This window comes from Siphonobacter sp. SORGH_AS_1065, from assembly GCF_030818595.1.
Lineage (GTDB): Bacteria > Bacteroidota > Bacteroidia > Cytophagales > Spirosomataceae > Siphonobacter.
On record NZ_JAUTAM010000004.1, the window covers coordinates 1,205,685 to 1,436,370 of the forward strand.

The 230,686-nt window shown below is 43.7% G+C and carries 177 protein-coding genes, 1 tRNA gene, 3 pseudogenes and 1 riboswitch (2 of these 182 only partly in view); of the genes and pseudogenes, 67 read left to right on the forward strand and 114 right to left on the reverse strand.

The window, feature by feature from the left end; translation table 11 throughout:
- Positions 1-1,099, forward strand: the 3' portion of a protein-coding gene (locus QE390_RS05605; RefSeq protein WP_307141412.1) for a M20/M25/M40 family metallo-hydrolase. 413 nt of this gene lie to the left of the window's left edge; 1,099 of the gene's 1,512 nt are visible here — the last part of the coding sequence; the start codon falls outside the window, past its left edge; its stop codon occupies positions 1,097-1,099.
- A gap of 35 nt (positions 1,100-1,134) precedes the next feature.
- On the opposite strand, the gene QE390_RS05610 is transcribed toward QE390_RS05605, so the two are convergent.
- Positions 1,135-1,512, reverse strand: coding sequence for a helix-turn-helix domain-containing protein (locus QE390_RS05610; RefSeq protein WP_307141413.1), 378 nt, complete (start codon positions 1,510-1,512; stop codon positions 1,135-1,137).
- Positions 1,513-1,576: 64 nt separating this feature from the next.
- Between QE390_RS05610 and QE390_RS05615 the strand changes: the two genes are divergently transcribed.
- Positions 1,577-1,948 carry a hypothetical protein gene (locus tag QE390_RS05615; protein ID WP_307141414.1) on the forward strand — a complete coding sequence of 124 codons (372 nt, stop codon included), beginning with the start codon at positions 1,577-1,579 and terminating at the stop codon, positions 1,946-1,948.
- Between the two features lie 141 nt (positions 1,949-2,089).
- Here the strand turns inward: QE390_RS05615 and QE390_RS05620 are convergent, their stop codons facing one another.
- Both QE390_RS05620 and QE390_RS05625 read right to left on the reverse strand, forming a co-directional pair.
- Positions 2,090-2,854 carry a DUF1080 domain-containing protein gene (locus QE390_RS05620; RefSeq protein WP_307141415.1) on the reverse strand — a complete coding sequence of 255 codons (765 nt, stop codon included), beginning with the start codon at positions 2,852-2,854 and terminating at the stop codon, positions 2,090-2,092.
- Positions 2,855-2,873: 19 nt separating this feature from the next.
- Positions 2,874-4,763 carry a glycosyltransferase gene (locus tag QE390_RS05625; RefSeq protein WP_307141416.1) on the reverse strand — a complete coding sequence of 630 codons (1,890 nt, stop codon included), beginning with the start codon at positions 4,761-4,763 and terminating at the stop codon, positions 2,874-2,876.
- Between the two features lie 309 nt (positions 4,764-5,072).
- Between QE390_RS05625 and QE390_RS05630 the strand changes: the two genes are divergently transcribed.
- From QE390_RS05630 to QE390_RS05645, 4 genes are all read left to right on the forward strand, one after another.
- A complete protein-coding gene (locus QE390_RS05630; RefSeq protein ID WP_307141417.1) occupies positions 5,073-6,974 on the forward strand; it encodes an AAA domain-containing protein in 1,902 nt (633 codons plus the stop codon).
- A 52-nt stretch (positions 6,975-7,026) separates the two neighbouring features.
- Positions 7,027-8,727 (forward strand): carboxypeptidase-like regulatory domain-containing protein, encoded by a 1,701-nt coding sequence (locus tag QE390_RS05635; protein ID WP_307141418.1) that lies wholly within the window; start codon positions 7,027-7,029, stop codon positions 8,725-8,727.
- Between the two features lie 841 nt (positions 8,728-9,568).
- Positions 9,569-9,982 (forward strand): hypothetical protein, encoded by a 414-nt coding sequence (locus QE390_RS05640; protein WP_307141419.1) that lies wholly within the window; start codon positions 9,569-9,571, stop codon positions 9,980-9,982.
- Positions 9,983-10,298: 316 nt separating this feature from the next.
- Entirely contained in the window at positions 10,299-11,384 is a 1,086-nt protein-coding gene (locus QE390_RS05645; protein ID WP_307141420.1) for a hypothetical protein, read from the forward strand.
- Positions 11,385-11,449: 65 nt separating this feature from the next.
- On the opposite strand, the gene QE390_RS05650 is transcribed toward QE390_RS05645, so the two are convergent.
- Both QE390_RS05650 and QE390_RS05655 read right to left on the reverse strand, forming a co-directional pair.
- Complete coding sequence (locus QE390_RS05650) at positions 11,450-12,307, reverse strand: alpha/beta hydrolase family protein (RefSeq protein WP_307141421.1); 858 nt, start codon at positions 12,305-12,307, stop codon at positions 11,450-11,452.
- A 38-nt stretch (positions 12,308-12,345) separates the two neighbouring features.
- Complete coding sequence (locus tag QE390_RS05655) at positions 12,346-14,658, reverse strand: FdhF/YdeP family oxidoreductase (RefSeq protein ID WP_307141422.1); 2,313 nt, start codon at positions 14,656-14,658, stop codon at positions 12,346-12,348.
- Positions 14,659-15,038: 380 nt separating this feature from the next.
- Here QE390_RS05655 and QE390_RS05660 point away from each other — a divergent pair, with 380 nt between their 5' ends.
- The 5 genes from QE390_RS05660 (at position 15,039) to QE390_RS05680 (ending at position 24,399) form a co-directional block, all read left to right on the forward strand.
- Positions 15,039-19,043 (forward strand): response regulator, encoded by a 4,005-nt coding sequence (locus QE390_RS05660; RefSeq protein ID WP_307141423.1) that lies wholly within the window; start codon positions 15,039-15,041, stop codon positions 19,041-19,043.
- Positions 19,044-19,498: 455 nt separating this feature from the next.
- A complete protein-coding gene (locus tag QE390_RS05665) occupies positions 19,499-20,626 on the forward strand; it encodes an ATP-binding protein (RefSeq protein ID WP_307141424.1) in 1,128 nt (375 codons plus the stop codon).
- Between the two features lie 6 nt (positions 20,627-20,632).
- Positions 20,633-21,055, forward strand: coding sequence for a response regulator (locus QE390_RS05670; RefSeq protein WP_106636903.1), 423 nt, complete (start codon positions 20,633-20,635; stop codon positions 21,053-21,055).
- 646 nt (positions 21,056-21,701) lie between these two features.
- Entirely contained in the window at positions 21,702-22,778 is a 1,077-nt protein-coding gene (locus QE390_RS05675; RefSeq protein WP_307141425.1) for a mannose-1-phosphate guanylyltransferase, read from the forward strand.
- Positions 22,779-22,887: 109 nt separating this feature from the next.
- The gene (locus QE390_RS05680; protein ID WP_307141426.1) at positions 22,888-24,399 is read left to right on the forward strand and encodes a capsule assembly Wzi family protein; all 1,512 of its coding nucleotides are present in this window, start codon (positions 22,888-22,890) and stop codon (positions 24,397-24,399) included.
- A gap of 6 nt (positions 24,400-24,405) precedes the next feature.
- Here the strand turns inward: QE390_RS05680 and QE390_RS05685 are convergent, their stop codons facing one another.
- The 18 genes from QE390_RS05685 to QE390_RS05770 all read right to left on the reverse strand — a co-directional run bounded on the left by QE390_RS05685 (position 24,406) and on the right by QE390_RS05770 (position 44,533).
- Positions 24,406-25,167 carry a WecB/TagA/CpsF family glycosyltransferase gene (locus QE390_RS05685; RefSeq protein ID WP_307141427.1) on the reverse strand — a complete coding sequence of 254 codons (762 nt, stop codon included), beginning with the start codon at positions 25,165-25,167 and terminating at the stop codon, positions 24,406-24,408.
- A 5-nt stretch (positions 25,168-25,172) separates the two neighbouring features.
- Positions 25,173-26,984 carry a right-handed parallel beta-helix repeat-containing protein gene (locus QE390_RS05690; RefSeq protein WP_307141428.1) on the reverse strand — a complete coding sequence of 604 codons (1,812 nt, stop codon included), beginning with the start codon at positions 26,982-26,984 and terminating at the stop codon, positions 25,173-25,175.
- A 50-nt stretch (positions 26,985-27,034) separates the two neighbouring features.
- Positions 27,035-28,117: a glycosyltransferase family 4 protein gene (locus QE390_RS05695; RefSeq protein ID WP_307141429.1), complete on the reverse strand. Its 1,083-nt coding sequence runs from the start codon at positions 28,115-28,117 to the stop codon at positions 27,035-27,037.
- 11 nt (positions 28,118-28,128) lie between these two features.
- Positions 28,129-28,629 carry a serine acetyltransferase gene (locus QE390_RS05700; RefSeq protein WP_307141430.1) on the reverse strand — a complete coding sequence of 167 codons (501 nt, stop codon included), beginning with the start codon at positions 28,627-28,629 and terminating at the stop codon, positions 28,129-28,131.
- Positions 28,626-29,666, reverse strand: a complete 1,041-nt coding sequence (locus QE390_RS05705) for a glycosyltransferase (protein WP_307141431.1) — start codon at positions 29,664-29,666, stop codon at positions 28,626-28,628. Before QE390_RS05705 ends, QE390_RS05700 begins: the two co-directional genes overlap by 4 nt.
- An 82-nt stretch (positions 29,667-29,748) precedes the next feature.
- On the reverse strand, positions 29,749-30,303 hold the full coding sequence (locus QE390_RS05710) for a serine O-acetyltransferase (RefSeq protein WP_307141432.1): 555 nt from the start codon (positions 30,301-30,303) through the stop codon (positions 29,749-29,751).
- Between the two features lie 3 nt (positions 30,304-30,306).
- Complete coding sequence (locus QE390_RS05715) at positions 30,307-31,443, reverse strand: EpsG family protein (RefSeq protein ID WP_307141433.1); 1,137 nt, start codon at positions 31,441-31,443, stop codon at positions 30,307-30,309.
- The gene (locus QE390_RS05720) at positions 31,436-32,155 is read right to left on the reverse strand and encodes a glycosyltransferase family 32 protein (RefSeq protein WP_307141434.1); all 720 of its coding nucleotides are present in this window, start codon (positions 32,153-32,155) and stop codon (positions 31,436-31,438) included. The genes QE390_RS05715 and QE390_RS05720 overlap by 8 nt, the downstream gene beginning before the upstream one ends.
- Positions 32,156-32,163: 8 nt before the next feature.
- Entirely contained in the window at positions 32,164-33,123 is a 960-nt protein-coding gene (locus QE390_RS05725) for a glycosyltransferase (protein WP_307141435.1), read from the reverse strand.
- Between the two features lie 27 nt (positions 33,124-33,150).
- Positions 33,151-34,041, reverse strand: a complete 891-nt coding sequence (locus QE390_RS05730) for a polysaccharide pyruvyl transferase family protein (RefSeq protein ID WP_307141436.1) — start codon at positions 34,039-34,041, stop codon at positions 33,151-33,153.
- Positions 34,042-34,047: 6 nt separating this feature from the next.
- A complete protein-coding gene (locus tag QE390_RS05735; RefSeq protein ID WP_373424533.1) occupies positions 34,048-35,490 on the reverse strand; it encodes an MATE family efflux transporter in 1,443 nt (480 codons plus the stop codon).
- A gap of 66 nt (positions 35,491-35,556) precedes the next feature.
- Entirely contained in the window at positions 35,557-36,654 is a 1,098-nt protein-coding gene (gene gmd / locus QE390_RS05740) for a GDP-mannose 4,6-dehydratase (protein WP_307141438.1), read from the reverse strand.
- A gap of 97 nt (positions 36,655-36,751) precedes the next feature.
- The gene (locus QE390_RS05745; protein WP_307141439.1) at positions 36,752-37,699 is read right to left on the reverse strand and encodes a GDP-L-fucose synthase; all 948 of its coding nucleotides are present in this window, start codon (positions 37,697-37,699) and stop codon (positions 36,752-36,754) included.
- 46 nt (positions 37,700-37,745) lie between these two features.
- The gene (locus QE390_RS05750; protein WP_307141440.1) at positions 37,746-38,444 is read right to left on the reverse strand and encodes a sugar transferase; all 699 of its coding nucleotides are present in this window, start codon (positions 38,442-38,444) and stop codon (positions 37,746-37,748) included.
- A 352-nt stretch (positions 38,445-38,796) separates the two neighbouring features.
- The gene (locus QE390_RS05755) at positions 38,797-41,109 is read right to left on the reverse strand and encodes a tyrosine-protein kinase (RefSeq protein WP_307141441.1); all 2,313 of its coding nucleotides are present in this window, start codon (positions 41,107-41,109) and stop codon (positions 38,797-38,799) included.
- Between the two features lie 51 nt (positions 41,110-41,160).
- A complete protein-coding gene (locus QE390_RS05760; protein WP_307141442.1) occupies positions 41,161-41,988 on the reverse strand; it encodes a polysaccharide biosynthesis/export family protein in 828 nt (275 codons plus the stop codon).
- 323 nt (positions 41,989-42,311) lie between these two features.
- Complete coding sequence (locus QE390_RS05765; RefSeq protein WP_307141443.1) at positions 42,312-43,187, reverse strand: tyrosine-protein phosphatase; 876 nt, start codon at positions 43,185-43,187, stop codon at positions 42,312-42,314.
- A 713-nt stretch (positions 43,188-43,900) separates the two neighbouring features.
- A complete protein-coding gene (locus QE390_RS05770) occupies positions 43,901-44,533 on the reverse strand; it encodes a NeuD/PglB/VioB family sugar acetyltransferase (protein WP_307141444.1) in 633 nt (210 codons plus the stop codon).
- A 220-nt stretch (positions 44,534-44,753) separates the two neighbouring features.
- Positions 44,754-44,871, forward strand: a riboswitch (SAM riboswitch).
- Positions 44,872-45,073: 202 nt separating this feature from the next.
- On the opposite strand from QE390_RS05770, the gene QE390_RS05775 reads away from it, so the two are divergent.
- From QE390_RS05775 to QE390_RS05785, 3 genes are all read left to right on the forward strand, one after another.
- Positions 45,074-46,378, forward strand: a complete 1,305-nt coding sequence (locus QE390_RS05775) for an O-acetylhomoserine aminocarboxypropyltransferase/cysteine synthase family protein (RefSeq protein ID WP_307141445.1) — start codon at positions 45,074-45,076, stop codon at positions 46,376-46,378.
- A gap of 88 nt (positions 46,379-46,466) precedes the next feature.
- Positions 46,467-47,837 (forward strand): homoserine O-acetyltransferase, encoded by a 1,371-nt coding sequence (metX, locus tag QE390_RS05780; protein WP_307141446.1) that lies wholly within the window; start codon positions 46,467-46,469, stop codon positions 47,835-47,837.
- A 670-nt stretch (positions 47,838-48,507) separates the two neighbouring features.
- Positions 48,508-49,485 (forward strand): ScyD/ScyE family protein, encoded by a 978-nt coding sequence (locus QE390_RS05785; protein ID WP_307141447.1) that lies wholly within the window; start codon positions 48,508-48,510, stop codon positions 49,483-49,485.
- A 425-nt stretch (positions 49,486-49,910) separates the two neighbouring features.
- Here QE390_RS05785 and QE390_RS05790 read toward each other — a convergent pair whose 3' ends face one another.
- From QE390_RS05790 to QE390_RS05805, 4 genes are all read right to left on the reverse strand, one after another.
- Positions 49,911-52,994 (reverse strand): response regulator, encoded by a 3,084-nt coding sequence (locus QE390_RS05790; protein ID WP_307141448.1) that lies wholly within the window; start codon positions 52,992-52,994, stop codon positions 49,911-49,913.
- 733 nt (positions 52,995-53,727) lie between these two features.
- Positions 53,728-55,989 carry a response regulator gene (locus QE390_RS05795; protein ID WP_307141449.1) on the reverse strand — a complete coding sequence of 754 codons (2,262 nt, stop codon included), beginning with the start codon at positions 55,987-55,989 and terminating at the stop codon, positions 53,728-53,730.
- A 239-nt stretch (positions 55,990-56,228) separates the two neighbouring features.
- On the reverse strand, positions 56,229-56,840 hold the full coding sequence (locus tag QE390_RS05800; RefSeq protein WP_106636924.1) for a thioredoxin fold domain-containing protein: 612 nt from the start codon (positions 56,838-56,840) through the stop codon (positions 56,229-56,231).
- A 1,987-nt stretch (positions 56,841-58,827) separates the two neighbouring features.
- Positions 58,828-59,907, reverse strand: a complete 1,080-nt coding sequence (locus tag QE390_RS05805) for an RICIN domain-containing protein (protein ID WP_307141450.1) — start codon at positions 59,905-59,907, stop codon at positions 58,828-58,830.
- Between the two features lie 661 nt (positions 59,908-60,568).
- Between QE390_RS05805 and QE390_RS05810 the strand changes: the two genes are divergently transcribed.
- Complete coding sequence (locus tag QE390_RS05810) at positions 60,569-64,834, forward strand: hybrid sensor histidine kinase/response regulator transcription factor (RefSeq protein WP_307141451.1); 4,266 nt, start codon at positions 60,569-60,571, stop codon at positions 64,832-64,834.
- Between the two features lie 404 nt (positions 64,835-65,238).
- Positions 65,239-65,667: a hypothetical protein gene (locus QE390_RS05815; protein ID WP_106636927.1), complete on the forward strand. Its 429-nt coding sequence runs from the start codon at positions 65,239-65,241 to the stop codon at positions 65,665-65,667.
- A 1,145-nt stretch (positions 65,668-66,812) separates the two neighbouring features.
- On the opposite strand, the gene QE390_RS05820 is transcribed toward QE390_RS05815, so the two are convergent.
- The 4 genes from QE390_RS05820 to QE390_RS05835 form a co-directional block, all read right to left on the reverse strand.
- Positions 66,813-67,307, reverse strand: coding sequence for a hypothetical protein (locus QE390_RS05820; RefSeq protein ID WP_307141452.1), 495 nt, complete (start codon positions 67,305-67,307; stop codon positions 66,813-66,815).
- A gap of 59 nt (positions 67,308-67,366) precedes the next feature.
- Positions 67,367-67,687, reverse strand: a complete 321-nt coding sequence (locus tag QE390_RS05825) for a hypothetical protein (RefSeq protein ID WP_307141453.1) — start codon at positions 67,685-67,687, stop codon at positions 67,367-67,369.
- A 305-nt stretch (positions 67,688-67,992) separates the two neighbouring features.
- Positions 67,993-69,684 (reverse strand): hypothetical protein, encoded by a 1,692-nt coding sequence (locus QE390_RS05830; RefSeq protein WP_307141454.1) that lies wholly within the window; start codon positions 69,682-69,684, stop codon positions 67,993-67,995.
- 96 nt (positions 69,685-69,780) lie between these two features.
- The gene (locus tag QE390_RS05835; protein ID WP_307143535.1) at positions 69,781-70,107 is read right to left on the reverse strand and encodes an ankyrin repeat domain-containing protein; all 327 of its coding nucleotides are present in this window, start codon (positions 70,105-70,107) and stop codon (positions 69,781-69,783) included.
- A gap of 1,009 nt (positions 70,108-71,116) precedes the next feature.
- On the opposite strand from QE390_RS05835, the gene QE390_RS05840 reads away from it, so the two are divergent.
- The 4 genes from QE390_RS05840 (at position 71,117) to QE390_RS05855 (ending at position 80,481) form a co-directional block, all read left to right on the forward strand.
- Entirely contained in the window at positions 71,117-71,560 is a 444-nt protein-coding gene (locus QE390_RS05840; protein ID WP_307141455.1) for a hypothetical protein, read from the forward strand.
- Positions 71,561-71,644: 84 nt separating this feature from the next.
- Positions 71,645-71,875: a hypothetical protein gene (locus QE390_RS05845; RefSeq protein WP_307141456.1), complete on the forward strand. Its 231-nt coding sequence runs from the start codon at positions 71,645-71,647 to the stop codon at positions 71,873-71,875.
- Between the two features lie 988 nt (positions 71,876-72,863).
- Positions 72,864-77,657, forward strand: coding sequence for a LamG-like jellyroll fold domain-containing protein (locus QE390_RS05850; RefSeq protein ID WP_307141457.1), 4,794 nt, complete (start codon positions 72,864-72,866; stop codon positions 77,655-77,657).
- A 901-nt stretch (positions 77,658-78,558) separates the two neighbouring features.
- Entirely contained in the window at positions 78,559-80,481 is a 1,923-nt protein-coding gene (locus QE390_RS05855) for a glycoside hydrolase family 97 protein (protein WP_307141458.1), read from the forward strand.
- 133 nt (positions 80,482-80,614) lie between these two features.
- Here the strand turns inward: QE390_RS05855 and QE390_RS05860 are convergent, their stop codons facing one another.
- Both QE390_RS05860 and QE390_RS05865 read right to left on the reverse strand, forming a co-directional pair.
- On the reverse strand, positions 80,615-82,768 hold the full coding sequence (locus tag QE390_RS05860) for a hypothetical protein (RefSeq protein WP_307141459.1): 2,154 nt from the start codon (positions 82,766-82,768) through the stop codon (positions 80,615-80,617).
- Positions 82,769-82,960: 192 nt separating this feature from the next.
- Positions 82,961-83,887 (reverse strand): hypothetical protein, encoded by a 927-nt coding sequence (locus QE390_RS05865; RefSeq protein ID WP_307141460.1) that lies wholly within the window; start codon positions 83,885-83,887, stop codon positions 82,961-82,963.
- A gap of 790 nt (positions 83,888-84,677) precedes the next feature.
- Here QE390_RS05865 and QE390_RS05870 point away from each other — a divergent pair.
- Together QE390_RS05870 and QE390_RS05875 are read left to right on the forward strand one after the other, a co-directional pair.
- Complete coding sequence (locus QE390_RS05870) at positions 84,678-85,250, forward strand: gluconate 2-dehydrogenase subunit 3 family protein (RefSeq protein WP_106636939.1); 573 nt, start codon at positions 84,678-84,680, stop codon at positions 85,248-85,250.
- A 75-nt stretch (positions 85,251-85,325) separates the two neighbouring features.
- Positions 85,326-87,035, forward strand: coding sequence for a GMC oxidoreductase (locus tag QE390_RS05875; RefSeq protein ID WP_307141461.1), 1,710 nt, complete (start codon positions 85,326-85,328; stop codon positions 87,033-87,035).
- Between the two features lie 65 nt (positions 87,036-87,100).
- On the opposite strand, the gene QE390_RS05880 is transcribed toward QE390_RS05875, so the two are convergent.
- The 3 genes from QE390_RS05880 to QE390_RS05890 all read right to left on the reverse strand — a co-directional run bounded on the left by QE390_RS05880 (position 87,101) and on the right by QE390_RS05890 (position 89,030).
- The gene (locus QE390_RS05880; RefSeq protein WP_106636941.1) at positions 87,101-87,358 is read right to left on the reverse strand and encodes a hypothetical protein; all 258 of its coding nucleotides are present in this window, start codon (positions 87,356-87,358) and stop codon (positions 87,101-87,103) included.
- A gap of 146 nt (positions 87,359-87,504) precedes the next feature.
- The gene (locus QE390_RS05885) at positions 87,505-87,762 is read right to left on the reverse strand and encodes a hypothetical protein (protein ID WP_106636942.1); all 258 of its coding nucleotides are present in this window, start codon (positions 87,760-87,762) and stop codon (positions 87,505-87,507) included.
- A 146-nt stretch (positions 87,763-87,908) separates the two neighbouring features.
- The gene (locus QE390_RS05890) at positions 87,909-89,030 is read right to left on the reverse strand and encodes an acyl-CoA desaturase (RefSeq protein WP_307141462.1); all 1,122 of its coding nucleotides are present in this window, start codon (positions 89,028-89,030) and stop codon (positions 87,909-87,911) included.
- Positions 89,031-89,493: 463 nt separating this feature from the next.
- Here QE390_RS05890 and QE390_RS05895 point away from each other — a divergent pair, with 463 nt between their 5' ends.
- Positions 89,494-91,905 (forward strand): TonB-dependent receptor, encoded by a 2,412-nt coding sequence (locus tag QE390_RS05895; RefSeq protein ID WP_307141463.1) that lies wholly within the window; start codon positions 89,494-89,496, stop codon positions 91,903-91,905.
- A 614-nt stretch (positions 91,906-92,519) separates the two neighbouring features.
- Entirely contained in the window at positions 92,520-93,419 is a 900-nt protein-coding gene (locus QE390_RS05900; RefSeq protein ID WP_307141464.1) for a DUF4249 domain-containing protein, read from the forward strand.
- 116 nt (positions 93,420-93,535) lie between these two features.
- On the opposite strand, the gene QE390_RS05905 is transcribed toward QE390_RS05900, so the two are convergent.
- The gene (locus tag QE390_RS05905; RefSeq protein ID WP_307141465.1) at positions 93,536-95,416 is read right to left on the reverse strand and encodes a mucoidy inhibitor MuiA family protein; all 1,881 of its coding nucleotides are present in this window, start codon (positions 95,414-95,416) and stop codon (positions 93,536-93,538) included.
- A gap of 140 nt (positions 95,417-95,556) precedes the next feature.
- On the opposite strand from QE390_RS05905, the gene QE390_RS05910 reads away from it, so the two are divergent.
- Positions 95,557-96,144, forward strand: a complete 588-nt coding sequence (locus QE390_RS05910; protein ID WP_307141466.1) for an RNA polymerase sigma factor — start codon at positions 95,557-95,559, stop codon at positions 96,142-96,144.
- Between the two features lie 8 nt (positions 96,145-96,152).
- Entirely contained in the window at positions 96,153-97,418 is a 1,266-nt protein-coding gene (locus QE390_RS05915) for an energy transducer TonB (RefSeq protein ID WP_307141467.1), read from the forward strand.
- Between the two features lie 17 nt (positions 97,419-97,435).
- Here the strand turns inward: QE390_RS05915 and QE390_RS05920 are convergent, their stop codons facing one another.
- The 7 genes from QE390_RS05920 to smpB all read right to left on the reverse strand — a co-directional run bounded on the left by QE390_RS05920 (position 97,436) and on the right by smpB (position 104,281).
- Positions 97,436-98,677 carry an ATP-binding protein gene (locus QE390_RS05920; protein ID WP_307141468.1) on the reverse strand — a complete coding sequence of 414 codons (1,242 nt, stop codon included), beginning with the start codon at positions 98,675-98,677 and terminating at the stop codon, positions 97,436-97,438.
- A 63-nt stretch (positions 98,678-98,740) separates the two neighbouring features.
- Positions 98,741-99,604, reverse strand: coding sequence for a hypothetical protein (locus tag QE390_RS05925; protein WP_307141469.1), 864 nt, complete (start codon positions 99,602-99,604; stop codon positions 98,741-98,743).
- Positions 99,605-99,765: 161 nt separating this feature from the next.
- Positions 99,766-100,128, reverse strand: coding sequence for a DUF2845 domain-containing protein (locus QE390_RS05930; protein WP_307141470.1), 363 nt, complete (start codon positions 100,126-100,128; stop codon positions 99,766-99,768).
- A gap of 185 nt (positions 100,129-100,313) precedes the next feature.
- Entirely contained in the window at positions 100,314-101,114 is an 801-nt protein-coding gene (proC, locus tag QE390_RS05935; RefSeq protein WP_106636951.1) for a pyrroline-5-carboxylate reductase, read from the reverse strand.
- Between the two features lie 37 nt (positions 101,115-101,151).
- Entirely contained in the window at positions 101,152-102,267 is a 1,116-nt protein-coding gene (locus QE390_RS05940; RefSeq protein ID WP_307141471.1) for a TlpA disulfide reductase family protein, read from the reverse strand.
- Positions 102,264-103,730 (reverse strand): Asp-tRNA(Asn)/Glu-tRNA(Gln) amidotransferase subunit GatB, encoded by a 1,467-nt coding sequence (gene gatB, locus QE390_RS05945; RefSeq protein WP_307141472.1) that lies wholly within the window; start codon positions 103,728-103,730, stop codon positions 102,264-102,266. The genes QE390_RS05940 and gatB overlap by 4 nt, the downstream gene beginning before the upstream one ends.
- An 89-nt stretch (positions 103,731-103,819) precedes the next feature.
- Positions 103,820-104,281, reverse strand: a complete 462-nt coding sequence (smpB, locus tag QE390_RS05950; RefSeq protein WP_307141473.1) for an SsrA-binding protein SmpB — start codon at positions 104,279-104,281, stop codon at positions 103,820-103,822.
- A 382-nt stretch (positions 104,282-104,663) separates the two neighbouring features.
- Here smpB and QE390_RS05955 point away from each other — a divergent pair, with 382 nt between their 5' ends.
- The 3 genes from QE390_RS05955 (at position 104,664) to QE390_RS05965 (ending at position 107,557) form a co-directional block, all read left to right on the forward strand.
- Positions 104,664-104,978, forward strand: a complete 315-nt coding sequence (locus QE390_RS05955) for a hypothetical protein (RefSeq protein ID WP_307141474.1) — start codon at positions 104,664-104,666, stop codon at positions 104,976-104,978.
- Positions 104,979-105,053: 75 nt separating this feature from the next.
- On the forward strand, positions 105,054-105,935 hold the full coding sequence (locus tag QE390_RS05960) for a glycerophosphodiester phosphodiesterase family protein (protein ID WP_307141475.1): 882 nt from the start codon (positions 105,054-105,056) through the stop codon (positions 105,933-105,935).
- A 71-nt stretch (positions 105,936-106,006) separates the two neighbouring features.
- A complete protein-coding gene (locus tag QE390_RS05965; protein ID WP_106636956.1) occupies positions 106,007-107,557 on the forward strand; it encodes a GH3 auxin-responsive promoter family protein in 1,551 nt (516 codons plus the stop codon).
- 111 nt (positions 107,558-107,668) lie between these two features.
- Here the strand turns inward: QE390_RS05965 and QE390_RS05970 are convergent, their stop codons facing one another.
- From QE390_RS05970 to QE390_RS06005, 8 genes are all read right to left on the reverse strand, one after another.
- Positions 107,669-108,283: a porin family protein gene (locus tag QE390_RS05970; protein WP_307141476.1), complete on the reverse strand. Its 615-nt coding sequence runs from the start codon at positions 108,281-108,283 to the stop codon at positions 107,669-107,671.
- Positions 108,284-108,340: 57 nt separating this feature from the next.
- Positions 108,341-109,048 carry an OmpA family protein gene (locus tag QE390_RS05975; RefSeq protein ID WP_106636958.1) on the reverse strand — a complete coding sequence of 236 codons (708 nt, stop codon included), beginning with the start codon at positions 109,046-109,048 and terminating at the stop codon, positions 108,341-108,343.
- Positions 109,049-109,300: 252 nt separating this feature from the next.
- On the reverse strand, positions 109,301-109,606 hold the full coding sequence (locus QE390_RS05980) for a ferredoxin (RefSeq protein WP_307141477.1): 306 nt from the start codon (positions 109,604-109,606) through the stop codon (positions 109,301-109,303).
- Between the two features lie 86 nt (positions 109,607-109,692).
- On the reverse strand, positions 109,693-110,187 hold the full coding sequence (locus tag QE390_RS05985; RefSeq protein ID WP_106636960.1) for an MOSC domain-containing protein: 495 nt from the start codon (positions 110,185-110,187) through the stop codon (positions 109,693-109,695).
- A 217-nt stretch (positions 110,188-110,404) separates the two neighbouring features.
- Positions 110,405-112,030 (reverse strand): RagB/SusD family nutrient uptake outer membrane protein, encoded by a 1,626-nt coding sequence (locus tag QE390_RS05990; RefSeq protein ID WP_307141478.1) that lies wholly within the window; start codon positions 112,028-112,030, stop codon positions 110,405-110,407.
- A 12-nt stretch (positions 112,031-112,042) separates the two neighbouring features.
- A complete protein-coding gene (locus tag QE390_RS05995; RefSeq protein ID WP_307141479.1) occupies positions 112,043-115,378 on the reverse strand; it encodes a SusC/RagA family TonB-linked outer membrane protein in 3,336 nt (1,111 codons plus the stop codon).
- 214 nt (positions 115,379-115,592) lie between these two features.
- Complete coding sequence (locus tag QE390_RS06000) at positions 115,593-116,681, reverse strand: FecR family protein (protein WP_307141480.1); 1,089 nt, start codon at positions 116,679-116,681, stop codon at positions 115,593-115,595.
- Positions 116,682-116,791: 110 nt separating this feature from the next.
- On the reverse strand, positions 116,792-117,385 hold the full coding sequence (locus QE390_RS06005; RefSeq protein ID WP_106636964.1) for an RNA polymerase sigma factor: 594 nt from the start codon (positions 117,383-117,385) through the stop codon (positions 116,792-116,794).
- A 159-nt stretch (positions 117,386-117,544) separates the two neighbouring features.
- Between QE390_RS06005 and QE390_RS06010 the strand changes: the two genes are divergently transcribed.
- Positions 117,545-117,736 (forward strand): hypothetical protein, encoded by a 192-nt coding sequence (locus QE390_RS06010; RefSeq protein ID WP_106637094.1) that lies wholly within the window; start codon positions 117,545-117,547, stop codon positions 117,734-117,736.
- Positions 117,737-118,098: 362 nt separating this feature from the next.
- Positions 118,099-118,971: a tetratricopeptide repeat protein gene (locus QE390_RS06015; RefSeq protein WP_307141481.1), complete on the forward strand. Its 873-nt coding sequence runs from the start codon at positions 118,099-118,101 to the stop codon at positions 118,969-118,971.
- A 111-nt stretch (positions 118,972-119,082) separates the two neighbouring features.
- Here QE390_RS06015 and QE390_RS06020 read toward each other — a convergent pair whose 3' ends face one another.
- Positions 119,083-119,892 carry a hypothetical protein gene (locus tag QE390_RS06020; protein ID WP_157830347.1) on the reverse strand — a complete coding sequence of 270 codons (810 nt, stop codon included), beginning with the start codon at positions 119,890-119,892 and terminating at the stop codon, positions 119,083-119,085.
- Between the two features lie 64 nt (positions 119,893-119,956).
- Positions 119,957-120,322 carry a DUF1304 domain-containing protein gene (locus QE390_RS06025; RefSeq protein ID WP_307141482.1) on the reverse strand — a complete coding sequence of 122 codons (366 nt, stop codon included), beginning with the start codon at positions 120,320-120,322 and terminating at the stop codon, positions 119,957-119,959.
- A 415-nt stretch (positions 120,323-120,737) separates the two neighbouring features.
- Between QE390_RS06025 and QE390_RS06030 the strand changes: the two genes are divergently transcribed.
- Positions 120,738-121,814 (forward strand): glycosyltransferase family 1 protein, encoded by a 1,077-nt coding sequence (locus QE390_RS06030; protein WP_106636968.1) that lies wholly within the window; start codon positions 120,738-120,740, stop codon positions 121,812-121,814.
- 57 nt (positions 121,815-121,871) lie between these two features.
- Here the strand turns inward: QE390_RS06030 and rhuM are convergent, their stop codons facing one another.
- From rhuM to QE390_RS06050, 4 genes are all read right to left on the reverse strand, one after another.
- Complete coding sequence (gene rhuM / locus QE390_RS06035) at positions 121,872-122,843, reverse strand: virulence protein RhuM/Fic/DOC family protein (RefSeq protein ID WP_106636969.1); 972 nt, start codon at positions 122,841-122,843, stop codon at positions 121,872-121,874.
- A 140-nt stretch (positions 122,844-122,983) separates the two neighbouring features.
- A complete protein-coding gene (locus QE390_RS06040) occupies positions 122,984-124,960 on the reverse strand; it encodes a hypothetical protein (protein WP_307141483.1) in 1,977 nt (658 codons plus the stop codon).
- Between the two features lie 62 nt (positions 124,961-125,022).
- Positions 125,023-126,876 carry a family 16 glycoside hydrolase gene (locus QE390_RS06045; RefSeq protein ID WP_307141484.1) on the reverse strand — a complete coding sequence of 618 codons (1,854 nt, stop codon included), beginning with the start codon at positions 126,874-126,876 and terminating at the stop codon, positions 125,023-125,025.
- Between the two features lie 88 nt (positions 126,877-126,964).
- Positions 126,965-128,008 (reverse strand): ferredoxin--NADP reductase, encoded by a 1,044-nt coding sequence (locus QE390_RS06050; protein WP_307141485.1) that lies wholly within the window; start codon positions 128,006-128,008, stop codon positions 126,965-126,967.
- A gap of 682 nt (positions 128,009-128,690) precedes the next feature.
- Here QE390_RS06050 and QE390_RS06055 point away from each other — a divergent pair.
- The 3 genes from QE390_RS06055 to QE390_RS06065 are packed head-to-tail and all read left to right on the forward strand — an operon-like array spanning position 128,691 to position 134,686.
- The gene (locus QE390_RS06055) at positions 128,691-130,061 is read left to right on the forward strand and encodes a TolC family protein (RefSeq protein ID WP_307141486.1); all 1,371 of its coding nucleotides are present in this window, start codon (positions 128,691-128,693) and stop codon (positions 130,059-130,061) included.
- Positions 130,062-130,093: 32 nt separating this feature from the next.
- Positions 130,094-131,218, forward strand: coding sequence for an efflux RND transporter periplasmic adaptor subunit (locus QE390_RS06060; RefSeq protein ID WP_307141487.1), 1,125 nt, complete (start codon positions 130,094-130,096; stop codon positions 131,216-131,218).
- A 24-nt stretch (positions 131,219-131,242) separates the two neighbouring features.
- Positions 131,243-134,686 carry an efflux RND transporter permease subunit gene (locus tag QE390_RS06065; RefSeq protein WP_307141488.1) on the forward strand — a complete coding sequence of 1,148 codons (3,444 nt, stop codon included), beginning with the start codon at positions 131,243-131,245 and terminating at the stop codon, positions 134,684-134,686.
- Positions 134,687-134,753: 67 nt separating this feature from the next.
- On the opposite strand, the gene QE390_RS06070 is transcribed toward QE390_RS06065, so the two are convergent.
- The gene (locus QE390_RS06070; RefSeq protein ID WP_307141489.1) at positions 134,754-135,674 is read right to left on the reverse strand and encodes an MBL fold metallo-hydrolase; all 921 of its coding nucleotides are present in this window, start codon (positions 135,672-135,674) and stop codon (positions 134,754-134,756) included.
- A gap of 143 nt (positions 135,675-135,817) precedes the next feature.
- Between QE390_RS06070 and QE390_RS06075 the strand changes: the two genes are divergently transcribed.
- Complete coding sequence (locus QE390_RS06075) at positions 135,818-136,201, forward strand: helix-turn-helix domain-containing protein (RefSeq protein WP_307141490.1); 384 nt, start codon at positions 135,818-135,820, stop codon at positions 136,199-136,201.
- 105 nt (positions 136,202-136,306) lie between these two features.
- On the opposite strand, the gene QE390_RS06080 is transcribed toward QE390_RS06075, so the two are convergent.
- From QE390_RS06080 to QE390_RS06100, 5 genes are all read right to left on the reverse strand, one after another.
- Entirely contained in the window at positions 136,307-137,071 is a 765-nt protein-coding gene (locus QE390_RS06080; RefSeq protein WP_307141491.1) for a ferritin-like domain-containing protein, read from the reverse strand.
- A gap of 77 nt (positions 137,072-137,148) precedes the next feature.
- Positions 137,149-137,871, reverse strand: a complete 723-nt coding sequence (locus QE390_RS06085; protein ID WP_307141492.1) for a ferritin-like domain-containing protein — start codon at positions 137,869-137,871, stop codon at positions 137,149-137,151.
- A 569-nt stretch (positions 137,872-138,440) separates the two neighbouring features.
- The gene (locus QE390_RS06090) at positions 138,441-139,022 is read right to left on the reverse strand and encodes a hypothetical protein (protein ID WP_198555246.1); all 582 of its coding nucleotides are present in this window, start codon (positions 139,020-139,022) and stop codon (positions 138,441-138,443) included.
- A gap of 27 nt (positions 139,023-139,049) precedes the next feature.
- Positions 139,050-140,690 carry a SusD/RagB family nutrient-binding outer membrane lipoprotein gene (locus QE390_RS06095; protein WP_307141493.1) on the reverse strand — a complete coding sequence of 547 codons (1,641 nt, stop codon included), beginning with the start codon at positions 140,688-140,690 and terminating at the stop codon, positions 139,050-139,052.
- Positions 140,691-140,775: 85 nt separating this feature from the next.
- Positions 140,776-143,916 carry a SusC/RagA family TonB-linked outer membrane protein gene (locus QE390_RS06100; protein WP_307141494.1) on the reverse strand — a complete coding sequence of 1,047 codons (3,141 nt, stop codon included), beginning with the start codon at positions 143,914-143,916 and terminating at the stop codon, positions 140,776-140,778.
- A gap of 462 nt (positions 143,917-144,378) precedes the next feature.
- Here QE390_RS06100 and QE390_RS06105 point away from each other — a divergent pair, with 462 nt between their 5' ends.
- Positions 144,379-144,558, forward strand: coding sequence for a hypothetical protein (locus tag QE390_RS06105; RefSeq protein ID WP_106636979.1), 180 nt, complete (start codon positions 144,379-144,381; stop codon positions 144,556-144,558).
- A gap of 72 nt (positions 144,559-144,630) precedes the next feature.
- On the opposite strand, the gene QE390_RS06110 is transcribed toward QE390_RS06105, so the two are convergent.
- The 4 genes from QE390_RS06110 to QE390_RS06125 form a co-directional block, all read right to left on the reverse strand.
- On the reverse strand, positions 144,631-146,247 hold the full coding sequence (locus QE390_RS06110) for a murein hydrolase activator EnvC (protein WP_307141495.1): 1,617 nt from the start codon (positions 146,245-146,247) through the stop codon (positions 144,631-144,633).
- 52 nt (positions 146,248-146,299) lie between these two features.
- Positions 146,300-147,043, reverse strand: a complete 744-nt coding sequence (locus QE390_RS06115; protein WP_307141496.1) for a DUF4292 domain-containing protein — start codon at positions 147,041-147,043, stop codon at positions 146,300-146,302.
- Positions 147,044-147,146: 103 nt separating this feature from the next.
- Positions 147,147-148,844: a tetratricopeptide repeat protein gene (locus QE390_RS06120; protein ID WP_307141497.1), complete on the reverse strand. Its 1,698-nt coding sequence runs from the start codon at positions 148,842-148,844 to the stop codon at positions 147,147-147,149.
- 301 nt (positions 148,845-149,145) lie between these two features.
- A complete protein-coding gene (locus QE390_RS06125) occupies positions 149,146-150,150 on the reverse strand; it encodes a sugar phosphate nucleotidyltransferase (protein WP_106636985.1) in 1,005 nt (334 codons plus the stop codon).
- Positions 150,151-150,451: 301 nt separating this feature from the next.
- Between QE390_RS06125 and QE390_RS06130 the strand changes: the two genes are divergently transcribed.
- The 6 genes from QE390_RS06130 (at position 150,452) to QE390_RS06155 (ending at position 158,411) form a co-directional block, all read left to right on the forward strand.
- Positions 150,452-150,524: transfer RNA gene (locus QE390_RS06130), tRNA-Phe, on the forward strand.
- 415 nt (positions 150,525-150,939) lie between these two features.
- On the forward strand, positions 150,940-152,178 hold the full coding sequence (locus QE390_RS06135) for a TolC family protein (protein ID WP_307141498.1): 1,239 nt from the start codon (positions 150,940-150,942) through the stop codon (positions 152,176-152,178).
- On the forward strand, positions 152,178-153,137 hold the full coding sequence (locus QE390_RS06140) for an efflux RND transporter periplasmic adaptor subunit (protein ID WP_307141499.1): 960 nt from the start codon (positions 152,178-152,180) through the stop codon (positions 153,135-153,137). The genes QE390_RS06135 and QE390_RS06140 overlap by 1 nt, the downstream gene beginning before the upstream one ends.
- Positions 153,138-153,250: 113 nt before the next feature.
- Positions 153,251-153,553, forward strand: a complete 303-nt coding sequence (locus QE390_RS06145) for a DUF190 domain-containing protein (protein ID WP_106636988.1) — start codon at positions 153,251-153,253, stop codon at positions 153,551-153,553.
- A gap of 43 nt (positions 153,554-153,596) precedes the next feature.
- Positions 153,597-156,746, forward strand: coding sequence for an efflux RND transporter permease subunit (locus tag QE390_RS06150; RefSeq protein WP_307141500.1), 3,150 nt, complete (start codon positions 153,597-153,599; stop codon positions 156,744-156,746).
- Between the two features lie 102 nt (positions 156,747-156,848).
- Positions 156,849-158,411 carry a glycoside hydrolase family 10 protein gene (locus tag QE390_RS06155; protein WP_232793708.1) on the forward strand — a complete coding sequence of 521 codons (1,563 nt, stop codon included), beginning with the start codon at positions 156,849-156,851 and terminating at the stop codon, positions 158,409-158,411.
- Positions 158,412-158,545: 134 nt separating this feature from the next.
- Here QE390_RS06155 and QE390_RS06160 read toward each other — a convergent pair whose 3' ends face one another.
- Positions 158,546-158,980: a MarR family winged helix-turn-helix transcriptional regulator gene (locus QE390_RS06160; protein ID WP_106636990.1), complete on the reverse strand. Its 435-nt coding sequence runs from the start codon at positions 158,978-158,980 to the stop codon at positions 158,546-158,548.
- Between the two features lie 402 nt (positions 158,981-159,382).
- Here QE390_RS06160 and QE390_RS06165 point away from each other — a divergent pair, with 402 nt between their 5' ends.
- From QE390_RS06165 to QE390_RS06180, 4 genes are all read left to right on the forward strand, one after another.
- A complete protein-coding gene (locus QE390_RS06165; RefSeq protein WP_307141501.1) occupies positions 159,383-159,838 on the forward strand; it encodes an RDD family protein in 456 nt (151 codons plus the stop codon).
- A gap of 15 nt (positions 159,839-159,853) precedes the next feature.
- Entirely contained in the window at positions 159,854-162,145 is a 2,292-nt protein-coding gene (pbpC, locus tag QE390_RS06170; RefSeq protein ID WP_307141502.1) for a penicillin-binding protein 1C, read from the forward strand.
- Between the two features lie 581 nt (positions 162,146-162,726).
- The gene (locus QE390_RS06175) at positions 162,727-163,836 is read left to right on the forward strand and encodes a DEAD/DEAH box helicase (protein WP_307141503.1); all 1,110 of its coding nucleotides are present in this window, start codon (positions 162,727-162,729) and stop codon (positions 163,834-163,836) included.
- Between the two features lie 123 nt (positions 163,837-163,959).
- The gene (locus tag QE390_RS06180) at positions 163,960-164,151 is read left to right on the forward strand and encodes a cold-shock protein (RefSeq protein WP_106636994.1); all 192 of its coding nucleotides are present in this window, start codon (positions 163,960-163,962) and stop codon (positions 164,149-164,151) included.
- A gap of 189 nt (positions 164,152-164,340) precedes the next feature.
- Here QE390_RS06180 and QE390_RS06185 read toward each other — a convergent pair whose 3' ends face one another.
- The 7 genes and pseudogenes from QE390_RS06185 to QE390_RS06215 form a co-directional block, all read right to left on the reverse strand.
- A complete protein-coding gene (locus tag QE390_RS06185) occupies positions 164,341-164,679 on the reverse strand; it encodes a phage holin family protein (RefSeq protein ID WP_307141504.1) in 339 nt (112 codons plus the stop codon).
- 78 nt (positions 164,680-164,757) lie between these two features.
- Positions 164,758-165,399: pseudogene (hisIE, locus tag QE390_RS06190) on the reverse strand (bifunctional phosphoribosyl-AMP cyclohydrolase/phosphoribosyl-ATP diphosphatase HisIE).
- Positions 165,400-165,402: 3 nt separating this feature from the next.
- Complete coding sequence (hisF, locus tag QE390_RS06195; RefSeq protein WP_106636996.1) at positions 165,403-166,245, reverse strand: imidazole glycerol phosphate synthase subunit HisF; 843 nt, start codon at positions 166,243-166,245, stop codon at positions 165,403-165,405.
- A gap of 12 nt (positions 166,246-166,257) precedes the next feature.
- Positions 166,258-166,974, reverse strand: a complete 717-nt coding sequence (gene hisA / locus QE390_RS06200) for a 1-(5-phosphoribosyl)-5-[(5-phosphoribosylamino)methylideneamino]imidazole-4-carboxamide isomerase (protein WP_106636997.1) — start codon at positions 166,972-166,974, stop codon at positions 166,258-166,260.
- A 54-nt stretch (positions 166,975-167,028) separates the two neighbouring features.
- Positions 167,029-167,613: an imidazole glycerol phosphate synthase subunit HisH gene (gene hisH, locus QE390_RS06205; RefSeq protein WP_307141505.1), complete on the reverse strand. Its 585-nt coding sequence runs from the start codon at positions 167,611-167,613 to the stop codon at positions 167,029-167,031.
- A gap of 281 nt (positions 167,614-167,894) precedes the next feature.
- On the reverse strand, positions 167,895-168,809 hold the full coding sequence (locus QE390_RS06210) for a DUF72 domain-containing protein (protein ID WP_307141506.1): 915 nt from the start codon (positions 168,807-168,809) through the stop codon (positions 167,895-167,897).
- Positions 168,810-168,856: 47 nt separating this feature from the next.
- Entirely contained in the window at positions 168,857-169,309 is a 453-nt protein-coding gene (locus QE390_RS06215; RefSeq protein ID WP_307141507.1) for a regulatory protein RecX, read from the reverse strand.
- Positions 169,310-169,404: 95 nt separating this feature from the next.
- Between QE390_RS06215 and QE390_RS06220 the strand changes: the two genes are divergently transcribed.
- On the forward strand, positions 169,405-170,607 hold the full coding sequence (locus QE390_RS06220) for an MFS transporter (protein ID WP_307141508.1): 1,203 nt from the start codon (positions 169,405-169,407) through the stop codon (positions 170,605-170,607).
- 125 nt (positions 170,608-170,732) lie between these two features.
- On the opposite strand, the gene QE390_RS06225 is transcribed toward QE390_RS06220, so the two are convergent.
- Entirely contained in the window at positions 170,733-171,206 is a 474-nt protein-coding gene (locus QE390_RS06225; protein ID WP_106637006.1) for a PA2169 family four-helix-bundle protein, read from the reverse strand.
- A gap of 186 nt (positions 171,207-171,392) precedes the next feature.
- Here QE390_RS06225 and QE390_RS06230 point away from each other — a divergent pair, with 186 nt between their 5' ends.
- Both QE390_RS06230 and QE390_RS06235 read left to right on the forward strand, forming a co-directional pair.
- Entirely contained in the window at positions 171,393-172,205 is an 813-nt protein-coding gene (locus QE390_RS06230; protein WP_106637007.1) for a transglutaminase family protein, read from the forward strand.
- Positions 172,206-172,358: 153 nt separating this feature from the next.
- The gene (locus QE390_RS06235) at positions 172,359-172,850 is read left to right on the forward strand and encodes a hypothetical protein (RefSeq protein WP_307141509.1); all 492 of its coding nucleotides are present in this window, start codon (positions 172,359-172,361) and stop codon (positions 172,848-172,850) included.
- Positions 172,851-173,085: 235 nt separating this feature from the next.
- Here the strand turns inward: QE390_RS06235 and QE390_RS06240 are convergent, their stop codons facing one another.
- Positions 173,086-173,457 (reverse strand): response regulator, encoded by a 372-nt coding sequence (locus QE390_RS06240; RefSeq protein WP_106637009.1) that lies wholly within the window; start codon positions 173,455-173,457, stop codon positions 173,086-173,088.
- Between the two features lie 425 nt (positions 173,458-173,882).
- Here QE390_RS06240 and QE390_RS06245 point away from each other — a divergent pair, with 425 nt between their 5' ends.
- The 3 genes from QE390_RS06245 (at position 173,883) to QE390_RS06255 (ending at position 175,285) form a co-directional block, all read left to right on the forward strand.
- Entirely contained in the window at positions 173,883-174,197 is a 315-nt protein-coding gene (locus tag QE390_RS06245) for a YtxH domain-containing protein (protein ID WP_106637010.1), read from the forward strand.
- 144 nt (positions 174,198-174,341) lie between these two features.
- Positions 174,342-174,707: a phage holin family protein gene (locus QE390_RS06250; protein WP_106637011.1), complete on the forward strand. Its 366-nt coding sequence runs from the start codon at positions 174,342-174,344 to the stop codon at positions 174,705-174,707.
- Positions 174,708-174,742: 35 nt separating this feature from the next.
- The gene (locus QE390_RS06255; protein WP_307141510.1) at positions 174,743-175,285 is read left to right on the forward strand and encodes a hypothetical protein; all 543 of its coding nucleotides are present in this window, start codon (positions 174,743-174,745) and stop codon (positions 175,283-175,285) included.
- 37 nt (positions 175,286-175,322) lie between these two features.
- On the opposite strand, the gene QE390_RS06260 is transcribed toward QE390_RS06255, so the two are convergent.
- Positions 175,323-175,763, reverse strand: coding sequence for a response regulator (locus QE390_RS06260; RefSeq protein ID WP_106637014.1), 441 nt, complete (start codon positions 175,761-175,763; stop codon positions 175,323-175,325).
- A gap of 27 nt (positions 175,764-175,790) precedes the next feature.
- Positions 175,791-177,245, reverse strand: coding sequence for a CHASE3 domain-containing protein (locus tag QE390_RS06265; protein WP_307141511.1), 1,455 nt, complete (start codon positions 177,243-177,245; stop codon positions 175,791-175,793).
- Between the two features lie 285 nt (positions 177,246-177,530).
- Here QE390_RS06265 and rpoN point away from each other — a divergent pair, with 285 nt between their 5' ends.
- From rpoN to QE390_RS06290, 5 genes are all read left to right on the forward strand, one after another.
- Positions 177,531-178,994, forward strand: coding sequence for an RNA polymerase factor sigma-54 (gene rpoN / locus QE390_RS06270; protein ID WP_106637017.1), 1,464 nt, complete (start codon positions 177,531-177,533; stop codon positions 178,992-178,994).
- A gap of 106 nt (positions 178,995-179,100) precedes the next feature.
- The gene (locus QE390_RS06275) at positions 179,101-180,603 is read left to right on the forward strand and encodes a sigma-54 dependent transcriptional regulator (RefSeq protein WP_307141512.1); all 1,503 of its coding nucleotides are present in this window, start codon (positions 179,101-179,103) and stop codon (positions 180,601-180,603) included.
- 74 nt (positions 180,604-180,677) lie between these two features.
- Entirely contained in the window at positions 180,678-181,832 is a 1,155-nt protein-coding gene (locus tag QE390_RS06280) for an ATP-binding protein (RefSeq protein WP_106637019.1), read from the forward strand.
- Positions 181,833-181,888: 56 nt separating this feature from the next.
- Entirely contained in the window at positions 181,889-182,350 is a 462-nt protein-coding gene (locus QE390_RS06285; RefSeq protein ID WP_106637020.1) for a response regulator, read from the forward strand.
- Between the two features lie 43 nt (positions 182,351-182,393).
- On the forward strand, positions 182,394-183,845 hold the full coding sequence (locus QE390_RS06290) for a hybrid sensor histidine kinase/response regulator (protein WP_106637097.1): 1,452 nt from the start codon (positions 182,394-182,396) through the stop codon (positions 183,843-183,845).
- Between the two features lie 77 nt (positions 183,846-183,922).
- Here QE390_RS06290 and QE390_RS06295 read toward each other — a convergent pair whose 3' ends face one another.
- On the reverse strand, positions 183,923-185,116 hold the full coding sequence (locus QE390_RS06295) for a nucleoside permease (protein ID WP_106637021.1): 1,194 nt from the start codon (positions 185,114-185,116) through the stop codon (positions 183,923-183,925).
- Positions 185,117-185,365: 249 nt separating this feature from the next.
- Between QE390_RS06295 and QE390_RS06300 the strand changes: the two genes are divergently transcribed.
- Positions 185,366-187,195 (forward strand): glycosyltransferase family 39 protein, encoded by a 1,830-nt coding sequence (locus tag QE390_RS06300; RefSeq protein ID WP_307141513.1) that lies wholly within the window; start codon positions 185,366-185,368, stop codon positions 187,193-187,195.
- A gap of 605 nt (positions 187,196-187,800) precedes the next feature.
- Here the strand turns inward: QE390_RS06300 and rpmH are convergent.
- A complete protein-coding gene (gene rpmH, locus QE390_RS06305; protein ID WP_093208143.1) occupies positions 187,801-187,959 on the reverse strand; it encodes a 50S ribosomal protein L34 in 159 nt (52 codons plus the stop codon).
- A 396-nt stretch (positions 187,960-188,355) separates the two neighbouring features.
- On the opposite strand from rpmH, the gene QE390_RS06310 reads away from it, so the two are divergent.
- The gene (locus QE390_RS06310) at positions 188,356-188,814 is read left to right on the forward strand and encodes an Rrf2 family transcriptional regulator (RefSeq protein WP_106637024.1); all 459 of its coding nucleotides are present in this window, start codon (positions 188,356-188,358) and stop codon (positions 188,812-188,814) included.
- A gap of 37 nt (positions 188,815-188,851) precedes the next feature.
- On the opposite strand, the gene QE390_RS06315 is transcribed toward QE390_RS06310, so the two are convergent.
- The 6 genes from QE390_RS06315 to QE390_RS06340 all read right to left on the reverse strand — a co-directional run bounded on the left by QE390_RS06315 (position 188,852) and on the right by QE390_RS06340 (position 197,162).
- The gene (locus QE390_RS06315) at positions 188,852-189,700 is read right to left on the reverse strand and encodes an N-acetylglucosamine kinase (protein ID WP_307141514.1); all 849 of its coding nucleotides are present in this window, start codon (positions 189,698-189,700) and stop codon (positions 188,852-188,854) included.
- Positions 189,701-189,718: 18 nt separating this feature from the next.
- The gene (locus QE390_RS06320; RefSeq protein WP_307141515.1) at positions 189,719-190,897 is read right to left on the reverse strand and encodes a VWA domain-containing protein; all 1,179 of its coding nucleotides are present in this window, start codon (positions 190,895-190,897) and stop codon (positions 189,719-189,721) included.
- A gap of 3 nt (positions 190,898-190,900) precedes the next feature.
- Positions 190,901-193,120 (reverse strand): DUF5682 family protein, encoded by a 2,220-nt coding sequence (locus tag QE390_RS06325; RefSeq protein ID WP_307141516.1) that lies wholly within the window; start codon positions 193,118-193,120, stop codon positions 190,901-190,903.
- A complete protein-coding gene (locus tag QE390_RS06330) occupies positions 193,117-194,196 on the reverse strand; it encodes an AAA family ATPase (RefSeq protein WP_307141517.1) in 1,080 nt (359 codons plus the stop codon). Before QE390_RS06330 ends, QE390_RS06325 begins: the two co-directional genes overlap by 4 nt.
- A gap of 125 nt (positions 194,197-194,321) precedes the next feature.
- Entirely contained in the window at positions 194,322-195,833 is a 1,512-nt protein-coding gene (locus QE390_RS06335) for a DUF5691 domain-containing protein (protein WP_307141518.1), read from the reverse strand.
- Positions 195,834-195,836: 3 nt separating this feature from the next.
- Positions 195,837-197,162, reverse strand: a complete 1,326-nt coding sequence (locus tag QE390_RS06340; RefSeq protein WP_307141519.1) for an SWIM zinc finger family protein — start codon at positions 197,160-197,162, stop codon at positions 195,837-195,839.
- Positions 197,163-197,330: 168 nt separating this feature from the next.
- On the opposite strand from QE390_RS06340, the pseudogene QE390_RS06345 reads away from it, so the two are divergent.
- A pseudogene (locus QE390_RS06345) lies at positions 197,331-198,234 on the forward strand (IS1595 family transposase).
- A gap of 87 nt (positions 198,235-198,321) precedes the next feature.
- Here QE390_RS06345 and QE390_RS06350 read toward each other — a convergent pair.
- From QE390_RS06350 to QE390_RS06410, 13 genes and pseudogenes are all read right to left on the reverse strand, one after another.
- Positions 198,322-198,915 carry an SEC-C metal-binding domain-containing protein gene (locus QE390_RS06350; RefSeq protein ID WP_307141520.1) on the reverse strand — a complete coding sequence of 198 codons (594 nt, stop codon included), beginning with the start codon at positions 198,913-198,915 and terminating at the stop codon, positions 198,322-198,324.
- Positions 198,908-199,852, reverse strand: coding sequence for a cyclic GMP-AMP synthase DncV-like nucleotidyltransferase (locus QE390_RS06355; RefSeq protein WP_373424535.1), 945 nt, complete (start codon positions 199,850-199,852; stop codon positions 198,908-198,910). The genes QE390_RS06350 and QE390_RS06355 overlap by 8 nt, the downstream gene beginning before the upstream one ends.
- 26 nt (positions 199,853-199,878) lie before the next feature.
- Positions 199,879-200,865, reverse strand: a complete 987-nt coding sequence (locus tag QE390_RS06360; protein ID WP_307141522.1) for a TIR domain-containing protein — start codon at positions 200,863-200,865, stop codon at positions 199,879-199,881.
- Positions 200,866-201,135: 270 nt separating this feature from the next.
- Positions 201,136-202,233, reverse strand: coding sequence for a HigA family addiction module antitoxin (locus QE390_RS06365; protein WP_307141523.1), 1,098 nt, complete (start codon positions 202,231-202,233; stop codon positions 201,136-201,138).
- Positions 202,234-202,268: 35 nt separating this feature from the next.
- Positions 202,269-202,586 carry a type II toxin-antitoxin system RelE/ParE family toxin gene (locus QE390_RS06370; protein ID WP_307141524.1) on the reverse strand — a complete coding sequence of 106 codons (318 nt, stop codon included), beginning with the start codon at positions 202,584-202,586 and terminating at the stop codon, positions 202,269-202,271.
- A 91-nt stretch (positions 202,587-202,677) separates the two neighbouring features.
- A pseudogene (locus QE390_RS06375) lies at positions 202,678-203,581 on the reverse strand (IS1595 family transposase).
- A gap of 337 nt (positions 203,582-203,918) precedes the next feature.
- Complete coding sequence (locus tag QE390_RS06380) at positions 203,919-204,224, reverse strand: HigA family addiction module antitoxin (RefSeq protein ID WP_307141525.1); 306 nt, start codon at positions 204,222-204,224, stop codon at positions 203,919-203,921.
- A gap of 8 nt (positions 204,225-204,232) precedes the next feature.
- The gene (locus QE390_RS06385; protein ID WP_307141526.1) at positions 204,233-204,538 is read right to left on the reverse strand and encodes a type II toxin-antitoxin system RelE/ParE family toxin; all 306 of its coding nucleotides are present in this window, start codon (positions 204,536-204,538) and stop codon (positions 204,233-204,235) included.
- Positions 204,539-204,825: 287 nt separating this feature from the next.
- On the reverse strand, positions 204,826-206,511 hold the full coding sequence (locus tag QE390_RS06390; RefSeq protein WP_307141527.1) for a PepSY domain-containing protein: 1,686 nt from the start codon (positions 206,509-206,511) through the stop codon (positions 204,826-204,828).
- Positions 206,512-206,517: 6 nt separating this feature from the next.
- Positions 206,518-206,793 carry a hypothetical protein gene (locus tag QE390_RS06395; RefSeq protein WP_307141528.1) on the reverse strand — a complete coding sequence of 92 codons (276 nt, stop codon included), beginning with the start codon at positions 206,791-206,793 and terminating at the stop codon, positions 206,518-206,520.
- Positions 206,794-206,795: 2 nt separating this feature from the next.
- Complete coding sequence (locus QE390_RS06400) at positions 206,796-207,125, reverse strand: hypothetical protein (protein ID WP_307141529.1); 330 nt, start codon at positions 207,123-207,125, stop codon at positions 206,796-206,798.
- A 96-nt stretch (positions 207,126-207,221) separates the two neighbouring features.
- On the reverse strand, positions 207,222-208,430 hold the full coding sequence (locus tag QE390_RS06405; protein ID WP_307141530.1) for a DUF4374 domain-containing protein: 1,209 nt from the start codon (positions 208,428-208,430) through the stop codon (positions 207,222-207,224).
- Positions 208,431-208,435: 5 nt separating this feature from the next.
- Positions 208,436-210,775: a TonB-dependent receptor gene (locus QE390_RS06410; RefSeq protein ID WP_307141531.1), complete on the reverse strand. Its 2,340-nt coding sequence runs from the start codon at positions 210,773-210,775 to the stop codon at positions 208,436-208,438.
- A gap of 533 nt (positions 210,776-211,308) precedes the next feature.
- Between QE390_RS06410 and QE390_RS06415 the strand changes: the two genes are divergently transcribed.
- The 3 genes from QE390_RS06415 (at position 211,309) to QE390_RS06425 (ending at position 214,916) form a co-directional block, all read left to right on the forward strand.
- Positions 211,309-211,482: a hypothetical protein gene (locus tag QE390_RS06415; protein ID WP_157830358.1), complete on the forward strand. Its 174-nt coding sequence runs from the start codon at positions 211,309-211,311 to the stop codon at positions 211,480-211,482.
- Between the two features lie 57 nt (positions 211,483-211,539).
- Positions 211,540-212,766, forward strand: coding sequence for an ornithine--oxo-acid transaminase (rocD, locus tag QE390_RS06420; protein ID WP_307141532.1), 1,227 nt, complete (start codon positions 211,540-211,542; stop codon positions 212,764-212,766).
- Between the two features lie 170 nt (positions 212,767-212,936).
- Complete coding sequence (locus tag QE390_RS06425) at positions 212,937-214,916, forward strand: T9SS type A sorting domain-containing protein (protein WP_307141533.1); 1,980 nt, start codon at positions 212,937-212,939, stop codon at positions 214,914-214,916.
- Positions 214,917-215,421: 505 nt separating this feature from the next.
- On the opposite strand, the gene QE390_RS06430 is transcribed toward QE390_RS06425, so the two are convergent.
- The 10 genes from QE390_RS06430 to QE390_RS06475 all read right to left on the reverse strand — a co-directional run bounded on the left by QE390_RS06430 (position 215,422) and on the right by QE390_RS06475 (position 224,450).
- Positions 215,422-215,787: a DUF2846 domain-containing protein gene (locus tag QE390_RS06430; protein WP_307143536.1), complete on the reverse strand. Its 366-nt coding sequence runs from the start codon at positions 215,785-215,787 to the stop codon at positions 215,422-215,424.
- A 171-nt stretch (positions 215,788-215,958) separates the two neighbouring features.
- Positions 215,959-217,404, reverse strand: coding sequence for an amino acid permease (locus tag QE390_RS06435; protein WP_307141534.1), 1,446 nt, complete (start codon positions 217,402-217,404; stop codon positions 215,959-215,961).
- Between the two features lie 182 nt (positions 217,405-217,586).
- Positions 217,587-218,927 carry an acetyl-CoA carboxylase biotin carboxylase subunit gene (gene accC, locus QE390_RS06440; protein WP_106637039.1) on the reverse strand — a complete coding sequence of 447 codons (1,341 nt, stop codon included), beginning with the start codon at positions 218,925-218,927 and terminating at the stop codon, positions 217,587-217,589.
- Between the two features lie 70 nt (positions 218,928-218,997).
- Positions 218,998-219,468, reverse strand: coding sequence for an acetyl-CoA carboxylase biotin carboxyl carrier protein (gene accB, locus QE390_RS06445; protein ID WP_307141535.1), 471 nt, complete (start codon positions 219,466-219,468; stop codon positions 218,998-219,000).
- Positions 219,469-219,563: 95 nt separating this feature from the next.
- Positions 219,564-220,127: an elongation factor P gene (efp, locus tag QE390_RS06450; protein WP_106637041.1), complete on the reverse strand. Its 564-nt coding sequence runs from the start codon at positions 220,125-220,127 to the stop codon at positions 219,564-219,566.
- Between the two features lie 148 nt (positions 220,128-220,275).
- On the reverse strand, positions 220,276-221,262 hold the full coding sequence (locus tag QE390_RS06455; protein ID WP_106637042.1) for a beta-ketoacyl-ACP synthase III: 987 nt from the start codon (positions 221,260-221,262) through the stop codon (positions 220,276-220,278).
- A 62-nt stretch (positions 221,263-221,324) separates the two neighbouring features.
- Positions 221,325-222,260: a phosphate acyltransferase PlsX gene (plsX, locus tag QE390_RS06460; protein ID WP_106637098.1), complete on the reverse strand. Its 936-nt coding sequence runs from the start codon at positions 222,258-222,260 to the stop codon at positions 221,325-221,327.
- Positions 222,261-222,409: 149 nt separating this feature from the next.
- Positions 222,410-222,604 carry a 50S ribosomal protein L32 gene (gene rpmF / locus QE390_RS06465; RefSeq protein ID WP_106637043.1) on the reverse strand — a complete coding sequence of 65 codons (195 nt, stop codon included), beginning with the start codon at positions 222,602-222,604 and terminating at the stop codon, positions 222,410-222,412.
- 95 nt (positions 222,605-222,699) lie between these two features.
- Complete coding sequence (locus QE390_RS06470; protein ID WP_307141536.1) at positions 222,700-223,254, reverse strand: DUF177 domain-containing protein; 555 nt, start codon at positions 223,252-223,254, stop codon at positions 222,700-222,702.
- A 155-nt stretch (positions 223,255-223,409) separates the two neighbouring features.
- Positions 223,410-224,450, reverse strand: a complete 1,041-nt coding sequence (locus QE390_RS06475; RefSeq protein ID WP_307141537.1) for a toxin-antitoxin system YwqK family antitoxin — start codon at positions 224,448-224,450, stop codon at positions 223,410-223,412.
- Between the two features lie 160 nt (positions 224,451-224,610).
- Here QE390_RS06475 and QE390_RS06480 point away from each other — a divergent pair, with 160 nt between their 5' ends.
- Together QE390_RS06480 and QE390_RS06485 are read left to right on the forward strand one after the other, a co-directional pair.
- Positions 224,611-225,552 (forward strand): GDP-L-fucose synthase, encoded by a 942-nt coding sequence (locus QE390_RS06480; protein ID WP_307141538.1) that lies wholly within the window; start codon positions 224,611-224,613, stop codon positions 225,550-225,552.
- 256 nt (positions 225,553-225,808) lie between these two features.
- Positions 225,809-226,456, forward strand: a complete 648-nt coding sequence (locus tag QE390_RS06485; RefSeq protein WP_307141539.1) for a porin family protein — start codon at positions 225,809-225,811, stop codon at positions 226,454-226,456.
- A 79-nt stretch (positions 226,457-226,535) separates the two neighbouring features.
- On the opposite strand, the gene QE390_RS06490 is transcribed toward QE390_RS06485, so the two are convergent.
- The 3 genes from QE390_RS06490 to QE390_RS06500 all read right to left on the reverse strand — a co-directional run bounded on the left by QE390_RS06490 (position 226,536) and on the right by QE390_RS06500 (position 229,324).
- Complete coding sequence (locus QE390_RS06490) at positions 226,536-227,306, reverse strand: S41 family peptidase (protein WP_307141540.1); 771 nt, start codon at positions 227,304-227,306, stop codon at positions 226,536-226,538.
- Positions 227,260-227,880: a hypothetical protein gene (locus QE390_RS06495; protein WP_307141541.1), complete on the reverse strand. Its 621-nt coding sequence runs from the start codon at positions 227,878-227,880 to the stop codon at positions 227,260-227,262. Before QE390_RS06495 ends, QE390_RS06490 begins: the two co-directional genes overlap by 47 nt.
- 142 nt (positions 227,881-228,022) lie before the next feature.
- Positions 228,023-229,324, reverse strand: a complete 1,302-nt coding sequence (locus QE390_RS06500) for a DUF349 domain-containing protein (protein WP_106637050.1) — start codon at positions 229,322-229,324, stop codon at positions 228,023-228,025.
- An 86-nt stretch (positions 229,325-229,410) separates the two neighbouring features.
- On the opposite strand from QE390_RS06500, the gene ettA reads away from it, so the two are divergent.
- Positions 229,411-230,686, forward strand: partial view of an energy-dependent translational throttle protein EttA gene (ettA, locus tag QE390_RS06505; protein WP_307141542.1) — the 5' portion only. 392 nt of this gene lie beyond the right edge of the window; the window shows 1,276 of its 1,668 coding nt (coding positions 1-1,276); the start codon lies at positions 229,411-229,413; the stop codon falls past the right edge of the window.

Here is a 230,686-nt window from a genome sequence, read left to right on the forward strand (position 1 = left end):
TGCAGCCTATGGTAATGAAAATGATTACCAGGGACTGGATGTAAAAGGCAAAATCGTCGTTGCCCAATTTGGATCAGCCGATGCTAAATCGCCTATGGAAGGCTTTGAGTCCATTGAAAGAAAAACCAAACTTGCCGTTGAGCACGGAGCCTTGGCCCTAATCGAAGTATTGCCTCCGCAACTTCCCTGGGTAACGGTGGCTAATTACTTTGGTAAAGAAAGCGTTCGGGTGAAATCTAGCAACGCTGAGCAAAACAAACTACCCCACATCTGGCTGGGTGGCCCTTCGGCCAAAGGTTTTAACCGCGATCAGGTTAAACAAATCACCGGAAAAACGGCATCCATGACCGTTAAACCCCTCCGGGCCTATAACGTAGCCGCCGTGTTAGAAGGCTCTGATCCAACACTGAAAAGCGAATACGTCATCCTTTCCGCTCACTTTGATCACGTAGGAACGGGTAAGCAGGGCGGCGGTCCATACACGGAAGCCGACAGCATCTTTAACGGAACCCGCGATAATGCCATGGGAACAGCGGCAGTGTTGGAAGCGGCTCAAACGCTTTCGAAAGTAAAGCCCAAACGCTCGATTCTGTTTTTGAATTTCACGGGGGAAGAACTGGGCCTGCTGGGCAGTAAGTATTATGCCGAGCATCCATTAATTCCATTAAAAGATTGCGTATACAACCTGAATAATGACGGAGCGGGTTATAATGATACAACGCTGGTAACGGTGATTGGTCTGGAACGTACCGGAACGCAGACGCAAATTGAAACTGCAGCTAAAGCCTTCGGCCTGAAGGTCAATGCAGATCCCGCTCCTGAGCAGGGACTTTTTGACCGCTCGGACAACGTGAGCTTTGCTGCCAAAGGTATTCCTGCTCCTACGTTTACACCCGGTTTTACTAAATTTGACGCGTCTCTCTTCAAGTTCTACCATCAGGTAGCCGATAACCCTGAGACGATTAGTTACACCTATTTACTTAAATTCTGTCAAACCTACGCCTACGCGGCTCGACTGATTGCTAACATGCCTCAGCGACCCCAGTGGGTAAAAGGGGATAAATACGAAGCGGCTAGTAACCAGTTGTATTCAAAATAAAAAATAAAGGCGTCAGAAAATTCTGACGCCTTTATTCATCTGACAGGTGAGCTATCAGGGTTTTCCCAAATTAATCCCCATTGGTGTAACTGTATCATAATTTCAAGCAGAGCATCTCCCTTCGCTGTGACTTTATAATGCGTCTGTATCGGAACCGTGGATGAATCCGAAATTCGGCTAATACATCCGTCTTCTTCCAGTTCACGTAATCTTTTGCCCAGAATCTGATCTGAAATACCGGGTAATTTTGCCTTTAATTTACTGAACTGAAAATAGCCATTAGCAATGTCGTAAAGAATGATCATCTTCCACCGGGGGCTGATCTTTTTGAGTACATCATTTATCTCGCAAGCCTCAGAGAGTACTCTCAGATTCCGGTAATTCGTTGAGCTTTCCTTAATCTTACTGGACATACCGTTTCCTTTTTCTACTCACTTTTAGGTGAGTTATTGTGCCTTAAATCGCTTGGTAAGACCTTTGAATAAAAAAACACCAATGGCCTTTTTAGACGTTTTACTACCAATCGTTACGGATCAATTTGAAGATACTGTTACTTTCTACCAGCAAATTAGTGGTGAAAAAGTAAAAGTATCTGCCGCTCACGATGGTTATTACCTCAAATTAGTTGGCTCTTTTGTTATTCTGGGGGCAGATGATCCCGTAGCCCTTAAGATTCCTCGTCAGGTACAAGCCATTTTTCTGGTCAAAGACCTTGATTTCTACTGGCAACAAGTGCAGTCTTTTTTAAGTGAAGTAATAGTGCCTTTGTCAGTTGTTAGCACCGGTAGAAGATTCATTATCAGACAACAAGACGGGAAAGTGGTGGAATACCTTGAGCTATTTAATTAGTTAGCGACGTAAACTTTACCAATATAAGTGTAATGACATCCTGACTATGAAAAAATCCCTCAAATGAGGGATTTTTTATTTAGAAATTCTTTACGAAGACAGAACCTCATTTTACAAAAAATCCGGCCTTTTGCAGGGTAACTATAACTCCCGAATCTTCATATTTCGAAACCAGACGGCATCCGTATGGTCCTGAAGAGCGATTTTCCCGCTGATGGCTTTCGCAAAATCGGGGAAGTTCCTAAGATTACTTTTCTGCACTTTGGTCTTCCAATCGGGAGCGGTGATTGTAGCATCAGCGGTTTTCAGACCGTTCAGAAAGAAGATTACTCTTCCATCGCGGTGTACAATTCTGGAGTGATTCCATTCGCCAAAGGGCTTAGGTTTTGAGTTTTCGGCTTTTCCGCTAATGTCATACAAACAACCCGCCCAGTGTGTGGGGTTGATCTTGTGCCGCTCCTCTCCATTCTCATTATCGAGGAGTTGCATTTCCAGCCCCGTCATGTAAGCCGTAGGATTCTTCGGACTTTCCTGCACGTTGATAAATACGCCGCCATTACCCCCTTTGGCAATTTTCCAGTCGTAGGTCATCTCAAAATTCTGATAAGTGCTGTCACTTACCAAATCACCGAAATCACCCGCCTGGGACTTCGGATTACACCAGAGCTCCCCGTTTTCTACCGACCATTTCGAGGTCGTATCGCCGTGATTATAGACGTGCCAACCTTTGGTGGTTTTTCCATCGAAAAGAAGCTTCCAGCCGTCTTTTATTTCCGCCTCACTTAAGGTATTATGAGCCGTCTTATTCTGATGTTCTCCCTCTTTGGAAGCATCAGAATCACAGGCACTCAGGGTGATTATAGAAATCCCCAGTAGGATAGACAAAGACTTTAACCACTCAGTCATTGGCGTATTAATTAACTAGTTAATTGGAAAAAATCTCGTTGTATTTATCTCGTCTGAAGAAGTAATAGAACCACTTGCGATACCAGACGGAATAATACTTACGTCGATATTTAACAAAATCCTGATATACAGCTTTGTTATTGCGATGACTTTCCAGTAAATGCAATAAATCCAGATGTCTGGCCCGGTAGGCCTGCATATGTTTGTTGTAGATATAGTGGTAATACTGCACGGAGTTCACATGAAAGTCCGCGTCGTCGGTTAAAGAGTTTTGCTCTAGCCTTTTCCGGTAATAATACAGCGGCTGTTTAATTTTATGAACGTGGCTGTTTTTGGTTAAAATTCGGATCCATAACTCCCAGTCTTCCAGCCCTTTGAGATTTTCATCAAATTTACCCGCCTGCTCGAAAGCCGCCGCACTCACCATGGCAAAAATGGGAATGGCATTCGAAATTAAAAACTCGTCGCGGTCGTAATCAATAATCTTCCAGGGCCCGGTTTTACCTTCGAAAAATTCAGCATCCGAATACACCAGACTCACGTGAATATGCTTTCTGAATATCTCAAAATGCTCCTTGACAAAATCAGGATGCAGCTTATCATCCCCATCTAGAAAAACAATAAACTGACCATTGGAACGATCAAATCCGTAGTTACGGGTGGAAGCTGGGCCGCCGTTGGGTTTACTATACAACTGGATGTTTTTGTCTTGACGATATTCCTCGATAACGGCCACAGAATTATCCGTTGATCCATCGTCAACAACGATAATTTCAACGTTGGAATACGTCTGATTTTCTACCGACTGGATGGCCTCGATAATCACCCGTTCATTATTATAACAGGGAATAATCACGCTAATTAATGGCTCAGCCAGGGCTTTGGAAGCAGGCGTTGGATAATCAGTTACCGTTTTGATCCAGTTCCCCAGGTAGTATTTACTGCGAATGGCCTCATCAAGTTTAACGAAAGGCAACTTAAGAAACTCATCCAACTCTTCTTTATTCTCTTCCGTTAAAACAAAGAAATTATTTGGATGATAAAAGTCTTCATTCACCACATAAGGATTGGTGGTAATGACTTTCTTTTCTAGTTTAATTCCATCAAAAATGCGGAAAGAAAACCCCGAATGTTCATCAATACAGAAGTCCAGAATAATTTCACTGTTTTTAATCATCCGTAGTTGATACTCATAAGGAAGTACCCGGTGATGACACGTAAAATTTTCTTTTACAAAATCTGGAATATGGTGTTCATCGTAGTGATTATAGACAAAATCAAACTGGACTGGGCTAATTTTACTACTGATGAACTTGTAAAAAGACTGAATAATATCCAGCCGGGAAGGATGGTATGAACTGATGTAATAAATCTTATTCTGAACTTCTCCTTGGAGTAAGTCCGTGGCTTCTTCGGGATAATCAAAATAAAAATTAGGAGCGTACTCAACGCCGTATTTTTTATAAGTGATTACATCCTGACGATCAAAGACATAGAAGTGGTCAAAAAGGTGAATTCGGGGCAGAATCATCAGGTTCCGGGAGATACCATCGTAATGAAAAGAGATGAACTTATCACTTTTTTTCTTGGCTTCCAGTAATAATGCCGTATCGAAAAAATCAGCCCGAATCACCAGCGTAATGTCAAAATGATCGTAACTCTGAACGACCGATAATCGCTTGTAATCCGAATACGTTTGTATTAACCTATGCTTATAGCCTTTGTCATTAAGGAAGGTTCTCCGTAAGAAGTTCGTCGTCCGCTCGCGTTTGTCTTTATAAACAAAAGGATAAATATTGTTATGCAATACGATTACTTCATAGCCTAAGTGAATCAGATTTTTTTCAATTACTTCATATAATTGATAATCCCAGGGAGCTATTAGCAAGAATCTTTTTTTAGAATCCATTTTGTTGTAACGCGATCTTATTTCAATTCTAAGCTAAAAGTGGGGAAGTAATAGGCTTAGTTTTGAGACAGATGAAAAGTAAATACTCAATTTTATCTCTCTTTTTGATCAGCAGATCTTTGACCAAAAGATCATTTATCTTCCTGATGCCAACTCGACCTGCCTACAAAAATGAATAAATTTATCTTCTGACCCAAACAAATCTATCCATTAGCCCACCTACGCAAAGGCAGGAAGGGTTCCATCAATTAATCGAAATTGCTGATTTGAAAGCCATGCAGGCAAGTAAAAAGAGCCTTACCTTTGGGCATGGATTACTTTAAAAAACTCACAGAACTGCTCAAAATTGAGCGGGAGGAAGATCGGCAATCGTACTTGCGTTTAACGGAAACGTCTTCGGTGGCGGACCGCAGAGCTAACGGATTAAGCTGGTATCCCATCGCCATTCGGGGCACGGAAATGAGTCGTGGAGATTACCTGACGGTAGAGATTGAACGTACGACGCATCAGGACTTACCTCACCAGCTTCGGTTCGGCATGCCTGCCGTCTTATTTTCCAATCATGATCCCAAGCAGGATCGAGTAGAGGGTGTAATTGCCCATCAAAGCGGGAATCGACTTCGCCTGACGCTGAGAACTGATGAGCTGCCCGAATGGTCGCGGGATGGCAAACTAGGCGTGGATGTGCTTTTTGACGACAATGCCTACGATGAAATGCAGGCAGCTTTAAACACGGCGGCTCAGAAAATAACGCAGCCCGAGGGGCGGCTCATTCGCATCCTGACGGGTGAGCATACCCCTACGTTCCATACCGATGTTTTTACCGTTCCTCAGCCTGATTTGAATGCTTCGCAGGCCGAAGCCGTCGTTAAAATTCAACAGGCTAATGACCTGGCCATCGTTCATGGCCCTCCGGGTACGGGGAAGACGACTACGCTGGTGCAGGCCATTAAAACCCTGGTCAAACATCACAATGAAAAAGTATTGGTGGTAGCCCCCAGTAACACAGCTGTTGACTTACTCAGCGAAAAGCTTTCGGATCAGGGCCTAAATGTCCTGCGAGTTGGGAATCCGGCCCGGGTGTCTTCGCGGTTAATGGCCCTGACGCTCGATCATAAAATGGCTGATCATACCCGAACCAAAGAGGTAAAGGAGTTAAAAAAACGAGCTCATGAATTTAAAAACATGGCTCATAAGTACAAGCGAAACTTCGGCCCGGCGGAACGGCAGCAGCGAAAAGCCCTCTTCGATGAAGCCCACCGGATTATGAAGGAAGTAGCGGCATTGGAAGAGTATACCATTGACGATCTGGTTAATAAAGCTCAGGTCATTACGGCCACGCTGGTTGGCTCAAATCATTACACGGTGCGTAATTTAACCTTTCAGACTGTTATTATCGACGAAGCCGGGCAGGCCTTAGAGCCCGCCTGCTGGATTCCGATTTTAAAAGCTAAAAAAGTAATTCTGGCCGGAGACCATTTCCAGCTTTCGCCTACAATCAAATCCAGTGAAGCTGCCGCCAAAGGACTTAGTAAAACATTACTGGAAAAATGCGTAGAAGCTTATCCCGAGGCCGTGACACTATTGCAACAGCAGTACCGCATGAACGAGCTTATCATGGGTTATTCGTCCCAGGTGTTTTATGAAGGCAAGCTCAAAGCTCACCCTTCGGTAGCTAGTCACCGTCTGTTTGCTGAAGATGCTCCGCTGGCTTTTATTGACACGGCGGGCTGCGGATTTGAGGAAAAACTCGAAGGTACTTCTTCCACCAATCCCGAAGAGGCAGCATTTACCATCAAGCACCTGAGTCTGCTGGTGGAAGACCTGCGGCACCGCTATAGTCCTGAGCATTTTCCCAGCATTGCCGTTATTTCGCCTTACAAGCAACAGATTCATTTACTTCAGGAACAGGTAGAACACTCGCCCGAATTGCAACCATATCAACACCGTATTTCGGTAAATACCATTGATAGTTTTCAGGGACAGGAACGCGACATCGTCTACATCAGTATGACCCGCAGCAACCCGGAAGGGCAAATCGGGTTTCTGTCTGATATTCGCCGCATGAACGTAGCCATGACTCGGGCTCGTAAAAAGCTGGTTATTGTAGGAGACAGTGCTACGCTTTCTCAGTTTCCCTTTTATGCCAATTTCATTGCCTACGCCGAGCAGCATCAGGCGTATCAAAGTGCCTGGGAATTCATGAATTAATCGTTGAGACTAGCCCTACCCCAGCTTTTTCAAGAAACCGATCACCCGCCCTATGAAACATATCTGCTTCGCCTTTTTTTTATACTTGCTTACGCTTGTCAGTCAGAGGTGTCTGGGTCAGGATCTACTTTCTAAAACCGTTAGTATTTCCGCCCAGCAACAACGCCTGGCTCAGGTATTGCAACGCGTAGGCCAGCAGGGCGGGTTTTCATTTTCGTATAACAGCCACTTATTCAATCAGGATAGTTTGGTGAGTATCCGGGTCCATCGGCAAACGGTTAATTACGTGTTGCATCAGCTTCTGGGCGATCGGTTTTTGTATAAGCAAACGGGTAATTACCTGATTATCCAGTTGAATATCACCGAAAAGTTTTACAATGTCAGTGGCACTATTCTCGATCAAGAAACGGGAGAAAAAGTAGAGCTGGCCAGTATTTACGACAAAACCCGCCTACTTGCTACTTCAAGTAATGATCAGGGTCATTTTCGCCTGCGTTTAAAAGCTCAGAAAACTACCCCCCTTTTTACCGTTAGCCGGCTGGGTTATCATGATACCACCCTCGTTATTCCACCGGATGAGAACGTAACCATTCGCATTAAACCCAAATCAGTTTATCTACAGGAAGTTACCGTTAATCAGCATTCAGGCGGGGAAAATAGCTGGTTAGGTCGGCGATTACTTTCACGGCGGCTGCGAAGTCAGAGCCAAAACCTAAGTCAGTTTTTTGTCAATCTCCCCTATCAGGTGGCCTTAACACCGGGATTAAGCAGCCGAGGCCGACTAAGTACGCAGATCGTTAATACCGTTTCCATAAACCTGCTCGGTGGTTATAATGCGGGCGTTAATGGCGTTGAAGTGGCGGGCGTCTTCAATATTACTAAGAACAACGTTCGTTCCCTGCAAGTAGCGGGATTGTTTAATCTGGTGGGCGGCAGCGTTCGGGGCGTACAGATTGCGGGTCTTCACAACAACATTATGGATACGTTGAAGGGTTTGCAGTTGTCAGGCGTCCATAATTTTTCGCAGCGTAATTTGGGAGCCCTGCAACTGGCAGGAGTTATGAATGTGACCCGCCAGGCAGAACATTCGCTACAAATATCCGGCCTTAGCAATCATATTAAAAGGGGTTCGAGCGTACTCCAAATCGCCGGACTTTTCAATAGCCATTCCGGCGAAAATGCCCGCATTCAGATTGCCGGACTTTATAACTATGCCCGTCACCTCAAAGGCTTTCAAATCGGAATTATTAACCAGGCCGATAGCTCTTCGGGAGCCAGCATTGGGTTAGTCAATTTAACTAAGAATGGGAAGAAAACCTTCTCACTTTCAGCCAATGAACTCGTGCCTCTTCAGTTGGAATTCAAGAGTGGCACCCCTCATTTTTATACCGTATTAATTGCCGGTTATTCTCCTGCTTATCAGCGAAAACTATTTACTTTTGGGCTGGGCATTGGCTCTGAATTTACGCTATCTGACCGTTTTGACTTTGCCGTTGAATTCAGTTCTCAAAGTACGTATCAGGGCAGTTGGTCACAACTCGGTAATTTGTACCGACTCCAGCCCATACTTCGCTGGAAAAAAACTAAACATCTCGCCTTTATTACCGGCCCGACCGCTTCGCTGTATCATTCCGGGCAAACCGTTTTTGCTGCTCCTTATTTAGCCGACCCCGCCCAGCATTTACCCAGTGCCAAAGTGGGTATGGGCCGCGTTTGGTTGGGGGGACAGTTTGCGATAGAATTTAGCTGGTAATGTTTTTCTTTTTCATATTTAAGAGACTGTCTAAAAATAAGGTTTAATAACAGCGAAAATCCCGCAGTTGCTTGGCCAGAGTTGAGCAACTGCGTGGGAATCTGTAATGTAGTAAACGTAGTTTGACCCCAAATTTTTGTTTTGAAAAGGTAGAGACGCGACTTTATCGCGTCTGGGTAAGAGGCGGGCTCGGTTACTCCTACCCTGGCTGGTGTCTTCACCAGCCCAAGCCTAGTGGTTGGTGAGGACACCAACCACGGCGGATGTAAGACAAATTTTTGGGAAATAAATCCACCCAATGATCTTGTACGATCTACTGATAATAATGTTTAAAAGTTTGGTGCGAGCCTAAATGAAAACAGATTAAAATGGTTAGATTTTCAGAGTTAGACATTAATAATGCTCTGCTTCTATGCCGCTTTTCTCCACTAACCTGAACTTGCTTTAATTCTTTGATGCGTAGCTCGAACTCCTTCAAAAATCATCTACGGTACAAAATATTTCAATAACTTTACCCTTTGAAAATATGGCGTTATAGTGGCTAACTATTAAAATGTTAGATACTTAATAGGTCTCCTGTTTTATAGCATACCAGCTAAATTTTTGTCCCGAATTCAGGTTAAGATAGGTAGGATAAAGGAGGGATGTAGTCGCATAAACCAGGCATTACTCCTGTCAATAATATAGATGGCTCAGGGCATTTTATTTATAATCCAGCAAATGCAAATCACAATAACTATAAAAGTGGAGGTATTTTATTATGGGTAAAGCGTTCAGAATCCTGCCTATTGTTTTTTTTTATGTACTGTCGATTAATTGCAATTATTTATATTCTCAAAAATTGCATACAACGGAATTGTATTGGGTTTATTGTGATTCTTCCACCTGCAAGTTGTCTTTTAATGAAAAAGAAAAATTATTAGAATGGTGTGAACACCAAATTCCTTTTGTTATTTCTGATAAAAATAAAAATGAGGATGAGTGGAGAATGATATGGCCTAGTAATGAATCAAGTATGGTAATTGTTAATTCTAAAATCTTGAATATAAAGAATGACCAATATTTTGTTGTTATTTCTGTAGGATGTTCAGGAATACCATGTCAGAATATTTATGTTTTTAGAGAAAATAAATCAAACTGGTGTTTAATATCAAGGTCAAAGGCCAGGGTTAGGGGGGAGATAGAATTGATAAACAAAGATGATAAGATAATATTTAAAGCTAAATCAGGTCAAATTGGGGAATTTTCTTTTTAGTAATAAAAAAAACATTGTGTGGCTTAAATGTCGGAGTGAGTATTTTGTAATCTACTGATAATCAGAAAAACAATTTTCCTCCTACCCTGGCTGAGGTCTTCACCAGCCTTACTAAAAGCCTAGTGTTTGGCAAGGATACCAACCAGAGCGGAGAGTTTAGCTGGTAATTCCTTTTTTCATGTCTTAATTAAAAATTTTATTCTTCTCGTAGGGGTATTTTGGCTCAAGCTGTCATAGGATCGCTTTTTGACTTGAAGGTTCATGCATGACTTCAAAAGAAAAAGGCTTGTCCTTCATCTATTTTTTAGCCAAACCAATGAAGATTGCATTCATTTTTCGTGCCTTACTTTATAGTCTCCCTTTTCATAGCTTGCTGCTTTTGGCTCAACATCAGCTCAGCAAAACCAGCGTGGTCCACATCGGTCTGATTTACCCTTTAAGTAGTAATGGCCGCCTTGCCGCCGAATACAGCAACCCCTTTTCCATGCACGGCCTGATTGGCGTTTCGGGAGCGGAAACGGGCGTAGCTCTGGCGGGCGTTGGTTTGAATATTCGCGGAAATGCCCGAGGCTTACAACTCTCTGGCGTTTATAATCAAACGGGAGGTCACGTTCAGGGAACGCAACTAACGGGCGTAGTTAATACGGCTCATTCGGCCAAAGCTCTGCAACTGGCGGGTGTTACTAACGTAGTGAGTCAGGAGTTTACGGGGGTTCAACTGGCGGGCGTCGTAAACGTAGCCGGAAAAACGGATGGCCTGCAACTAGCGGGACTGGGTAATACCAGCCGAGGAAGCTCGCAGGTAACTCAGATCAGTGGGGTTTTCAACCGGAGCAATCAGGCCAATAATCAAATTGGGGGTCTGGTTAATGTGGCGAAAAAAGTTCGGGGCATTCAACTGGCCGGACTTATCAATATTGCCGATACGAGTGATTATCCCATTGCCCTGCTCAATTTTGTTAAGAGTGGAGAAAAATCCTTTAGCCTCAGCACCGACGAAATTCTGAACACCTTACTCACCTTCCGCTCCGGCGGACGCGTTTTGTATGGCATTTTAGGGCTGGGCTATCATTTACAGACTACTTCGTTACTCGCCTTGGAAGGAGGTCTGGGAGCTCATTTGATGGATACGCCTGCCTTTCGACTTAATCTGGAAGTGGCGAGCTTAACCTTAACTGATTTTAAAAACCGCGAGTACTATCGCTACGCACTACGGCTATTACCCACCTTCAAACTTCAGGATCGCTGGGAAATTTTCGCCGGTCCTTCCCTGAATCAGGTACATTTCAAAAATGAAAACGGCCCGGATTTACATGGCTTGCCGCTCTGGGAAAAAGTAACCTCCCGACAAACCTACGGCCTATACCTGGGCCTCACGGGCGGCGTTCAGTTTAAACTCTAATCACGTAAAGAGTCCACTAGTAATGATACCCGTGGACTCTTTACTACGCCTGTTTTTCTGGCTCGTTAATGAAAGCTTTGCGAGACAAATCCGAGGACTTTTGGCAGGGCTTCCCGCCAGTAGGTCCAGGTATGGCCGCCATCGTGAACCCGAAATTCGTGTGGAATAGTCTTATCCAGCAGCGTAGTGTGCAGGGCCATGTTGGCCCGTATGAGATGGTCGTCATCACCGCAATCGATGTAATAACGAACCGATTTCAGTGACTCAACGGGCTGTTTCTGCACCAGATTAAAAATTGAGAACTGTTGCCAATGGTCGCTCAGACGGTTTTTACCCTTTAGCTCGGTCGGCATCACTTTTCCAAATCTCCGCTGGTAATCTTCCGGTTTCATGGTTACGATTTCTTCATCGGTAAACACAGCCGCACTCAGCGGAGCGGCAGCGGCAAAATATTCAGGATGTTTGGTGGCCAATAACAGCGTTCCGTAACCACCCATGGAAAGCCCTGCAATGGCCCGGTAGTTTTTCTGCGGTCGACTGCGGTAGGTTGAATCGATGTAGGGAATGAGTTCTTTTATAAAGAAATCCTCGTAGCGAATTTTGCCGTCGGCACTGTTCATGTACCAGGTTTTCTCCGCATTGGGCATCACAATAATCATGGGAACGGCTTTGGTTTCCTCCACGATTCTTTCTACCTCTCCCATCTGAGTCCAGCCGGTTTCGTCATCGCCCAATCCGTGCAATAAATACAGCACGGGGTAGCGACGATTGGTGGTTTCATAACCCTCAGGCAAAAGAATGCTGTAATTGACCACTTTGCCTAAAATGCTACTTTTAAGGGGTAGGCTTTCCTGTAAATGCCCTTTTTGTCCGAAAACAGCAGGACTGCTGATGAGTAAAAACAGGATAATAACTATTTTCATACGCTCGAAATACGGGTGATTTTAGTGATAGGATTTTATCAGGCAGCTTCAATACTTACCACTACAAATTTAGACGTAGGCGTATTACTTTCTTTAGCCACGCTATCAATTGGTACAAGCGGATTTGCTTCGGGGTAATACGCGGCGGTATTTCCTTTCGGAATGTCATAGGACAATGCAATGAATCGCTCAATCCGACGCTGCTGCCCGTTAAAATGACTGGTAATATTTACCAACTGCTCATGTTTGATGTTCCGTTCAGCCATGTCTTCGGTATTCATAAAAATCACCCGCCGCTCGCCAAACACGCCCCGGTAGCGATCATTGTAATCGTAAATTGTAGTGTTAAACTGATCGTGACTCCGAATGGTCATTAACACCAATTGATCTTTTTCCAGTTCATGAGCTTCGATCTGAGTTACTGAAAAATTAGCCCGTCCGTTTGAAGTATTAAATTGCCGATGACGAGGGCCATTGGGAAGGTAAAAACCACCGGGCTTGCGAATTTTTTCATTGAAGTTTTCAAAACCCGGCACAATCCGGGCAATCGAATCACGAATGGTATCATAATTCTCGGTGTACCCTACCCAATCTACCGTCGATTTTTCACCCAGCGTAGCTAGAGCCATGCCTGAAATGATGGCTACTTCGCTGAGCATCTCGCCTTCTAGTGGATCAAGCACCCCTTTGCTTTGACTAACCACACCCATGGAGTTTTCACAGGAAGTAAACTGCTGGCCCGAACGTTGCATGTCTTTATCCAGGTGAGCGTAACAAGGTAGAATTAGGGCGGTTTCTCCCGTCGTCAGATGCCCGCGATTCAGTTTGGTACTGACGTACACACTTAATTTCAACTGACGAATCCCCTCGGCCACAAATTCAGTATCCGAAGAAGCCGAAAGCAAGTTCCCCCCCATACTTACAAATACCTTAAGTTTGCCTTCGTGCATGGCTTTGACTCCATCAATGGTATCCAAACCGTGCTTGCGGGGTGGCTCAAAACGGTATTCCTTTTTCAAAGCATCGAGAAATTTCTCTTCGGGTTTTTCCCAGATTCCCATCGTGCGATCTCCCTGCACGTTGGAGTGACCCCGCACGGGGCAGGTGCCCGCCCCAATTTTGCCGATGGCACCTTTGAGTAAGTGCATATTTACGATTTCCTTAATCGTATCTACCCCGTTTTTGTGCTGGGTAATACCCATAGCCCAACAGGTGACTATTTTATCTTTAAAGGCCAGTAATTCGGCAGCAGCTTCTATTTCCTTACGGCTGAGCCCACTGCTAGCTTCAATCTCATTCCAGGAATCCTGGCGGGAGTTAATGCGAAAGGCTTCGTAACCAGCCGTGAATTCTTCGATAAAACGGTGATCTATTACTTTCCCCGGATGCTTTTCTTCCAGGGCGAATAAATGCTTGATAATGCCTTTCAGCACCGCCATATCGCCATTAATCTTCACCTGAAGGAATACATCCGCAATGGGCGTTCCTTTTCCCACCAGTGTACCCACGGCTTTAATGGGATTCATGAAATCCTGTGGATTTTTGAAGTGATCCAGACCCGTTTCATGCAAAGGATTAATAGCAATAATCTTGGCTCCCTTTTTCTTGGCAATCTGAAGAGCCGTCAGCATCCGTGGATGATTCGTGCCCGGATTTTGGCCCATGATGAGGATGACTTCCGCTTCGTGAATGTCGTGCAGTGTTGTCGATCCTTTGCCTAAGCCCAGCGTTGGAGCCAGAGCGGTTCCACTACTTTCGTGACACATGTTCGAACAATCGGGTAAATTATTGGTGCCGAACTGCCGAACAAAAAGCTGGTATAAGAAAGCGGGCTCGTTGGGTACTTTCCCCGAAGTATAAAACAAAGCTTCATCCGGCGAAGCCAGAGCGTTCAGTTCCCGTCCTATTAACGCAAAAGCCTCCAGCCAGGTAATGGGAGCATAATGCGTGGCTCCGGGCCGGCGAATCAGTGGATGCGTTAATCGGCCCGCATTATTGAGATCCCGATCGGTCATGCGGGATAACTCGGCCAGACTGTGTTTACTAAAAAACTCGGGATCAGCCCGCCTTGTATCCGCATCAGAGGCGGTGGCTTTGGCTCCGTTTTCGCAGAACTCAGCCACTGAGCGATGCCCATCGGGATCGGGCCAGGCACACGATGAACAGTCAAAGCCATCTTTCTGGTTCAGTTTCAACAGAGCCTGCGTACCCCGGCCCACGCCCCCCTCGCTCCAGGCAAATTCCATGGATTGAATCACGGCTTTTAAACCCGCAGCTATTTTAGAGGGTTTGCTCACACTCAGACCCGTAAGGGTCTCTGGCGGCTGGGTTAATATGGTATGGTCTTTCATGGCTATTTTAGGAAATGGGCTTTGGGCTGTAACCCACTTCAGATTTAATGTTTAGTAACTTAGTAACAAGGTACTACTAACGAACCCGTTTCCACGAGCAGTGTAGTATTTTTTGCTTCGTTTTTCCAGGCAATATCAGCCTCATGCTTTGGACTATTTAACCCGAACCTTCGTCAAGTGTTTTCAAGCTCAAGTCATGTTTTATAAACATTTGTTATTTTTCATATTTGACACTTATACAACTCTTATCATATCATATTTTCTTACCATTTATGGTTAAATACTCGTACCTTCTGCTGCTATTCCTGCCGTTCATTTTTTAATATTGCTAGGTAAAGTATTTTTACCGCCCTCTTTTTGCCCATACTTTTAATTAGTTTATGAGTTTCTTAACCCAAAGCTTCCGCCAGTGGCTGAGGTTAATTTTATTGATTTTCATTCCTTACCTGGGATCAGCTCAGGAACTTTCGAAAATCAACCGCCCCAAACGCGTCATTACCCCCCGCGATGGATTACCCCAGGCTTTCGTATCTGGTCTGGTACAGGATCGTACGGGTTTTGTGTGGACCGCCACCCGCAACGGGCTGGCTCGTTACGATGGTACACATTTCAAGGTTTTCCAGCATGATAAAAATGATTCGGCGAGCCTGTACTCGAACGTTATTTCGTATCTGGTTCCCGATATTCACAATAAAATCTGGATTCAGTACGAAAGTACGGCTCTGGATGTCTTCGATCCCGAAACCGAGCAAGTTACCCACGTTTCCCAGGAACCCCTCTTTCGTAAAAACCCTCATTACTTCATCAGTCAGGGCCTTTTAGCGGATCATAACAGTAACGTATGGGGCATTGAGCTACAAAATGGGCTGTATTACTACGACCGGCAACACCAGAAAGTCACTCATTTTACCCGGCACTCGCATCACTTACCCTCTGATAGCATTCGGGGAATCATGGAAGACAGTCGCCACCGCGTCTGGGTGATTAGCATGAAAGGTCTCGGCTTTATTAATCCCACCACGGGTCGATACACGCCGGTTTCGCTGCCTTTTCCACTGGATTTTGGCACGAGTCCTGCCATACTTACCGACATGATTTCCATGATCGAACGCCGCAACGGCGAGCTCATGTTCAGCGATGCTCGAAAGCTCATTTTCCTGAACCCCGAGCGGAATACCTTTCGGCAGGTCCCTTTTCTGAAAGATCAGAATCAATCCATTCGATGGATTAGAACGGGCCCTAGCGGGCATCAATACTGGGAAATCCAGGGCAGTGTCTATGAATATTCCGACCGACGGGGCATTCGGCATGTGGGTGAGTCAGCTCTGGAAAACCTGCGGGAAGCCTGCTCCTTTTTAGTGGATCGGTCAGGTCTAATCTGGCTGGGCACCAACGCTGCGGGCATTCATCAAATTGACCTTGACGCTCCTTATTTCCATGTTTTTGAAAACAAAGATTCCTTTCACGAAGATCTGTTTCGGAAAGAATTTGGTCTTTCCCTCGCCCAAACGTTCGGCTGGCCGAAAAATGAACCTGAGTTTCAGTTATCAAGTTATACCCTACGTTCGCAGTACGATGCCCAGAAACGGCTCTGGATCGCTTTATGGAAAAATATAGGGTACTGGGACGAACAGCAGCGACGTATGGTCTTGCTTCCTTCGCCGCCGGGCTTAAGAACTACTAATTTCCTTTACGAAGGCATTCGGGGCTTAAGTTTTGATCCGCAAGGGCAACTATGGATTATGGGTAATGACGGTTATCTGGCTTCTTTTGACGCCCTTACCCGTCAATGGACCACTCAGCTTTCAGCCTCGGTTCTTCAAGATTTGTCCTTTGCCAAAAAGGATCACCGTCCGATTACTCCAGTGGATTTATACGTCGATGCACAAACCATCTGGCTCACCACTGCCTTTGACGGTTTAATCGCTATTGACCGCAAAAGTCATCGGATTGAATACATCACCCGCGAGAAAAATCCCCAGGTCATTCCTACGAACCAGCTCATCGGGATTGTAAAAGACCCTTCTGATCCAGATTTGCTCTGGATCGGCAGTTATGATGGACTCATTTGCTTTCAGAAAAGTACTAAAACCAGCAAAATCTATACAGTTGCTCAGGGCTTACCCGACAACACCATTTACTCCATTTTACCCGATCAGGCGGGTAATCTGTGGCTGGCGACGAACAAAGGGCTCTGCCAGTTCCATCCTAAAACGCATCAAATTCGCATTTTTCAGGCTTCCGACGGACTTCCCGGCGAAGAATTCAACCGCTTTCATTTTCTTAGATTACCCGACGGCAGGCTTGCCTTTGGCGGTATTGAAGGCTGGACTCTTTTCATGCCTACCCGGTCTTTCGTGGATTGGTACCAACCTCGGTCGGCCCTTACCAGTATTAACATTAACAACATCCCCATTGCTCAAACCCCCTTCGCTCAGGCGGTTTCGGGTTTAAAGGAGTTAACGCTACCCTATGATCAAAACTCGTTGACTTTCGACTTCTCGGGTTTGCAGTATAACCAGCCCCATAAACTCAAGTATCGCTACCAACTGCTGGGTTATGACGAAGAATGGAACTACACGGGGCATGCTTCGCTGGCTCATTACACCAAACTCCCGCCCGGCAATTATGTCCTTCAGATTAACGCTACGAACACTACCGGGCAATGGAGTCCGCATATCTATCAGTTAACATTAACCATCGAGCCCCCTTTTTACCGCACCTGGTGGGCTTACGGGCTATACTTGCTGCTGGGCGGCGGATTATTATGGGCTTTTATTCAGTACCGCATTAACCAGGATCGGTATAAACAAGCCATGTCTCTGAAGGAAAAAGAGGCCGCTCAGCTTCGCCTGCTCGATGAATTGAAAACCCGTTTTTTCTCTAACATTACCCACGAATTCAGAACGCCACTCACGTTGATTCTGACCCCCGCCGAGCGGCTTCGACAGGAAGTAGAGTTACCTCACCAGCAACGCTGGATCGACAGCATTGAACGCAACGCTCACCAGTTGCTACGACTCATTAACCAGCTCATGGACCTGGCCAAACTTGAGTCAGGCCTCATGCAACTATCTTTAGTGCGGGGTCACCTCAGCGAAGTGATTACGAATTTGACGGCCTCGTTTCAGATGGAAGCGGAACGCAAGCGAATTCAGTTCAAAACCCAACTACATGGCCCCTCTCAGGAATACTGGTTTGATATTGACAAGCTTGAACGTATCACGTATAACCTGCTTTCCAATGCCCTGAAATTTTCTAAATCCGGCGATCAGGTACGGCTGGTCATTTCCCAAACGCCGCCTACAGAAATCCAGCTTCCCGAGTTCTGGAAATCTTTATCCGGCGGGATATACCTCAGCGTTCAGGATTCCGCCATTGGCATTGCCCCCGAAGCTTTACCGCACATTTTTGATCGCTTTTATCAGGTCGACGAAAGCCATTACCGGCAGGGAACCGGCATTGGTCTATCATTGGTAAAAGAGCTCGTGGATATTCAACAAGGTCATATTCACGTGGAAAGCAAGATAAACGTCGGTACTGCGTTTGTCATTTGGTTGCCTTATCAACAGGCTGTTACAGAAGTCATTCCGACCGTCAAAATAGAGAAAGAAGAAGATTTCCAGATGCCGCTGTTATTGGTGGTAGAAGACAATGCCGAACTAGCTGAATTTATTACCGATAGCCTTTCACAATCCTATCGGGTAAGCTGGGCTGCCAACGGTTCGGAGGGACTCAAACAAGCCCTGGCCCTAGGCCCTGATTTAATCATTAGTGATGTCATGATGCCCATTATGACAGGGTTGGAGTTGTGCCAGGCCTTGAAAAAAGACGAACAAACCAGTCATATTCCTATCATTCTATTAACGGCTAAATCAGGTTATCAAAACCGCATTGAAGGACTCAACTACGGAGCTAACGCCTATATTACCAAGCCTTTTCATATTCAGGAGCTTCAGTTGCAAGTCCGAAATCTGCTCGACCAGCAGCGAATGATTCAGCAGTACGCCTTGCAGGCCCTTACCGAACCAAACGCCCAGCCTTCGACAGTTGAAGATCCCTTTCTTACCCGCTGTTATACCTTGCTGGAAGAGCGACTGGATGATTCCTCCCTGGGTGTTGAAGAGTTCGCTCAACTTATTGGCATGAGCCGGGTGAGTCTGCACCGCAAGATCAAAGCCCTGACGGGGCTGCCCATCAGTGAAGTCATTCGCAACTATCGACTCAAACGAGCCATTGTTTTTCTGGAAGAGGGCTATAACAGTTCGCAGACAGCTTATCGGGTAGGTTTTGAAAGTCCGGCCTATTTCACCAAATGCTTTAAAGACCTCTATCAAATAACGCCTTCTGAGTATCTAAAACAGGCTAGTGGCTCATCCCAGTAAGGAAAAACCTTACTAGATGGGCCAGTTGTTTACTACCTGAGTTGATTTATTCATCTAAAAGAAAAACGCCTCCCAATCATCTTACTCTATAGAATAATGGAAAAAATTAGCCGTTCCATTAAACAAAGTTTACTAAAAGCCCATCAATCTAACCCTATCTAAGGCACTGAACGCTAATTATTTACCAACTAATTATAGCGAGCATTTAGATGTATTTCTACTTAGTTTATAATAAATAATTTAGATTTTTTATTATAAAATTGACTTTTTTGTACCTAAATTATGTTTACTTCTCAGAGCCAGGTTATGAAGAGCCTTTACCTGGTACTAAAGAGCATTGAATGACGAGTGCTTTAAACCCAGCAAAAAAACTTTGTCGGTAAAATCTGGTTCATTTTATATCACTCTTGCTCGTTTGTTTCAGATGAGTAAGAATTCATACATCGCTGATTCCCATGCATACCCCCCCTTTAGCTTCTACCTCCCTGCTTTCGGATCCTACGAAGCTTAAGCTACTTCAAATGATGGAAGAAGTAGAAGATTACGCCATTATACTTCTGGACAACAAAGGCTACATTCAATCGTGGAACAAAGGGGCTGAACGCATCAAGGGTTACTCCGCCCAGGAAATCATTGGCAAAAACTTCAGAGTGTTCTACTCCGAAACCGATCTTCTGCTTGACACACCCAGCCAGTTACTCTTGGAGGCTGCTTCGAAGGGAAGTGTTCAGCGGGAAGGTTGGCGTGTGAAAAAAGATAAGACTACGTTCTGGGCTTCCATAAGTATTAAAGCCCTGTACAATGAAAAGGCAGAAGTCATTGGTTTTGCCAAAATTACCCGGGATCTTACCGATCGACAACTGGCGGAAAAAATCATTCTTCAGCACGCCCAGCAAATTGAACGCAAAAACAAAGAACTCGAACAGTTCGTTTACATCGCTTCCCACGATTTGCAGGAACCACTTTTGAACCTGACGAATTTTGTTGAATTGCTACAATACGAATACGGTTCTTTATTTGATGAAACGGCGAATATGTACTTCGACGTCATCAGTCAGGGAGCAAGCCGGATGCGAAACCTCATTCGCTGCCTGTTGGATTATTCCCGACTGGGTCAGCAAGCCAAGTTAGTCCGGGTGGATTGTCAGCAGTTAGTGGAGACGGTTATCAGCGACTTATCCGTTCCCATTAAAGCTTCTGGAGCAGAGATTCACTTCGAAAACCTGCCTATTCTGGTCGGGTACGCCACCGAGCTTCACCAGTTATTTCAGAATTTACTGAGTAATGCTATCAAATTCCGAAAGCCTGGCGTTTCTCCCGACATCCGTATTACTGCCGAACAAACCGCTGAAGGATGCCGTTTTGCCGTTTCGGATAATGGCATTGGTATTGCTCCGGAATTCAAGGAAAAAATCTTTCTCATTTTCCAGCGTCTGCACGAGCGAGAGGTATACGAAGGCAACGGCATTGGGCTGGCTCACTGCAAAAAAATTGTAGAAATGCACGGCGGAACTATTCAGGTAGAGTCCGTCACTAATCAAGGTAGTACCTTTTGGGTTACTCTTCCTTTTCTTAGCCTTTAATGTTTTATGAAGAAATATAAAGATCTACACGGCGTATTACTGGTAGATGATGATAAGTTTACAAATCTCATTCACACCAAAGCCATCGAACGTACGGGTATCGATGTGCAGGTAAAAGCGGTATCGAACGTAAAGGATGCTCTGGATTTTCTGACTAGCCAGCAACTTGCCGATTCGGTTCGTCCCGGTATTATTCTGCTTGACATTAACATGCCCGGCCTGAGCGGTTGGGATTTCATGACTGCCTACCATCAGCTTGAAGAAAAATTCAAAGTGAAAGTGATCGTTACAATGCTCACCACTTCCCTGAATCCCGATGACGAAAACCGGGCTAAACTCGACAATCAGATTGTAAGTTTTCTACACAAACCCCTCCGCCCCGAGATATTCTCCCAATTAGTGGAAGAGTATTTTGAAAAAGAGGATTAAGGCAGTAAATGACCCGATACCCCTAAAGGAGCGAACCATTTTTTCATAAATAGGTCGCTCTTTTTTTCATAAACATTCTCCTGAGTATCAATCCCTTTGTTACGTTATATCCCGCGTTCTTTACCCCTATTCCTCCTGCTTCCTTCCTGACTGGTAAAGATACTCAGCTAAATTATTATAAAAAATATACAATTTATCCAGCAGAACTGAAGCAGCGGCTATCCCCTTTTATCTTCTAGGTCTGCCGCATTTAATAATCTGAATTATACCTTTCTTCGTATATATTTCTCACCATCAGCCCAGTATAAAACATATCATTCGATAAAAACCAGAGATATGCTTTTATAATTTACAATTTTATAATGTAAAAATAGGCTCAACAAACTTTTTTATTCCCTGATAAATCCTATTTTTGTTGTATGCAAGATCGCCATCTGCATTCCGCCAACGATTTAAACCGCCATATTTTTATGAATGCTTTGCTAACTATACCTGTTCGTGATTTGCCCATGCCGGACAGCCAGCCTTTTTAAATTTCATTACCCCACCTGAGCCCTCCAGGGGCTATACTTTTTCCTGAACTTAGACCTAAGTAGAACAAGAGGCTTTCCTCTGTTTTGCTTCTAAATGTATCCGCCCGTTTAAAATGAGTTCACCCCATACCTATGTAGTCATTATGGCCGGGGGCGTAGGCACCCGATTCTGGCCTTTCTCCCGTCAGAGTTACCCCAAACAATTTCACGATGTATTAGGCGTTGGCCGCACCATGCTGCAAATGACCTTCGACCGGCTGGCAGAAATCTGTCCTCCCGAAAACGTCTACATTGTCACTTCCCAGGAATATTACGATTTAACCAAACAGCAGTTACCCCAGCTTTCGGATCACCAGATTCTGTTGGAACCCTCCCGTCGCAACACGGCTCCCTGCATTGGGTATGCCTGTTATAAAATTGCCGCCCGCGATCCTCAAGCCAATATCGTCGTTACCCCTGCCGATCATTTAATTCTTAAAGAACAAGAATTCGTTGACCGGATTAAAGTGGCTCTCGACGCTACTGAGAATTCAGACTTGTTGGTTACGCTGGGTATTACCCCTACTCGCCCCGATACGGGTTACGGCTACATTCAGTTTGATGACCAAGCCGAAGGAGAGGTAAAACGCGTGAAAACTTTCACCGAAAAGCCTCATTTACAGCTGGCTCAAGCTTTCTTGGAAAGTGGCGACTACGTTTGGAATGCCGGTATTTTTGTCTGGAATGCCAATTCAATCCGAAAGGCTTTTGAATCCTACCTGCCCGAGCTTCACGAGGTCTTCGAAAAGTTGGAAAATCATTACTATACCGAAAAAGAAGCTGAAGACCTGCTCCAGCACTATCCTCTTTGCCAAAGCATTTCCATTGACAATGGAGTGATGGAAAAAGCCCAGAATGTGCACGTCGTATTAAGTGACATTGGCTGGTCGGACTTAGGTACGTGGAAGTCTCTTTATGAGGTAAGCGAAAAAGACGAAAACGGCAATGTCATGGATGGACACATTGTGACACATAACACGACGGGTTCCATCATTAAAACGCCTAAAGAGCGACTGGTAGTCGTTGAAGGCCTTCAGGACTTCATCGTTGCTGAGTTTGACAACGTACTGATGATCTGCCCTAAAGATCAGGAACAGAAAGTGAAAAGCTTCGTGGCCGATGCCACCACTCGTGGGGTTGAGTTTGTGTAACCCTTTGAATGATATTCTTCATATCATCTAAGACAAACCCGGAAAACCTTCTTCTGGTTTTCCGGGTTTGTCTTTAGTAAAGAGTATATTCTTTTTGAACTACCGCCATATGCAGCTTTATCGACTTTTGGGTTACTCCCTTGGGTGCCTTCTCTGTCTCCTCTGTCATTTCCCTGCCTACAGTCAATTCAATCGTCCCGTCTACGACACCACGGTAACGCGGGGTATTCGCTATAAAGCTGAGTTGGGGGGATTGGTTTCTACGAGTTCCCGTACCCCCTTTTGGCTACGGTCCAATCAGTTTGGTACTGTTCCACTTGAATCCCCATCAGCCCTGATTACCTTAGGAGCTACGGGCTTGTGGGGAGATGTAACACAGAATCGAAAACCTTATCTAAAAGCAGGTGTAGAAGCCGTAGGAAACCTGAATCGCTCTTCCCGCTTGATCTTACCTGAAGCGTACGCGGCGGTTAGGCTAGGTCATGCCGAGTTGTATGTGGGACGTCGCAAGGAAATCAATGGCATCACTGATACGCTCCTTACTTCTGGTTCCTATGCATGGTCAGGTAATGCGGTTCCAATTACTCAAGTTCGCATCGGTACTAAAGATTACGCTCCTTTAAAATTCACTAAGGGTGTTATTTCTTTGAATGCATTCATTAGTCATGGATGGTTTACCAATACCGACTCTATGCAGAATGTCTATTTACATGCGAAAGCTTTATTTGTACGCATTGGTAAACCTACCTGGAAAGTACGTTTTTACGGAGGAATGAATCACTTTGTTCAGTGGGGTGGATACTCCAGGTATTTAAATAATAGCTTATCTAATAATGGATATTTACCTTCTGGCTGGGGAGCTTATAAAAGGGCCTTCTGGCCGAGTAAGATAGAAGAAAAAGGAGGAAGTGGTTTTACTGCTTTCGATACTGCCAACCGTTCAGGTAACCACTTAGGATCCGTGGATATAGCTCTAGAGCTTAGTCTTCGACGCTCCAATTTTCTGTTTTATATTCAACGACCCTGGGAAGACATGTCTGGCGTAGTTTTTGGTAATTTACCAGATGGAACATACGGAGTACGTTGGCAAAACCGCACTACAGAGCCCATACGTAGTTTTCGATTAACCAATATAACGGCTGAGTTTGTCACAACCCTTAATCAAAGCGGTCCTAAGTATCCCAAAGGTAACGATGATTATTTCCATAACTATCAGTACATCAATGGATGGACAAACGAACGACGTATTATTGGGACTCCCTTCATCACTCGATGGATGGATACTGCTCCCAAATGGTACAATTTGCGGGGTCCTTACCGGAACTTCTCGATGATTGTTAATAATCGTATTCAGGTAATTCATATTGGAGCCATAGGGCAGCTGGCCAATGGCGTTAAATTTCATGCTTTGCTCTCTCAGAGCTGGAACCGAGGTCGTCCCTTTAGTCCAGAACCAATACCAGGGGGAGTTAAGCAATTTTCTGGTCTACTAGAAGTAGTCGTACCAAGTGGCTTGTGGGGAGGATTGGAATGGAAAGGCAGTCTAGCCGCAGATGCAGGCCAATGGCTTACTCCATCAGTAGCTGGCATGCTCACTTTACGGAAAACAGGCTGGTTTTAAACCCGTTTAAGTTGTTTTCAGCCGCTTTTTAGTAAATAGCTCTCTAGTTAATAACCACAGATAAGTAGTATTTGTAACTGCATAGCGTTTAAATAAACGTTTGGGTTCCTGAACCAGTCGATACAACCATTCCAGACTTGCTTTTTGCATCCATTCTGGAGCTCTTTTCTGCATGCCCACCATTACTGGTAAAGCTCCTCCAATACCAATCATTGTTGCCTGAATCCGCCCTTTCATGGAAGCCATCCATTTTTCCTGTTTAGGACATCCTAGAGCTACAAAGATCATTCTAGCCCCACTAGCATTAATTTTATCCACTATTTGCTGATCTTCTTCGGCAGTTAAAGGTCTAAATGGCGGACTATACATGCCTGCTACGTGCAAGGAAGGGTATACTTTTCTAATATACGCATCTGTTTGATCCAACATGGCCTGAGTTCCTCCATAGAAATAAACAGGCAGCTGTAATTTAGATGCTTCTGTCAATAAATCAGGTAGCAGATCCATCCCTGCAACACGGTCTTGCTGAATTCCATGCACAAGCTTCAATCCCCAAGTTAAAGGCATTCCATCTGGAGTCACTAAATCTGCGTTATTGACTATCGATGCAAAGGCCTCATTATTGTAAGCTTCTACTAGCATATGTACATTAGCAACGCAAACATATGAAGAAATATTTCTAGACGACATTATTATAATATTTTCTAGAAATCTTCTATATGGACCGTTAGTAACATTTATACTAATTAGTTTTTTATAATTTTCCATGATAATCATTTATATTTGAAATTAATCATTTTCATTACTTTTTTTATATTATTGTATTTAGTATTGTAAACATAATTTTTTTTACTGAGTCTAGTTATAGCTTGGTCCTTAAGTAGGATATCATCTTTAGCAATAATATAATTCTCCTCAATAACATCTGTATTTCCATTAATTCTTAGAAAAGGAGAATAAGAAGTAAAAGAATTAGATTTTATAAAAAAAATATTATTATTCACATTCACATTACTAGATCCTTGTAAGCTAATAGTTTGAGGAAATTTACTTTCAAATAAATTATTAAAAATTTTTATTTTTTTAGATAAATGACAATGTATAGGAAAAAAAACATTCACACAAGAATTATTATTTATTAAACATCCTACCGCATTCTCATCGCAGTATATTCCTACTTTAAACCTGTTAGTAAAACTGCTATCATTATTAGAAATATAATTATTCTTGATAATTATATTTCTATACAATCCATTATATATAGCAGCCCCATCTTGTAAAAAAGTCATAGAATTATATATATAATTTTTTTCTATAAGACTACTATCTCCAATCTCACAAATTCCAGAATAAGGAACATTAAAAATACTATTATTTACAAACCTGTTATTCTTACCACCACCGTTTATAGCAACGGAACTCTTGAAGAAAATACCAATATTTTTAATGTCACAGTTAATAACTGTATTATTTCTACCCGATATATATACCCCCCCCCCATATATATTTTCTATCTTTACATTTTTAATAATATTATCATTTCCTGTTACGGAGATTCCAGAACCTCCGGACTCACAAATAATAATATTATCAAGTTTAATACCTTTTACTTTTTTAGCGTAAATAATTGCATCTATATTATGACCAGCAAATTTCTCGTTTTGCAATACATTAGAGGCTGCCCTAAATTCAATGCCAGTAATAGTAATATTTTGCGTACCTTCGCTTATTTCGATAACATGAGAGTATCTAGGAGCTATGACTGTAATGTTTTCAATAGTCTCAGTAGATTTAGGATAATAATATAATACTTCATTTCTTCTATCTAAATACCAGTTCCCGGGAATAAGCATTCCTTGAATAGTATTCCATATAACATACTTATTAGCAAGCTTATTATACTTAGCAAATGAACCTAGAGGTTGAGTAGCAATATTAGATAACTCAACAACTTTATTAGCACTATCTATAGAATTAACTCCAGAATAGGTTTCGTCCCATTGGTGGAATATAGATAACTCAGCATTAAGAGGGTCGATATCATTAAAAACATTTTCTTTAAAAAATAAATATTTCAATTCTTCTTCCGAAGGCTTTTTCTGCCAAAAACCTTCAGTTGCAGGTTTACTTTCATAGTTCCATTCATTAGAGTATTCCAACTCTCCAATAGAGGGGTATCTAGCTAAAGGTCTAATTGTATCATTAACAATTAACATTCTAAAATCCCAAGATCTATTTTTAGAACCCGGGATTTTTCTATAAATAAATTTTCCATCAAATTTTAAAGAATCTAGTGGGGAACCTCCATAGATAACTACTCGTTCTCTCTTATAATTTGACAATATAAGGCCAGAATCCCGTTTGTCTAATAATAAATTAGTAGAATAATAACTTCCTTTTCTTATAACTATATGTTTTACTTTTGTCAGTCTAGCTACAGAGATCGCTTTACTTATAGTTCGAAAAGGTCTATTAATAGTTCCATTAAGTATATCACTGCCTTTAGTTGAAACATACAATATATTTTGTGCATAGATTAAATTTGCACAAAATAGTAGTAAGGATGTTATGATATATTTTTTCATAAAATGAAAAAAACTAAAACCGGTTTTACTAAAGTTTATACAACTGATAGTTATTCAAATTGAGTCATACATGATTTATAGATATCATTAAGCTTTTTTATGTATAATTTTATATTATATTTTTCATCAATAAGCTTAGCTGCATTATAGCTAACTTTAGAAAATAATAAAGGATTATCTAAAAGATTACTAAGTGCTCTATAAATATCTTGAGGATCTCTCTTTTTCACTCTGATGCAAGTATTTTCATCTTCTACAATGTATTTCATAGAAGCATCATCTGTTACAATAGGAACAACGCCCGCGGCCATAGTTTCAAGTAAAGCAATTGGCAAACCTTCCCCATATCTAGATGGTAATAGAAAAATCTCTGCTTCTTTTATTAGTTGAGCTTTTTGCAAACCCTTTACAACCCCTCTATATTCAAAGTCATTTTGTAAAATATTTTGACATTGATCTATAAAGAAATCTTTAAGAGGGCCAATACCACACAAAATAAATTTAAAATCGTATTTTGATTTTAATAGTATTAATGCACCAACAATATCTTCTATTCCTTTACTTTCATGTATTCGTCCAATAAATAATAATAAAGGCTTGGAAGATAGATTCTTACTATGTCCTACTTTATATTGCTCAACATCTATACTATTCTCTAATATTGTAGCATTTCTGTAATTAAATTTTTCTTGTAAAGTTATTTTTTCTAATTCGCTCAGCACAACAATTTTTCGGCTGTTAGTAAAAATAAAATTTATGAGTTTCAAATATAATTTATTAGAAGTTCCTCTCATTAGGTACTCTCCTCCATGTATGTGCAGCATTACAGGAATTCTGAATATATAACACCATGTATTAATAACGAATTCCCTTAATATACCTTTTGGGTTAAATGGAAAATTCTGATGAACAATATCTATCTTATATCTAGTTAAATAAAAAGGGAAATATAAAATCTGGTATAATTGAATAAATACGACATATAGAAAACTATGTTTACGGTCGTCTCTACCAAGTATGTAATGAAAATATTTATGATCAGTGTTATTATCAATTATATTCTTAACTACACTAGAGATCCCACTAACATTTTTAGAGGGATCCAAATTAGGAGCTGTAATAAGTATGTTCATAATACTCTCTATTATAGATTAATGTACTTTTTTATAGTGGCTGGGTTACCAGCAACAAGCACTCCATTAGGTATATCTTTTATAACTACCGATCCAGCGGCTATTGTCACGTTATTCCCTACTATAATTTTACCAATTATAACTACATTTGCTCCTATATTCACATTATTCCCAATAGAAGGACAATCATCATGTGATCTGGCATTACCAATGGTAGTATTTTGCCGTATAAAAACATTATCACCAATAATAGTTTTCTCATTCACAACTGTACCCTGTCCATGAAATAGATTAAAACCTTTACCGATTAACGTAGTGTCTGGAATATCAATGCCTAGGATATAATTAAAAACAATTTTATATGTAGCTCTAAAAGGCAAGCCTATTATCCTATTTATCTTTCCTTTCGAAAAGAAATGTGATATTCTAAAAAAAAATATAAATAGCTTCCCTTTAGAGTTTTTACCTAAGATTTTAAAATCATAGGCAATTTCTTTCATTAGCTCTTTCATGAAAATTTACTTTTTACTTTATGAATAAACAATACAAGTAAAATTATACTTATATGTTTTCCACTAATGAGTTCAAAAAAATATCTATATTTAAATGGGAGTACTTTATATGGATAATCACCAATTAATGAATTCCAAACAGCATCATCACAAATTCGCTTTATAATACTTTTCTTTTCCTTAATATTTAAATTATACTTAGATAAACTAAGTATCAGAGACCTCGAATAACCGATAAATAATCTATCAACGCGTAGCTTATAACCAGGAATATCATTAATTTTATAATTTTCTAGCAAATAGTAATAAATATCTTTGTATCTTTCAAAACGATCATGTCGAAATGAAGACGATAATGAGGTCTCATTGATGCAATAGTAATAAAGCGGGTCAGGGATGAAAGCTAACCTGCTAGCTTTAGATAAATAGTCTATATGAAATACAATGTCTTCAGAAATGAGCTCTCGCTCAGAATGGAAATAAATAGAATTATCAACAATCAAATTTCGTGAATATATGGCATGCCAAACTGACATTTGAAATCTACGATCAGAAAAAGCATTAGGCTCTGATCCGATCATATCCAAAATAACTAAATCTATTAAATCTCGATTATCGAAGATAATCGTCTTTTCAACTTCACTTATATATTCTTTGTCATTTTCAGATCGAAACTTTATAAAACCACAATAAACTGTATCAAGACTCGTAGTATTTGCTAAATCATAAAGCTTTTCAAGCATATTGGCTTCAATAAAATCATCAGAATCGACAAATGCTACATAATCGCCAGTGGCTATAGATAATCCAGAATTCCGTGCAAGACCAAGTCCTTGATTTTCCTTGTGAATAACTTTAATTCTCGAATCTTGTAAAGCAAACTTATTACAAATATCAGGGCAGCCATCTGGCGATCCATCATTCACAAGTATTACTTCAATATCTTTAAGTGTTTGATTTAAAATTGATGTCAAACATCTTGTAAGATATTTTTCAACTTTATAAACAGGTACTATAACACTAATTTTGGCTTTCATATAATAACCAAGGAACAAATAGTTTATACAAACTTTCTCTAATGGTACTTAAAGTGATTATACCTTAGAAATAAAAATATAATCACTTTAATTTTTTAGCAGGTATTCCACCAATAGTAATTCCTTCTTCTAGAAAGGAATGAACTACTACGGAACCTGCTGCTATCTTTATATTATTAGCTATAATGACATTACCAATTATTTTAGCTCCTACCCCTAAAGACACATTATCTCCTATTTTAGGACATTCATTAGACTTTCCATTATTCCCTATACAATTATCACCGTGTAATCTGCAATTTTTCCCAATGATAGTATCTGAATTAATAACTACTCCATAATGATATATCAATAATCCAGGCTCAATATTTTCTGTTCCTATTTCTAAATTCAGCTTTTCGCCCAAACGGTTCTTTCTTGAAACATATATTAAATATAATATTTTGGTTATTAATCCATTTTTTTTCTTATAGTAATCACATTTTCTAGAGATAATTAAGAATTCAAGAATCATTCTAACCGGCTCCCTCTTAACTCTTGATAAGATATACCTTACAGTACTATTAAACATATAATTGCTATACATCCTCTTTTCATATTGGATGCAGGCTTCTAGCTTTTTCTTCAAAATATTCATAATTTATAGAGACCAAAAAAATTTAGCATCAGGATTCATAAAAATAAATCGACTCCAAAAAAGTAATAAGTATATTATTACTATACTGGCATTTAATCTAAGTAATACTTTATCTTCCGGCTTTAAGTAAGCATATGAAATATTCTGTCTACTCATTACAAAAAATACATATCCTAAAACAATATAATTAAGCATTATCAGAGGTTCAGCAAATCTTCTAAGAATTTCATATAAAAAAACAATTCGATAAAAAATTATACCAATCACAACAACATTGTATATTTTAGATATTAAAAGGTCAGGATATATTTGTAAGGCTTTATAACCTAAATAAATTAAGGATATATAAAACATTGACGATATTACTAAAGTAAAGGTACTTTGTTCAAATATATCATTAGCTCCTTCATCACCGAACCAGACGTCCGCATTATCTATATAGCTTTGAAAACCATTCGTTAAGTTCACATTATTTTGTAAGAAATTAGTTAATATATTCATACTACTTTTTTGAAAAAAAATAGTCACTATCAAATAAAAAATAACCGTTATTTTCCAATTAATAGGCTTTTTGGTAAAAACAAATATAATAGCCATTATTATAGCAGTTACCAAGATAGACGAATGAATAGTATAACCTATCATTATAATTAATATACACGTGATCCATCTTTTCTTTTCGTAAAAATATATAGCTAACATTATAAAACTTAGAGCTAATCCTTGCCTAATAGCACTTGTAACAAAAATCAAAGTAGAAGGTATAAAAAAAGCATACATGTACATTCCTTGCTTTCTAAAATGTCGAATTAAAACAAAAGAACATATAATAAATATTAAACTATATAATATATATCCGCCGATGAATCCAAACCCACTAGAATTAATGAATTGATTTAATATTTTAAAACCCACCTGTTCCTCTTTATAAGTATCTGCATGTTCTAATCTATATTTATATGATATGTAATCTGGCCCCCACCCATATCTTGAACCAACAATGATAGAGTATACCAAAATGGGTATTGCAGCAAATTGCCAAAAATTGTAAGAAGATGTTACTTTTGATCCAACCTTACCCCAATAAAAAAACAATAAAAATAAAAGGATAAAAAGAAGAATATGATCAATTTCAGACATAATTTAATAATTTATTTGTCATTAGCTTTACTTTGCAAGTTAAAGCTATTAACCTAGTTTTAACTATATTACTAATACTTCTCCTTTTTACTGTCCAAGATGCATTGAAGTGATGTATAGATAAAGTCTTATTAGTCATACTAATGACTCCAGTCTCAAAACTTTTAGCACACAAAACATCAGTAGTATAAACTTTAATATTCTCTCCTATAATTTGATCTTTATCTTCAAGTTCAAGGCCTATTTCTAGCAAAAGCTTTTGAAATCTTAGAGGGTTAGGGTATAAGTTTATATTACCAGTCAATGATATAAAATTTTCATTATCATATGAGTTTAGTATGATTTTCAGCCAATTTGTTTTAGCAATACTTCCTATAATACCAGTCCCTATATGATCATTCTCAAAACCAATAAATGACTTATTAATCAATAGTTCATCGAAGCTATTTATTACTTCTACATCAGTATCTAAATAAATACCTCCATAATTATAGAGTACGTATACTCTAACGTAATCCGAGACAAAGGCATATTTTTTTATCGCGTATGCTTCTCGAACATACGTATTTATATCGATGTTGAAATTTGTCTCATTCCAGAGTTTAAATTCATATCCTTTTAAGTTTTCTTTCCAACTTTCAATACACTTAGTGGATAACTCATCCATCTCTCCTTTTCCGAACCAGCAATAATGAACGATCTTGGGTATCATTAGAAATATTATTTATATATACTTTTTTTTATTTTTTTTAAATATTCGATACATTTATAAAGATTACCATAATTTAAACAAACAGACCATAACAATAGTTTGTTAACAGTACTTAATGATGGATATGACAATATATACTTGTTAACATTGGCATATATATTCCTTACTTCTTCCTTAGGATAGTTGCCATAAAACAATAATTCTTTTTTAACAAAGACTTTATGCATTCTTATTGAATGTGTAAAGTCTAAATTTCCTTGAAAAAAATTTTCTAAAATATCTACTACTCTAATCTGGCTTTCAAATGTTGTTTTATGTCTAGTAGCTATACAAGAATCAGTATGCTGTACATAATGAGCATACGCTTTAGGTAAATATTCAATAGAATTAGAAAAGTACAATATTTTAACTACAGTCACTAAATCTTCTCCCATATTCACATCACTTGGAAAAGTTATGTTATGATCTTTATATAAGCTATGTTTAATCAGTTTATTCCATGTAAATCCATGTAATTTTTCTGTCAATATATCTTGTATACATTCTTTTATGGATCCACTACATTTTTGTTTCACATATTTCGTTGTATTAAGAAAATCAACATAATAATCGCTAATAATAACATCAGCTTTTGTAGAACATGCTATAGTATGAAAATCATGAAGCATATTTTCCTCTACGTAATCATCACTATCTATATGTATAGAATATCGGCCTTTTGCGGCGAAGATCCCAGCATTTCTTGCAGAGCTAACACCTTTATTTTCCTGATGAATTACTCTAATTCTTGTGTCTTTACATGCATAATCATCACAAATTTCCCCTGAACTATCAGGACTCCCATCATTAATTAATATAATTTCAAAATCTTTATATGTTTGAGCTAGAAGGCTATCTATACATTTAGAAAGATATTTTTCTGTTTTATAAACTGGTACTATCACAGATATCTCCGGATATTCTTTCATAATAATATCTGATGAATTAAAAGATTTTTAAGATACTTTTGAAAATACATGTCGATATTTTTCCTTTAAAGGAAAAGGAATAGAATGCAATAACTGAGATTGAATTTCTGTCAAGTCATTATTTATTAGAGATATTTCTTTATTCGCAACAAAAAAACCTTCAATGTCATTAGATGATAGCACTTCATCTATTTTATATCCTTTATAATAAGGAATATTCACCGAAGAAAAATAATCATTAAATTTAAAGGATGCATCTTCATGTATGAATCCTTCTTGTACCCAAATTGAGGGTATATTGTATGCATGTCCTACAATCACTCCGTGAAGTGATGAAGATAATATATACTCACATGAGGTGATTTCGTCGATAACGCCTTCTATATCTTTGCTTATTAAATTTATAACTTTATACTGTCCAGAATACTTTTCATTAAATTCCTCATACTCAGTCCAATGAGGAATAATTCCTATTTTATATATAGAATTTTTCTTTCTTTCATAAATAATTGGCAGTAATAAAGCAGGATCTCCTAAAACAGGTATTCCCTTAAAGCCTAGCTCCTTAACTTTTCTTGCTGTCTCTTTTCCTCGTACTGCCAATATCTTTTTAGCTACACATGTTTCTGTTTCACTCATAAAACCCGCCCCCCAAACTAATGTCTTTCTATTAGCTCTACCTAAAACAGAACCTATAATAAGTAAGTTTTCTCCAAAACTTCTAAAGGAATCAATAGCATCGGGATTAATTTTTTTAAATAAAATTATCGACTTGACGATATTTTTTAAAGCTTGGTATTTTGGAACAATGCTGTAATATTGAACCTTACATTTACCTAATTTTTCCACCAAATATGGATTAAGTAAATCTCCAAAATTGTCAATTTTTCTCCACCAAAAAACTTTAACGGTTTTCATAAAATTTTATTTTTTTATTAATTTTCTAACACCTTGCAATTCTGAACGACTTATGCCAAATATAGCTATTGATATACAGCATATAGAAAAGCAAATAATTATCTTAAAAAAGTCATCTAAATTACTTCTCTTCAAAAAGAAAAACATTAATAAGAGTACAACTACAGTTACTATTATTATTTTATATAGTACTTTAATTAAGAACTGTTTAATATCAAAGTTTATCATCTTTTTTAGGAAAACTAATCTAAATGCTAATGAAATAATCGAAATCAGTATACTTATATATAGAGGAATATAAGGATTCTTTGATAGCAAAAGTAAAAAGTAAGATAAAGGCAGATTTAAAAATATAAATGACCCTATGACTATTTGATACCACTTAATTTTTCCTGAGGCTTGAGCAGCTGTCATTAATGGACCTGAAATACAATCAATTAAGACATTTATAAGGCAAAGTTGAATAAAAATAGGGGTGAAAGCGGGGTAACTTTTCAGCCATAATCTTAATATAAACTCAATATTAAAAATAATTGGCATAGTTATAATTAACATTAAATAATAAGAGAGTTTAGAGCTTTGTAATACTAGTTCTGTCATTTTTTGTCTTTCATCAGCTGCATATGTTTTTATTATCTGAGGATTTACTGCCAATTGAAAATTAGTCACAAAAGCATTAATTGCTCCTTGTACCTGTATCATTATACCATATGCTGCATTTAAGCTAAGTCCAAAGAATAGATTTAATACCACATTGATTCCTTGCCCTCTAGCCACGCTGGCAATATTGCCAAATAAACTCCATCCTGAATAAGATATTAAGGTCTTAAAATATGTTCTATCATAATACCATTTAAATTTACTATCCTTAAAATTAGTCCAACAATAGATTTGATAAGTAAAGATAACTAAAAAGCTTACACTAAACTGTAAGATTGCGTATAGTTTAAGTTTATCATAGTTGATAATATTTAATACGTACACAATTAGTAATTTTAATATTACCTCAACTATACTCATAATTGCATATATATTCATTTTTTCTTTTGCAATTATGAGAGCATTAAATGGAACTTGTATAACATTTAATATGAAGGTAAATACTGAAAATTGATATACCCAATTTACTGCATCTATTCGCTCAGCAGGTAGATTAAGCTTATAGTTAACAAACCAAAGGCCTAATGTTTCTGCTATACATAAGATAAGTACGGCTAGAATATTATGTATTATTATTGTCGCACTAAATGTATTTTGTAGATTATTACTATTGCCAGTACCTATATCATATGATAAAAACCTTTGCGTAGCAGAAGACATAGCTGCATTGAAGAAGCTCAATAAGCTAACTATTCCTCCGATAATACTATAGATTCCATAATCTTCAACTCCTAGAGTCTTGAGAACAATTCTTGATGTATATAAGGATACTCCTAAAGTTAGAAGCATCCTTACGTATAAGAAAAGTGTATTTTTAGCTATTTTTCTTGAACTCGACACTTTCTTTTTTTCTATTTAACCAATTAAATGTTCAAACTGCGTTTTACCTGAACGTTTAAATACTTCTACATCTTTCTCTACCATTTCCTTTACCAACATTGGCAAATCATACTTAGGCTCCCAACCTAATTTGGTTTTCGATTTAGTAGGATCGCCAATCAGTAATTCTACTTCAGTTGGGCGGAAGTAAGCCGGATCTACTGCTACTACACATTTACCTTCTTCTAATTGGAAATCCTGATTTGAGCAGCTTACTACGTACCCTTTTTCTTCTACTCCTTCTCCTTTGAATTCTACAGTTACTCCAATTTCTGCAAAGGCCATTTTCACGAATTCACGTACGCGAGTCGTTACACCCGTAGCAATGACGTAATCTTCGGGTTGCTCTTGTTGCAGAATTCTCCACATCGCCTCTACGTAATCTTTCGCGTGGCCCCAGTCCCGCTGAGCATCCAAGTTGCCCAGATACAAGCAATTCTGTAATCCTAAACCAATCGCTGCCACGGCACGGGTAATTTTACGCGTTACGAAGGTTTCGCCACGTAAAGGTGACTCGTGGTTAAACAGGATACCATTGCAGGCATACATACCATAAGCTTCACGGTAGTTTACGGTAATCCAATAACCGTACAGTTTAGCAACCGCATAGGGAGAACGAGGATAGAACGGAGTATCTTCTTTCTGAGGAACCGCTTGCACTAAACCGTATAATTCAGAAGTCGAAGCCTGGTAGATTTTAGTCTTCTTCTCCAGACCCAGGATACGAACGGCTTCCAGGATGCGAAGCGTACCGATGCCATCGGCATTAGCGGTATATTCGGGCGTGTCAAAGCTCACCTTTACGTGAGACATTGCCGCCAGGTTATAAATTTCGTCAGGTTGGGTTTCCTGAATGATGCGAATCAGGTTCGTCGAATCCGTCATGTCACCGTAGTGCAACTTGAAACGAACGTCTTTTTCGTGGGGATCCTGGTAAAGATGGTCAATCCGCTCGGTATTAATTAAGGATGCCCGGCGTTTTACGCCGTGTACCATGTAGCCTTTTTCTAATAATAACTCTGACAGATAGGCTCCGTCTTGACCATTGACGCCGGTAATTAATGCCGTTTTCATTCTTTAGTTTTCTGTTTTCAGCTTTCTGTTTTCAGTTTTATTATCCCGAATACTAGTCCACTGGATTTGGTAAGATTTATAGAAGGGTATTTTATACTTAGTTATGGGCCGCAACCGATTCTTCTTTCGAAAGGAAATCCGCATAGGCTTTTGTTATACCTTCGGTTAACTCGACGGTATGTTTCCAGCCCAGGCCGTGCAGTTTGCTCACGTCCATCAGCTTCCGGGGTGTTCCGTCAGGTTTGGTAGTATCAAATTCCAGATTACCTTCAAAACCCACCACCTGCTGAACAATCTGGGCCAGTTCCTTAATGGTTAAGTCCTCGCCCGTGCCAATATTTACCAGCTCCCGGCCTTCGTATTCGTTCATTAGGAAAACACAAGCTTCTGCCAAATCATCAGCATACAGGAATTCACGCATCGGTGAACCCGTCCCCCAGATGGTTACGCTGGGCGTTCCTGCTTCTTTCGCTTCATGAAACTTGCGAATTAAAGCTGGTAAAACGTGAGAATTTTGAGGGTGGTAATTATCTCCAATGCCATAAAGATTAGTAGGCATCGCCGAAATGAAGTTAGCTCCATATTGATCGCGGTATGCTTCACATAGTTTGATTCCAGCGATTTTGGCAATAGCGTAAGGCTCATTGGTAGGCTCCAACTCTCCTGTTAGCAGATATTCTTCTTTGAGGGGCTGTGGAGCCATTTTGGGATAAATACAGCTGCTACCCAAGAAGAGCAATTTGGTGACTCCGTTTTGATAAGCCGAATGAATGATATTGCTTTCAATCATTAGGTTATCATAAAGAAACTCTGCCCGATACGTATTGTTAGCTACGATCCCTCCCACTTTAGCCGCGGCTAGAAAAACATATTCTGGTTTTTCTGTTTCGAAAAAATCAGCAACGGCCTGTTGATTCCGTAAATCTAGTTCTTTCGAAGTACGAACCAGAATATTAGTATAGCCCTGATTTTCCAGGTAACGCTTGATAGCTCCGCCCACCATGCCGCGGTGACCGGCAATGTAAATCTTGCTGGAATTATTCATGAATATTGGTTTCTATTAGAATGGGGAATGGATAAGTAAAGCTGGACTAATAGGCTTTTTCGTCACCTTTAATCATCTTTTCAACCGTCCACCAGCAGATTTTAGCGTCTAGTACGGCCGATCTTCTTCTGATATACCACTGATCCATTTTCAATCGCTGTTCCATATCTCTAAGACCTGCTTCGCCACGTAAACCTCGCGTTTGAGCTAGCCCCGTAATGCCCGGTTTTACTAAGTAACGGGCAGGGAAATTGGGAACGACACTCCAATATTGAGCATCGTGTTCAACGGCATGAGGACGTGGTCCTACAATGCTCATATCACCCCAGAGAACATTCAAGAACTGAGGCATCTCATCTAGATTAGTCTTGCGAAGAAAGGCTCCTATTTTCGTAATGCGAGGGTCATTCGCCGAAGCTTGCTTGAAAGGAGCAATCTGATTTGTTCGCATGGTGCGGAACTTCAAACACCGGAAACGGCGACCATTGCGTCCCGTTCTCCACTGGACAAAGAAAACAGGTCCGGGTGAAGACAGTTTAATAAGAATACCAATAATGGGAATTAACCATACCAATACAGTTAGGATAACAAAGCTGGACATCACTACGTCAAAACAGCGTTTACCTAAAGGAGTAGAAGATGGTTTTGAAAGGAGTAGAGTAGATTTTCTAGTTACGTATGATGAAGCTTCTTCTGATTCAAAATACGTAGTATCCAGTCGAAGAGTATCTGTTGAGTATTTCATGACTACAGGCGGATTTTATGATTTTGTATGGTTGGGAAATGACCAGCATGATGGAAGCAAACTCCCTTGCTTTTGGCATACTACACCCTGACTATCAATCAAACTGATAGTAAACTCAATAATTATTAAATATCAGGGCTAGTGAATTAGTCTTTTAACAGGACTAATTCTCATAAAATCATAACTGGTGGGGTGGCGATTTACTCAACCGAAGGTTCATAATCGTGTGGCGGTTTCGATTAAAAATATAAGTTTCAGGTGGTTTAGTAATCAGCATTTTACTAAACGGGTTAATTACGAACTCAGCAACTGGGGCAGGGGAGCAATGGGCAACTACTCCCCTACCTGTATTTTAATTTAGTTTTTTCTTTTCGTCCTCTCCATAATAGCCATAGCTGTAGCTATAGTAGTAAGCTTCTCCTTCGCCTACGCCATTAAGGATGATATTTAGTTTCTGAAAACGTTGCTCCTTATAGAGCGTATCGATCATTTTCAGGTAATGTTTGGGTGTTACGTCGTGACGTACCAAATACATCGTAGTATCGGCGAAGGGGGCTACTAATTGAGCATCCGTAACCAAACCAATCGGCGGTGAATCCACCAAAACATAACTGAAGCGTTCCCGTAATTCTTTCATCAATTGCTCCAGACGTGGGCTGCTTAATAACTCCGAAGGATTTGGTGGAACTGGACCACTCGGCATCAGGTAATAATTATCGTAACCAGGGATGGGTTGTAAAGCCTCTTCCAGAGTACACTCACCAATCAGGTAATTGCTAATTCCAATACCATTAGGCATTCCTAAAGACTCACGAAGTTTAGGCTTACGTAAGTCCATTTCCAGAATAACCGTCGGACGATCCACCAGTGCCAAACTAGCCCCAAGATTAAGTGATACGAAAGATTTTCCTTCGCCTGAGATACTAGAAGTAAACAGAAGCACCTGACTATCAGAGGCAGCCTTCAGAAATTGGAGATTGGTACGGATGGTACGAATCTGTTCTGAAATCACCGAGCGATTTTGAGGAGCCATAATCAGTCGGTCCGCATCTTTACTCTTCACTACCTCACCCAGAATAGGTACATTAGTTAGTTCTTCTACATCGGTCCGACGCATCACTCGATTATTCATCGCATCGCGAGCAGTCATAGCTGCCACCGGAATAACTAAACCGACCAAACCAAATAAAGCAAAAATCATTTTACCTACGGGTTTAACGGGGTCATTAGAACTTCGAGCAGCGTCAACAGTACGGCTATCTGCAATGGTAGAAGCGTAGGAAACAGCCGTCTCTTCTCGTTTCTGTAGCAAGAAAGTATACTGATCATTTTTGATTGCCTGTTGACGTGAAATATCAATAAGCGAACGTTCTTTTTGAGGAATGCTGCGAATCACACCTTCCATTTTCCGGTTCGTAGCCATCAACTGATTTCTGGAAGTATTTAGAATTTCCTTAGTCGACTGCACGTTTTCACGAATGTTAGACTTAATGGACTTGATCTGACTTTCCAGCGTTTGCAGCATCGGGTTTTGTTCAGAAGTAGTACGGGCCAGGCGTTCGCGTTCCAGTTCCAGTTCAGATACTTTTGTAATCAGTCCCAGTAGAACGGGATCATTTAATGCAGCAGCGGAAGGGGCCCCCGTCCGTTCAGCACTACGCGAGTTAATGTATCTTTCTACATCTCCAATAGCTCCCAACTGTATGTTTACTTGGCTCAACTGAGCATCGTTTTGCTGAACCGTTTGCAGAAAGCTTTGAGCTTGAGCACTTAAATCAGTAATCCCTTGAGCTGTTTTATATTGAGCAACGTTTTTTTCTACGTTCTGTAATTCACTGGAAACCAATCCCAAACGTTCTTCCAGAAATTTCAGTGTATTAGCAGCCGTTTTATTTTTATCTTCTACTGCTGCTGAGTTATACTCATCAATCAGTTTATTTAAAATGGCTTCTGCCTTAGCTGGAACTGCATCTTCTAAAGTTAATTGAATAACCGTAGACTGCTTACTGGTTGTTTCCGTTTTTAGGTTATTTAGATATGCTTCAACAGTCTGAGCTCGGGAAGCAACTTGAGCAACATATTGCTCTTCGCTTTTAATTACAGGTTTAGAAGCAAAAAAACGAAGGCGACCATAAGGTGTTTCTACACTTTGATTTACTGGATAATTACGGTCATTTACGCGAACGATATTGTTTTCAGGAAAACTAAGTGTAAGTTTCTCTTTATACAAGTCAGGCTTAGCTTGCTCAATGAGCATTTTCACGGGCACATCGCCGTATACCTCCCGCTTGCCAAACGTAGTAGGTTTAAAGAACTTAATGTCAAGATTTAAGTCGTTTACCACTTTATTCATTAACGTGTAAGACTTCAAAATTTCAATTTCGTTATCTACCAGCTTTTGCTGACCAAAAATGTCCAGCTGTTTCATCAGCTCTCCCGTATCTACGCCTTTTTTTTCATCCTTAATTAAAAGGCTAGCTTGAGTTCGGTAAACAGGTTGCTGATAAAGTAGGTATACATAAGCAGCCGCCAAGGCTACTCCTAATGACACCAGAAACCATGGCCAATTACGTAGGTAACGAAGAAGGATTGCCCGAATGTTGGTTTGATCCGTCTCTACGACCTGGTAAGGCACGTATGAGGTATAAGGATTATTCGTTGCCATAAATTAAATAGAGTGGATTGCCAATAATTAGATTTCGTGATTAACTAGTACTTATCTTCGAACCAGAACACTTACTAAAACTAGTATGGCCGAAGCCGCACTGATGACAATAGGTGCTATCCGATAGGTATTATCCGTAGAAGCGGCACGGGCCTGATTAGGTTCTACGTATACAACATCATTCGGATGTAGATAATAATAGGGAGAGCTAAACACATCCCGTTTGGTCAAATCCAGACGGGCAAAAGTCTTTTTACCATTTTCTTCCCGAATTACTAATACATTCTCTCGCTTCCCGAAAATGGTCAGGTCATTCGCCATGCTTAGAGCCTGAAGAATAGTTACCTGTTCATTGTTAATCAGAAACAAGGAAGGATGATTTACCTCACCTAACACTGAAATACGGAAGTTTACATTCCGAACATTCACGGAAGGTTCTTTTAAGTAAGATTTAAGTTTTTCCTTTATCTGAGTAGCAACTTGAGCAGATGACTGCCCTGCAACGGTAATTTTACCCAGCATCGGAAAATCAATCGAGCCTTCTTTGCTTACTACATACCCAGGTTGATAAGCCAAAGGATTAGCCGAAGCCATAATTCCTTGGCCTTGAATCATGGAGGCATTTTCAGGCAAATTGAAAATGGCAGAGGCTTCTGGATTTAAACTATTTACTGAGATATTAAGAACGTCTCCTACCTGTATGGTTGGAGTATATTGCTTCGCTATACTTAAGCTATCAACGGTTGTATTAGGGCCGTCCTGAAAAAGAGCTAGGTTTTTCGAGGATACACAACCGGAAAGCAGCAGGGCAAGGACGGATAATGAAGCAAGATTCTTCACTAAAGATACCCGATCCCGGCGGATTGATCTGGTAGACATATAAAGCTTAAAATAGTGCAAAATGGCGGCGAACTCTGAACTCTTTTTCAAAGAAAATACAATTTTTCGTGAACAACTAATTTTAGAAGGGGTAAACCTGAAAAAAATATAATTTACTATCAAAAATCAATTAAAATCGTTAATTACTCAGTATTTTCAACTACTTTTTCTGGATTCTTCAAAATAAATGTAATGATAACACAACATTTACATAACAATCCAGCCGTATGGTCAAGCTAGGAATAGTACTAACTTGGCAAAATCCTATTTCTTGTTATAATCATAACAACTTGGAATTCTGCAATGGTTGCTGAGTTAATTGCTTAAATTCTGGCAAGGAAAAATATCTTCTCGAATCGGGGTAAATCCGCTGGCCGATGCAGATCACTACCTATAAAGTCTACCCAGCCTTTTTGCAACAGGGTTTTTCCTTGTCGACGGGCCTGCTCTCCATACTTGCCCGTAAGTGACATTGCATTGAGTTGTAGCAAACAACCAGCCTCTCGGTGATGGGCTAGTTCGGCTTCAAAATTTTTATAATATTTATACCGCTCCGGATGGGCCAGGATGGGCGTGTATCCCGCCGACTGAATGCGAAAAATTAAATCTGAGAGATGCAGCGGAGCCGAAGACCAGGCCGTTTCTACTAATATATACTTTTCCGGGCCAAAGGTTAACACTTCCCGGCTTTTTAATAAATCAAGGAAAAAATCATCAAGAAGGTATTCGGCGGCTACTTCAATCGTTAGGGGGAGGTTATGCTCCCGTACCAGGGACTGCAATTGCTCCTGACCCTCAAGTAACTGATGGTATTTGTTAGGAAACCAATCTCGACTGACGTGGGGCGTAGTTACTACTTTAGTTATGCCCCATTCGGAAAATTGTTTTAAGCAGGCCAGGGTTTCTTCCCAGGATGAAACTCCGTCATCTACCCCTGGCAGCAGGTGTGAATGTATATCAACTTTCCAAAAGCAGTCTTTAATGGCCTCTTCCAGATCGGGCTGTTGCCCTGTAAAAAAGCGGTTTTTCAAACGCTGCCATATACTCGTAGAACTCATTGACTTTTCAGTAGTGGGGACAGGGGGCACACTTGTATTAGTAGTCTCAGGAGCCATTTTAGCTTCTATCTGAGCACCCGCACGCAAACGAACTTCGTTTTTTTCAGATAGCGAAACTACTTCATCAAATTCCGTATTCATAATTGTAGCGGTGTATTAAGGTGGAATAGTCTCGGTAAAATCGACCTGTTACCCTAAACTGAGCTACCTGTTCAACAAAAAGTAAGATCAGTTTTGACTATCACGCTGATAGGTTTCGAACACTTATCAATTCTATTAGAACAGAACTAATAATCTTTTCGAAACCAATTCTACCTAAATTAGAGTCTATAAAGAATATATACAAGGATAATTCAACTTTGTTTAGAATTGCTGAACGAAATTCCAAAAGATAAATACGAGAAAATCTACTAGATGGATGTCATTTCAAACGTTTCATCGAAAAAAATTACATTCTTACATTCATTTTTTTTATAGTAGCAAAGCTAAATAAGTCTTCAAAAAATTATACCATACGGAATGTTAACTACACTAATTTTAAGAGTAAAAATACTCATCAATTATTCATTAATGAGCTCAAATCACCCATATTTTTCATAAACATTACCAAATATTAGCAAAATAGTTCAATTATATTTTTTTATATTGCAAGACTTCTTTATTCGCTTCTTTTAATTTCTATACCTCTTATAACTTATGTTAAGCTCATAGAGGTTGTAGAACGAAGAATCTGTAAACTCAGTTTTGCACTATACCTAGAATAGTGAAGCTGTCTATTAATACACGTAGCAACAAAAAGGGGCCCGGTTACATGCGTTAAACCGGACCCCTTTTGAGAAAATCGAGATCGTACTTTATACCTTTTTAGCCGGATTGCCAAAGACCGTAGCACCCGTTGCGACGTTTTCAATGACGACAGACCCCGCTCCGATTCGGGCATTTTTCCCAATTTCGACGCCGCCTACAATCGTTACGCCAGAACCAATGAAAGTGTTTTCTCCCACTTTAGCTCCCATTCCGATTACACTCCCCGCTCCTACCTGAACGAAGTCTTCCAGGACAGTTTCGGTATCAATGATAACTCCGGCGTGGAGAATACAGTGGTTACTCACTTTGGAAAACGTCTGAACAATAACGCCAGCCGCAATCAGATTTCCGTGGCCAATGTGAGCATCTTCCGAAATAATGGCCGAGGGATGTACAGCATTAACAGGCTGCGTCTGGCGAGTTTCGTGCAGGTACTCAACCAGTGTTTTGCGTTCGGTCCGATCTTCTACTGCTATAAAAGCTTCACATTTATTTCCAATGAGTTCAGTAAATCCTTCATCGTCAGTCGCTGAAAAGACTGATACCTCACCAATTTCGGTTCCGTGCAGGCTCGTTTCGTCTTCCAGAAACCCGTACACAATGACGCCGTTGCTATTAAAAATATCAAGAGCCGTTTTACCCAAAGCTTTGGCTCCAAAAATAAGGACGGGGTTTTCCATAACGTATGCGTGTCAGTACATCAACTGACGTTTTTTACAAAAGTAGCAGATCAGCATGGGAAAGTTCACTCCTGATTATTATCCCCTGCCTTTTCGTTACTGGTTTTGCGTGAATTAAAGTAATTATAACCCCCAACGAACAAAAAACGATCCGGCTCTTTCCACATTTGCCTATTCCTTTTTAAGTTTGCCTTTGAAAAGTCAGCCCGTTCCAGATGCTGACTTATCGAGAAGCGGGGAGAGACGGGCTCTGTGAACCGCTGGCAACCTATTTTCAACGAGGTGAAAACAAGGTGCTAATTCCTGCCCCGGAGAAGGTCTCCGGGGAGAGATAAGTAAAGCGAACTTTCATGCACCGGACGACCCTTTTATTGGGGGCTGCTATTCTGCCCTCTTTTTCCATCTCAGATTTCCTGACTCTTAGTTCATCCGCCTACGCAGGGGGCACTTCTTCTTGTTGTGGATTGCATGCAGAAACGATTCGTTTCAAACACTTACTCTAAACTCTATCTTTTATTCACGCATTAATTCTGCAACAACATGTCTGAATTACGTTTTGAAACGCTCCAGTTACACGCTGGCCAAGAGATTGACCCAACCACTAAGGCCCGGGCCGTTCCTATTTATCAAACCACGGCTTATCAGTTCGATGATTCCGCTCACGGAGCCCGGCTTTTTGCCCTTCAGGAATTTGGGAACATTTATTCACGCATTATGAACCCCACCCACGATGTGTTTGAAAAACGCATAGCGGCATTGGAAGGCGGCGTGGCAGCCCTTTCAGTGGCTTCGGGGCATGCGGCTCAGTTTATTACCATCAATAACATTACTACCGTTGGCGATAACTTTGTAACGACTTCCTATTTATACGGCGGCAGCTATAACCAGTTTAAGAATTCCTTTAAAAATATTGGCGTTGAAGCCCGTTTTGCTGACGGCGATAAAGTTGAATCATTCGAACGGCTCATTGACGATCGCACCAAGTTCCTGTATCTGGAAACTATTGGTAACCCTGGATTTAACATTCCCGATTTTGAAGCCTTCGCAGCCCTGGCTAAGAAGTATGATCTGCCCATTATCGTAGATAATACATTCGGAGCAGGCGGGGCCATTGCTCAGCCTCTTAAACACGGAGCCCACGTGGTTGTTAGCTCGGCTACGAAGTGGATCGGCGGTCACGGTACTTCTATGGGAGGAGTTATTATCGACGGTGGCACCTATAACTGGGGCAATGGAAAGTACCCTCAGTTTACCGAACCCTCACCAAGTTACCACGGTCTGGTATTAAATGATGTATTCGGCTTTAATGGTCCTTTCGGTAATATTCAGTTCATCATTCGGGCCCGGGTAGAAGGACTTCGGGATTGGGGACCTTCTCAAGCTCCTTTCAACAGCTTCTTACTATTGCAGGGACTCGAAACGCTTTCGCTTCGCGTAGAGCGGACGAACGAAAATGCTCTGGCTCTGGCGACCTGGCTGGAAAACCATCCGGCAGTAGAATATGTGAATTACCCCGGTTTGGCGAGCAGTCCCTATCACGCCCTGGCTCAGAAGTACTTAACCCGTGGCTTTGGCGGCGTGTTAACCTTCAAGCTTAAAGCGGGAAAAGAAGCGGCAGATCAGTTGGTTAATTCCTTAAAACTGATTAGTCACCTCGCTAATGTGGGCGATGCGAAAACGCTCATCATCCACCCCGCCAGCACGACGCATTCCCAGCTTTCAGCCGCCGAGCAAGCTACGGCGGGCGTAGAACCGGGATTACTCCGAATTTCGCTGGGTTTTGAACACATTGAAGACATTAAGGCGGACCTAGAGCAGGCCATTCAGGCCGTTTCAGGTTCCTAGCCTCCAGGGTCGGGGCTTTGGCTCCGACCTTATTTCACTCGATTTGCATACTGACTTACTTGAAAGTCCTTAACTGATTGCTTACGCTTTGTCTGAGTTACAACTATTTCATTACCCGCATCCTTTTGACTTAGAATGCGGACAGACCCTACCCGAAATTCAGGTAGCTTATCATACCTTTGGAAAGCTTAATGACCGGGCCGATAATGCCGTCTGGATTTGTCATGCCCTCACGGGAAATTCAGACGTTACCGAGTGGTGGAGCGGATTAGTGGGCGAAGGAAAGCTATTAGATACCCGACAGTATTTCATTATTTGTGCGAATGTGCTGAGTTCGGCTTATGGTTCTACCTCGGCCTTATCAGTTAATCCGCTTACGCAGGAACCTTATTATCAGGATTTTCCGCTCGTAACCATTCGTGATGTTGTTAAAAGTCTGGATTTACTGCGGGAGCATTTGCAGATTCGTCAGCTTTGCATGCTCGTAGGTGGATCGCTTGGCGGACAGCAGGCTCTGGAATGGGCCATCCAGAAACCCGAGCTTTTCAAGCAACTGATTCTTATTGCTACTAACGCCCGGATGTCGCCCTGGGGTATTGCCTTCAATGAATCCCAACGGATGGCTATTGAGGCCGATCAGACCTGGCAGGAACGCCGGGCCGACGCAGGTACTGCGGGCATGAAAGCCGCCCGGGCTACGGCCTTGCTGAGTTACCGCAGTGCGGTGATGTACGAGTATACGCAAGCCCGCGAAGAATCGGTAATTGATCACTACCGGGCTAGCTCTTACCAGCGATATCAGGGCGAAAAAATTGCCTCACGATTCAACGCTTTCTCTTACTATAGTTTGTCGCGAATGATGGATTCGCACGATGTGGGAAGAAACCGAGGCGGAGCTATGGCAGCTCTTAACCGAATTAAAGCCCAGACACTAATCATTGGTATTCAATCGGATGTCTTGTTTCCGGTGGAAGAACAGCGGTTTTTAGCTCGGTACATTCCCCAGGCTGAATTGACTGAAATTGATTCTTTGTATGGTCATGATGGATTTCTTGTGGAAAATGAACTCATGACTAAAACCATTCGCACCTGGGAATTATCGAACCGATTGGAACCTGAAGTAGAAGAAGAAGAACTTATCGTTCGGGATCGTGTACAGGTGGATGTTCGCAAAGGTGTCCGTGAATACATTGCCGTGGAGAATATTTCGTTCCTGGCTACTCCCTACACCATTCATCTCATCAACGGCAACCGAATTGAGTCAGATACGGTGCTGGATAAAGTGAGTTTGGCTTTACAGGAAAACTACGATTTTACCTTACTGAGTCCGCATCTACCGCACATTCTGGTTAATACCCGACACATTAAAAGCTTCGACGAGAAAAATAACCGTATTTATTTAAGCGACGGCAGAAGCCAAACTTTGCCCCCGGAGTTTCCTCTAAAAAAAGCCAAATAAATCTATACCTTCGTTTTACCAGCATCCTGCTTGAAACGTTAAATCATGTTTATCGTAAGATTGCTCAATTTTTTAGAGGCTTCTTTAGAAGCTAGGGTTGCGTGAGCGTAACCCAGCTTGAAAAGGCTTTCGTATCCTTCATTGCTAGAAATAAACTTTAAGGTATCTGCTTTTTAAATAAAGAGCCTGTCAGAGACGCTCTAAAATGACTTCTGAATAACATAAGGGAATGGTGCATTTGGCCCTTTCTGCGTTCGAAGCGTTCTTTATATACGCCTGATTTTGCATTTTTATAAAAAAAGATGGTGATAATGCCTTACAAACAAAGAAGGTTATTTCACTGCTAAAAAGATACGGTTCACATACATTGGTCTTGTATTTCAGATATTTACAGACATCTTTACTTGCCCCTTAACAAACGACTCCTAAGCCTTTCTGGCTTATCATCAATCATACTTCCTTAGAACTAGCTGAAGTTTATCTTTATACGGGTTCTGAGTCTTAGGTGAGCGTTACATTCCAATTCTAGAGCATGCCATAAGGGCTTATAGACTGGAATTCTCCTATTACAATACTTCTATTTCAAACTAGTTTTGAAGTTCTTTCTTGCCACTAACAAGGTCAGAACTTCACCTCAATCCTATTCATTCATATCCAATCCATTAAATCTATGAAAACGCTTTCTCTATTTTCAAAAGTACTCTTATTCGTTAGCCTGGGGCTTTTTACACTGAGTTGCACCGACCATGAAGGGCCAGCAGCGGGTACGGTTCAGCGAGAAATTCTGGTAAGCGGTTTAAATGGCCCTACGGGTCTAACCTTTGATCCTCAGGGTCGCTTATTTGTTTCGGAAGTGGGAACCGGGCAAAACAATAGCCAGATTTCGCTGGTCGAAAACAACCAGGCCAAACCCGTCATTCAGGGATTACCTTCCATGCCTGATGGTCCCGCTTTCTTTATTGGCATTACCCACATGCTTTTTGCTAACGATTCGCTTTACTTCTTGCACGGAGCTCTGGGAACGCTCTTTAGCGTAAAAACCTCTCAACTAAACCCTAACCAGCCCTTAAGCCAGGCTAATCTAACCAGCCAGGCATTGCGGCCTTTTATAGATAGTCTGAAATTAGTAACCCCCTTGAATTCAAATGCCTATAATCTGGCATCGGATGCTAGTGGTAATATCGTCATTGCAGACGCGGGTACCAACGCGGTAATCAAACGGCAAAAAGGCACGGGAAAACTCCAGTTACTGGCTCATTTACCGAATGTAACTCCCGCTCAGGAAGCAGTGCCCACGGGAATTGTCTTTGATGGTACTAACTTCCTGGTAACTACGCTTTCGGGTGGACCATTCACTAAAGGCTCAGCCGTGATTTACCAAGTTAGTCCGCAAGGAGTAGTCAGCATTTATCAGTCTAATTATACCACACTAATGGATCTGACGCTTTCAGAAGGAAACAAACCAGTGGTAATTGAATTCGTATCCGATGGCATTTTTAACCCCAGCCTTCCTTCGGGTCGCATTGCTAACACACTGGGCAAAACCTTAGTAGGCGATTTGCGAGGTCCTTCTGCTATCGAAAGACAGGGTAATAGCTATTACGTTACCAGTGTAAGCCAAGGTCTACTCGAACGTTTCACCTGGTAAGAGAAGAGTAACCATTTCTTTATTCAGGATCTCTTAGTATAAACGACAATCCTTATAAATCACCCTTTAACGCTTTTAGATAAACCGCCAATTTGATGGAGTATTGTACCTGAATCGTATCCTAGCTCACCTCTCAAGGGGTGGGCTATTTTTTTTCACATTCTACCCGATTTTCATAAAAAAACCGGCTCCTGGGGAGTCGGTTTAGGCAATACCGGCATTGCCCTTCCCTTTTATTACAGGTGGCGGCGTCTGTAAAGCGTAGGGTTAACGCTAGTAAGCCTAAAATCGTAAATATTTACCCATTAAATCATTGTTTCTTAACTAATAACAATAAATTACCATACCAGGCTCAGCCCGTCATCTCCACCGCTAAATGTACGCCGATGAATCGCTTTGCAAAGATCAAAACCCAGCCCTAAATATTAATTAGAATTGGGCAAAGGTAACCACTGTTCAAGGGCCTGCTCCAGCACCGTTCTTGCAATGGGCTTGGTTAAGTAATCATCCATTCCAGCAGCTAAACACCGCTCTCTTTCCAGAGGTAGAATACTGGCCGTCAGGGCTAGTATAGGAATATGCCCCGTTTCAATCTGACGAATCTGTTGAGTAGCTTCGTAGCCATTCATTTCTGGCATTTGAATATCCATTAGAATCAGATCTGGTCGGTAGCGGGTAAACGCTTCTACCCCTTCAATTCCATTATGAGCTTCGTAAATAGTGAGTTCAGGCCGAAGTGAGGCGATGAGCTTTTTAGCTAATAACCGATTGACGGCATTGTCCTCTACTACTAAAATGGAAGCTAGGGTTTGCAGAGGAGTATCACTTACTGGCTCAGCGGGGGGGTCGGGGGTTATGGATTGCTCCTCTTCAAAAAGGTTGGAAAGAGCCGTGAGAAGCTCCGTTCTTTTCACAGGTTTCGGCAGCAGGGCCTTTCCACTCTTTTCTAATTCCAGACCTTCATAAATTGTATTCATTATTAATACGGGTGGTAAGGCCTGGTCGCTGGAAGCCCGCATTTTCTCCAACGTTTCTACCCCATTTAAAAAGGGCATGTGATAATCCATGAGAATCACATCAAATATCTGCTCCTGAGTTACTTCCAGGGCCTCAAGTCCATTTTTAGCCAGATAACAGGCGATGTTTTGCTGGGCGAGTATTTGCTTGAGAATGCTCCGACTAACTTTATTATCGTCCACCACTAAGGCTGAATGAATCCGGTTTAAGTGGGGCCAATCTTTACTAGATGCCAAGTCCTCGCTAGCGGCGGGCACGGATAACTCGAAACTGAAACAACTCCCTTTTCCTAGCTTACTTGAAAGCTCAAACTGGCTGTTCATGAGTCGCAACAAGCGGCTTGAAATGGTAAGGCCTAAGCCCGTTCCTCCAAATTTTTTAGTAGTTGAAAGATCCTCCTGGGTAAAGGCTTCAAATATTTTACGTTGATTCTCTTTTTCAATACCAATACCCGTATCCCGTACTGTAAAACGAAGACGAGCCTGCTCAGATTCCATGGTCAGATACTCTACCTTTAATTCGATTTCGCCCTGGAGAGTAAATTTGGCGGCATTGCTTAGTAAATTAACCAGAATCTGTCTCAACCGAAGCTCATCGACCCAAATCCAGCGGGGAACATTGGGCTCAATATTCAGCAATACTTCCAGCCCTTTGTTTTGTGCCTGCGTAGTTACTAATGCCAGGGACTGATGGCAGAGCAGCTCGAGTTCTGTTTTCTCTATTACCAGCGACAATTTACCAGCTTCAATTTTTGAAAACTCCAAAATATCATTGATAATGCCCAATAGCGAGTGAGCCGATTCGTAAACTGTTTTTTGGTAGAGCTGTTGCGTTTCGTCAAGCGGGGTTTTTAACAACAGTTCAGTAAAGCCAATTACTCCATTGAGCGGTGTTCGGATTTCGTGACTCATATTAGCCAGAAACTCAGATTTAGCACTGCTGGCATATTCAGCTTGCTGACGGGCTTTTTCGATTTGCCCCTGAGCCGTTTTCAAATCATCAATATCCTGAAAGGTCCCAAATAGACGTACAGATCTTCCATTGATCTGTTCGACCTGCCCAATGGTACGTACCCAGCGAAGATTACCCTTAGCCGTAATAATCTGCTCTTCCAAATCCCAAGCCGTCCCGTTTTTAATGCCTTCGGCAACCACTCTGGCCAATCGTTCTTTGGCTTGAGTGGTTGCATAGAAACTAATTCCGTGCCTTATGTCGGGATTTTCGTCCAGGGGAATCTCATGAATTTCTTTGGTTACATCTGACCAGTACAACCGCTGCTGATCAATGTTATATTCCCAAGCCCCTACTTTAGCCATCCGACTGGTTTCTTCGAGTAAGACCTTGGTCTTAAGTAATTCTTCTTCGGCCTTCTTACGCTTATCAATATCGTGACTGGTCCATACAATTTCTTCACTTACTTCCTGACGGTTGGCTTTGGTTTCCATCCACAAGTAATGCCCCTTCTGATGTTTGATGCGGTGCTCAAAGCAAGCGGGTAGCTCTTCATTAACCTTACCAATCATTTCAAAGGCAGCGGGCAAATCATCGGGATGTATGAAGTCTTCCATTGTTTTCCCCAGACAATCCTCTACCGGGTAACCCAGAATTTTAGTCCAGGCGGGCGATAGATAGGTAACGACTCCTTCAGGGGTAGTCATGGAGAGAATATCACTCATGGAAGAAAGCAAAACGGATAAGTTGATTTCCGTTCGCATCGTTTGAGTTATGTCCCGCCCAAGACCTAGAATTTCATTGACTTGCCCAAAGCTATCTTCCAGTCCTGTCATACTCCATTCATAGGCCTGTAGGGCCTTTCCAGGTAAGCGTTTTTTTATCTGGATGGTATAGGATACCAAAGGATTCTTTCGGCAGGATTCAACGCCTTGCCTAAAGATATCTATGTCTTCGGCAACCATAAAGGTAGTCGCTAATGTACCTAGCAGGTTTTCTACAGGTTCGCCTAAGGCATTAGCGTAATTTTCACTAATGAAGGTATAACGACCTTCCAAATCTATTTTAGCTACGTATAGAACCTGACTATTAACAATGTATTCGTAGAGCAGCGATTGTTGACGAGCTTTAAGCTCGGACTCTTTCTCATTGGTAATATCAATGTGACTGACGGCTAGTAACTGAACCTGTCCCTCTTCGTTTCGCAGAGCCATTCCCCGGCATCGCAACCACATGATGTAACCCTGCTTATGAAGGTAGCGGATGGGCGTATCGAAGCCGCTTTCGGGCCTAGCTAGATTCGAGCTTAGCTCTTTTTCCAGTAAAGCAATATCCTCGGGATGAATCAACTTTTTCCAGTCTAAAAGAAGATCCGGAATTTCGTGCGTTTCATAGCCTAGTTTGAACCAGAAATTAGGACTTATCCAGTAGTTTTCAGGGTGTTGTACGTCCCAAATCCACAGGCCTGACTCCTGGAAAAAAGAAAAGAAATGAGTATTGCTCTCTAACAAATGAAGAAGCTCTTTTTTTAAGTAATGCATACGGATGGCGGTCTATGCAGGAATCAACTCGTAATTGTGGCTATCAAAGAAGAAATTTAAAAAATCATGCTACTTAATTAAAGACTTATTCTTAAGGGGCTTAAGAAAAGCACTTAGGTCCTCTAAATCCATTAAGCCTTTAGTACTATCTACGTAAATCATCTCTGTTTAAGTATGAACACGCTTGCGGATTACTCTGGTGTGAGGGTAACTACGTACATTTTCTGAACGCCTGGATAGATTGTTTACAAAGCTTATATCTCCTTTAGAAGAAGAGTCTGCTTGCCAATCACTTCCCTCTAGTATGTGTTTTTGAGAGTGCCTCTAACCCATAGGGTTGACTGGTCTTTTTAGACCATTACTTCGGCTCACTATAAGAAGTATACGTTAGCTATGTTAAGTAATAGACTCTAAGTCTTATCTTATAATGAGCTACATTACAGGCTTTAACTTCTAAAAATAGCCTATTATTGGTGGAAGATCAATACCTTAAAAAGATAGTAATGCTTAGAAACTACGCATTCTAACAAATGTTTAGTTGAGCATTTGTTGTGCTTTGGTAGGATAGCCTTATGCTTTCCCAGCTAATATACAATATACCCACATTAAAGCTTACGATATGTTTAATGAGAATTATTAAATGTATCGTAAGCTTTAACATTTTTCAGTTGTATTGGAACTGGAAAAGCCGCTTTCTAGATAAAGGCCATGACACGATAACCATTGTCTTTATTTATTCACACACGCTAGAAGCCTGAAGATGCCATTTTTTAAGCATTTGCATTAACTCTTCAATTTTCACGGGCTTGGTTAAGTAATCATCCATGCCTGCTTCCATACAAATATCCTCCGTACCGGCCACCACATTAGCCGTCAAAGCGATAATAACGGGTTGTTTGGGTAACAACTGACGAATTTGCTGAGTAGCTTCCAAACCATCCAGGACGGGCATTTGCATATCCATTAAAATCAGATCATAGGGATGGGTTAAAGCTGCCGTTAAGGCCTGTTCTCCGTTTTCCGCTAAGTCTGGCTCATAACCCAGCTTCGTTAAGATGGTCTTAATGACGCGTTGATTAACCTGGTTGTCTTCGGCAATGAGTATTTGTAAAGGATATTGGCTACTCATGCTCGTAGTTAACTGCCCAGATTTTGAGTATTCCTGGACCAAGGGCTGCTCTCCCTGCAAAGCATAAAGTACCTGTTTGTTGAGCTGCTTCTGACGGGTAGGTTTATTGAGAATAGAAACAAAAAATTCTCGCTGATGAGGTTTCAACTCATGGCCAATGGAACTTAGTAAAATAACAGGAATCTCCGAGTATGCCTTCTTAATTTCTCCGGCTAACATCACCCCATCCATAGCAGGCATTTGCATATCGGTGATAACCAAATCAATAGCGGCGTCCTTCTCCAGTTGCTCAAGGGCTGAAGCAGCTGAGTTAGCCAAAAGAGTTTGCAAGCCCCAATTGCTAAGCTGGCGTTGCAAGATGGTTAAATTCGTTGCATTATCGTCCACTAACAATACCCGTTTCTGTGCATAAGCTTCCAGGCTTTGCTGGGAATAAGCCTGAATTTGCTTTTTCCCTGGCTGGATTCGGATGGTGAAGCAGAAGGTAGAACCCTGACCTAGTTGGCTATCAACAAGTATTTTACCTCCCATTAATTCTACCAATCGGGCTGAGATCACTAGCCCTAAACCGGAGCCTCCGTACTTACGCGTAGTGGTTGAATCCACTTGAGAAAAGGACTGAAACAGTTTACCAATCTGATGAGCAGCGATGCCAATGCCCGTGTCCCGAACCGAAAAATTAAGGCATAGCTCGTTTTCTTTTAATTCCTGTAGACTCACCCATAAGCACACTTCGCCTACTTCAGTAAATTTGACGGCGTTGCCAATAAGGTTAATAAGTACTTGCCGTAGGCGTAGGGAATCGCCGACTACCTGTAAGGGTATATCCTCCTCAATGTGATAAATGAGATCTACCCCTGTTTGTGTAGCTTTCGCCCCAAAGAGATCAAAGACATCTTCGATGCACTCCCGTAAGTTAAATTCCTCTCTTTCAAGCTCAATACTCCCCGACTCTATTTTAGAAAAATCAAGAATATTATTAATAACACTCAACAGAGCATCGCCCGAATTCACAATCGTATCGGCAAACATTCGCTGTTCAATAGTCAGATTGGTTTCCTGTAGCAAAGCGGCCATTCCAATGACTCCGTTCATGGGCGTGCGTATCTCATGACTCATCGTTGCCAGAAAAACACTTTTGGCCTGGTTCGCTTTTTCCGCTTCCCAACGAGCGGCTTCTAGTTGAACATTGGATTTTCTCAGAAGTGTGTTTATTTTCTTTTGAATTAATTCATTGCGATGTCTTTCTTGCGAGAGAGCCGCTTCCTTTTCTAACTCATTCATCTTCTGAGTCTGGATGAATACATTCTCACTGTACCTTTTCATCATATAAGCCCATAATCCACAGATGAAAAAAATAACGGCTGCCAGTAGAATGTGAATAACAAAAGTGAGCAAATCAAAGTAGTCGAGCCGCGTAAAATAGATTTGAGCGTAACCCAGATTTTGAAAATAACCAAAGAGAGCATGGTGAGTCAATACCACAATCATCATGGGAATCTGCAATTGCCATTTTTGATAGGTAATGAGAAGTGCACTGCCAATAAATGCGAAAAAATGCATTTCAAACAAACCATGCATTTGGTAGATATACTGAGCCATAAAGACTCCTAAAACTCCACTCAACACATATTGATACCAATCTGAGTCAGGCAGAGCCCATTTGGTCGAATAATAAGCTAACAGGCACAAACCGCCTACACTTATGGCAATTACATAGGTATCGTAAAAACTGGCCAACACTAGGCCAGTAACAAAATAGCCTAAAAGAAAGACGTCCATCAGCCGATCCGAACTTTCTTTCACATTCGAAAAAAAGGAAGGCTTCTCTGCGTCACCAGTCAAATAAATAGTAAAAGGAATCATGGGCTAATTTGAAATTAAGATTGATAAAGCATGCCAACACAGGATTGCTAGTGCAACTAACCCAAGTCCAATCACCAAAAGATTTTTATTAGCGTTTCGCCCGTTCCTATATACAGAAGTATGATTTAAAATAGCTTCCAAAAGCTTATTTTAAATAGAATCAAAACCAAACGATATACCATCAAAACCTGCTGATTTTCAAACTGGTTGCTGCATATCAAATCTGCCGCTAGATACTGTTAGTTTTTACAGGAAGGAAGTTTACAACCATAAGCCTTAAAGGCTAATTCATCAAAAGCTCCGAGTTGACTTTGACGCAACAAGCGGCCTAAGGCCTGTTTAGCATAACTAGTCTGCTCATCGCTACAATAGCGGCTCCGGTTATAGTTACCCCGGTAGAAAAGTTTCTCGTTAGTGTCGATCAACACGGCCTGCGGGGTTGAGTAAACTCCACAGATTGAAGCCAGTTGGTCGTTGTGTAGCACGGGTAGATGTAGATTCAAATCTTTTTGAATAAAAGCTTCTGAATAATTTTTCTGGCTCAAGAGAACAACGACAAAATCCACCTGGGCTTGATAGAGTTTTACCAAACTTTGAAAATGCCGACGATTAAATCTGGAGCAGGCACAATCTGGATTGTAGAAATGCAGAAACAAGGGTTTGTTACACTTACGTGTCTGAAGTAGTTCACTGGTTAAGGTGGAGCCCAAAGCTACTTCGCGGTAATCTGGGGGAAGTGGCGTTGGCAACAGATAAATCCAGGATTGGTACCAAAACAGAGAGCCAATTCCGATTAGGATGCCTAGCAGCCATAAACTAACTAATGTTTTTCTTGGTAAAGATGTCTTCATATAGTTGAGCACATAATAGAGCGTTTAATGTTTATTCATTTTTCTTTCAACACAAAGCATAGGCAAGCACTACCCCGATGCTTATGCCTCTAAGGGCTGGCCTCATCAAGACTTAGCCAGAACAACAGATTACTCATTGGCGTGCTATAATTATTTAAAAACAATGACAAATGTCAAAACATTACCCTAATTACAGTAATTACCTGTATATACTACTATCTATACTAATCAGAGAGCTTTTATGTTTTCTTCTAATAAGTTTAGAACGTAATATTCATCTGGGCTTCAATACTAACATAAGTCATAATTTAGTATTTTATAAGTACTATAAAAGCTTAGTACTAGTAGAGTTATTTTTGTTAAACATAAGATTTAAAGCAGGAAACTCGTATTTATTTAACTTAACAATACTCATTTTTAACTTTAAATCTCTACTACGTATTGCTTAAAAGTCGAGCGATACATCTGGAGGATCATACTTAAAAAGTCGATGCCACTCTTCTTGTTTTATCGATTAAACTGGTATTGATAAAAGGTACTATTAAGTAATAATAATCAAATACCTGGTAAAACAGCCAAATGATGAGTATAGAGACGACCTATAATGGTAATTAACCTAAAAATTCACTATCTATTTTTTCATTTTATCCGTTTAAATACTCATAAGCAGATTTTTTTATTCTTCTAAAAAACGATTTCTTCACATATAACTTGATCTAACTAATTGTTTAACCAATAAAGAGATTACTCGCAGCGTATTAAAGGAGATTTCATGGGTAATATTTTACCTACGTATAGCTTTAAACCGTGCTACTTCCAAAAGCTTTTGGTAAGAAATAATCTTGATGATATTTAGAAAGATACAAAATTTAAACTCTCTTAACCTCTGTAAAGTGAATTTACCTATGCTCGATTTTATTTACATATGTCTTATTTGTAAATAAAGGTTCATATACGCCTATAAGCCTCTAATTATGTACAAAATAAGGTTACTTATTTTCTTTATTTATAAATAAAAAGTAATAGCTGTGTTAAAGTTATGGCTATACTAAATTCATTAAAAATGAACTTAGTATAGCCATAATGGATGGTTTTTCTATAAATTAAAGTTGAACGTATAGACCTTAAATAACGTCCGTTCATAACCATATGCCTTCTATGGGGAGCATCAAAACACGATTATTTAATATAATAATTCAAATATTTATTTTAATTATTATATTACAAACAGTTTAAAAGTAAGCTATGCGTATGTATTATTATTATACGTCTCCAAGACCTTCACTAGAGTTTTGTTGATCACCTTGACAAGAAATATAATTATACCAAATTTAGTATTAGTAGTTTTTATAGATTATCTATTTATTATCATTAAAACTAAACTTACCCTAATTAACTATAATCTATTGAAAGAAATTTAAACTTATCTTTTTTAATTAGTAGAATGACTGGGGAACGAATAGTTATATTGGGGATTTATCTACACTAGCATCAGCAAAGATAGAGAAGAGGTGGGCATCTTTCTGACCTTTGCAGCCTCTACCATTGCTCAGGAAAAAGGAGGCGGTCATTCATGGCAGGCGACATACGTAAAAATATAGCTCTTAAAATTGCTGATTACTGCTTCATTTAAAAGCCTTCGTACGCCCAGGAACGTTGCACATGGAGTAAGAAAAAGTAAAAGCTCCATATCTTCTGATTTTACCCAAAAGACCTAGAGCTTTTACTTTAGTTCTGTTACTTGTTTCTTCCTAACCGTCACCCTCTTCTAACTGAAGGGTGTCGATTTGGTAAACACTGATGACTCAACCACCTTTATCAAGCCTAGAAAGAAACCACCTGTCGTCGTTTCTTGGAAGCAGCACATTACTTGAACTTATCGGAACGAACCTGTCTGCTTTCACCGATCCCAAGCAATGCAGTAGCATTTTCTACTAATGTCTATCTGGTAACCTTTGGCTTAAATGGTTACCAGATAGACCTATTCTTACATGCCGTCCGCTCTCATGGCGTTCACCATTTTCACGTGACGGAAAGCCGCAATCTCAGACCATTCATTGTCATAGTTAAGTCCATAAGGCCAGAAATGCGATCCGCCCGTATTAATAACAGCATTAGGCCCATCGTAAGTTTTAATAAGGGCTACGGCATTAGCACCGGTGAAAGGGCCTGTAGACGTATTGGCATACCAGCCCCCCGAAATTCCCACGCCCCAGGTATGAGCTATTTCGTGCATCGCTGTACGCGTATTTTGGTAACTGGCATTAGAACCAAACCGAATATTACCGTTGGTATTGCCATCTGCTGTATTTACGCCCGGGTTGTACTCAACGGTCAATGTTCGAGCCGGCCAGGCAGCTCCCGCATTATAACGGGCACAGGCATCGTTCATTGCTGCCGTAATCCGTTCTCTCACATCGGTAGGTACGTCAGATGTAGTTAGCGTCCAGCCTAGCTGACCGTTGGCTTGGATAGTAACAAGACCCCACTCCTGATTTTCGCCTCCCCAGTAACCCCACTGCTTGATCTCAGCCAGATCATCGATGGATTGATTAAATACATCCAGATCCTTGCCACTATTACGGTTTACAATACGGTAGTAGCCATTATTTGTGGGAATAAATTGCCACTGCTGATGATTAGCCCCCGTGTAGTCGCCTATCGTTACGTCGCCGCCATCGTCCACTGAAGCCTGGCTGATCTGTAAAGCTTTATTGCTTTGAACGCCAATGATGGAATAATACCCTCCCGCCAGTGACTGCAATGTCCACCTTTGGTTAGTACCGCCCGTGCCTCCATACTGGATGATGTTAGCACCGTTAGAAGTCTGAAACCCTTCCACATCAATCATTTTACCACTTTTACGGCTAACTAAATAGAACGTACCGTTGCCAACCGACTGAAGAGGTTCAGAAGATGGCAAAGCCCTGGCTCCTCTGGATTTAACCGAGCCCGACTGAGGAGAGACTTTCTCTTCAATGGTTTCCTTCTGACAACCCGTCACCAGCGTCAGTAAAGCAAAACTGCACGCAGTTGCCCAATGAGAAATACTTAATCTTGTTTTCATAATGTAGAGATTTAGAAATTAAGTGCATCGCCATACCTAATGCACTTGGTTAAACCATAAGAGCGTATGGGCATCTTGTCATGAATAAAGCATTATTAAGATGGGGGGAGTACCTGGAGCCAGAAGGTCTGCTGACTAATGCGAAGTAACGTCTTGGGCGAGCAGGCGACCTCTAGCCTATGCTCTCCTAAAACTTGTTTGTAATTTCTAGTTTTACCTAATAAGTGCTTTGCTTAACTATTGAGTACCCTACTTTATAAGTAAGGTTTTCCAAGCCCTAAAATTTCAATAGCCATAGGTCTGATCTACTAATTATTGTTTTAGGAAAATAAAAAACTTGAATAGTTCAAAATTAACCAATGAAAAGCAAAGAGGACACCCCTATTTTCGGCAAATTGGCGGCTCGATTTGGTCTGTTCTTCTTATATTTAGCTGTAAATTCCTTTTATTTACGCTATTCACTTTGTGCATATCTATTCTTACCTATCTATTTTATTTAATAATTCCATGATTAAATAGGATAATTTAATTTTAAAAAAGTATAAGTATGAAGGGTATTTTACTTAGTTAGGTTGCTATTACAGGAAGGGTTGTCTAAGTATATTTGCTTTTGAGAGACAGTCTTGGTTCCGCTAACCGTATAAAACGTATCCACTTGCTGATGCTTTCCCTAACTCGATCCATCTGGGCCTTTACGCACTGCCTATTGGCGGTATTACTTGTCCTAAGTACCCAAACCAGCTTTGCCCAACGAGAGCCTACGCAATTAAGATTTGATCATCTCACGGTTAATGAAGGCTTATCCCACAGCGATGCCTTATGCCTGGCTCAGGACCACCAGGGATTTATCTGGATTGGTACGCACAAAGGAATTGACCGTTACGATGGTTATCAGCTTAAAACGTACCATTTGCCCGTTAGTAATGGCAGTGGAGTGATCAATAACCGCATTCGTGCTTTACACGTCGATCATCAGGGTACGTTATGGGTGGGCATTGATGGAGCCGGGCTGTTTTATTACAATGCCAGCCGGGATCGTTTCGAAAGTATCCTTCAACGATCTGTAGCCGCTAACTACCAACCCCTGATTCAAAAGATAGCCCTTGCGGATGTGCCTAGCCTTACCAGCGACCACAAAGGGCGGCTATGGATAGGCACCAGTCAAAGCGGTTTATTCATGCTGCAATTTGACTCACAAGGTGTAGTCAATTACGTTAGCCACCTTAAACTCAAGCCAGCAGACGTTATTCAGCCTTTTATTGATGAACTCACGGTTGATGGCTCTAATCATTTGTGGATTGGTACGCTGGGCAGCGGATTGTATGTACTAAACCCTCAAAACCAGCAAACCAAAGCTCAGTTCGTACCCTTGATGGGGGAAGTCAACATCCGGGCCTTACATGCGGATCGGCAAGGTAATTTGTGGGTTGGTACGGACGGCCAGATTTACTGGGGTAATTGTCGGAACGTGCCGCAACCTGCTTCCATTTGCTTTCAGTCCCTAGGAAGAGGTTTTGCAGAGATTGAACACCTCTACCGGGATTTTTCTCAACGCTTATGGATCAGTACCAAGTCCGGTTTGTTACTCTGGAATGTGAAGACCCCAAGCCCCCAACTTCCCATTCAACAGGAGGATATTCAACGTTTTCTTTCTTCCGATACAGATCCTTTCAGTATCAATTCCATTCGGGTTCACGACATCCTGGAGGATTCCTTTCATAACATCTGGATGGCCAGTTCTGCGGGAGGACTCAACATTTTAAAACCGTATACAAAACCCTTTGGCCTCATTCGACGGCAAAATGAGGGTTCTGCCAATCCGGCGACCAACTACATCAATGCCATCTGCAAGGACGAATCTCGTAATCGCCTGTGGATAGGTACGCAAAATGGACTGGCTAGTTATGATCTGAACACAAAATCGTATACAAATTTTCTGGTGCACGCGTACTACGGCAGTGTAAACAGTGTAGATGTATCGGCCCTTCATCTCACCTCGCAGGGTACACTGTGGATAGGCACCCGGTATGCAGGTTTATTCAAGCTTGATCTTCGTACCAATACCATCCAGCCCGTGGCAGGCATTCCCGGGACAGCAGACTGGTACAGTTTAAGTATTGAAAGCATTACAGAGGATACCTATGGATTTATCTGGATTTCTACGTTTACAGGTGGCCTCTACCGGATGGAGGCCAACGGAACGCACGGCGTAACCTATTCGCTACAGAACAAACTCCCTACCAATGACTTCACCCAGCTTTATTATGATGGGAAACACTCCATTCTATGGGCCAGTACCCGCAATGCGGGGTTACTAAAACTGGCGGTAACTCCTCATTCCATTCGCTTAATTAAGCAATTCAAACACGAGCCTGATAACCCTAATAGTCTCAGTACTAACTACACCTGGCCTTTGGTGCAGGATAACCAGGGACGTCTTTGGATTGGAACCATCGGTGGTGGCCTGCACAGCCTGACCCAAACGCCCTCTGGTGAAGATCGCATCGAGCGTTGGAAAAAATGGTTACCAGAAACGGATATAGAAAGTTTACTGATCGATGAATCAGGGAACCTTTGGATCGGAGGGTCTGGTATTTATCAACTAAATCCCCGAACTAAAAAGTTTTTGCACTACGATGTAACTGACGGTTTGCAAAGCAATTCTTTCAAAATCGGAGCTGCTTACCGGGCTAACGACCATACCCTGTTTATGGGAGGAACCAATGGCATCACCTATTTCCAACCGCAGGCCATTCAAGTCAACCCGTCGCTGCCGCGAGTTCAGATTACGGAATTGCGTATTCACAATCGGCCTGTAGCCGTGGGAGATACGCTCAACGGTAGGGTTCTCATTACCTCTCCATTGGCAAATCAATCTTCCATTGAACTTCGCTCAACGGAGAACGACTTTTCCATTGAATTTGTAGGGCTTCACTACGCCAATCCCCGTAAACAGCAATATGCTTACCAGTTAGTTGGCTACAATAAGGACTGGGTACGAGTCAATGCTCAGCAACGAACTGTTACTTTTTCTAATTTACCGGCCGGAGATTATACGTTTCAGGTAAAATCCAGCAACGATGACGGCGTCTGGCTGGAGCAACCTACGGTTTTATACATCACGATTTTACCCCCCTGGTGGAAAACCTGGTGGGCTTATTTATTATATCTAACTGCGGCTGGAATTGCCTTTTGGCTCTATCACCATAATAGTGTAGTGCAACAACGCCTTAAAAACGAACTAGCTCTCAAACAGTACAAGATTGAAAAAGACCAGGAATTAACTGATGGGAAACTACAGTTTTTCACGAACGTTTCTCACGAGCTTCGGACACCCCTTACCCTGATTCTCGGACCAGTCGAGGAGTTAGTGGGCATGAGTCATGAACCGATTCACCAGGTCAAAGACAAGATTATGCTCATGCACCAGCAAACTCGTAAGCTGCTCGACCTGGTCAATCAGCTCTTGGACTTTAGAAAAGTCGAAACAGGTTCTGTTCAGCTAAAAATTACTCCCACCAACATTATTCCGTTCTTGACGGAAATATTTCTGGTATTTAAGCTCAAAGCCGAAGCCCTGCAACTCAACTATACCATTGATGTTCCTCCGCAGGATATCACGCTTTACGTGGACCGGGTTAAGCTCGAGTCTATCGTTGTCAATTTACTTTCCAACGCCTTTAAGTATTCTTCGGAGGGTGGGGCTGTTGAAATTGTGGTGAACACCGTTGGTGAACCCAATCAAGCTGCCCTTTATAAAGATCAGCACTTGCTCGATCATTACCTTGAGATTACTATTAAAGATCAGGGAGTGGGCATGAACGAGGCGGAAATAAATCGAATTTTTGATCCCTATTTCCAGGCGACTCAAAGCGAATCCATCAAAGTGACGGGAACGGGTATTGGCTTATCACTGGTAAAAAAATACGTAGACGCTCATCAGGGAGAAGTACTCGTAAACAGTCAACCAGGTATGGGCACTACGTTCATTCTGCGATTACCCTTTGGCAAAGAGCATATATCTCCAGACTTACGGTGCCAGATACCCGCTACTACTCAACCCACTCTTGAGGAAGTTAAGCAATCCGTTCGGCTAGCCCATGCCGAACAACATACGCCTGAAGCGGACTTGACGGAAGCTGCTCATCTTTTAATTGTAGAGGACAATGAAGCACTTCGTAACTATCTATACGATTCATTGGCCAAAACCTACCGCGTTAGTACCGCAGTAGACGGAGTAGATGGATGGGAAAAGACCTTAGAATTACTGCCCGATATAGTCATTAGCGACGTAATGATGCCCCGTAGCAGTGGGCTTGATTTGTGTCAGCAAATCAAGAAACATCCCAAAACGTTACATATTCCGGTATTTTTACTGACGGCCCGGGCCACCGCTATGCACCAATTGGAAGGCTTAGAGACCGGTGCTGATGAATACATGACCAAGCCGTTTAACGTCGACTTGTTACAAGCGAAAGTAACGGTTATGCTTCGCAACCGCTTTCTGCTGCGGGAATATTATCACCGACAGCTTTTGCTTAAACCAACAGATCTGATTATTCCAAGTGAACACAAATCCCTACTGGAAAAAGCTACGACTACCATTGAAGCTAACTTAACCGATCCCGACTTTACCATTCCGATTTTGGTTCGGGAGTTGGGTATGAGCCAATCTTCCTTTTACCGCCAAATCAAGACCATTACGGGAAAAACTGCCGTGGAGTTTGTCCGGGATGTCCGTCTAAAAAAAGCTGCTCAGCTCTTGCTCATGGATAATGTACGAATTGGCGAAGTAATGATGCAGGTCGGCTTTGAAAGTCCCAAGTATTTCCGTAAAGCGTTTCACCAAATCTATGGCATGTCTCCGCTGGAGTATGCCAAACATCACCGATCTAACGTTTTAAACGAGGATTTTCAGGATAGTTAATTGAAAAGGCGGTAGAAATGAATCATTTTTCTACCGCCTTCCTGTTTTATGTAGAGTCTTTAGGGTGAAGTCCCCTGCTGTCATAAATCGCTTATCAATCGTTGAATTCTACCCCGTGGGTAGTCAAAGCCAGTCAATAATTACCCCCTAAACAGTTACCAGAATCCTTGTATATGACAGGTGTCAAGTATTCTCGCTAATGAGTAATTTTTAGGTACCTGGATTTTATTACATCAAATTATTGATCTTTTTTAGCTCCTTATTTAAGTAGTTAAGATTAGCTTAACTTACTCACCTATAGGCAATAATAAATAGTTAAAAGACTATACGTTGCATTGGAAGATGTGCTATACTTGCAGAGTGTTGTCCTGCACGTTACCCTTTATCTCCCTAAAAGTTATCTAATGCTTACCGCCCAAGAAGCACTTCTGCAAACCAAAAAGATTAATTCTCTACGAAAAAAAAAGCCCCCCTTCCTTGATCCTTTCAAAAAAGAAGAGTTGCTTCATGAGGAATTTTTAAAACTTCAGGATTCTATTTCATCCGCCATTCAACAAGGCAGGTATAGTTGTTACCACCACTTGGATGCAAGAATCGATCAGGAAGTAAGAAGCTGGCTTAAATCTCATCATTATTCCATTAAAAGCTATAATAAGAGCTTTCTTCCTGAAGAACGTAAACTTACCTGGGTGAAAACACTCTGCTACCTGGGGGCTTTCATTAGCCTGATGGGGATTCCGCTATTACTATCCTACAACCTGCTAGGCCGACGTTACGGAAAAATTAATATCAAAATTGTCTGGCGTGATAGCCGAACCGTGCGTATTTATTAAGCATAACTACTGCACTCACGATCACTACATACCCATTTACCATTAGGATGAGTCTCAACCCTGACCTTAACGGGCCAATTCCAAGTCTTGTTTGAAGGAAAAAAGATGTTCAAGCCCTTGCTTAGCCCATTGTAAACGGTAACAAAGACCGTCTATTTGAGTAAATAGCATGGTGCTTGACGTCTTTAAACGTATATATCTGGTCGTTATATTGAGTAGCTTTTACAGAAGCCGCAGCAAGTATTATTAATCTCCTCTCACTACTTAACTTCAGGCTGTAAACCCAACTAATTTAAATGATACCCTCTGCTAGAAGTAGTTATTAAAAAGTCGAAAGCTGAATTAGTTATTAGTCCCTTTCCCCGGATTTCCGGCGAAAATCTGCTTTTCATCCGGTTGTTTCAAAATCTGCTTTCCAATGCCCTCAATTTTGGTCGTATAGATTAGTCTGGAAACCCTGCCATCGGTCAAATCCAGTGTCACTGCTACTCAATTGGCGGTCAAGGAGCTACCTACAGCCTACAGGGATTCAATCTCCAACTCGACGAGCAGATACTTACATTCGCATTGATGTACAGTATAATGGCATTGAATTTGACAATAAATATGGAGCCTGGATTTTCATATCTTTCAACGACTGAACGGTCAAAGTGAATTTGCCGGGAGTGATTTAGGTCTGTCCATCTGTGAAAAATTACCGATAGTTACGGAGGAGTCATCACTGCATCCTCGCAAGTTGATCAGGGAGCTACTTTTAACGTATTCTTTTCATTCCTAAAAGTCAAACATGGCCTTTTGACAAGAATGGTTTTAAATCAACTTGCAAAGTGGTATGTTGCAAACTTCAGAATACAGTTTTTTTTTGATAAACAGATACGGGGAGTATTCATTCCTGGCCTAGCACTTATGTGTCAACCTTAACCAAGCTATGCTTTAGGAGGTTGCTTTCTTTTTAATAAATAAGTTTTCTGCTGGTAGATCAGACGGATAATTCTACGACGGGCTTGTGAAAGACTTTTCTAAAAATTATCCTACAATGGGTATTCTGGCTCTATCACTACATGATGAATTTAGGAAACTATATATACAAAAGTTATTCTGAAAGAACTTCAGAGGAACCCTTCATTATCTAAATCATCATTTTGTTACTGCTTCTTAGCTACAATTCTAATACCATTAAGTTTCGGATCTTCCGCTTCTTTAAAGCTATATCCTTTAGGTAAAAGCAAAGAACCCATGGCCCTAGAACTTTGCCATTGATAAAATATATCATTTTCAATTCTTCCCTGATAATCATCAGCACTATTATAAGCAGATGACCAGGTTGCTCCTCCATCGATTTCTTTGAAATCTGAGTACATCTGAGATAATGCTCCAGGATAGTTTTCTGTTTTTGAACTAATGGAGAGTGAGACTGTAACACTATCCTCTTTTGTTCGATAAATAGTTACATGAAAATAATCAGCATGGAGCTTATTAATGTTTTGCTGACGTAAATAAAGCGTATCTCCATTCAAAATATACAATTCTACATCGAAACTACCGACCTTTAGAGCTTCTATTCCATCAAAGGGATCACGTTCTGATTTGCAACTATACAAGATGAATAACCCTGCGAAAAGCAACACTAGTTTTTTCATTTCCTTAAGATTGAGGGTTAAACGCTAACGTATATATCAATTGCATAAGTGCTTTGATGTTAAAAATCTTCGTTATCGACTGCCATTTTATTATTGACAAATCCGGACCAAGTATCAAAAGATTTGAATAAAGGGAAACTGCTATCTCCAGCTCCTGACCAAGTCAAATGCACCACCACCCATTCGCTAGTATCTACCACAACTAATAGATTATCATTAGCAAAGCTTCTTCCAATAATTTTAAGGTGTCTTCCAAACAGTGGGTGTTGCTGAGTAATCTCCTTATTTAATTGAAGTAAAAAAGAATCCCTTTGGCTTGCTGGGATCTCTCCCCAAGGTTCTAACCAAGTTCGCTCTTCTAACCGCTTTTCCTGTTGCATAATCAATTATTGTATTAATAAACGAATTCCAAAATGCAAAATTATTCAATGGCCAAAACACAGCTGGGATTCGTTTATGACATTTTTTTTCTTAACTAATCGTAAAATAGGCTTTTTCCTGCTGAAATAACGTACTTCTCTAACTTACTCAGGTATTGAAACTAATAAGTCAGGTTTCTTTTTCCCTGAATTTGAGTGATATGAATTTCCGAATCTGCTCCGAGTGATATCCAGCATCGAATGCTTGGCTTAACACTCGAAACAGATTGGGTAAGTTTCTTAATGAGTAGATTTATTATCCTTATCTAAATGTCTTCCTGCTTAACTTCGTGAGTAGACTCCAATTTTTTTATTGATTTTTTCTGAGCTTCCCGTGCCTGTTCCAGTGTTTCGTACGTATTGAAATTACTGAAGATATTTTGTTCATCAGGATACTTGGCCTTTACTTGTTCAAAATATTGACGGGCTATTGTATCCATATCTTCACCAGCTTTGACACGTTTGATACTAGTATATATAACTTGTGGTTTTGTTGTTTCATTGGAAGCCTGTCGTTGCCCTACATTAGCCCAATAGTATTTCAATTCGGATGGATGAGGTGTTTTTGTAAATTCCGCCAATAAGTTTGCTAAACTTGTCTCCGAGCTTAAATATTGCTTTTCTAATGCTTCAAAAGTGCGTTCATCTACCCCACTTTGAAGCAGACTCTCTTTGAAGAACGCATAATTTGTAAGAGGCTGCTGGGCTTGCAGTATATAACGAATCCATTTCCACATCTGAGGACGACCGATTTTAGCCTCTAAAGCCGTCAGTAAGAGAGGAACGTACTCATACCGATAGGTCTCATTTATCTGATCAGGCTTAGTAATTTCCTTTAAGGGTTTAAATTGCTTTAATCCCCGGCTGGCATTTACATAGTGATTGATTAAATGTTTATAGTACTTTTCCCCGATCAAATCCCGCGTGGACTGTAAAGAAATATACTCGGTCATTCCCTCCAGGAAGGCCCAGTATAGAGTAGAATTGGGACGAAAAACGGTACCAAAATAGTAGTGCCCCAGCTCGTGTGAGAGCATGGACAGTTGGCTGGAATCTACCATAGTCAGGCTTTGCGGATGGACCAAGGTATTTAAGCGATTTATTGGGCTAACGGAAGCAATAGTGGGATACGTTACAAACATCCAATCATTCCGCTTGGAGATAGGGGTACTTGTCAATAAAGTAACATCTATCCCATAAGGAATGTCTAAATGAGTCTGATAATATTCTTTAATGCGGGTAAACCACCCATCCAGCACCTGAGCCTGACCTGTACTTAATGAGGTATTGACCAGATAGGTATTTTGCTCTTTCTTGAAGTCGAAATCCCCCGCAAAAAGGAGTAATGGAAAAGGCTTATTGGACTGTAAGTGAGCTTTTTCGCCTTTTTGGGGCGGGTAACCGTTTAAATAGATGGCTTTGGCTCCAGGTACATGAATAGTCAAATCATACGTGACACTACTATAGGTTTTATCTTCAGAGATGTCATAGAGAATCGGATACCAAACGGATTGTTCACTGGCTCTAATCGTCTTTCCATTAAAAGCAATATTTCCTTTCCAATCGCCCCATTCGCTTCGCTTTATGGAATCCGCATAAATAGGAAAGGCTCCCACGTAACTGATTTTAAAATGCGAGGGTAAGTAACGGTCCTTACTACCATTGCTGGGAAACCAGTACTGCATACTCTCATACGATTTTTCAGGATGATACTCTCTTTCAACCGAATAAGAAAAACGATCAGAACTGTCTCGAAAAAACTTCACGTTTAAACCACTATTGAGCTGAATGCAATAGTTACTGGTTTTAGGTAGGTTTGAAACGTCCAGATCAGCCTTAAAAGTACCTTCAATGAGTGACACATAAATGTTACCGGAAACGTGGGGAACCTGGCCGTAGGCTGTTGGACAGATCAGCAGAAATCCCAGGATAATGAAGGAAAGAAAAGATTGGAACATAGCCTTGGTTAGGGATTAGAATGGGTATAATCTAATCCTTAAGTTAAACAATGCTAGTGAAGAGAGCAAGTCATCTGTTGTATAAGTGCTTTGATGTTAAATAAAGTCAATAAAAAAAGACTTTACATCGTAGTTGGCAATAGCTAAAGCCAAATCATAGGGACTGATTCCTGAATGATTTTTCACATAAGGGTTAGCCCCAGCTTGTAACAACGGCCTAATCAAGTCTTCTCGCCCCTTTGACTCAAAAGTTGCTCGCCAAAGCGGAGTATTTCCATATTTATCTTGTAAATCAATGGCTGAATGCACTGATAACAATACCTTTAAAATTGAAGATTGTCCCGTCTGAACTACATAATGTAAGGCCGTCCATCCTAATTTATCCTGATGTTCAATCGAAGCTCCTTTAGCAACTAACCAGATCTAAGTTTTTAGTCAGTACTGCACGGATTAAAAGCGTTCTTCCATCTGTATCAATTAGATTTATGGACTCACTGAAGACGTCGAAATCAAAGGTGAGTGAATCAGATGAATATATTCTACTTATAATAGAATCAGTAATCCGATTCTTTCTACCTATTGTCATTTTCTTATTGTATAATCAATCATTATGTTACTAAACGAATTTCAAATGCACCATTAATCAATGGCCAGAACATAGCTGAGATTCGTTTACTTAACTAATGGCTACGTTTCAGTCTGTTAAGCTCAAACTTAAGAATAATAAACCCTATCAAGCTTTGAAAAACTAGCAAGATTATATATCCCATGAGCTGCCCTAAACCATATTCATCATGGCCAGTAATAAATTCAGAGTATTTCCTCCATACCAATGAACAGAATGTAAATATGAGACTGTGGATGAGAAAATATTTCCAGAAAGTCTTTTTATCAGGTATTAGAGTCACTGTCCATACCCACAAAGCTCCTGCTGTAGCCATTACCAAAAGAAGTATTATTGTTTCCAACTGTTTTATAGTCAAATATCCTATGGGACTCTGTTCCATCCATGCATATTACATCCAAAATAAAAAAACCTATTTCAGGAAGATACCCGCCAGTATCCAATGAAATAGGTTCGATATGAAATGTGCTGCTTGTCTGGCAAAGATACATAACTTTTGCCTGTACATCCAGAGTAGCATAACGTTTTATAAACCTATTCTTAATGGGTTGGAAGTAAAGGTACTTGTATTCAGAAGTTACTGTTTAACCGGAAAGAACTGCGGATCATTTCTTTAGCCCTTTCTCAACTTAAAAATCAGCATCCCTTTATTGACTAGAAACTTCCTGAAATTGAAGGTATTCCCAAAGGAAGCCATCCGCTGGCTTTGCAGCCTTTACTCTCTATTACGTTATCTTATATCTTAACGTGAGTCCAGACATGGGATCACAGGACTTCCATATAGCTCTAATTGCTAAGGGTCTAGGCATGATTCTTCTGTTTGTAGGTTTAGGGCTTTATCAGGCCAATAAAATGACCATGGTCGGTATGATTAATAGCGGAGCTTTGATGATTACGATTCGTTCCTTCGTGGGCCCCGCCTTATTCTCTGCCGTCTATGCCTTTGCTCTTTATCAGGGCCAACAACAACACCTAGTTGATCTGGCCGGTAAAATGGATGCTTTAGATCCCCAGGTAACAGCTCGCTATATGGCCGCCCGTCAATCGGGTTTGAATCAGGGAACGGAAGTAGCCCAGATCATGGGAGCCAGAGCCCTGTCCGGCAGCGTTCAGGTGCAGGCAATTCTGGTAACCGTTAAAGAATGGATGGGCTTTATTTCCATAGTGGGATTCGTCACGCTGGCCTTCGTAAGCCTCAGAAGTTTCCAACCTGTCAATAAACGTCGGCTCGTGAATCTCAGAAGAAGGTGACGGCGACTGGCTCCCATTCCCTATCCGATTCCTTAAATGCATACTCCTATGGTAGTTAATTCCTTCACGAAAAGTGACAAAGAAATGTGGGCCTTTCTGTTTGTATTGGGAAGAGCAAAACAGAATTTAATCCATCAATTGGAAAGAAGCCTTGCCGAAAAAGGCCATGAAAACATAAAAATTCGGCAATGGCTTACGTTAATTTCGATTGATGAAGGCATGAGTGTGAAAGAATTAGCTGCCAGCAGGGCATATCCAAACAGGCAGCCAGTAAAATCTGTGAAGAGCTGGCTCAACGGGCTTACCTCTGTTTAAAGTCAGCCCCTACCGATGCCAGAGTCCTGCAAATTAAATTCACTATCAAAGGACGTAGAGCCGTGCGAGCAGGCTTTAACAAATTAAACGAATTAAAAAAGCTGCTTTCAACTCAATGTGACGAACACGTTTACCAGCAGATTATACAACTTTTGATAACGATTAATAATTGGAAGTAAGTTTTTAGAATGTCTTACTAATGGTTCATTAATTCTGCTGTAGCATTCGGAAAATTCTCCAATGAATGATTTGTTGAACTAGGCCGATCCTCTACTGCGTTGCCATCCTACTGGTGACTCTACCATCTGCGAATACCCCGGCGAAATAAACGGCAGAAGAATTCCTTCTCTACAAGTCCAACGATCTTTATACCATGCCTATGATTATGGCCTGTATCCTCATGATTTTAGGACATAATCCATTCAAAAATAAACCCTTACGAATTAAATCCTAGCTGCTTCGCCATTACCCTTCACAACCAATTCATACGTCTTTTCTTCAGTAAGCCGGATTAACTAGATAAGCGAATTCACCCTTGTTCTTCATCCCGAAGTATTGCGGAATTAGTGAAAATCACAACTGGAAACGAAGCAAGCAACTTTTCGTACATTCCTTCTTTAGATACCGCTCCTGAGTATCATCGTATAGCCAGATCAGTAAAGAATCCTCTGCCGATTTAGCTACAACCCTCCACTTCCATTGAAATTTCTTTTCTGACGGGATTTAGAATGACCTCTTTCCCAAAATGGGCCTCTCTTTTGACCGAAAAAGCTCCTCTACAAGTCTTTTACATTTTCTTATTTTGTACAATAAGAAGTTACGCTTTAATGATTTCAATACCAACGCCAAAACTATCTCTTCATGTTATGAAATCTCCACCTAACCACCCCATCCCGCTGATCCATCTGATCTGGTCTTATAGACAAAACGTATTACCTCTCTCTCCAAAACGTATTCTGTAAAACCTGTATTTTAAACCTCTTCACGTATGATGCATTCTAGACCTCTTTATCTTTTTATCTTTAGCCTGCTTGTTAGCCTATGGAGCTTTCAAGCTACGGCTCAGGCACCGCGAGTCTTTCCTAAAGCCGCTTCCAGCCAGCCTTCGTTCGTCAAGGGCTTATCCAGCATTAACAAAGCCCAAGCGACGTATGCAAAGAGAAACCCCTCTCCAGCAAAAAACATCTCAAATGCGGTTCTGGATGATGCTTCTGATGCCAATCCGGTGGATGTTACCCAAAAGATCGTTAACCCCAGTTTTGAATCGGGTTTTGACGGCTGGAACAACAATGGCTTTTTTACGCAAGGAAATGACGGTTTAAATCCGTACAAGCAGGGCAATACTTATGTGGAGCGTTGGCAGGGATCACCACCGTTGCCAAACGTAAGCATATCCCAGACCCTAACGGGTTTGCCCAATGGTAAATACACGCTGACTATTGGAGCACAGAACCTCTCACAGAATCCAGACGTTGGACAACCCGGTGCTTTTGTGTACGGTAACGATAGCCAGAAGGAAGTAACAGCAAAAGGCGAATACTCGGTTGACATTATCGTCGTAGACAGCACGTTAACCATTGGGTTCAAAACTCAAAACTCCAAAGGTAACTGGACTGGCTGTGATAACTTCCGGCTTCAGTATAAGGGCGTTGCTCAGCAAGCGATGAAAGATAAGCTACAGGGTCTCGTGGATTCAGCTAATGTCCTGTTGGCTAAAAAAATGCAAAACGCGATTCGGACGCCACTTCAAAATGCTGTCAACGCGGCTCAGCAAAGTTTGTCCAACAACAGTGCAGCTAGTGAACTGGCCGAGCGAATCAAGCAGGTGCAAACGAGCCTGCCATCGGCCCTGGTATCTGTCGATGCTTACAATCAATTACAAGCGGCTATTGATAAAGCAACAGCGGTATATGGCGATGGAAGTGGCCAGGAGGCATCTACCTTGCTAGCAGTCATTAATCAAAAAACGGATCTCTCGAATAATTTTAATGCAACGCTAGACGATCTACAAAAGGCCCCCAGTGACATCGACGCAGCCATCTTAGCGTACCGTTACGCCAACGCATCCAATGGCACGCCTCTGGACATGACGTCCCGTGTTATTAATCCCAGCTTTGAATCGGGTTTTACAGGCTGGAACAGCAATGGCTTATATACGCAGGGAAATAACGATTTCAATCCCCAGAAAGCGGGCAATACCTATATCGAACGCTGGGTAAGTACTCCCCCCGTTCCTGACGTCAGCGTCTCTCAGAAAATCACTAATTTACCCAACGGTAAATATACGGTGACGATTGGTGGACAAAACATTACCCAAAGTCCGTTGGCGGGACAAACGGGAGCTTACGTATTTGGGAACATCTCCCAAGCGGAAGTAAAAGCGAAAGGCGAGTACTCCGTTGACTTTCTGGTCGTAGACAGTACAGCCACGATTGGTTTTAAAACCCAAAACTCTAAGGGTAACTGGGCCGCCTGCGATAACTTCCGGCTTCAGTATAAGGGTGCTGCTAAGGATGCTTTGAAAGAAAGACTGCAAAGCCTGCTTGATTCCGCAACGGTCGCAGTAAATCAAAAGATGCGGAATTCCAATCATACTGCCCTTGAAGCGTCCATCAATGCTGGCCAGCAAACACTGGCTCAGAATGGAAATGACGTAGCCCAGCGAATCTCCCAACTAGAAATAGACCTGAAAGCGGCCCGGATATCGATTGACGCGTATGCGAAATTGCAAACCGCTCTCGATTCTGCCCAGGGAGTTTATGGCAATGGTAGTGGTCAGGGAGCTGCTGCTTTCAAAGCGGTAATTGATCAGAATACGACGCTTTCTAATAACCTTGACGCAGAGTTGAGCAATGTACAGAAAGCTCCTGCAGAGATCTACGAAGCTATGCTCATGTTCAGAGTCGCCAACGCAACCGGCCCCGCTCCGACAGTCGTAACGGATCCACGCTTTGCTCGCGGAGCTACGATGGCCTTTGGCCGTAGCACAGTTTCCGGCGTCGATCCAAAGGATATTCGCGAACAAGGCTTCTGCTGGAGCACGACACCTGAACCTACCCTGTTCGACAATAGAACCACCAAATCCTTCTGGAGCAATGGAGCTATTTACCGACTCGAGAATCTGCAACCTTCAACGGTTTATTACATGCGGGCGTATGCAGTAGGCTCCAATTTCGCGGTGGGCTATGGTAAAGTATTGAAAGTAATCACGATTCCCAAAGGTACCGTTACGTATGCTTTTTCAGGAAGTGTAGAGAATAGTGGAGAAAACGCTCCGCGAATCAAGGCAGCGGTTGAGTCTGGGGTCTATTATTACAATAACTTAACCAGTGTTACCAATCATAATCTGTGGGTTAATTACCATGAAGGTACACCTACTGCTGAAGCTAGTTATGGGGGCTATATGCAGTTTGGTGCCAATCCAAGCTATCAGCGAACAGGAACGGCCATGCACGAAATGAACCACACCATTGGAGTTGGGCAGCACTGGATTTGGTATGGACCGAACTCACCTCTTCGGAAGGAAGGTAGCCGAGGCCAATGGCTGGGGGAACGAGCTAGCAAAGTAGTACAGTTTCTGCAGAACGACCCGAATGCTTCCATGACGGGTGACGCGATACACATGTGGCCTTTCGGAATCAATGGTGCTCACGAAGACAACGGCAGTGAATTTCTATATATCGGTCACTCACTTATTACCCAAGCCTTAGGTGAAGATGGGCTGGCTAATCCTGGACGTGGCTTCATTACCCCTGCCTATACCTTCGAACACACTCCTTCCAAGAAGTATTACCTCAAGGTAGAAGATAGCAAAACAGGGCTTAACACCTCGTTCCTGGCAGAAAACGAATCCGGACAACTCATCAATAAGAAAATCTCCGCTTCGAATGTGCTCAATGACGATCGGGCAGCCTGGTATCTGGAGTTCGATCCTGCTACGGCTCTTTATCAATTACGCAACGTATCTACGGGTAAGTATTTCACGCAGCAGGATGGCTCTGGCATTGGGCTATCGGCCACCTCTTCACTGACACCAGCGGAGTCATTCCAGCTGCTGGGTGCTCGTTATGATACGAAGATTGGTACCGATGAAAAGAACTTCCAAGCAAAAGCGTACTGGATTATCTCTCCCAAGGGTAACTATTCATCGCCTACGTTAGCGGCCAGTTCCCCGGAAGCTGTCAGTACCGTATCGTTTGATCTCACAGATGCGGCTACCACTCAACGCTGGTTGATCTTTACGGCGGATAATGTGAAATCATTTGATTCCTTGCTGGTCGCTCCGACGGGAGTAAAAAATATGTACGTTGCTTCGGGTGATGCCAAGACTATCTTAACCTGGGATCCTGGTTTTAGTACGGCTTATGATGTATTACGTTCACAGACCGCAAATGGCACGTACACCAGCATTGCCACGGACCTAACTTCTGGCAGGTATGAAGATGCAACCGCGTCAAACGGGACTACGTACTATTACAAAATGGTTGCTCACAACGAACTCGGTACCAGCCCGGCGTCTGCCGTCCTTTCTGGAACACCAGTAAAAGGACAGCACCTGCACCTTTCCTTCGATGAAAATACCGGGACTACTGCCCACGACGACTGGGGTGGCTATCACGCTCAATTGAAAAACGGTGCGACCTGGACAGCGGGTGCAAACGGCACTAACGACGTCGAATTAACAACCTTGTCTGAAACGGCAACTACGTCCACTTCTGATCAAAATGATCGTGCTGTTGCTCTTTCCACCACGGCATCCTCTTACATACAATTGCCTTCGGGGGTAGTCAGCACTTTATCTGATTTCACCATCGCTACCTGGGTGAAAGTACCCCAAAACATCGGTAACTATAGTCGGATATTCGATTTTGGTACTAACACGGGTACCTTCATGGCAATGTCACCGAAAGTTGATCAGAATGTATTCTACCGGATTACCTACCCCGGAGGAAACTATGAGCGTCTCATCCCTTATACCATTCCGACCAACCAGTGGGTTCACTTGGCAATATCACAACAAGATACGACTTTCAAGTTCTTCGTTAATGGCCAAGTAGTGTATACCGATACCAAGGCTACGGTAAAACCCTCGGATTTGGGAACAACCACGCAGAACTACTTGGGTCGTTCACTCTTTAGTAGCGATCCGTACTCTGACCTTACCTATGGTGATTTCAGAATCTACAACTACGCCCTGGCTGACAATACGGTTACTACCCTGGCTAATGCGAGTTCCCTGCCTGTCCAGTTAGTTTCCTTCGAAGGAAAAGTCATCAGCGAGGGTAATTACCTTTCCTGGAAAACAGCTCAGGAGTTAAACAACGATCACTTCGTTCTGGAACGGGCCTTGAACACCTCTTCCAACTTCAAAGCCATTGCCCAGATCAAAGGAAACGGTACGACCCGACTGCCTAGTAGCTATCAGTTCATCGATTCACAGGCTCAGGGACGTTTGGCGTATTACCGCTTGATACAGGTAGACAAGGACGGTAAAAAGGAACCCAGCCGAATCATCTCTATGGACAACCGTACTTTACGCGTTCTCAATGGCTTCCCTAACCCGGTATCCTCACAATTAACCATTGAGTTACCTGATCGTGAATTCTCATCGGTACATCTCCGCGTGCTGAACACCACCGGACACGTCGTTTACGAGGATAAAAATTATATCCCTGTCAACGGTGATGTACAAATCCAGATGAGTAGCCTGCCCGTAGGCGTATACCGGGTAGTCATTACTCATCCAATAGAAAATTACGGATTGACAGTTATCAAGAGGTAGATAATACCTTTATTCCAAGTAGATGAAACGCTACGTGCGGTCTCTGATTGAGACTGTACGTAGCGTTTTTTTATGCGTGTCTGAAAACGTCAGTAGTGACGATACCTGAAACCCGACAGTGGCAGAGGAAGGAGATAGTAATAGCTGGGTAAAAAGTAGCACTCTTCGTCCGCTACTGCGTCGCGGACGCCTGAGAAAAGCTTTTATAACGCTAAGCGTTGCAAAAGCAGACTAACTATGATTCGACAAGGTTAGTAGTATCCCCTCTTCTCTAAAAGACTGTCTAAAAATAAGTAAGCCTCTTTACTTCGGGAGAATCGTTGGAGAGAGTGTAGTGTGTATATGACTCCAATCTGTCATCGAGAGTGAAGCGGAGGAGCCTATTTCGCCTTGGGAATGCTGCTTCCCCGGATTTCATCCGGGGCTATTCGTATTGAACCCCGCTGGGGTTGTTGTTAACATTGTTAAAATAGCCTTACGATAAATAACTCTGGAGGGGTTCAATACGAATGGACCCGGTCTGGATGGACCCAGGCTGGTAGCCCCGGATGAAATCCAGAGACAGGGTTGGTAATGATAACTTATCTCATACCTTACGCAGTCGCTCGGCTCTAGCCGAGTGGCTACCTACCCTAGGCCTCTAACCCTAGGATGCGAATTCATATGAGGTCAGAGAAAACCTTTCCTAACCTAAACATGCTTGCAACCATGGGTCTTCGATTATAAATTTTAGACAGCTTTTAAAATCACCTCATTTTACCCTCTTTCATTGTTTTGTTTAGCTGCTCGTTATCGCTGGCTTTTAACTGCGTTACATAATTAATATCTTGGTACGCTTAATGAGCACAACTCATATTGTGTCGTTTAAACACATTATGTTTTTTAAACCTTATTCCTTACTATGAAAATTGCTTCTCTAGTCATTCTCCTGGGTCTGTTTGCCTACCTTGCCCCTGCTCAGGTGCCTGCTGCATTTGTTGCAAGCCCCGATAAACACCTCTCGGTTAAAGTAACTTTGAAAGATGGATCGGCTCGTTATCAGATTTTTAAAGACAATCAGCCCGTTCTAGAGTCTTCGGCTTTGGGTCTGGTACTGGCTGATGTGGATTTAAGTAAACACTTAAAAGAAGTATCCAAAAGCCCTGAGAAGACCATCACTCAGGATTACGCCATGCGTAATGCCAAAAAATCTACTATTCATTACCAGGCTAAGCAACGCAGTTGGCTTCTGGCAACACCTATGGGAGAACAACTCGAAATCATTTTCCAGGTCAGCAATGATGCCGTCGCTTTCCGTTATCGGGTTAAGCGGAAGAAAGAAGCTATCTCTAACATAGAATCCGAATCGACAAGTTTTGCTTTTCCCGCCCAAACCCGGGCTTGGCTTCAACCCATGGCCGTTGCCAAAACGGGCTGGGAAGCCACAAACCCCTCCTATGAAGAAAATTATGAGCAGGATATTGCCGTGGGTACCCCTTCCAAAATGGGAGCAGGATGGGTATATCCAGCCCTTTTTAAAACCAATGATACCTGGGTTTTGATCACTGAAGCTGACCTGGACAGCACCTATTGTGCTACTCGTCTGCAGGATAAATCTCCCAGAGGCGAGTACTTCATCGGTTTTCCTGATGCCCGCGAAGTTATTAAAGATAAAAATTTAAATCCCAGAGCCAGAGGTACCTTCCAATCTCCCTGGCGAGTACTCACCATCGGAAGTCTGGCAACCCTTATCGAATCCACCGCAGGAACCGATCTGGCTCTACCTGCCCTGAAAGTAGATGCTGCTTTTATAAAACCTGGCCGGGCGTCGTGGAGCTGGATTAACTCTAAGGATGACTTCATCGTCTACGATGAGCAGAAAAAGTACATTGACTTCGCCGCTTACATGCACTGGCCTTACTGTTTAATTGACGCCGACTGGGATCGTAAAATCGGTTATGAGAAAGTTCAGGAATTAGCTCAGTACGCCAAAACTAAAAACGTAGGACTGCTCCTGTGGTACAACTCCGCGGGGGACTGGAACACCGTGAAGTACACTCCCAAAGGTAAATTAGTGGAAGACCAATCCCGTCGGGATGAATTTGCGAGATTGGAAAAAATGGGCATCAAAGGTGTTAAAATCGACTTCTTTGGCGGCGATGGTCAGTCGGTAATTAAATATTATCACGACATTCTTCTCGATGCGGCCAAGTATCACCTACTGGTTAATTTTCACGGAGCTACGTTGCCACGCGGCTGGGCTCGCACCTATCCTCATTTAATGACGACAGAAGCCGTCAAGGGTTTTGAAATGGTTACCTTCGATCAGAAAGCTGCGGATAATCAGCCCACGCACGCGGCCATGTTACTTTTCACGCGAAATGCCTTTGACCCCATGGACTTTACGCCCATGAATCTTTATAAAATTTATACTTCCGTCAAGCGTAAAACCACCAGTGCTTTTGAACTGGCTACCAGCATCGTGTTTTTGTCGGGTATTCAGCATTATGCCGAATCTCCCGAAGGCATGGAGCACGTGCCTGCTTTTGCTCAGGATTTCCTTCGACAACTACCTAATCACTGGGACGAGGTAAAATTCATTGACGGGTATCCCGGAAAACTCTGCGTAGTAGCCCGCCGTTCAGGCAAGCGTTGGTACGTGGCGGGTATCAATGGAGAAGCCAAAGAAAAACAACTCAAGTTGAATCTTTCTTTCCTTGCCAAGACAAAAGCGACCCTGATAACTGATGGCGAACCCATGTTTACCCAGCAGTCTATTACCCCGTCCCAAGCCACTCTCGTTACGGTGAAAGCAAACGGTGGTTTTGTGCTGGTAACGGAATAACGATTGCTTTATTCCTGCAAGGCAATACCGTGTACGATTCTAGCAAACTTCTGAATAGAATCAGAAAAACAGAAAATGCCCCCAGGAAGTGTCTAACCTCTTGGGGGCATTTTCTTATTATAAGACCTTTATCTTAGTTCGACATACCGGGTAAAAAGCTTCTGAGCTTATCCACCTGTTCGCTGCTTTGTTTTAATACATTTTGATTAAAATTAAGCTCCTGATAGGTTTCTACCCAGATTCTCATGCGGTGATGCTGATAAAAAATCTCCCAGTTGTCTTTGGCATTTTTTGCTCTGAAAATCTGATCGATCAGTTCTTCCACCAGAGCAAAAGACATTTTATTTAAATCTTTGGCCCAGTCATTAAACTCATTCTGAATTTTGTAAAGACTGGCTTCCACCGAATTCGTAATGTAGTTCAGAATATCTTCGGCGGTATCTTCCCGCGAAAGTCGCACGGAGATGTAATCGGGCGTTAACGTATCGAGGTGCTCGCGGATTCTAAAGTGTAAAAAGCCCAGGTACGATAACTGGAAGTGAATGAAAGATTGAACGGGCGTGTGAAGTTCCTCCAGCAATTGGGTCTCTCTCAATAAGGTTACTTCAAAGCTTTCGCCTTCCTCAATAATCCCCTGGAGTTTGCCCTGATTTTTTAGAATATCGTACATCCGGTGCTTCACCTGTTGAAGCACTTCGTTTAGGGTATCACCCAGCTTCAAAAATTGCTTGGTAATGTACGTTCGGTTTTCGTTCAGGAATTCTTCGTAGGTCTTGTTATAAGACCCCAAAGCATTCCGGCTGATTTCAATATTAGCTACCGTCAGCGTCGATAAATTGCGGAGACAGTCTTCTTTGATCGAATCAAATTTATCCTGAATTTTCTGATTGGGGGAGTCCCGTAAAGCTTCCAGTTGCTTTAATTCATTCTCACAGGCATTGGTCAAGTCCTGCCACAGGCTGTTGAATAAGCCTTTAAAAATAGGAAAATCCTTCATGTCATCAGTGGGGGTAACAATTCCGTTAAAGTAATCGATCGCCTGGTTAATCGACTGATCCAGTTGATTCATTTTACGCTGGTAATTCTGTTCGTACTGCTGATCCCAGTGTTTGAGTTTATCCTGTAAATCCTTCAATACTTCTTTAAAAACTTTCTCTTCCACCTCCTCGGCACTCGAACAGTCCACGGTAACCATCTGACTAAAATGAAGCCCGTTTCGCTCGGCAGTCATGAATAAATCCTGACAGTTTTTAGCGTTATCCGTACTACCTTTCGTGTGATTGAGTACCAGGAAAGAACAGGCTGGCAGGCTCACGCCCGGCGTTTGCGTAATGGCCTGCTCGCAGAATTGATACAAATCCAAATCGGCGGGTTCCCAGGTAGCACCCAGGGGGTCTGGCTTGCGTACAAAGAGAATGAAGTCAATATCACTGGCCAGCGAACGGATGAGGTTTTCCTCGTTTACCAGTCCGGTATCACCCAGTCCCGGCATGTCAATCAGGGTAATGGGGCCGGCCTGAGCCAGGGGAAATGAATTTTGAATATGTACCTGTTTTACCGCCAGGTAATAAAAAATCGGCTCCCGACTTTCATTTACCTGAGCTACGTACTGACGGATTTGCCCGGCGGGAATTTCCAGAGTTAAGCCCGTTAGTAAATGATGATATAGCGTAAAATTCTCATGAATTTCCTGAAGTTTTTTATATCGGGCCACCGTCACGGTACTAGCCTGTGCGGGTGGCTCAGGTAATTCCTGAGAAACAAATTCAGCCAGGTTCGCAGGAGCTGGACTCAGCGGTAATTCTTTAAAATAAGGCAGAATTTTACTTTGGAAAAAATCCGTTCGGCTGTAAAATTCCACCCGTGCTCTTATTTTCTGATCGCTGTTGGCAATCACGCTCAATACACCTGTACAATGCGAACCATTGCCATCTGGAATGATCGTATGATCCAGTCCTGACAAGCTTTGCAGTAAACGGCTTTTTCCCTGCCGGGCCCGCCCAATCACGCCAATGCTGATCCCTTTTCTGGAAAAGCGTTGGTTAAGCTGAGACAAATACTGTTGCTCGGCTTCGATGCGGTTCAGTAAAGCAGGTAGATCAGCCCGCCGGATGGCTTCAAGCAAATGAGGCGACGCGTGATCACTTACTTTTTGCTTGACATTTTCCAGCACCGAAATGGAATGACTCATTAACGAAAGTCGCTGAATATCATCCGAAATCCGTTCGGCAAACTGCGTACGCTGGTTGACAATTTGTTGGATACTCGCTGCAATAAGATTAGGCATGGGGATGTATATCTCAAAAATTTTAATCAAAAGCCTCTGGTAACAGTAAATTAAACCCTGAAGCCTATACGTGAAGCATCTGAAAAGGCTAAACGCTCCTAAAGATAAGGAAGCTTTCAAAAAACCGTGTATAAGCCAACCCTTCCAACCGCCCAAGGCACTGATTATGAGGGTTAACATCCCGACCCTAGCCTAACTAATTACTTTCAACTGGCTATAGGACTTACACTGAGAATTAAGTTTTTCGTTGGTCAGTTTAAGGTAATTCAGCTCCCGGAACAGATTCCTGAAAAAGCCCATAAAACCCTTTTTACGGTTCAGGTAATGTTGCTCTAAAATGAAAGAAAGCAGATACATGTAAGGATACTCAATCGCCTGAGGATTGTACTGATTCCGTTGGGTGACGCTGAAGATCGGTTTCCAGACTTCTTCATTATCAATCTTCACCTTCTTATGATACATCAACGAGCAATTCCCCAGGGTTTGAATAGGAATAATGGCCGATTTCACGTGGGACGTCCAGGTGATATGGTCAAAGATTTCCTTATAAACCATCTTAATTTTATTCACCAAGCGAGTGGAAGCGGCTTCATTATTTATATACGTTTCGCACTTGGTAGGAATGAATAAAATCAAACGCGGTTCACTGGATTGCTCTAAACCGGGTTTCAACACACGGAATAAATTTTCAGCATTCGTTTTCTGCTCGGTGAGATCGTTCATAATCGCACTGGCATCGACGGGAATCACAATTACTGAGGAATTCTTGAGGTAGGAAATAACCTTTTCTGAATCATCCGTAATCCAGTTACCGGGAATATCGGTGAAAGAAACCACTAAGAAGGGATCCGAATCTTTATGAGAGATTTCTAACGGATACGAAGAAGCATCAGCCGTGGATTGAATTCCATCAAAACAGGTGATGGTTCCTTTAGAAAGAGATGCCTTCAGCCTTTCCTTGTTTTGATCTAACCTAGCGGCTAGTTCAGGATTTAAACTCAAATTCAATCCGATGTTACTGGACAAATCGTTTCGTATGTTTTCATCCATGGAAGACAAAAACGTAGTCTTACCTTCACCAGAGGCGGCTAGCATGGTAACATTGAAAAAAGTTTGCATGGGTCAATTTAATTAACTCCTTGGACCTAGTGAATTAATTCAAAACCACTCCTTCCGGGTAGACCGGAGAAGAATTATAAATAAATTTTCCTGAGTCATTCCTAGTTTACTAACTTACGGTAATACCTGCGACTTCAGGCGGTGTGTTTCATGGGTTAAGGTGGCTTTGCGTAGATGAACTAACAAATCGTATTACTATAAACATTTACTACCAAAACAAGCAACAATATAGGTTTTCAGAATAGCCTCAGGTTTTCTTGTTCATGCCTAACAACTTACTCAGAAATAAAGCGTTACGCCTTTAAATCACCTTTTATCGCTTGCCGTGTTTAACTAATATACACAAGTTCAGGGATTGTCCCTCAAAAAACCAGAGATGTAATTGAAAAAAAATACGCACACCTTTTTATTTCAATTAATACTTATACAATTACCTAATGCAAATATCAATGATTTCATAAGCTAAGTTTATTACAATCTGGACTCTACAAAACTTTTCGGAGCTTACAGGCACGTAATTCAACTCATTTCACCAATAGTAATAAAGGTATGATAATGGCTTAAGTACTTAAACTAGGGATAAGTACTTGAATCATTCTTCTCTGACATCCTACTGACCGTTCCTTTTTTCTCTTCCTTCTTTCATTTAAAAGTTAATCTTATAAATAGGACATTTCAGCGATATCTTTTTGTCTATCCATGTTTATTTAGTACCTTTCCCTGCTTATTCAGTCCACTTATGGTTCCCTGAATTGCCTAACATTTTTTACTTAACACGTTACTTTTTTGCATGAAACGCCGAGAAGCACTACAAATGGTAGGGGTTATGATGGGTGGTCTGCTGGTGACTCCAGCCCTGGCCGACATCGTTGAAGGCCGCCGGGCATTGCCTACAACTGCCTCTAAACTGATCTTTGATCAGCCTACCGAAGACCTCATTGCTGAAATTGCCGATGTGATCCTACCGACCACAGCCGATTCTCCGGGAGCTAAAGCTGCTGGCGTAGGTCCATTCCTGAATGTTCTCGTTTCTGATTGCTACCCCAAAGAATATCAGGATCGTTTGCAGCAGGGGCTGGCCCGAGTAGACCGCGAAACCAAAGCCGTTTACGGAAAGGCTTTCAAGGATGCTTCTATTCAGGAAAAGACGAATATTTTGAAACTGGAAGAAGCCAACGCCTTTGCAGATCGCAAAGCCGGAGTCAAAGAAGTTCCCTTTTGGTTTACGATTAAAGAACTCAGTATGTTTGGGTATTTCACTTCCGAAATCGGAGCTACCCAAGCCCTGAGTTACGAATATGTACCCGGTCGTTACGAAGGATGTATTCCTTTAAAGCCCGGTCAGAAAACCTGGGCAACCTAGGTTGTTTTACCTCCCTCTTGTTACCCTATTACTTATGCTGAGCCCCTGAAGTTTAGCAACAGAACTACTAATCCAATGAACATTCTTCGAGCAAACGAGCAAAATACATATGATGCCATCGTTATAGGTTCGGGTATTTCGGGTGGCTGGGCTGCCAAAGAATTAACCGAAAAAGGCCTTAAAACGCTGGTACTGGAACGAGGACATAAATTCGAACACGTAACGGATTATGAAAACGCTCTGAAAAAACCCTGGGAACTTACTCACCGGGGCCGGATTACAAACGAAGAGCGGGCCTCTCACCCCTTCCTGAGCCGGGATTACCCCTACGGTGAAGCCAATAAAAATTACTGGTTTAACGATAAAGATGCTCCTTACGAAGAGCTCAAACGCTTTGACTGGTACCGTCCAAACATTGTGGGTGGTAAATCCATCATGTGGGGCCGTCAGAGTTACCGTCTTTCAGACTTAGATTTTGAAGCCAACGCCAAAGAAGGCATTGGTACGGACTGGCCCGTTCGATATGCGGAAATTGCTCCCTGGTATAGCTACGTTGAGAAATTCGTTGGTGTATCGGGTAGTAAAGATGGCCTGTCTCAACTTCCCGATGGCGAGTTCCTGCCTCCTATGCAGATGAACTGTGCCGAAACAGCAGTGAAGCAGGGTATTGAAGCTAAATTCCCCAATCGTAAAATGACGATTGGCCGGGTAGCTAACTTAACTCAGGCGGGTCCTGCTCAGCAGAAAGTAGGCCGTGGCCCCTGTCAATACCGTAACCTTTGCTCGCTGGGTTGCCCCTACGGCGGTTACTTCAGCAGCCCTTCAGCTACGATTCCAGCCGCTCAGGCTACGGGTCGTCTGACGATTCGTCCTAATAGCATCGCTTCTGAAATCATTTATGATCCTCAGACGAAAAAAGCGAAAGGCGTTCGCATTATTGATTCAGAAACGAATGCCGTGATGGAATACTTCTCGAAAGTCGTATTCGTTTGCGGTGGAGCCATTGGCTCAACAGCCCTATTACTCAACTCGATTTCAGATCGTTTCCCTAATGGATTTGGTAACGATTCGGGTCAGTTAGGTCACAACCTGATGGATCACCACTTCCGCACGGGTGCCAGTGGTATTGTTGAGGGAATGGAAGATAAATATTACTTCGGTCGCCGGGCTAACGGAATTTATATTCCTCGTTACCGCAATATTGGTAACGACAAACGTGATTACCTGCGTGGATTCGGTTATCAGGGTGGTGGTAGCCGTCAGGGCTGGAATGGCCTTGTGGCAGAAATGGGCTTTGGAGCCGAGCTGAAAGAAAAAGCAGCCAAGCCCGGTCCGTGGTCGATGAACCTGGGTGGTTTTGGTGAAACTTTACCCGCTTACGAAAACCGGATGTTCCTGGATCGTAGCAAGAAAGATAAGTGGGGTCTGCCTACGGTTGTGTTTGATGCGGATTTACGCGAAAACGAGCACAAAATGCGTAAGGACATGATGAACGATGCCGCTGAAATGCTGGAAGCAGCAGGCGTGAAAAACATTCGCACGTTCGATAACGGTTCTTACCTGGGTATGGCGATTCACGAAATGGGTACGGCCCGCATGGGTAAAGATCCTAAAACGAGCGTATTGAATGGACACAATCAGGTGTGGGATGCTAAAAACGTATTCGTAACTGATGGTTCGTTCATGGCTTCAGCAGGTTGCCAGAACCCCTCACTCACGTACATGGCCTTCACGGCTCGTGCGGTTGATTTTGCAGTTAAAGAACTGAAAAAGAAGAATATCTAAGGTGTTTTTCAAATGAAAAGGGCCGTCGGGAGAAATCCTGACGGCCCTTTTCATTGGTACTAGTATTACTTAAAGCTCATTAAGCTATGAGCCGAACAGCCTCCATTTACGTAATCAACGGCCAGAAGGGCCATAGCCCGAGCTTGCCGGGTTTTTAATTTACTAATGGATGAATAACGCGTACGACCTTCTTTTAAAATAGCCTGAACTTCCTGAAGACCTTCTTTCTCTGGAAAATTGTCAACTGGATTTTCTCCCAGGCGTTCGAGTTTATTGACTACTTCTGCAATCGTTTTATTAATCTGATATTTCGTGGGTTTCATGAAAATATATCGTTAATCTTAGGTATTATCTAAGGAGTGATGGATATTAAAAAATACGTGCCTGCCCGAGCTCGGCAAAGTGGCTCGGTTCAGGTCATTTACTTACTGGTTAGGGCATTAATTCCGGGCGAAAGATGAAGAGCCCCTTATTGAAGATTCACTAGCTTACTCTGCTCACAGGAGCCATTCATGTAATCAACAGCCAAGATAGCAATGGCCCGGGCATGGCGGGTTTCCAATACTTTAATGAGGTTATAGCTGGTGCAATTTTCTTCCAGAATGCGGTAGGCTTCCTCAAATCCTTCTTTTTGGGAATAATTCCGTTCTAACTGAATGGCAGGTGTGGCAAGTTTGCGGGCAATCAATGTAATCGTTCGCTGTATCTCAAGGGGGGATGGCTTCATAGGCTTTTGTTCTGTCTGACTGGATTTTTTTGAAGTTACGAATAATTCCTGACAATACCTAATAAACCTTTTGATTATCAATAATTTGCACCTAAAAAAAAAGCCCTCGGCGATTACCAAGGGCTTTATGTAAACATCCAATCAACTTAAAAAGCGAACTCTTCCTTGGCTACATTAACCTTTACTTCAGTCGTTCCCATTTTCTTCAGGACCTGGTAGTGAGAAGCCAGAGCTCCTGCAAACGTTTCATTTTCCAGGTAAGGTAAGCCGTGTTCAAGGGCGGTCTGCTTCACAATGGCCGAGACAGCAGGATAATGAATATGGCACACCTTGGGAAACAAATGGTGTTCAATCTGACGATTTAACCCGCCACAAAGAAAAGCAGCCAGTCCGCTTCGGGGAGAGAAATTAGCTGTGGTATACATCTGATGCACGGCCCAGGCATTAAGTACATTCCCCTTTTGGTCAGGCACGGGAAAATCAGTTCCTTCCACGACGTGAGCCAGTTGAAAAACCAGACCTAACACCAGCCCTTCGGCAATATGCATGATTAAAAAGCCCAGAACGATTTCATACCAGGCTAAATCCAGCACCAGATAAGGAATAACTAGGAAAAGCAGGTAATACACTGCTTTGGAAATAAAGAGTTTGTAATACTCCGAGCGGGGGTGCTGAGAGTTATCGTGAGACGAGCCAATGTTTTTCTTGAAAAACTTCACGTAGTCCTTCCGAAAAACCCAGGAAAGCGAAGCCAGCGAATAAAGCGGAATGGTATAGAAATGCTGATACTTGTGCCAGGAGCGTAGCGGCTCATCGGCATCGAGGCGAACCAACCCTGGGGCAATTTCAATGTCTTCATCGTGACCCGGGATATTGGTGTACGTATGGTGAACAATGTTATGGGTTACCTTCCAGACGTAAGGATTCGCTCCCAGTAAATAAAAGCTATTCCCTAATAAACGATTAACCCATGCTTTTGAAGAAAAAGCTCCGTGCAGGGCATCGTGGGATACGTTAAAGCCAATAAAGGCGGCAAACATTCCCAGCAGAACTACCATACCCAGCATTGCTGAAGTAGAAAACTGATTGGAAATAATCAGCGTGTAGAGAGCTACGTAACCGCCTAGAAAGAATAAAGCTTTGAACCACATGGCCCCGTTGGCGTGTGTGCTGAGGTTATTCTCTTTGAAATAGGCATCTACCCGCTGACGGGCTGTAACAAAAAAGGTAGAGCGATCACTGTTGACAAATTTGACTTTTGTTGACATAGAGCTAACAGCCTCTCTACCTGGCAATGACCCGTAAAGCTGAACCGTCGGTTAAGGTGATATATGGTTTACTAGCTGAAGACAGCCCACATTACCTTTCCCCCTATGACCGCTAATTTTTTTTATGAAAAAAACGAATCCGTCATTATTCGCCAAATTGGCTAGTCCTCCCTCCCTGCCGAATGAATAAAGAGCGATCAGACCTGTTTTTCTTTCCCGTTTACCCATTCTACACGCACTTATTTAATCTGCCCGTTCTGCTTTTCCCAAAAAAAGGGTATTTCCTGCCATTCATCTCCCCCTTTCCACTTATTGACTTTTGTTTATCCACCTAGTTTTACTGATTACCCCGTAGCTCCTTCCCTTAGTCGAATTCAGCCCCTCTGCCCCCTTTTCGTCCTCCATCTTTGTAAAGTCAAACGACAATAACTGCTCTAAAAAAATAGTATCGCTCTTACTTTATATGAAACCGCTCCAATCTGCCGCACGACACCTGATTACGCTGATGCTCATTTTGAGCAGCTCTCTGGTTTTTGCTCAGCAAGTAGCCCAAAACCAACGCCCTAACATTCGTACCCTCAGTGGTTATGTTCGGGAAGCCCAGTCGGGTACCGCTCTGGTCGGCGTAAGTGTTTCACTGCCTAGCTTAGGTCTGGGAGCCACTACAAACGCTCAGGGTTACTACTCCATCGAATTACCAGCCCGGCCTTTCGTTCAAATTGCTTTTTCCTTCATTGGTTACAAAACCGAAAGCATGGCCACCGATATCAATACCAACACTACCATTAATGTTTCTTTAGAGGCCCAAAGTTCTACGCTTCAGGAAGTAGTTGTTAAGAGTCGCACGGGTAATGGCTCATCCAAAGTGTCGGAGTCCGTACAGATGTCTACGCTTTCTGTGCCCATCCAGCAAATCAAAGAAATTCCTTCCCTACTGGGTGAGAAAGATGTGCTCAAGTCGCTTCAACTTATGCCTGGAGTTCAGAAAGGCACGGATGGTTCAACGGGTATGTACGTTCGCGGCGGCGGTCCTGATCAAAACCTGGTTCTCCTCGACGACGCTCCGGTCTATAATACGTCTCACCTGTTTGGCTTCTTTTCTCTTTTCAATGGGGATGCCATTCAGTCGGTTAACTTAACCAAAGGCGGTTTTGGAGCTCACTTTGGTGGTCGTCTCTCCTCGGTAGTTGAAATGGAAATGAAAGACGGTAATCAGGAAAAATGGCACGGCGAAGGCGGTATTGGTTTGATCTCCAGCCGTTTCACTCTCGACGGCCCCATTCAAAAAGGCAAGTCATCCTTCCTGGTCTCGGCTCGTCGTACGTATGCAGACGTGGTTCTTCGCCCTTTCGTGAAAAACATCGCTGACCGCAATGGATATTTCTACGATTTCAATGTAAAAGCAAGCTTCGACGTTACACCTAACGATTACATTTCGGTAAGTGCCTATACGGGTAAAGATCGCTTCGTTTACACTACGGCTGGTCAGATCAGCAACGAAAGCGGTAACCTTAACTGGGGTAACACCGTCGGAACGCTTCGCTGGAAACACCGCTTCAGCCCCGGTCTTACGGCAACGACTTCAGCCATTTTTACGCAGTATCGTTCTCATGTTCATATGTCCCGCGACGTAGTTACTGATGAAGCTGCCACTACCTTCCGCCTCAACAACGCGACTGGCATTCGCGACATGAGCCTGAAAACGGATTTCACCTGGGTACCTAGCAGTCAGCACATCTTCAAAGCGGGTGTGATTGCAACGGCCCACCAGTTTAACCCCAGCACATCAACGGTTAATAAAGATTTTAATTCACCTGCTCCCGCCATTGAAACCTTACGTAGTGTGGAAGGTGCGGTATACCTGGAGGATACTTACAGCCCCACTCCTGCTCTGAAAATCAATGCTGGTCTTCGCCTGAGTGCTTTCAAAAGTGAGACAAAAGTATACACTAACCCTGAGCCACGTTTAGCTATTGCTTATACCCTGCCGCGACAGTGGGCATTAAAAGCTTCTTACTCCGTCATGAACCAGTACGTTCACCTGTTGTCTAACTCAGGTATCGGCCTACCTACGGATTTATGGATTCCTTCTTCGGATCAAACGGCTCCCCAGTATTCTCAACAGACGGCTTTCGGTATCGCTAAAGATATGAAATCAGGCTGGAGCTTCACGGCAGAAGGATTTTACAAGAGCATGAATAACATGGTTGCTTATAAGGAAGGAGCGAGTTCGTTTTCTTACGACGGTTCTGACCAAGTAAGCTGGGAAGATCAAATCACTTACGGAAAAGGCTGGAGTTACGGAACGGAGCTCTTGCTTCAGAAAAAAGCGGGTCGTTTCACGGGTTGGGCTGGCTATACGCTATCCTGGACTCAACAACAGTTCGACGAACTGAATTTCGGTAAAAAATTCTGGGCTCGTTATGACCGTCGTCACGATGTATCGCTGGTAGGTACCTATCACCTGAGCCCTAAAGTAACCTTCTCAGCTACTTACGTTTACGGAACAGGCCAGGCCATGACACTACCCAAAGGACAATACTGGATTCAAGGCAATAGTGCCCTGAAAAACCTGGGTGATAAAAGCAACTACACCGGACGCGTATACCAGGAATATGGTCAACGCAACAACTTCCGGGCTGCCGCTTACCAGCGTCTGGACGTAGGGGTACAGTTCCATAAAACGAAAAAAGGGCACGAGCGTACCTGGGAAATCAGCGTATCTAACGCCACTAACCACCAAAATCCCTTCTTCTACTATTTCGATGCTTCGCAAAGCAGCACGACAATCGGAACGAAGAACACCACCAACACGCTCAAGCAGGTAACCTTATTCCCTATCCTGCCCAGCGTATCTTATAACTTCAAATTTTAGTAAAAGCAGATTCATAATAATAGAGCAGATTACTTAAAAAGGAGAGGATATTCCTCTCCTTTTTTTTTGCATTCAGGTCAAATCTTTCCTTTATCTCCTGGTACCTCTATCTTAAGTTTTAGCACTCGTTACTAACAAAAGTAATTAATACATATTTATACCCATATATATCATAAAATATAAGTATACGCAAGCGTTTTCATCATCATTTAATCTGATGAATTCATCAGATTTTCCCATCAACTGCTTTTAATCAACTGCTTATCTTTTCCCGAAAAAAGGGCATTTATAACCATTTAAGGGCTATTTCGAGCTCTTATCTTTCGATAATTACCCCTCTTTCACCAAATACCCCCCTTTTCTTACAATTGGTCGAACTAACTTATATCAATTTATCATCATTCACCATCTTTGTAAAGTCAAACAACACCGCTACTTAAAACATCTCTTTTACGACCGAGGGTCCTGCTACTCTCTGACGTAAGGTTTGAATTGCCCTTTTTAACTCCGCCAGTAATTATTCAAACATAACCCCTTTCCGACTTCTACTCCGAAGTCAGACAGAATTTCTAGTGCCTGTTTTTAACTCTGCTCCATTTCTCATGCCCTTGATTATGAAATCTCTACCCATTATCTCTGCTCTCTTTATGATCGTTTTCTCACTGACTTCCTGCGTCAAAGAATCCGATGACATTATCATTGAAAATGATCCCAAGCTAGTGGTGGAGTGCTATTTGAATCCCACCGATACCGACATTACTGCCATTGTCAACGAAAACCGTCCCATCGACGGACCCGGCAGCGGCGACCGTGGTCAGGTTAATCCTATTCTCAACGCCACTGTTTTCCTTTCTGATGGTAACCGGGAAGTACAACTCACCAACGCTAAAAACAATACCTATACAATTGCCGCCAGCCGCTTTGCACTCGTGGCCGGACGCACCTACACACTGAAAGTAACCGCCCCCGGTTTGCCCGCTACTGAGGCTACCTGCACCATTCCCCGGGTTCCGAGTGCCCTCTCAGCTAAGGATAGCGAACTAACCTACGAGCGGGATCAGACTTCGACGTATAAAGTATACCGTAAAAGAAGTTTGTCCTGGACCAATACCCAAACCAAGGCTACGCAGTATTACCTGGTGGGGAGCGGCGAAGGTTCTGCCTACAAAGTCAAGGCCGCTTCGGGTGATTCCACCTGTATCAAACTCAAAAACGCCGAAGTGGTAGCATTCTTAAACGAAAACCAGGCCGCAGGTGCCACCTATTCTACTCAGACGCTGAACTTTTTAGTAGGTCATGCCAGCAGTGCTACCGATACCAAGATCACCAGCACGGCTCCCCGTTACTCGTTTGTTTATCACGTCGATAAAAATTATTACGAATTCTATCGCACCATCAAGCGGCAACGTGAAGTGGGAGACAATCCCTTTGCCGAGGCTATGCCGGTGTATAGCAATATCAAAAACGGGTTAGGTGTCTTCGGTGCCTACGTCACTCAGGTCAAAAGTCTCTAATCCCCGCTCTCCTGGAATTTTTCCCTTAACCAAACATGTATATCAAACCACTAAAAGCTCCACGAGGATGGAGCTTTTAGTGGTTTGATACTCGGGTTCGCTCTTTGATTTTAAGTTTAACGCTCGGCTAGAATACTTTCCTTTGGCGATTGAATCCGGTATTCGAATCGCACAGCTTCCGCTTTACCCGCTGCTATCTGTACATTCCAGGTGATAAGTCCTGTTTCTTCATTGACTTCGGCTTGGGAAGCTTTTTTATTAAGGATTTCTATATTTTTCACGTTCGACAAAGGGAACTGATCGTACACCATCAGGTTAATGGACTGCTTACGAGCATTACGCAGATTGATTACGTAAGCGAAATCCTGTATGCGGTTATTTCCCCAAAAAGAAGTTTTACTAAATTCCTTCACCGCCTTTCGACTAACCTGAATGGAAGCATCCCGGCCTAAATTCAATTTCAGGGTATCCGAAGATTGGGGCAGAGTGAGTTGCGTTTTACCTACAAAGGTTCCTTCTAAGAAAAGATTTATTTCACCCTCCTGCAACTGATAGTTACTCCAGTCTGCAACCTCAGCCGTTAGCATTACGTCAGAGCTTAACTTCGGAACGGCTGTATATACATAACGAGCCGGCACTTCCTCTTCCTTGATCTCCACAGCATAGGATTTTCCATCACTGGGAATACTATAAGGCATTTCAATTTGATAGGTAAAGCTGGTAGGAGCTTGCTTTTCCTGGACTTCCAGCGGCACTGCCATACCTTTTCCCCTTAAAGCAAGAGCCATCGAACCCTCTTCTCTTCTTGCATTGCCATAACCAACAACCACTACTTCTTGCAAAGCCTTCGTATCCGAAACGAGCGACACATTTGTTATTTCATTTTCAATGGGCCGGTACGCGGTTACGGTCCCAATTATGGAGTAACTGATCTGTCTATTCTCCTGAGAGAGCTTCGGCGGAATACTTAAACGGTACATCCCATTAACATCCGTAACGGTCCCTAATGAAGTACCAACCAGCATAACCGTTGCCCCTGCTATTCCGTTACCCGCTTCATCGCTTACCTTACCAGAAACCTGCCGAACGGATGGATTATACAGAGCGAGGGCTTCTTTTTCAAATTCTTTATAGGTGTTCGTCCGACCTGCATACCAGGGCCGAAGTTCGGGTTGTACATTTTTCCGTCGCGGGTCTGCCGTAGAGAGACTAAGCTTCACCTGATCCCAGTCTTCTCCCGAAAACTGAAAAACCTGAGCTTTGTACCCTAACTTTAAAGGCTTGGAAAGATCATTCGCCCGTAAATCATAACTGGGAATCCAACCCGCGTCACTCACAAAATAGCTTAGGGTCAAAAGAGTTGTTGCCACGGGCCGGGCCGCATTAATCGTTACCCAAACTTCGGTTACCTGTTGATCCGCACTGGCTAACTGAATGGTTTGCTGGCGGTTTAACTCTTTGATTTCTTCGGCATAAGCCTTTATTCTTCGATCAATTTCCAGTTGTTTGGTATACACTTCGGTTAATCGTTGCCGCTGAAAATCGGCGGCTTCTTTTACTTCACTCGCCTTGAGCGATTGTTCCTTTCCCCCAAGGGTCTGATTTTTCAACAACAGTTCTTCTTCGTGTCGATAAACGTCCAAGAGCTTTTGATCAACCTGCTGTTTGGCCTCTATCTCGTCTCTTTTCTTTTGGTATTCCTTGTTTTTAGCCAGCCGACTAGCCCCTAGTTCATAGTAAGACTTTTCGGTTTGAACGGACAAAACGGTAAAATCCCCTTCGGCTTTCAACTGAATACTTTCCTTATCAAGTTTAGGCGATAGATTTCTGAAATAAAAGACGGACTTGCCCGCCGGAATAGCCGTCTGAGCTTTACGGCTGATCTGGGCACCATTTAAAAACACCGTTACCTTTTCAAGTCTGGAATCGAGCCCTTTGGGTTCTATCTCGGCGTGGCTTATAAAGGGAAGTAACAACAAAAGAAAAAGGTATCGCATGGCTGTCTAGGGTTTGTGTTCAGCTTATGGATGCAGCCACTTTATAAATTCCATAAGAGCAGGTTCATTTTTTTCATTTTTTGTAAAAGCCAATACGCTCACCTTTATTCGCAGGATAATCCATCAACGTTTTTGATTCAGTGTTTCTAAAAGTATTTCGCAAATCAGAATCCACTCCCGACGAATCGGAACTGTTTAGCCAGTACCGACAGAGCGGTGATTTGCAATTACTGGGAAAACTTTATCAGCCGCACATGGAAATGCTTTACGCAGTTTGCTACAAGTATCTGAAGGACGAAGACGAAGCGAAGGATGCCGTGATGCAGGTTTTTGAAGAGGTCATTGCCAAAGCCCAGCAGCATGAAATTAGTAATTGGAAAAGCTGGCTACATAGCGTAGTGAAAAACTACTGTCTGATGCGGCTGAGAAGCCAGAAAACAAAAGTCCAGGATTTTTTTGATCCTGAGCGTATGGAATCCGAGGCTCCCGAGCATCTAATCATCGAAGAATCTGACGAGCCACTTGAGGTGCAGGCTCTGGAAGAATGCATGGGTAAGCTTAACCCCGATCAACACCGCATGATGAGTTTATTTTTTTTGCAGGAAAAAAGTTACAAGCAGATCGTCGATGAAACGGGTTATGATTTTAATCAGGTAAAAAGTTTTATTCAGAACGGAAGAAGAAATTTAAAGCTCTGCATCGAACGTATAAACGAGCGTTTGGCGTAAGAAAAACTATGGCTAAAAGGCCCATTGATATCACCCCGGATTTACTTCGCCGCTACGTAGCGGGCGAGGCAAATGCTCAGGAGCAGCACGCCGTTGAGCGGGCGGCTCTGGAGGATCCTTTCATTGCGGATGCACTGGAAGGTTTCGAGGCAATGGCGGAAAAAAAGCCGGACTTAAAAGCCCTGTACGATCAGTTAGAGAACCGCGTCAGCCCCACGCCAATCCTGCAACTAGGCTGGAAGAAATGGGCTTTAGCGGCCAGTTTCATAGGTTTGTTATTGACGGGTTATGTGCTTTGGCTGCAACTGGATTCCACTCCTGAAATCAGTCAGGTCACGACTCCGGCGGCCAGCCCGCAAACCCAATCCACTGATTCGCTCCTTACTCCTGAAGCAAGTCAGCCAGAAATTAGCCTGGCTGAAGCTCCTCGGGTGAAAGCTCTACTAAAAAAGCCGTTAGTTTCCGCTGATGCATTGGCAGAAGATGAAAAGCCTCAGGTAATGGCCATGCGGGCTGCTCCACCCACTGACTCGCAGACCTTAGCAAAAATGCCAGCACTAGCCGCCCGGAGTTTTCAACTACCTGATTCTGGTTTTGCGAAGAATAAACAAACTCCCGATACCATTTCACTTGCGTTACAGGGTAAAGCTGCCGGGGTTAACATCGCCGCTAGAACGGATATTCCATTAGCCCGAAAAGTAGGTACGGAAAACCAAAAAAATCATATTACTATCGTTGATGAGGGAAAAAATCCCATTCCGGGGGTAATGATTCAGGATAAAGACGGTAGAAAAGGCGTAGTTACCGACAGCATGGGCCGGGCGTTCATACCCAATACTTTAGGTTCAAAAATAGTCCTAGCGTTGATCGGTTATAAAAATCAGACCCTTCAGGCTCCTTTTCCTTCGGTCATTACGCTTCAAGCCGATAATGAGGCTTTAAGCGAAGTGGTAGTAGTGGGATACGGAAAAACAAAGCGGAAAACAGCAGAAGCCGAACCAGTGATGGGCTCAGAGGCTTACAAAACCTATTTGCAAGAAAACCTTCGCAAGCCGGAGTTAGCCAAAGAAAAAGGCATTTCCGGTACGGTAATCCTATCCGTTCAAATTAAAGATGATGGCCGCATAGGCACTATCAAAGTCAGAAAAGGCCTAGGCTATGGCTGTGATGAAGAAGCCATTCGTCTGGTTAAAGAAGGGCCGGAATGGAAGCCGGCTCTTAGGAAAGGGAAAAGCGTTAGCAGTACGGTTCGCGTAGAAGTGCGTTTTTTTTGACGTTGGATTCCTAAATTTCAGATAAGCTTGGCCTGCTTTAGATGAGCAAAGATGCGTTCAAAACTGGTCACTTTTGTTTGTTGGTTTAATTCGTAATCTTCTCCTATCGAAGGAGTTATTACATAAATTGGGATATTCCCTAAATCCTGAGCAGCTACGGTATTACCCTTCATTAATTTGGGGGTATTCGTATATTTCACTTCAATCCCTACTACTGGAGTCATTCCTTTCACTAAGACTAAATCAAGCTCCGAACCATCCTGAGTACGATAGAAATAAGGCTCGACTGAGGGTTTCAACTGCGAGATTACCTGCTGAAGAACAAAGCCTTCCCACGAATTCCCTTTCCCAGCAAACCCCTCCAGGTCTTCTGCTGTCTCAATGCCAGTAACTGCATGCAAAAGTCCTGAATCACAAATGAAAATTTTCGGTGACTTAACTAGCCTCTTTGAGATATTAGCATAGTAAGGCTGTAATCGTCGTATCAAGAAGGAATGTTCGAAGTAATCCAGATATCTCTTGAGGGTGTTTACATCAATTCCCAATGACCGGGAAATATCCGAGTAATTTAAAATATTCCCATGTACGTGAGCGATCATTCGTAGTAAATTTCTAAGCAAAACGGGCGAAGCTGAGAGTCCTAACAAGGGTAGCTCTCGCTCAATATAGGTCTGAATGAAATCTAGCCGATGAAGGAAACTTACCTCGTCACTCGCCGCTAATAGCATATCAGGAAATCCTCCCTTTAGCCATAATTCCCGAAATGAAATTTCCTGCTGTACTTCAGGAAAGAGGAGCGGATGAATTTCTATATAGGAAATACGCCCCGCTAATGTTTCTGAACTTTTAGCCAGCAATTCAGGGGAAGCTGATCCTAATAATAAAAATCTAGTGTTTTCTCGATTTCGGTCAATCACGGAACGAAGTATCGGAAATAATTCCGGCATTCGCTGGACTTCGTCAATGACGACAAGTTTATCTTGTCTTTCAGTAAGGTATAGCTCAGGATTGCTTAGTTTGTTAAAATCCTCCTGTGATTCTAAATCCAAATAAATGCTATCCTTATCAATTTGCTTAACTAACATCTTGGCTAACGTCGTCTTTCCTACTTGTCTAGGACCAACGAGTGCTACAGATGGTAAATTGATTAAGTGTTCGATAACGCGATTAGCGATAATTCGATCAAAAGGCATAGAATGAACAATTATTCCTGCAATTTTGGAAATAAATTCCAAAATTGCAGGAATAATTGTCGGCAAAGTAATTGCTTTACTTATGACACAAGCTCTCTCTAGTGTGACATTGACGTTTTTCTACACTTATTAGGTATTCTGAATCAGGTAGCAAGCCGTTTTTGATTCGGGTTCAAAAAATACATACAGCGAGCCATCCTCCCAGAAATTCAATTCATCGTAGAAATGCTCATGAGATGAATCTTCTACTTTTACATTTGTTTTTTCGACTGGTGTTCCTCCCTTTAATTGACAAACAAATTTCATCACTTTACCTGACTTAGGACAAGTAGGAATCGTAGGGTATTGGACCCAGATCGGAACTCCAGCATGCCCGATCTCCGACATTTTGCTTTTCTCCTTAAAATCAAATCTCAACGCTTGATAGACAATCTCACTTTCAGAATTTAGGTATTCATAGGGTGTCGTAAGCGATTCGACCTGCTGACGATCAAGAAGCACGGGATGTAAGGGATTGGTATAATCTAAGAATACCTGATCTATGTCTAAAAAGATGGGACAGGTGAGATGAATTGGAAATGGTAACCAGCTGAAATAAGGATCTTCATTGGTAATAAAGCCTAAGTATTGAAAAGGCACCCGACAGGAATTTTCCGGCACGATAAAGTTATTGGGCAGGGCTCCTCCTACTTGATGGAGCCCCTTGGGGTTTGCTGAAACCACTAAAAGTGGATTGGGCTCGCATTCAATATAAGACATTGCCTTTTCATCCGCCATTAGAAAACGACTAAATCGCTCACCATCCTCATAATCATAAGCTTCTAGTAATTGACCATTTTCAAAGATTAATTCTAGGCCTACTTCAAGGTTCTTAACTACCTCTTTTGTGGTACTTTGCGTAATAATATATCGTTTACACTCCTCATTACCATTAAGGCGAACATGTATTCCAGCCAGATAAATTCGGCTGCTTTTTTGGGAAGATTTAGACATAGCGGAAATTTAAATATAAAGCGAGTTTGATCCAATAATTGCTTAATCACTATACCAGATACAATTCTCTGCAAACCTGATATCAAGGTAAGATTTTAGTAAAGTAAATTACAGGACTGTTGTTCATCCCATTTATTATTTTAAAATTTTTCTACCCTTCTTTAAGGCTTCTTCTCAGCGGACGTTGTCCCTACCTCCCGATCCCCGCCCACCAGATAAGGCCGTTGTTCGGGTAGAGGTTCGAGGCTGACTACTTTTCCATTTTCAAAGTGGATGATATTAACCACGTCAACCCAGCCATGTATATACAAACTCTCTTTATAATACCAATCTTCGCGAAAAATCTGATTTGTATCTTTGGAATATCCTGACTTATAAGGTGATCCAAACTTGGCCAATACGTCCTTTTTATCCATGCCCATCGGTACGCTCATGGAACTAAACTTACTGGACTTCGCAGAGGCACACCCCATCAGTATACTTATAAGGCAGATACCCAAGAGGGCGGTTATTTTCGTTTTCATGATTCGGTCTACGTAGGTTTCTGAAAAGGCTTTCAAAGCCCGGTAGGCAAGAATACATGATTTTAATGCCTCTTCTCTTTTTAGTGCTACCCTTTAACTTTTTTTAATAGAGACCATAAAAATAGCTGCCCTAAAAGAGCAGCTACTGATTGATCTATTTGGCATTCATTCGCTAATAATACCTTTTATTTCGATAACTCCGTCGAACGCTTCTGAGCCGAGTGCAGCCCCGCAATCAGCGATTCAGCCAGATTATTCTCTTCGAAAGTTTTTAAAGCGGCTTCAGTCGTACCGCCTTTGGAGGCTACGGCTTTAATTAATTCGTCCAGGCTTTTATCGGACGTCTGAATCAGGTGATACGAGCCGAGCATGGTTTGCTTGACGAGTTGTGAAGACAAACTTTCGGAAAAGCCCATTTGCTTGCCCGCTTCCACCATGGCTTTCACCAGATAGAAAAAGTAAGCGGGTCCCGAGCCACTCACCGCCGTTACCGCATCTAACAGGCTTTCATCTTCTAAAAATACGCAACGGCCCGTAGCATTAATCAGGTTCTCTACCCGGCGTAAATTCTGAATATCTACTTCCTTTGCCGCCGCAAAAGCCGTCATACCCATGCCCAGCATGGCGGGCGTATTAGGCATGGCTCTTACTACCAAAGGATGATCAAGAACGGTTTGAATTTTTTGAATGGAAACCCCCGCCATGATGCTCAAAACAACCTGATTGTAACGAATCACGGGTTTTAATTCGGCGTGAACCGTTGCAAAATCCTGGGGCTTAACGGCCAGAATAATTAAATCTACTTCACTGATTCTCGGGCCGATGGTGTCTACTACCACTCCCGCTTTCTCCTTGCGGAGAGCTTCGCCGCGTTCGGCTGATTTTTCAATGAGAAACAGATCTTCTTTTTTAACCAGATCGTACTGAATAAAGGATTTGGCGAAGGCCATTCCCATATTACCGCATCCAATAATGGCGAGCTTCATGATGTATAAGGTAGATAAGCAAAGGTAAATAAGAGCCTTAAGGCAGTAATTCTTTGAGCTTGGCCTCGAGTGCCTCGCCTCTGAGTTCTTTGGCTACGATGTTACCTTTGGGGTCCACTAAAACCGTAAAAGGAATGTATTGAATGCCATAAGCCATCGCCGCCGCCGAATCAAAATATTTCAAATCGGATACCTGCGTCCAGGTTAAGCCATCTTTCTTGATAGCATCCAGCCATTGCTTACGGTCCGAATCCAGCGAGACCCCGTAGACTTCAAAGCCTTTGTCTTTATACTGATTATACAGACGAACTACGTTAGGATTTTCTTTCCGGCAAGGACCACACCAGCCCGCCCAGAAATCAATCAGGACGTATTTTCCTTTCAGAGAAGACAATGAAACGATTTTATTATCCGGCGTAGGCAGGTTAATCTCCGGGGCGGGAGAACCGATGGCTAGCCCATTTTTCTTACTCTGCACCCGTCGAACGGTCGCTACAAAGGCTTGGTAAATACGAACGTTGGGCTTTTCTTTTTCAAAGCGATCGGCTAACTGCTCAAATATTTCAAAGTCCTGCTCCTGATTCAGAAAATTAGTAGCATAGAGCGTGGCCAGCGAAGAACCCATTTGGGGAATCAGATTTTTTACCTGAGTAACAATTTCGGTTTGTCCCTGCTCAAACTGCTGCTGGATTTTCTGCTGTGCGGCCTTGTCTTTTTTCTGAGTCGCCTGCTCGTAAGACAAATTCAACTTCTCGACTTTTGCTTTGAAATTTTCGTTCAGGCTATTCAACTGAGCGTAATACTCCATATTCTTGGAACCCGTTACCTTCGCTTTGCTACCGGGTTTAGTATCCGCTTCCACTTCCAGGGTTTCACCGCCTTCCAGCAGTAATATCACGGGAGGAATGCCTCCCATTAAAAGTCTGTAAAAACTGCCTCCATTGGTAACCTGACCTTTCATTTCAAAGCCATTGGCAGTAATCAGCGAAGAATCAATGGAAACGGGTAATCCCCGATCATTCATGAGCTGTAAATACGCCTTCTCATTCGCATTGGGATTATTAACCCGTCCGCGAATGGTATAAGAAGTATTGCTTTGAGCCAGAGCGACCACTCCGGTAAGCCATAGAATCAGGGATACAACGATTTTCATACAGTAATAGCATCTAGGGATTGGATCACGAGTTGGTTCGTGACTTTGGGATCGGCCTGACCTCTGGATTTCTTCATGACTTCGCCTACGAATAAACCCAAAAGACCTTTTTTGCCCTTTTTATATTCTTTAACCTTATCAGGAAGACTCTTCAGTACCTCATCAATCAACGCCTGAAGCACCTCGCTATTGCCTTGCTGGATGAGTTGTAACTCTTCCGCTAAAGCCAATGGCTCAGCTTCGGGCTTTTCTAGAAGAGCCGGAAACAGCTTTTGAGCCGCTGCCGAGTTACTAACCTTGTTTTCTTCTACCAAACGAATTAAAGCCGCTAGTGTAGCTGGAGTTAATGCAAAGCCGTCAATATCCTGTTTGCTTTCGTTCATCCAACTGCGAACGGGTCCCATGAGCCAGTTAGCAGCTACTTTCGGACTAACTTTTTCGGCCACCACGGCTTCGAAATAAGCTACTAACTCTTTGGATTCGGTAATACTTAACGCATCGGCTTCCTGAATGCCGAAATCCTGCGTATAGGTTTTCACGAGTTGCCGGGGCAGCGTAGGCATTTGCCGGCGAACCTCGTCGAGTTTCTCATCGGTAATTAAAATAGGTACCAAATCCGGCTCGGGGAAATAACGGTAATCGTTCATGGTTTCCTTCACCCGCATGCCGTAAGTCCGACCCGTTTCGGGATCGAACATCCGGGTTTCCTGAATAATGGTCTCGCCCGCCTCGACCATCTCTACCTGACGATCATATTCGTACTCAATCGCTTTTTGCAGGAAACGAACCGAGTTCATGTTTTTAATTTCCACCTTCGTTCCCAACGGCTCGCCGTATTTACGCACCGAAACGTTCACGTCACAGCGAAGGCTTCCCTCCTCCATATTCCCATCGCAAATGTCCAGGTAACGAACCAGCTTCCGAATTTCCGTAACGTAAGCGGCGGCCTCTTCAGCAGATCGCATGGAAGGATCCGAAACGATTTCAATCAGAGGTGTTCCCGCCCGGTTATAATCAAGCTGGGTATCTGAAGAGTGCTCGTCGTGAATGGACTTACCCGCGTCTTCTTCCAAATGCGTATGGTGCATTTCGATGGCCTTTTCCGAGCCATCTTTCAGTTTAATCCAGATTTCTCCGCCCCAGCAAATGGGAGCTTTATCCTGCGAAATCTGATAGCCTTTAGGAAGATCAGGATAAAAGTAATTTTTACGATCAAATACCGTCCGCCGGGAAATCGTCGAATTCGTTGCCAATCCAAAGCGGATCGCCAGATCAACGGCCTTCTGATTAAGTTTGGGCAGCGTGCCGGGATGACCCAGCGTAATTACTGAGATATTGCGGTTAGGCAGTGAGCCAAACTGATTGGCATCGGATGCAAAAATTTTACTTTCGGTAAGTAGCTGGGCATGGACTTCCAGGCCAATAACCAGCTCGTACTGGGATTTTATCTCGTCGGACGGCACAGAAAACAAGGATGGATTTACAAAAACAAAGGTAAGGGTTTCTTTAGGGAAAGCCTTTAGAGGAAGCCTTCCCTTTACAAAATCAGGGTTTATTCACCCCGGGCCATGTCACGTTTGACGTCTTTTTCTTTGATATCCTGACGTTTATCGTGCAGCTTTTTACCCTTCGCCAAAGCGATATTGATCTTGGCAAAACCCCGATCCGAAATAAACAGACGCGTAGGAACGATGGTGAGTCCCTGGTCTTTGAGTTTATCTTCCAGCTTGCGAATTTCCCGCTTTTGCAGCAGTAACTTCCGATCCCGCAGGGGTTCGTGGTTATAATGGGTACCTTCTTCGTACTTGGAAATGTTCATATTCCGAACAAAGAGTTCTTCGTTGAGAATCAGACAATAGGAATCCGTCAAGTTCGCTTTTCCCTGACGAAGGGATTTAATCTCCGTACCCGTCAGCACCAGTCCGGCGGTAAAAGTTTCTAAAAACTGATATTCAAAAGAAGCCCGACGATTTTTGATTTCGACGTGCTTCTGTATTTTTTCTTTCTGTGCCATAATGCTTTCATCACCCGGTTTGAGGGTTGGTCCTTGGTAATAAGGGAGTTTCAAAGATACTATTTTCTAAAACTCCTAAAAAATCTATTCGCAGAGGGAAGTGAAGGGTGAAGCGGATTTGAGGTGATATGCTTTGCTATTGGTAAACCTTTGCTAGGACTCAATAATTAAGAAGAGAGAAGACACTAAGAATTATTATGTGTTGTTTATTATCGGCATTAAAGCCAATTTTGTTGATAATAAACAACATTCATCATGAAAACTTGTATTTCATATTCTGGTTTACATTCTTTTATAATCCTCTACTAACTAACAATCGTCTAAACGAAGTTTATAATTCAATACCTCGTTTTTCATTTAGGAATAATGTACATTGTCCCTAATGAAAAAGCATCTATCACCATTTTACCTTCAAAGCTTTCCTTTTTGGTTTAAAGCTTTAAATGGGATTGTTCTCTTACCATCATTAGCTTGGCCTCTAGTTACTTTATTTCTTTTTCTTTTTGCAGACAATCCAACTGACGATTGGCTTAGAGATTGTATCATCATTGTTGCTTATCCTTTGTATTTAATAGTCATTTCAGCTTTAAGCTTTAAAGCTTTTCAGATATATAAGATCCTAGGAATAAGTATCCCTCTTGTCATGATTGGGCTGTACAGTGTTCTGTTACTTAAATTTTTTAATCAATTGAATTAGTACTTATTCTCTTTTAACTTCTGCATTGTCAAGCTATTGGCAACTCATGAATTGATTAGGAAAGTATATCTTCCCATGCGTTACCTCTACTGTCTTCTCCTTTTCCTCACCAATCCCCTATTATCAGCCCAAACGCTCGACATTCAGGGTCATCGAGGCTGCCGGGGGATAATGCCTGAGAATACTATTCCAGCCTTTCTGAAAGCTCTGGAGCTGGGCGTTTCTACGCTGGAGCTGGATGTGGTGATTTCCAAAGACAAACAGGTCGTTGTCTCGCACGACAACTACATGAACGCCGCTTTCACTACTAAACCCGACGGAACAGAGGTTACTAAAGCTGAAACATCTTCCTTAAAAATGTACACGCTGGATTATGCCATCATTCAACGTTACGACGTAGGCAAACGGCAAAATCCAACCTTTCCCGAGCAAGCAAGTCTGGCGGCGGTAAAACCTTTACTTTCTGAGGTTATAACAAACTGTGATGCCTACGCCCGGGAGCACCGGATTCCCCCACCCCACTACAGTATCGAGATTAAGTCGGCTTCGAGTCAATACGGACTTTTTCAGCCTTACCCTGAAGAATTCTGCTCTTTAGTTTATCACGTATTGAAGCCCTTGCTTTCGCCTGATCGGTATAGTATTCAAAGTTTCGACCTGGCTATTTTAAAGTACTGGAAAAGTCAGCAACTCATCCGAAGCTTCGATGCCAATGCATTATCCGCTCTGGTTCATCACCAAAGTCTGGCCCGTACGGAAAAAAATTTAGGATTCAGGCCCGATATTTTTAGCCCTTTTTACCGATTTGTATCGAAGCGAAAAATTAAAAAAGCGAAGCAAAAAGGGGTAAAAATCATTCCCTGGACCGTCAATTCACCTCAAAAGATGCTTCGTTTAAGAAAAATGGGCGTTGACGGATTTATTACCGATTTTCCGAATCGAGCGAAAAAGTTATAGATTTGGCTATCGCTCAGCGGAGAACCTACTGCCAAGCTGTTCAGTTAATCCAGTAAATCTTCAGCATGCCTATGCTACCCGTTTTTAATGATTCCCTCGTCTGGATTCTCAAGCGAAGAATGGCTCGGATTGAAGCATTTCGCCGGGATCCCTGGCCCGTCCAGGAACGTCAGTTTCGTCGACTGATTGCCTCGGGACGATCCACGCTCTGGGGTAAAGAATATGGTTACCGAAACATCCGCAGCATTGCCGATTTCCAGCAGCAAGTACCCATTTCAAGTTACGAAGACCTTTTTCCCTACATCGAACGGGTGATGAAGGGAGAAGACCGTGTGCTGTGGCCCTCGCCCGTCCGCTTTTTCTCGAAGTCTTCGGGTACGACTAATGCTCGTAGCAAATTCATCCCCGTTTCGCGTGAATCGCTGGATGAAGGCCATTTCCGGGCGGGAAAAGACATGATGGCCCTCTGGATTGATAACAAACCTGACACCCGCGTTTTTGAAGGTAAGGGCTTATCCGTTGGGGGTAGTTTATCCCAAAACCAGCTCAATGACCGCACCTTAACGGGCGATATTTCGGCAGTCGTCATGAAAAACCTGCCGAGCTGGGCTCAGTTTATCCGTACCCCGACGTTGAAAACGGCCCTGATGGATCGCTGGGAGGAGAAGATTGAAGCCATGGCCTTAGAAGCTTCTCAGGTGAATGTAACGAGTGCTCTGGGCGTTCCTACCTGGACTTTAGTGTTAATTCAGAAAGTGCTTGAACTGACGGGTAAGAAAAATATTCTTGACGTTTGGCCCAACTTTGAAGTATTCATTCACGGAGCCGTCGCCTTTCATCCGTACCGGGATTTATTCCGTCGGGAAATTTTTAAAAGCGATCACGTTCACTATTTAGAGACCTATAACGCTTCCGAAGGCTTTTTTGGCCTTCAGGATGACCTGAGTCATATTGACGAGCTACTGTTAATGCTCGATTACGGCATTTTCTACGAATTTGTTCCTTTGGAAGAGCTTCACAAGGATCACCCCAAAGCCTTAACGCTGGGCGAAGTAGAGCTTAACCGCAATTATGCCGTTGTTATTTCCACTAATTCAGGGCTTTGGCGGTATCTCATTGGCGATACCGTTCGCTTTACTTCTAAAAATCCCTATCGTATTAAGATTTCGGGTCGAACTAAACATTTCATTAATGCTTTTGGGGAGGAAGTAATCATAGAGAATGCGGAGACAGCCCTGACTACCGCCTGTGAAATGACCGGAGCTACGATTTCTGATTATACTGCTGCTCCCATTTACATGGGTAGTAACGAAAACCAGCAGGTCAAACGCGGGGGACACGAGTGGGTCATTGAATTCTCTACGCCGCCTGATAATCCAGATACTTTCGTAGAAGTATTAGACGACACGCTTCGTAAGATTAATTCGGATTATGATGCCAAGCGAAGTTTCAACATTGCTCTAATTCGGCCCATCGTGCACATGGTACCTCCGGGGACGTTTTACGAATGGATGAAGCACAAAGGAAAACTGGGTGGTCAGCATAAAGTACCCCGATTATCTAATTCAAGGGAATACATAGAAGAAATTTTAAGTATAAGTCCCGAGCATCTGGCCATTTAAATGCTTCTCTATAAACTAAAGCGGCACGAATTTAAAATTCGTGCCGCTTTAGTTTATAGAGAAAGTTAAGAGTCATTTCCTTAACAACTCGAAATCCATTAACTCAAAACTCTAGAAAGTAACTCCTACCGATAATTGAGCTGAAGTGTTTTTAGCATTACCCATCACCTGCTGAGCTACGAAAGAATCTGCCACTTTCTGAAGACCAACGTTATAACGGGTGCTGATGAGGAAGTTACCAAAGTAAAGGGTTAAACCTGCTCCTACCCCGTAATCAAAACGCTTGAAAGCATCCGTGTTAAGTGTAGTGGTAGCACTACCCAAATTGCTCGTGTTTTCTCCAGCCGCCTTTAACAGGTAAGCCACATAAGGACCGGCATGTAAATCAACAAAGTTACCAATTTTGAAAGTAGCCAGAACGGGCACCTCTACGTAGTTTAATTTAAAAGTATTGCTACCCTCAAAGCCAGCAATATTGAACTCAGCACGGGTTCCTTTATTCGTATACCCGATTTCAGGCTGAATGTAGAAAAAGTCAGTTACGACGGGGATCTGCGTAAACAAACTGGCATGGAAGCCGTAACGAGGGTTACGATCCGTGAATTCTTTGAGTCGCAGGTTGCTGGCTGAAAAGCCGCCACGAATACCCGTCCGGGCTGTGGTTTCCTGAGCAAACGCTCCCAAGGTGGTGAGCGTAAAGGCGATGATGAGCGTAAGTTGTTTCATGGGAATTGGTTGAAAAAAAGCAGGAAAATGGAGATTCTCCTGCTTTAAGGTTGTTTATTAGTTACCGTTTTGAGCTTCTTTTTGCATTTTCTCATTAGCTGAGATTGCAATTTCTACGCGTCGATTCAAACGACGACCTTCCTCCGTGTCATTGCTTGCGATGGGCTGCGAAAAGCCATATCCCTTAATCGTCATCCGGGAAGCGGATACCCCCTGCGAACGCAGATAACTTGAAACTGAAGCAGCCCGGCGTTCGGATAAATCCTGGTTATACTCAGCCGTACCCCGGTTATCAGCGTGTCCTTCAATCAACAGATTCGTATCTGGATTTTTCTGAAGCGTTTCTGCCAGCTTCGCCAGGTTCTCCTGCGTTTGAGGAGTCAGCTCGGTTGAGTTATAGGCAAAAAGTAACTGGCCATCCATGGTTACGCGAATCCCTTCGCCCACCCGTTCTACTTTGGCCGCCTCGCCCATATCCTTCTCAATCTGCTTGGCCTGCTTATCCATCTTACGACCAATAATTGCCCCAGCTGCTCCACCTACGGTAGCTCCTAAAATGGCCCCAATGGCTGTATTTTTTGAAGCACTTCCAATGGCTCCACCAATGATGGCTCCCGCTCCGGCACCGATACCAGCACCTTTCTGGGTCTTATTCAATTTGGACTTTTTCTGTCCCTGAGCATTTTTATTACACGAGATAAACGTTGAACTAAGCATGGAAACTAACGTGAGCATCCACATTCCTTTTACAAACAGGCGTTTCATGGCTGTACTAAAGATTGATTACGGTTTTACCTACGATAAAAAGCTTAGCCTTAGATGCTTTTCTCTACAAAAACGCTGTTAATAGCTGTTAATTACTCAGTAACTTACTGAAGTACAAGGGCCTTATTTCTAAATAATTCAAAATTCCACAACTGTAGAAAACGTAGATTTATTTACCCACTTTTTAAATTAGCCATAAAAAAACAGTCTATGATTGATGGATTCATAGACTGTTTTTACGAAAGAGATTATCTAAACGGCTAACTTCAACCGCTCAACGGGCTGGTCATTAACCAGGTGACTTTCGATGATTTCTTCTACATCGGATAATTGGACATTTCCGTAAAATACTCCTTCAGGATAGACAACCATCGAAGGGCCAAAAGCACAGACATCAAGACAGCCCGTTTTCTGAGCCCGAATTTCAATCTGTAATCCCCGGTTTTTCAAACCTTCTTTAAAAGCGTCAACTAAAGCCATTCCCCGCTCTTCACCGCAGGAACGTTTGGGGGCCGGTTTCTGATTGGTACAGATGAATACGTGTTTTTTGTACTTCATGCTCGTTAGTGGTAAACTACAAAAGTAATACGTACCCGCTAGTTTAGCTTGTAGAGAGAGTTATTCAGACTCAGTTGAAACAACACTTATTCCCGCACCACCATCAAAGCATCGCCTACGTTGATTTCACCTTCCTGAATAACCCGAGCCGTAATCCCGCCGTGGCTTCGCATGGCATTATATCCACCTACACCAAGGACTTCCTCCATACGGCTACAGGGATGACACTCGCCCGTGTATTCCAGAATAACTTCTCCAATTTGAAAACGTTTGTCTTTCAGAGCGTGCAGATTTACCCCTTTTACTAACAAATTCCGTCGCACATCGGCGGGGTCAATTTGTTCTTTACCCAAAAAGGAAGCAACGGCTTGTAAATGCTCGGCTGAAATCAGCGTCACTTGCCGTTTGCTTTCGGGCTGGCCTTTATAGCGATCGCCGTCAAGGCCGGTACCAATACGAACGTATGCTTTCTGAGCTCCAATTACGGCTTTCCGCGGACCTGTTCGCAGACCGATCCATTCCAGTTTTCCGGGTTGGGCAAAATGATTCATTAATGCCTGCATGGGCTTTTCTTCTGCCATAACTTCAGTATGTTTTTAAATAAGATACATAAAAAAAGTGTTCATTCTCGGAGGAACGAACACTTTTAGATGAGCGGGTTAGGATTCTTAGGGAATCAACGCCGTTTTCATAGCTATTTTAGAGGAAAGTAGGATAAAGTTCGGGGTTTAACCCGGTTGCATATATAAAAGGGTTGAAGGTAAAGGGTTAGAGAGCAGGCTCTAACCCTTTTTTATTTTATTGAGCTGGGTAACCCGGATTCTGTTTCAGATTGGGGTTAGCCGCCAGCTGCCGCTGCGGAATCGGGTAAAGATTCTTGTTAGGATCATTCGATGGCGTGTGATCCCACCAGGAAGCTGTCGTAAACTTACCGAAACGGATCAGATCCGTCCGACGCTTTCCTTCAAAGATGAACTCGCGGCCACGTTCTGCCAGCATTTCATCCAGCGTTAGACTAGCCGTAGTGTAAGGCACGAAATCTGCCGCAGCGAATGCCCGTTTGCGAACGGCGTTTACCAGTGTCAGGGCTTCGCCCGTAGCCTGGCCGCCATTCTTACGCATCAAAGCTTCGGCTTTGTTGTAATAGATTTCCGTTAAACGGTAAAGCGACCAGTCATTACTCCAGTATTTAGTTTCCGACTGACGACCGGGACGATACTTATTAAAGCGAGCCCCGCTGTTCTCTTCACCCGTAATCATACTCGAAGCCGTTCCGTTTTCGCTTGCCCGACGGATTTCTTTCACAAAGCTTAATTGCTTGTCTTTGTATTCTTCCGTACCCAGTACCGGACGAGTTGGATCAGCGGCGTAGAACTGAGGGCCAATCAGGAACCACTCTTTTTTACGAAGATCCTTATCATTGAAGGCATCGTAAGCCGAAGGTATCACGACGATCCCGTTGTTTCCATTGGCGTCGCCATCGTAAATGAAACGCTGATTGAAGTGATAGAAATCACCATTCCAACCACAACGGGTAGGCGTAGCCTGAGCATCATACACTAACTGAAAGAGAATTTCTTTCGAGTTATTGTTGGTATTATTATAGGTAGACACCAAATCAGCGTCCAGTACGGGAGTTCCGTTTAATCCACCCGTCTGACCATTGATAATTTTGTCGCAAGCAGCAATACAATCATCCCAGCGAGGAGTTCCTGACCATACTTCTGCGTTCAGGTATAACTCTGCCAGCATGGAGTAACCCGCTGCTTTGGTAATCCGGCCAATGTACTTCTGCTCCAGATTGGGCAGTAAGTCCACGCTTTCCTTAAGTTCTTTTTCAACGAAGGCAAACACCTCTGCCCGGGGACGCGTCTCAGGACTCGTTGGCGATCCTACCGTAGTAACGATGGGGATATTACCGTACATATCCATGAGCTTCATGTAATGATAAGCCCGGAAAACCCGCAATTCTGAAATGAAGGCGTTTTTGTCCGTTTCGCTTACGCCCGCTTTGGCAAAATCCACCCGGCTAAAATCACCTAAGGCATTGTTACAAAAACCAACACCGGTAAACATCAAACTGTAGGGATTCCAAACCGTATTCTCCGTATAAGACCAGCTATGACCATGCAGACGAATCCACTGGGCATCATCGTAGCCGTGACGACCTTTCTGCGGCCAGGCTAACTGATCGCCCGAAAGCTCGGTAATCCGCCAGTGCCCGTTTTGGCCCGTCGGAGCTGTCCAGGCGTTGGCGTGCGTATACGGACGCAATACGGCTGAAAGAATTTCCTGACGGTTATTATAAAACTTAGAGGCATCAATTTCATTATACAGCGTCTCGTCCAGGTTAGTACAGGCATTCGTACCCGAGAGAATCGCCAGCAAGCTTGCAAACACAAGCCCTTTATAGGAACGTTTCATTGAATTTCGAGATTAGAATTGAACATTAAGACCAAGCGTGTAAGACTGCGTGCGTGGGTAGAAACCACGGCCATCGATACCCGGAGCCAGACCTGTATCTTCAATGTCAGGATCCACACCACGGTACTTGGTAATGGTCAACAGGTTACGACCTGTAGCGTAGAGACGAAGGTTTTTGATAACGGGAGAATTAAATTTCCAGTTATAACCCAGCGTTACGTTGTCGAGCTTCACAAATCCACCAGGCTCCAGGTAATAATCCGAATACTGGAGAGCATCGTTGATCTGGTTGTTGCGACCCAAAGCATCTTTCAGTACGTTCGTTGGCAAGTACACTTTGTTACCAAAGAAAGCCTGTTGCAGGTTCAGAATGTCGTAACCCAGCTTTCCACGGAAGAATACCGTCAGATCAAAGTTTTTGTATCGCAGGTTGTTATTCCAGGATACCAGGAACTTAGGAATACCATTACCAATGTAGGTATAGTCTTCGTTAGCTACGATTTTGTCTGAAGTAACGGCTTCACCCGAAGCTTTGTAGAACAACCAGCGACCTTCAGGGGTAAAGCCCGCAAAACGCTTGCCGTAGAAACTACCCAATGAACCACCTTCAATGGTACGAATGGCATCACCTAATGCACCCGTTCCACCAATGGCTCCGAAGTTCAAGTACGTAGCTTTGAATACATCACTTGACAGCGAAACCAGACGGTTTTTCTGCGTACTACCTACTAAGTCTACATTCCAGCTAAAGTCTTTCTTCTTAATTACTGAACCACTCAGGCTTAGCTCAATACCGTTGTTATCAATCGTTCCTACGTTCGTAAACAGCGTAGACTGAATGTAGGGAGGTAACTGGGTATTAAAATCACCCAATAAATCAGAAGTACGACGACGATACACATCAAACGTACCACTCAGGCGACCTTTGAATAAAGCAAAGTCCAAACCAATGTTTAACTCTGCCTTACGCTCCCAGCGAAGATTCGGGTTCGGGTTGTTACCCGGTCCGTAGGTTTGACGCCATACGCCATCATCATTAAGGTAGAAGTTACCCGTACCTAAACGTACCAGTGAGCGGTAGTTAGGAATCCCCTGGTTACCCGTAATACCATAGCCTGCCCGCAGTTTCAAATCATCAAACACTTGAATGGACTTGATGAAGTTTTCCTGAGCCAGGTTCCAGCCTACTGAAGCGGCGGGGAAGTTACCAAACTTGTTATTAGCACCGAAGCGTGATGAACCTTCGCGACGTAAGATGAATTGAGCAATGTATTTACCCTTGTAATCGTAGTTCAAACGACCGAAGAACGCCACCAGCTTATTGTCTTCTTTGAAAGATCCCAAAGAAGATTTACCCAGGGCAATGAAGTTACCCGCTCCCAGGTTATTCTCCTGGAACTGATCATTTAAGAAGCCAGAGTTGATACCTTCAAACCAGGAAGATACGCGGTACTGATAACTATAACCCGCTAAAGCTTTAAAACCATGATGCTCAGCAAACTTGGTTTCGTATTCCAGCGTAGATTCGAACGTGCTTAAGTTATCGACGTAATTGTATTTACGAGCGTAACCCGTTCCGGCAATAGGCGTTCCGTTCAAGCTTTCCAAAATCGAGCGGCGGGAATCCCGGGGACGATATTCGTTGTCATTGCGAACGTCATGCTGGATAGCCCCGAACGCACTTGCTTTGAATCCTTTAAAGGGTTCCAGCGAGAAACGAACGTCGGCAGAAGTGGTCTGCTGATCGCGGATGAGTTTTTCCTGGGCTAAGCGGCCAATGGGGTTTACCGTTGATCCTTCTTCGTAATAGCGGCCCGTATTATCAAATAACGGCTGCGTTGGGTTACGGCCCAGGGCGTTTTCAAAGTCACCCGCCTGTCCACCTAACAAGTTAGCCTTGTTGAAGTTGGTAGCCAGGTTTACCGAAGTAGAAAGCAGGTTATTCAGAGACTTCTGGAACACGCTCAGACGACCGCCGTACTGACGACGCCAGTTTTGAATCGCAATCGGATTAGCTTCGTTGTAGTACATCGAAACACGGTAGTTACTATTCGCTCCGCTACCTCCTGAAAGAGCCAGGTTATGGTACTGACTGATGTTTTTCTTATCTACTAACAGATCATAGAAATCAGTGCTAGCTCCTAAATCACGCATCTGGCTGGCTTTAGGATTGCTCGGATTCTGCATTGCAGCCCGCCAGTCACTAGCCGATAAGAATTGTGGACGACGGGTGATAACTTCCCGTTGAGCATAGGTAGAATACGAAAGCGTAGGAGCTCCTCCCTTTCCTTTTTTGGTGGTAATCAAAATTACCCCGGCATTACCCCGTGTTCCGTAGATAGCAGCAGCAGAACCGTCTTTTAATACGTCAAAAGATTCGATATCATCCTGTTGAAGAAGATCCAGGTTACCCCCAGGAATACCATCAATAACGACCAGAGGAGAACGGTCTCCATTAATAGAAACGATACCCCGAAGCTGAATCGACGCCGAAGAGTTAGGGTTATTACCGGAAGCCCGCGTGATTTGCAGACCGGCTACTTTACCCTGAATCAAATCCAATGGGCTGCGTGTACCGCCCTGATTGAAATCTTCCGTTTTAATGGTAGCTACTGAAGAAGTTACTTCCTGACGACGCTGCGTACCGTAACCCACTACTACCACTTCATTTAAAGATTTGATGTCTGATTTTAATACTACATCAATCGTGGTGCGGTTAGCTACCTGAATTTCCTGGCTTACGTAGCCAATCGAAGAAACCACAATCGTAGCGTTGCCATCTGGAATATTCAGGGTATAACGACCATCCGCATTCGTTACCGTTCCTACGTTAGGCGTGCCTTTGAGTAAGATCGTAGCACTGGGAACCGGTCCACCCGTTTCATCAGTAATCAGACCCGTCACGGTAATCAGCGGACGACCGCTTTCCAGTTTACTGGGCATTACGAGGGTAATGTAGCGATCAATGAACGTGGGCTCCATGCGACTGGCCCGAGTCAGAATAAAACGATTCCCTACCAGTTCAAATTTAATTTGAAGCGGCTGGAAAAAACGACGAAGTACCAGATCCAGACGTTCGTTAGCGGCATTTAAATTAACCGAACGATGCGATTGAATCAGATCAGGACTATACGAAAATTTAATGTCAGCGGCTTTCTCAATCCGGGAAAGCACTTCGCTCACACTCTTGTTATTAAGCTCTACCGAAATCTTCTTATTTAATACTTCCTGTGCCCGGCTGTCTAAGGCCAGCGACACATTGGTAAACAAGGCTACGATAAAGAATTGGAGTACTGTTAATCGCATGATCTTCCACCCAATTTCTTTGGAAAATAACGGTTCTTTCATACATTTGAAATGGTTTTTTTTGATCGAAAAACACAAATAGATCCCTGCATCCGTGCATGCGGATGGGCAGTAGGACAGCTCAACAGGGGATTTTGTTTGGAAGTCAGTGGTGGTAGGACACCGCTGGCTTCTTTTCATTTAGCAAGAGGGTATTAGGGCATGTAGTCGATAAAGTGCTGGTGGTTTAGTGTATGGTTTAAGTAATGAAATGTTTCTAGGGATGGCAACCACGACCCGTAACGGCTACAAATTCAGCTTCCGTGTTCCAGGTGGCTTCCAGGGTTTTACAAATAATGTCTAGTTTCTGGGAAAGCGTTCCTTCTTTCAGGTCAGTGGTTATGCGGCAGTTTTGGAGCGAAGGATCTTTAAAAACTACCTTGATACCGTAAGCTTTCTCAATTTCAGCAAATACATCCTTTACCGGTACGGCATTGAAAACCAGATTTACCGGACGAATGACAAACGTTTTCCGCTCCGCCAAAGCATTAACCGGACTCCGGAACATCTTCGCTTCTTTAATGGTGAAAACGACTTGCTCATTGGGCGTGAGAATCATGTCCTCCCGCTCGTTTTTCTTAGTCTGTACATCTTTCTCAGGCGTTACAAAGACCTTCCCCGTACGAACCGTTACGGTAACATTCGCATCTTTTTCGTAAGCCTTCACGTTAAAACTAGTTCCTAAAACTTTGGCTATTAATCCATTGGCATAAACCGTAAAGGGTTTTTTAGCATCTTCCACTACTTCAAAGTAGGCTTCACCAGAAAGAGCAACCGGACGCGATTCTTTAGGAAATGGATTTTCGTAACGAAGGTTACTTCCTTTTTGAAGAATGACAGAACTACCGTCGGGCAGGGAAACCAAACGAGGCTTTTGCTCAAAATTAGTCACCATTACTGAGTCAATCAGAGACTCTGGATTCTGTTGAGCAATCGTTTGTTCAATTTTAGTAGCAGGCATACCCAGATTGAGCCAAAGTAGTCCGCCTGCAATCACGATAACTGCGGCAGCAGCCCAACCCCAATACGGGCGTTTTTTGAGAACGGGCGTCTGTACTTGTTCTTTCACTCGCTGCCAGATTTTCTCTTCCTCAGCGGAAGCATCCGAAACCTCGACCAACTCCTGACTGGCTCGGCTCAGACGTTTCACTGACTCGATGGCCTGGGTAATCTTTTCCTGTTGTTCAGGGTGTTCACGCAGGTAGTTTTCCCAATAAATCGAAGTCGATTCATCGGGAGTTTTCACCCATTTACGAAAAGATGGATTGTTAATAAAATCTTCCTGTGAGTCAGGCATTTGATCCATGTACTGCGTGCGTTTCTAGTAGAGATAGCGGCGGCGGCCCTTTCTCAACTCAGTTTTTTAAATTATTTTTTCTAATAATTGGACTTCTAAAGGCTGTAAGCAGGAAAGCCTTAAAAATGTAAGCAGAAAAACGACAGCAGAATAATAGAATCCGAGAGTAGTTTTCGCAAAGAAGTGTAAGCCCGATTCAGGTGATTATTAACCGATTGCTGGTTAATGCCCATGATTCCCGCAATTTCTTCGGTGCTGAAATCATCGTAAAAAGCCAACAGAACAGCTTCTTTCTGCCGAGCGGGCAGATCGCTAATCGCCTGTTTCAGGCGGGCGTTCTGAAAAGTAGTAGATTCCTCTTCAATCAGATTTGCCTCAATGGAAGGGCTAAAGTAATCAGGGATCTGATCCTCCGGGAAATCAATATCTTCCTGGGGAATCTGCAAATCAGCCTGCCGAAGGTTATACAGGCGATTTCTTAAAACCCGGAATAAATAAAACTTGATGGTATGCAGGCTTTTCAGGTTTTCTCTCCGCTTCCAAAGCTCCACGTACACATCCTGAATGGCGTCCTCGACCATTTCTACGTCACTGGAAATCCGCTTTCCATACGAGAGAAGCATGGAAAAGTGATTTCGGTAGATTTGTTCAAAAGCCTTCAGTTCTCCCTGTTTAAAGGCAAGCCAAAGTTCTGTATCGTCCGTGTATGTCAATGATTTACTCAATGATTGGTATTTCTAACCTTCGAATATAAGGCCGAAAAATTCTTACAAAAAAATATCATTTCTGTAACATTTCCCAGACTTGCGATGGCCTTCTTCTTTCTGGTATATTTTTTGAGCGTATTACCAGGTCTATCAACCCTTAAAAAAATGCCCTGGACTAAATCCGAATATCCCGACTCTTTGAAAAATTTCATGGCACCGATTCGAAACAAAGCCATTGAAATTGCAAACGCCTTAGTTGCCGACGGTCGCCCTGAAGATTCTGCCATTGCTATTGCTACTGAGAAAGCAAAAGAATGGGGCGAAAACCGAGGAAAAAAAATCAGGAAATCACGCTAAAAATTAGTGTTCAGTCCATTAACGAGAGAAGTGGCCCCTTTAGCCGCTTCTCTCATCAAAAATTCCAATGCCCTGACAGGCCATTATTCATTAGGAATCAATCGTTCATTCCTATTTACACAGTACTGGGGCTAAAGGTCTGAGAACTGCCCCTTTGCAAAAGCAGAGCTGAACTTGAGTGCGTATACGTTATCAGATCAGGAATGAACCTTTCAACTAAGGTATTCCAATCTAAGTATGTGCAGACAAAATTCAGGAAACCCTTTTCCATCAATATTCTGTTAGAGCTTAACCTATTTTTTACACTAAACTTTTCAACATTCCCGTTTCCCTATAAATTCAGAAATCCTTTGGTTTACCTTATGAAATTAAAAACCTTACTAACCGCAGGCATTTGTATAGCCAGCCTTCACACCTTCGCTCAGGATGCCAAAAGTTTATTGGATGAAGGATTAAAAAAGGCTCAGGCGGGCCAAGTAAGTCAGGCTATTACGCTATTCAATCAGTCAATTGCCGCTAAAGACGATTACCCCGTTCGGCAAAGCCGGGGCATGGCTTATTCCTTACTACGGCAATATGAAAATGCGGTGGAAGATTTCACGAAAGCCATTTCTTTCAAAGCCGACGCCAAGAAGTCAATGATTGGACGCGGCGTAGCCCGCAAGAAGCTAGCCGATTATCAGGGAGCTATCAGTGATTTCTCAGCGGCCATCAAAGTAGACCCTAAAATGGCAGAAGCCTACTATAACCGGGCTTTGGTTTATGAATTGTTGGGAAATACTGAAAAAGCCTGCAATGATTATAAAGCGGCTCTCGCCAACGGACTGAAGCCAGCCGAGTTGAAAGTAGAGAGCTGTGCCAACCCGTTACCCGTTCCGGCTAACCGAAAGCCTCTTTTACAACTCAGCGGTGTAGCTACGGACCCTAAATACGGTACTACAAAGAACAATCCCATCAAAGTAGGAACCAGCCCCGCCGGGGAATACGAAAACCTATCGACTTACATGGATTTGCTTCGGGATGGACAGAATAAAACCGTGGAATACAAAAAGACGGGAACGCTTCCGTATGCCTCTAACTATGCTCCTAACGGAAAGGGTACCATTGAGGTGCTGGAAGTTAATTACCGGGATTCTAAAAACGTAGCCAAAAAGACGACTCTGTATATTACTATCTTCGACTTTGAAACGCCCAAAGCTCCCCTGGGATTTGCCTCCGTTAAGGCTCAAAAATAAACGAAGGCTTTTGCTAAGAAAGAAATCGTGAGCGATAACGTTAGCTACTATAACTCACGATCATCATAATAAACGAGTTATAGAAATCCTTTCTATAACTCGTTTAACTTTTTATATCTTCTCTTCCACTTTCTTCACGCCTACCTCATTAAAGAAAGTCTTCCAGTATTCACTTACGTTGGGATTATTGACTTTGGAAGAAGTAGTGGGTTCGAAAGGTAAAACAATCGATACTTCCACGGAGCTTAAATTAGGATAACGTGCCTTCAACGATGCAGCGTCCGCTTTAGCCCAGGCATCAGCTTCGGCAGTGCTCTTGGGGGGCGTTTTATGAAAGTCCCGTCGACCCGGCTGCTTCATACTTTCCACCATGTCCGAAAAGTAATACACCTTCACGGCATACCCTTCGCCTACCCTTGCGTTAATAGCAGCCAGACTGGCCTGAATATCGGTTTGCTCACTACTCTTGCTGACGTTGGGAGTAGCGAGTTGAGCTAGTACCTGTTTCGCAAAATTCAAACGCTCCCGTTGCAGGGCCAAATCGTAACTGGCTTCGGCGGCTTCTACGTCCGTCTGACTCATCCCTTCCGTAGCATCCAGCGTAGTTTGGCTGGTTAGATCCAGAGCTTTACTTTGAGCAGTATTTTCGTGAATCAGCCACACCTGTATGTTATCTCCCGCCCGACGGATCTCCTCCTGGACTAATGAGTTAATTACTTTCGTGTACTTTTTCTCCACAAAGTCTTTATCTTCATTTACACTGCGGGATTTATCCAAAAAGATGAGTGTACTGACTTTGCTAGCCTGCGGAGCAGTTTCCGTAACGGCGGTTTCAGTATTTTCTTTATTCTCTTCGGAACTAGTTCCTCCACAAGCAGACAGGAGAATCATAGTTCCTAACATGAACCAATGTTTTTTCATAATAAAGCTTTTCTTAAGGTAATCGAATCGGGTAGCTTTCCGAATACCTACGAAAAACGACTGGCTATGGCCGAAACCACGTTACGATCAGTCCCACTAATGCGGGCAAAGCCTGCACGAAAATAATGGAACGGGAAGCCGTCAACCCTCCGTAGATACCCGCTACGGTTACACATCCTAAAAAAAATAAAGCCACATTCTTCGACCACTCCGGATCCGAAATTCCTAAGGACCAAAATAATCCAGCGGCTAAAAAGCCGTTGTATAGTCCCTGATTAGCCGCTAAACCTTTCGTGGGCTCAAAAAGATGAGGCGGCAAGCTTTTAAAAGTGGCTTTGCCTCGCGTGGTCCAGGCGAACATTTCCATCCAGAGAATATAAACGTGCTCTATAGCTACCAGAGCGATTAGAATCATGGAAAACGTCATCATTTACTAAAAGGGTTATGATCGAGTAGGAACAGATTTTTTAATTTTTATTTTATCCACTGTGCGGCATTCAAAAGTAGCTTATTTTAAGCTTTTTAACTTAGCCTTAAAAAAGTCGCTTGTACAAAAAACCTAATTTATACAACATTCCGTCGTAGAATTGCGTAAGTATCAAAAAGGCGACCGATTCTGAAAAGTGAAATCGGTTCCATATTAATCATTTTGAAGCTGTGCATTATTTTCTGATTACAGAATTTTTCAACCCATTACTATCTCATTATCAATTTCTTACTGTCAGAAATTCTTTTCACGCTGATTAAATAACATATCCCTTCCAACCTTTTAACACGAGGCCGGGTCTGTTTAGTGATTTTTTAGTTATTCCAGTACTAGGAAAGAAACCATTTCGGCTCTACCCATGAACCAATCCAACAAAAAAGCAGATGTCATTTTTGACTGTGAACGAATGAGGCATGCTCATACGGGTCTGTATCATTTCTGTCTACAACTAGGCAATGCTTTGATGCTTAACAGAAATCATTCAAATCATCGTCTAGGCTTTTATTTGCCCTCAAAAGAGGCTTCGCTTTTTGGTGAAAACCCTTACAATAAAAGCCATAGTTCGCTCCATAAATACGCCATGCCTTTTGCCAATAAGTATTCGGTATGGCACGGAACGTATCAGGATTCGAACTATTTTCCGCTGCGAAGTTCAACCAAAAAAGTATTAACGGTTCATGATTTAAACTTTCTTCACGAAAACAAGCCTGCCGATAAAATTGCCAAGTATATCAAGAATTTGCAGGATAAAATTGATCGAACGGATCGCATTGTAACGATCTCCAATTTTGTAAAAAAAGAGATTGAAGAAACCATGAATCTTCGGGGAAAAGAAATTCAGGTTATTTACAATGGCTGCAATATTAACGAGCATATTCGACCCATCAAACCTCAGTTTTCGGTAGAAAATCCTTTCCTTTTCAGTATCGGTACGATTGCTCCCAAAAAGAATTTTCACGTATTACCCGCCATGTTGCTGGACAATGATCTGGATTTAATCATTGCGGGAACGATGTTTCATAAAGAATACCACCAGAAAGTTTTAAGCGAATCCAAACGCCTGGGTGTGCATAATCGAGTACATTTGACGGGCCCTATTACGGAAGCTGAAAAATACTGGTTACTTAAAAATTGCGATTTATTCTGTTTTCCATCCTTGGCTGAGGGCTTCGGATTACCCGTGATTGAAGCCATGCACTTTGGCAAAAACGTGGTCCTTTCGGATTCAACGTCCTTACCTGAAATCGGCGGTCCTCATGCTCATTACTTTGACGGGTTCGATCCCGATCAGGTGAGTATGTTAACCACCAAAATTCTGGAAAGCATTGACACGCAGGCTGAAAGTCAGCAGATCAAAGCCTGGGCTCAGCAATTCAACTGGAGAAACACTGCCGAAGAATACTGGCAGATTTACAAAGAGTTACTGCAGGATTAAGCCCTCAAACAAAAGCGGTATCAGCAATGCTAATACCGCTTTTGTTTGAAATAGCCCTTATAGATTCTTCTGATTTCTATTCAAAACGCTTATGATTAGCTTTTTTACCGTTTCCATTTCTTCTGGTTTACTGGACGCGATGAACAACGTTAAACTGGCCAGAGCTTCATTGCTAATCAGGGTAAACCCATTCTTGGTATAGAGCATTTCATTTTCGTTCAGAAACAATAGAAAACAGGCCGCCGCAATGCGTTTGTTACCATCAACGAATGCATGATTTTTGACAATCAAATAAAGAAGGGTAGCTGCTTTTTCTTCAATGGAGGGATAAAAGTCCGTTTCGCCAAATCCCTGAGCAATCTGAAGTGTTGCACTTTGAAAACCCTGGTCTTTTTCTTTTCCAAATATTGCCGACTCAAAGTCGGTTCTCATCGCATCAATCACCTGGAAGTAATCCTTCAGGTCAGGGTAGACTGCCGGGCGTTTCGTAAGTCCAAGCTTGTCCAGCCTTTCATGGTCGTAATCATCCAGCAACTCAAGCCCCGTTGAATACCAGCTAAGCCATTGGATCTCTTCCGACCTACTTTTACTTTCGATGGCTCGGCTTAGTATTCGAATGCCTTCTTTTAAGGTCTGAATCTGCTGTTGTTTCTGCTCCAGCCGTTTTTCATTAAGGGCATACCCTTGTATCAAATACTCCTTTAAACGCTGCGTAGCCCACTGCCGGAATCTGGTTCCCTGCCGAGATTTGACCCGATAGCCCACGGATATAATCAGATCAAGATTATAGTGTTCGATTTGATAGGTTTTACCATCAGCAGCAGTTGTCGCAAATTTTGCGACAACTGCATTTTCGATCAATTCTGCCTCCTGAAATACATTATTAATGTGTTTGCCTATGGTCTTCACATCTCTATCAAACAGATGAGCCATTTGCATACGATTTAACCACACGGTTTCCTCTTCAAACTTTACTTCGATCTGCGTGTCTCCCTCACTACTCTGATAAATTTCAATGGGGTTGTCCATAAATATATATTTATTTTTTCGTCAATATTAAGTATAAAAACTTAATAAATTAACAAATTTAAAGATATATACCTTTTTCCATAAACAAAAACGGTACGACCCAAATGAGCCGTACCGTTTATAAATCACCTTATTAACAATTAAGGATTGGCACTTACTGGAGCATTCTTTAATGAATTAATCCAGGCTGCAATTTTAAGAGCATCACCTTTAGGAACCTGAGGCATTGGTGGCATCTCCGTGGCATAACCGGGCCAGTTCTGAGGCTTAGGGTTATAGATCAAATCCACGATCTTCTCATTTGAATAGTTACGCTTGGCTACTTCTTTATAAGCTGGTCCTACCTGGCGTTTATCAGCGTTGTGACAAGCCAAACAGGTGTGTTTGGAAAGTAGTGGCTTCACTTCTTCGTAAGTAGGCACCTTTGTTTTCACAGTAGCACCGACCTTGGTAACATCCGTCTTCGCATTTTTACCAGCAACTGCTTTAGCAGGCATTTTTGCAGGAGCGGCGGTCGTAGTGGTAGCCGAATTTTTCGTGCTTGTTTGCGAAATAGCTAACTTCTCGCCCGTTGGGATATTGTTGAGCGTATAGTAAGCATTAGGGTGAACCAGGCTAAACTTGCTGTTTTTCTCCCGAATGCCGTCCAACGTTAACTGGTGTACGTAATACTGACGCAGGTTATCAACGATGATACGAGCTTTGAGCCCATCGGCGGATACCTTCACGCCTTTTACGGGATTCTCTTCTTCGTTAATCGTTGGACTTCCGTAGGTTGAGTGATATTTATAGATGAAGCTTTTTACTTTATAGCTTGCTAAATCTTCGGCACTCGCAGCATCAATGGGCTGGGTAAATTCTACTTCAAACCCATCAGGCATGGCACGAACCGCTTTCATTTCGAAAGGAGTTTTACCCGTCCAAACCAGACGTTGCAAGCCCTCATTCGCTTCTCCGGCTGAACCCCAACCCCGGTTGGTTTCACCAACAAATAATGAGTTGTCTTTACCAAAAGCCATACGTAATACGCCGGACTGGAAACCCGAACGGAAATCAAAGGCTGCTCCCTGAAATTCGCCGTTTACTTTTTCCATAAATACCCGCATGATTTTCGATTGGCCCTGATCCCCTACCAGCATTTGGCCAGCGAAAGGACCAAAAGCTCCTTTGGTATCATCCGTGATGATTTCCGAGTTAGAAATCCCCAATACTCCGTGAGGTAACCAAACAACGGGAAGCTGAATTTCAGGGAATTTTTTCTTGGCTTCGAATAACAGTAATGGATTCTTCTCTGAAGCATCGTTTTCGGGCTTAATGGCTCGGCCATTGGCATCCCGGCGACGACGCTCATCGTAGGTTTTGTAGAATTCTTCCTGCGTAAGTTTTACGGGAGAGCCAGGCAGGTTGCTCCAGCGTAGCCCGGCAGGGTGTCCTACGAAAGCCCCTTTTTTCACGTGCCAAACGCCCCCTGAACCCATCCAGTCACCCTGGTTATCCGTGTAAAAAAGTTCGCCGTCAATCATGCCTAGTCCGCACGGAGAACGCATACCCGTTGCCCAGGGCTCCATTTTTCCGTCGGGAGAAATTTTCATAACCCAACCGCGGTAAGGCACTTTACTCTCCCCTCTCCACCATTCTTCATTACCAAAGGCTACGTTAGCACTCACAAAGAAACTGCCATCGGGAGCGATTTTAGGACCGAAGCTATACTCGTGGTAGTGACCAGAGATTGGCCAGGCGTATACGGTATGGTACTGATCGGCTTTTCCATCACCGTTGGTATCCGTCAGACGGGTTAACTCTCCGCGTTGAGCACAGTAGAAAGAGCCATCTTTGTAAACCAGACCCAGGATTTCGTGCAGACCACTGGCAAATTTGCGGAAGTGCGGTCTAGGGCTACTGGGATTTTCAATCACCCAAACATCACCCCGACGCGTCGAAACAGCCACGTCTCCGTTGGGCAGGGAAGTTACCCCGCCAATTTCCAGTACGATGCCTTCCGGCGTACTTACTTTAACAATTTTATAGAGATCGCTTTCAGCCGGAGAACTGTCCTGAGCCAGTGCAGCCGTCGCCATTCCCAGACTCAAAAGCGTCGCTTGAAGAATACGTTTCATTGACAATGCGTTATTAGGCAAGTCCCGAGAAGCGGAAGCAGTCAGCACCTGCACTATACTATTTAGAATAGAATTTCGTAGTTGATTTTGTTAGCCGAAACGGGCATAATCAGCTCTTGCCGATCCCCGGATTTGCGAAGCGTCGCTCCTTTTACGCGTACGTAATAAGCCTTACCATTAATGGCATACAGACCGGGCTCAACTTCGTTAATGTCTTGCCCAGTAGCTACCAGATGATAGAGATTAGAGCCTGGGTTTTTCACCGTAATTTCCCGGCTTAAGGCCTTATTTCCGTCCGATAAACGAATGGCATCGCTTACCTGCGTGGAGCCATACGCGTAAAGGAAAGTAGGATACCCTGCTTCGTCTACGTCATAGCCCATGGGTTTATAATTTTCTTTACCTGAGAGCGTATCACTCCATGCGGCTGACGAAGAACCTAAAACGGCAAAATCAGGAAAATCGTTAAAAGATACCAGCACGCCACGGGGACGGGAAGAACCATCGCCGCGATTGTGCCACATAGGCGTAGCATCGAGGAAATCACCTTTCCAGGCTTGCACTAAAGCTCCATTGTCCAGATCAAACGTATAGTGTAAGCCCTGAGGAGAACCTACCTGTACCGAGTGAACCACGCGTTTGCCTCTGCGGCCTTCTTTCGTGTATAAATCCATGAAGCTCCGAGTGATAGTTGCTTCACGGGCATCGATCAGAATCGGATCCGTAGCCGGGTTACTTAGTAAGGAAGAACCAGCCGTCAGCGTTGCGTGACGAAGGCCGGGACCTTCTACTTCAACGGCCAGACCAGGGCGTACCCACTCATCGCGTTTTACGTATTCAACTTCCACTGTGGCTTCACCAGGAGAAAGCTTCACCTTACCCGAACGGAACTGACCAGGCTGACCAAAACCTTCTGCAACTACTACTTTGTTATTGACTTTCAGGCGAGAAGTACCTCCGGCTGAAAGGTGAAAAGTATATTCGCCTTCCGTGGGGATTTTTACTTTGGAAGTAGAAACCAAACCGAAATTATTCGTCAGGTTAGCTACGTCCCAGGTTACCTCTGGACTGCTTCCGGTGCTACTGGCCTTGAGCTTCGAGAAATCAGGAATTTTAGAAAAGGCATCATCATTACTAGGTTGATACACCTTATAAGCATTTCCCGTCAGTTGTAAGGGTTGTGCGTTATAGTTGCGGTACGTCATGTTTTTGAACGCAACTGCACCGTGATCTCCCTGAATCATTATGGGACCTTTGGCCGCTTCTTCTTCTGAGATGGGACCGCCCGTAGGACCTGAAAGTTCTACGTTTTCCTGAACTGTAACGCCGTTGAGAACCAGTTTAAGTACCTTGGCATTTTCAATCTTTTTGCCGCTGGCATCAAAACGGGGAGCCTGGAAAGAAATTTCCATGTGCTGCCAAAGTCCTGGAGCCTTACCTGCGTTAACGCGGGGAGCGTGTCCTTCGTATAAACGGCCCGAAGGCAATTCACGACGCTTGTAAATACCGCCTACATCGCCATAAGTAGGCACGTTAACGCCCCAACTATCAAGCAATTGAATTTCGTAACGTCCCTGCAAATAGAAACCTGAATTGGAATGCACGGCCATCATGAAGTCAAACTCAAAATCGGCATCACCGTGCTCGAAAGCCGTCAGTAAATTGGCCCGGTTTTTATCACTGGGCTGATTCACTAAAACACCCGATCCGGGCTTGGTCGTTAATACTTCTTTTTGCTGAAGATCTGCGGCTGCGTCCCCGACAATCTTCCAATTGCCAGCATTGGTGGGACGAAACGCACTCATGTCGGTTAGGGTAACAGGTTGAGCAGGGGTACCGAACTGAGCCGAGGCTATGGTGCTCAATCCAGCCACAAGCCATCCGGCAGCCCATAGCCCAAGAAGAGGTTTTTTCATGTTAACGTTGAAATGTGAAAGGTAAACAACTACAAAACAAAGCAGTTTTACAATCTTTTCAACTCATGAATCTCCCAAAAAATTAAACTTATTCTACTCTAATCACAATTTCACTCGTTTCGGCTAATGCTGTGCAGGTTAGAATCTCACCCTCAGCGAGTTCTCGCTCGGTTAATACGTCATTAATGGTCATTTTAACCCGCCCTTCCTGACAAAGAGCGACGCAGGTACTACAGCGTCCACCCCGGCAACTGTAGGGTAACTCAATGCCTGCTCTCAAAGCTGCTGTGAGGATGTAGGTTCCGGCTTCTACGGCTAATTCATGCGACTGCTGACGGTAATGAATCGTTACTTTAGAAGCAACGCCAAAGCCTTCGGGAACCTGAGGTGTTACCATCGGAATCACAAAGTTTTCCTTCCTGATTGATTCTGCGTCAAAACCCATAAAAATGAGCACGATGCGAACCATTCGCATGTAATCTTCAGGGCCGCAAATGTAAAATTCGGGCTTCCCCCATCGAGCGTGATGATACTGATTGACAAGTTTTTCAAGTAAGGTATTATTAAGCCGTCGCCCTGCGGCATCTCCCCCCGGATTACTCCAGATGTGTTCAATGAACAAACGGTTGGGATATAACTCTTGCCACTTTTCAAGTTCAGCTAGAAAAATAGTGCTACGTGGATGGGTATTACTGTAAATAATAACAACCCGGCGATCCGGCTGTTGGGTTAAGACGGCTTTTAAAATCGAAAAAATGGGTGTAATGCCACTCCCCGCTGCCAATAGGAAGATATCTGCCTTTTCCTGCAAAGGCGAAGCCAGCGTAAAGCGACCTGAAGGGGGCAGGCTGTTGAGAATTGAACCTACCTCCAGCGTTTGCAAAAGCCAGCGGGAAATTTCTCCATTAGGCACTCGCTTGATCGTTAACTTAACGTCCGTATCTACTCCTGGCGTAGAACTCAGCGAATACGAACGTCTGATTTCATGGCCCTCATGAATTAATCCTAGCGTTAAAAACTGCCCAGCCTCGTAGGACAGGCCCTGGCCATCTGTGGGCTCAAGCGTATAGGTTTTACTTTCTAAGGTTTCATTCTGAACTGCCTTTACTCGCAGTTGAATCCAATCGGCCATTTTGTTAACTATTTAATCAAATTCCTGAATTACTGATTCCTGCTGACATAGGGTTGTCAGAACCGCCATCTACTTTTGAATCTACCGTCCAACGTGAGTGAATTTTATAATCAAACCTATCATTCAAGCTGCCACTTTCAGTCATTATTACCGACTTTGTCTAATAAAAATATATTTTAAATAAATTAAGCAACTATTATGCTTGTTTTAAAAGAATAATTACGAACTTTCGAACCAATTCAGCCAAATTCTCTAACAACCTCAATTCTATGTATGCTTCGATCTTTTCTTATCCTTTCATTGGCCTGCGAAAGTAGGTGTATGGGCTAGTACTATTCTTTGTAGATCATCCCGAAAAATCCCCGTTCCACCCAAAGCGGTATTATACGAAATTTTCCAGGAAGATCTTTGTATGCCAGTCGTTTCATGAATCGGTAACACGCTCGTTAGGCGACCTGACCCAGCTAAGTTTCAGACTGAATTACTAGTATCACAAAAAAGTCCCTTGTTGACTATTACCAGGAGTTCTATACACCTCTCTGTCTACTCCTCAGGTAAGCCAACGTACCCAATGGCTTAAGCAGCTTTCTGGCTAAAGTCCGCAGTGCATTACTCTCGTTTTCCTCTATTTATCCGCCGCTTCAGATTACGCATCTGAACTTGTGCACGACCACCATTCCCAATGAAAAAACTCTATCTAAATCGATGGGGCTTACTGCTGTGTATGCTTTGGGCAAGTTATAGCAGTTACGCTCAATCTGCTTTTTCACTCCAACAGGCCATTGAATACGGCCTTAAAAACAACCGAAACGTTACCAATGCTCAGTCGGATCTAGCCATCGCCAAGGCCCGCATTGGCGAAACCAAGGCCATGGGTCTGCCTCAGGCCAACGTGGCTCTGGGCCTTTCGCATACCATTAAGCCGCAACCCTTTTTCATGCCCCCCGGCATGAGCTTTATTCCCGGCGAGCCTGCTCCGCCCGGTGATGAAGAACTTGCGTTGGCTTTTGGCGGGGTTCGTTACAACTCCAGTGCCGTGGCTAGTCTGAACTGGCTGTTATTCAGCAACTCGTATTTACTGGGCCTTAAAGCCGCGAAAGTATATACTGATCTGTCCAGTAAAAACATTACCGCCAGCAAGATTACGGTGGCTGAAAACATTACGAAGGCGTATTATGCGGTTTTAGTCAATGAAGAACGCTTGAATTTGCTGGAAGTAAACGTGCATCGACTCGATACATTACTGCGGGATACGAGGGCTTCAAATCTGGAAGGGCTCGTTGAGAAAATTGACGTACAACGCATTGAGGTGCAGCGAAACAACTTGGTCACCGAGCAGCAAAACGTGCAACGGTTGCAGGACCTGGCCTATATTCTGCTCAAGTATCAAATGGGTCATCCGCTGGACCAATCCTTTGAATTAAGCGAGAAACTAGCCAAGCTTTCTTTTTCTGAAGAAATGATTCAGGCTATTAAACGCCCTTTCCAGTACGGCGACCGCATTGAATATGCTACGCTTCAAACTCAGCGGGATTTACAGACGATTGATGTTAAAAACGTTCAGCGGAGCCTTTGGCCTACCCTTTCTTTGCAGGGAACATATGGGTATTATAATGGTCGTCAAAGCATTGCCCGTTTCATTACTCGTCCCTGGCTGGATGCGGGATCCATTGGTTTTGCTATTAATGTTCCTGTGTTTGATGGTTTTACCCGCCGTTACAAGCTCTCTCAATCGCGAAGCAATCTTTTGAAAGTAGAAAACAACCTGGAGCTTCTCAAGCAAAGCATTGATCTACAACTAAGCCAGTCCGAAATTCAGCTTCGCAATTACTGGTTTACGCTACAGGAACAGCAAAAGAACCTGGATTTAGCTCAGGAAGTCCTCCGGGTTACCCAAATTAAGTACAAAGAAGGCGTAGGCTCTAACATTGAAGTCATCAACGCTGAAACCAGCTTCCGCGAGGCCCAGACCAACTACTATACGGCTCTTTACAACGCCATTGTGGCTAAAGTGGATCTCGACAAAGCCGCCGGAAAGCTCTACGTCGAATAATCTCATCTCCTATCATCGCAAGAAATACAATCATGAAAGTCACCTACTTATTTATTCTCACAGCTCTTTTAGTCGCTTGTTCTCAAAAAAAAGAAGGTCTGGAAGGTAAGAAAGAAGAGTTAGCGGAACTAAAAAGTGAGCAGGCCGAAATCAACACTAAAATCAAAAAGCTGGAAGGTGAAATTGCCAAGCTTGATCCTAAAAAAGCCGAAGAAGCAAAAGTAAAAGCCGTCTCCGTTCAGCCGCTGCAAGCCAGCACGTTTGAACACATGATTGAGGTGCAGGGCAGCGTTGATGCCAAAAATAACGTACAGATCAGTCCTCAAGCTTCGGGTGTAATCAAAGCCATTTTGGTCAAAGAAGGCGATGCCGTGGGCGTAGGAACCACCCTGGCCCGCATTGACGATAGCATCTTAAAGGAATCCATCGAAGAAACCAAAAATCAGCTTTCATTGGCTCAAACGCTTTATGACAAACAAAAGCGGCTCTGGGATCAGCAAATTGGTACGGAGATTCAGTATTTACAGGCTAAGAATAATAAGGAGGCCCTGGAAAAACGCATTGCAACCCTACAGGTTCAGCTCAACCAATCGCGTGTGTCTGCTCCGATTGCGGGAACGGTCGATCAGGTAGACGGCAAAGTGGGTATGATGGCTACGCCCGGCGTGCCCTTAATGCGAATTGTGAATTTGAGTAGTCTGAAAGTAGTTGGAAAAGTGGCGGATACGTACGTGGCTAACATCCGCCGGGGCGATGCAGTAACAATCAAGCTCCCCGATGTCAATAAGGAAATCAAGGCCAAAATCACGTTTGTTTCCAATACCGTTGATCCGCTTTCCAGAACTTTTACCATCGAAGCGACCCTGCCTTCGAATAAGGAATTCAAGCCTAATATGCTGGCTCAAATGCTCATTAATGACGTAACTAAACCGCAGGCTTTGGTAATCGAACAAAACCTGATTCAAAATACGGAAAATGGGCAGGTCGTGTACGTAGCCGTGCAGGAAGGCGGTAAAAAAATCGCTAAAGCCAGACCGGTAAAAACGGGACTGAGTTACAACGGTAAAATTGAGATTACGGAAGGCCTTTCAGCGGGTGACGAGCTTATTACGGTAGGCTATCAGGAGTTAACCGATGGACAGCCCATTAGTTACTAATCTGCCATTTAACCTTCATTCGAAATGAAATTCGAAGAATATAAAACCCTCGGTTTTACCAACTGGTGCGTGGAAAACCGAACCACCGTCTACATCTTCACGGTAATTATTACCCTGGCGGGATGGCTGGTTTACAGCAATTTGCCCAAAGAGCAATTTCCCGATATTAAAGTTCCGCAGGTTTACATTAATACGGTATACTTTGGCACGGCTCCCGCCGATATTGAAAACCTGATTAATAAGCCCATTGAAAAGCAGTTAAAATCGCTCAATGGGGTAAAATCAGTGAAGTCCAATGCTCTCAATGATGTATCCGTCATTCTGGTAGAGTTTTTGCCGGAAGTGAATTCGGAAGTAGCCCTGCAACGGGTTCGCGATGCGATTGATAAGTCCAAGCAGGATTTGCCGGTGAAGCTTGATGCGGGTCCTACCGCTCAAAACGTAGAGTTTTCCGAGTTTCCAATCATGAACGTGAATTTGGCGGGTAACTTCCCCCTGCAAAAACTCAAGGACTACGCCGAAGATTTACAGGATGCTTTTGAAGGTTTACCCGAAATCAGCCGGGTAGATATTGTAGGAGCTTTGGAGCGGGAAATTCAGATCAATGTGGATTTAGCCCGCATGCAATCTTCCGGCTTAACCTTCTATGATATTCAACAGGCCGTTCAGGGCGAAAACATTAATATCTCGGGTGGTGAATTAAATGTCAATGACGTCAGAAGAACGCTTCGCGTAAAAGGCGAATTCACGGATGTAGCCCAAATGCGGGAACTCCAGATTCGCACCTCTACGGGGGCAACCGTTCGCCTGGGCGATGTGGCTCAGGTAGAAGACAGTTACGAAGAGCGGCAGGACTTTGCCCGTCTCAATAATAAATCCGTTGTCACGCTGAACGTAATCAAACGGGCGGGAACCAACCTGATTTCTGCCTCGGAAGGCATTGAAAAAATCATCGAAGAATACAAGACCAATCAGTTGCCTGCGGGACTGAACGTTATCATTACGGCTGATCAGTCCGAGCGAACCAAGGCCGACATTCACGATTTGATTAACACCGTAATTCTCGGCTTTATCTTCGTAGTGCTTGTGTTGATGTTCTTTATGGGCGTCCGCGATGCCATCTTCGTCGGGCTTTCCGTGCCGCTTTCAACGCTCGTGGCCTTCGTCTGTTTTCCGCTGGTTGGTCCCTTAATTGGTTCGGTCTTTACGCTCAATACGCTGGTATTATTTGCTTTCTTACTCGGCCTTGGCATTGTGGTGGATGACGCGATTGTAGTGATTGAAAACACGCACCGACTGTTTAATCAGCACAAAGACTGGGACATTAAGCAGGCCGTCAAAGCAGCCGCGGGCGAAGTATTCGTGCCCGTACTCTCAGGAACACTGACGACCATTGCTCCTTTCTTCCCACTCTTATTCTGGCCGGGCATTGTGGGAGAATTCATGAAGTTTCTACCCATTACCCTCATCATTACCCTGTTTGCTTCGCTTTTTGTGGCCTACGTCATGAACCCGGTTTTTGCCGTAACTTTCATGCAACGCCACGACGATCAGCACGGAGCTCACGTAGAGGTCAATCATCGCAAGGCGATATTCAAGCCTACGATCAGCCTGTTAGCGGTAGCTCTGGCAGGTTACCTTATTCACCGTGGTGTCGGTAACTTCTTTATTTTCCTTTTACTGCTGTATTACTTTAATCATTTTATCCTGACGCCTCGAATTCTGGTGCCTTTTCAGGAAAGAATGTTACCTAAACTTCAGCATGGCTATCGCAATCTTATTAGCTGGGTCATTACGGGGTATCGCCCGGTCTTTGCCGTGGGAGCAGCCATAACTTTACTGATTATTTCCTTTATAGCCGTAACCATTCGCCAGCCAGCAGTCGTATTTTTTCCCAGCGGCGAGCCTGACTATGTCTACATTTATAACGTCATGCCGGTGGGAACGGATGCAGTAGTTACTGATAAAACCACTAGGGAAATCGAGCGACGGGTCTTTAAGATTCTCCAGGAGAACAAAGCCATGGGAGCCGTGAACTCAGTTATTTCCAACGTGGGTAAAAATGCAGGAGATCCCTTCAATCCCGACCGCTCAGACACGCCGCATAAGTCAAAGGTTACCATTGCTTTTGTGAAAAGCGTGGATCGGAATGGCGTTTCTTCCCAAGCCATGCTGGAAAAAATCCGCACAGCCGTACAGGGCATTCCAGGCACGGAAATCTCGGTCGAACGCGAGCAAAACGGGCCAGCCACGGGTAAGCCCATCCAGATTGAAATCTCAGGTGATGAATTTGAGCCTTTGATGAAGATTGAGAAGGAATTTCGGCAAAAAATTAAGGAAGCGGGTATTGAAGGAATTGATCAGCTAAAATCGGATTTAATTACCAACAAACCCGAAATCATCGTTCAGATTGATCGCATCAAAGCCGAGCGGGAAGGCATTAGTTCTCAGCAAATTGCGGGTTCAATCCGAACGGCTTTATTCGGTCTGGAGATCAGTAAATTCCGCGATTCCAAAGATGAATATCCCATCATGCTTCGATTAAAACCCGATGATCGTAGTCAAATTGAACGACTCTTGAGTCAGGAAATCGTCTACCGGGATATGAACATGGGCGGTCAGCTTCGCAAAGTTCCTTTATCAGCTGTCGCAACCATTAGTTACTCCACCACCTACAGCCAGATTAACCGTAAAAATCAGCAGCGGGTTATTACCCTAAGTTCAGATATCGTACCCGGAGCCAATGCCAACGCCATTAACCTGCAAATTACCCAGGTAATGAATCAGATGGAATTGCCCAATGGCTACCACATTCAGTTGGGTGGCGAGCAGGAAGCTCAGGCTGAAACGACAGATTTCTTAGTCGTAGCCTTCCTCGGAGCAATTATGCTGATTTATCTGATTCTGGCCACGCAGTTTAACTCGGCGGTGAAGCCCATTATTATTTTCAGTACGATTCTTCTTTCGCTGATTGGCGTATTACTAGGCTTTTCGATATTCAATCAAAGTTTTTCAGTAATCATGTCGGGCGTAGGGATTTTCGCCCTAGCTGGAATTGTAATTAAAAACGGCATTCTTTTGATTGAATTCACTGAAGAGCTTCGCCAGCGGGGTTTTCCCTTGAGAAGAGCCATCATCGAAGCGGGTGGCATTCGCATGACCCCCGTGCTTTTAACAGCCTCTGCCGTAATTCTGGGTCTGATTCCGTTGGCTATTGGTCTGACCATCGACTTTGCTGGTTTTTTCTCCGACCTAGCCCCTAACATTGTGATCGGTGGAGATAGTGCCGTATTCTGGAACATCCTGGCCTGGACCATTATCTATGGGGTTATTTTCTCGACCATCCTGACACTGGTTATCGTGCCCTGTCTCTATTACATCAATGAAAAAGTACGTATGAAATGGTTTGGTAAAGTAGATCCAGCCGAAGGCATGACCATGCCTGAATCAGCAGAAGCCGCTATTTAAGGCTACGAAAAAGAAAAGCGGGCTTGTCTATGAGTTTAGATAAGTCCGCTTTTTGCTTAGTCAATACTTACTTTTTTAAAGGCATCCATTCATAGAGCTTTCCTTTCTTTCGAATATAACCCATCCCTGGAAAATCAAGGTGAGCTCCGGCAATCAGGTAATGATGGGTAGCCGCCTGCTCCAGCAGTTTTTTTCGCTGAATGGCCGCAGCCATTGTATCCCGATCAAAGTAGGTGCTCAAGCAGGGTTCTCGCAGTTGAATCGGAGCTGAGTGAATGCCGTCGCCAATAAACAACAGGGTTTCTGTCCCACTGCTCAATCGGTAATACGTGTGACCCAGGGTATGGCCGGGACTCGCCAGGGCTGTAATGCCTTCCAAAAGCGATGATCCAGCCTGAAAAGTCTTCAAGCGATTTGCTTTTGCATAAGCATCCACCACCCGACGAGCCTGAATAAAGCCTTTTTTCTCGCTTTCGACAGCCGCATCCTGCTGGGTTTTACTTAGCCAAAAATCAAGGTCTACCTGGTTTACATAGAGCGTTGCCTTAGGAAAAACGCGTTTTCCTTGGTCAAGTAGACCATTGGAGTGATCAGCATGAATGTGGGTTAATAAAACTACATCAATCTGAGAAGGATCATAGCCCGCCCTCTTTAAATGAACAGGTAATTGACCCAGCGAAGAGCCCATGCTACTACCCGCTCCCGCATCGATTAGAATCAGTTTTGATCCGTGTTTAATCACGTACGCATTCACCGAGACGGCCACGGGATTCTTCACCCGGTCCAGATTTAATAAACTATCGACCACGCCTTTTTTAGCCTGGGGAATCAGGGCATTAAAGTTCAGGGTAATCGAGCCGTCACTCAGAGCAGTAATCTCATAATCATGAAACGCATAAGAAAAGAAACCAGTCGGAGCCAAAACGTGTTGGGCACTCAGGCCCGTAAAACCGAATATCCCGGCAATAAATAATAGTAAAGTTTTCATTGGAAGTTACAAAAAGGGGGTATCACCCAGTTACACTTCCAAAAATCGAGGGATAAAACGAATCCTTACCAGCAGGGAAATTCGATTCAAAGGGGGAAAAAATTAACCCTATCTGAAGATGAAGCTCTTACTAAACAACCCTTATGTACGAAACAAAGATTCCTAAACTTTACAATTGCGGCATAAGCCTGATCATGGAAATTATTGGTGGTAAATGGAAAGCGGCCCTGATCCTAGCCATCTCCCGGGGCACGCACCGGCCCTCTGATTTACAACGCTATCTCACCCAGGCTTCCAGACGCGTATTAAATCTGCAACTGCGGGAATTGGAAAACCACGGCATTATTCGTCGCATTATCTACGCTGAAATTCCGCTTAAAGTAGAATACGTACTCACCGATTTGGGACAGTCTCTGCTGCCTGTTCTCCAGCAAATGGATTCCTGGGGATTTAACAATCGGGAGCAGTGCCTGGAAGTTATTCGAAAAGAGGGACCAGTGCCTGCGGCTGAACACTGGTGCTCCTAGCCTTTTTATTTCATAAAAAATCAGGTTAGCTAACTCTTCTTATAGATGAGAGTTAGCTAACCTACCTATCGGGTCTTTAAAGAGTTTTAAGCCCTCACTCACTTGTTAAGCCACGCCAAAGGGCTTCACAATCTCCAGAACCGCTTCTTTAGTCAGCGGTTCATCAAACGCTTCAGTCACTACGATATCCGAAAATCCGGGTCCTAACGTGCGAACGTCTACCTTTTGAATGGTGTTTTCTTCGCCCGCATAAACGGCAGCAGGAGCTCCATCACTTTCATTTTTGGTTACCCACACCCGTCCTTCCCGCAAACGGCGTACTTCAGCAGCATGACGAGCCTCTACAGCGTGAATTTGCAAAGCCGTGGTCAGTTCAGGTAACTTATAGAGTTTGGGAGCCTGCCCTTTATAGGCCCGAACGCCCGTATCTTCAAAAGCCTGAGCAACGATTAGAAACGTCTGATAGTTAGTAAATACGTCTGGAAAGGCATCGTATTTCAAGGCAGGTTTAGGAGCCGCAGCAGCTCCCAAAGCGGTTTGCAAGAGCTTCACGTGGGAAGCTTCGTGTTTGTGAATCTGCTCGAAAACAGGACGGTCTGCACCAAAATTGAACGTGGCCTCGGCCAAGGCTTTTTTGTAGAAATCCTCTTCGAGGTATTCCAGCTTCAAAGCAAAATTAAGTACTTCCTGAACTTCGGTTGATTGAGCAAAAGCCTCCTGTGTAATGGAAGCCAAAGCCACGGGTAAGGCCACAGCCGTAGCCGCTTTACTGCCTTTTCTCAGGAAAAACCGTCTGGAATAAAACGAGAGCTTTTCAGGAGCGTCTGCGTCGACGCTTTCAATATCAGAAAACAGTTGAAAAATATTCATTGACTGGATTGTTCAAAGGATGCATGAATAGGGTAAAGCAACACCTAACAGGTGTGTTTGATACTTCAAAACGGACCTTAAGCCTTGGGCAGGCGTTCCGCAGAAATTTTTTGCTGAATGAAGGGCTGAGCCATCATGACAACTTGCGGCGGCAAGAAGGCCCGATCCAAACCCGTATCCGTAGTGATGATATCATCCCCCGCAAAACCCATCGCTTGCGATTTTGGGTGTAATAAATCACGCAATAAAGCAGCGTGACGAGCTTCCACCGACACGATTTTTCCCGACAAAGCCAGTAGCTCCATATCCGTTACAAATCTTCCGGCTCCATTTAAGGCCGCCACTCCCAAGTCTTCAAACGTATGACCTGTTTTCAACACACTCTCGCGACTGGAAAAGTCTACGGAAGAAAAGTTAGGCGTCAGCATGGGAATCGCTTTATCGCCCAGCAGGTATTTGAAGAGCTCCAGGTGTGTTCGCTCCCGGTCGCGTAAATCCGTAAAGAAGGCCAGTTCTTCAGAAGAGATGTTCGCATAAGGCGTTTGAACTACCTGCGAATAAAAAGCCACTTCGAGCTGTTCCTGGGAATAAGCCAGGTTCATGATTCCTACATCACCTGCTCCTAAATCTACCGCTCCGTTTAAAGGAGTAGGTCTGTGATCTTCGCAGGCAAGCGTAGTCAAAGCCATGGCAGAAACAGAAGAAATGCCTGCAAACCGAAGAAACGTTCGACGGCCCACGGAAGATTTGGAGCCAATGAGATCACCCGACGTGGGGGTGTCTGAAGAAAAAATTGACATAAATGGGCTTGAAAAAGGTGAATAGTATTGCCCAGATAAATTAGTTATTGTGACCTTTTATAAATGAACCGTAAGTACTTATTTCATTTGTAAAGTAACAATAGTAGTGTAACACTGTCCTTGCATTTGTCCTATTTACCACTCTGTAAAGTAAGACTCACAATTGAGTATTCTTTTACTTACTAATCATCAAAAGCAGTTAAACCGCAAGCCCTATAAAAAACAAATACCACTTTATACATACGCCTAATTCACTCATTATGAGCAAATAATTGCTATTTATTTCCGATTCAATTTATTATTTGTCGCTTACTCATGAGAGGTATTTTTCTCAAAGAAGTACAATATACCAAGATTTAGGGGGAATAAAATAAATCACTTATTATGCTATCATTTAGCGTTTAATTTTTCACTATCACTTAATTTAAGTATTATGTATTTATTCAGCTTAATTAACCTTTTTATACTTCATTAAAAGCAATAACTAGAGCGATATAGACAAAATAAAACCCGTTAAACATAAGTACGTTTAACGGGTCTGATTACGTCTGTTTACTAGGGTACTCTCCTTAACGGCTTACCACATTTACCCGGTAGTAAAAGGGAGAACTATAGAAAGCTCCTCCAGTAATATTGGCTCCGGTATTGTTAGCGTTAAAGCTCTGACCCGTAGTGAGTTTCATCGTCCCACGGATTTCAAAGTAATCCCCTACGTTTATACTGTCAGCGGGGAGCTTCAAGGTAGTCAGGGCCTCTGTAGCCGTTACTGAAATCACCGTCCGCGGATAACCCGTTGTATCGTTTTTGGCAAAGGCCGAAGCGGCAATGGATTTTAAAGTCAGCGGGTTTACCGAAGCGTTACTGCCCCGGCTTCGGGTGTTATCAACAAAACCAATCGTTAAATCATAAGAAGATAAATAACTTCCTTTATTAGGCGTAATTGCCTCGGCAACAAAGCTCATAGCTGTGCTTGAGAGAGCAGCCTTATTAAAAAAGAACGTACTGGATAATACCGGGTAAGGCGTTACAGTGCGAACATAACCGCCGTTTTCCATTTCTTCGGTATCGATCCGGTTGATCATATCGGTTTTACAGGCCAGCATAGCCGTAGCCAGCAAACCTAGGATCAGTTTATTTTTCAGTGCAATCATGTGTCTGATTATCAGTAATTTTTACCTTTATTTTAACAGATTCGCTGCGTTGTTATCCCAGAAAACGGGCACGGTAACTCCGGCTTTTTGCTTAGCATTGGCGTTACGATTGATGTAGGAAGCCGGGTAATATACCGAGCGAGGAAAAGAGCCCGGATTAGCCTCCAACGCTGGTTGCATATTCGCGGGCTTACCCGTTCGGCGGTACAGGTTATAGGATTCAACACCATTCCCGTATAGGGCCAGCCAGTATTCCGTGGCAATCACGTTCAGGCGAGCGTCATCGGTTGTGGCAGCATCGTAGTTTTCAAGCACTTTGGCTACGTACTTGCTGACTTCCGTCGTCCAGACAATATTATTAGCCGCTTCGAAGCTGGTAATCTTACTACTTTCGGTGGTGGCTAAGGCCATGGCTCGCACATCGGCCATCGACTTTTCAACGGCTGATTGTAACAGACTCCGTGCCGAACCCGTCGTACCCAGAGTCAGGGCTGATTCCGCCAGCATAAAGTCTACAAACGAACGCATGATAATAGGCTGAATACCTGCTCCACCTGCTCCGGCTCCTAAAAACACGCCTGTTCCGGCATTGTTATCGTAAAGCCCGCCGGCAGGGTATACCCCAAAAGCCGTCCGCAGTAATCCATCGGGTGGAATACCTTCGTTATTCAAGTGATCGCGTCCCCAGTAGCCCACATCCGTTGGCAAGCAGAAGAAATCCGACGCCGAAAAGTGATTAGGTTTTGAGTTAGTGATGCAACGAAGAGCGTTTACGTCCGTCGGGTTTTTAATCGTTTGACGGTAGAAATAAAACCGCATCCGGGGGTCAACGAAACCCTTGGAGTAATACATCGTTCCCATGTAGGAATTCGACTGATAATCTCCAGCTCCGGTGTTACTATACCCATACCTCGGGTGACGCGTATCAGGATTGGTCAAGTTCGAGCCATACTTAAAGGTAAAGTTCTGATCCGCCGACGAGATGAGTTTTCCTCCAGCAATCAGGGCATTAATAGCCGTAGTTGACCCCGACTTATCTACTAACCGACGGTTAAGATAGGCCTTTAACTTGAGTGAATTCGCCGTTCTGGTCCAATTGTCTTTACTGGCAGAGAAGTAAAGATCACTCGAAGGACTACTCGCCGAATTAGCCGCAAAATTGGAAATAGCGTCATTTAAATCCTTGAGTGCCACTTCATAAACGGTAGCTCCAGCATCCACTTTGGGATTAAAATTGGCTGGATCAATCGCTTCGGAGTAAGGCACATCGCCGAACATATCTACCAGATTCAGAAGAACCGAAGCCCGAATCGTGCGGGCAATTCCCGCGTGTACATACAATTGCGAGCTTTCCGCCAGTGGAATAAGCGTTTTAATATCGGTTAACAAGATGGCATACGCTCTACTCCAGGTATCATCGTAGTTACTAGGCGAAACGGCGTTTTCGTAAATAGCCGATCCCTGATTCAGCATTCGGGTTAATCGCATGCCCGGATCACTCACCTGATTGAAGTGTGTGGCATAATTCAGCTGAATATTGTTAAGCAAATAGTTAATATCAGTGTTGCTGTTGGTTACGGCATTGGGGTTATCGAGCAGATCCAGCTTACAGGAGCTTACACTCAATGTTAGTGCCGCCAGCAAAGCGAAACTTAATTTCTTGATCATCTTTTTATATTTTCGGATGAGTATGGATTAGAAGGTTAGCTTGACGGTACCTCCCAGACGGCGAGAACTTGGTCCCGTCAGGAATTCAAAACCTAGCCCATTTCCTACACCACAGACCCAGGTTATCGGTATCAAAATTGAGTCCTTTAGGAAAGTGAATAGCTCTGTACCAGAGGTTATTACCCGTAAAAGACAGCGATGCTCCTTTAATTGCTAGCCTACTAAACCAAGCTTTAGGGAACTGATACGACAGCGAAGCCTCCTGCAAACGAATGGTCGAGCCGTCATAAATACGGCCTTCGTCGCCAAAGAAGTAGTAGTTATTAAAGTAGAAATCCGAGGCAGTGATCTGGATATCATTCGGAGTTCCGTCAAGTTTCACACCAGGAACAATGATGGTCTGTGCACGATCAAAACCGCCATTCTTACCCATCGCCAGATCCACCATTCCCCGACCCAGCAATGCTCCTGCCGTCGTAGAATACATGGCTCCGCCGTGGCGGTAAGAAATCATGAAATCCAGCGTAAAACCTTTGTAAGAGAAGCTATTAATCAAGCTTGTCGTGAAAGCAGGGTTAGGATCACCTAACACGACGGGACTAGCCGTAGATAATAAGTAACCATCACCACCGACAATAAGCTGTCCCTGTTCGTTCCGACGGAAACCGATACCTTTAATCACGTTAAAGGGCTGACCTACTACGGCGTAGTTACCCAGCGTTCCGCCAAAACCTGAGATCTGTACTTCCTGAAGCGTTCCACCCAAGTCTACTACTTTGGGTTTGTTACGGTTAAAAACCACCGTTGCATTCCAGGTAAAATCTCCCCGGCTAATGGGCGTCATCGTTACGCTGGCTTCGATACCTTCATTTTTGATTTTACCAATGTTGGTCGTCGTAGCTGTATAACCCGTTGAAGCATCCAGAGGAGAATTGGTAATCAGATTCCGCGTGATACGCCGATAAGCCGTCAGATCAAAGCTAACTTTGTTATTCAGGATCTTACCTTCCAGACCTGCTTCGTATTCGGTGTGTAATTCAGGTTTAAGATTGGGGTTACCCAGCGTGTTATTCACCGACTGCGACTGCAAAGCTGTTCCGCTGGCAGAAAGCCAGGCACGAGCGTTCTGATCGAGGATGTTTCGGGTAGAGTAAGGATAAGGGAAGCCTGCTGACGTTCCAACGCCCGCTCTTACCTTTAAAAAGTTAACTACATCCGAATGCATGCCGAAGGCCGTTGTAGGCACGAAGGAAAGGCTGGCCGAAGGATAGAAAATCCGGCGGTTGGGTATCTCAACAGTAGAAGTCCAGTCGTTACGACCCGCCAAATTCAAGTATAGATAGTTGTTGAAATCGGCGGTTACCTCTCCGAAAACCCCTATACGGGTTTGCTCAACTTCACTGTCAAAAGCAACGTTATTAATAAAATTACTATGACGGAAGAGACCACGAGCTAACTGATTTTCACTATTGGCACCCGAATAACGTGTGTAATCGTTCCGCATGTTTCCGCCTGCACGGGCCGAAAAGCTAAACTTCTCACCAAAGGACTTAGAGTAGGATAAGATCATACTGTTATCCCAGATCGTATTCTGAATGTCGTAGGTTGAGTAAAAACCGTTGACATAGGACACACCGCCTTTGTTCAGCATGTACCGCTGCTTTTCAATGTAGGTGTCTAAACCAACTTTATATAAAAGTGTGAGGTCTTTCGCTAAATCGAAGGTGAACGTAGTAGCCGAGAAAACCCGGTTTACCTGACCTGTAGTCTTGTAATTTTTAAGAATCCAGCGGGGGTTAGGAATATCATTTCCACTTCTGAAATAGACCGAGCTACCGTCGATAGGATTTTCAAAAGGCCAGCCCATCAAATCCACCTGACGCGGCGTGTACATCACGTTCGCCAGTACCGAAGGGAAGTTCAAAGCGTTATTACCCGTACCTCCACTCAACGGGGGTGAATACTGATCCGTATTAGTGAAGTTAAATGAGGTAGTAACCTGTAGTTTTTTGGTTAACTGAGCATTTAGGCCCGTGCCCAGCGTGATTTTCTTAATGCCATTTTCAGGAACATAGCCCTGCTCAGCATTGTATCCTGCCGAGATATTATAGCTCACCCGATCCGTTCCACCCGAGATATTAAGGGAAGTATTGGAAATCTGACCCGTGCGGAAAAAGTCCCGTACGTTATTTGGATAAATCTGTAACCGATAAGCACCTTGGGAAGCGACATAATCGGCAAAGGCTCCCCGCAGAGCGGCATTTGAGAAATTAGCGTAAGGGTGTGTCGATAAGGCTGTGTTTTTATTTTGAGAAGGATACGCGTAGGCTTCGTCGAGCGTTGGACCGAAGTTACTAAAGAAGTAACCTAAGTTTTGCTGAAATCCACCGATGTATTTATCAGTATAATGCGGTAAGTGAGCCCGGTTGGTAAAGTAAGATTGCGTAACAGAGAACTCCGTTGGACGAGCTTTTTTCGTTCCGTTTTTAGTCGTTACCAGGATTACGCCGTTCCGGCCCTGATCCCCGTAGGTTACCGTTGCCGCCAGGCCTTTCAGTACGGTTACATTTTCAATATTATTGGGGTCCAGATCCATAAAACGGCTGGAAGACGACTGCCCACCCTCGGTAAAATTACCACGACCGTTGGTATTGGAGTTAAATGGTACCCCATCGACTACAAATAGCGGTTGTGTAGAACCCGTAATGGAAGAAAACCCACGAATGTTGATGCTGGTACCCGTACCCGATACCCCGGAAGTAGAGGTAATATTTACACCAGGAATCTTGCCTTGTAAGACGCGGGCAATGTCGGGTTGGGGCCTATTCTCGAGCTGCTTCTGTTCTAAAGTGGTAACTGAATAACCCAGAGCTTTCTTTTCGCGGACGATCCCCTGAGCGGTTACCACGACTTCCTGCAAACCTTTCGCGTCGGAGGCCATAGCTACATCCACCGTCGTTTGATTCCCCACTTCTACTTCCTGAGTAAGCATACCTACTGAGCTAAAAACCAGCGTGGTGGTACTTCCCGAAATAGTAAGGCTAAACATACCACGGGCATCTGTATTTGTACCCGTTCCGGTGTTTTTGATTCGCACTGTGACCCCTGGCAGGGCCGTTCCGTCGTCAACAAACGTGACTTTACCGGTGATCTTGCGATCTTGGGCCCAGGCAGACGTCCAGGCCAAGCACATCATCCCTAGGATGAAGTACAGAGATTTTTTCATATAAGGTAGTTTTGGTTTTGGGGTAACTGCTGTAAAGATATTACCTATTATCAAAAATTTTATAAAAGTATATTTATAAAATTTCAATAGGTTATTTAAGTACTAAGGCACATCAAAAAAATATAATTTGGCAAAGCTTACCCTTTATGTACTTTTCGCAATTAGCCTTAATTATTACACCTGACGAAGAGGTATCAAATACAAGACCCTGCTTCAATTCTGATCGGGATCAGAGTGGAAGCAGGGTCTTGGGAAGTTCTTCTTACGACGCGTACGTCAATTTATGAGTGGAGTCCCCTCTTGGCAGTACAGAAATAGCTACGCTCGCAAGGTAAGTAGGACGAGATCGGGTTTACGGAGACGGAAAATTTATTTCTTAAATAAGTGAATTATTTATTTTTATAACTTAACTAGGGTATGGTTTTTTAGTCTTATAGTTGTAACAAGTAAACCTTTACGACCATGAATACCCATGAAGAAAGGAGTAAAGTTACTCCTAAGCCCCAGCCACAACCTAATTATGAAGGCAATCAGGAAGAACCTTCTAGTGTAGAAACCAGAGAAAATTCCGATTTTCCTAACACTGATTCTACCTTATTAGAAAAGATTATTGAAAATATCGAAGAGGGTTCTAAAAAATAACAACTTCCACCTGGCAAAAAGCCGCCCACTGTCTAATAGCAGGGACGGCTTTTTGCTTTTATAAGACATTGACTATTTGCCAGCCAACCATCCTTCGGGGTTCAGCTTGCCAGTGCCTTTCCAAATCTGAAAATTAATTTCAGCACCTCCATCGGGATCCGCTTTCGCTGTTCCAATGACCTGCCGGGCATTTACCCGTTGACCTTCAGATACGGATGCATTGGAAAGTTTAGCGTAAATGGTAAAGTATTCTCCGTGCTGAATCGTAACTACCGTTCCTACGCCCGCAAGTGAAAATATATTTCTAACAATGCCATCATAAACGGCCCGAACGGGTTCGCCAACATTAGTAGCAATATCCACACCCAGATTTTTCACCGAGATTCCGGGCATGGGTGAGTGTACACCAAAATGCTCAGAGATATACCCCGAACGAACAGGCCAGGGCAAGCGGCCTCGGGAAGAGCCAAAAGTAGCTCCGGCTTCAGCCTCGGGAGCAGCCACAATGGCTCGGGCTTCCGCTTTACTTTTGACTACCTCTTCAGCAGAAGGAGCTTTAGCTAAGGCCTCGTCCGCTTTTTCGATAATTTCTTTGGCTTTTTCAGGCGTTGGAGCGGCGGCAGCCTTCGCCGCAGCTTCGGCTCTGGCCCGGGCGGCGGCTTCGCGTTCTTCGGCCTGCTGGCGGGCAATTCGCTCGCGTCTGAGGCGTTCTTCGCGTTCGCGGGCGGCCCGCTGAATTTCCCGTTCAATCACAACCCGAATCATGTTATCGAGTCGATTAATGGCTTTGGTACGCTCCGTAAGCTCCGATTTAAGGGTATTTTCCTGTTTACTTAACTCGTTGACGACAACGGCCTGCCGCTCTTTTGTTTCTTCTAAAGACTCATTTTCTTTCACCTGAGCCTGTAAAACGTCTTTTTTACGAACCTGTTTGTACTTAATGGTTTGCTGCTTGGTATTTAACTCTCCCCGCACCTGCTCAATGTGCCGGGCCTGGTTTTTGCGGGCATCCGTATACTGACGCAGGTATTGGTACCGCATCACCAGCGAGTTAAAGCTATTGGCCGAGAATAAAAAGCTGAGTTTATTATACGTGTTGGCCGTTTTCGAAGCCGCAAAGACCATGGCCGCGTATTCTTTCTTAAGGTTTTTTAAATCCCGGGCCAGACCAGCCGATTGCACCGAGAGGCCTTTCATCTCGCTATTCAATAAATTTATATCCTGAGCCAGCAGATCTATTTGCTTGGTCTTGGTTTCAATTTTGCTGTTGAGGGCTTTCAATTCGGTTAAGGTGGCCGTTTTTTTAGTGGCGGTCTGCCCTAGTACACGGTTGATTTCCCGGATTCGCTCCTGATTTTGCTGTTTTTCGGCTTCCAGTTGCTGACGACTTTGCTTGATGACCATCTCATCTCCACCCCCTGACGAAGTCTTCCGGGAAGTGGGCCGCCGGGTAGTCGTCTTTTTAACGGGAACTTGCTGCTTTTTAGGAGCGACCTTTGCCGATGCCTTCTGCCCTGAAGCTTTCTTAGCCTTTGAGGCAGGCTGCTGACGCTGAGTCGTTTTTTTCTTCCCTTTTTGAGCCTGAGCTTCCGACATGGGCATTAAAAACAGGAAAAGCCCTACTCCCAGATACAGAAGAGAGGGCCGCCGCAGCCAATGGAGTATAGAATGACGTTTGGGGGTACTCAAGATTTTAAAAGACAAATAGTTAAACCAGTATAATTGAGCCTTTCAGACCAACTTATTTACGGGTATACCTGGATGGAATGCTAAAAGGGAAACTCTGTTTTTCCTGCGTTAAATCCACTTTCTTATGCCGCAACTCAATCGAGGTCTGGGCTGTTTTCCCATCCGCCGTCTGAGCCTGTAACTGCAATTGGCTGGTAAAGGGAAACAAAAAGGAATTCAACGAATTAAAATCAGAAAAGGCTAGATCGAGCGTTCGGTTTCCCTGCGTGGCTTTCACGTTTATGAGCTTGTTATTTTCTACATTAATCTGATTATCGATGGCTAAAGATCCCTCTTGCTGATGAACCCAATAAGCTTCGCTGGTTTTAGAGACCGAGTTGGGCTCGTATTTCCAGGGCATAGTACCAATGATTATGGCTTGCAAAAGATCAAAGTTAAGCTCAATTCCGAAGCGGGCACTTAATTGCTGAAAACTTAACTGGGTATAACTCCGATCCAGCACATTAACAATCGTCACCGTATCACGGGTAATAAGACCACGGGCTCCGGTAATGCCAAATTGCCCGGCAGTAAACCAGATGATGCTGTCTTTTTTCATGCGAAGGGTTAAGTCCGCATTGTCAATGCCGCTGTTTCCCGCCTTAAAACCAACTTTTGATCGCGTAGTCAGGTACGAAAAATCCACGTCTTTGATCGTGAAATTAACGTTCTCTCCCTCTTTACTTTCCGGGCTACGAACCGATATTTCTCCTTTCTGGAGCGTATCAACCGTAATACCTGTTGCTGATTTCTGCATTTTATGCCGCTTACAACCGCTTAATGAAAAAACGATTATAAAGGCGTATAACATCCAGTATTTCATTGCTTTTACGTAAGGCCCCTTTGGAGCGATGATCAGGCTAGATAGAACCCGTCGAGATCTTTTTTTCCAGACGATCGGAAGTTTCTCCCAATGATTTGGCCTTTTTCCACATCTCAAGGGCTTTTTCTTTGTCGTTGGACTGAAAAAGAACATCCCCATAATGCTCCCAAATAGTGGCATTGGAGGCATCTAACCGGGTAGCTTTCTCAAGCAATTTGCGGGCATTGGCATAATCCCCTTTCACAAAAAGCACCCAGGCATGCGTATCCAAATACGTTGCATTTTCGGGGAATAGCTTTACCAGCCGACTCGTCATTTCAGTAGCCTTCTCTAGCTTGGCTTTTCGAAGAGACAAAAAATAGCCGTAATTGTTTAAGACATGTTCGTTATTGGCATTCAGTTTGAGGGCCTCTTCGTAGGAATGGTCCGAGGCATCGAATTTACCCATGGCATTATAGGCATCGCCGAGTTGAGCGTAGATAAAGCCTAGTAAATTGGCATCCGTTGTCAAACGCCGGGCTTCTTCCATGGATTCGCTCGACTTTTTGTACTGCTTTTTAGCCAGGTAAGCCGAGCCATTGGCGTACCAGAAAATACCCTGGTTGGGAAATACTTCCAAAGCTTCTTCCGAGTGCGTAATGACGCTATCCATTTGGTTCAGATCCCCATCGAGCTGGATAACCCGCTGCCAGACTTCATTGAGTGATTTATCCAGCCGGGCAGCCTTAATATAGCTGTCCCGGGCAGCGGCTTTTTCATCCCGCTGAGCCAGCAAATCTCCCAGAATGACGTGCCCCTGCACTTGTTCAGGATGGCTTTCTACGAGTGCTTTGGCAAACTTCAAAACTTCTTCATTTTTGGTTTCCTGCGGCAGCATGGCAATGTAACTCGTCAACACCCGGGCCTTGGTTGTCGCATCCAGCGAAGGATCAGAAAAGGCTTTGGCTAACTCTTCATTGCAGCGTTTAAGGTCGCCTTTTTTGCGGTATAACTCAGCCAGCATGATGTGAGCCTGAGCATTATTACTTTGCAGTTGCAGAATTTTCTCCAGTACCGGGATGGCCTCGTTCGAACGGTCGTGCGTCATTAAAAGCTCCGCCTGCTCAACCAGGTATTCTACTTCACCGGGATCGGAATTAATCAAACGCTGCCCTTCAGAAACGGCTTCATTCACTTTTCCCTGTTTGAGTAATACCAACTGTTTCTGACGGCTAATTTCTTCGGTTATCCCTAGCGATTTTTCCAGCCGCTCATACACCTTCAAAGCTTCAGGATACTGATCCTGCTGCATATAGAGGGAAGCTAGCTCCAGAGCGTATTCGGCATTGTCGGGGTAACGGGTAAACAAGAGCTGATACAATTTGGCCGCTTCAGCAAACTTGTTTTTTTTCTCGTATAAATCCGCTAACAATAACGTTGAGTACCGATTCTCGGGCGTAGCAATGAACGACTTTTCGGCCAGTGGCAACGCCTTGTCCGTATCGCCTTTTTTCTCGTAAGATTTGGCTAATGAAAACTGAATACCCGAATTGTCAGGCGATAATTCCAGGGCTTTTTCAAAAATGGGAATAGCCTGATCATATTCATCCTGCATGAAGAATTTCATGCCCTCCGTAAATACCCGTTCAGCCTCTGCCTTCTGTTCCGAAGTGAGGGCTTCTTTCTTTTTTTTCTGTTGAGCGGAAACTGGCAAACTCAATACAGCCATTACTATCCCTAACGCGATTGCTTTCATACACAGCTGTGCGGGTTTAGCTCGAAACTTCTTAAACTCACTGGAGGCAATCTATGGCCAGCGGAATTACTAACGCTGATAGATAAACTTTGAAAGGGGTACTTTGGTTAGTAGCCCGTAAATGTTTCTTTGAAGGAAATACCCTTACCTATATTTCCTCCCCCTTCGTTTTCATCAACGAAGGGTCAAATACAATTAATACTTTCGCCAGTGAAGATAATTTCAATAGCAAAAGTATTAATAAAATTAGTCTGATTTTTCAACTAAAAAGTTGATTACTCAGTCGTTATGAAGAGCATTCCTATACTGTAATGGAATTATAATCTCCTACACTCAGATCCGCAGCTTTGCTGGTCAAATGCACGAAATTACCCACCATTGAATTCTCCAGATTTACGCTTTCAATCACCGTATTTTCCTGTACGATGGAATTGCGGATCACGGAGTCTTTCACGCTGGTTTTCTTGCCAACCGATACATGAGGGCCCAGCACGGTATTTTCAATCACGGCGTTTTCCCCTACAAAAACGGGAGGAATCACGACGGAATTAATCAGTTTCACCGAAGGGTGAATCAGATTCTGATCGCTCACAAATTCCAGGTAACGGCGATTGGTTTCAACCGTTGCCTGTTTATTACCGCAATCGAGCCATTCCTGCACCTGACCGGGAATAAATTTCATTCCCTTGCGACGCATGTTTTCAATGGCATCGGTTAATTGATATTCCCCTGATACTTTGATGTCATGATCCACCAGGTATTGTAATTCATTCTTCAGGTTTTCTCCATCCTTGAAGTAATAAATACCAATAATGGCCAGATCTGAAACAAAGGTCTGGGGTTTTTCAACGAAGCCGATGATCTCGCCGTTTTCATTGACCTGAGCCACGCCAAACGCACTGGGATCTTCCACCGCCTGCACCCAGATAATGGCATCCTGTTCCGTTTCCAGATGAAAGTTCGCCCGGAATAATGTATCTGCGTAGGCAACAATCACGTTACCTTTTAAGCTTTCACCGCCACACAAAATAGCATGAGCTGTACCCAGAGGCTCATTTTGGTAACAAATGCGTCCTTTCGCTCCTACTGACTCGGCAATGGCCAGCAGGCGTTGCTCTACTTCCTGTCCAAAATCACCAATGACAAACGCAATTTCATCGATGGGAGTCGCACAAACTTTGGCAATATCTTCTACCAGACGCTGTACGATCGGTTTTCCGGCAATAGGAATAAGAGGTTTAGGAATACTGAGCGTATGAGGCCGCATCCGCTTGCCCATCCCCGCCATGGGAATAATTATATTCATGACTTAACTAGTAATACGCTTCTTTGATTGTGTGAATAATTCCTACCTATTGATTTTGATTATTCAGCGGTTATCAAAAATATGGCATCTATTTTAGACTGTGTGCAAACATACGGGGATAGTTCTGATTGAGCAACTTTTAGTTATGATCCGGCTTTTAGATTTTTTTGAAAATTTTTCATCCTGATAATCAATCATTAACAACTTTTTTGGGAAATTTTTTCAGACAGGTATTGCATTCGGCTATTTCAGTCACTACTTTTGCAGTCCCAAAACACACCAGTCAGGGACAAGAAAATAAGGTGAAGTAGCTCAGTTGGTAGAGCAACGGACTGAAAATCCGTGTGTCGGCGGTTCGAACCCGCCCTTTACCACATCTCTAAAACGGCATTGATGGAATTCAATGCCGTTTTTTTGTTTTATGTTTTGGAAAAATACTTTTGAATACTTTTCAGAACCTGAACGATCCGATTTCATTTCTGCCTTTTAGTCCCTCTGCTCTCCTATCCCCTTACCAGTTTTTTTTAATACTCTTCTAATCTACATTACTTGCGTTTGCCCCTTAAATCTGCTCTTTTTGCCAGACGTAATACGCCCAAACCCAACCACTTCCTTACCACTATTTCATCAAAAATTAACACTACCAAACCATCCTTTTCCACTTCCAAGAAACGAAATGAGCGGCCATTTGACTTTCATAGTCTTCTAACGTCTTATCTCCGCTATCAGGCATCAGTCTGTTTTAGACTGATACATATCCTGATTTATTATCCCCAAAAACGTTAATACATGAGAATACAGGCACTGACCATCGGGTTGGTAATGCTCGTGGTGAGCTCCAGTTGGGGCCAGACGCTGTACTCGTTCCGAAAAACCCTCGAACAAGTTCGCCAGAGTAACCCTACCCTACGACTGCAAAATCTGGATGTTGCCGCAACCCAATCGGATGAAATTACGGCTGGATTGAAGAGTAATCCTTTCTTGAATAATCAAACCCTTTTTCAACTCTCTCCTCGGCATTTGCCCAACGATGGTACCTTTTTAAGTCGCCAAAATCGGCAGTTCTGGCTCCAGCTTACCAAAGAATTTGATATTTACGGCAAACGCAGCCGACGAGTAAGTCTGGCTCAGGGGCTTACTCAATTGTCAGCCAATAACGTCAAGGAAACCTCAAGGAATGTACTTCGCGATGCGGCTCTTTTGTGGCTGGATGCTTGGTACGCGTCTACGAAGGTGACGCTTCTGGAACAAACCCAGATTAACCTGGATAGCCTGGTCTATCTCAACCGGGTGCGGCTCCGCAATCAGGTAGTTAGTACAACGGACCTTACCCGGACGGAAGTGCTTTCTACGCAAAATGCCCTGCAACTTCGCACGGCCCGACAACTGTATCGGAATGAACTGTCCGAGCTTACCATTCAGATGGGTCAGCCCGATAGTATCCAGCTTGACATTAACGATCCCGTGCTTTCACCTTTTAGCGTAGATAGCTTATTAACGTATTCCCAGAACCAGCGTTCGGACGTACTGGCCGCCCGCAGTGGTCTGGAAGCGGCTAATCGAAATAGGGAGCTTCAACAGGTACTGGCCAAACCAGCCAATGAAATGGGAGCCATCTGGAACCCACAGAATGCCATCCCCTACGCGGGTGTGTTCCTGACTTTTGAGTTACCCGTTTTTAGCCGGAATCAGGGGGAAATTCAGAAGTCTAAAATTCTTCAACAACAGGCTCAGGATCAGCTTACTTTTCTCCAAAAACGCATCAGCGTCGAACTCAGAAATGCCTTAACATCCTTTCAAAATCATCAGCGAACCCTTCAGCAATACGAGCAGCTTTTGCTACAATCGGACAAAGTACTGGCTTCGGTTCGCTATGCGTATCTCAAGGGAGCTACCACGCTGGTGGATTACCTCGAAGCCCAGCGTACCTGGTATGACACCCGTCAGACCTATTACGATGCCCTGTTTGAATACCGAAAAAGTTTTGTTGACGTCTTGTATAGTTCTGGATTAATCTCTCAATGGTAATGAATCAATATATCGCAGCTCTGGCCCTGCTTCTGAGCATAATGGCCTGTCAGAAAACCGAAAAGAAAGCCCCACCCGAACTGTTACGCCCCACCGTTGAGCAGGACGGCAAAATACTCATTTTACCTACGAAGGAAATGGCTTCGGCCTTTAAAACCATTACCGCCAGCACGAGTAATCTGGTGGCTCATTTTGAAGCACCAGCTCAGGTAGCGGCGACCGTACTAGCTTCTCAGGAAAACCCCAATCAAAACCTGGTTCTCTTTAATGATGCCGAACTAGCTGCTCATTACACGCAATTGCTTCAACACCGCATTAACATCCGAACGCTTAAAGTCAACGTAAGCCGGGCCAAAGATCTGGCTGCCAACGGGGCCGGAACGGGACGGGATGTACTCGAAGCCGAAACCCAGTTGGATAACGAAGAAGCCGCCGTCATTGAGCACGAAGCCCGGCTGCAAATGGGTGGTTTTCCGGCAGAACTATTATTAAAAGCACGTCCTCAAACGGCCTGGGTGGTTTGCGAGGTGCCCGAAAGTCAGCTTACCCGCGTGAAGAAAGGTCAGACCTGCAAGCTAACCTTTACCGCTTACCCAAACGAGGAATTCTCTGGAGTTCTTCAGGCCATTAACGAAATCGCTGATGTTCAGACCCGCATGATCAAACTTCGTATTCTGGTTAATAACGCAGGTGGAAAACTCAAAGCCGGCATGTTTGCCACGGTACGTTTTGGTCTGGCCGAAGGGAATTACCTTTCAGTTCCCCAGTCCGCCGTGGTGACCATTCAGGGTAAGGATTATCTTTTTGTGGAAACCAAGCCCTTGACCTACGAACGCCGCTCGGTAACGACGGGCCAGCAAACGGGTAACGCCCTGGTCATTTTCTCGGGTCTTAAAGCCGGAGAACAGGTGGTAACGGAAAACGCCATGCAGCTCAAAGGCATCAGCTTCGGGTTTTAGGGCTTTAATGTTGAAGGAGTGAATGATAGAATGAGTAAGGGGCAAGTTTTCCTAACCTCTAATATTTACTGATTCGAAAACGGCAAACTCTTAACAGAAAACTGAAAACTACCATGATGCTTCAGGCTCAGATTTTACTTAATAAAGACGAAATGGATGCTCACGGGCATCCCTTATACTTAACCTTACTGCAATGGCTGGTCGCTCATGACATTGCTCAGGCTTCGGTGTTTGAAGGCATTAGTGGCATTGGGAACCATCGCATTATTCAGCCCGGAGCTTTGTTTTCCTTTGACGAGCCGCCCGTGGTGATTCTGTTTGAAGAAGAAACGGAAAAGGTAAGAGCTACCCTTCGCGAGATTCGCAGCTTTTCTCCTCGGATTCAAATCATTGCTTACCCCATAGAAATTTTCTAACCGACCCTTGGCTTTGGGCCAATAGTCTTTGCTAACATTCCCGATGATTCGCAGTTTATTATTGTTTTCCCTCAAGAATCGGTGGGTGGTTATTGCCCTGGCAACAGCCATGATGGGTCTGGGATACTGGTGCTTTCGAATGCTCAAAATCGAAGCCTATCCCGACATTGCCGATACCAACGTCATTGTCATTGCCAAGTACGATGGACGAGCAGCCGAAGAGGTCGAACAACAAGTGACCATTCCCATCGAACGGGCTCTTAATAACACCCCCCACGTCACGGATCGCCGATCACGTACGATTTTTGGGTTATCAGTAGTCCAGCTCAATTTTGACGAAACCGTCACGGATTACTTTGCCCGGCAACAGGTTCTTGAACGCATTGCCGCCGCCGAATTGCCCGATGGAGTAACCACCGAGCTAGCTCCGCTGACTACCGCCGTGGGCGAGATTTTCCGTTACGTCGTGGAAGCTCCGCCAACCTATACACCCATGCAACTTCGGGATTTACAGGATTGGCGAATTGTACCGCAGTTACTGCAAGTTCCCGGCATTGCGGATGTGGTAACGTTCGGCGGGCCACTAAAAGAATTTCATATCCTAACAGACCCCACCAAGCTTCGCAAGTACAACCTCAAGCTTACGGACGTCATGGAGGCTGTCAGCAAAAATAACCAGAACACGGGCGGTAACCTCATTGACCGGGGCGGACAGGGCTTTGCCGTGCGGGGATTAGGCGTTTTAAAAACGCCCAAGGACATTGAAACCATCGTGCTTACGGCCATTGACGGCGTGCCGGTTTTCTTATCCGACGTAGCCCGGGTGGAAATCTCTCCGCCAGCTCCTTCGGGTATTCTGGGCTATAATGTACGGGAAGCTAAAGTTGACATTACGGGTTCAACAGAAGGCATCGTCGTGCTTCGGCGGGGCGAAAACCCCAGCGAAGCTCTGGAAGCCCTAAAAGCCAAAATGGCCGAATTACAGGCTCGTGATTTACCTAAAGGCGTTACCCTACGGGTGCTTTATGACCGGAGCTTTTTAATTGATCACTCCTTAGAAACGGTAGCCCATACCCTGTTTGAGGGCATTTCGATTGTCATTGTACTTTTGGTCCTCTTCTTGGGTAGTTTCCGGGCGGCTTTGGTGGTGACCATTACCATTCCCTTTTCGCTGCTGTTTGCCTTCATGCTCATGAAAATTGCGGGCATTCCAGCTAACCTTCTTTCCCTGGGAGCAATTGACTTTGGTATCATTGTCGATGGAGCCTGCGTGATGGTTGAGCATTTGATTCGAAGGTATCGTTCGGCCACGCAGGAAGAAAAACAGCGGGGCATTATACCCCTTACCCTCTCGGCAGCTCAGGAAGTAGGTCGGGAAATTTTCTTTTCCGTAACCATTATCATTCTGGCCTATTTACCCATTCTGCTCATGCAGCGGGTAGAAGGAAAACTCTTCCGACCCATGGCCCTAACCCTGGCTTTTGCCGTAGTAGGTTCCATGTTGGCGGCTCTCACCTTTATCCCAGTGCTGGTATCTTTTGCCTTTAAAAAATCGCTGGACCCGTCGGCTAAGCCCGCAAAAGAGCATAAAAACTTCCTCCTGAATCCCTTCGAAAAAGGCTACGCTCGGTTGCTCACGCACTTACTTCGCGGACCTAAGCTGGTATTAACCGTCGGTTTTGCAGTCGTTTTTGTGATGATTGGCATGGGCGTTAAACTGGGAACGGAATTTCTTCCTGAGCTGGATGAAGGCTCGATATTCCTGCGTTCGTTTATGCCTTCGGGCGTTACCATTCAGGAAAACGCCAAAATTGCTCCTAAAATCCGGCAGATTATTGCTAAAAATTACCCCGTTGATTTTGTCATTACCCAGACCGGAAGAAATGATACGGGAACCGACCCTTTCCCTCCCAACCGAACCGAAATTCTCGTGGGATTAAAGGATTACGCTACCTGGACGGATAGTCTACGAAAAAAAGATCTCGTGGCCCGGATTCAAACCGAGCTTCAGAATACCTTTCCCGGTTCGTTCTTTTCTTCGGGACAGCCTATTATTGATCAGGTTATGGAAATTGTAACGGGCTCGGCGGCAGATTTAGCTATTTCCGTCGTGGGAAATGACCTGGATTTGCTCCGCACAAAAGCCGATAGCATTGCTGCCATCGTCAAACAAACCAAAGGAGCAGTGGCGGTAAATATTGAACAGGAAGGCCCACAGGATCAGCTTTCCATTCAGGTGAATCGACAGGCTGCGGCCCGCTACGGCGTCAATGTTTCTGACGTTGAAACCATGGTTGAAGCGGCCATTGGCGGTAAGGATGTGGGCACGATTTACGATGAAGACCGCCGTTATGATCTAGTCATTCGTTTTACCCCCGAAAGCCGTAACTCAATTGACGTGATTCGGGAATTGCAGGTTCCGGCGGCCTCAGGTGCCTTAATTCCGATGAGCGAGCTGGCTGACATTAAGTATGTACAGGGCCAAACCAACATTTACCGCATCAATAGTAAACGCATGGTTACCGTCCGCACCAATATTCGGGGTCGGGATCAGGGCGGCTTTGTAGAAGAAGTACAGGGTAAGATTAGTGGAAAGGTTACCATTCCCGAAGGCTACGAAGTCATCTACGGCGGCCAGTATGAAAACCTGGAACGAGCCGGCGGGCAACTTTTATTAACCATTCCGCTGACGGTTGTCGTGGTAAGCCTGTTTTTATACCTGCTCTTTAAAAATTTCCAGGATACCTTCCTGACGTTAACCTGTATTCTTTTTGCCTTAGGTGGCGGCATTACCGCTTTGCTGATGCGGGGATATAACTTCAATGTATCGGCTGGGGTAGGTTTTGTGTCGATTTTCGGGATTTCAGTTATGGCAGGTGTCTTACTGGTTTCAGCCCTTAACCGGGCGAAAACGGCGGGGGGTGATTTATTTGAAACCGTTTACGAAGTTTCCAAAGAACAGCTTCGAGCAATTATGGCCATTATGATTGTCGCGATCATTGGTTTGGTTCCGGCGGCTACTTCCTCGGGAATTGGCTCGGATGTGCAGCGGCCCCTGGCTACTGTAATCATCGGTGGACTTACTTCCACGCTCCTTTTTGCTCCCTTATTAATTCCTCCATTATTTCTGCTGTTAGAACGCCGGGCCAGACGCCGTCCGGCTGTTATCAGCCCCAAATCAGAGCTGGAATAGAAAAAGAATAACCGCTACTCATAACCTTTTCAGGGGAGTAGCGGTTTTCATGAATAGCTTTAGGTAGAAGCAGTTTTACCCTATTTATGGTGTTTTGTCACCGTGAATACTCTTATTTTGCTATTCAATCCGATCCTTTCTGGTTTAATGAGTGTACGCCTGCTTTTCGTTTTCTGGTTATGTGTGTGTGGGCAAGTTGGTGCTCAGCAGATTTCTCCCAAGCGTGAGCTTCGGGCCGTGTGGATAGCCACGGTTAATAACATTGACTGGCCTAAGCCGGGAGATTATAATACGGCTTCTCAGCAACAATCCTTTCGACAAATTATTGATCAGCACCAGAAATCGGGCATGAACGCTTTGTTTGTGCAGGTTCGCGATGCTGCCGATTCCTATTACGCCAAAGGGTCCATTGAGCCCTGGTCTAAGTGGCTCACGGGCCAGCAAGGCAAAGCTCCCGAGCCCTTCTATGATCCGCTGGAATTCATGATCGAGGAATCGCATAACCGAGGGCTGGAATTTCATGCCTGGCTTAACCTCAACCGGGCCGTTTTTAAAGGTCATCCCAACGTTACTGCCGATCACGTCAGCCGCCAGCATCCCGACTGGATGCTAAGCTACGACGGTATGAAACTCTTCAATGTCGGCATTCCCGAAGTTCGCAATTACATTACCCAGATCGTGGTTAACCTCGTTAAGAATTATGATCTCGACGGCATTCACTTTGACGATTACTTTTATCCCTACCGCGTAGTTGGGCAGGTTTTAAACGATCAGGTTAGTTTTTATAAATACGGAGCCGGTTTTGCCAACATCCACGACTGGCGGCGGGATAATATCGATCAGTTAATCCATCAGATTTCGGATTCCATTAAGGTTCATAAGCCTTACGTTAAGTTTGGGATTAGTCCTTTTGCCATCTGGCGAAACCGTAGTTCGCTGGCTCCCGACGGCTCCGAAACCCGTGGTCTCAGTTCCTATGACGATCTGTACGCAGATACGCGGAAATGGCTAAAAATGGGCTGGATCGACTACATTGCTCCGCAAGTCTATTTTCACCGCAATCATAAACTCGTGCCCTATCAGCCATTAGTGGAATGGTGGCGAAAAAATTGCTTTGGCAAGCACCTTTACATCGGACAGGGAGCCTATCGAATGAACGGAGAAAACGGCTGGGAGAAAGCCGACGAAATGCCCATTCAGATTCGATTTAACCGTACACACCCGGAAATTCAGGGTAGCATTTACTTTAGCTCGCGTTCGCTGATTAATAACTATCAGGGCTTTCAGGACACCCTGCGTCAGGATCTGTACCGCTTACCAGCGTTAGTACCAACCATGCCCTGGAAGGACAAAACACCGCCTTTACCCCCGCAGGAATTTGAAGTACGCAAGCAGGATAATCAGGTGATCATGAACTGGCAGTTACCTCCTGCCGCCGTTGATGGTGAACGACCCCGGCAATTTGTGGTGTACCGCTTCCGGGATAACGAACCCATTGCTCTGAATAACGCCTCTAAAATACTGGCCATTCTCAACGCCTCACGGCTTTCCTACACCGATACTCCCCCCAACCCAGGGAATTACCGTTACGTAGTGACTTCGCTGGATCGGCTGCAAAATGAAAGTTACGGCGTGATGACAAATGTTGAACTTCAGCAATTTTGAATGAGTGAAGGAGAGAGTGATTGAATGGAGTGGAGTTACTGTCGTCCTTGTGTTAATGCTCACATCATTGCCATCACCTCTCTCTATGTTCTTACTTATTCACTCATTCTCTCACTCACTCATTCAAAATTGAACTAACCCGTGATGTTGAGATAGATGGTGTCGAGGATTCGTACTAAATCGTCGAAATCCTGATCGGAAAGATTGGCCCAACCGATTTTCCTTACCTCGGCTACTACGGGGAAAGCGGCATGAAATTTATCCAGGCCCGCCGGGGTTAAGTGCAGATTGAATTTTCGGCGATCTTCTTCAGCCATCCGCCGCTCAATGAGGCCTTTTTTAACGAGGATATCCAGAATTCGGGTAACGGTAGGGTTATCCTTGGCCGTTTTGTCAGCCAGTGCATTCTGACTAATGCCCGGAAAATGTTGAATGTGATCGAGTAATACCCATTGGTCTACCGTCAGCTCCATGCCCGCTTCATCCAATCGCTTCTGAAAAACATAACGGACTTTTTTAATAGTCGTGTCAATTTTAAAAAAGTAGGCTCGTTGATCGGAAGCAGTCATGATAAGTCGGTGTCGTTGATGAAGCAGTTAGGGGTAGCTGCCGAATGATTTAACTTCAAATGTAGGATTTGAAAACTAAAAATAGACACTTTAGCCTAGGGTATTAGCTAAAAGGCCCGTAACAAACGTCTTTATCCGTGGGAAGAATCAGGAAAGTCGAGAGAGAAAGTCCTACAAGCCCTATGCCCAAATCATTGGGACGATTCAGGCAAAGGGAGTTGTAGAACCGCTGTTGATGAAGTATAAGTAAATAATTAGCAAAGCAACTATTCGTACACAAAGAGAATACATATAGACTGGAAAGTCAATAAATAGGCTAATAAATTCTGCTTTAACCCTAAAAAAACTGCTTTGCTGGCCGCTAAAAGCCTTTACATTTGTAGACTCATTTTAGCTCAGTTTATGCAGAATCCCGAAGATTTGGTGTTGGCAAGTGTAGGAAATCGCTTTCTGGCCAATTTAATTGACAATATCCTAATTAATATTCTTTCCTTTCTCTTAGCGTATTTGGTAGGTATTCCCCTCTTCAATCTGGATATTCAACAGGTTAATGCCAATCCTGAAGCCTTTTACGAAGTCTATTACCAATTTCTGATGATTGCCATCCCCGTTAGCTTCTTTTACCGTTTTCTCCAGGAAAGCTCGCGATACCAGGCTACTATTGGCAAACGCATTCTAAAGCTGAAGGTAGTAAAAGTAACGGGGCAACCCCTGTCGTATAAAGATTCACTTTTTCGTAACGTAGTGAAGGAAATCAGCGGCTACTTTTATATGGTATACGTCTTCGGTCTTTTTAACCGTTTACATCAGTGCGTGCACGATCTGGCCGCTCAGACTTACGTAGTAGACGATTTATAGCCCCTTTTGTTCTCCATGCGGTTCACTAAAGCAGTATGGATTTTTCTATTAACGGCAGCCTTACTCCTGTTGCTGGATTTTTTACTGCCCTTCCGGGTAAATCCACGGTATTCCACTCTGGTAGAGGCGGCTGATGGTTCGGTTTTGCACGCTTTTCTCAATGAAGAGGATAAATGGCGACTTTATACCGAACTTGAAGAAATTAGCCCTACGCTTCGCACGACCCTTATCCATAAAGAAGACCGTTGGTTTTATTTCCATCCGGGGGTGAATCCGCTGGCTTTGGTCCGGGCTCTTTCTACAAACCTCAGCCGCAACAAGCGAAGCTCGGGAGCGTCTACCATTACCATGCAAGTGGTGCGGTTGCTTGAACCTCGCCCTCGCACGTACCTGAGTAAGGGCATTGAAATTCTGCGGGCGTTTCAGCTCGAAGCCCATTACAGCAAAGATGAAATTCTTCAGTTGTACATTAATCTGGTGCCTTACGGCTCCAACATTGAGGGAATTAAAGCAGCGTCTTTACTCTATTTTCAAAAGCCTCCCGAAGTCTTAAGTTTGGCCGAAGTAATGGCCTTGACGATTATTCCCAACCGCCCCAGCAGCCTTCGTCCCGGTAAGAGTAACACCTATTTACTCAGCGAACGAAACCGTTGGCTACAACGCTTCAAAGAAGAAAAGTTATTTGATTCGCAAACGATTACGGATGCCATTGCCGAGCCTTTACTGGCCAAACGTGTAGCCGCCCCACAATCGGCTCCGCACCTGGCCCTCAGACTAAAAAGTGAATTTCCGGATACTCCCATTCTCAAAACCACCCTTCAAAGAGCCCGGCAATCCACGCTTGAAAAGTTAACCTATAACTACGTCAGCCGCTTGAAAGCGATGAACATCCGCAATGCGGCTGTACTGGTGATTAATAACCGTACGATGGCCGTGGAAGCTTACGTAGGTTCTGCCGACTTTAATGATCATACTGACGGCGGACAGGTGGATGGGATTCGGGCCATTCGCTCACCCGGTAGCACGCTTAAACCTCTGCTTTATGCGACGGCTTTTGATGCGGGCTTACTTACGCCCAAGTCGATTCTCTACGACGTTCCTACCAACTTTCAGGGGTTTGAACCCGAAAATTTTGACCAGCAGTTTCATGGCAAAGTGAGCGTAGAATTTGCCCTGGCTAATTCGCTTAATGTCCCCGCCGTTCAGGTATTAAGCCAGTTGGGAACGACAGCTTTCCTCGAAAAACTCAAAAAAGCGGAATTCAAAACCATTCAAAAGCAATCCTCCAAGCTGGGCCTCTCCATGATTCTGGGCGGATGCGGCGTAACGTTAGAAGAGTTAACCACCCTATTTGCCAGCTTTGCCAATCAGGGCCAGTTTAGCAAAGCCTATTACCTGCAAAAACCAGAATTTCATAACCCCACTTCGCTGATTAGTGAAGAAGCGAATTTTCTCATTAATCAGATTCTTACCCAGCCTACTCGTCCCGATTTACCTAATAACTACGCCTACACCTACCGGCTGCCCCGCATTTCCTGGAAAACGGGTACTTCTTTTGGTAAGAAAGACGCCTGGAGTATCGGATATAACGCTCACTATACCGTGGGTGTATGGGTAGGAAATTTTTCCGGCGAAGGCGTGCCCGAACTTAACGGAGCCAATATTGCCACGCCGCTTTTGTTCGAGATCTTTAATAGCATTGATTATAACTCTACGGCTCAGTGGTTCGCTCAGCCCGAAGGACTTTCGCACCGAATGGTTTGTCAGGAAACGGGGCAAATTCCCAGTTCTTTCTGTATCCATCAAATCGAAGATTATTACTTGCCGGGCGTTTCCAGCACCCAAGCCTGCGAGCACAAAAAAAGCGTCTGGCTGGATGTCCGGCGTCGCATGAGTTATTGTCCTTACTGCATGCCTGAAACGGGCGTTGAGCAGGTTTTTCTTCCTAATGATCCGCCTCAGCTTACGCAGTATTACGAAGCCCGCCATATCTCCTACGAAAAAATTCCGCCGCATAATCCTTCCTGCACCCGGGTATTTGGGAATGCTTCTCCGTTGAAAATTACGTATCCAGTGGAAGGGTCAACCTACCGTTTGAACCGCAAAGACCAGACCCGGTTAGCTCTAACGGCCCAGACGGCCAGCGATACCAAGACACTTTACTGGTATGTAAATGATGTTTTAGTCGGCTCGGCGGCTCCTCAGCAATCCGTCTTTTGTCAGCCTTCGGCGGGAAAGGTAAAAATCTCCTGCGTGGACGATCAGGGCCGGGTAAAAACGCTGTGGATTCAGGTGAATTATGATTAATGAAATAAAGATTAAACGGGCTTTTCTGTAATAGAAAGCATCCTTAATCAGAGGATGAAAAAGAAAAGTAAATTTAAATTGAACTATAAATCACAAGTGATAGTTATCGTTGTGGTAATTATATGTAACTTTACCATATAAAAGTTTCTGCCTTTGCTACTTCTGATCTAGCTCGGAATATTTTCTTCCCCTCTAAGCAGTTTTCGCTTCCTCAGTTGTCCCTTTTATAAAATCAAATTTATTTAAACCCTGTGTGTATTTATACTGCACTAAAGAGTAGTCATTTATCTGCATTTGTGCAGTAAAAGATTAAACATTCAGTCCATATAAAAGCAAGCCTGGTTTAGGCATATAGTTCATTATTTACTGGTGTATTTTGTTGATTATCAAGGATAATAGTAAAAAAGCAAGTTACCTCCACACCATTAAAATTGAACCAATCGTTTATCCATTAGTCAGAATATTCAAATGGTACGATCAATCAAATGATAGTTTTGGGAGGTGATTTTATTACTATTCAATGGGCTTTTTGGCCCGTTAATCCATCAAAATAACAAACCGATAGTTCGGTACATACATTAATGAACTTTCAGGAATTTAACCTTATATCTCCTATTTATAAAGCCCTTAGCGAGATAGGATATACCCAGGCCACGGAAATACAAGCCCAGGCCATTCCCACCATCTTAAAAGGCAGTGATATTATTGGCTGTGCTCAGACAGGAACCGGAAAAACGGCAGCATTTGCCATCCCTATTTTACAATTACTTCATTCGAATTCGAGTCCCAAAGCCGGTATTCAGGCCTTGATCCTGACACCGACCCGGGAGCTGGCTATTCAGATTGATGATAATTTTAAAATGTACGGTAAGTATTTGCCCCTAAAACACTTGGCTATTTTTGGCGGAGTCCCTCAGGGTAATCAAGTGGCTGCTCTCAAAAGAGGGGTACATATTCTCATTGCTACGCCGGGCCGCCTGCTGGATTTGCTTCAACAGGGATTGATTAGTCTCTCTCAGATTAAGATACTAGTATTAGACGAAGCCGACCGAATGCTGGATATGGGGTTTGTGAATGACGTGAAGAAAGTACTTACCAAAGTACCAGTCAAAAAACAGACGCTGTTTTTCTCAGCAACGATGCCCACCAGTATTCGAAAATTTGCCAATACCATCGTAAGGCAACCCGTTGAAATTAATGTAACCCCCGTTTCTTCTACGGCAAAAACAGTGAAACAGGCGGTTTACTTTGTCAACAAAAACGAGAAAACCCGTTTACTTGTTGATTTACTGAAGGACGTGGACATTTTGCGTAGTTTGGTCTTTACCCGTACTAAACATGGTGCGGACAAACTGGTCAAGCAGTTAAGCAAAATGGGAATCCACGCGGCCGCCATTCACGGTAATAAATCGCAAAACGCCCGGCAGCGTGCCTTGAGTGATTTTCGCGATAGCCGTATCCGTGTGCTGGTAGCTACCGATGTAGCTGCCCGGGGTATTGATATTGAAGAACTCCCACATGTAGTGAATTACGAAATTCCCAACGTGCCTGAAACTTACGTTCACCGCATTGGTAGAACAGGCCGGGCGGGCATGAACGGCGTTGCCATTTCCTTCTGTGATCAGGAAGAAAAGGCAGATTTTACTAACATTCAAAAACTCATTGGTTCCCGTATCCCGGTTTTACAATAAACCAGGTATGAAAATACCAGCGTACGTACTCTACTTATCCTTTCCGAACATTAGACTCAAAACGCTAACACCGGAACCATATCAAAAAATATCAATCAATTTTTCATTTAATTAAACATTACCATGCAAGAAGGAACAGTAAAATTCTTTAACCAATCGAAAGGCTTTGGCTTCATTACTCCTACCGAAGGTGGCGAAGATATTTTCGTACACATCACCGGTCTCAATGATGATATTCGTGAAAATGATCAGGTAACTTTCAATGTTCAGGAAGGTAAAAAAGGACTTAACGCCGTTGATGTTAAGTTAGCCTAGCTTTTAGGGTTGCCATCTTCAGATGCGTTGACCTACACTTGATTGCCTGCTCTTATTTCTTATCCTTTGTGGACTAGCCTTTTTCGCTTTTTACAGGATGGACTTATACGTACAGCAAAAAACCTCTTGAAACTGGGAAATGATTTCCGTTTCAAGAGGTTTTTCTTTGGGTTACTTATCTAGAAGCAACTAATCTTCAGCCGCCGCTCCCAGAGCACTCGAAACCAGCGAGACTATAAAACTAAAAATCAAGGCAATCAGCCAGTTATCTACGTAGAAACCATCGACGAGAGCAGCCGCTAGCTTGATAATTAAAATATTGATTACCAATAGAAACAGACCTAATGTCAGAATAGTAATGGGTAGGCTTAGAATCTGTAAAATAGGCTTAACAAAGGTGTTTAGTAATGCCAGTACAACGGCAACGATTAAAGCAGTACCGAAACCGGCGACGGATACCCCCGGCAGAAAACTTGCCACCAGGTATACCACAACGGCATTAATTAATAATCGAACAATGAGACCCATAAGGAGAAGGATTAAAGTTTAAGCAATACTAAAAAAATTTCGTACCAAATCTACTTCTCCGCCTCAGAATCGTCGATTTTACTTCCGTTGCTGGTGACGCTCCTCTAAAATAGCAATGATTTCGTCGAGATCAATATTGCGATCTTCCAGTAAAATCAGGTAATGGAAAAGTAAGTCGGCAGCTTCGTTTTTGAAGAGTTCGTCATTAGCTGACATGGCTTCGATTACTAATTCCACAGCTTCCTCTCCTACTTTTTGAGCAATTTTATTTGTGCCCCGGGCGAAAAGTTTAGCCGTATACGAGCTTTCGGATGGCGATAGTTTCCGCTCGCGGATGATGGTTTTCAGAGTATTTAAAAACTCAACTGACATAATAGATTTTATTAATACGTGTAATGTATTTCAACGAGGATTTTCTTCCGAAAAACAGGTATCTGCTCCTGTATGACAGACCGGGCCGACGGGTTCCACTTTAATAAGCAGGGTATCCTGATCGCAATCCACCCGAATTTCCTTGACGTTCAGAAAATTACCTGAGGTTTCCCCCTTCGTCCAAAGACGATTTTTAGTCCGGCTAAAAAAAGTAACTACTTTTTCAGCCTGGGTTTTTTCATAGGCTTCCTGATTCATAAAGCCCAACATTAGAACTTTATTCGTAAGAACGTCCTGAATAATAGCGGGAATAAGCCCCCCCGCCTTGGCAAAGTCCAATGATTCCATGACTTAGATACGAATGGGAAGACCCTGATCTTTAAGGTAATTTTTTAAATCCGGAATACCGATTTCGCGGAAGTGGAAAATACTGGCCGCTAGCCCTGCGTCAGCTTTACCCGTAGTAAAGACCTGCTGGAAGTGCTCCATGTTTCCCGCCCCGCCCGAAGCAATGACCGGAATACTCAACGCTCCTGAAACGGTAGCCGTTAAATCCAGAGCAAAACCAGCTTTGGTACCGTCAGCATCCATCGAGGTTAATAAAATTTCCCCTGCTCCCCGCTCCTGAGCTTCTTTGGCCCAGGCAATCGTGCGAAGCTCGGTAGGCTTTCTTCCCCCGTGGGTATGCACAATGTGTTCGATGATGAGCTTTTCGTCGTGCGAACTAACGCGTTCGGAGCCAAAACGGTCGGTTACTCTTTCCTGGTGACTGATGGTCTGAACAGGCACCGAAATTTCCCTGGTATCGATGGCGACGATGATGCACTGCGAACCGAATTGCAGAGCCAGTTCATCAATTAACTCGGGACGGCGAACCGCCGACGAGTTAATGGAGATCTTGTCAGCTCCGGCATTGAGTAAGGCGGAAACATCTTCAACCGAACTGATACCGCCGCCAACGGTAAAAGGAATATTGACGTGCTGGGCCACCTTACGAACCAAGTCCACCAGGGTTTTGCGGTTATCCACCGTGGCAGTAATGTCCAAAAAGACGAGTTCATCGGCTCCTTGCTCAGCGTAAAGGGCTCCCAGTTCAACGGGATCACCCGCGTCGCGAAGATTAACAAAGTTGGTACCTTTTACCGTGCGTCCATCTTTGATATCTAAACAGGGTATAATGCGTTTGGTTAACATGCCTGATTTTCTTTAAGCGAACGTACGTAAATCACTTAGGGTAACTCTTCCTTCGTAAATAGCCTTGCCCACAATCACACCATACACATTCATATCGGCGAGTTTGGTTAAATCATCCATGCTACTTACCCCACCCGAAGCGATAATCTTCAGCTCGGGGGACTGTTCCTGCAATTTCTTATAAAGGTCAAAACTGGGTCCCTGAAGTAAGCCATCTTTGGCTACGTCGGTAGAGATAATGTATTGAATACCTTTCTCCTCCCAGTTTTTCACAAAATCATAGACCCAAAGTTCGGTACCTTCTTCCCAACCACTCACCGCGATGCGTTCGTTTTTAGCATCTGCACCCAAAATCATTTTCTCTCCACCAAAGCGGCTCAGCCAGCTTTCAAACAGATCTGGATTTTTTACGGCAATACTGCCCCCCGTTACCTGTCTGGCCCCGCTTTCAAAAACGATCTTTAAGTCTTCATCCGACTGAACACCCCCACCAAAATCCACATGTAAAGAAGTCTGACTGGCAATCCGCTCCAGAACTTTGTAGTTAATAACCTTTTTGGCCTTAGCTCCGTCCAAATCCACTAAATGCAAACGCGTCAGTCCGGCTCCTTCAAATTCTTTGGCCACTTCGAGCGGATTGGCATTATAAATCGTCTTCTGGGAATAATCGCCCTGAGTCAATCGAACGGCCTTGCCTTCAATCAAATCAATTGCGGGAATAATGTACATTCCGTTACGTTATAGTTTTGTAGAAACGTGATTCCTCACGTCTGGTTCGTTTGATTATAAAGCCAGGAAATTTTCCAGAATGGTTTGTCCTTCCTTACCGCTGATTTCGGCGTGAAACTGAGCCGCATAGAAATTGTCTTTATGCAACATGGCCGAAAACGGAACCACATAGTCACAAGTCGCTACCGTGTATTCATTAACGGGGGCCGCGTAACTGTGCACAAAATAGACAAAGGGATTTTCCGTTAACCCGCTAGTTAAGGGCGACTTCAGGTCGTACAGGTTGTTCCATCCCACGTGCGGCACTTTCAACGACCCGCTGGGGAAACGTTTGACATCCACTGGAAAAATATTTAGTGCGTCCGTATTATTTTCTTCGGAAAAGCGGCACATCAGTTGCATGCCCACGCAAGTTCCCAGAACGGGTTGTTTTAAAGTCGGAATAACCTGATCCAGACCCTTTTCCCTCAAATATGCCATGGCTGTGGAAGCTTCGCCTACACCAGGGAAAATGACTTTATCCGCCGAACGAATTTCCTCTTCGTCGTCGGTCCAGAGGTAAGACGCCCCGATTCGTTCCAGAGCGTAACGCACACTCTGTACATTACCGGCGTTGTATTTGATAATAACGGTTTTCATTGCTTTGATTCAGAGAAATGAATAAAAAAACGCCCGATTCTTGGAATCAGGCGTTCATATCTGTTATTCGGTAGTGACAGTATCAGGAAACCGGAATCACATCAGCCTGTTGGAGCGGATTAATGCGTGAGGATGATGATGAAATACGGTGCAATTCATAGGGCAAAAGTAGAGTATTTTTTGAGAATTAGGTTGCTCCTGTAGATAATTCTAAGCAAGTCTATACCTGACAACAATTGATCTACTCTATTTCATAAAGCTAGGTCAATGGCTAATTAGCACTAAAACAGCTCCATTTGGTCAACTTTAGGCAGAAACCGAGGTGGCTTTAAATCCGTCTTTAAGTGCGTATTGAACTGTTCCACCCAATAGGCAGCCAATTCAGGAGCACATTCACTTTGACCGCAGTGAATAAAGGCGTATACTTCCTCTAACCCAGCTTCTTTCCAGGTTTTCAATCGTTCAATCCAGGCATCCGTTCGGCTGTAATCGGTGGGATGTAACTCATTACCCACAAAACGTAACACCGCTTTAGGAATCGTCAGACTTTGGTGCAAAACATCCCGCCGGCCAGAAACATCCGTAATGACCAGAGCGTGGCCCGCTTCAGCCACCACTTCGCAGGTACGAGCCCAGATTCGGGGCTGATTGAACCAGTCCGCATGCCTGAACTCGATGGCAATGGATAGCCCGGAAGGGATCTGTTTGAAAAACTCTACCAGCCCTTTTCCCTTCTGAGGCGTATAGGCCGGGCCCATCTGTAAGAAAGAAATCCCTAGGTGCTCGCCCAGCTTCAGGATTTGCTGGCAAAAGTAAGCCGTTGCCTCCTCGGCGTTTAAGAGCTCTTTCTCATGACTGATGACCTGCGGGAATTTAGGACAATACGTAAAGCCCGGCGTAGCCGCCTTCTTCCAGCGTTCAATCGTCTCATCACTTGGAATCTGATAATGCGTCGTATTGAGTTCGATGGTATTGAACTGCTCGGTATAGTGTGGCAGGGCTTCTTTTTCTTTTAATCCAAAGGGATAAATTTTACCAAACCAACTCTTTTCATGCCAAACCGGACAACCTACATAGGCCCTAAATTCGTTCGGCGTTGGGGCTGCTTCTAAAACCTGGGTTGTCACCGGATGATCCGGTGGAAGCTGAAAGTTTATGTGATCTATTTTTTCGGGTGAAACCTTACCAAAATCCATCTTTAACGTGCGTTTTGAGGCCTAATGCATTAAAAACTCCGAGCCACTTATTCCCAGTCTTCGCCAAGAATTTTCCAGACTAAACCGGACTCGTAGCCTTTCCCCAGAGCAAAGCGAACCAGCTTCTGCTTGCGAACGCGGGGATCCTCATCTTTCAGGGAAGCGTCCTTCTTTTTCAACAGATTTTTCAAAGACTCCAGGTACTGCTCCTCATCAATTTGCTCTAATCCCGTCTTTCGATCTTCGCTATCGAGGCCTTTCCGACGCATTTCCTGTTCAATCTTCAAACGTCCCCACTGCCGGGTTCTAAATTTTCCCCGGGCAAACGACTGGGCATAACGTTCCTGACTCAAATATCCATCCTCGATGAGCCGCCCGATGATTTCTTCGGAGTCGTCTTCTGATACATCCCAGCTCTTGAGCTTCTGTTTGACATCCTGCACGGTACGTTCCTGGTAGGCACAAAAGTGAGCCGCCTGGAGTAAAGCATCTTTATTCATGACTGGTTAGTTATGGACTGGTTTTCAAAAATAACGTCCCGACAAGAACAGACCTCCGGGAATGATTATCTTTATCGCTCTTTCCCCCTTTGATCATGATCATTCAGTTATATCGCTCAGCCTACAGTGGCCTCTCGCGATCGGTGTGGTTACTGGCAGCCGTTATGTTTATTAACCGCTGCGGCACCATGGTAATTCCTTTTTTGGGAGTTTATTTAACGGAATCCCTGCATTTAAGTATTGATAAGTCCGGCGTCGTCATGGCTCTTTTTGGCGTAGGCTCCATCGTTGGAACCCTCGTGGGCGGACGCTTAACCGACCGACTGGGAGCCTATAACGTCATGTGGATGAGTTTGGGCCTGGGTGGCCTGATGTTCATTGTTGTGGGTCAGCTTCAATCCTTCGAAGCTCTTTGTCTGGGTACTTTCGTTCTGGGCAGCGTAGCCGAAGCTTTCCGCCCCGCCGTGACGGCTTCAGTAGCATTATATAGTAGACCCGAAAACCGAACGCGTTCGTATTCATTAAATCGTCTGGCTTTAAATCTGGGCTGGTCAGTAGGACCGGCAGTGGGTGGCTGGCTGGCTTCGGTTAATTACTCACTTTTATTCTGGGTAGACGGCTGCACCTGCATCGCCGCGGCTATCCTCCTCCGGTTGATCTTACCTAAAACTTCCCGTTCTTCCGAAGAAGTCACCGAACAATCCAGCCCTACTGACTCGGCTTACCGGGATTATAAATACCTGGTTTTCATGATTTTTGTGACCTTGTTTGCCATCAGCTTTTTCCAGTTATTTTCCACTGTTCCGCTGTACTATAAACAGGTGTATCATTTATCCGAAGACCAGATCGGTACCTTAATGGCCCTGAATGGAATCCTGATTGTGTGTATTGAAATGGTGCTGGTTCATAAACTCGAAAATCGGTACCCTTCTCTACACTTGATGGCTGTGGGAAGTATACTAGTGGCTTGCTCCTACTTTATTTTCAATGTCACCTTTGGCGTCTGGTGGTTAGTTATTGCGATGATAACGGCCACTTTTGCTGAAATGTTGGCCATGCCTTTTATGAATACCTATGCTTTACAACGGGCAAAACCCCACAATCGTGGCCAATACACGGCTATCTATACTGCCTCTTGGTCCATCGCTCAGATTTCGGCTCCGCTAATCGGAACGCAGTTCATTAGCCGGATGGGTTTTACTATGGTTTGGTGGCTGATGGTAACCTTCTGCGTCATGGCCGCCTGCGGTTTTTGGGCGATTTATTATAAAACAGGACGAATTGAAAAACTTTCCTGAAAATAATCGCATTATTTTTCAAAGGTGAAACTTTAGCATATCTCCCGCCGTTTTACTTACAACTTGGCAGAAATGAAAAAGACACGCTCTTCAGGAACGTGTCTTTTTTTCATTTATAAGCGTTTTTATTCTGAATGCACTTCCGTTGCTTTTTCGTGTTTTTCAATGAAGTCCCGAAGCCTCTGCACAGCATTTTTCAATTCCCCGTAATGTTTGAGTAATAGGGTTTGTACGCTATCCTCACTGAGTTGTATCTGGTCGCATTCCTGTGCATACTTGGCAAGATTTGCTTCTTCTGCACATAATAAAGCTTTTAAGATAGCCTTGGTATCGTGTCCTGAAAGTTTAGAGCGGAAGTCAATCCAAAGGTTGTGCAAATCGCCGGAAAGAGTGCTTTGTTCTTCCCACTCCAGTCCCAGTTGCTCCAGTAACTGATGAATTTCTGACATCATTTCCGCCGACTCCTGCTCGCAGTGGCTAAACAATTCCTTAAAATGGGGTTCTTTAATTTCATCCTGAGCGTTTCGGTATTGCTCAAGTCGATCACTACAAACAGCATATAAAAAATTCAATATCTGTCTTTGTTCATTCGAATCCATGCGTGTGGGAAGTTAAGAAATTATAAAATCTGCATTTTCAGCCTGGAATTAGAGCATTTTGAGCAACACATCCCCATTTATTTGAAAATTTAGTGCCACCTATTTCTTATTTTTACCCAAAAGCCTAGTCTGAAAAACTGGCTTAGCTTTTTCAAGGTTATCTCCTCTGATTAACACCACCCCTATATGCTTATTGAAGCTAGTTGTCAAATTGAACTGGAAGCTCTCTATCTGGTTCCAGCTGTTTTTATGCTACGTCCTCGCAGTGGCGTAGGCCAGTTTGTGCTTAAAGAAGAATACATCGTAGACCCGCTTGTTCCCATTACCGAATACACTGATTCATACGGTAATCTTTGCCAGCGACTGATGATTCCTCCCGGACCTTTTCGACTTGAATCAAGAGTCACTGCCGACTGTGCCGATCAGATTGACATTCATATGAATGCCGACTGGGTTCCTGTGTCTAATGTTCCCGATGAGGTCATGCAGTTTCTGCTTCAAAGTCGCTACTGTGAGGCAGATAAACTAGGCTGGCTGGCAGCCGATATTACTAAAGGTTACTCCTTGGGGTATGCTCAGGTAGAAGCCATTCGTCAGTGGATACATCAGAATGTCCGCTATGAATACGGCGTTACGAACGCCTCAACCTCTGCCGTGGATATTACTAAGACACGTGTGGGCGTCTGCCGGGATTTTGCTCACTTGGGCATTGCTCTCTGCCGGAGTCTCAATATTCCGGCCCGAATGGTGGTGGGTTATCTGTATAAACTTGATCCCATGGACTTACACGCCTGGTTTGAAGCCTATGTGGGAGATCGCTGGTATACCTTCGACGCCACGCAATCGGAGCCTAAAGGCAATCGATTAGCTGTAGCGTACGGACGTGATGCTGCCGATGTAGCGTTTGCTTCTTATTTTGGAGGGGTAAATTTCCGCAGTTTACAGGTCGACGTACAGGCCGTACAGCCTTCTGCCCTTACGCATTCCGCTTCCTCTTAATCAAAATTAACAGAGCAATGTGGAATTAATTACACACTCCTTTTATCTATAATCTTTCGTTAAAGCGTACACGGCCCTACTGAGCTTTGCTGTACGCTTTTTTTATTTAAGTAAGTAGTTTAACGTATCTCCCTTATTTCTACTTATTTAATCATGAAAAAATCCTTCATTTACCTCAGCTCAGTTTTGTTATTGAGCACTTCATTCATCGCCTGCTCTCAGAAAGACAAACACAAAGTAGCTGACGATGCCCAGAAAGCTCAGGATAAAATTGAAAATGCTGCCGACAAAGCTGCGGAGAAGACCAAAGAGGCTTACGATGATATTGCTTCAGATGTTCGCCAGGAGACAAAAGAGGGCAAAGAAGATCTGGAAGCAGAGCGTACGGAACTGAAAGTAAAAATTCAGGATCAGAAGTCGGCTTTACAGAATGAAATTGACCGAATTGATGGAAAAATTAAAGTAGCTCAGGCGAAAGAAAAAGTTCGCTGGCAGGAACGCAAGGCTAAGCTAGAATTAGAACGTGATAAACTAGATGTTTCTCTGAAAGAATTAAAGTTAAAAGTTCAATCGGATTGGCAGGAATTCAAACGCAAAACTGATCGCACGATAGAAGAAACCAAAGAAAGCATCGATCATAAGTAAATGTACTTAAGTGTAGAAAAATAATCCCCATCACCTCATTTTGGGGTATAGATTCACCGAGGAAAATCAGCGTACGAAGAAAGAGCGATGCAGATTCTTGTATTGCTTCTTATTCGTACGCTGATTGTATCATTTTTAGTAGAAAAAATGCTAACGCTGTCCTGTATTCGTAAAAACAAATAAAGCTCAGACTAGATGCCCGAGCTTCGTATCAATAATTAAGTGATAGGTTGTATTAGTCTAAAACAGATTCTACTAGTCTAAAACTAAGTGGCTTTTCCAGGAAAGCGTCTGCTCCTGAAGCTAATGCCTTTTCGCGAAGATTACTCATCGCACTAATCATTACAATCCGACTGCCAGGATATAGTCGACGCCAGCTAGGTAAAGCATCAAGGCCCGTACCATCAGGAAGGTTATTATCAAGAAAAACAACGTCTGGATTTACGCTCATTAGTTGTTCATAACCACTACGAAGGTTGTTAGCATAACTTACGTCGGCTTTTTTTCTTTGCAGAAAGCTGCCTAACAACATACATAAGTCTTCTTCATCATCTACGATTAAAACCTTCATATTGTTACCATATATACTCTGAAGATACGTGGGCATATCTCGTATAAGTTAAAACATAGGAAATATCCTAAGTCATCCGTGTTACTTGTTAGTTATTATTTTAATTCTCAATAGGACGTGATTAAAAAAGATTGGGCAAACCCGGTGGATTTGCCCAATGCCGATCTTCCACCTAACCTAAAACACCTGTACGGTGCGGTATCCGGGAAGTATTTTTAAAATAATATACCAAAGCGATTTTGTGTGAAAAATTCCCCAATCTGCTCCATTTTGTTCTTAATTCGTTTCTAAGATGACGAAATGGGGATTCAGGAAACACCATTATAAATATCTTCCTTTACTAATAAATGCGTTTTTATACCTATTTTCACAGTATTTATCTCTATATTGTCTTACGGTGGCACGGGTGTTTCATTTATCAATACGAATCAAAAGTTTCACAAATTAAACAGGAGGATATCATGTCAAATAATGGAAAAATCTTTTTGGGAATTGTAACTGCAGCCGCAGCTGGTGCCGTTATCGGTCTGTTATTCGCTCCCGATAAAGGAACTGATACACGTGGAAAAGTAAAAAAACAAGTAAACGATATTGCCGATGAAATTCTGAAAGCTATTCAGAAAGGCAAAATTTCTTTAGACGACCTGAAAACCCAGGCTACTTCTAAAGCTGAAGATCTGAAAGACAAAGCTCGTTCTAAATTCGATGAATTACAGAGCAAAGCTGAAGATACAGCTGATGTAGCTAAGAAAAAAGTAAACGAACAATTGAGCTAATTACCGATCGGTTCGTCTATGTACAAACGGGGAACTCAGATTTGGGTTCCCCGTTTGTTCTTCACCACGCGATTTGAAGTGATTCTCCTTTATTAAAATGATTCTTTTGAACCAAAATCTATCTGTTTCACCCGCATTTAATCTATGGAATCTCTGAAAGATATACGTGAATCTGCTGAGGATTTATTTGGACGTATTACTGAATATATTGAAGCACGCTGGAATATGGCGGTACTTCAGACCGCCGACAAAACAGCAGATATTGTTTCTTCGCTAGCTGCAATAATCATTTTATCGGTTTTCGGTGGAATGGTTGTCCTTTTTGGAAGTATTGCGTTGGCCTGGTGGATTGGCGAAAGTACGGGTAGCGTGGCCGCAGGGTTTGGTCTGGTAGCGTTGGGCTATGCCCTTATTACACTTGTATTATTTATGATTCGGGATAAGTTTATTAAAATCCCTATCCTTAATACCTTCATCAAACGCTTTTATTATAAGCCTGAAGAAAAATAATAGTTAGACAAACGATAGTCCTTACTCAGCTTATTATGGAAAGAAAAATTGAAAACTTATCAGATTTGCAGGCGGAAAGAGCTCGGCTGAAGAATCAGCTTGAAGTATCCAAGGTACAGATCAAACGTCAACTTGACGGCATTAAAGACGATATCAATCCAGCCCGGCAAGTCATCAACACGGTTTCTGGTCTTATGGCCAAGCCTGAAAATAATCTGTTTAGTAACGGCATTGGCCGAGGTATAGATCTCGCCTTGCAGTTTACTCCCCTGGGAAGAGCCGCCTGGCCGCTTCGGATGTTAGTGCCTTTTGCGGTTAAACGGGTAACGACGAACTTTCTGAATTCAAATGGTCCTCAGGTTCTGGAGAAGTCACTTATATGGGTAAAGAATGTTACGGACGAAAGACCAGCCTTTCCCGCTAAGATTAGCCTGAAACCTGAAAAAAGCTTAAAGGAAAAGTTCTTCAGTTGGCTCAAAGATGTGACGGAAGACCATGACCCGGAACCTAAAGAAGCCATAGTTATTGAGACACTCCCTCTGACTTCGCCTGATCTGAACATTCGCACGCCGCTTTAATTAGCAAGAAAGCCAATTCTTCCCCGAATTGGCTTTTTTATTTACCGGGTACGGAAGCTATATTCAACCAGAACTGCCCGAAGCTCTTTACGATCTGAAGTAACTGATCAAAAGAAATAGGCTTGGTAATGTAGCAGTTAGCTCCTGATTCGTAGGTCTTCAGAATATCCCGCTCTGAATTGGACGTAGTCAATACAACCACGGGAATTGCTTTTAAGTCCGGATTCTGTTTAATTTCAGTTAATGCCTCCCAACCGTCCTTACGCGGCATATTCAAATCGAGAAAAATAATGCCGGGTCTGGGAAAGCGTCCACGATCTGCATAAGCTCCTTCATTGTGAAGAAACTGCATGAGCTCTACCCCATCTGCTACAAAGAAAATGTCGTTCACAAGCAGGCTGTCGCGAAACGCAGTTTTAATCAGGAAACGATCATCTTCGTCATCATCGGCAACCAATATAGGAATTTGAGTATTCATATTTTGCACAAAAAGCCTTCACTTTATTCAATAGGTTCGCTCATTCTTTCCCGTGACCAGGACTGGATTTACTAATTCCTGACTGGTGGTTTCCATAGGAAAATAAATAGTAAAGATAGCACCTTCTCCGGGTTTTCCCTCGGCAAAGATATACCCTTCGTGGTTTGTAACCACCCGGCGACAAATAGCCAGGCCTATACCGGTACCGCCATAGGCTGTCTTGGCGTGCAATCGCTGAAAGATGATAAAAATCTTTTCGGCATATTCGGGTTCAAAGCCAATACCATTGTCACTAATCCGAATGCGATGATACGATTGCTCTTTTTTGAGATCCGTATCGATGTTAGGAATCTCCTGGCCTGTAACCTGTTTGTAACTAATTCTTACTCGAGGGTTAATGCCCGTTTGTTGAAATTTAAGAGCATTACTCAACAAATTCAGAAACAATTGCCGAATCTGTGTAGGGTAAACCAGCAGCGTGGGTAAGGCATCACAGTCAATCTGAGCATTTTTTTCTGAAATCATCAGTGATAAATCCGCCTTGACCTCTTCCAACAAGCTGCTCAGATTAACGACCTGAGCGGTATCCGTCCGACTTACCATTCGCGAGTAGGTTAGTAAATCGTTAATCAGCCCCTGCATGCGTTCAGCAGCATTGGAAATTTTGTCAAGCATCGTTTGCCCATCTTCAGACAAACTGTCTTTCTGACGAATCAGTAACCGATCAGCAAACGCTCTTATTTTACGTAAAGGTTCCTGTAAGTCATGCGAAGCGATATAAGCAAACTGTTCCAGCTCGGCGTTTGAGCGGTTTAACGCTTCTATCTTTTTTTCCAGATCTTTCTGGGTAGCACGACGGCGTCTTAATTCTATGTTCAGCATTCCTGCCGAAATGATTAATAACAAAACGGCTAATAGAGCCAGAATCAGCAAGTAAGCTGGTGCCAAACTAAACTCCCGTTGCCGGGCCTTAAGCCGGCTTTGCAGAAGCTTACTTTCTTCCTGCTGTATTTCCAGAATGACCTTCTGCATGGCATCCATGATGGCCTTACCTTTCAGAACATTAGCATCCAGATTCTGTTTTTTCACGGTGGGTTGCAGACGAATGTTTTCATCCATCGTCAGCCATTTGTCCCGGCTTAAATTTTCAAAAATAGCCAAACGCCTCATCTGATGGGCGTTGTCTATTACCAGATTGGCCATCCGTCTAAGCGAAAGGTTATACTCCCGACGGGCCTTCTTATACGTTTTTAAAAACGTTTCGCTGCCAGTAATCATGTATCCCCGATTACTGGATTCTGCTTCCTTCATGTGAGCCAGTAATTGCTCACTTTCATTAATAGTTTTATAGGTATGCTCTACGCGTTCGCTAAACCAGGCCGTTGATTTCACCTGATCCAGTCCCAGATAAGTTAATAGAATTAAAATAGCAATTGCGGAAGCTGCGGCAATGTTAAGTAACCAGATGCTAGATGACTTCATCTATAAAAAGGGCAAAACCTAGTGGTAAATTTTCTACAACATGGGGAAATAGGAGGAGGGGATTTGAAGCAGTTACTGTTCCCTGAAAACTTCCGTTAATGAAAGTTAAATCAAGCCTAAAATTTAAATAATTGTATAAACCGCTTGATTATCAACAAAAAAAGTATGCTAAGTCCTCTAATTTCGTATCGAATATGCAACATAACTTTCAAAATGAAATACATGGCTTGACTTTATGATAAGGTAAAGTACTTCAGTTACCGCCTTAATGATCCAAGCCACTCTATGAGCACGTCTGTTAATTTATCACAAAGCCAAAAACAAACGCTACGGGTCGCCCCTCAGCAGATACAGTTCCTGAATTTCCTTCAGCTTTCTACTTTGGAACTCGAACAGCACCTTCGCAATGAGCTGGAAGAGAACCCTCTGTTGGAAGAAGGAGTTAATGAAAATGAATCTACCGACGAAATGGAGATGTCTGATAGTCACGACGATTCTTCGTCAGATTATGAGACGCCGACCAATGTTGAAGATTACCGGGACTGGGATGAATTTTCGAATGATGATATTCCTGAATATAAAACACGCTTAAGCCAAGACCCTAACGCCGAAGATGACCTTTACTCTACTCCCATTGTTGAACAGGAAACCTGGCGGGAGGTAATCAAGGAACAGATTCGGTGGATGAACCTACAGGATCGTCAGCGTGGGATTGCCGATTTCATTATCGATTCACTCGATGACGACGGTTTCCTGCGTAGCGATGCCGATTCTCTGGCCGATGACTATTCATTCGGGCATGGAATTTTTGTGGATGGTTCAGAAGTGGAAGAAGTACTTGCGGCCATTCACGATGAACTCGAACCTGCTGGTTTGGCAGCTCGGGATTTACGTGAATGTTTATTATTACAACTCGAAAGCCGTCGAGCTACACCAGCTTCCTTACGGGCCGTTGAAATCGTTACCAACTGCTTTACTGAGCTTTCAAATCGTAACTTTGAAAAGATTTGTAAAAGCTTGGAAATTGATGAAGACGAGTTACGCCTGGCTCTAGCTGAAATTGGTAAGTTAAATCCGAAACCTATTGTAGGCGGAAATAACGATTCCATGGTCATTAAAAGAGGTATCATTCCTGATTATGTGCTTCATTACGATGATTATGGAAGAATCGAGGTAGCACTTAATCGCGGCAACTGGCCTGATATTCGCGTAAATAGTTCTATCATTGGGTTAGTGGACACCAGCCGTGAACGCGGTGCTGCTACTTACCTAAAAAATAAATTGCAATCAGCTCAGTGGCTGGTTGATGCCATTCGTCAGCGGGAGAACACGATGCATCGGGCCATGCGGGTTCTGGTTCAGCTACAGCGTCCTTACTTTGAAACAGGGGATGTGCGTTTGCTTAAGCCCATGATTCTCAAAGACGTAGCCGATTGCATTGGTATGGATATTTCGACCATTTCCCGGGTTACCTCTGGTAAATATGCTCAGACTCCTTTCGGACTCATTCACCTGAAAGATCTGTTTACAGAAGGTATCCGCACTGAGAATGGAACGGAAGTATCCAACAAGGCCATCCAACAGGCTCTGGTTGAACATATTTCCTGTGAAGACAAACGTAATCCTTTCAATGACTTTGATTTGATGCGATTATTGGCTACCCAGGGTTATCTGATTTCACGGCGTACGGTTGCCAAATACCGCGACCAGCTTGGTATTCAATCGGCCCAGTTCCGGCGTGGCGTATAACAGGTCAGCCTTGTTTTGGAAAGCAATAGTATTAACGATAAACACATAAGTCCTCCTTTAAGGAACATGAGGACTTCTTTTTAAGTGAGGGCAATGGCAGGTTTTTATGCAGAGAATATTAGTAATTGACGACGATACGGACATTTGTCTGCTTCTACGGCGATTCTTGGGGCGTAACGGCTTCGAGGTCGCCATTGCTCATAATGGAACCTCTGGTCTTGAAACACTAACTGATTTTAAACCCGATCTGGTCATGACCGACTTTCGCCTCGGCGATATGGACGGGGGTGAGTTATTGGTTCGCATTAAAGAGCAGTTTCCCAGGGTTCCTGTAATCATCATTACCGGTTACTCAGATATTAAGATTGCCGTTAATGTAATGAAACAGGGTGCATACGATTACGTAACGAAGCCCCTGTTTCCCGATGAAATTTTAGTAACCATTCGCAAGGCCCTTGAGCAAAGTGCTGCTGGCACGCTGGCTCCGCCTCCTTCGGCAGCGAATAATTCGGGAGCCCCAACCCAAGCCCCCGCCAAACGGCCTTCCGGCTCAGAGCAGTATATTTTCGGAAACGGTGCTGAATCCAAATATCTTTATCGTCAGGTTGATTTAGTAGCACCGACTAATTATAGCGTAATCATTTACGGAGAAAGCGGTTCAGGAAAAGAAGCCGTTGCTCAGGAGATTCATAAACGCAGTAAACGTTCCGGTGGTCCTTTTGTCGCGATGGACTGTGGAGCGATCTCTAAAGAGCTGGCAGGGTCCGAGCTTTTTGGGCACGAAAAGGGAGCCTTTACGGGTGCCTTAAATCAGAAAATTGGGCACTTTGAACAAGCTCACGGTGGGACTCTCTTTCTGGATGAAGTAGGTAACTTGCCTTACGACGTTCAAGTTTCTTTATTGCGGGTAGTGCAGGAGCGGAAGCTTCGCCGATTGGGCGGCACCAAAGAAACACCGATTGATGTTCGCATCATTGTTGCTTCCAACGAACGTCTGATTGAATCTGCGAAAAAAGGAAAATTCCGAGAAGACCTTTACTATCGTTTCAATGAGTTTAGTATCGACGTGCCGCCCCTACGGGAACGACCCGCTGATATTATGACCTTTGCCGATTATTTCCTCCAAGCAACCAATGGTGAATTGGGTAAGCAAGTGCGTGGATTTGCCGAAGACGTTGTGGATTTGTTCATGCGTTACGAGTGGCCGGGTAACTTACGCGAAATGCGAAATGTGATCAAACGGGCTACGTTATTAACCGATAGCGAAGCTATTCAATCTCGCGACCTGCCTTTTGAAATTGTCCATTTCAATAAGCTGCAATCCATGGATAACTCGGCCCCGATGCCCACGTATGTACCAGAGCAACCTCAGGTTATTCCCGTTATTCCACCCCAGCCTTATTATACAGAACCTCCCATTGCCATTGCTACGCCCGATGCCAACAAAGGCGAAAAACCCAACCTGCGTTCGGCAGCACTGGAAGCGGAGTATGACATGATTCTCAAGACGCTCAAACAGGTAAACTTCAATAAAAGCAAAGCCGCTCAACTTCTGGGTATTGACCGGAAAACGCTTTATAACAAAATGAAGAATTACCATTTATCTTAAGTTCTTACGGCTCATCATGCTCTTTTTAGGGTATGATGAGCCGTAACTATTTCTAAACTTCTGCCCTTTTTACTATGTCTCAGCTTTATGATAGTACTTCTTACCTTCGGGAAGCTGAATCTTTATTACAATTTGGCACGTTCGATTGGGAAATAGGCCAAAGTTCTATCCACTGGTCCAGGGGCTTATATGATGTTTTTAACATCCCAACTCATGACGAAGAGGTACTAAATTTTGACTGGTACATTCAGCAAATTTTGGAGCCTGATCGTCAACATACCTATGAGCTTATTCAAGAAGCCATTGATAATCAGACTTCCTTCAGAGCTCAATATCGCGTAACGAATTACGAAGGAAAAGAACTCGTTTTGCTTTCACAGGGCCGTACGCAGGTTCATCCCGTTACCGGGAAATTACATTTAGTAGGAATCACGGCCGATTTGACGGCTAAAGTTCAGTATCAGCAAGAGCTGGAAAATAAAATGCAGGCACTAGACCAATCTAATTTTGAGCTGGAACAATTTGCCTACATTGCTTCGCATGACTTACAGGAGCCTCTGCGAAAAATTACTTCATTCGGGGAGCGTATCAATAGCAAATACCGGGAAAACCTAGGCGACGAAGGTGCTCATTACCTAACCCGGATGCTTGGGGCTACCCAACGCATGAAGCTCTTGATTGATAGCCTGTTGAGCTACTCCCGGGCTTCCCGTCCCGAAGAGCCTTTTACACCCGTTCAGCTTCAGGATGTAGTGAAGAATGTACTGAGTGATTTTGAGCTGCGTATTGCCGAAACTCAGGCAAGCGTCAGCATCGGGTCCTTACCAACCATTCTGGCCTTACCCACTCAGATGCACCAGCTATTCCAGAATCTGATTGGTAATGCACTGAAGTTTAATAGTCCCGAACGTTCTTTAACCATTACCATTAACTCCCTACCCGCTTCGCGTCAGGAAATTGCCGAAGCCCGTTTACCAGTGGGTCAGAATTTCCACAAGCTTACCATTGCCGATAACGGCATAGGCTTTGAATCGAAGTATTCGGAACAGATTTTTACACTTTTCAAGCGATTACATGGCCGCTCAGAATATGAAGGAGCAGGAATGGGCCTAGCCATTTGCAAACGAATTGTGGAGAATCATGGGGGGGCTATTTACGCCACCAGCCAAAGCGGACAGGGAACAACCTTCGTACTCTTACTTCCTGAGCAGCAAGTTACTGTCATTTAACAGGAAGAAAATAGTGTATACAGACGACACGTATTCTTCTTTAGAATAAAAGTGTTATGGAAACGATTAGTAAGAAGAAGCCGGTCGTGATTCTTATCGCTGATGACGATGAAGAAGACCGGGAGATGACTCAGGAAGCACTAGAAGAAAATTTTATACTCAATGAAATTCATTTTGTAGAAGATGGTCTGGAGTTGCTCGATTACTTATTAAGACGAGGAAAGTACGAGAATCCGAAATTAAGCCCCAGACCGGGCCTAATTTTGCTGGATTTGAATATGCCCCGAATGGATGGACGCGAAGCTCTGAAGCATATCAAATCTCATCCCGATCTTCGTAGGATTCCAGTAATTATTCTCACGACTTCTCATGCAGAAGAAGATATTTTAAGAAGTTACGACCTGGGTGTTAACTGCTTTATTACTAAGCCTGTTACCTTCCGGGACTTTATTGAAGTTACTAAATCGCTTGGTAAGTACTGGTTTGAAATTGTTCAGATACCTGTAACTTCCGATTAATCTATTTCACCACCAAATGCTCTCTGGCGAGCAGGGAGGACTTATGAATAACTTTACAAAGATTCTCATTGTGGATGACGATGAGGATGATTATCTGCTCACCAGCGATTCGCTACGGGATATTCCGGGCAATCACTTTACGCTGGATTGGGCCAATGGCTATTCTACAGCTCTGGCTAAACTAAAAGAGCAGCAACCCGACATCGCTTTCGTTGATTTCTTCCTAGGGGCCAAGACAGGACTTGATCTCATCGAAGAGGCCAATGCGATTGGCCTGCGAACACCCATGGTTTTACTTACGGGCCGGGGCGATCGCAAAGTAGACGAAGAAGCTACTCGTCGAGGTGCCGTGGATTATCTGGTAAAAAGTGATCTGAACGCTGAAAAACTCGAACGCTGCATTCGTTACACCTTGGAGCGGACCACCACACTTAATAAATTACGTGATAGTGAACGCCAGTACCGCAGTTTATTTAATCAGTTGCGGGAGATGATTTTTCTGGCCAATACATCGGGTGAATTTCTGTATGTAAACCCCAACGGTAGTGAATTACTAGGATATACTCCCGAAGAATTCACGAAAAAACGGATGGCAGAAATCTTTGAAAGTACCGAACGCTATGCCCTCTTCATGACGATGCTGGAGCAGTTTGGTGAAATTGAAGATTTTGAAGTAGCTCTTCAAACCAGCCAGGGCGACAAACGTTACTGTACGATCTACGCCAGTTTACAAACCGACGGTTTTGGTAGTAAACAAATTCAGGGTATTGTGCATGATATCACAGCCCGTAAAAAAGCAGAACGCGATACTTTACTCACGGAAAAACTGGCGGCTACGGCTCGTCTGGTTCGCACGCTGGCTCACGAAGTTCGCAACCCGCTGACCAATATTAACCTGTCAGCCGATGAGTTACTGACGGGTATGCAGGAGGAAGATCTGCTGATGTACCCGCAGATCATCAAACGCAACTCGCAACGCATCAATGATTTGATTTCAGAGCTACTGAATTCTTCTCGTCAGGCAGAGATCAACCTGGCCGATGTTTCTGTCCATCAGTTGCTGGATGAAACACTGGCTCTGGCACTGGATCGAATACAACTTAAAAACATCACGCTTCAAAAAGATTACGGCGAAGACTGCTTCATTAAGGTAGACAAAGAAAAAGTCAAAATTGCCGTTCTTAATATCATTGTCAATGCCATTGAAGCCATGCAGCCTGAAGAGGGCATTCTGCACGTTCAGAATCATGTGGCAGGTGACTTCTGTTATATTTCCGTGGAAGACAATGGTTCAGGCATTCCGGCTGAAAACCTTGGTCGTTTGTTCGAGCCTTATTTCACTTCGAAAAACAATGGCATTGGCTTAGGTCTGGCTGCAACACTAAGCATTATTCAGTCGCACAAAGCCCGCATCGACGTGGAATCAGAAGTGGGCAGGGGAACCAGTTTCACTATTACTATTCCACTCGCAGGAACGGAAGTCGAAGCCTTTTAGGCAAACCTATAGGTAAGAACAAAAAATCCCTCGCTAGTAGTTAGCGAGGGATTTTTGTTCTTACAACCAACGGTTACTTATGCATTAATTTCGGTTTTTCTTTCCCGGAAAACGGCAATGAATAGTAATAAAATAACGGCAGCAATGCCCGCGGGTACCATCCAGTAACCACTCCAGTTCATGCCTGTCGATGTTGTAAACGTATCTTTTAAAACACCGGCAATGTACGAGCCAACGCCCATACCCACGCCATATGTAGCAAAGCTAATCAGACTTTGTGCCTGAGTTTTGATGCGTTCACCGGCTTTATTATCCGTATAAATCTGACCCGTTACAAAGAAGAAGTCATAGCATACGCCGTGCAGGATAATCGCCAGGTATAAAATCCATTCTCCCGAACCCGCATCGCCAAAGCCAAAACAAAGGAAACGTAAAATCCAGGCGATTAAAGCAACAATGAAGGTCCACTTCACGCCCAGGCGGCTGTAGGATAAGGGTAATAAAAGCATGAAAATAACTTCTGAAGCCTGCCCTAAAGACATTTTGTTTTCCACATTCGCCATGCCAGAATCCGTTAAGGAAGGGTTGGCCATGGCGTAGTAGAAGGAAAGAGGAATACAGATCAGAATCGAAGACAAAAAGAAAATCGCAAATGAGCGATCCTTGAATAATACAAAGGCATCCGTACCCAGAATCTGAGAGAATTGGGCCGGCCCCGCCGCCTTGGGAGGCGTGTCCGGTAAAAAGAATGAGAAAATTCCCAGTAGTAGCGAAGTAAGCATAGCAAACTGGAAAATCGTTACCTGATCCCCTACGCCGAGAGAACCAATGATATTAACCACTACAATCCAGGCTATCGTACCCGCTACCCGGATGTTAGGAAATTCTTTTTCAGGACTCGCCATCTGATTCATGGCAATGGTAGTAGCCAGAGCTAGCGTAGGTGTAAAGGTTAAACAGTACGCCAGAATTAACCAGAAAAACGTATCGGGATTATCGGCCTGAGTTAAAAAATATAAAACACCTGCCCCCAGCAAATTCAGCACACCCATCACTTTCTGAGCCGAGAAATAACGGTCGGCAATCATCCCCACGAAAAAAGGAGCAATAAGCATGGCAATGGAAAAAGTCGAGAAGGCGGCCCCCTGCTGCTCACCCGTCGCTCCGAGCGTCGTACCCAGGTACTTGGTTACCTGACCATACCAGGCCCCCCAGGTAAAAAACTGGAGAAACATCATGATCATTAATTGAATCCGTACGGAAGACTTCATTTTTGAAATGTTTAATTTAGAGTATAAGCGAAGAGGAAAATCATAATGTTATGCGACGTGGAGAGGCCATTTTTTTGCAATCTAACTGCGAGTTTAGCAGTTTTTAGGGAAACTATTCGACTCCGTAGACGAGTTTGAGAATCAAATCGGCAAAAGTTCTTCTTTACTTCATCGAAAGGCCGTTCTCACTTCTTTCGAGTTGTGTGGAATTCAATTGTATCTTTGGGCAGATCGAAAGCTGGTTCATGAATGAAAAATAAAGCCACTACACCTTCTTCCTCCCACCCCACCTCTGCGGCTACCCCAGGGGTTTCTTTGGAAAAGCTATTACTCTTTATCTATGCTTTTTTACTGATTGTCATTGGCTGGTTTGTCTTTCAGTACATTTTTGACAAGAAAATCTCCCTTACCGGAGATGCCACGGATTATTATATCCTCGGGAAAGCCATCGCTCAGGGAGACGGCTACGTGGGTATTACCGGGCCAGAGAAAGTACCAGCGAATCACTTCCCGCCGGGTTATCCCTTCGTAATTGCCATGATTATGAAGTTTTTCTCGACCAAAACCACTACCATTCAGGGATTCAACGGCGTTTTTCTCATCACCTCTATTCTTTTGATGTTCGACTTATTCCGCCGCATGAGTCGCAACATTCACCTGGCTTTTGTTAGTGCTTTACTGGTACTGCTGAATTTCCATATTCTTCAATACTCCACCATGATGATGAGCGAGCTGACGTACTTCTTTATCTCGCTGCTCTCCATCTGGCTTTTTGTACGAGCTGATTTAAGTCGCCCCGCCTGGAAAGATCCTTACTTCTGGGGTTTTATGATTGGTGTCGTTTGTTCGTATTACGTCCGGCAAACGGGTCTGATGATATTAGCGGGCGTGGGGCTTTACCTGCTGTTTCGTAAGAAATGGCTGCACATTGGGTTAATGGCCATAGTCTTTTTTCTGGGAATTCTGCCCTGGCAAATTCGGGCTTCCAAACTCGGCGGTGATAGCCACCTTCGCGATATGCAGATGATTAATCCGTTGCGGCCTGAAGAAGGCACCGTGCAAGGCTTTAGCGGCTGGGCCGAGCGATTTTATCATAATACCGAGCGTTACCTGACCCGGGAGATTCCCACGGCCACGCTAAGCACCAACGTAGAAGATTATTCATTACCCGTATCTTCGGAAGAATGGATCGGCAGTTTGGTTCTGCTGGCTATTATGGCTTTGGGCTGGTATCACCTCAAGCAGTATCGGTTACTAATTGCCGGATACGGACTGGCAACTTTTGCCCTACTACTCATCTACCCTGAAGTCTGGACGGGGAATCGACTCATGATTCACATCGTGCCTTTCTTTGTTTTTTGTGGCATTTACGGACTGTATTACCTTATCATTTTAGCTCTTGCGAAAGTAAAGGTTACGAATCGTGTAGTTACTCAAACGCTGGTACCGCTCCTGTTTTTATTACTTGTTCCGAGTTTCGTGGGGCAAACGGCTACCGAAACGCGGGAAGGCTCGGGACTTAAGTATTTACGACAATTTGCCCGGGTTCCCAATTACGATCCAGCACACGAGAACTATTTTCAAGCAGCGGCCTGGATTCGGGAATACGCTCCGAAAAACTCCATGGTTATCTGCCGAAAGCCAAGTCTATTCATCGTTTTTTCGGATAGCTACGTTACTAATTACCCATTTACTGAAAACCAGAAGGATTTTCACGATTACTTAATCAAGCGAAAAGCTGATTTTGTCGTCATTGATGCCCTGGGTTATTCCTCGACGCCTCGTTACCTGGTACCCTATGTACAGGCCAATCCCGATCAATTTGAGATTGTGGTTCAATTGCAAAATCCCGATACTTTCCTGTGCCGTTTTCATCCTGAATTCGGCTGGCACGGGGCCTATAATGCCAAAGGCATGCCGGCTGGTAAGGGAGAATACCGCTTTGGCGATGGACGCAAACTGGTAGGCACGTTTACGGATGGCAGAATGATTAGTCTGACAGGAGAAGGAGAATTCTTCGATGCCAAAGGCAATAAACTGGGTGCCGCCCGCTTTGAAAACGGTCAACAAAAGAATTGATGAGGTTCTTTTGTCGCGTCTAGTAACAATTTAAAGGTAATAAAGCCACCTTTTCTCCACCCTGGCTAGTGAAGACACCAGCCAGGACGGGAGCCCGTGGGTAACTCCCTAACCTGCTTGTGGGAGAAACCAGACGCGATAAAGTCGCGTCTCTACTTTGAAAACAAAAAGGACGCTTGCCAGGGTAAGCGTCCTTTTTTTAAGGAAAATCTTCTACCATGGTTGGTGTCCTCACCAACCACTGTGCTTATTAATGGCTGGTGAAGACACCAGTCAGGACGGGAGGCCGTGGGTAACTCCCTAACTTGCTTGTAGGAGAAACCAGACGCGATGAAGTCGCGTCTCTACTTTGAAAACAAAAAGGACGCTTATCCTGGGCAAGCGTCCTTTTTTTACGGAAAATCTTCTACCATGGTTGGTGTCTTCACCAACCACTATGCTTATTAATGGCTGGTGAAGACACCAGCCAGGGCGGGAGGCCATGGGTAACTCCCTAACTTGCTTGCAGGAGAAACCAGACGTGATGAAGTCGCGTCTCTACTTTGAAAACAAAAAGGACGCTTACCCTGGGCAAGCGTCCTTTTTTTACGGAAAATCTTTATTGACTATTGTTTGTGACGTTTTTCGTCAGAAACGGTCAATTTCCAGCGACCACGGGCACGGCGAGCTGCCAATACACGACGACCATTAGGAGTGCTCATCCGCTCGCGGAAGCCGTGCTTGTTGCGACGCTTGCGATTTGATGGTTGGAAAGTTCTTTTCATTGCCTTATTTATTTATTTGGTTACCTGTTATCCGTCCGAGCCGTTGTTACGAAACAGACAACGGATAACTCATTTTTTCAGAATCGAGCGGCAAAATTAGCCAGAATTTTCTGTTTCCCAAGACGTATGCTTGAAAAAAATGGATTTTTTCTTACTAAATGTCGTTATTCATTCGGAAAAGTCTACTAGAACTTTCATTTTATATAAAATAAATTGACGGAACCGGAGTTTGGGGATGTAAAAGGCTTAGTCTGAAGCGAAAGTATTTAATAAGAATTATATAATTTCATGGAACAGGGAAGCCTTTCTATCCTAGGGAAATGATAGATATGGTAAACTTTTCGTAGATTCAAAGCAAAATTGACAAAGAACCGCTCTTAAGGTTACTTCATCATTATGATTTCTAAAAAAGCCAAATATGCTCTTAAAGCCCTGAAAGTGTTGGGTCAGGAGTACGGAAACCAAAAGCCCGTTTTGATTTCCTACATTGCCGAACAGGAAAAAATTCCCAAGAAATTTCTGGAGGCAATCCTGCTGGACCTACGCAATCATGGCATACTCCAAAGTCAAAAAGGCAAAGGAGGAGGATACATGCTTCGAATTCCACCCGAGGAAGTAAGTTTTGCAAAGGTCTTACGCATCATTGACGGACCTATTTCGCCTACTCTGTGCGTATCGCTGTATTTCTACGGGAAATGCGATGATTGTGCCGATGAGCACACCTGTACGCTGCGAAATGTCATGCGAAACTGGCGGGATGCCAACCTTCACGTATTAGAGCAAAACACGGTAGCTGATTTACTCGAAAACAAGGTAGCATTGGAATCCACTGAAAACACTACTAATCTTTCTTAATGAAAAGGCTGTTGAAGAAATGTTCAACAGCCTTTTTTTATGATTTCCCCTGATGATAAAGCGTCAATCCGGCAATGGGTGTTTCCATGATTACACCGATGGTAATATTCTTTTCCCGGGCGACTCTTCGAATAATATCCGAGTAATAAAACGCTACTGAGCCCGTCAGACTGACCCGGTAGTTTGAATAGTCTGGATATTTTTGAACGTACTTTTCAAAGAATAAACCAAAGGCATTCGCTGCAATCTGATAGGCTGCGGCGTCAGTTCTGTTATCAAAGAGAAACTTGGAAAATCCGGCAAAATAGCGATTGGGAAAGGGCTTTTGATACGCATTTTCCAGCACTACGTCCCGGTTTAGGTTTGGGTAACGCTTTTCAAATTTCTCACGTAAGGCTTCGGGTAACTCTTTGTGCAGATAGGCCTGTACGAGCGTTTTCCCCAGATAACCGCCGCTTCCCTCATCCCCCAGCCAGAAGCCCAGAGTATCTACTTTATGAGTGATTTCACCATTTTCAATCTGACAGGTGTTAGAGCCCGTTCCTAAAATGCAGGCAATACCCTTTTCCCTCCCACACAAGGCCCGGGCCGCTCCCAGCATATCGGAATGGGCTTCGATGTGTTCAGCTTCCGGGAAAACGTCCTTTAATCCATCCATAATTACCTGAGCCTTCTCGGCTCCCGTAACCCCTGCTCCATAGAAAAAAATAGCCGTTACCGGCTCTTTTACTTTGGGCTTCAAACTCAGCTTTAATTCATGAGCGATTTGCTCGGAACTTTGGTAAAAAGGATTAAATCCAACCGTACGGGCTTGTCCCACACTTCCGTCATCGGCCAGCATCCGCCAGTCGGTTTTTGTAGAACCACTATCAGCAATGAGTTGCATGTCTTTTGTCTTTCGTAATTATCCCTTCAGAGCAATGTCCTGATCGCCCGCCCACTGCTTTAAATCCTGTTTGTTAATAGCAGCAGCCATTACTTCGGGAAAAAGATCGGGAGTGCAGGCGAAAACCGGAACGCCCAAATCTCCTAAAAACTTCGCGTTTCTCGCATCATAATACGGAGCTCCTTCATCGTTCAAAGCCAGCAAACAGATTAATTGTACGCCAGAAGCCACAATTTCCTGCATGCGTTGCCGCATTTGCTGCTGATTTCCGCCTTCGTATAAATCAGTAATCAATACCAGAATCGTATCGTTAGGCTTTTGAATAACCGTCTGGCAATACCCCAGAGCCCGGTCAATATCTGTTCCACCTCCCAATTGAACTCCGAAGAGCAAATCTACCGGATCATTTAAATCTTCGGTCAAATCCACAACCTCGGTATCAAAAACGACCATGCGGGTTTTTATAGAAGGAATGGAGGCCATAACCGAGCCAAAAATGCCCGAATACACCACCGAACTTCCCATCGAGCCCGATTGATCCAAACACAAAACGACGTCTTTTAAACTGCGGCGGGTTTTGCGTCCAAAACCAATGAGATCTTCGGGAATAATGGTTTTATAGTCTGCCTGATAATGACGGAGGTTTTTACGAATCGTCGAAGGCCAGTCCATTTCATTGAGCCGGGGGCGACGGTTCCGAACACCTCGATTTAAAGCTCCGGTAATAGCCTGAATGGTATTTTGTGAAAGCTTTTCCAGCAATTCATCCACCACTTTCTGGACCACCCGGCGAGCCGTGTCTTTGGTTTTGGAAGGAATGAGTTTTCCCAGCTCCATTAATGTAGCTACCAGATATACATCGGGCGTGGTTTGCTCCAGAATTTCAGGTTCGAAAAGTAGCTTTTTTTGCAGTTCCGGCTTTTGCAAAGCATCCTGCTGCATGACTTGTACGACCGAAGCAGGAAAATACTGGCGAATATCTCCCAGCCAACGGGCTACATTAGGCTGCGAAGCCCCCGAGCCCCCTTTCTGGTTAGGTCCGTATTCAAACTTGCCTCGTTGTTCAAAATCATACAGAGCCGATAAAGCTTCATCAATCTGCTTTTCCTGGTCGTTTAGGCTCACGCCCGTTCCGTCCGCGTTCTGGCCTCCGAGTAAGAGTCGCCAGCGTTTAAGCGTTTCTTCTTGCTTTTCCATTGCTTACATCAATCCTAAAAGTGCCGCCATAGTGGGTAGACTCGCCTCGGCTCGTTCAAAGTCAAAATCATCCGTCGTCAGGCTTACCGTCCGAGTGGGTAATGCGGGTAAGCTCTTGGCTTTCTCCCCCAGCTTTCGGCGTTCAGCAGCTTCAAATTCGGCAAAGGTTCGCCGTAAGACGGGCAGTTGCTCGATGAATACCTCGTTATCTAAGTCGGCTACCCAGGTATAAAGTAGCTTCCAGAGAATAGGATCGTAAAGTAAGATGAGTCCACTCCCTTTTAGGAAACCTTCCAGCCAGGCCGCCGAATAAGCGGGTTCATACCCTTTGGACAAAGCCTGTTCAAAGAGCTGAGCCATGGTTTCTTCCGAGAGCAGGCGGCGATCAAATAGTAAACGGCTACTACCGCCTTTTAACAGCGGCGGAATCTGTTCTTTATCGGCTAATACTTTCAGCGTATTTTGCCATTCCAATAGAAGCGGCTCGATCTCTAAGAGCATCACTGATTCATCCACCTGACGAATCAGCGTAAACATTTTTCGGGCATTATCATCATCCAGTCCATAACAGGCCGTAGGCAAGCCGATACAGATGCGGGTTAGCAAACTTTCAACGACCTGCATTAAGGCAGAGAAATCCGTTTTACGAACGTTTCCATAGCGACTTACGGTTACTAGCGGCGTTAAGGCCGTCATCAGCTCCTGCATATCGGCTGAAACCGTAGCCAAATCGCTGATACGGGTAATTAATCCGTCTAATACTCCGAATAACTCGGCGGGGATGGCCGCTTCGAGTTTGGCAGCTAATTCGGTAATGGAGGTGCTTTTTTTGCTTTGATCGAGCAACAACTGCGTAGCTGCGTCTTCAATCCGATTACCCCAAATGGCTTTTTCAATCAATTCGAGAATCGACTCGGGTCGCCAGCTCAATTGCCAGCCTTCCTTGAAAGTTCCCTTGCTGGAAGTTCGAACCAAATCTGCCCAGGTAATGTCTAATACCCGCAAACGGTGCAAGAAAATACTCCGACTCAGATCCAATTCTTTGCGAAGGTCCAACTCCAGGTATTTGCGATCCTCCCGAATTTCGAGCCGAAGCTTCTTTGCTTTTGTTTCAAAGTCGGTTTGAATTGGCAGTTTTGGTAACTCCTGAGGCACGCTTCCCATGCGATGAGCCATAATAAGCTCATCCTGCACGAGTCGCATTAGGATGCCTTCACCCATGCACATGACCGACTGGGTGGCTTCATTTAGTTCACGAAGTCCTGCTCTGGGTAAGTTGCGAAGAATGGCCAGTGATTCCGCCAGTCGGTATGCTTCAATGACGTGAGCCGTAGAAACGTCTACTTTTTGCTTTCGAAGCAAACGGGCCACTTTTGTTAACCACCATTCGCCAAGATCATCCGGGTTTTTCCAGCGGTGTTCATACCATCCCGGCGAGTGAATGCCCGCTCCGTAACCGCTCCACCAGCTCATACGGGAATTGGTCCAGGGAATCCAGGTCAGGCGAACTTTGGTTTTAGCTAAACCTTTGATCTTCTGAGCATCTTCTTTTTTCGTTGTCTTCAGATCACCCAAAGCTGGTACGTGCCAGGCTCCGCAAATGACGGCGATGTTTTCAAAGCCTTCTTTCTGAGCTTCGCGAAGCGACTGTCGCATAAATGCTTCCCGAACTTCATCGTTCGTTCGATCAATGCCCTCTTCAGCTTCACGGCTGGCCTGCATCGTTAACTCAACGGCCTGAAAATACGCTTCGCTCTCGCCCTGGCTCGTGTCCTGCTCAAAGCGTTCTTCCCACCAGTCGTGGTAATTATCATAGCCCGCAAGCCGAGCCAACTCTTCCAATGGAAAAACCCGCCGCTGGGGCTGCTCGGCATTTTCAAGTTTATCGAGCTTTTCAACCGCTTTGGTAGCCAGCGAGTGCACCAAAGGCATATCCGTCATGCGAACCGGAATGGACTGCTCCTGAGCATAACGAACCGCTATCCATTCGGGTGAGAATTCGGCAAAGGGATAAAAAACGGCTTTCTGCGGATCGTCCGCATCGTAAGCCAGGATAGCCACGGGAGGCGTTAGCTCCTTATGAGCCATCCAGTGTAAAAGTTCGGTCAGTTCCGGCGGACCTTCCACCAGAATCAGATCGGGCTGTACTTCGGCCAGCCGCTGCTGCACCTGCCGGGCCGAACCCACCCCGTGGTGGCGAATGCCAAGCAAATGAATCCTCATAGGCTTAATTCCTTACAGGCCCGGTAAATGTCACGGTAATTTTCGCGGGTTTTGAGGACCGTTTCCAGGTATTCGTTCCAGACGACTTTATCCTGAACGGGGTCTTTTACGACGGCTCCAATCAAGCCTGCCGCCAAATCCTCAGCCGTTACCCTACCATCGCCAAAATGAGCCGCCAGAGCCATGCCGTTATTCATTACCGAAATGGCTTCGGCGGTACTCATCGTACCCGATGGACTTTTAAGTTTGGTTTTTCCATCTTCGCTCACCCCTGAACGTAGCTCGCGGAAGATGGTAACCAACCGCTGTACTTCAGCTAGCCTGGGTAATTCAGCGGGCAGTTCCAAGCTTTTGGAAAGACTACTTACCCGACGCTGCACAATATCCACCTCTTCATTCATACTTTCGGGCACGGGTAAAATCACAGTATTAAAACGACGCTTCAGAGCACTGGACAACTCATTAACCCCTTTATCACGGTTGTTGGCCGTGGCAATGACGTTAAAACCTTTGGTGGCCTGCACTTCGGTATTAAGCTCTGGAATGGGAAGCGTTTTTTCGGACAAAATAGTAATCAGCGTATCCTGAACATCGGCGGAAATCCGGGTTAATTCTTCAATTCGGGCGATTTTCCCGTCTTTCATCGCCCGCATCATTGGTGTAACCACTAAAGCGTTTTCGGAGGGTCCTTCGGAAAGTAGACGGGCGTAATTCCAGCCGTAACGAATGGCCTCTTCGCCCGTTCCGGCGGTTCCCTGAATCAATAACGTTGAGTTCCCCGAAACGGCAGCGGCCAAATGTTCAGCAACCCAGGATTTAGCCGTTCCCGGTAAACCGTAGAGTAATAAAGCCCGGTCGGTTGTCAGGGTTGCCACGGCAATTTCCATCAAGCGACGACTGCCAATGTATTTGGGACTTACCTCAAATCCATTTTTCAGCGTACCTCCCATTAAGTAAGTTACTACTGATTGAGGCGTAAGAATCCAGTTGGGGGGACGTTGGCCATTATCCTGCTTTTGAAGTTCTTCTAACTCGTGGGCAAATTGCTCTTCGGCGTGTTGGCGTAAAGCGTTCATGGTAAAATTTTAGTAGGTTAGAATGAATTACGTTCTTGTAATTAGTTAATGATCTATTATTGGGCTACAAAACACGGCCTATCAACCAATAACCGCAGCGGCGGCCGCCCAAAACTATCAACTCCTTATAAAGCTCGAATCCAGCGGCGAAGACTCAGAATTTCTTTCAGTTGAGCAGCTAATTTTTCTTCACCGGAACGGTAATACGAAGGCGTGTTTTCGGGTAATAATCCATCTATTTCAGCATCCGAAAACTCATACCAGTAATCGCTGGCCTGCCGGGCAAAGTCCAGATACACGTGTGAGCTTTTCACGAGTTCAAGCAGTTCCTGAAAAATGTGTCGACTCAACTCCGCCGACCACGAGCCCTGCAACAGCTCATTTTTTTGGAGATATAACTGCCGGAAAGGGATACGTTGCAAGATGAACTGGTAATCCTGAAGCGAGAACGTGGTAACGCCCGTAAAGGAAACGCCTTTTTGATAGGCTTCTACAAATAATTCGGGCACATTAAAGCGAACCGAGGCGAGCAACAAAGCTTTATGGCGAGCCGCCGAACGGTCGGCCTTGGCGTTTTCAATGGTAAAGAATTTCACCACGCCTGCCCAGTCCGTTTTTAAGGCTTCACGCCAAATTTGGGGATTGGTCAAAGCTACCGCTTCCCAAAACCAGTAATCACTTAAACTCTGGTATTGATAAGAATCTGGATTTTGATCATAAAAGCCCCAGTTCTGAGCAAAGCGTTGCAGAGAGAAAAAAGTGTCTTCGCCTTCGGGTAAAATTAGTTTGGGCGTAGAAACTAATCCCAGTAACTTCTTTTCCCGAATAATGTACGTGGGAAGATTTTGCTGCAAAAAAAGCTGTTCGGCTCCGGCGGATAAAAGGGCTAATAGGCGAAAAATAAGCTGTCTGATTTCCTGCGTTAAAGGTTTGTTCCCTTTTAATTCCTGCTGAATGGCTCTTAAAAAGGCCTCGTCGTCCTTAGAAAGATTCAGGGATAATACTTCCAGTAACTCTTTTCTTTCGCGGGCCGCGAGTTCGCTCCAGCTTTCTTCCAGTCGCTGGCGAGCCAGCGTGGGATTTTGTTCCCGAAAAGCATACAAAGCCTTCTTTCGTTCAGCAATTTTTCCTTCCTGCCAGCTTTTTTCCCAGTCTGTTTCGGCGGCCTGTTGCCAGGGTGAATGAAACGAGCGTAACCACTCGCCCCGCTTACCTAAAACGGGAAGAAGGGATTTTTGAATCTGAGCATCTTCGACATTAAGTACCTGCACTAAATGAGCACTAGGGATCACCCAGTCTTTTTCCTGAAGCTTTTGTAAGTAAAGGCTCAGTAACGTGGCGTTCAAAGGCTGCTGATCGAGAAGCGTTTTTAGTAAATCGACGGCTTCCTTTGGAGCTTCCAGGCGGCTTTCCTTTTCCGCTGGCGTTATGGCTGGTAAGTCCATCACGGCCCGTTTTTTCCCTGAACGCTCGTATTGATAGGTCAGGACCGCTGCCGTCAGAAAAAAACCTTCCCGATCCTGCGGGTCGGCCTTAGCCAGTAGCGTTTGGATGGACTGCGGTAAGCTTTCGGAAGAAAATTTACTTTTTTCCGTTCCCAGCAAAGCTACCTGCACTAATTCATTCCAGGTATTCATGGTTTAAACGGCTAAAAGGTGATAAGTGGCACCCAGTTGAAAGCCTAGAGGATATACGGAACCCTCGCTGTAAAGGATGGCTAAACGCATGGACTGACCGCCACTCAGAGCCAGCAGTTGAAGAATTTTCATCTCATCAAAAGCCGAATCAATAGACATGACCTGACTTTTGTTATCGCGAAGGAACCAGTCATTTTCAGCCTTTACGAGTTGAAGCTGATCCACCCAAAGGGGAATTTCATCGGCCCAGGGCTGAGCTTGCCAAATTTGATTTAAAAACGTTTCGGCTTCGGAAAAATCCGGGAAAGCGTTTGCTTGGGGGTACATATTTTCATAACCCCTGTGCTCAGCAACCAGAGCCCTGAAAGGAAAGGCCGAAGGATAAAACTGGAGCGTAGCTTTAGAAATTCGTCCCGGTACAAGCGGCGTTTCTACGCCCGCATTTTGATAAGAAAAGTTAAGAATCAAGGCGATTCGACCCGACGTATACCCATACAACCAGTTCTGCTGCACGGTAATGCGATCTTCCTCCCGGCTCATGCGGCCCAGCACCAGCCAGTCGTCGGTGACGCTTTCCGCTTCTTCACCCAGATCTTTGGCAGACCGGCCCCACCCAATGGCATTTTTAACATCTTCCTGAAGCGGAGGCTGTAACTGAGGAAGGTTTTTAAAGGCTTGCGTCCAAAGGTATAACTGACTGCATTGCTTCAATACCTCACTCTGCCAGTTGGAACCCGAATAAGCAATATGGTTAAACGCTTTTACCCCATTGGCCAGACCCGTAGCCTGAGCATCGACCATGCGGGCGGCGGTTTGCTCAAAATAGCGAGGCCCCTTTTCGGGCACGCTCAGGGTTCCTGTCCGCACCATATCTCGCAGCCACTGGCTAAGCTCCCCTACCCCGGCGTCTACTTTCTGGTAACGTTGCTGTTGGCGTTTGAGTCGGTCTTTTTCCTTTTGTTCGGGATTAACTTCAGCGGCGGGCTCGGCGGCTTTTTCGGCTTTCGTCTGACGTTTACCAATCCATTCACTCACCCAGGCGGGTTCATCTTCCGAATTTTTAAAACCGGGAGCGGATTTGGCAAAAAGTAATAGAAGGCCGAGTCCGTGCTTGCAAGGAAATTTTCGACTCGGGCAGCTACACTTGAAAGCGGTTTGCTGTAAATCAACCTGCGTTCGGTACGGTTCCTTGCCACTTCCCTGCACTTCGCCCCAAAGAACCCGAGAATTATAGGATAGAGTAACCCATTTATTTTCGACGGCTAAAGCTTTTCCCGCTTTCAGCGAGGCAGCATCAGGAGCCAGTTGTACGACCTGCTCTTCTGTCATAAATTTTCACGTAGGCTTAGCTTAACAATGCTTTTGAAGGGCCGTAAAGAAAGGAAAAGATGAAGTAAAATACTTAAGAAAGTAATAAAAACGCTAGTATATCTCTATAAATAACTATTGAACTAGGCTAATGTTTGACAGATTATAAATGCTTAACTTGAAGTAAATATGTATCACATGGAAAAGCGTTTCAAAAGTCTATCCTTGTTTGAGTTTCAAAGTCAGTTTCCTGAAGAGGAGAGGCTGTACAGAATACCTGGCTGAATTAAAATGGTCAAATGGCTTTACGTGTGTTAAATGTGGCAATGCTAAATTTTGTATCGGAAACAAAGCTTATGATCTCCAATGTACTCGTTGCAATCATGGCGAATCGCCAACGGCTGGCACGCTGTTTCACAAAAGCAAATTGCCGATTCTGAAAGCATTTTACATGATCTACTATTTGGCGACTACTAAAAATGGTATTACTAGCACTGAATTGAGCCGGAAACTTGCCCTTCGCCAAAAGACTTGCTGGCTCTTCAAGCAGAAAGTAATGAAAGCGATGGAGAGTAGTCAAAATTTTCCGATGGAAGGTAAGGTGGATGTCGATGAAACCTATGTCGGTGGTCAGGATGAAGAAGCCATGGGTCGCAATCAGGGCAAGAAGAAAATTAGGGTTGTCGCTGTCGAACGGAAGGGAAAAGGCGTTTGAAGAATGTATGGTCGCGTTCTTGAGAGGGCCGACAAAAAGAACTTGAAGAAATTTATGAGCGATACTATTCATAAAGAAGCTTGGGTTCGTACCGATGGATGGACGGGTTATAAGGGTCTTGAAACCGAATTTCCCAAGCTGAGCCACGAAAAATCTCAGTAAAAGGGAAAGAACTTTCTGCAATTGCACCGTAGCATCATGATGTTCAAGGCTTGGTTAAGAGGTACCCACCATTCTGTCCGCCATTTGCAGGCTTACATGAATGAGTACACATACCGATTCAATAGACATAAAATGAAAGAAGGAATATTTCAAAACTTGGTAAAACGGATGCTTTCGAAACCACCCTGCCCCTATCAATTAATTAGCAGCTATTAGCCTAATTCAAAAGAATTTTATACTTGAAAGTACTGGACCTTATGACGAGATCATAGTGTAATAAGTTAAAAGATCTGTATCACTTAATCAACTCAGTAGCTTATACGTGTCGCGATGACACTTACGGTATTTTTTTCCACTACCACAAAAGCATACACCAACGCGATTAGGCTCCTCCTTTTTTGCGATATATACAAGACATTTTTCAATAATTAATTTATTTCTTGTCTTAAAGATTTCGTACAAAAATTCTAAGTTTCCTTTTTGTCCATGCGGACGTTCGTCTATAAAATATCCATATAGCTCTCGGTGTTTTTGATTGAAGAAATATGGGATTATCTCAATATTAATGAAATCTATCAACGTAATGGCATTGCTACATATCAAAATTTCCTCTGTTTGAGCTTTAATACAACAATGTCCATCTGGAAATAAATGCCAGTCGATATTAATCGGAATTCTGCCTTCTATCTCATATACCAAAGGGAATCTATATGGGTAATCTTTTGTAGGTACAATTTTTATTCGATATAGATCGATAATGTCGCCATTCTCATCTCTCAATTCTATTGAACTAATAACATAAGGATGACCATTTTCCATAACTCCGTATCTTAATGTTGGGAAATGGTCACTTATACAAATCGCTTCTTGTTGGAATATATTAAGGCCTTCACTCATTTCCCCAAGGATTTGATGTATATGCTCCAACAACAATAGATGATCTAAGTTTTGATTTCTCCTCTTTGTCCTCCCCATCAGGAAAACGATCACCTAAATGCTTTTTCCATAATTTACTAGATTTTAGCTGGTTCTCTTCACGAATAGCCTTGTTAGCATCATCCAGAAAATTAGTTAGGGCCGTTAGGAATTTTTCTTTCCTAGTCTCATCAAAATGAGCGAATAAATCATCCTTAGGCGTAACAGGAACAATGCACTCGAATTTATTATCCAACGTCTTTTTTATCTCGTTCAACACGTCCCGTAAGCTTATATCATCCCGTTCATTTAATGTAATATTATCAAGAGCATTTGATATAAGAATTGTCATAGCTAGTCCACTAGGCATATAGCTTCTAATATTGTCACACCATGCTTTTTCATATTTTACTAAGCGAACTAAACGCCCTTCTTTATCTTTCTTACCACTAAACCAGTCAACCATTGCTTTAGGATCATCATCTCGCCAACCTGAGTTTTTGACTGCCAATCGATACTCTCTTCCCTCAACTTTGTAATAAACTGGGTGGTCAATCTCGTAGTCTTTTTCGAAGATAGAGCGAATACATTTTTTCCGATGCTCTGGTGTTGTACTTGTATAACCATCAACAGCATCCCATACCCATTCTTGTAGGGTGGTTGATGTCACGTCCGGCTCACGGAAGAAATAAACACCATCATCAAGATCGCAGATGTCATCTTTTGTCCTTATATCAGTCTTCATTTTCTTAGATCCTTGTATATAGAACTTAGGTACATAGCCTGGATGGTTTTCTTTGAACCACTTTCGAATTCGTTTTCTTAAACCATCCTTCGAATTCGTGACTCGTGTTCTCTTAGAACTCCCAATGGAAATTTCTCCATGAAAAGTCTGAAATAAGTGATGACAATTAGCCATTACATAGTTGTTTATTAGTTGTTAAATTAAAGCAATAGGTCAAATCTAATTAGGTTATTTTCAATAGCATCAGGTACCATAATTCTCATGGTCTTCTCAAAATTTGCTATTTCACGTCTTTGAATTCTATCCATATTATCATCTCTAGCCAGGAAATCCTCTGAAAAGATCTTTTTGACTGCCTCAAGCGATGACAAGAGCGTAGTTGGTATATCAAAAAAACTTACAGTATCTTCACTAATATCTCCTTCAATATAGAAAGGAAATGGTCTGGATGTGGTACTAACCGTAATCTGCTTTAAATTACTTGTTTTTCGCTCTAGAAAAATTGGCTCAAGATCGGATAATTTTTTAGGAAGTAACACTGTGATTGATGGGTATCGGTTTTTTACTTTAACCTTTTGCTTCTTTATAATTTTACCTGAGCTATCTTTTTCGTTTACTTCAAATTGTTTAATATGGGTAAAGGCTTCTGCAACTTTCTTTAGAAAGTTGATATAATATCCAATTGCTAGTGATGTTGATGGAAGCATTGAAAACCTGTATATGCGTTCTGCTACTTCCATTTCACGCTTAATCTCGCTACAAGCGTTTCCTACTGCTGCTACAAGATTTGCTCTATCACGATACGTAGCTCGTGTGATACCTATAAAATCTGACAGGATGTAAACTGATTCTTCAGCAATACAAAAAGCTCTACTAGGGCCAATTGACCCAAGAAAAAGGCCAAACTCGAATAATACATTATCTCTAGGTATTAACTGCTCCTTATCTTTAATAGTAGCTTTGTCATCAGGAGTAAGTATGAAAATTGCAAAATCGTAGAAAGATGCTCGGTTGATAAGATTGTCAAGAGTACTTTTGTTAAGTCCAAATAGATTCTCTGTCCATATATCAACATCCGCAATTTTATCAAAATTAGATTTCACGGCCTCCGCAACGGAAATTCCTTTGGTACTACTTGCAATAAAAATGCTCGGACGATTATCTGACGTAACTCCTAAAATTCCCATATAATTATTAGTTCGGTGGGTAATTATTGTTGTTTATTTTTAGTACATCTAATCAACTTTTAACAGACCTTCAATTCACTCTTACATAATATTACTAATTAGTCCCGACTAAGCAAAGCCAAATCGAGTTATGTATGTTTGAAAAGCTGGAAAGAAATTTTTAATTTTATTAATCGTTTAAATGCCACAAGCTTTATCCAATCCCCGAAAATTCGGTATAATTTTCATGAAATTTGTAAAAACAGAATCCGCCCTATGGATAAGTTCTGCTTAGTTTATCGCATAATCGATATCTCCTTTATTCCAGTTATAATGCTGAGTCTCATAGCATACTCGACCAGCCAATATAGCTGGATGTGTCCCAATCTTTTTAGCATATTCGGTAATATGCTCAGGATTAAAGTGTTCAGCTGTTTGATCAAAAAATTTCCAATCGGCTGGGCTGATTAAACATTCTTGAGCAAAAGTATCTGCTTCAATTTCTTCGCGATTTGATTCCTGCTTCTTCTCTATCTCTAAGTCTATATAACACGCCTCATTATTGTTTGTCAGATGTAGATAGACATGTCCTAGTTCATGAAAAAGTGTAAAAGCAAAGTTATCAATACGGTGGTGCCGAAGGGTTACAGCAATTGTAGGGCGACCTTCCGACCAAAATGACATTCCGTCAATAGGCGTTTTTTCTGCTTTTTCCTGATGTACAAACTTAATTCCACATTCATTTAAGGTCTGCTTAATGTTATCTAGGACATTTTCATTTTTAGCAATAATCTCCCGAACAGAGTTAATTACCTGAGGCTTAGATTTATAATCAAATGATGTTACAATTTGACTCTCAGCTTTATACTTGACTAATGCTATCCAAGTATAAAGATTTAATGGTTCCGTTTGAGCTTTATCTGACTTGCGAAATTTGTATACAGATGTTACATTTTTAGCCGCTAGTTCATCTATAGTGCTAACATGAAAGATTCGTTTAATTATGGGAATGTCTTCAAGTGGATCTCCAGAAATTACTTTTTGAGCTTTTAGGAAACTAACAGAAATATAATTTTTGATTGATTTCCAAAGTTCAAGAGCGGTCGCTCGCTCTTGAACTCGTTTTTGCTGCTTAGCTAAGTCTAGGTCGTAACATTGTTGAGCATTAAGCCAATAAGTCGCAGGAACATCAATTGTAGTTTCAAGTAAGATGGCGAGTTCAGCATTAATGTTTCGCTTTCCTTTAATAATTTCGTTGAGTTGCGACTTCTGCATACCTATTTGACGGGCGAACTCCTGTTGTTTGAGACCACGGGCTTCCAACTCATCGGCCAGTATCTCGCCTGGATGAGTGGGCTTGGCTGGAGTGAGACTCTGGATGTCGATCATTGCGAGGATATATTTATAAAAATGCCTGGACAGATTTAGGAATAGTGATTACTTATCTCTTCAAGGAATAATAAGATAACCTGCTGCGTTTCTGGATCGGCGACCTCTTCAAATATGAGCCGATATTTATCATCAATGCGAACTGAACTGAATCCAGCTCGGTCACCAATCAATTTTTCATAGTTGAGGCTATTTAATCGAAATAAATCTTCAATACGAGTTGCGTACTTCAACTTATTTACGGTTTTGACATATTTTTCTATTAATCTCTTATTGGATTTAAATCGCTTGTCAGCAACTGATTTCCCAGTGTAGAGGTCGGCTAACAACGTATCCCTGAACTTTATGTCCATACTAATAACGTTGGGGGTGGATTATTTGTTCACAAAAATGTGAACTTTTATTTATTCATCAAGTAATTATTTATTAATTTATTGAATTAGGCTAATAGCTGCTAATTAATTGATAGGGGCAGGGTGGTTTCGAAAGCATCCGTTTTACCAAGTTTTGAAATATTCCTTCTTTCATTTTATGTCTATTGAATCGGTATGTGTACTCATTCATGTAAGCCTGCAAATGGCGGACAGAATGGTGGGTACCTCTTAACCAAGCCTTGAACATCATGATGCTACGGTGCAATTGCAGAAAGTTCTTTCCCTTTTACTGAGATTTTTCGTGGCTCAGCTTGGGAAATTCGGTTTCAAGACCCTTATAACCCGTCCATCCATCGGTACGAACCCAAGCTTCTTTATGAATAGTATCGCTCATAAATTTCTTCAAGTTCTTTTTGTCGGCCCTCTCAAGAACGCGACCATACATTCTTCAAACGCCTTTTCCCTTCCGTTCGACAGCGACAACCCTAATTTTCTTCTTGCCCTGATTGCGACCCATGGCTTCTTCATCCTGACCACCGACATAGGTTTCATCGACATCCACCTTACCTTCCATCGGAAAATTTTGACTACTCTCCATCGCTTTCATTACTTTCTGCTTGAAGAGCCAGCAAGTCTTTTGGCGAAGGGCAAGTTTCCGGCTCAATTCAGTGCTAGTAATACCATTTTTAGTAGTCGCCAAATAGTAGATCATGTAAAATGCTTTCAGAATCGGCAATTTGCTTTTGTGAAACAGCGTGCCAGCCGTTGGCGATTCGCCATGATTGCAACGAGTACATTGGAGATCATAAGCTTTGTTTCCGATACAAAATTTAGCATTGCCACATTTAACACACGTAAAGCCATTTGACCATTTTAATTCAGCCAGGTATTCTGTACAGCCTCTCCTCTTCAGGAAACTGACTTTGAAACTCAAACAAGGATAGACTTTTGAAACGCTTTTCCATGTGATACATATTTACTTCAAGTTAAGCATTTATAATCTGTCAAACATTAGCCTAGTTCAATAGTTATTTATAGAGATATACTAGCGTTTTTATTACTTTCTTAAGTATTTTACTTCATCTTTTCCTTTTGTTTTTATACCTGTAGCCTGTCATTCAGAGCGAAGCAAAGAGCCTTATTTCCCTTTCAATTACTTTCTTGCGAATAGATTAGCTTGGCTACTTACCCTACTTCTCTCGCCATCGCTCAGCTTTGGCGGAGGTTAGTCAGGTGGTCACTCGGCTCTAGCCGAGCGACTGCGAGAGATTACTATCTTCCGTGCCCACTTATTGAACAACAGCAGAGAAATTAGGCTGCCTGTGACATTAGCTTTTGACGTTCTATAAATAAGTCGTAATCTACCTGACACCGCATCCAAAATTCTGCTTCAATTTCCAGAACCTTTTCAAGTTTCAGTGCAATTGCAGCGGTAATATTTCTCTTTTCGTTAATAATAGCAGAAAGCTGAGAAGGGTACATTCCCAACTTCTCGGCCAATTTACTTTTCGAGATTTCTCTTCCCTCTAACTCAAACTCCAGTATACTGCCGGGGTGGGGAACATACGTCAACTTAATAGGCTGATTATTTGTCCCCAGGATTTCGTATTTATTCATGTGATTGCTTAATTATCTCCGTAGTGATTGCTTAAATCTTCAACGAGAATGATTTCGCTGAGTTCATCATTTTCTATTCGAAACTCCAATCGATATTTTAAATTTATTCTTACCGAATACCGATCTGAATTCTTCAGTTTCTCAAAATTCAGTCCTTTAAATGCTCTCAATTGTGCACTGTTCTCTGCATTCTTCATCATTTGCACAACGATTAAAAATCGCTTGATTACATCTTTATTGTATTTAGGTTTCCCTTTCACCTCTCTTCCTTCTGCTAGGGCCTGTAAATAATCCAGTGTAAACTTTACTCTCATCTAGCATTTTCTGATTTGGCATTCCATACAAAGATAAATTATACAAAATGCATAAAAAATTATTTATACAAAATATATAATAAGTAACAACTTTGACTATACCTACTAAAGAAAAAGAGTTTAACTAAATACCAGATGGTCTCACCACTGGTGCGAGATTCCATCTCGCTCCTACCCTAAGCGGCAGGTTCCCACCTGCCGCTATCTGTAAAACGTATTATAAAGACCCTTGTCCACCTGAAGTTAGGTGAAAGATGATCTTATTTAAGAATTTTTCACCTATTCTCTCACGCGTGACTCATCTGACCCACTTTGCTTTTTGAAGTTTCTTCGCTGGGCTGAAGGCGTTGTTTCTGCACTATTTTCCAGAGAACAAATCCGCTCATCAGGGAAAGAATCAGGAATAATACATCGATGAAAAGAATATCGTAGGCCTGGCGGCTAAAGGTATTCCAAAACCAGTTTCCGCGAACGATACCGTCGAGTACAGGCAAGAGGAAACAAGTCACTGCTGACAAGAACGTAGACTGACGATTGACCAGATCCAGATCTTTACGAACCAGGAAATACACACTCAGGATTAACCAGGGATAAAAATACCAGTGGTAAATGTCGCTTTGTCCGGGTTTTTCCAGGAATAACAGACTTATCATCGTAAAAGCCGTTACAGGTAACAGGCTCAAACTCGAAGAGAGGTATACGTTTGCTGCCCAAAAATTAAAGGTACGTTTACGAGCAGGAATGTTCTTCTTATCCCGGGCTACCAGCCAGATCATGACCCCCGAGTTAATCACCAGGCACCCCATAATACCCAGTACAAAATAGATAACCCGAAGGGGTCTTCCGCCAAAATCACCAAAGTGCAGGTGGTAAATGAACCCTTTAACTGTCTGGATGTACGAAGGCATTTCCAGTGGCGAGCTTTCAGAGATAAATTTCTGATCACGAACGCGGTAAATGATTTCTCCTTCTCCATTCAACTGAGCATCGGTATGGGCTTTAGCCTGCACAATAACGTGCATGTTTTCATCCCCATAGTTACGGATGGCCACCATACTAATGTCACTTTTCTGCCATTGCTGCTGGACCTGACTAACTAGTCCATTGATATCGAAGGAGGCCATTAAAGGCTTGTTTGCGTAGGGATACTCGGCCTTTACTCCATAGCCCAAATCCTGATAGATTTTCTCTTCGTTTCCCTGGTAAAACAGCTTGGTATAAGGAATAATGAAAAATGAATTAAAGATCAGAATAATACCCGTCAAGGCAAAAACGAGCTGAAAGGGAAAGCCAATTACGCCTAAAACCGTGTGTAAGTCGGTCCAGACCGTCTTCCATTTACTCCAGGGTCGGAAGGTAAAGAAGTTAGACCTTAGTTTATCCCAATGCAGTAACAAACCCGTAATTAGGGCGAAGAGGAAGATGAAAGAAATAATTCCCGCCAGCATATACCCAAAAGGCACCCCTATGCGGAAAGGAAAAACCTGATTGAGCTGAGCCAGAAAGTGCAAGCGATATAAGAATTCGCCTATGGTATAAGAAGAGGCGTAATCTGCTTCTTTCTTTTGGCTGAAGTTATAAGTAAAGAAAGCGGAGTCCTCGTCACCGCGTCTGCCCCGACCGCCGCCGCGTTTGGCTTCCGGCTTTTTCTTGGGCTTATTCATCTTTTGCACGACCGGGTCGTGCGAGGTACTCATGGCGACGTAGGCTCCCACCGAATGACGCTGAATGGTAAAATCCACATCCCGTCCTTTGAGGGTATGATGCTTGGAAAGAGAGTCCAGGATGAAGTTGAAATCCTTTGTAATTTTCCCTTTGTGACTTACATACGACTCGTTTTTTTGCCAGGATGCCAGATCGTCTTTGAAAAACGAGAATGAACCTGCAAAGAACATCACATACAAAATGGCACAGATGATAATGCCGCTGATGGTGTGCGTATTAAAGTAGATGTTATACTTCCGGTTATCCATAGCCAATTAAATGAAGTAAATTCCTGAAAACAAACCGATTAGCATCACATAAATAGCCCAGGTTTTCCAGGCTTTCGGGATGAGAAACGCCACTAGTAAAAGCGTTGCCCAGAGCAGATAACCCGTAATGAAGGAAGTAATCATGACGTATTCCTTGGAAAACACGCGAGTCAGGGCAGCGTGAAAGCTGAGGGTAACCAGGTAACCACCCAGCGAACCAGCCAATAGTTTAGAGAGTTTAAGCCAGGGAGATTTAGTCAGGTATTTTTTGTTGGCAGGCATAGTTAAATCGTCATTTCCAGTAAGACACAACACACGTAGATCGCTGCAAGCCCCTGCACCCGCAGGTAATTAAAGGGGTCAATCACTACCGAAAGACAACCCACGCCCATCAATCCCACGATAAAACCAAGGATGCCGCTGGCGATGCCCCAGGTGAAGATAAAACCCACCAAAGCCGCCAGAGCTAGTACTCCTCCAATGAAGCGGGTTCGGGATTTATCCCTGAGCATATAGGCCGAAAATCTCCCCGCGACGGGGCGTTTGTTCGAGGCCGAAGTAAGTTGCCAAAAGTAAAAAGCGACAAATTGAATCAGAAATAAGGTACTTACCATAAGGAGGTTGTCATGATTGGTCAGTTATCTCTACAAACCGACAGAACCGGAAGACTTGTGTATCTTCCGGTTCTATCGTAATCCTATTCTGAAAGCTTAGTCTAGGTGTTGAATAGCCGTGATGGTTCCTCCCTCCACTCGTAAACCCTTCGTAGCCGTTTGTGTACTGGCATCAATCTTATAAACGTAGCTAGTACCGTCTTTCAGGTTTACTCCAACGTAGCCCGTTTTACCATCTTTCGGGGTATAGTTGTTAGTCGTTATATCAGAGATACTTGCGGCTTCGGGCAAACCCGTAACTGCTTTGTAGGTTTTATCAACTACGTTCACAATTCCTATCCGCACGCCTGCTGCGTAAGCGGAAGTTTTTTCTGACTTAGCCACCGCGTTGACGACGTACGTGTTATTACCTAAATATTGCCACGAAGTAACGCTCATGCCACCGCTGGCCGCTTCTACGTCAAAGAAGTAGCTTTGATCAAATTCCGTCGTACCTGATTTGATTTTTACAATCGCTGAAGGCTTGGTCGTCGACATTTTCCCATCGGTGATGGCAGTAGCGGGAGAGAATCCGTATACATCTCCATTTTCCTGTACCGAAAGACCATCCTGGAAATAGCGACCAATGAAGCTGATACGCGTATCTGTAATTACTTTTTCCAGTTTCATATCAGCATAATTGAAAATGGCGATAGAACCCTGATCAGGATATTTGGTATTGAAACTGCGGTCGTAGATGGTTTGATAGGGGGCAAACACTTTTGTTCCTACCTGTTTAATCCAGGTAAAGTGTGCTAACTCCCCTAGTTTAGTCATTTCCAGCGTATTGACTGTTCCCTCAGAAGTAATCGTCAGACTGTTCGTATTGACTTTATACCAGCTTGACGTAGGGGCCGTCAAACTCCTCGAAATTTTGAAGAGTAACAAATCATCATTTACCGGAGCAAAAGCCTGCACCGTCTCCGTCTGGAAATTCGTTAGCTTATTGAGCTTTCCATTCTGGATATTGTAAGCGGTAACGGCTCCTGGGTTCTGCTGGCCGTACAGCATGCTAAAGAACTTGCCGTTGTGCGTTACATAATACCGATAAGATCCATCCTGCTCTATGCCATTTCCTTTGGTTGAGATCGTGTCTTTATCCAGGCTTTTAGCCGTAAGTAAGTAATCTGCTACTGCTGTGGTAGCCGCAGGACTAACCGTAATGATGTAATTCCCAGGATTTGCCGGGGTAGTTTCGGTTTTGGAGCTACAAGAGGCCAGCAGGCCAGCCGCAACCGCCAGAGCGAGGGTCGATCTTAATTTCATACACATTATATTTTGAAAGAATTAAAGAAATAGCGTAAGTTCACGTAGAAGCCACGACCAGGTTTTTGTAAGCTAAAGTTGTCATAAAGTCGTCTGTCCGTAAGATTTCTTACTTCCAGCCCAATATTGTACCGGCCATTATTGATACTATAAACGGCGTTGAGATCATGAGATAATTGCATGGGAATTCCATATTTATCTCCACCGCCACTGCCCCCCAGGCTAGGCCAGTACAACCAAAAGGCATGCACATAGAGCAGGTTATAACCAATGTTAAGCACGTTGCCTTTTTGTCCCAGGTTTCGTAGCGTGAGCGAAGCATCCGCATTCCCGAACAGGTAGGGAATATTTGGCATCTGATCTTTGTATACCGGACTCAATACCAGATTATTATTGTTATCGTATACGTATTGCTGCTGATTTTGCAGGTACTGATAGGTAAGGGTTGTGCCTACCGAGAGAAACTTTTTATAGGAGTATCGAAGTTCGCCTTCTCCACCGATGGTAAACACACCATCCAGATTGTCCAGTATTAAGGCGGATTGGTTTTGATTTAACCTGGAGTAGATGTAGTTATAGGAATATCTATAAATCGCGTTGGCATTAATCAGAAAGCGATGATCTTCCCGAGCAGCAAAACCGTAACTGAATCCGGCATTAATGTTCTGGCTTTCTTCGGGTTTCAGCGAAAGATTACCCTGTACTAACTCTACGTCACCAAAAAGTTCGTTTGCCTCGGGTAGACGGTTGGCACGTTCATACGATGCCTTCAATTGGAGGCTGGGTGTTATGAAATAGCTGACGGCAGCCCCGAATCCCAGTTTATTAAACGCCTGCTGACCGGGGGTATTCTGGTAAAGGTATTTTCCAAAAATAGATGTGCTCCATTTCTCTTTTTCATTATAGGTATAGCCCAGACCTAATACGTTTTTATTAAGCCGGGGACGAACATCCCCCCTGGTAAAGTTTTCATTAAAAGCATCTGAACCCTGGCGATTAAACGTACTAAAAGCGTTACTTAAAGCAATGGACTGCTGATCCGTTAGCTTGTAGTTGGCAGTAGCCGTTACCAGTCCGTTATTATTACCGTATTTTGCTAGACTCTTTCCCCGGCCTTCACCACTGGGATGCGGTTTTGAATTGCCATACCAGTCAAAACGTGCGGATAGTGTATCAATATTTTGCTCTTTACCCAGGTTATAATTGGCATTTACGGTCAGATCAAGGCCTTTGATGAGGTCCGTTTTACGATATTTCAAAGTCGGCATTACAATGTTACCGCGTCGGTGCCAGCCGCCAAAAACAGCGACCATTCGAGCCCCCGTTTGAAGCTCTTTATAATTTTTACCAAGGGTAATCCCGAAAAGAAGCTGGTCTGCGAATTTTTTACCAACTACCCCAACATTGGCCACCAGCGTTTCATTATGATAGGTATCGTGGAAGCGTCGTACGACCGTATTAGGCTTGAAAGCCCCCGTATAGATGTCGGCTACGTCAAGGGTTACTTTATAGTTGTTGTCTGAATAATTCTGGAAGGCGTTTAATCGAAACGTAAATCCGCCTTTGGTGGTGAAAGCAGCGTTTACTACGCTACGATGGGTGTTAAAGGAACCATAAGAATAAGAAGCATCGACGTAATTCCGGTATCGATCACCCGTCACAATATTAATGGCACCTCCTAAAGCGTCTGAACCCAACCAAATAGGCACTACTCCTTTATAGACTTCCAGTCGATCAGCGATATTTATGGGAATGTTATTAATCTGAAAAGAAGATCCGAAATTGTCCATGGGGACTCCGTCAATAAAATAACGGATGCGGTTACCGGAAAAACCGTTCAAAGAAAGGTTGAAATTGGACCCTACGCCACCAGACTCCCGAACCCGTACCCCGGAAACCCGATCCAGAGCACTACTTAGGTCAAGCGTGGAGTTATACAGTTGTTTAGCATCAATGGCCGCCACGTTGAAGGCCTGTCGGTTGACCTCCTGAACTTCCGTACGCCCTACGACGGTTACCGTATTCAAGTCAACTGAATGGTCGTGAAGGATCACTTCTAAGAAACTTTCCTCCCCAGCCTTTACCTCCATTTTCTCTTCCAGCTTTTTCAAGCCTACACCCGTAAAAACGAGCGTATACTTTCCCGAAGCCACATTCGAAAACTGATACTCTCCTTCATGATTAGTAGTGGTGATTTTATTGAGTTCAGCGATTTTAACCGTAATAGCCTGAAGTGGGGAACCCGAGTAGTTACGTACTACTCCCCGAATAATGCCTGAACGCTGAGCTTGGGAAGATAAAGCGAAGGTGCATAAGCACACCAACAAAAGGGATCTAAAATACATTGGTCAATTCCGTTTAAAAAGCTAGCATCTCTTTTGTAAAGCATTCAGAGACAGGCATTTCCTGATATTTAGCCTTTCGAGCGGTACAAATATAATTTATTTAGATTAAGTCCAAATATAATTTAAGAACATAATTTCTGATTTTATTAAGATCGGTCCCCTTTCGAACAGGTCTTAATTTATACTTACGGTAGGGTTACTTAGGCGTTGAATATGGGAAGAGGTTTTACTTTTAACTATTGAAAATCAATCCATTAAATACTAAATCCAGCAGGTTTTGAATTGATTCGAACAGGCTTTTTGATCCTTATCTCGTCTTCGGTAGACGCATGCTCTTTTTTATTCAATCACTCCAGTCATAGAAGGCATCATTTCAGCAATCTGAATAGGAAGAACCAGCTATTAACCCGCTTACCGTTGCCTTTTTGAATGTATTAAGCCTGTATGGTGCTACTACTTTGCAGCCAGCTTTGCTTCAGAATTGGGGATCTGCTCCTTTTTGAGTACCTTAGCTATACCTGTAATGAATCAACATGGCCGATTTTCTCTTCAAAAAAGCAACGTTTGTTCTTTGTCCGACCAAGCTTCGGCGGTCGGCAACGGCGGGAGCTTTGTACGGTCATTTCTGTAAACTTCATCGCATCCGTACTTCTTCCGATCAACTGCTTTACGTCATTGCGACTTCCAGTGAAATCCCGGCTTTCTAGTAAACCACAACTTCCCTCATTTTTTGTTGGTATTTACTAGTTAACCTACTCATATTCATGGAAACAGCAACGCAGCGAGCGATGGCTCTCGAAGAGCAATATGGTGCTCATAATTATCACCCCTTACCCGTTGTCCTCAGTCGTGGACAAGGTGTTTACGTATATGATGCCGAAGGACGGGAGTATCTGGATTTTCTTTCGGCCTATTCAGCGGTTAATCAGGGACATTGTCACCCCCGCATCATTGAAGCCCTGACTCGGCAGGCCCAAACCCTGACGCTAACGTCACGGGCCTTTTATTCCGACAAGCTCGGCGAATGCGAAAAATACCTTTGCGAGTACTTCGGTTATGATAAAGTCCTGATGATGAATTCGGGCGTAGAAGGCGGCGAAACCGCTCTGAAACTCACCCGTAAATGGGCCTATAAAGTCAAGGGCATTCCCGCGAATGAAGCTAAAACCGTGTACGCATCGGGCAACTTCTGGGGACGCACGCTGGCAGCCATTTCTGCTTCCACCGATCCCTCTAGTACGAATGATTACGGTCCCTTTTTACCCGGTTACGTTATTATTCCCTACAATGATTTACAGGCTCTGGAGCAAACACTGGCTGCCGATCCCAACATTGCGGGTTTCATGGTAGAACCTATCCAGGGGGAAGCGGGGGTGGTGGTCCCCGACGAAGGGTACTTAACAGGTGTTCGGGAGTTATGTACGAAATACAACGTTCTCTTTATTGCTGATGAAGTACAAACGGGTCTGGCTCGCACGGGCAAGCGGCTCGCCTGCGACCACGAAGATGTTCGACCCGATATACTCATTTTAGGAAAAGCCCTTTCTGGCGGGGTTTATCCCGTTTCCTGCGTTCTGGCCGATGATGAAATCATGCTAACCATTCGTCCCGGCGAACATGGCAGTACCTATGGTGGTAACCCTCTGGCCTGTGCCGTTACCATGGCTGCTTTAGATGTATTACGTGAAGAAAAACTAGCCGAAAACGCGGAAAGGATGGGTGAGCTTTTCCGCAGTCGCATGAACGCTCTCATAAAGAAAACGAATCTTATTACGCAGGTTCGCGGTAAAGGTTTGCTAAATGCCATTGTCATTCATGATACCGAAGAAAGCGGCACGGCCTGGGAGCTTTGCCTCAGGCTGAAAGAGAAAGGGCTACTGGCGAAACCTACGCATGGTAATAAAATCCGTTTTGCTCCGCCTTTGGTTATTACCGAAGCTCAAATGCAAAAGGCTTGTGATCGTATTGAGCAGGTAGTACTTACTTTTTAAGACGTATAGAAAAAGGTTAAGGCAGCAATACCTTAACCTTCTTTTCTATTTGGAGTAATGAGAAGATTGGAATTAAATTTTCTTCGATTGGGTCATTCCAGCGTATGGCTGATTTTTGGGGTGTATTTTTGAAGCTGAATTGTCAGTCAAATCCGTCAACCCTTTCATAAATGAAGAAAATTTTACCTGCTTTATCTTTTTTGTTACTTACCGTTCTGACCTTCGGCCTCGTACTTAAAAGTAACGCTCAATCTCAACATGTAGGCTGGATCGTTTATGATCAGCTTCCTAAAAATTACCAGCTTTACGCCCGGGGCAATGATAATATGGCTCAGGTGCCCATCACGGGCAGAACGGCTGATTGGAAAAACTGGAATTATGTGTCCGTGGTTACTTATCGAAACGGCCAGCCTTTCTCCTATCACCGCTCCTCTTTCAAACCACTGACTAGTACGCAGGCTTCTTTTGAGATGTACCCCACCATCAAAGCCGAAAAAGCCGACTATTCCTTTGATATCTACTGCTGTACAGCCACTGATTCTGTTCACCTAACCCATTGCCAGGACATTGTAGCGGGCGATATCTATGCCATTTACGGCCAGTCGAACGCCAATGCCATTATGAGCTCGCCCGTTGGTGATAAGTACATTCGTACCTTTTCCAGAACGCCAGATTTTACTAATCCTGGTGTAAGTGATGCAGATACGAACTGGATCAATGCGGCCTGGACCGTCTCACCCGTCGGATATTGGGGGCTAGAGCTTCAAAACCAGATTTTACAGAAATATGGGATTCCAACCTGCGTGATTAACGGAGCTTTTCCCGGACGCTCCATTGACGAGTTAACGTATTTTCAGGGACAGCCATCCAACTTTTACAAGCACTTAAAACTTCGCATTTCTAAATCACACGCCAGTAGAATCAGGGCTTTTTTCTTCTACCACGGCGAAAACGATGCGTTTACTCACACGCCTAACTACCCGGAACTGTTCGATAAACTGCAAAAGCTTTGGGAGAAAGATTATTACCCCGTAGTGGATGAGTTTGTGATCATGCAAATGGACGTGCCTTTCATTACCTCTAATACCGGTAGTGCAATTCGAGAATCGCAGCGAACGGTTTCAGCCTTGTATCCTAAAATGAATTCTTTTGCTACCGTGGGCCAGCCGGGCTACGACGGGGTGCATTACAGCAGTTTGGGCTATGGAACGCTGGCCACTCGTTTAGTAAATTACCTTTCGCCCAAGCATTATGGCGTTCCGCAAACGGCTGGTCTTCGGGCACCCGATATTCAAAAGGTTTATTACGAAGACGAAGCCGCCACGCAACTGGCCCTTCAGTTCGACCAGCCCGTTCAGTTACCAGCCGATTCGGTGATTGGGTTTTATCTATTAAGTTTCAGAAACTTTCTTTACATCAACGGCAATGAATCCAGCGTGTTACCCATCAGCTCAGCTACGGCACAGGGGAATACGGTCCATTTAAAACTTAGCCGATCGGTCTCGCTGAATTCCCTGACGTATCTACCTTCTCATTCAGCGAATCTTCCCATTTCTCCCTTCATCGGTCCTTACATTAAAAATTCGCGGGGGCTGGCGGCTTTTACGTTTCATCGGTTCCCGGTGGGAAATGCCCTTTCTACGCCTACATTGGAAGCCCGCCTGCAAAATGGAATCGTTGTGCTTTCCTGGCCTGCTATTAGCGGAGCCGAAGCGTACATCCTTGAAAGACGATTGAGCGGTTCGGATTCTTTTGAATACCTGGCAACTGTGGAAAAAAACCAGTTTCGGGATTTGACCTTCGAGCCGCAGCAAGCATATACTTACCGCTTAAAAGCTGTGACTCGTCTCTCTGAATCGGCTTATGCTCAGGCGTCCGTGCAGACTTCCTCGATTTCTGAAGAATACTTAAGCCAAAGCCTCACACTAGGTCCCAACCCGGTTTCAGATCGGTTATTTGTCAATTTTGGTCCTACCCTTACCGGAACCCTGCAAGTGTATACACTTCAGGGAAGCTTAGTGCATCAACAGCATTTTTCTGAACAGAAAACCGACGAGCTGAATCTCTCGCTGTTACAACCCGGTACTTACATTCTTTCTGTTTTAACCCCTGAAGGAATTAAAGTCAGCAAGCGGTTTATGAAGTTCTAATAGTTTGCTACGCCATAAAAAAAGACAAGACTTAAGCGAGTCTTGTCTCTTTTATGGTGAGTAGTTCTTTCTTATTGTCATCCGCCCTGGTTGGTGTCCTCACCAACTACTAGGCTTTTAGTAATGGCTGGTGTCTTCACCAGCCAGGGCGGGAACAACCAAAACGGCCTCTGCTCCAGACGCGGCTTTATCGCGTCTCTACATTTTCAAAACCAAAATTTTGGGCCAAACTACGTTTACTACATTACAGATTCCCTCGCAGTCGCTCGGCTCTGGCCGATGTTAGCAAGCCTGTTTTTGCTGGAGAAAAGTTATTCTCTGCCCCCTACTGGTTCGTAGTCTACCGGCCAGAGGCCTAGAGCTAGGTAGTCACTCGGCCAGAGCCGAGCGACGGCGGGAATTTCGCTTTTACTAACAGTGTCCCCGGATTCCATCCGGGGACACTGTTAGTAAAACCTTATCTTTATACAATTCCTTAAGTCTTGTCTTTTTTCATGGAAATGGGTTATTGTCTAGAAGTCATACAGTTATCCGGTTTCAGATTTACCATTTTCTTCTTAGCCGTCGATTCCGTAACTTCAGTCATTTCTATACGATCCGTTATAAAGCTGGATTTAATATCACACTGAACGTAATATACTTTGCCTTTTTCAAGCGTTAATTCCAGTACTTCTTTGTCTGGTATGTTCAAGCCGCCCATCACTGAGGTAAATTTTACGGTATTAGGCAAGCAGCTATAAACGAAATAGCGTTTGTTACTAATGCGGCACTGCTCTTCGCCATTGGCCCGAATCGTAAAATTCATAGCCGCCCGATACATCTGGCTTCCCCGGTAGAATACCACTTTGGCCGAATCGGCTGAAGCCGAGATAGTTTAAGCCTGACTGTTGAAAACACCTAAACAAAAGGCCGCCAGAAAAAGAATTTTGGGATACATACGTTTGAACAGGTTATAGTTAAAATGGAGGTTTTGGTTTGGACGAAAGTAGCCAACTCTTCCCTGCTTCAGCTTTACTCACTCAAAATATTTTTCTGACTTCTGCTACTTTATTTCTTCATTCAGCTTGCTGCGTTTTTTACCATATAGGAAATAAATAGCAAAGCCGATTATTAACCAGACAATCAAACGAATCCAGGTATCCAGGGGCAGCGAAAACATCATTAATAAACAGGTCAGAATGCCCAGAATGGGAACCAGAGGAACCCAGGGCGTACGAAAAGGACGCGGAGCATCCGGCATTTTTTTTCGCATGACAATCACGCCCAGGCATACCATCACGAAGGCCAGTAATGTACCGATACTTACCATTTCACCCACGATGTGGATTGGCATGAATCCTGCAAAAAGACTAATAAAGGTGCAGAGTAACAGATTCGATTGATAAGGCGTTTGAAAACGGGGATGGAGGCTGGAGAATACTTTGGGTAATAGTCCGTCTTTGCTCATGGTATAAAAAACCCGGGATTGACCGAGTAAATCCACCATAATCACGGAAGTGTAACCGATCATAATACCCACCAGAATCAGTTTTTGAAGCCATTGATAGGGTGTTTTAGCGATGGCTACGGCAATGGGAGCAGCACTGTTCTTAAACTCGGTATAATTAGCCATGCCCGTAAGCACGAAACCAAAAACGATAAAAAGCAACGTACAGATTAATAATGAGCCGATAATCCCTACCGGCATGGTTTTCTGCGGATTGCGGGCTTCCTGAGCCATTGCTGCGACAATGTCAAAACCAATAAAGACAAAGAATATAACGCCGGCTCCCCGAAGAATACCACTATACCCAAATTCGCCAAAGGTACCTGTGTTCTCAGGAATAAAAGGATGATAATTTTCGGGGTTAATGTATTGGATGCCCAGAGCAATGAATACCACCACTACCAGAAGTTTAATGGCTACAATAATACCGTTGATTAAGGCCGATCCCTGAATGCCGCGAATAATGATGGCCGTAATGATCCAGAGAATCAACAGCGAAGGCAGGTTAACCCAACCGTGAATAACTTCGCCATTAGCCAGGGTCACTTCTTCAAAAGGCCCCATGACCAGTTGAGCAGGCAAATGAATGCCGTAGGAAGAGAGAAATTTAATCAGGTATTGCGACCAACTAATGGCAACCGTAGCCGCTCCGACGGAATATTCCAGAATCAAATCCCAGCCGATAATCCAGGCAAAAAGTTCGCCCATTGTAGCGTAGGCATAGGTATAGGCACTACCGGCGACGGGTACCATAGAGGCAAACTCGGCATAACATAGAGCACTGAACGCACAACCCACGGCTGCCAGCAGAAAGGATAACACCACTGCTGGTCCCGTGTTATTGGCCGCAGCAATTCCCGTTAAGGAAAATAATCCTGCCCCAATAATAACCCCGATGCCAATGGCAATGAGGTTCCAGGAACCCAGGCTGCGTTTCAAAGTATGACTGCCCTGCTCAGCAGCTTCCGTTTGTAGAGAAGTAATGGATTTAATCCGGCTCATTAATCTACTTGTTTTATAGGGAAAACGTAAAGATAAAGCAAGGAAGCTCAGCAGAGCGATCAATGGCTTGAAAACAGGACAAAAAAGCTTCTGAATGCGTCAGATTTGTGTATTCATTCTTCCAAAAGAAAAAGGCCGGAAAATTCCGGCCTTTCACTCACAGGTAATACTGTTGTATCGACTTATAATCCGCTGAAATCAAAATCATTCAGGTACTGAGTCGTAAAGTTTCCAGATTGGAAACCTGCATCATCCATCAAACGAAGGTGGAATGGAATCGTCGTCTTCACACCTTCGATCACGAATTCAGACAAGGCACGTTTCATGCGGGTAATTACCTCTTCGCGGCTCTGGCCCGTCACGATCAACTTGGCGATCATGGAGTCATAGTTTGGAGGAATGGTGTAACCCGTATATACGTGGCTGTCAACGCGTACGCCAATCCCACCGGGAATGTGCAGCGTCGTGATTTTACCGGGCGAAGGACGGAATCCATTTCCTGAATCTTCCGCGTTAATCCGGCATTCCATGGAATATAACTGAGGCGTATAGTTCTGGCCCGAAATAGGTACACCCGCAGCAACTTTGATCTGTTCTTTAATCAAATCAAAATTCGTTACCTGCTCCGTAATTGGGTGTTCTACCTGGATACGCGTATTCATTTCCATGAAATAGAACTTGCCGTGCTTATCTAGCAGGAATTCAATTGTACCTGCACCTTCGTAACCAATGGCAGCAGCTCCTTTGATGGCTGCTTCACCCATTTGAGCCCGAAGTTCAGGCGTAATCACAGGAGAAGGCGTTTCTTCTACCAGTTTCTGGTGACGACGCTGGATGGAACAATCACGCTCCGAGAGGTGACATACTTTTCCAAACTGATCACCAACGATCTGGATTTCGATGTGACGGGGATCTTCCACGAATTTCTCCATGTACATTCCATCATTACCGAAAGCCGCCAGTGATTCCGTACGAGCATCGTTCCAGGCTTTTTCAAATTCTGCTTCTTCGCGAATTACCCGCATCCCGCGACCACCACCACCGGCAGTAGCTTTGATGATTACTGGGTAAATATCACGAGCTAATTCAATTCCTTGTTCCAGCGATTCCAATAAGCCATCAGAACCGGGAATAACGGGAACACCCGCAGCCTTCATGGTAGCTTTGGCCGTAGCCTTATCTCCCATGGAGTTGATCTGCTCGGGGGTAGCTCCGATGAATTTGATTCCGTATTCACGGCAAATCTGAGAAAACTCAGCATTTTCCGATAAAAAGCCGTAACCGGGGTGAATGGCATCTGCTCCCGTTACTTCCGCTGCGGAGATCAAATTAGGAATGTTCAGATACGACTGACGGCTCGCTGGAGGACCGATACACACAGCCTCATCCGCAAAACGAACGTGCAGACTCTCACGATCAGCCGTCGAATACACCGCCACCGTTTTGATTCCCATTTCCCGACAAGTGCGGATAATACGAAGGGCAATCTCACCACGGTTGGCAACTAATATCTTTTTAAACATACAGTTAAGAGAATGCTTAGATTAATAATCAGGTTATTAACGTACAAATGGGGTTAAACCCGGCTATTACCTAAACTGGCTCAACTAAGAATAAAGGCTGATCAAATTCTACCGGTGTAGCGTTTTCAACCAGTACTTTCACGATACGACCTGCTACCTCAGATTCGATTTCGTTGAAAAGCTTCATGGCTTCAATGATACATACTACTTTTCCGGGTTTGATTTCAGTACCTACTTCTACAAATGAAGGAGCATCAGGGCTACCTGAACGGTAGAATGTTCCGATCATTGGAGATTTAACGGTAATCAGGTTAGAAGCAGGAGCTTCGGCAGCTACGGGGGCGGCGGCAGCTGGAGCAGCGGCTACGGGGGCAGGAGCTGCCACGGGGGCCGCGGCTACTACATGAACGGGTGCTGCCACGGGGGCAACTGAACCGTACCGTTTCACACTGATTTTCAGCTCATTGGTTTCGATGTTTACTTCATCGAGGTTAGACTGAGCGATAAAATCGAGCAGGTGCTGTATGTCTTTAGTTTCCATTTCGGGTGTTTTTGAAGAACTTTTTAATCGTTAAATAGAATTCAGCTGAATGGTAATACCTCAATCATCAAGCACTTTTGATGATTAAACAACTGTTACTTGACGCGTTCTACGTAATCGTAAGTACGGGTATCAATTTTGATTTTTTCACCCTGCTCGATGAATAAAGGAACCATGATTTTTGCTCCGGTTTCTACTTCAACGGGTTTCTTAGGGGAGTTAGCCGTATCCCCGCGAATACCAGGTTCGGCGTAAGTTACTTCCAGTTCTACGAAAGGAGGCATTTCCATCGTCAGAGGAGCCTCATTTTCCGTGTTAATCAGAACCTCCACGCTTTGTCCTTCTTTCATCAAATCAGCACCCTGTACGATTTTATCGTCCAGCGTAATCTGATCGAATGTTTCCGTATCCATAAAGTTGAATCCTACTTCATCTTTATACAGGAACTGGAACGTACGGCGTTCTACCCGAACCGGATAAATGGCTACGCCTGAGTTAAACGTGTTATCAATAACCCGGCCTGTGGTTAAGTTGCGAAGTTTCGTACGTACGAAAGCAGGCCCTTTACCTGGCTTTACGTGTAAGAATTCAACAATTTGGAACAGGTCGTTATTGTAATTAATGACCAGGCCGTTCTTAATGTCTGCGGTCGTTGCCATGAAAATAGTTATCAGTTATAATCGTGAAATACCCGATCCAGTTGATAAGGCATTTATTCTGTTCCTACGTTTAAAATGCATGAACAGTTTGTTTAAACATCAGAAAATGAATTCAGTACCTTCAATTGTATCCTGAATTCATTTGGTATTATTTACCCCATTTGAGATAGACCGAGCCCCAGGTAAATCCGCCCCCAAAGGCAGCCAGAACCAGATTATCTCCGGGTTTCAATTGACTTTCGTAATCCCATAAACACAGCGGGATAGTCGCTGCTGTGGTGTTGCCGTAGCGATGAATGTTAAGCATGACCTTTTCTGGTCCAATACCCATTCGCTGAGCAGTGGCATCAATGATCCGCTTGTTGGCCTGATGCGGTACCAGCCAGGCTACGTCATTACCCGTCAGGTTGTTTCGCTCCATGATTTCAGCCGCAACTTCAGCCATGCGGACGACCGCAAATTTAAAGACAGCCTGTCCTTCCTGACGTGCGAAGTGCTCACGATTCTGAACCGTTTCCAGCGTGGGAGGATATTTACTTCCCCCTGCTTTTTGAAACAAGTGCGAAACGCCACTCCCATCCGAATAAACCTGAGAATCAATAATTCCATTTCCAGAGGTGCTCGGTTCGAGTAATACAGCTCCGGCTCCGTCTCCGAAAAGAACGCAGGTGGTCCGATCCGTGTAATCAACGATGGAGGACATTTTATCGGCTCCGACTACAATAACTTTGCGATATTTCCCCGTTTCAATAAACTGAGAACCAACCGTTAGTGCGTACAAAAAACCGGAACAGGCCGCTCCTAAATCGAAGCTGGGAATATTCCCCAATCCACTGCCGGCAGCAATGAGATTGGCTGTTGATGGAAATACGTAATCCGGCGTAACGGTAGCACAAAGCAGTAAATCGACTTCTTCGGGACTGGTCTGAGTTTTTGCCAGCAAGCCTTTCACTGCTTCAATGGCCATTACGGAAGTTCCCTGCCCTTCGCCCTTAAGAATTCGGCGTTCTTTGATTCCGGTACGGCTGGTAATCCATTCGTCCGAGGTATCAACCAAGGTAGAAAGCTCTTCGTTCGTCAGTACGTAATCAGGCACGTAACCCTGAACGCCCGTGATCGCTGCAGTGATTTTCATAGGATCTTATAAAGCAAAAAAGCATGAGTCATACGCTTACAGACGCGACCCATGCCTTCTGGCTAACTTAACGCTTGCTTAATCTTTGTAGAGACTTCTGATTCAATCTGTCGCTTTGCCAAATGAATCATATTTTTAATTGCTAAAGGAGATGAAATCCCGTGAGCAATAATCACATTACCATTGACCCCTAAAATGGGACTTCCGCCGGCTGATTCATAATTCATGTGGTTAACAAAAGCGTCATCCACTTTCCGGCTACTCAAAATATCGTAAATCGATTCACCCATTTTCAGAATTACGTTACCTGTAAATCCGTCGCAAACAATCACGTCTGCTTTATCGGTGAAAAGGTCTTTTCCTTCGATATTTCCAATGAAGTTATACTTCTTATTCGCCTTCATTAACTGATAGGCCGCCTGAGCAACAAGAGATCCTTTCTGTTCTTCTTCGCCAATGTTAACCAGAGCTACGCGAGGATTTTCTACTCCATGCGTATACTGGGCATATAAAGAACCAATTTCACCAAATTGTTCAAGTGTTTCGGGCTTACAGTCAGCATTGGCACCAATGTCGAGTAACACGGCCATTTTTCCAGAAACCTGCGGAGCAAAACCCACAATAGCCGGACGAACCAGCCCTTCTACTGCTTTGACGCTAAATAAAGCACCTACGTGCATTGCTCCCGTATTTCCAGCCGAGCAGAAAGCATCCACTACGCGTTCTTTCAAAAGCTTGAATCCTACGCTAATGCTGGAATTGGGCTTTTGAGACAAAGCTTTCGTAGGATGTTCTCCCATGGAGATCACCTCAGTGGTGTGTACAATTTCAATCGAAGCAGGAAGAGTGCGATCACCCAGAATATCCTGGATAGCCGCCTGATCACCGATAAGTACGATCCGAACCGATTCGGGTAGTTCCGGTGCAGCCAGTAAGGCTCCCTCAACAACTGCTTTTGGGGCAAAGTCGCCCCCCATAGCGTCTACTGCAATCTTCATCCAGGTAACCAATATTTGGTGGCGGGCAAAAATAAGCGTTTCGCCAAAAAAATAAATGGTTAATTGCTGATTGTTCCTAATTAGAACTCGCTTTTAATTACGAATTCATAATTAGTTAACCAACAATTAACCATTTTAAACGCTATAAACTAGGCGTTTGCTTTGTAGTTTTCTACTACTACTTTACCACGGTAGTACAGATTTCCTTCGTGTACGTGTGCACGGTGGTAAAGGTGAACTTCGCCCGTAGCAGAATCAGTTGCTAATTGCATAGGGGTCAGGTTATCGTGTGTCCGGCGTTTGTCACGGCGGGTGCTGGAGTGACGGCGTTTAGGGTGTGCCATTTTGTTCTCAATTATGAGCCTTTCGCCAGTAGCGTCGGGCCGTTGTTATCTATGTGATCGATTTTGAATACTCTTTCTTTCGTACTGAAGCTGGATTACTTCGATCCATTTTTCAGTTTTTTCAAAGCTTCCCAGCGAGGGTCTACTTCGGGTTCCTTCTCTTCATCCGCCGGAATAGACGTATAAATCAAAGTTTCATTGGTTTCATCCTCCTCGTCTTCACTGGATTCCGTACGAAAACGGGGATGAAGTTTCTTCATGGGAACGGTTAATCCGATAAAATCGAATAAATACCGGGCTACATTAATGGTTGCCGTATCCCAGAGGATGAGTTCAATTTCATCAGAAATCTGTTCAGCTTTATCTCCAAACTTAAGAATCTGCTTCTCTTTCGTATGAAAAGGCTCCTGAAATGAATCCAGACTACGATCGCATACCAGCTCGTAGGAACCCTGAATATCGAAGCTCAGCTGAAGCATGGTAGAGGACTTATCCAGCCCTACTTTCGCCTTAAACTCTCCTTTATCAATTAAATCCTGCTCCAGAGCTTTAAAAAACTCTTCTCCTCCCTCAAACTCAAAGTCATAATGTTTATTCTCCAACTGAAGAATATCGACATCATACTTTCGGATTTCCTTCGAATTAGTCATCTCTGTCAAAAAGGCTCGCAAAGTTAGGCCAATCTGCTGATTTTTACAACGGTATAAAAATCATTTTTTACAGAAGGGCCCACTTTCGTGAATATTTTCCGTTAAAAACCTAAAACTTAAGCTTATTACCCTGCCCTTACTCAGGCATTGATTCTTTAAAAACGCTCGGTAGTCTGCTCTTCTTCTTTTTTTCCTTTGTTCTTGTTCTCGTAAATAAGCTTACCACGATTGTCGTACTCCCGCAATACCACTCCTTCTACGGCTTCGTATTTATCCGCTCCATACTGAATATCGCGTTTGGTACGACTACCACTGCCAAACTGATGGTATTCCCGCCAGAGTTTCACCCGAACCGAATCATCCATGTTGCCCTCTTCCTTCAACTGCCCGCCTTCGTAAAAAGAACGGTATAGACCCGTATAATGACCATGCATGCGGGGAATTACTTCTTTGATTTTGGTTTTCGCTGCGTCGTAATACGTAATCTCTGATTCAGCCGGAAATCCCTTATCGTAACTCTGCTTATCCATTAAGCCTTCGTCTCCGTCCACATCCCGACCATACTTTTCCCAGCGACCGTGCTTGGTACCCATATAGTAATACCCTTCTTCTTCCAGATGTTCGCCTTTGAATCGGCGATAAGGGCCGTGAAGAATCTGAGCGTAATCTTTATCCTTAATGGGTGTGACCAAAATGCGATGGGCCCGGTAATCAAACCAGTGAATATCCCGCACATACACGCTGGGGGCCTGATAGGCTTTTAATACATAAAACTCTTCAACCGTCACTTTATCGCCCGAGCCTAAGCGATTAGCTATTCTAGTCACCGCAATACCTTCGTATTCATTCCGCGAAAACTTATTAACGGTCTTTTTGTTCTTCTTGCGAGATTTAAGGACTTTCAGACCCAAATCAGAAGGTAAGCCATCGGTGTTCAAGTCTCCCAGCGGAGAAGAAAGACCAGCACCGGCAGAAACACCGCTCAACGCCGCTTTTTTTAGATTTTCTTTACTACTAAAGGCTTCCTTTATTTTATTTTTTTTCTCATTGAGCTCATCCAGTACTGTTTTCTGGCCGCTCTTGTTAATGAGAGGAGCCTTGGATGTAGTCAATAAGGAATCTGTTTGAGCCTGCGTTTGTTGGGCACAAATCAGCAGGATAAATCCTCCCAATACACTGAGAAAAGATTTGTTCATGGATTGCTTCTGGTAAGTACTCGCGGGTGGAACGGTAAAAAAATGCTAATTATTTTCCGAAGTCTCTTATTCTAAGTGCAAAATTGCGAAGAGTTATTTTATTCTAAGGTAAACCTATTCACATTTAAACCCACCTATCTCATATAATCGTTCAAAAATCGTGGAAAAAAACGCTAAAATTTATATTGCCGGGCATCGGGGCATGGTAGGCTCCGCTATTCATCGAAAACTACAACAGGAAGGATTTACTAATTTTGCTTTACGAAGCTCAAAGGAACTGGATCTACGCGATCAGGCAGAGGTTCAGGCCTTTTTTGAAGAAGAACGTCCCGATTATGTTTTTCTGGCAGCAGCAAAAGTAGGAGGCATCGTCGCCAATAACACGTACCGGGCTGATTTTCTGTATGAGAATCTCATGATTCAGAATAACGTTATTCACTCGGCTCACCTAACGGACGTAAAAAAGCTGATGTTTCTGGGTTCTTCCTGCATCTATCCCAAGCTCGCTCCCCAGCCCTTAAAGGAGGAATACTTATTAACTGGTTTTCTTGAATCTACCAACGAGCCTTACGCCATTGCGAAGATCGCGGGTATTAAAATGTGTGAATCGTATCGTCGTCAGTACGGAAAAAATTTCATCTCGGTGATGCCTACGAATCTCTACGGGCCTAATGATAATTACGACCTTCAGAATTCGCACGTATTACCAGCTCTGATTCGCAAATTTCACGAAGCTAAAGCCAATGGTTCGCCAAGCGTTGAAGTTTGGGGGACAGGTTCTCCCCTGCGGGAATTTTTGCACGCAGACGATTTAGCCGAAGCTTGTTATTTCTTAATGCAGGAATACGATGGTGAAGAATTTGTAAACGTCGGAACGGGCGTTGATTTGTCCATCAAAGCATTAGCTGAACTGGTCAAAGAAACCGTAGGCTACGAAGGTGAACTCGTCTGGAATACGTCTAAACCCGATGGTACCCCCCGCAAACTCATGGACGTAAGTAAACTTCATGGCTTGGGCTGGAAACATAAAATTGAACTCCCCGAGGGCATTCGTCAGGTATACGAGAAATTCAAGGAACGCGAAGATATTCGAGTGATGTAAGTACACTAGTATCCTCGGTTAAAGGGTCTGGATCGGTATCGATTCAGACCCTTTTCTTTTTTTCACCCTTTCACAGGGTATTTTACCCCTCTCTATCCGCCTCATTATCAATTAACAGTTGGATTTTTAACTTTTTTTCAGAAAATCCTTAACACTCTTTAACTCAACAAATTCTTTAAATATTCAAAACTAAAGCACTTTTGAATCACCAAACAGAACATTGTCATCGATTCAAGCGGGTATTTCCCTATAAGCCATGAAAAAATTACTCTTCACTTCAGCCTTTGTTTTCTCTATCATTTTTGCCCAGGCTCAGGCCAATCGTTACCATCCCAGTAAGCAGTATTATTCCAGCACGGACCCAAGTGAAGTTCGCTTTGGACTCAAAGCAGGGGTTAACCTGGCAAATGTCATTGTGTCGCCCCGCCCGGGTAACCTCATCAGTGGACGGACTGATTTTCATGCGGGGTTATTCGTGGAAGTGCCCATTAGCGAAAAGGTCAGTTTTCAGCCCGAACTTCTGTATTCCCGTCAGGGCTTTCGCCTAATTAATGGATTCGGCAATGTGTCACTAAATACCATTAGTGTCCCTTTGTTAGCTAAAATTCACATGACACCTAACGTGTCGCTGGTGGTAGGACCGCAGGTAAGTTATCTGGCCAATGCCCGTATCGGACTTAATAACTGGTTTGCCTTTAATTATAACAATGCTTTTCAGAAAGTGGGCGTAGATGCCGTAGCAGGGCTTGAATTTGAAGCTGGCGATTTTGTCATTGGAGGTCGTTATAATTACGGTTTAAATAACGTCAACAAAGACTTTACCTTACTTGATCGATTTTCTTTGAATAACCTTTTGCAGGTTCGTAACTCAACGGTACAGCTTTCGGTAGGGTATAAGTTTTAATAGACATTTCCCCCATTTAATCATTAAGGTGAAAGAAAAAACCTCCGGACGCTGTCTGGAGGTTTTTTTGTGGAATTACTTATAATGACTTTTTAGGTAAAGTCAACAAGACGCCCGGTAGATTAAGCTCGGTTTGCAGGCGTTCGTTATACCTATCAAAATTGGCAATCCGACCACTTGAAGTCGGGAATTGTCCCGTGGTTAAGTACGTTACCGCGTCTTTGATGCACCTTTCCTGTGGGTCGCCCCAGTTATGACTCACGTCATCGGCCTGTTCACGATCTACCGTCAAGCCATCGTAATAATCGCCATAATTGTTTGCGTTTACCTGCTTCACTGCCAGTGGGAATGCGTAATAATCCATAGTGGGAAGACCATAATACCCAGCCGGTTTCCCGTACGTCGTTCCTCCTACCAGCTTTACCGTCATGTAAGGCTTTAATGCATTGATTAGTAATTCACTAGCAGATGCCGTATTATTCGTGGTAATAAAAACTACCTTGCTCAAATTCAGATTAGAGGCAGGCAGCGTACTTTCAAAATTAACCGTTTTGTTCCAGCTTGCGTACTTGGTGTTATGCGTGTCCTTATACATTAACTTGCCCGCGGCAGTGCTGGGAGCAATGAGGTTCGCAATCTTTACTGCTAGATTTACGTAACCCCCGCCGTTGTAACGTTCATCGAAAATGAGTTCGGTTACCTGGTTGCTTTTTAAATAACTAAAAGCTTCATCCAGATCGGCGGAAGCTGTTGACCCTAAAAAGCTATTAAAAGCGATGTAACCGATCTTTTTACCATTCTGCTCAATTACACTGCGGGTTAATACCGGATTGGTTTGATAAGCTCCCACTGGTAAGATTTAAGGTCGTTGACGAGCCGTCAAGCTTTTTGAAAGCTACTGAAATCGAAGCCTTAGCTAATTCTGTGTTCAGGGCGTCTACGTTCGCCGTAGTAGCAGCCACGTTATTGATGGACACGACCTGCCAGCCCCGTTGTACGCCCTGTTTACCCGCACTTGAGTTAGCGTATACGTACGCAATACGCAGGTCGTTCGCAGCAGCAAATCGAAACCCTACACCGATATCGCCCTCAGTTCCTGAGGCAACATTATCCCAGTCAGATTTAAGGATGGCAAAACTCCAGCGATCCAGATTCGTGCCTTTCGTACCAAGCGGACTGTACGTTCGAACCTTCTTCATTACATCCTGAGGGGTGGCATAACTCGTCGGATTGAAGCTAGTTAGAGAAGGTAGTTTATCCGACCACAGGTAAAGTTCCTGAGAGAGGAAATACACACTGTCCCGAACATCTGCCGTTTTAGTAGTAGGGGTTGGCGTTGGCGTAATTGCTTTCTCATCTTTTTTACAGGAAGCAGCCAGCAAAACGACGGTTAAATAAATTAGAAAATGGTGAAAAATTTTCATTTCAATATTTCGATTTTGGCAAGGATTGCATTTGATAACCTAAAATACTACGAAATATTTTATTACTAGTTTTCTTTTTTATTGGCCAATAAAAAAGCCAGACTACGAATAGTCTGGCTTCTAAAACTAAAAAATTAAAAGCTTATAAAACGGTTTCCAGATCACGTTTGAACTCAACGAGTAACATTTCTTTCACGGCCACTTTCCGCTTTTGAGTATTTACTTTTTGGAAGAGAACTTTATCTGCCGCGACGTAGGCTCGAATCCGACCGTCAAATTCCAGGTATTGTTCCAGATCACCTTTTTCCTTACGTACCAGATATTCCATCTGATAAATCTGTATTTTGAGTTGATCGCGTTTGGGTTTCTCATCAAAATCGGGGTAACGATACCCAATTACCCGACGCAGATAATTTAACTCAAACACTTTATCACAGGCCAGACGGAACTTCTCGGCTACGTTACGATCCAGCGTTTTTACTTTAGGAGCTAAATCTTTCCACTTCACCAGTAACTCTTTGGCCCGATCGGCTGCTCTGGCGATAACGTCCTGATGAACCGAAGCAGTCAGCGTTTCTGCTTCTGCGGCAATGGCTTGTAACTCTGCCAGACGAGGGTCTACGCGAGGACGGGGCGTAATGCCTTTAATAGCGTTATAACGATCAAAGAAAATGGTAGTGGCCTTCTTAAAGCGTTTCCATAATTTGCTTTGACGTTTGGGAGGAACGGGACCAACCGTTTTCCATTCATTTTGAAGTTGACGAACCCGACCAAAGGCTTCATCAAACTCCGTGCTTCGCATCAGTTTTTCGGATTCCGCAACGATAGCTTCAAGTTTATCGAAACGTTCGTCGATGATGCGATTCTGTTCGGCATAATATTCACGGCGACGCTGGAAGAAATCATCAGAAATCCGATCAAAGCCTCCTTCGATCTCATCGAGGTATTCTTTGTCAACGGGGCCTGTTTTCAGCCATTTCGTTTTAATTTCCTGAATTTTATCCGTGGCTTCATTCCAGTCAGGAATAGCCGTAGCGGCCTGCTGAACTTCCTCCAGCAAGGCTCGTTTGATTTCCAGGTTCTTTACCTGATTGGACGAAATAAGCTCGCGAAGATAGCCTTCCAGCTTTTCCAACATGGCCAACAAAGGAGGGAAATCACCCAAGCCATCAAACTCAATGAGATTTTTTCTCAGTTGCAGCAGTTTTGTTAAGTAAGAACCCTTGTTTTGGGCCTCCTGAACATCCTGATGTAGTTGAATAACCTTCTGTTGAGCGAGTTGAAAGCGAGTTCTAAAGTACTCTAAAGCTTCTTCTTCCGTATTACGCACATAACCGATCTCGCGATCTGCGTAACCATTGTAGCCTTTGAGATAAACTTTTCCTTCTTTTGTGTAACCGTGGGTATCTTCGACGTAGCGGTTGGGTGTGATCGTGGTCTCCATGGGTTTTTGAGGGCTGAGACTGGACAAATGGTTCTGAACGCCTACTTTTGCCAGTGCTGGTATTCAAGCAACAAATAAAACAAAAAATGAGTAACGAAACCATAATCTTTTCGATGTCTCGGGTGAGTAAAGTAATTCCACCCAGCCGAACGATCATCAAAAACATTTCTCTTTCCTTTTTTTACGGGGCAAAAATCGGAATTTTAGGGTTAAATGGTTCTGGTAAATCTACCTTAATGCGAATCATTGCCGGCATTGATAAAAGTTACCAGGGTGACGTGGTTTTTTCACCCGGATACTCCGTGGGCATGCTGGAACAGGAGCCCCAACTGGACCCCGAAAAAACCGTTCGGGAGGTCGTAGAAGAAGGCGTCGCTGAGGTTGTAAACTTACTCAAAGAATTTGATGCTATCAATGAGGCCTTCGGAGAACCTGATGCTGATTTTGATAAACTGTTAGCTCGTCAGGGAGAAGTTCAGGAAAAACTGGACGCTCTGGACGCCTGGGAGCTGGATACCCGTCTGGAACGGGCCATGGACGCTCTGCGTTGCCCGCCCGAAGATGCTAAAATTGCGAACCTTTCTGGTGGGGAACGTCGCCGGGTAGCTCTGTGCCGTCTGCTACTGCAACAACCTGACGTTCTGTTACTTGATGAGCCAACCAACCACCTGGATGCAGAGTCGGTACTCTGGCTGGAAGAGCACTTACGTCTTTATAAAGGAACTGTCATTGCCGTTACCCACGACCGTTACTTCCTGGATAACGTAGCGGGCTGGATTCTGGAGCTGGATCGCGGCGAAGGCATCCCCTGGAAGGGCAATTACACGTCCTGGCTGGAGCAAAAACAAAACCGCTTGGCTCAGGAAGAAAAGCAGGAGTCCAAACGCCAGAAAACCCTGCAACGCGAGCTTGACTGGGTACGCATGGCTCCCAAGGCTCGTCAGGCTAAATCCAAAGCCCGTCTGGGTGCTTACGAACGTCTGTTAAATGAGGACATAAAAGAGCGGGAAGAGAAGTTGGAAATCTTCATTCCGGCGGGTCCGCGTCTGGGAAGTAAGGTCATTGAGATCGAAAATGTTTCAAAAGCTTACGGCGATAAGATTCTTTTCGAAAATCTGACATTTTCTTTACCTCCGGCTGGTATTGTTGGCGTCATTGGACCCAACGGTGCGGGTAAATCTACCCTTTTCAAGTTATTAACGAATAACGAAAAGCCTGATTCAGGGTCGGTAGAAGTGGGTGAAACCGTTCAACTGGCTTACGTAGATCAGTTACACGACAGCTTAAAAGCCGATAAATCCGTTTACGAAACCATCTCGGGCGGCAATGACCCTATGCTGATTGGTGGAAAAATGGTGAATG

Bases quoted from the DNA above. Each gene is read 5' to 3' on its own strand.
- QE390_RS05610 (WP_307141413.1), bottom strand. From the start codon at position 1,512: ATGTCCAGTAAGATTAAGGAAAGCTCAACGAATTACCGGAATCTGAGA.
- QE390_RS05620 (WP_307141415.1), bottom strand. From the start codon at position 2,854: ATGACTGAGTGGTTAAAGTCTTTGTCTATCCTACTGGGGATTTCTATA.
- QE390_RS05625 (WP_307141416.1), bottom strand. From the start codon at position 4,763: ATGGATTCTAAAAAAAGATTCTTGCTAATAGCTCCCTGGGATTATCAA.
- QE390_RS05630 (WP_307141417.1), top strand. From the start codon at position 5,073: ATGGATTACTTTAAAAAACTCACAGAACTGCTCAAAATTGAGCGGGAG.
- QE390_RS05635 (WP_307141418.1), top strand. From the start codon at position 7,027: ATGAAACATATCTGCTTCGCCTTTTTTTTATACTTGCTTACGCTTGTC.
- QE390_RS05645 (WP_307141420.1), top strand. From the start codon at position 10,299: ATGAAGATTGCATTCATTTTTCGTGCCTTACTTTATAGTCTCCCTTTT.
- QE390_RS05650 (WP_307141421.1), bottom strand. From the start codon at position 12,307: ATGAAAATAGTTATTATCCTGTTTTTACTCATCAGCAGTCCTGCTGTT.
- QE390_RS05655 (WP_307141422.1), bottom strand. From the start codon at position 14,658: ATGAAAGACCATACCATATTAACCCAGCCGCCAGAGACCCTTACGGGT.
- QE390_RS05660 (WP_307141423.1), top strand. From the start codon at position 15,039: ATGAGTTTCTTAACCCAAAGCTTCCGCCAGTGGCTGAGGTTAATTTTA.
- QE390_RS05665 (WP_307141424.1), top strand. From the start codon at position 19,499: ATGCATACCCCCCCTTTAGCTTCTACCTCCCTGCTTTCGGATCCTACG.
- QE390_RS05670 (WP_106636903.1), top strand. From the start codon at position 20,633: ATGAAGAAATATAAAGATCTACACGGCGTATTACTGGTAGATGATGAT.
- QE390_RS05675 (WP_307141425.1), top strand. From the start codon at position 21,702: ATGAGTTCACCCCATACCTATGTAGTCATTATGGCCGGGGGCGTAGGC.
- QE390_RS05680 (WP_307141426.1), top strand. From the start codon at position 22,888: ATGCAGCTTTATCGACTTTTGGGTTACTCCCTTGGGTGCCTTCTCTGT.
- QE390_RS05685 (WP_307141427.1), bottom strand. From the start codon at position 25,167: ATGGAAAATTATAAAAAACTAATTAGTATAAATGTTACTAACGGTCCA.
- QE390_RS05690 (WP_307141428.1), bottom strand. From the start codon at position 26,984: ATGAAAAAATATATCATAACATCCTTACTACTATTTTGTGCAAATTTA.
- QE390_RS05695 (WP_307141429.1), bottom strand. From the start codon at position 28,117: ATGAACATACTTATTACAGCTCCTAATTTGGATCCCTCTAAAAATGTT.
- QE390_RS05700 (WP_307141430.1), bottom strand. From the start codon at position 28,629: ATGAAAGAGCTAATGAAAGAAATTGCCTATGATTTTAAAATCTTAGGT.
- QE390_RS05705 (WP_307141431.1), bottom strand. From the start codon at position 29,666: ATGAAAGCCAAAATTAGTGTTATAGTACCTGTTTATAAAGTTGAAAAA.
- QE390_RS05710 (WP_307141432.1), bottom strand. From the start codon at position 30,303: ATGAATATTTTGAAGAAAAAGCTAGAAGCCTGCATCCAATATGAAAAG.
- QE390_RS05715 (WP_307141433.1), bottom strand. From the start codon at position 31,443: ATGTCTGAAATTGATCATATTCTTCTTTTTATCCTTTTATTTTTATTG.
- QE390_RS05720 (WP_307141434.1), bottom strand. From the start codon at position 32,155: ATGATACCCAAGATCGTTCATTATTGCTGGTTCGGAAAAGGAGAGATG.
- QE390_RS05725 (WP_307141435.1), bottom strand. From the start codon at position 33,123: ATGAAAGAATATCCGGAGATATCTGTGATAGTACCAGTTTATAAAACA.
- QE390_RS05730 (WP_307141436.1), bottom strand. From the start codon at position 34,041: ATGAAAACCGTTAAAGTTTTTTGGTGGAGAAAAATTGACAATTTTGGA.
- QE390_RS05735 (WP_373424533.1), bottom strand. From the start codon at position 35,490: ATGCTTCTAACTTTAGGAGTATCCTTATATACATCAAGAATTGTTCTC.
- gmd (WP_307141438.1), bottom strand. From the start codon at position 36,654: ATGAAAACGGCATTAATTACCGGCGTCAATGGTCAAGACGGAGCCTAT.
- QE390_RS05745 (WP_307141439.1), bottom strand. From the start codon at position 37,699: ATGAATAATTCCAGCAAGATTTACATTGCCGGTCACCGCGGCATGGTG.
- QE390_RS05750 (WP_307141440.1), bottom strand. From the start codon at position 38,444: ATGAAATACTCAACAGATACTCTTCGACTGGATACTACGTATTTTGAA.
- QE390_RS05755 (WP_307141441.1), bottom strand. From the start codon at position 41,109: ATGGCAACGAATAATCCTTATACCTCATACGTGCCTTACCAGGTCGTA.
- QE390_RS05760 (WP_307141442.1), bottom strand. From the start codon at position 41,988: ATGTCTACCAGATCAATCCGCCGGGATCGGGTATCTTTAGTGAAGAAT.
- QE390_RS05765 (WP_307141443.1), bottom strand. From the start codon at position 43,187: ATGAATACGGAATTTGATGAAGTAGTTTCGCTATCTGAAAAAAACGAA.
- QE390_RS05770 (WP_307141444.1), bottom strand. From the start codon at position 44,533: ATGGAAAACCCCGTCCTTATTTTTGGAGCCAAAGCTTTGGGTAAAACG.
- QE390_RS05775 (WP_307141445.1), top strand. From the start codon at position 45,074: ATGTCTGAATTACGTTTTGAAACGCTCCAGTTACACGCTGGCCAAGAG.
- QE390_RS05785 (WP_307141447.1), top strand. From the start codon at position 48,508: ATGAAAACGCTTTCTCTATTTTCAAAAGTACTCTTATTCGTTAGCCTG.
- QE390_RS05790 (WP_307141448.1), bottom strand. From the start codon at position 52,994: ATGCATTACTTAAAAAAAGAGCTTCTTCATTTGTTAGAGAGCAATACT.
- QE390_RS05795 (WP_307141449.1), bottom strand. From the start codon at position 55,989: ATGATTCCTTTTACTATTTATTTGACTGGTGACGCAGAGAAGCCTTCC.
- QE390_RS05800 (WP_106636924.1), bottom strand. From the start codon at position 56,840: ATGAAGACATCTTTACCAAGAAAAACATTAGTTAGTTTATGGCTGCTA.
- QE390_RS05805 (WP_307141450.1), bottom strand. From the start codon at position 59,907: ATGAAAACAAGATTAAGTATTTCTCATTGGGCAACTGCGTGCAGTTTT.
- QE390_RS05810 (WP_307141451.1), top strand. From the start codon at position 60,569: ATGCTTTCCCTAACTCGATCCATCTGGGCCTTTACGCACTGCCTATTG.
- QE390_RS05815 (WP_106636927.1), top strand. From the start codon at position 65,239: ATGCTTACCGCCCAAGAAGCACTTCTGCAAACCAAAAAGATTAATTCT.
- QE390_RS05820 (WP_307141452.1), bottom strand. From the start codon at position 67,307: ATGAAAAAACTAGTGTTGCTTTTCGCAGGGTTATTCATCTTGTATAGT.
- QE390_RS05825 (WP_307141453.1), bottom strand. From the start codon at position 67,687: ATGCAACAGGAAAAGCGGTTAGAAGAGCGAACTTGGTTAGAACCTTGG.
- QE390_RS05830 (WP_307141454.1), bottom strand. From the start codon at position 69,684: ATGTTCCAATCTTTTCTTTCCTTCATTATCCTGGGATTTCTGCTGATC.
- QE390_RS05840 (WP_307141455.1), top strand. From the start codon at position 71,117: ATGATTCTTCTGTTTGTAGGTTTAGGGCTTTATCAGGCCAATAAAATG.
- QE390_RS05845 (WP_307141456.1), top strand. From the start codon at position 71,645: ATGTGGGCCTTTCTGTTTGTATTGGGAAGAGCAAAACAGAATTTAATC.
- QE390_RS05850 (WP_307141457.1), top strand. From the start codon at position 72,864: ATGATGCATTCTAGACCTCTTTATCTTTTTATCTTTAGCCTGCTTGTT.
- QE390_RS05855 (WP_307141458.1), top strand. From the start codon at position 78,559: ATGAAAATTGCTTCTCTAGTCATTCTCCTGGGTCTGTTTGCCTACCTT.
- QE390_RS05860 (WP_307141459.1), bottom strand. From the start codon at position 82,768: ATGCCTAATCTTATTGCAGCGAGTATCCAACAAATTGTCAACCAGCGT.
- QE390_RS05865 (WP_307141460.1), bottom strand. From the start codon at position 83,887: ATGCAAACTTTTTTCAATGTTACCATGCTAGCCGCCTCTGGTGAAGGT.
- QE390_RS05870 (WP_106636939.1), top strand. From the start codon at position 84,678: ATGAAACGCCGAGAAGCACTACAAATGGTAGGGGTTATGATGGGTGGT.
- QE390_RS05875 (WP_307141461.1), top strand. From the start codon at position 85,326: ATGAACATTCTTCGAGCAAACGAGCAAAATACATATGATGCCATCGTT.
- QE390_RS05880 (WP_106636941.1), bottom strand. From the start codon at position 87,358: ATGAAACCCACGAAATATCAGATTAATAAAACGATTGCAGAAGTAGTC.
- QE390_RS05885 (WP_106636942.1), bottom strand. From the start codon at position 87,762: ATGAAGCCATCCCCCCTTGAGATACAGCGAACGATTACATTGATTGCC.
- QE390_RS05890 (WP_307141462.1), bottom strand. From the start codon at position 89,030: ATGTCAACAAAAGTCAAATTTGTCAACAGTGATCGCTCTACCTTTTTT.
- QE390_RS05895 (WP_307141463.1), top strand. From the start codon at position 89,494: ATGAAACCGCTCCAATCTGCCGCACGACACCTGATTACGCTGATGCTC.
- QE390_RS05900 (WP_307141464.1), top strand. From the start codon at position 92,520: ATGAAATCTCTACCCATTATCTCTGCTCTCTTTATGATCGTTTTCTCA.
- QE390_RS05905 (WP_307141465.1), bottom strand. From the start codon at position 95,416: ATGCGATACCTTTTTCTTTTGTTGTTACTTCCCTTTATAAGCCACGCC.
- QE390_RS05915 (WP_307141467.1), top strand. From the start codon at position 96,153: ATGGCTAAAAGGCCCATTGATATCACCCCGGATTTACTTCGCCGCTAC.
- QE390_RS05925 (WP_307141469.1), bottom strand. From the start codon at position 99,604: ATGTCTAAATCTTCCCAAAAAAGCAGCCGAATTTATCTGGCTGGAATA.
- QE390_RS05930 (WP_307141470.1), bottom strand. From the start codon at position 100,128: ATGAAAACGAAAATAACCGCCCTCTTGGGTATCTGCCTTATAAGTATA.
- proC (WP_106636951.1), bottom strand. From the start codon at position 101,114: ATGAAGCTCGCCATTATTGGATGCGGTAATATGGGAATGGCCTTCGCC.
- QE390_RS05940 (WP_307141471.1), bottom strand. From the start codon at position 102,267: ATGAAAATCGTTGTATCCCTGATTCTATGGCTTACCGGAGTGGTCGCT.
- smpB (WP_307141473.1), bottom strand. From the start codon at position 104,281: ATGGCACAGAAAGAAAAAATACAGAAGCACGTCGAAATCAAAAATCGT.
- QE390_RS05955 (WP_307141474.1), top strand. From the start codon at position 104,664: ATGAAAAAGCATCTATCACCATTTTACCTTCAAAGCTTTCCTTTTTGG.
- QE390_RS05960 (WP_307141475.1), top strand. From the start codon at position 105,054: ATGCGTTACCTCTACTGTCTTCTCCTTTTCCTCACCAATCCCCTATTA.
- QE390_RS05965 (WP_106636956.1), top strand. From the start codon at position 106,007: ATGCTACCCGTTTTTAATGATTCCCTCGTCTGGATTCTCAAGCGAAGA.
- QE390_RS05970 (WP_307141476.1), bottom strand. From the start codon at position 108,283: ATGAAACAACTTACGCTCATCATCGCCTTTACGCTCACCACCTTGGGA.
- QE390_RS05975 (WP_106636958.1), bottom strand. From the start codon at position 109,048: ATGAAACGCCTGTTTGTAAAAGGAATGTGGATGCTCACGTTAGTTTCC.
- QE390_RS05980 (WP_307141477.1), bottom strand. From the start codon at position 109,606: ATGAAGTACAAAAAACACGTATTCATCTGTACCAATCAGAAACCGGCC.
- QE390_RS05985 (WP_106636960.1), bottom strand. From the start codon at position 110,187: ATGGCAGAAGAAAAGCCCATGCAGGCATTAATGAATCATTTTGCCCAA.
- QE390_RS05990 (WP_307141478.1), bottom strand. From the start codon at position 112,030: ATGAAACGTTCCTATAAAGGGCTTGTGTTTGCAAGCTTGCTGGCGATT.
- QE390_RS05995 (WP_307141479.1), bottom strand. From the start codon at position 115,378: ATGAAAGAACCGTTATTTTCCAAAGAAATTGGGTGGAAGATCATGCGA.
- QE390_RS06000 (WP_307141480.1), bottom strand. From the start codon at position 116,681: ATGGATCAAATGCCTGACTCACAGGAAGATTTTATTAACAATCCATCT.
- QE390_RS06010 (WP_106637094.1), top strand. From the start codon at position 117,545: ATGCCCTGGACTAAATCCGAATATCCCGACTCTTTGAAAAATTTCATG.
- QE390_RS06015 (WP_307141481.1), top strand. From the start codon at position 118,099: ATGAAATTAAAAACCTTACTAACCGCAGGCATTTGTATAGCCAGCCTT.
- QE390_RS06020 (WP_157830347.1), bottom strand. From the start codon at position 119,892: ATGAAAAAACATTGGTTCATGTTAGGAACTATGATTCTCCTGTCTGCT.
- QE390_RS06025 (WP_307141482.1), bottom strand. From the start codon at position 120,322: ATGATGACGTTTTCCATGATTCTAATCGCTCTGGTAGCTATAGAGCAC.
- QE390_RS06030 (WP_106636968.1), top strand. From the start codon at position 120,738: ATGAACCAATCCAACAAAAAAGCAGATGTCATTTTTGACTGTGAACGA.
- rhuM (WP_106636969.1), bottom strand. From the start codon at position 122,843: ATGGACAACCCCATTGAAATTTATCAGAGTAGTGAGGGAGACACGCAG.
- QE390_RS06040 (WP_307141483.1), bottom strand. From the start codon at position 124,960: ATGAAACGTATTCTTCAAGCGACGCTTTTGAGTCTGGGAATGGCGACG.
- QE390_RS06045 (WP_307141484.1), bottom strand. From the start codon at position 126,876: ATGAAAAAACCTCTTCTTGGGCTATGGGCTGCCGGATGGCTTGTGGCT.
- QE390_RS06050 (WP_307141485.1), bottom strand. From the start codon at position 128,008: ATGGCCGATTGGATTCAACTGCGAGTAAAGGCAGTTCAGAATGAAACC.
- QE390_RS06055 (WP_307141486.1), top strand. From the start codon at position 128,691: ATGAAAAAACTCTATCTAAATCGATGGGGCTTACTGCTGTGTATGCTT.
- QE390_RS06060 (WP_307141487.1), top strand. From the start codon at position 130,094: ATGAAAGTCACCTACTTATTTATTCTCACAGCTCTTTTAGTCGCTTGT.
- QE390_RS06065 (WP_307141488.1), top strand. From the start codon at position 131,243: ATGAAATTCGAAGAATATAAAACCCTCGGTTTTACCAACTGGTGCGTG.
- QE390_RS06070 (WP_307141489.1), bottom strand. From the start codon at position 135,674: ATGAAAACTTTACTATTATTTATTGCCGGGATATTCGGTTTTACGGGC.
- QE390_RS06075 (WP_307141490.1), top strand. From the start codon at position 135,818: ATGTACGAAACAAAGATTCCTAAACTTTACAATTGCGGCATAAGCCTG.
- QE390_RS06080 (WP_307141491.1), bottom strand. From the start codon at position 137,071: ATGAATATTTTTCAACTGTTTTCTGATATTGAAAGCGTCGACGCAGAC.
- QE390_RS06085 (WP_307141492.1), bottom strand. From the start codon at position 137,871: ATGTCAATTTTTTCTTCAGACACCCCCACGTCGGGTGATCTCATTGGC.
- QE390_RS06090 (WP_198555246.1), bottom strand. From the start codon at position 139,022: ATGATTGCACTGAAAAATAAACTGATCCTAGGTTTGCTGGCTACGGCT.
- QE390_RS06095 (WP_307141493.1), bottom strand. From the start codon at position 140,690: ATGATCAAGAAATTAAGTTTCGCTTTGCTGGCGGCACTAACATTGAGT.
- QE390_RS06100 (WP_307141494.1), bottom strand. From the start codon at position 143,916: ATGAAAAAATCTCTGTACTTCATCCTAGGGATGATGTGCTTGGCCTGG.
- QE390_RS06105 (WP_106636979.1), top strand. From the start codon at position 144,379: ATGAATACCCATGAAGAAAGGAGTAAAGTTACTCCTAAGCCCCAGCCA.
- QE390_RS06115 (WP_307141496.1), bottom strand. From the start codon at position 147,043: ATGCAGAAATCAGCAACAGGTATTACGGTTGATACGCTCCAGAAAGGA.
- QE390_RS06120 (WP_307141497.1), bottom strand. From the start codon at position 148,844: ATGAAAGCAATCGCGTTAGGGATAGTAATGGCTGTATTGAGTTTGCCA.
- QE390_RS06125 (WP_106636985.1), bottom strand. From the start codon at position 150,150: ATGAATATAATTATTCCCATGGCGGGGATGGGCAAGCGGATGCGGCCT.
- QE390_RS06135 (WP_307141498.1), top strand. From the start codon at position 150,940: ATGAGAATACAGGCACTGACCATCGGGTTGGTAATGCTCGTGGTGAGC.
- QE390_RS06140 (WP_307141499.1), top strand. From the start codon at position 152,178: ATGAATCAATATATCGCAGCTCTGGCCCTGCTTCTGAGCATAATGGCC.
- QE390_RS06145 (WP_106636988.1), top strand. From the start codon at position 153,251: ATGATGCTTCAGGCTCAGATTTTACTTAATAAAGACGAAATGGATGCT.
- QE390_RS06150 (WP_307141500.1), top strand. From the start codon at position 153,597: ATGATTCGCAGTTTATTATTGTTTTCCCTCAAGAATCGGTGGGTGGTT.
- QE390_RS06160 (WP_106636990.1), bottom strand. From the start codon at position 158,980: ATGACTGCTTCCGATCAACGAGCCTACTTTTTTAAAATTGACACGACT.
- QE390_RS06165 (WP_307141501.1), top strand. From the start codon at position 159,383: ATGCAGAATCCCGAAGATTTGGTGTTGGCAAGTGTAGGAAATCGCTTT.
- pbpC (WP_307141502.1), top strand. From the start codon at position 159,854: ATGCGGTTCACTAAAGCAGTATGGATTTTTCTATTAACGGCAGCCTTA.
- QE390_RS06175 (WP_307141503.1), top strand. From the start codon at position 162,727: ATGAACTTTCAGGAATTTAACCTTATATCTCCTATTTATAAAGCCCTT.
- QE390_RS06180 (WP_106636994.1), top strand. From the start codon at position 163,960: ATGCAAGAAGGAACAGTAAAATTCTTTAACCAATCGAAAGGCTTTGGC.
- QE390_RS06185 (WP_307141504.1), bottom strand. From the start codon at position 164,679: ATGGGTCTCATTGTTCGATTATTAATTAATGCCGTTGTGGTATACCTG.
- hisF (WP_106636996.1), bottom strand. From the start codon at position 166,245: ATGTTAACCAAACGCATTATACCCTGTTTAGATATCAAAGATGGACGC.
- hisA (WP_106636997.1), bottom strand. From the start codon at position 166,974: ATGTACATTATTCCCGCAATTGATTTGATTGAAGGCAAGGCCGTTCGA.
- hisH (WP_307141505.1), bottom strand. From the start codon at position 167,613: ATGAAAACCGTTATTATCAAATACAACGCCGGTAATGTACAGAGTGTG.
- QE390_RS06210 (WP_307141506.1), bottom strand. From the start codon at position 168,809: ATGGATTTTGGTAAGGTTTCACCCGAAAAAATAGATCACATAAACTTT.
- QE390_RS06215 (WP_307141507.1), bottom strand. From the start codon at position 169,309: ATGAATAAAGATGCTTTACTCCAGGCGGCTCACTTTTGTGCCTACCAG.
- QE390_RS06220 (WP_307141508.1), top strand. From the start codon at position 169,405: ATGATCATTCAGTTATATCGCTCAGCCTACAGTGGCCTCTCGCGATCG.
- QE390_RS06225 (WP_106637006.1), bottom strand. From the start codon at position 171,206: ATGGATTCGAATGAACAAAGACAGATATTGAATTTTTTATATGCTGTT.
- QE390_RS06230 (WP_106637007.1), top strand. From the start codon at position 171,393: ATGCTTATTGAAGCTAGTTGTCAAATTGAACTGGAAGCTCTCTATCTG.
- QE390_RS06235 (WP_307141509.1), top strand. From the start codon at position 172,359: ATGAAAAAATCCTTCATTTACCTCAGCTCAGTTTTGTTATTGAGCACT.
- QE390_RS06240 (WP_106637009.1), bottom strand. From the start codon at position 173,457: ATGCCCACGTATCTTCAGAGTATATATGGTAACAATATGAAGGTTTTA.
- QE390_RS06245 (WP_106637010.1), top strand. From the start codon at position 173,883: ATGTCAAATAATGGAAAAATCTTTTTGGGAATTGTAACTGCAGCCGCA.
- QE390_RS06250 (WP_106637011.1), top strand. From the start codon at position 174,342: ATGGAATCTCTGAAAGATATACGTGAATCTGCTGAGGATTTATTTGGA.
- QE390_RS06255 (WP_307141510.1), top strand. From the start codon at position 174,743: ATGGAAAGAAAAATTGAAAACTTATCAGATTTGCAGGCGGAAAGAGCT.
- QE390_RS06260 (WP_106637014.1), bottom strand. From the start codon at position 175,763: ATGAATACTCAAATTCCTATATTGGTTGCCGATGATGACGAAGATGAT.
- QE390_RS06265 (WP_307141511.1), bottom strand. From the start codon at position 177,245: ATGAAGTCATCTAGCATCTGGTTACTTAACATTGCCGCAGCTTCCGCA.
- rpoN (WP_106637017.1), top strand. From the start codon at position 177,531: ATGAGCACGTCTGTTAATTTATCACAAAGCCAAAAACAAACGCTACGG.
- QE390_RS06275 (WP_307141512.1), top strand. From the start codon at position 179,101: ATGCAGAGAATATTAGTAATTGACGACGATACGGACATTTGTCTGCTT.
- QE390_RS06280 (WP_106637019.1), top strand. From the start codon at position 180,678: ATGTCTCAGCTTTATGATAGTACTTCTTACCTTCGGGAAGCTGAATCT.
- QE390_RS06285 (WP_106637020.1), top strand. From the start codon at position 181,889: ATGGAAACGATTAGTAAGAAGAAGCCGGTCGTGATTCTTATCGCTGAT.
- QE390_RS06290 (WP_106637097.1), top strand. From the start codon at position 182,394: ATGAATAACTTTACAAAGATTCTCATTGTGGATGACGATGAGGATGAT.
- QE390_RS06295 (WP_106637021.1), bottom strand. From the start codon at position 185,116: ATGAAGTCTTCCGTACGGATTCAATTAATGATCATGATGTTTCTCCAG.
- QE390_RS06300 (WP_307141513.1), top strand. From the start codon at position 185,366: ATGAAAAATAAAGCCACTACACCTTCTTCCTCCCACCCCACCTCTGCG.
- rpmH (WP_093208143.1), bottom strand. From the start codon at position 187,959: ATGAAAAGAACTTTCCAACCATCAAATCGCAAGCGTCGCAACAAGCAC.
- QE390_RS06310 (WP_106637024.1), top strand. From the start codon at position 188,356: ATGATTTCTAAAAAAGCCAAATATGCTCTTAAAGCCCTGAAAGTGTTG.
- QE390_RS06315 (WP_307141514.1), bottom strand. From the start codon at position 189,700: ATGCAACTCATTGCTGATAGTGGTTCTACAAAAACCGACTGGCGGATG.
- QE390_RS06320 (WP_307141515.1), bottom strand. From the start codon at position 190,897: ATGGAAAAGCAAGAAGAAACGCTTAAACGCTGGCGACTCTTACTCGGA.
- QE390_RS06325 (WP_307141516.1), bottom strand. From the start codon at position 193,120: ATGAGGATTCATTTGCTTGGCATTCGCCACCACGGGGTGGGTTCGGCC.
- QE390_RS06330 (WP_307141517.1), bottom strand. From the start codon at position 194,196: ATGAACGCTTTACGCCAACACGCCGAAGAGCAATTTGCCCACGAGTTA.
- QE390_RS06335 (WP_307141518.1), bottom strand. From the start codon at position 195,833: ATGAATACCTGGAATGAATTAGTGCAGGTAGCTTTGCTGGGAACGGAA.
- QE390_RS06340 (WP_307141519.1), bottom strand. From the start codon at position 197,162: ATGACAGAAGAGCAGGTCGTACAACTGGCTCCTGATGCTGCCTCGCTG.
- QE390_RS06350 (WP_307141520.1), bottom strand. From the start codon at position 198,915: ATGAGTGAAGGCCTTAATATATTCCAACAAGAAGCGATTTGTATAAGT.
- QE390_RS06355 (WP_373424535.1), bottom strand. From the start codon at position 199,852: ATGGCTAATTGTCATCACTTATTTCAGACTTTTCATGGAGAAATTTCC.
- QE390_RS06360 (WP_307141522.1), bottom strand. From the start codon at position 200,865: ATGGGAATTTTAGGAGTTACGTCAGATAATCGTCCGAGCATTTTTATT.
- QE390_RS06365 (WP_307141523.1), bottom strand. From the start codon at position 202,233: ATGATCGACATCCAGAGTCTCACTCCAGCCAAGCCCACTCATCCAGGC.
- QE390_RS06370 (WP_307141524.1), bottom strand. From the start codon at position 202,586: ATGGACATAAAGTTCAGGGATACGTTGTTAGCCGACCTCTACACTGGG.
- QE390_RS06380 (WP_307141525.1), bottom strand. From the start codon at position 204,224: ATGAATAAATACGAAATCCTGGGGACAAATAATCAGCCTATTAAGTTG.
- QE390_RS06385 (WP_307141526.1), bottom strand. From the start codon at position 204,538: ATGAGAGTAAAGTTTACACTGGATTATTTACAGGCCCTAGCAGAAGGA.
- QE390_RS06390 (WP_307141527.1), bottom strand. From the start codon at position 206,511: ATGGATAACCGGAAGTATAACATCTACTTTAATACGCACACCATCAGC.
- QE390_RS06395 (WP_307141528.1), bottom strand. From the start codon at position 206,793: ATGCCTGCCAACAAAAAATACCTGACTAAATCTCCCTGGCTTAAACTC.
- QE390_RS06400 (WP_307141529.1), bottom strand. From the start codon at position 207,125: ATGGTAAGTACCTTATTTCTGATTCAATTTGTCGCTTTTTACTTTTGG.
- QE390_RS06405 (WP_307141530.1), bottom strand. From the start codon at position 208,430: ATGAAATTAAGATCGACCCTCGCTCTGGCGGTTGCGGCTGGCCTGCTG.
- QE390_RS06410 (WP_307141531.1), bottom strand. From the start codon at position 210,775: ATGTATTTTAGATCCCTTTTGTTGGTGTGCTTATGCACCTTCGCTTTA.
- QE390_RS06415 (WP_157830358.1), top strand. From the start codon at position 211,309: ATGGCCGATTTTCTCTTCAAAAAAGCAACGTTTGTTCTTTGTCCGACC.
- rocD (WP_307141532.1), top strand. From the start codon at position 211,540: ATGGAAACAGCAACGCAGCGAGCGATGGCTCTCGAAGAGCAATATGGT.
- QE390_RS06425 (WP_307141533.1), top strand. From the start codon at position 212,937: ATGAAGAAAATTTTACCTGCTTTATCTTTTTTGTTACTTACCGTTCTG.
- QE390_RS06435 (WP_307141534.1), bottom strand. From the start codon at position 217,404: ATGAGCCGGATTAAATCCATTACTTCTCTACAAACGGAAGCTGCTGAG.
- accC (WP_106637039.1), bottom strand. From the start codon at position 218,927: ATGTTTAAAAAGATATTAGTTGCCAACCGTGGTGAGATTGCCCTTCGT.
- accB (WP_307141535.1), bottom strand. From the start codon at position 219,468: ATGGAAACTAAAGACATACAGCACCTGCTCGATTTTATCGCTCAGTCT.
- efp (WP_106637041.1), bottom strand. From the start codon at position 220,127: ATGGCAACGACCGCAGACATTAAGAACGGCCTGGTCATTAATTACAAT.
- QE390_RS06455 (WP_106637042.1), bottom strand. From the start codon at position 221,262: ATGAAAATCACTGCAGCGATCACGGGCGTTCAGGGTTACGTGCCTGAT.
- plsX (WP_106637098.1), bottom strand. From the start codon at position 222,260: ATGAAGATTGCAGTAGACGCTATGGGGGGCGACTTTGCCCCAAAAGCA.
- rpmF (WP_106637043.1), bottom strand. From the start codon at position 222,604: ATGGCACACCCTAAACGCCGTCACTCCAGCACCCGCCGTGACAAACGC.
- QE390_RS06470 (WP_307141536.1), bottom strand. From the start codon at position 223,254: ATGACTAATTCGAAGGAAATCCGAAAGTATGATGTCGATATTCTTCAG.
- QE390_RS06475 (WP_307141537.1), bottom strand. From the start codon at position 224,450: ATGAACAAATCTTTTCTCAGTGTATTGGGAGGATTTATCCTGCTGATT.
- QE390_RS06485 (WP_307141539.1), top strand. From the start codon at position 225,809: ATGAAAAAATTACTCTTCACTTCAGCCTTTGTTTTCTCTATCATTTTT.
- QE390_RS06495 (WP_307141541.1), bottom strand. From the start codon at position 227,880: ATGAAAATTTTTCACCATTTTCTAATTTATTTAACCGTCGTTTTGCTG.
- QE390_RS06500 (WP_106637050.1), bottom strand. From the start codon at position 229,324: ATGGAGACCACGATCACACCCAACCGCTACGTCGAAGATACCCACGGT.